This is a genomic window from Lysobacter sp. KIS68-7, from assembly GCF_021284745.1.
Lineage (GTDB): Bacteria > Pseudomonadota > Gammaproteobacteria > Xanthomonadales > Xanthomonadaceae > Noviluteimonas.
Window position 1 is genome coordinate 2324905 of record NZ_CP089925.1, and the last position, 224590, is coordinate 2549494.

Sequence of the window (224590 nt, forward strand, 5' to 3'; positions counted from 1 at the left end):
CGGTCGCGACGACCTGTTCTGGCGCAACACGCGCACGGGGCAGAACTGCCTCTGGTATTCGGGCGATGCCAAGACGCAGGTGATGGCGGCCGGCAATGCGGACCTCGCGTGGCGGGTTGCCGGCACGGGCGACGTGGACGGCGATCGCGCCGACGACGTGGTGTGGCACAACACGGCCACGGGCGAGAACATCATCTGGCGCTCGGGCACGACCGCCAAGGTCCAGGGCATGCTCGGCGTGACGAACCTGGCATGGGACATCACCGCCGTCGGCGATGTCGACAACGACGGCAAGGCCGACGTGGTCTGGCGCAACACCAGCACCGGCCAGGGCACGATCTGGCTGGCCGCGCATACCGACACGCAACGCGGCCTGCCGGCCGTGACCGACCGGAACTGGAAGGTCGTGCGCGTCGCCGATTTCGATGGCGACGGTCGCGCGGACCTGTTCTGGCGCAACGTGCGCACGGGCCAGGACGTGGTGTGGCGCTCGGCGAACGGCAGCACCACCACGCCCACGTCCGCAGTGACCAATCTCGCGTGGACGATCATGCCCGCGCGCCCCTGAGGCGTGCGGGCGCCTCAGCGCCGCGGCTTCCAGTCGGCGTGCTTGATGTACGCCGGCCGGTCCTCGTCCTTCCACTGCTCGCATTGCCGCGCGAGCCACTCGAACCACTCGGCCCACGACGGTTGCTTCTGCTCCTCGCGGATCTGGATCAACCACGGGCCGAGCTTGCGCCACATCACCACGATGATGCCGCCCGCGAGTTCGACCACGAGCGGGAAGGGCGCGATCCGGCGGAAGACCAACACGCCGAGCGTCTCGAACGTCGTGCACACCAGCACCGCGGCGTACTCCGCTTCGAAGCCCTCGTCACGCAGGCGCTCGGCCGACACCGCATCCGGCATGCCGCGCAGGATCGTCAGGGCGCGCGCGAGCTCGGCGCCGATGAAGGTGCGCATGACCTCCGCCGCCACCGCCTCCTGGCGTTGACGTTTGTATTCGAGGAACTGGATCAGCGCGAAGATCGCGCCGCCCACCACTGTGGCCGCGCCCACGGCCTGGGCGATATTGCCGAGATCCTGCAGGGTCATGGAAGGGGACAACGCAGGAGGCGGTGCTCCTCGGCCTTCCGGTAGCCCGAAGGTCACTTGACCAAGCCCGGCGCGGCTCCGCACAGTCGCCGGGGATTTCGGGATCCATTCTCTCGGGGAGTACACAAGTGGATAGACGCACGTTCCTCACGATGTCAGGCGTCGGCGTGGCCGGCCTGATGCTGCCCTTCGGGCGCGCCATCGCCGCCGAGGCGCTGGTGGTGCCGCTGGACGTGGCACGGAAGAAGACGCTGGCCGACGCCGCCCTGCAGGCGGCCACCTCGGCGGGCGCCTCGTATTGCGACGTGCGCATCGGGCGCTACCTGCGCCAGTTCGTGATCACGCGCGAAGACAAGGTCGAGAACGTGGTCAACACCGAGTCCACGGGCATCGGCGTGCGCGTGCTCGTCAACGGCGCGTGGGGCTTCGCGGCCACCAACGACCTGACGTCGCAGGGTGCGGTGAAGGCCGCGCAGCAGGCCGCCGCGATCGCCAAGGCCAATTCGAAGATGCAGACCACCCCCGTGCAGCTGGCCAAGACGCCGGGCGTGGGCGAGGTCGCGTGGAAGACGCCGATCGTCAAGAACTCGATGGAAGTGCCGCTCAAGGACAAGGTCGACCTGCTGCTCGGCGTGAACGCCGCGGCGATCAACGCCGGCGCCGACTTCGTCAACTCGATGCTTTTCCTGGTCAACGAGCAGAAGTACTTCGCGTCCACCGATGGCAGCTACATCGACCAGGACGTGCACCGCATCTGGGCGCCGATGACGGCCACCGCCATCGACAAGGCCACCGGCAAGTTCCGCACGCGCGACGGCTTGTCCTCGCCGATGGGCATGGGCTTCGAATACCTCGACGGCGCGCAGTCCGGCAAGTTCGTCTCGCCCAACGGCGTGGTGAACTACGGCCTGTCCTACGACATGAAGGAAGACGCGATCGCCTCGGCCAAGCAGGCGCGCGCCAAGCTCACCGCGCCGTCGGTGAAGCCGGGCAAGTACGACCTCGTGCTCGATCCTTCGCACACCTGGCTCACCATCCACGAGTCCATCGGCCATCCGACCGAACTCGACCGCGTGCTCGGCTACGAAGCCAATTACGCGGGCACCAGCTTCGCCACGCTCGACAAGCGCACCAACAAGTTCCAGTACGGCAGCCCCAACGTCACGGTGTTCGCCGACAAGCTGCAGAAGGGCAGCCTGGGTGCGGTGGGCTACGACGACGAAGGCGTGAAGACCAAGCGCTGGGACCTGATCAAGGACGGCGTGCTGGTCGATTACCAGACCATCCGCGACCAGGCCCACATCCTGGGCAAGACCGAATCCGACGGTTGCTGCTACGCCGACTCCTGGTCCAGCGTGCAGTTCCAGCGCATGGCCAACGTGTCGATGGCGCCGGGCAAGGGCAAGCTCTCCGTCGCGGACATGATCAAGGACGTCGAGAACGGCATCTACATCATCGGCGACGGTTCGTTCTCCATCGACCAGCAGCGCTACAACGCGCAGTTCGGCGGCCAGCTGTTCTACGAAATCAAGGACGGCAAGATCACGCACCAGATCGAAGACGTGGCCTACCAGATCCGCACGCCGGAGTTCTGGAACGCGTGCGTCGCGGTCTGCGACGAAAGCGACTACCGCCTCGGTGGTTCGTTCTTCGACGGCAAGGGCCAGCCGGGCCAGGTCTCGGCGGTCTCGCACGGGTCGAGCACGGCACGCTTCAACGGCATCAACGTCATCAACACCGCCCGCAACCTCGGCTGACCTGCGCCTGGAGACCCACTAGATGAGCATCCTTACCGAAGAGCAGGCGAAGGCGATCCTGGACAAGGTCGTCGCCTTGTCGAAGGCCGACCAGTGCACGGCGCAGTTGACCGGTTCGGTCGACGGCAACATCCGTTTTGCGCTGAACAACATTTCCACCAGCGGCATCGTGGAAGACACCGAGCTCGCGGTCGAAGTCGCCTTCGGCAGCAAGGTCGGCGTGGCCACGATCAACGAGTTCGACGACGCCGCGCTTGAACGCGTGGTGCGCCGCGCCGAGGACCTCGCTCGACTGGCGCCGGAAAACCCGGAGTTCATGCCGGCGATCGAAAAGCAGACCTACAAGCCCAGCCCGACCTTCAGCCCGTCGATCGCGGCGATCACGCCGGAATACCGCGCGCAGGTCGCGGCCGATTCGATCGGGCCGTGCAAGAACGAAAAGCTGATCGCCGCCGGCTTCCTGGAAGACGGCCAGAGCTTCGTGGCCTTCGCCAACAGCAAGGGCAACTACGGTTACCAGCGCGCGACGAACTTCAACTACACCTGCACCGTGCGCACCGAAGACGGGCACGGCTCGGGTTGGGTGGGGCGCGACGTGAAGGACGCCGGCGAGTTCAAGGCCGACGACGACATCCGCATCGCGATGCGCAAGGCCACCGAGTCGTCCGAAGCCAAGGCGCTGGAGCCGGGCAAGTACACGGTGATCCTGGAACCGGCCGCGGCCGCGGGCCTGATCTCCTTCATGATGAATTTCTTCGGCGCGCGCGAGGCCGATGAAGGCCGCAGCTTCCTGTCGAAGAAGGGCGGCGGCAACAAGCTCGGCGAACAGGTCTACGACCCGCGCGTGAACTTCAGCGCCGATCCGTGGGATCCGGAAGCGCCGGTGCTGCCGTGGGACGGCGAAGGCCTGCCGCGCGAGAAGATGCCGATCGTGCAGAACGGCAAGGTGAGCGCGCTGCAGTACTCGCGTTATTGGGCGAAGAAGCAGGGCAAGCGTGCGGTCGGCGAGCCCGGCAACCTGCTGATGTCCGGCGGCGACAAGACCACCGCGCAGCTGGTGGCCGGCACGCAGAAGGGCATCCTGGTCACGCGCACCTGGTACATCCGCATGGTGGATCCGCAGACGGTGCTGCTCACGGGCCTGACGCGCGACGGCACGTTCTACATCGAGAACGGCGTGATCAAGCATCCGGTGAAGAACTTCCGCTTCAACGAATCGCCGGTGATCATGCTCAACAACATCGAGGAACTCGGCAAGCCGGTCCGCGTGGCGGGCGACGAGTCGAACCTGCTGATGATGATCCCGCCGATGAAGCTGCGCGACTTCACCTTCACTTCGCTCTCGGACGCCGTGTGACGCGATCGCAATTCCTCCGGCTGCTCCTCCTCGGGGCAGCCGGAGCCGCACTTCCGCCACGCGTGCGCGCGGCGCGGGCGGAGTACGACTTCTGGTTCACGCGCCTGAAGTACGACTCCGGCGACTGGGACGTGGACCAGCGCATGCCGTCCAACCTGGTCACCTCGCTGATCGACTACACCAACCTGCGCGTGGACCCGAAGGAGCACGTGCTGGCATTGGCCGATCCGAAGATGCTCACGGCGCCGTTCTGCTACATGGCCGGGCACAAGCTGGTGGAGTTCAATCCGCAGGAGCGGCGCAACTTCGAGCGGTACGTGCGCAACGGGGGCTTCGTGCTGGTCGACGATTGCAACCACGACATCGATGGCTTGTTCGCGAAGTCCTTCGAAGCGCAGATGGCCTCGATCTTCGGGCCGAAGGCCTTGAAGAAGTTGCCGAACAACCATCCGCTCTACCGCAGCTTCTTCCAGTTCAAGGACGGGCCGCCCGCAACGGGCTTCGAGTTGAACGGGTGGGGCGATGACCTCGTGCACGATTACCTGCGCGGGATCGAGATTGACGGCCGGCTCGGCGTGCTCTACAGCAACAAGGATTATGGTTGCGAGTGGGACTACGACTGGCGCAACAAACGCTTCCTGGCCGAGGACAACACCAAGTTCGCGGTCAACATCGTCATGTATGCATTGAACAGCTGACAGGTCCTCCACCATGAACGACGCCGTCACCGAAGCCGACCTGAAAGCGCAGCTTGCGCACCTGTCCACGCTGCGCGCTGCGATCGCGCAGGCGATCGTCGGGCAGGAGGCCGTGGTCGAACAATTGCTGATCGGTTTGCTTGCCGGCGGGCATTGTTTGCTCGAAGGCGTCCCGGGCCTGGGCAAGACGCTGCTGGTGCGTTCGCTCGGGCAGGCACTGGCGTTGCAGTTCCGCCGCGTGCAATTCACGCCCGACCTGATGCCGAGCGACATCCTCGGCACCGAGTTGCTGGAAGAAGACCATGGCACCGGGCATCGGCATTTCCGTTTCCAGCCGGGGCCGATCTTCACCAACCTGTTGCTGGCCGATGAATTGAACCGCACGCCGCCGAAGACGCAGGCCGCGTTGCTGGAAGCGATGCAGGAACGCACGGTGAGCTACGCCGGCGTGACGCATGCGCTGCCGTCGCCGTTCTTCGTGCTCGCCACGCAGAATCCGCTGGAGCAGGCCGGCACGTATCCCTTGCCGGAAGCGCAGCTCGATCGCTTCCTGCTGCACATCCGCGTCGAATATCCGAGCGAGCGCGAGGAGTACGACATCCTGGCGCAGACCACCGGTACGTCGACCGCGCAGGTGCCGCAGGTGATGCACGGCGAAGAAGTGCTGGCCTTGCAGGCACGCGTGCGCGAAGTGCACCTGGGTCCCGACCTGATGGGGTGGATCACGCGCCTGGTGCGCGCAAGCCGTCCTGGCGAGCACGCGCCCGCGGAGATCCGCAATTGGGTGAAGTGGGGCGCGGGTCCGCGCGCAGGGCAGTCGCTGGTGCTCGCCGCGAAGGCGCGTGCCCTGCTGCACGGGCGCCTGGCGGCCACGCGCGAGGACATCCTTGCGCTCGCCGCACCCGTGATGCGCCATCGTCTCCTGCTGTCCTTCGCGGCGGAAGCCGAGCAGAAGAGCTCGGACGATGTGATTGCCGCGCTGCTGCGCAGCGTGCCGTTCAACGCCTGACGCGAGCCTTCGCGTGCACGCAGGGTCTTCGATCGCAGAACTGATTCCGCCGCAGGTACGCGCGCGGTTGAAGGATTTGCGCCTGACGTCGCGCCGCGCGGTGGGCGTGCAAGGCGTTGGCCTGCACCACAGCCGCAGCCGCGGCGCGGGCCTGGAGTTCGCGCAGTACCGCGCGTACGAGCCGGGCGACGAATTGCGGCAGGTGGATTGGAAGCTCTACGCGCGCTCGGATCGTTTCTTCGTGCGCGAGGCGGAACGCGAAAGCCCGTTGGCGGTGTGGTTGCTGGTGGATGCCACGGCCTCGATGGTGCAGGAAGATGCGGCGCGGCCCGGGTGGTCGCGCCTGTCGGCGGCGAAGGGCCTGGCGGCGTGCATCGCCGAGCTTGCCTTGCGGCAGGGCGATCGCTTCGGCATGGCGATCCTGCGCGGCGATGGTGTGCGCCTGGTGCCGCCCGGGTCGTCGGTGCGACAGCGCGATCGTTTGTTCCTCGAATTGCATGCGCTCGCGGCGGAAGGACGTTGGCCGAACGCGGAGCAGTTGCGCCCGTTGTGGGAACGCATCGGTGCGGGCGATCTCGTCGTGTTGCTCAGCGATCTGTTCGATGGCGGCGCGGTCGACGTGGCCGCGCGCTTGGCGGCCGCGCGCCGGGAAGTGCTGGCGATCCAGATCCTGACCGCGGAAGAGCGCGACTTTCCGTTCGACGGCGGGCATCGCTTCCGCGATCCGGAAACCGGGGAGGAGTTGCTCGGTGACGGGTCGGCGATGCGTGGGGACTTCCTTGCGCGGTTCGCGGAAGCGCGGCGCGCCGTGGATGCGCGACTGGATGCCGCGGGCATCCGACACGCCGACTACGTGCTCGACCAGCCGCTCGATCTTCCGCTGCGCCGCTTGTTCGGCGCGCGCGACGCCGCGGAGTACGCGTGAACCTGGCGTTCCTGTTGCCCGCCGGGCTCGCGGCGCTGGCGGCGGTGCTGCTGCCGTTGCTGATCCATCTCGCGCGACGCAGCGAGCAGCGGCCGACCGTGTTCGCCGCGCTGCAGTGGTTGCGGCAGAAGCCGAAGCCGCGGCATCGGATTCGGTTCGACGAGTGGTTGTTGCTGCTGGTGCGCGTGCTGTTGGTGGCGTTGCTTGCCGTCTTGCTGGCGCGGCCGGTGCTGTTCGGTGCGGCGAGCGATGCGCCGTGGGTGGCGGTGGCGCCGGGTGTTGAGCTAGCGGCAGCGAAACATGTCAACGCGCCCGCGAACGCGCGATGGCATTGGCTTGCGCCAGGCTTTCCTGCCTTGGCTGCAGCGCCAACGAAGGATGCGCCGATCACGAGCCTGTTGCGTGAACTGGATGCAAGCCTGCCGCCCAAGGTCGCGCTGATCGTGGTGGTGCCCGAGCGGCTAGACGGTGTGGATGCGCAACTGCCAACGTTGAGCCGACGCGTTGACTGGCGCGTGGTGGGCGCGACGTCGAGTGCGGAGGCTGCGCGAGCGACGGCCGCATCGCCGCCTGCGTTGGCCGTGCGCTACGCGCCTGCGCGTGTTGACTCGGTGCGGTACCTGCGCGCGGCGATGACGGCGTGGCAGTCGTCCGGCGCGCCGGATATCGCCGCGGCGGGGCAAGCGCTTTCGCCTGGCGCGAAACACCTCGCATGGCTCGTTCCGGGCCCGGTTCCCGCCGATGTGGTCGCATGGGTGGAGGGCGGCGGCACGGTCTTGCTCGACGCACAGGCTTCGCTCGCGGGGATGCCCGCCGTCGTGCCGGCATGGCGCGACGGTGACGGTGCGCTGCTCGCGGAAGGCGCGTCACTGGGGCGGGGCAGGGTATTGCGATTGACCAGGCCGCTCGCGCCTGCCGACATGCCGGTCCTGCTGGACGGCGACTTCCCGCAACAACTGCGTGCGTTGTTCGAACCAGCGCCGCCCGCACCCGCGCGCGCTCGGGCCGTTGACCACGCGCCAGTCACCGGTGCCGTTGCCTATGCGCAGCCCCCGCGCGAACTGACGCCATGGCTGTTGCTCCTGATCGTGCTGGTGTTCGCCATCGAGCGTTGGCTGGCGACGGCTGCGCGACGCGGAGTGGCGACGTGAGCGCGGTGACGTTGTTGCGCGATGCCTTGCGTCGTGCGCGTGCGCGGCGTGGCTTCGACGTGGCCTTGGCGTGCTTGCCGTGGATCGCCATTGCGACGGTCCTGGCGTGGCGCCTGGAGGGTTGGCGCGCGGCGTCGCTCGTTGCGCTCGTGTCGATCGCTGCGATGGTCACACTCGCGCGCCATCGCATTCGCCGACTCGACAACACCTGGCTAGTGCGCGAACTTGATGCGCAACGCCCGGAACTCGAGGACAGCACCGATCTGTTGTTCGCACCGCCGGACAAGCTCACGCCGCTGGAGCGCCTGCAGGTCACGCGCCTCCAGTCGCGCCTGGAGGCGGGCCGCGCGATCGATGTGCGGCCCGGCTGGTCGAAGCGCGCGATCGTGCTCGGCCTTGCTTTCGCCGCCTTGTCGATCACCGCGATCCTCGCGTGGCCCGCACGGCAACCGGTGACCTTCGACAACGTGCTGGCGAACATCGGTGTTGCGACCACGGCACCGACACACACGCGCGTAGTCGAACAGCAACTCCATGTCGCACCACCGTCCTACACGCGCCTGCCCGCGCGCGACACCGCGACGCTCGACGCCAAGGCGCCGCAGGGCACGCGCCTGCAATGGACCCTGCGCTTCGCACCGCAACCGAAGGCCGCCGAGCTCGTCTTCCACGACGGCCGCCGCGTCGCCCTCGCGCGCGACGGCGATGCGTGGCATGCCGCCGATGTCCTCGCGCGCTCCGCGCTGTATCGCATCGTGCTGCACGATGCACCGCCGTTGCAGGCGTCGACCCTGCATCGCCTGGACGCGATCGCCGATCGCCCGCCGGAATTGCGCGTCGTGGATCCCGACCGCGGCCTGACCCTCATGCAATCGGGCCAGCGCAGTTGGGCGCTCGCCTTCGAAGGCAGCGACGACTACGGTCTGTCGCCGAACGCACGCCTGCGCATCACGGTCGCGCACGGAAGCGGAGAAGCCATCGAGTTCCGCGAACAGGAAGTGGGCGTCACCGGCGCGGGGCCAGCGACCTCGAAGCGTTACGTGCGCCGCCTCGACCTCGGGGCACTGGGCCTGGCCGAAGGCGACGACCTCGTCGTGCAACTACGCGTCGACGACAACCGTTCACCCGGCCCGCAATCGGTGCGCAGCGCGAGCGTGATCCTGCGCTGGCCGCCCGACCTCGGCGCCGAGGCGACAGGGGTGGAGGGCATGGTGAAGAAGGTGCTGCCCGCGTATTTCCGCAGCCAGCGCCAGATCATCATCGACGCGGAGGCGTTGTTGAAGCAGAAGCGCACGCTGGCCAGTGAGCGCTATCTCAAGCGCAGCGACGAAATCGGCGTGGACCAGCGCATCCTGCGCATGCGCTACGGGCAGTTCCTGGGCGAGGAAGCGGAAGGCGAACCGCAGGCGCCGCCGACCAACGATCAGACGGCTGCACCGCCTGCGGACGATCACGACCATGCGGCGGCCAAGCCCGCCGACGCGCCCGCGTTCGGCCAGGACACCGCGGTGGAGCAGCAGTTCGGCCACACCCACGACCAACCCGAGGCCGCGACGCTGCTCGATCCGGAAACGCGCGCGACCCTGAAGCAGGCGCTCGACCAGATGTGGCAGTCGGAACAACACCTGCGCCAGGGCAAGCCGGAGGACGCACTGCCGTACGCCTATCGCGCCTTGGGCTTCATCAAGCAAGTGCAGCAGGCCACGCGGATCTACCTTGCGCGCGTGGGAACGGAACTGCCGCCCATCGATGAATCGCGGCGCATGAGCGGCGATCGCGCGGGGCTGGCGCGCAGCGGCGATGCGCTGGCGTCGGCCACTGTGCCGGATCCCGAGCTTGCGGGTTTGTGGCGCGCGCTCGACGAAGTGCCGGGTGCGTCGTCCGACGTGGACTACGCGTCGCTCGAGCGCTGGCTGCGGGACCACCAATCCGAATTGCGCGATCCGCTGTCCTTCGTCGCCGCGATCGAAGCCTTGCGTGCCGATCCCCATTGCGTGCAGTGCCGCCGCGACCTGCGCGCCCTGCTGTGGCCGCTGCTGCCGCGGCCCGCCGCCAACGTCCAGCGTCGCGAGGGCGACGATGCGACCTCGCGCCGTTACCTCGATGCCTTGCGCGAGGCACGTGCGCCATGAACACGTTGACGTTCGGCGCACACACCGTGGATGTCGCCGCGCTGGTGGCGACGGTGCTCGCGGTCGTGGTCATCGCCTCGATTGCGCGCCAGCTGCTGCGCCATACGCACAGCGCGAAGCACGCAACGACCTGGCGCCTGATCGTGCTCGCGGTCGCGCAGCCGATTTGCGCTGCGTTGCTGTACCTCGCACTTTTCCCGCCGACGCTCCCGGGCGAAGCGGGCACGCTGGTGGTCGCAACCGCAGGTGCGTCGGCATCGCGCGCCTCGGCGGGGAAGGGGGATGCGTTCGTCGCGCTGCCGGAAGCGCCGGCGCTCACCGACGTCGAACGCGTGCCCGACCTCGCCACGGCGCTGCGTCGCCATCCGGGCATGCAGCGCCTGCGTGTCCTCGGCGCGGGCCTGGTGGCGCGCGATCGCGATGCGGCGCGCGGTCATGCAGTGGTGTTCGAGCCCGATGCGTTGCCGCCTGGCCTCGTGATACTCGATGCGCCGACACAGGCTGTCGCGGGAGGTGATTTCCGCGTCCATGGTCGCGCGCAGGACCTGCGCGGCGGCGTCGCCGAATTGCTCGACCCCGGCCGCCAGCGCGTCGATCGTGTCGCGCTGCCCGATGACGGTCGCTTCGCGCTCGACGCCACGACGCGCGTACCCGGCGCGGCGGTCTTCACGCTGCGCCTGCGCGACGCACGTCAACGCATCGTCGATGACATCGCCTTGCCGATGCAGGTCGACGCGCCAACGCCGCCCCGCGTCCTGCTGCTCGCTGGCGCGCCCGGCCCCGAAATCAAATACCTCCGCCGATGGGCGCGCGATGCGGGCGTGGCCATGCAGGCGCAGATGGCGGTCGGCGGCGGCGTGGAACTCGGCGACACACCGATCGCAGTGAACGCCGCCAACCTCCAGCGCTTCGACCTGGTGATCCTCGACGAGCGCGCTTGGTCGGGCCTCGGTGAATCGCAACGCGCGGCGTTGACCGAAGCGATCCGTGGTGGGCTGGGCATGCTGCTGCGCGTGACGGCGGCCTTGTCGGAGCCGGAACGTCGTCGCTTGCGCGCACTGGGCTTCACCGTCGACGAAGGCCGCGACGCCACCGAAGTGCAACTGTCAAATGCAACGCGCGACGACGACGCCCTGCGCGCCCGCATCGGCCCCGGCACGCGCGATCAGGCGCGCACGCACGACGCGCCTGTTCCCGAAACGCCTGTGCTGACGCAGCGCACCTTGCGCATGACCGCCGACGACGGCGTTCCCTTGCTGCGCGACCAGCAAGACCAGACGCTCGCACTCTGGCGTGCCGAAGGCCGCGGCCGCGTCGCGGTGTGGCCGCTGACGGACACGTATCGCCTGGTGCTCGCGGGCCGCGATGACCTGCACGCCGAAACGTGGAGCGATGCATTGGCGACGCTCGCACGCGCGCAGAACGGGGCGCGCTTCACGATCGACGGGGAAACGCGCGTGGGCGAGCGCGTCGCGATCTGCGGCATCGCGCGGGAGGCAAGCGTCACGTCGCCCCGCGGCGCAACGGTTACGGCCTTGGTCGATCCGAACACAGGCGCGCGCAATTGCGCCGCGTTCTGGCCACGCGAAGCGGGCTGGCATCGCGTGACCTCCGCAGGTCGCGCACAACTGTTCCATGCGCGTGCGACCGACGACGCCCCTGGCCTGCACACAAGCCTCGTGCGCGAAGCGACCTTGCAGCTCGCCGCCGATGCGCCGACCTACGATGCAGCGACAAGCGCATCGCTTCCGGTCCCGCGCCATCCGGGCGCGCGTTGGCCCTGGTGGCTCGCATGGCTGCTGGCGAGCGGCGCGTTGTGGTGGTTCGAGCGTTCGCGACGCGGCGTCAGGTCCCCGGACGCGTCGGCGCCTTCTTCCCGTACCAGGTAAACGCGTCGCCTGGCAGCGACAGCTTGTTGGCATCGTCGCTGCCCAGTTGCTGTTCGATCCAGGCGGCCTGGTCTTCGACGCCCAGCGACTTTGCGATGCCCGTGAGGACGTTGCTGCTGGTCTTGCGCGGCGTCAGCGGCATCACCGTGAATACGCGCTTCTTCCAGTCGAAGGTCCAGCACGCTTTCTGCACCTTGCGCCCGTGTTGCATGCGCGCGGCGCCGTGGTAGCTGATGCGGTTGCACTCGGGGAGCATGTCGTCGGTGAGGACGATGGTGGTGCCATCGTTCCGCTTCACGCTGGCGATATCGGCGGCGCGTGCGGTGGGCGCGATGCAAGCGAGCGCGACGATGACCGGGACGAAACGCATCAGTGAATCCGCGGGGGAACCAGCGCAACAAGCGTACATGATTCGGTGGCGGCGTCAGGCTTGCAGCCCATAGTACGTGGCCACGCTGCCCGCGAAGACCAGCATGGAAGACCCGATCCAGGCCGCGATCAGCGCGCCGGTCGCGAGCAAGCCGCCCTTGGCACCACGCGAGCGGAAGAAGTAGTAGGGCAGTGCCACGATGGCCAGGAGAATCACACCGATATCGAGCAGGCGCGAGCGGCGGTAGCCGCGCTGTTCGGCGTCGATGCGGTACCAGGCGAAGAGGAGCAGGAGGCACGCGATCGTGGCCACGATGATCGTCGGTGGATACGGAATGCCGGGATAGAAATACTGGTCGGCCATGCCCGAAAGGAACGAAACCACCGCAAGCGCCAGCCACACGATGTTCTTGGGTGCCATTGTCTTTCCCCCGTCGGGCGCCTCCCCGGGCGCGCAACGAGCATACCCGAAGCTGCGGGAACCGAAGTCCCCGCAGCGCGGCATCACCTGCCGTAGGCCCCGTACAAATAACGCCCCGCACCGTCAGGCCGCGGCAATCCATCGAAATCGTCCGTCGGCGGCTGCAGCGGCGTCGGCAGCACGATCGCCGGCACGAACTGCTGGTCGAACTGATACGGATGCAGCGCGTTGGTGACGTCGGTCAGGTGGTAGTTCTGGCTCGCCAGCGAGCGCAACAGATCCGGCACGCCTTCGCCACTCACCGAATCCGTCATCAGCGGGAAGGCGGCAGGATTGATGTTGATGATGTTGTGCGCGCCGCGAATGCGATTGTCCGCCCCCGGTGAACCACCCACGTCGGCGATGTCGCCGTTGACATCGCTGTCGCGGTTCCGCCAGAAGATGTTGAAGTACACGTGCGCCGTGCTGTCCTGCACCGCGAGACCGGCCCCGTCGTTGTCCACGACGGTGTTGTTGAGGATCGTCACGAAGTTGCGCCCGTTGTTGCCGTTCGGCCCGGTGCACGTGTCGCCGCAGTTGCCGTCCACCAGGATCGCGCCCGTGCCGAAGTTGCGCACCACCACGTTGTTGTAGACATAGCCGACGCTGTACTGGTCGAGGAAGATCGCCGAGCCGTACTTGGTGGTGCGGTTGGCCTCGAACCAGTTGTCGCGGACGATGAGCAAGGCCACCGACGCGCTTCCACCGCGATCGTGCTGCCCGATCAGGCCGGCGCCCACCCCGTAGTGGTCGCCGTCGGAGACGGTGTCGTTGCCGAAGAACACGTTGTGGTGCACGTCGCCGTTCATGCCGATGGCAAGCCCCGCACCGTGCGGCAACGATTCCTCGTACAAGCGGTTGTTGCGGATGATGTTGTGGTGCACGTTCGCGACGAGCCCGGTCAACGTCAGCACGGTGCCGAAGCCATCGTTGGCGCCGGTGGTCGGGTCCAACGTGCCCGTGCTCTCCGTGTTGCCGCCGATGTTGATGCCGCCCCCGTGGTGGCCACCGCCGTTCTCTTCGATGAGGTTGTTGGCGATCTCCACCGCGACCGTGCGGCCGCCCTCCACGTCGACGCCACCGCAATCCGTGCGCGCGGTCGGCGTGGTGCAGCCGTTGTGGTGGACGTGGTTGTTGCGCAGCGTGATGTGCTCGCCGGCATCCCAGGCGGTCGCGTTGATGCCGCGGTTGTTGCTGCCCGTCACCACGAACCCGTCGATCGTCAGCGCGGCGGGTGCCTCGGCGTGGATGACGTGCTGGTTTGCGTCGGCGGCCGTGACGGTGGATCGCCACGTGAGGGCATTGCGCGCCGTGAACACGCTGTTCAAGCCGCCCACGAGGACGTGGTTGCGCTGCATTCCGAGGTCGACGTTCTCGTGGTAGTTGCCGCCCGCAACGCACACCACCATGCGCGTGCTGCCCGCCGCGGCGATCGCCTGGCTGATCGTGCCGTAGGGATTGGCCTTGGTGCCCGTGCCCGTTGCGCCCTCGCGGACGAACAGGATGCTGTAGCCGGCGGGCCTTGTTGCATCGTTGATGCACCCGTAGTCGAGATAGCCATTGCCCCCGATGCCGGCGTTGGCGACCTTCAATGCAGGTACGCGCTCGGGCGCCAATCCGCCGCCCGTCCTCAACGGCCTGGGAAGCGCACCGGCTGCGCTGCTCCGCGGCGGCGCAACCCTTTGCGACGAAAGGGTGTCACGCGCAGCGTTTTTCTTCTTCATGCCGAGCGCAGAGCCACCTCCGCCGCCACACGCGGCGAGGCTGCCCAACGCGATCGTGCACAGCGCAACACGCAATGCCGGGATCAGTTGCATTGGCTCGCTCCCAGCGTCGTGTATGCCGTGCGGGCGCTGATCACCAGCACGCCGGGCGACCATCCACCGGCGCCGTTGTCCTGCAAGCGGATCTGGTAGTTCGGACGCACCGCCGTCGGGATTTCCTCGGTCCAGGGCACCGCCTGGTTGCAGACCGGGCTGCTGGTCAGTGGCGCGGTCGTGGTGGGACTGAGCGCAAGGCTTCCGCTCGCCTGCAGGTTGGCGGCACCGGTGACGTGGTGGTGGTCGTGCGCCCCCGGATAGCTGAACTCTTCGAGCGCGACTTCGTTGTCACCGTAACCGGGCGTCGGGTAGCCGTTCCACAAGGGCTGGTTCCAGTTGTTGGTGACGAAGTTGCGCCGCAGCTCGATCTGCTCGCCCTTGTAGGTGTTCCAGTGGAAGGGCTGCGCATTGGTGAGCGTGTTGGTCGCGCTCATCACCTGGATGGCGTTGTTGATGACTACGTAGCGGCCCCAGAACTCCTCCGGCGTGCGGCGACGGATCACGCCGTAGTCCTTGCCGTTGGCGATCATGCGGAAGTCGACGTTGTTGGCGTCGAGCACCAGGTTGCCGTCGTAGTAGTCCCAGGAGTTCGCGTTGTCGAGGCAGCAGCTGAACAAGGTGGCGGCGCCGGCGCTGGTGTTCTTGTCCAGGCCGGTAATGACGGTGTTGAAGTAGAACCACAGCTTGCCGCGACGACCATCGATGGGGCTGTTGTCCGAGCCGAAGTGCACCATCGAGGCACCCATCGTCTGCACATGGACCTTCTGGTCGCGGCGGAAGATGTTGCCGTACATGTAGCTGCCGAAGGCGTACTTCTGCCAGTCGTTCTCCATCATCTGGCGCAGTGCCGGGGTGACGGCGCTCGGCGTCTGGTCCGCCAGCAGGTTGAAGAACCACGGGAACACCGACGGGCGGAAATCCTCGATGTCGATCAGGTCGATCGAGTGCGCGCCGTTCTCGAAGTAGTTGTAGCGGACCAGCTCGCCGACGGTGCGCATCTTCAGGTCGTTGCCGTTGGAGGCCTCGTCGTTGTCGATGGTGCCGTTGTTGTCGATGTCCCAACGGATCGGGTTGCCGAAGTAGTTGTACTGGACGACGAAGTTGACGCCCTGGATGTAGGCCTGGTGCACGTTGTAGTCGTCGACCAGCCCGTTGTCGTGGAAGTAGTTGGCTTCCAGCATGAAGTTGCGCGTGAGGTAGTGGTCGCCGCCGTAGTCCAGGCCGCGGCTGATGACGTACACGCCCACCGGGCAGAAGGAGAACTCGTTGTCGCGGATGGTGACGTTCTGCGCGCGCGACACATACAGGCAGCCGGTATGCGTGTTGTATTCGTGGAGCTGGTTGTCCATCCCGATGTAACTCGCGGCGTGGTTGTCGCCGGAGTAGGGCGGCGACATGGTGGCGGTCAGGTTCAGGCCTTCCACCACGATGTTCTTGATGCCGCTGTCGCGGGCGATGGCCACGATGCCGCGATTGACGGTGGAGTACTCCTCGGCCGGCGTGCCGATCTGGCTTTGCAGCGCACTGCTGTTACGCACGCGTGCGTTCAGGCCGACGATCTTCGGGCGCGCGCCGTTCGCGTCCTTCATGCCGCACACCTTGATGTCGCCGGTGACGATGAAGATGCGGTCGTTGTAAGGCGTCGCGCTTGGATGGATGCGCACCAGCGTGTGCGCGGCCAGCGATTCCCAGGCGACCTGCGACAGCGTCGTGATCGGCAGGCCCGGACCGACTTCGACGACGTGCGCGGCGAAGTTGGCGTTGTCGGGGCTGGTCGGGTCGCAGTTCGCCAAGGTGCGCGCTTCACGCAAGCCGGGGAAATCCTGGCCGGTGAAACCGGTGTTGGCCTTTTCGGGGCGAAGGCCACCGCCCGTTTTCAGCTTGCGGGGCGTGGCGGGCGCAGCCGCGGGTGTCGGATTGGCGCGCGCGGCGGTGGGCGACTTGGCCGCGGCATCGGGATTTCCGACAACGCCGCAAGCGGCGAGCAGGACCGAGCCGACCAGCACGAGTGCCAGTTGCTTTGTGTTGAGAGAGTTCACTGCACAGCCCCCTGTGGGTGCAACTTTTCAACCCCGAGAGCTGCGCCATCCTTGGCCATGGCGCCGTTGGTGGCGCCACGGGCGGGAGTATCTACAGAAGCGCGTCGCCAAATCAATCGGCGCGTTTTGTCATTTGTCGACGCGCAGGGGCGCGGGCGGGGGTGCCCTTGATCCAGGTCATGACCGTCGAACACCGCCCTTCCCGTAAAATGAAGCGATGCGCGCTTCCCGCTTCCATCGCCTGATGCACGGCGTCGCCCTTGCGGCGGCGCTGGCGTTGGTCACGGTGCCGACCCTGGGCCGGGTGGCCCAGGCGTGCCGGACCGCGGCGGCGGGGGAGGCGTGGGTTGCGATGTGCACGGCCGCGGGCTTGGCGTACATGCCGACCGCAGCGCCCGCCGGGCATGGGCATCACCACATGGCGTCCGCCGGATCGGTGGCACCCGTCTCGCCGTTGCCGCACCAGCATCCGCACGAAGGCGGAGGCGACTGCGATTACTGTCCGCTCCTGCTTTCACTGCTGGGTTCCGCCGCACCGGCCTTGCTGCCGACGGCGCACCTTCCGCCGATGGCCCCGCAGGTCGCGCTCCGATCGGCGGCACCGGCTTTCCGACACCCCAGCGGCCTGGGTTCGCGCGGCCCGCCTTCCATCTCCTGACAAGCCACCGATCGCGCGTCCGTTCATGAGGAACGCGACGCTTTTGTTCGTCAGGAGACTTCCATGTTCTTTCCGATTTCCGTGCTTCGCGCGGCGACGCCCTGTCGTCTCGCGATGCTTTCCCTGTGCGCGATCGTGCCCGCCCAGGCATTTGCGCAAGAGGCCAATCCGCAACCCACGACGCTCGACACCGTCGAGGTCGTCGGCATCAACGACATCCAGGCCGAACAGGCGCTGACGCCCGGCGCCGTCAGCGTCGTCGACGGCAACACCTTCTACCAGCGCTCGGTCACCAACATGGCTGATTCGCTGCGCTATGTGCCCGGTGTCTGGTCCGAAAGCGCCACCGGCGGCGATGACACCTTCATTTCCAGCCGCGGCTCCAACCTCGATGCCACCGACTACGACGGCAATGGCATCCGCCTGTTCCAGGACGGCATGCCGGTCACGACGGCCGACGGCAACAACCACAACCGTGAGATGGATCCGATGGCGGCGCGTTATGCCGTCGTCGCGCGTGGCAACAATGCACTGACCTATGGCGCGAGCACGCTGGGCGGCGCGATCGACTACCTCACGCCCACCGCGCGCAACACCGATGCAAGGCAAGTGTTCCTCAGTGGCGGCAGCGATGGCGCCATCAATGGTCGGATCACCGGAGGGGGCGTCATGGGCGACTTCGACGGCCTGCTCACGATGGAAGGCGCGAGCCGGGATGGCTACCGCGAACACAGCCAGACGGATCGGTTCGGCGTGTATGCGAATGCAGGTTGGCAGCCTTCGGGCAACCTCGACCTGCGCGTCTACGGCATGTACGTGAACAACCACCAGGAACTCGCGGGCACGCTCACGCGCGCGCAGTTCGAAGCCGATCCGTCGCAGGCCAATCCCTCCGCGATTACCGGCAACTTCCAGTTGAACGTGAAGACCGAGCGCGTGGCGGCGAAGGGCACGTGGACGGACGACGGGAACCAACGCCTCGAGTTCGGCCTGTCGTATGAAGACCAGGATCTCTACCACCCGATCGTCGACAAGGTCCTGGTCGACTTCGATGGCCCGGGTCCCGCGCCGCCGGTCGAAGTCTTCAGCCTGTTGGTGGACACGCACCAGCGCACGCTGGCCGGCATGCTCCGCTACAGCGCGAAACTGGGCGACCACGACGTGCTGGCGGGCCTCAACTACGCCGACACGCACGACAAGGGCGGCAACTTCCGCAACGACGGCGGCCGCAGGAACGGGCAGACGGGGATCGTCGACAACCGCTCCGATAGCGTCGAAGTGTTCCTGGTCGATCGTTGGAAGTTCGCGCAGGACTGGACGCTGGTGTACGGCGGGCAGGGGGTGTTCACGAGTCGCGATGTCAGCACCATCGACGTGGAAACCGGCGTGGACAGCCATCCCAAGGGGGATTTCTCCTCGTTCAATCCGCGCCTCGGCGCGATCTACGCGTTGAGCCCGACCAACGAGCTGTTCGCGAGCCTCGGCCGCTTGTACGAAGCGCCCACTAACTTCGAACTCACAGATGAAGTGCGTGGGAACAACACGCTGCTCGATGCGATGCATGGCAACGTGGTGGAAGTCGGCATGCGCGGCGGCACGGCGGCAGGCGCGGATGTGCCGCGCTGGCATTGGGACCTGTCGGTGTATTACGCGCAGATCCACGACGAGATCCTGTCGGTGGACGATCCCTTCGCGCCTGGCACCAGCCTCTCGAAGAATATCGACAGCACAACGCATGCCGGCATCGAGGCGCTGGTCGGCGCGAGCTTCCCCTTCGCGGGCGGCGCGCATCGCATCGAGCCGCTGGTGAGCGTCACCTACAACGACTTCTCGTTCGACCACGATCCGGTCTACGGCAACAACGACCTTCCCGCCGCGCCGGATTACGCCGTGCGGGGCGAGGTGATGTATCGCAACGACGACGGCTTCTTCGCAGGTCCGACGTTCGATGTGATCGGTTCGCGCTGGGGCGACTTCAGCAACACCTACCGCATCGGTTCGTACAGCCTGATGGGCCTGCGCGTGGGCGTGGAGTGTGAGCATTGGGACGTGTTCGCCGAACTGCGCAACGTGTTCGACAAGGATTACGTCAGCACGATCAGCGTGCGCGACGTGGCCGATGCGGATGCGGCGATCCTGCAGCCGGGCGCGCCGCGGTCGGTGTACGTGGGCGTGCGTTTGCGCTTCTGAGCAAAGCGGAGGAGCGGTCGCACCGGCGACCGCTCCCCGTCGCTCAATCGACGCGCTCCAGCTTCGGCGCAGTCCAGGTGCCGTCCAGCGCTTCCTGCTTCGGCCAGTACACGCGCATCGCCGCGAAGAAGGGCCCCTTCGGTGCCGGCAGCCAGTTGGATTCCTTGTCCTTGCCTGGTGAGTCGTGCTGCAGGTACAGCGTGATGCCGCCGTCCGCGTCCTTCGCAAGGCCAGGCAGCATCGGCGAGTTGATCAGGTAACGCTTCAGTGGATTCGCACTGAGCAGGCTTGCCGGCAACTCGTACATCGTGACCGACCAGAACGCATTGGCAGGCGGGAGTTGCCCCGGGGGGAAGCGCAGCGTGTAGCGGTGCGCGGCGGCGTCCAGCTTCTGGCCCTGGGCGTCGGTGAAGTAGGCCGGATACATGGCCTCTTCCTTCGAATTGCCGTAGATGCCGAGCACGGCGCCCGACATCCGCTTCAGGTAATCGTTCTTCAGGAACTCGCGTGTGCCGAAGGCATCGGCACTGGTTGACTTGCCCGTATCAACCATCGAGGCCTTGTACTCGGCGAAGGACTTCCACGCATCGGCCATGCCGCCTTCGATCGACGCGCGCTTGTCCGGTGCCAGCGCAGCCACGTCGAACGGTTTGCCGGCGCCGACACCGATCTTCGCGAAGCGCTCCATCAGCGCGGCCTCGCTGGGCGGGGCGGGCGCGAACTGCAGCAGGAAGTTGAGGATGCGGAAGAACTGGGGCGAGGTCTTCTGCTGCTCGGGCGTGAGCGGGGGGATGAAATCGATCTTCGGCGCAGCCGGCGGTGCAGGCGTTCCGAGGAACTTCGATAAAGGCTGCACCTTGTAGCCGCCCTGGATCTTCTTGACGTTTCCGAGGTCGCCGGCATTGAACAATTGCGTGCGGAACAACACGAACGCCAATTGCGTCTCCGAGCGGATCACCTGCTTGATGCCCTTGGGCGTGTCGCCTTTCCAATCGGGGCCTGCGAGCAGGAAGTTGCCGGCCTCGTTCCCCGTCGCGCGGCTGCCGACGTAGGCGAAGTTGTAGGTGAACATGTCGATGAACTGCAGCGAGTAATAACGATCCTTCTGCACCGCGGGCACCGAGATCACCAGCGGCTCGGTGCGCAGATCCGCACCAAGCTGCGAATAGGGTGTGTCGGAGTTGGGCGTCTGGATCGCCTTGTCGTCAGGCGTGTACACGCGCGCCGTGTTGTGGATCTCGTTCCACGCACCCTTGAACTCCGGGTTCGTCGCGTCGACGAAGTACGAGTACTGGATGCGGTAGTTGTCCACCATCGGGAAGCCGTAGATGTAGGCCTCCTTGGCGATCGCGCGGGTGTCGTCGGTGGCGGTGGCGGCGGGTGTGGGCGAGGCTGTGGATGCGGCGGGCGGTGTCGCCGTCTCTGGGGATTTCTGGCAAGCGGCCAGTGTCGCGAAACAGGCGAGGATGAAAAGTGCGCCAGAGCGAGAGACAAGAGCCACGGCAGTTCTCCTGTAGAGAGCGCATGGTCCCGGCTCTCCAGGAGGGAGGCGACCGAAAAATGACTGGGACCGGCTCGGTAAAACTACCGAGCTCAATTTTGCCTCGTGGCCGTTTGTGAATCCCCCTTGCGGGCGAGGGGCGCTGTGCGCTGCGCTGCGTATAGTCTTTTTTCGAGCGGAGCAGCCGAGCAATACGAGATGATCCCGACGGAAGTGACCTTGACGGACGAAGAGTTCTTTCCGCCCTGGTACGACGAGAAGATCGACTACACGGATCCTCGCTTCCACGAAGCGATTGCATTCGGACGCGCGGCCGCGAACGCCGCCACTTGTGAATGGGACGTGGCCGAACCGTCCTTGATGGAGGTCTGGTCCTTATCCCCGCGCCAGGGGAAATGGTCGGACATCCGCGGCGCGGTCTTTTATGCGTGGCATGAAACGCGCCTGGCCTTGCCCTTCGAACAGGAATGGGCGGACGACGAGGCGTTCTACCGTTCGCATTGAACCGACGTCAGGTCGGCATGTCCGGAATCGCCAAACACGCCATCACTTCGATCGACTCACCGGGGAAGATCGTGAAGTGCGGATGGCCTTCGAACATGCGTGCGGCCGCTTCCTGCGAGTCGGCATCGACGGCCACCCAGGCGGTCATTGCATTCTTCGTCGGCGACACACCCGACTTGTCCACCCGCAAGGTCTTGCCGAGCGGCGAACCGATCACGGCGAGTGCGTTCTTGTGCTTCTCCATCCAGGCGCCCCAGGCCTGGATGCCCTCGCGTTCCTTCGCTTTGCGCGTCGCTTCGTCGAGCTGGTTCCAGGTCGCCATTGCGTCAGGGGTGCCGAGGAAAACGGCGAGGTAGCGGGACATGGGAGTCTCCATGCGCGGGGAGCGTCATGGAGGACTGAGGGCAGTTAGCGCGCCGTGAAAGTCTGCCGGCTCCACCGAGCGCACCGCATCTTCGATGACATTCGCCACATCATCGGCACGCGACAACATCGGCACGTGGCCCGACAGCAGCGACACGGTGTGCGCGCGGATCTTCGATGCGAGTGCACGCTGCGCATCCGGATCGAGCATGCGATCGGTTTCCGAGACGATGTACCAGGCCGGCTTGGAGGCCCATGCCGCGGCGCTCACCTTTTCGTCGAAGTTGGCGGCGCGCACCGGCGTCTGGGACGCGGCGACGACCAATCCGTCTTTCGGCGGCAGGTCCTGCACGAAATCCGCCAGGATGGTTTGCGGCGCCAAGGTCAGGTAGCCATCCGGACTTTCAATCGGATTCTCCAGGCCAGGCGAGGTCGGGAAGCCCTTGATGTCATCGCGCGACGACGCGCCGTTCGATGGTGCGAAGGCTGCGATATACACCAGCGCCTTCACCTTCACGTCCGCGCCTGCCTGCGTGATCACGGTGCCGCCCCACGAATGACCGACCAGCACGACCGGCCCGGATTGTGCGTCGATGACGCGTTTCGCGGCGGCCACGTCGTCCTGCAAGGACGTCAGTGGATTCTGCACGGCGATCGCCTTGATGCCTTTGGCTTCGAGCAGCGGAATCACCTTCCGCCAGGAGGAGCCATCGGCGAAGGCGCCGTGGACGAGGACGACGGTGGGTGCAGGCGGCTCTGGTGGCTTGGCAGGCTTGGCTGCCAAAACTGTCGCGCTCGCGGAGAGCAGGGCGGCGGCGAGGAGGGAGGTGGCGAATTTCATGAGGCAGCCTTCGTATCGACATGCGTTGCACCTGATTTCGGGCATTGGGCCCCTGCGGCAAGCGATGGGAATGAAAAAGAGCGTTCCGCCCCCGCCAAATGGCCGCTTGTCTCCGGGCCCGGCGCCTCCATCTCGTGGTCAGACCCGAAGGAGACACCCATGACCAACCGAACCGAAACCGCGACCCTCGCCGGCGGCTGCTTCTGGGGCATGCAGGACCTGATCCGCCGCCAGCCGGGCGTGGTAGCCACGCGCGTGGGCTACACCGGCGGCGAGGTGCCCAACGCGACCTACCGCAACCACGGCAACCACGCCGAGGCGATCGAGATCGTGTTCGATCCGGAAGTGACGAGCTTCCGCCGCATGCTCGAGTTCTTCTTCCAGATCCACGACCCGACGACGAAGAACCGCCAGGGCAACGACCTGGGTGCGAGTTATCGCTCGGCGATCTTCTATGCCGGCGAGGAGCAGAAGCACATCGCCGAGGACACCATCGCCGATGTCGACGCGTCGGGGCTCTGGCCCGGCAAAGTGGTCACCGAACTCGCGCCGCTAGGTCCGTTCTGGGAAGCCGAACCGGAGCACCAGGATTACCTGGTGCATTACCCGACCGGGTATACGTGCCACTTCATCCGGGAGGATTGGGTGTTGCCGAAGCGGCAGGTGTCGAACGCATAGCGAAGAAAAATCTACGTTGCCGAGCGTCGTGCGTCTGGTCCTGGCCGAAAGCGGACCATCCACGCAGCCCCCGATTTGACTAGGGTTTCGGCTCGACGGGCTCGAGTCGAACCATTTCCCCGCGTTCGTAGCCCTGCCGTTCCAGGCACGATTCGATCTGCTGTCGCGCATCGGCCAGGGATGGGGTGACAGTTGCAGTTCGGCCCAGCGCCACGGCGCAATCCTCGATAACCGCCTTGGTCGCAATTCCCCAGATGCAGTTTGATTCGGTCGCAGCGATCACGTCGTCCCCGGCGGGTGCATCAGCCACGACGACTTCTGCGCCGCATTGCGCTTTTAACCACCCTAGGTTCTTCTCCGTGGCGCCTTGAACCTGGTTGGCGGCCATGTGGTATTTCATGGTCGCCGTGCAACCGGTCAGCAACGTCAGTACGAGAATGGTTGGGCCGTGACCTGAGCTCAATGTCCGCCATCCGACACGGGAGCAAGTCGCCACGTGGCATTGGGATACGGGTCTCCGATCCACGTCGGTCGTCCTTCGGCATCAACCTTGGTTCGAAGCATCCGGAAGACGCCGTCCGGGGAAACATCGACGACGTAAGGCTTCTTCAACAAGCCGCGACCGACGTAAGTGACGCGGCCGTCCGCGCCCACGACCCCCAGCCATTCCTTGCCGCCTAAGTAGGAGCCACGCTGCAGCAACTGGGAAGGCTTGCCCGTCGGTGTCACCGTGTTGGTATGCGCGACGCGGCCGGTGCCATCGAGCCACTGCTCGACCAACTCTTCGCCGGGCTTCGTCCACACCCACGCCAGCGTGTAGCTATCGGCGACAACCTCCGTTCGCCGGCCAGCCAGCCGCGCGTAGACACCCCAGATAGCGGGGTCGGCGGCATACGCAGATGCGTTCGATGCCAGGTCAACGGTTGCGGGACCGTAATCGGGCTCTTGCCCATCGAGGGTCAAGGAAAACTGCGTGCCCCTGGTCGCACTGGTGACGCCCAGCAGGTAGACGCCATCGGCGCTTAGCGTATGCAGGAGAGAAATACGGCCTACGCCCTCGGCACGGGCAACCTCATCGCCATTTCGATCGTAGAGCGTCACGGCACCGAGGGTTTCCGGCAAATCCAGCTGCACCTGAACCTTCGTGTCCTTCAAGCCTGCGAAGGCATAGAACTCGCCGCCTTCTGTCGAAACGAGCCCGGAGACATTCTGGCCAAAGTCAACGGTTGCGAGCGATTGCGCCGATGCGGAGGCGCCGACGATCGCGATCAGGCACACGATGAAGATCGATAGCAAGCGGCGCATCACTGCATCCTCCCGCGTCGACGTGCGCGTTCTTTGCTTTCGCGCACCTTCACCTCCAACTCCGCATCTTTTCGTGCGAGTTCCGCCTTGTTGCGGGCGGCCTCGGCGGCGCGCACGCGTTCCGCCGCGAGCGCATTCGCAGCGATCATCTCGGGCGTAAGTCCAACTTCCTTGGGTGTTTCGATGACCAGGGAGTCGGTCGCGGGCGGATCTTCGACAGGTTCCGAAGCGACTGGCGGCTCAGGCCAGTCGATCAGCTGTGCCCCGGGATGGCGGGTCGGATACGCGGTGTGGTCGCGTCGCACGACGTCCAGCCTTTGCGAGGTGTAGCAGCCGGTGCTGATACCTCCGCCAATGTCGTTGAGTGGGATGCCGTTCCTGCTGCGCCACTCATCGAACTTGAAACCAGTCGAGGTCTCGTCGAAATCCTCGGACGTCTCCATGATCGGCGTGTAGTAGTACCCCTCGTCGCCGTAGGCGTTCTGCAGATAGCAAAAGTAGTACGTGCTGGCCGAAGCGGGCAATGCGGCGAGTAGGCCGATTGCCACAGCGACCGCCATCAAAAAGCGTGAGAAGTGCTCCCCGGACTTCATCGCTTGCCCCCTGTGCAAACGCGTCTAGCTTGAACGATCTTAGCCCGGAGGCGCGATATCGTGTACGTGCCGATCCCGTTGCGTCGGCGTCCCAGTTGAGTGCGACTGGACTCCCGGCGTTGATGGGCCTACGAGCGGACACTCAAATCGGCGCCATCCCCCTTCGCCGGAGTGGAATCCAACAGCCGATCACGGTGAAAAGCGGAATGGCACTGGAGCCGAGAACCTCCAGCACCGGGAACGCTTCTAAATGACTGGGAGTCAATGCGAGGAACACCAAGGCCGACTCACACAGCGCCATAACCATGGCAGACGCCATGGCGACGCATGCGCCCAAAGGCCCGGCGAAACGGGCAGATATGAAGCCCACGAAGAAGCCCACGGCCGAAGCGCCGAGTCCGAATGAATCCGCGCCAGTAAGGGTGCCGAGCTTGTAAAGCGCCGAAGCGGCTGCGAACCCCGCAACCCAGAACCCAACGAACACCACTACTGACGTTCGGATCTTGCCCATGGACATCGTCCCTGACCTGTTCCCCAGCAGAACCGTATGCCATGGTGAAGGCTGTCCGCAATTGGCCGATCGCGGACGTCTCGCTGCAATCGGCAGGCGAGGCGGTGCATACCCGGTTGCGCGCCTCGCATCAGAAAAATTCTTGGTTGCTCAGTGGTGCGCGCGCACGTGAGCAGTGCAACGCAGCGATAAGATCCCCAAGCTAGTTGCCTGGGGGGAGGGCGATGTCGGGGAAGCTGCGGGCGCCTGGTCGAGCGCACACGTTTGTGAGGACGGGCTGGGCGGATGCATCGCCTCGGGGAGGAGTGCGTGACGTTCTAGATCCGGGTGAGTTGCAATTCTCAGTGCGCCCCGATGTGCGACGCATGCGTTCCGCGTCCTCCAAGGTGCCATGGGTTTGGCTTACGCTTGCCGCGATCGCGCTGGCGGGCTTCGCGTTGGTTATGAACGCGATGTTTGAACGATCGAACGATACCGCGGGGCGTTCCGAGGCATCGCACCGCGCGCCCGCAACAGAATCGCAACCGGCGTACAACGAACGGGCGCCTGACACGGACGTGTCCGTCTCCGATCAATTCACAACGGACTCGAGGGACGACATTGGGCCCCTGATCTACAAGTGCGCCAGCCCCAGCGGCGCCATTGCCTACCAGAGCGACCCGTGCGAAGACGCGCAAACCCTTCGTAAAACCATCATCGCTGTTCCGGACGATCCGGACGTGGTGGCGAGAGGGCAGGCTCAGCAAGCGCGTACGGCAGATGCGGCCCGAACCTTGTCGCGGATGGCGGGCACCGACCAAGCCGGGTACGCATCCCCCTACAACGGCATGGATGATGTCGACCGCCAGCGGGCCAAGTGCAATGCCGCCAAGTCCGCTAGAGAGTCGACGCTACGGGCGGTCGGCCTCTCACGAACCTACGATCTTCTCCAGAATCTGGACGAACAGGTCCGCGAGGCGTGCAAGGGGACATAGCGACGCGCTTTGCGCACCGGGTGGGCGAGGCTCGGCCTAATCGAGACAGTGCGAATGTCCGCTTCTGGCCGAAAGCGGACACTCGTATAACCGAAGGAGCATCGTGCGGACCGGATCCGCTTTCATGGGCCCTTCCGTCACATCGCATCGCAACTCAGCGCGTCGGACGAACCCAAAGCCGATCGCCTTCAAGATCGAAGCTGAGTTTCCAGCGCACGAGCACGGGCATGCCGATGACGCCGTCGAGGATCATGTCCTTGACGAAGGCGCGCGTGTCGAGCGTGGCGGCATCGCCGACCTTCAGGCGGAACGGCTGCAGTTCGTGATTCGCTGGATCGGCGCCGGCGGCTTGCGCCACGCGATCGCGAATGAGCACCGGCGGACCGCCGCCGCTGTCCAGCGCCATCCACACTTCGCCCTGCGGCGTCTTCATCGGCACCATGACGCCGAGCGCCGCGCCGCCTGCCTGGCGCGCACGACGCATGGGAATCGCGTTGGCGCCTTTCGTTTCCGCGGCGAGCGTCTCCGGCGATTCGATGACCAACGTGCCGTTGCCCAGGTCCAGGGTGAACTGCTTGCCGTCGAGCGCGTCGAGCGCCAGCGATCCATCGGCCTGCGGCGCGTCCTTGAACAACAGCGGCTGCAGGTCGACCACGCCGGCAGTCACGGGCTTCAACGCCGTGCCGTCGGGCAGGGTGAACTGCACGTCCTCGCACCGCGGCAGATCCAGGCGTTGACCATCCAGGCGGAAGCCGGTGAGCGCCGCCCACGGCGTGCAACCAATCTTCTTCGCGAACGCCGGCGAAAGCAGGCTGACGCCGCCGCCCGTGTCGAGGGTGAACACGCCTTCGTGTCCATTGACCTTCAGTCGGACCGACCTGAGGCGGCCGCCGAAATCGCCGAGTTCAATGGCCTTGTTGGCAGGAACCGCCGGAGCCGCAGGGGCGTCGGCGGGGGCGGCGAGGAGCAGGGCGGAAAGCAATGGAGTCAGCATGCACGGGGTTCCTTCTAGGGGGCAGGAGCCTGAGTCGCGGGCGTGCTGGTGTTTTATCGGGCTATAACACTTGGCTCATCTGCCGGAAGTCACCGGCTACCAATAGTGGCCTTTGGCTCCGCCCCTCAACCTGGAACGGGATGGCATCGCGGCGACGCCTGTCCATTCACTTCGATCCAGATCTCGGGTTCGAGCTCGGTCACGCGACGATCCCTGGAGCGGAGGATGTAAGGCCCTGCGCCGGTGAACGCGCACTTGAACTCAAGCATCGTCACGAACCCGCCGTTCTGTGCGCGTTGGAAGTCGAAGGCGTAGCGGAACTGCAGCGTGTGCAAGCCTGGCGTTACGTCGATGCGCCGGCCCTGCAGGGGCCACACGCGTTGGCCATCGATGCTATGCAGTCGGACGCCTCGTGAAAGATCCTTCAGAAGCGGAACGCCTGCGGGATCCGCAGCATGGGCCGCCGAAGCGGCCATGCAGATCACGACGACGCAAGCAAACTTGAGTTGACGGGTCATGGCGCATCCTCCTGCACCGGACAACGCGAAGTCCTGCTTGCAGCGGTCGCGCGATTTACTTCATCGATTGAACAAGCGCGACGAGCTGATCGGCGGCGATCTGCGTCCCCTCGGCCCAGCCGGACTCCGTGTTTTCCTTGAAGTCCGCTTCACTGCGGTGCAATGCCGTAAAGACGTAACGCGTGCCGGTGCCCTCGGATTCCATCGTGACGATAGCCGTCCAGGGAATATCGTCGAACACCGCCGGGCGATAGCCGGGGAACAGCATCGCGGTATAGACCAGCCGCTCCATCGGAACGACTTCCAGGAAGCAGCCCAGGTTCGGAAAGTCCTGGCCTTGCTCGGTGGCGATGTCGATGCTGAAGATGCCGCCGGGCCGCACGTCCATCTCGCAGCGCGACACACGCCCCCAGGCCTTGGGCATGTACCACTCCTTGAGGTGTTCCGGCTTGGTCAACGCTTCCCAGACGAGCTCCTTGGGCGCGTCGATGAATCGGTCGAGCACGAAATCGGTTTTCGGATTGATCGCGAAGTGCTGGCTCATGGTTTCGATTCCCGTTGTTTCTTCAGGTGTTTGACGTAGTCGTCGAAGCGATCGAAGCGGGATTCCCAGAGCTGGCGGCGTTCGCTCAGCCAGTCTTCGGCGACTTTGAAGCGCGCCGGTTCGATCTCGTAGGTGCGGACGCGGCCTTCCTTCTTCGACTTCACCAGCCGGCAGCGTTCGAGCAAGGCCAGGTGCTGCACGAAGGAGGGGAGGGCCATGTCGAATGGGGCCGCCAACTCGGTGACGGTGGCGGGGCCGGTGGACAGGTGCTGCAACACCTTGCGCCGGGTGGCGTTGGACAAGGCGTGGAAGACGTCGTCGGCGATTGCGGCGGATTGGACCATGCGCCCGACTCTATGCCCGAATAACACTAAGGTCAACACCTAAGTATGGATCAGCCGCGCGACGCCCCCGACTGGCTTAACCTATGGGGAGGGACGTTAAGGGGAGCGTTCACAATGAAGTGGCTATTCCAGCTCGTGGCATTGAAAAGAGATCGGTCGGCGAAGGCGCTGTTGTTCGCCTGCGTTCTGTCCATGTCGTTCGTAGCGATGTCCGCCCACGCCAATGAACCCGCGGCGCCGAAGTCTTTCCCCATCGGCCCCTGGACCCTCGGCATGTCGCGCGACCAGGTCCGTGCCATCGCGGATCAAGGCCCTTACGTCGACGTCCCGGTCACCGGCGCCCTCGAAACCTCCAGCGCCGATTTCCACGGAGCGAAGACGAAAGTTTCCTTCGTCTTCGACGATGCCGGCCTGCAGTACATGCAGGTGTTCGCGTATGAAGGCCATGACGTGGAAGAAGCGCAAAACGCCGCCTTCCGTGTCTACCGCCTCTTCGCCGATGAACTGGGCGGTGCGACGATGAACCCGGACGTCCCGCGCGACCAGGACCAGGTTTTCACCGACGACATGATGCGCGTCGTGTTCGCGTCCCTGCTCGGAAGGGCGCGCATTGCCGCGGGCGGCATCCTCGACGAGATGCCCGATGCGCGCCTGCTGATGCACTTCGACATGGCGCCGACCTCACAACCGGCGGACAGCCGCATGCATGCGCAGATCGGTTACGAGTCGGCCAAGGACACGTACTTCGTGCTGCTGTTCAAGGACCGCGTCGACGCTCCGCCGCGGCGGGTCAAGGCGAATGTCGAGGTGAGCAAGGCAGAGTGAGCCCCGTAACTCGGGCCAAGGAGATACCAGAAGCGCACGCGCGATCGAAAGTCTCCCCACCACTCGTCGGTTCCATGGCCGTTGGGTGAAGCCCCCGGGCGTTGCTCCGGTGGACTGAATGGGAGAACGCCATGCAACGCATCAGCTTGCTGCTGGCAGCGATCGTTGTCGCGAGTGTGTTCTACGTCGTGCAAGCCACGCCGCCAGCGCCGAAGTACAAAATCGTTTCGACCGTCGAGAAGAAATCGCCACCTGCGCATCCGGCAGGATCGGTCAGCGGCACGTTCAAGCTCATCGAGGCGCCGGACGGATTCGCGCCGATCAAGATCGAGAACGGCCAACCCTACGTCAGCGGTGGCGCATGCCTGGTGTACCAGGATATGCACCATGTCAAAACCTGCCACACGCAAGCCGATTGCACGTCGATGCCGCCCGCGGGGCCGGAGAACGGCTTCGGCTATTGCCACGAGGAATCGGGGACGTGTTGGTTCAAGAAAGCGTCGACACCGATGGCGGGCCCGGGTGGTTTCCTGCTCGACGACTACTGCCTCAAGTCGACGCCGGCGAAGACGCTGGTCGTCGACAACCTCAACCAGTTGCCGATACCGAAGGGGCCGCCGAACACGACGCGCTGGCGCATCACGGCGTGCCAGGGACTGACGATGAAGAGTTGCAGGGACGGCGTCGAGGGTGTCGACTTCCACACGTGGTGGGGAGATGTGATCGAGCCTTGAGCCCTCACCACACCAAATCGTCAGGCACCTGGAACTGCGCGTAGTACGCGTCGTCTTCTGATGTTCCCGCGGCGTGCTCGGCGCCCGTCTGCTTCCCGTGGTCGAGCACGATCATGCTGGCATCGCGTTCGCGCACCTTGTCGCCGGCCACGCGTGGCAGCAACTCGAAACGGTCATCCAGCTGCGCGATCACCAGCGCGCCGGAGGACAGCATCCTGCGCAGCGCTTCATCGACGAGCAGCGTGCGGATGGCGCCGCCCACGGTGAAGCGATACTCGATTTCCCCCGTGCGCGGGATTTTCTTGTCTTCGATGATCTGCCGCGCCTGGGCACGCAGCTCGGCCACGCGCGCAACGGCTTTACGCTCGGCGGCGAGCGCGCGGTCCCGCTCGGCCTTCTCGATTCGCGCACGCTCCGCTTCCCGCTGGATCTCACTGGGATCGGCGGCCGCTTTGGCATGCTTGGCCTTGTGCTGCTCGCGCGCCACTTCGGCCACCTTGGACTTCTTGACCAGGCCCGCCTTGAGCAGCTGTTCCTGGAGGGGATTGGGCTTTGCCATGTTGCGGTTTCGCATCGGGGGTTTCGCGCCCATCATACTTCCCGCACCTTCGCCCGCTTTCGCACCTGCTGCTGATGGACCCTTTGAAGTACCTCGTTGGCTATCCACCCCACGTCCTGGAGCGCGTGCGGGCGCTGATGGAGCAGGGGCGGCTGGGAAAGGTGCTGGAGGAACGGTACGGGGACATGCACACCGTGCGCACCGATGGCCAGCTGTACGACTACGTCCAGGCCCTCAAGGACCGGCACCTGCGCCAATCGGTGCCGCTGGGCAAGGTGATCTACGACAGCAAACTGCAAGTCATGAAGCACGCCTTGGGCACCCACACGGCGATTTCCCGCGTGCAGGGCAGCAGGCTCAAGGCCAGCCGCGAGATCCGCATCGCCACCGTCTTCCGCGATGCGCCGGCGGAGTTTTTGAAGATGATCGTGGTGCATGAGTTGGCGCACCTGAAGGAGGGCCAGCACGACAAGGCCTTCTATCGGCTGTGCACGCACATGGAGCCGGGGTATCACCAGTTGGAGTTCGATCTGCGGCTTTATTTGACGCAGATGGAGATGGGCGAGGGCGGTTGACGGATTTCCCCTGATACGATTCCCAGAAGGCTTGGAAGCTGTCCGGGGGGGGCAATGAACAAAGGAATGACGGTGCGGGCGCTTTGCGCGCTCGGCGTCGCATTTGCGACGAGCGCGGCGGCCGCGCATGACGAAACCCAGTCGGTGCGCCAGTGGCACGACGCGCACCACCCATCGTGCAAGTTCGAAAAGGTCCTCTCACGGGAGCGACTCCCCGGCGACGATGAAGCGACAGTCGAAAAATGGGTGATCGAAGCCTGCCGTGGTGCGCGTTACGCCTATCAGGTCACCACCTTCGAGTTCGGGGCGATGGTGTCGGATTTCGAAGAGCACGCGCGAGCCGATGTGCCCGGGACCGAGGGCGAACCGCAGGTCGCGGCTAACGCACCGGAAGACTTGATTACGCAGGTCACTGCGGATGCGCTCGACGCGCATGAAGCGACGCTTGCTCCGTACATCGCCCAGGCCAGGGCCACGTGGCCGAATGCGAAGAAACGGTACTTGGCCGGCCTGCCAGAAGGCCAGATTCTCTTTGTCACGACGCGTCTGTTCGACAACGACGTGCCGCGCACCGGGCCGAACTACGAGCAGATATTTGTACGCGTTGATGCCATGGAGGGTGCGACTGTGCGCGGGCGCATCGCGAGTGACATCGTGGCCCTGCGCACCTATCGCGCGGGGGATCCCATCGACGTCGCCGAAGCCGATGTCATCGATTGGACCATCGCGCGGCCGGACGGAAGCGAAGAAGGCTACCTTCTCGGCAAGTACATGGACACGCTCCAGGAACAGGCCGAGAAGGCACAGTCTGCGCCTCCTGGTTCCAGCCGATGATCCGACGTCTTCTGCTCGCAACTGGCTTGCTTGTCCTGTCGCTTTCCGCAACCGCCGGAACGTGGGGGACGGGATCGTTCGACAACGATGACGCGGCGGACTTCCTGCTTGACGCAACGAAGCAGGCCGACGTGCAGCAGTTGCGGTCTGCGCTGGAGCGCGCGACGTCGGAAGGTTTCCTCGAAGCCCCGGATGGCGCATATGCCATCGCCTCCGCCGAGATGGTCGCGGCGGCAATGGGCAAACCCACGGCCGAAGCCAGCAAGAATGCAGAGGTGGGCGATTGGGTCGTGCGCGTGCATCCGAAGGTCGACCCGTCGCTCGCCGCGGAAGCGGTGCGTGCGCTGGACCGCGTGCTGGGCGATGAGTCGGAGTTGCGCCAGGTTTGGGCGGAATCCGAGGAGTACGACGCGTGGCGCGGCGGCGTCATCGCGCTTCGCGACCGCATCGCGGCGCTCGGCAGTCGGTCACCCAAGTGACTTGCGGTCAGGCTTTCACTGGGGGCCAGCGAGCGCGACTGCGTCGGCACCGGCAGGAAAGTGGAGTTGGTCCGAAGCATCGTTGGCAGCGCGCCACACGGCGTCCGCCACGTCCTGCGGGTAGGTGATGGCCTGGGGCTGCGAGAAGGCCGCGAAGATCGGCCGCGCATAGTCGGCATAGGCGTCGGGAATCAGTCCCTGCATGCGTTCGGCGCCGTTCTCGGTGAAGCGCGTGGACGGGCCGTAACCCGGTTCGACCAACTTGACGCGCACGCCGAACGCGCCGAGTTCCAGCGCCAGCGATCCAGTGAATCCTTCCACCGCGGTCTTGCTGCCCGTGTAGGCGGCGGCGAACGGCATGCTCGCCAGCGTCACGCTTGAAGTGACGTTGACGATCGCGCCGGCCTGGCGATCGCGCATCTGCGGAATGACGGCCTGGCACATGGCCAGTGTTCCGAAAGTATTGGTGTCGAACACTTCGCGGATGGTTGTCATCGAGGTCGCCTCGAAGGCGCCGACCACGCCGATTCCCGCATTGTTGACGAGCACGTCGATCGGGCCGGCATCGCGCAGGACGCGAGTGATGCTGTCCGGCTGGGTGACGTCGAGCGGCAGCAGGCGCATGCGATCGGAGGCGGGCAGGAGGCCTGCACGCGGGGTGCGCATCGTGGCGATCACGTTCCAACCTTGCTGGTGGAAGTAGCGCGCGGTTTCCAGGCCGTAGCCCGAGGAACAGCCGGTGATCAGGACGGTTTTCATGAGTGACTCCAGGTTGGGGTGGAGTCACTGTAGGCAGCTGATAGGGGACGATCTATGCTGTATCGTCCAGAAAACATTGGCGAACGTCCTGCCGTGACCGATCCCCTGTCCGACGTCATTTCCCTCCTGCGGCCGGCCGACGTGCGGGCGAAAGCCATCAGTGGGGCCGGGACCTGGGGCGTGCGCTACAGCGCCTACGGGCATCCAAGCTTCTGCGTCGTCACCGATGGCGCCTGCCTGCTGCAGGTCGAGGGCGCGGAGCCGCTGCGCCTGGAAGCAGGAGACTTTGTGTTCCTGCCCTCAACTCCGGCTTTCGTGTTGTCTGGCTTCGAAGTCGTAGAGCCACACCCCATCGACCCGGTCAGCGCCGCTGGGCGGTTGGAAGCGCTCCACCACGGCACGACGGGAGTTGAGCCAGATGTGCGCTTACTCGGCGGCTACTTCCTGTTCGACTCGCCCGACACGGCGTTGCTGGGCGCATTCCTGCCGAAGGTCATCCACGTGCGCAGCGCTGAGCGACTGTCCGTGCTGGTGCGCCTGGTGCGCGAAGAAACCCTGCAATCCCTGGCAGGTCGCGATCTCATCCTGGCGCGCCTCGTTGAAGTGCTGCTGATCGAGGCACTGCGTGCCGCGCCTGGCGATGATGCGCCAGCCGGATTGTTGCGCGGACTTGCGGATTCGCGGCTGGCCGCTTCCATCCGCGAAATACATCGCGACCCCGCGCGGACGTGGACAGTGGAGCAATTGGCCAAGACCGCCGCACTGTCGCGGTCGGCCTACTTTCAACGCTTCACGCGCGCGGTCGGCCTTCCGCCGATGGAATATCTGCTCGCTTGGCGGATGGCCCTGGCCAAGGATCTGCTGTGTCGCGAGCGCATGGTGATGGAGCAGGTCGCCGAGCGCGTCGGCTATTCCTCCGCGAGCACCTTCAGCACGGCGTTCGCACGCCATGTCGGTCGGCCGCCCAAGGCTTATGCGCGAGCTGCGAGCCTGCTCAGCGAAATGAAAACAGCCTTGTAAAGAAACTGCTGGCCAATGCGGCGAGGATTGCGATGGCGACGGCAAACCAATAGTCAAAACGTCGTTGCCTGCGCGACTCTGCCCGCTGATCCAACTCCTCGACTTTCAACAAGCCATGGCTGGTGATGCAGATGCTCACCGGGAAGTCATGCCACGACTCGTAACCCACGTCGTGGAAAACGAAGGATTCGCCAGCCGGAAGAGACAACTGGCAGAGGGACACCGCCGTGTCTTGCGTGTCGGACCCGACGGGCCCTCGCTCCATCCGCCGACGCTCGTCCGCGCCCACGTCGGCGAACATGTACCCGGCATGCATCAACGCAGCGAGACCATAAAAATCGGTGTAGTCATTCCGAAGCCGCGGGACAAGCAGCACAAGTTCCTGCCCGGGCATCTCGCCGCGAGCGGCCAGTAGGCGGAGCAGGTTTTCATGGGCGGGAGTCATCGAACGAGGAGGAGCGCGATCGGCGCTCCTCCCTGCGGGCACGGGTCGTCAATGCGCCTTGCCGTGGGCTGCCTGCTCGATGAGTTTGGCGACGGCTTCCGGCTGCGACACGTAAATGGCATGGCTACCGGGGACCTCCACGACCGTGGCGCCGGCACGTTTCGCCATCATTTGCTGGGCCGGCGGCGGGATCATGTGGTCTTCCGTCGCCACCAGGTACCAGCTCGGCTTCGACTTCCACGCCGGCGTGGTGACGACGCCCGCCAACGCTTCCACGCCCCAAGGCACCTGCGAATCGGCCATGAAATTCGCTTCGTCGGCCGGGACATCGCCCGCGAACGAGGCCGCGAACTTCGCGCGATCGAGGAACAGGAAGCCATCCTGCGGCGGCAGGATCGGCGGCTGCGGTGCACCGGGCGGCGGATTGGCGATCAGCGACTGCACCGATTCGCCCGTGTCCGGCGCGAACGCAGCGATGTAGACCACGCTCTGCACCTTGGGGTCGGTGCCCGCTTCGGAGACGACGACGCCACCGTAGGAATGGCCGACCAGTACCACCGGGCCGTCCTGCTGCGCGATGGCACGCTTGGTGATGGCCACGTCGTCCGCGAGCGAAGTCGTCGGGTTCTGCACGATCGTCACGTTGTAGCCGTCCTTCTTCAGGAGGTTGTAGACCTTCTGCCAGCCCGAGCCGTCAACGAAGCCGCCGTGCACGAGCAGGACATTCTTCGCGACGCTGGGTGCGTGGGTGGGGGAAGCGGCATCGGCGGTGGAGGCGAGTGACACCGCGGTCACCGTGGCGAGCGTGAGGAACTTGAGGTTCATGGGACTCTCCGGGAGGCATCGAGGGGCAATGCGACGCTAAGCCCCGCGCACTCTCCGCAACACGTGATTCCCGACAGGCGCTGACCTGTACTCTTCTACAGGCCTAGCGAAAGATGCTGCGTCCGGGAACAAGCACGCGCACTTCGGTTCCACCCGTTGGACCACGGGCGACGAAGAGGCGCGCGCCGATCCGCTCTGCACGTTCTCGCATGCCTTGCATGCCGAAGTGTCCCGCCTTGCCTTGCGCAACCTCGGCCGACGGAATGCCGCTGCCGTCGTCCCGCACCACCAGGGTCAGATCGCGCGCATACGCCAGTTCGACCTCGATCGTTCGGCCGTGCGAGTGCGATGCGGCATTGCGAATGGCTTCGTAACCGATGCGGTAGATCTCGTCGCGCACGATGGGGTGCATTTCACGCGCCCGCCCGGTGACCGACACGCGCACCACCATGCCGCTTTCGCCGGCGCATGCCTCGGCTGCCTGCTGCAGTCCGTTTGCGAGGTCGTTGTCCAGCAACGTGGATTGACGCAATGCATTGAGCGTTTCGCGGCCTTCGCCGATCGCCTCGCCGAGCCAGGCCGAGATCCGTTCGAGTGCATGCTTGCGGCGCGCATCCTCCACATCGGGGCCGAGCGCGTCGTCGGCGACCAGTTTCCCCGCTTGCACCGTCTGCAGCAGCGTGTCGTGAAGCTCGCGTGCGATGCGCAAGCGTTCCGCCATGCGCTCGTCGAAGCGCGCGCTCATCGTCGCTGTCAACCGGCGCAGTCTCCAGCGATACGCCAGCCATGCACCGAGGAGGCAAAGCGCAATGGCACCGACGCGGAACCAAAGGGTCTGGTACCAGGCGGGCGGGATGCGGAATGAAAGCGAATCGCCGCGTGTGTTCCATACGCCGTCGTCGTTGGCGGCGATGACCGTGAACCGATAGTTGCCCGGCTGCAGGTCCGTGTAGAACGCCTGGCGACGGGTGCCCGGCTCCTGCCAATCCTTGTCGCGACCGGCGAGCTTGTAACGGAATCGCACGCGTTGCGGGACGACGAAGCTGGTGGCGGTGTAGTCGATCTGCACGTCCCCGGCCCGGGCAGGAAGTTGCACCGCGCCGTGGAGCGGATAGCGCGTGCGATCGACCACGAGCGACTCGATGTGCACGGAAGGCGCGATGCGGTTTCGTGTCGTGGCTGCGGGATCGATCATCTGGACGCCATGGCCATTGGCGAACCAGATCCGCCCGTCGGGCGACGTCGTCGCGCCGCGGAAGGGCGCCCAACCCGGGTCGACGCCGTCGAGGGCGTCGTATTGGCGAATCTGCAAGCGCGTTTGTGGTTGGGTCCACCAACGATCGATCTCGGCGCGCGCAATCTCCACGAGTCCGCATTGCATGAACACCCACAGGCGACCGTCCCTGGCGCTCTGGAGTGCATGTGCGTGATTGCAGGGCAAGCCGTTCGCAGTCGTGAGCGTGTTGGTATGTCCATCCTTCCATGCAACGACGCCGTTGGCCGTCGCGCCGAACACTTCGCCGAGGGACGTCGTGGCCATGTGTTCGACGAAGCCGTTGACGCTGGCCTCCGGTGGTCGCGCGAACGCAAACGTTTGCGCCTTGCCATCGCGGAACCGCGCAAGATCGCCGCTTCGCAAGCCGAGCCAGATGCCGGATGCCGGATCGGCGACGATCTGACGACCCTCGAGCTCCGGTCCGAGGGGATACGCATCGATCACGACATTGTCGCGAATCCGGAGGAGCGAATCCTTCGATCGTCCCCAGAGGTCGTGCTGCGCGTCCTCGGCGAGCGAAGCAATGGACGCGATGTTCGTGGTGCCGTCTCTTGCATGCACCTGCACGGCCTTGCCGCGATCGATGATCCACAAGCTGCGGTCCACGCCCACCCACATGCGGCCGGCATGGTCCTGGAGCAGATCGGTCACCTGGCCGTCGGGCAGCCCCAGGGATTTGGTCAGCGAGCTGATCCTTCCGTCACGGAGGACATCGAGCCCCGCGCTTCCGATCCAGATCGACCCATCGTTGGCCGCGGCGATCGAGGCGGCCGAGTCGGAGGACAACCCTTGTTGCTTAGAGAATGTCGTGACCCGCAGGTCGCGGAACTGATCGATGCCTTTCGCCGTGGCGACCCAGAGGTTGCCCTCGCGATCTTCGAAGAGGCCGTTGATCCGATCGTTCGAGAGTCCATCGGTCGATGTGAACGCATCGATTTCGCCGCGATGGATCCGATACAAGCCTTTCCCGTAGGTCCCGATCCACAAGGCACCGTGTCGGTCCAGGAGCAGGGCGGACACGGGCAGGGTGCTGGCATCGAAGTTGGCGCTTGTGAAAGGCGTCCATCTGCCATCGACGAACTGCTGCAGGCCGAGCCCCGGGCCGGGCTTGGCGATCCCCACCCACAGTCCGCCGTCATTTCTCGGCGCAATCGCAGCGACGCCCATGTCCTTGCGCGCAGAATCCAACGGCAGCTTGAAGACTTGCGACGCCTGGTTTCGCCACGCCGTGAGCGCGATGTCGCTTCCGATCCACGCCGTTCCCGTCGCATCCTGCAGGAAGGCCGCCGGACAGCAAGGCGAGCCAGGAATCTCGAGCCCCTGCGCCTTGTCCAGGCAAGCGAACTTGCCGTCTGGGGAGACGCGGCAGACCAGCGCGCTGGAATCAGGCCGGGGTGTTCGCGTCGTCCAGATCGTGCCGTCGCGATCCTCGGTAATCGACATGATCGCTCCGCCGGGCGTCGACGGAAAAATGCGCAACTTGCCGTCTCGCCACTGGCCCAACCCCTGTTGGGTGCCGATCCAGAGCGTGCCATCGCGCGTGGCCAGCAGGCGGGTCACGGCGTCGGAGGGAAGGTGTGTGCCTGCCGGCGCGGACCAGCGCGCAAAGCGCACGCCATCGAAACGCAGCAGGCCATCCAGCGTGCCGACCCACAGATAGCCATCGGGCCCCTGGGCGAACGCCATGGGCATGCCCGGGAGATCGCCATCCTGCGATCGCCAGGCCACGTGGCCGTACTGGGAGATCTGCCGTGCCGGATCGACAGCCCACGCGGGCGAACAGAACGTGAGCGCAGCCGCCACCAGCCACGTCAATGACCGTCCGATGGCGTGCGCGCTGTGCAATGTCATGTAGGCCTCGAAGTCTGCGAACGACGATACCGCTCACGCGCATGCCCGGGCACCGGGCAATCCCCAGCCGCCTTGCTACAGATTTCTACAGTCCTGCCCCGGATCAGATGGGCAGCAATCCCCGCCGCACAGCGACGATGACGGCATGCGTCCGGTCCTTGGCTTCCAACTTGTCGACGATGTTCCGGATGTGGAAGTTGACCGTCGTTTCCGAAATCGAGAGATGGTCGGCGATCTGCTTGTTGCGGTTTCCGTCGCGGATCAACGCGAGCACCTGGATTTCGCGTCGCGTGAGCTCGTCGTCGGCGAAATGACCGGCCAGCCGCATGGCGACTTCAGCGGGGAAGTGCTTCTTGCCGCTGTGCACCGCGCGAATGACATGGAGCAGGTCGTCCTTCGGCATGCTCTTGAGCAGGTAGGCGACCGCGCCGGCCTTGAGCGCGGTGTGGATGTCGCCTTCGCTGTCGGAGGTAGTCAGCATCACCACGCGCGCAGTCGGGGAGAGCTTGCGGAGCGCCGTCAGCGTTTCCGTGCCACCTGTACCGGGAAGGCGTACGTCCATCAGGGTGACGTCGGGCGCGGTGCGCTGGAATTCTGCGATGGCCTCGTCCGAGTTCGACGCCTGGGCCACCAGCTCCATGTCCGCCTGCGAGTCGATGATGAAACGCAGGCCCTCCCGGAAAACGGGGTGGTCCTCGACGCTGAGGATTCTGATGCGCGTGCCCTCGGACATGCGGGACGTCCCCCTTGGACAGAGACTGTGCTCTCCCGCAATGATGTGCCTGGGAGCGTTGCGATGGCAAAGGGCCTTAGGGACGTCGGCGCAGCGGAGTTCTACTGCCCCGGGTCGCCAGTCGTTTCAGCGGACTCGGCCGGAGTCGCCAGCGTCTCCGTGACCTGGAGTCGACGGACGACAAGTTCGTCGATCTCCAGTCGCCTGATCCGTGCGCGACCGATGACCAAGCGGCCGACCACCAAGGCCCCGATGGCCACCGCGCCCACTGCGATCGCGCCCAGTGTCATCCCGCCCAGCGCGAGCGCGCCCATGGATTGCGCGCCGACCGCCTTGGCGGGAACGGCTCTGGAATGTCTGAGTTCGTATCTCATGGGTGACCATCAGCGCGGGCGGCGGGCGTTCTATAGCAGCCGTTATGTGATGGACGCAGAAAGCGAAGGCCTCGATCGCTCATGCTTCAAGCGCGGCAACGCTGTCCGGGTTGAATCGGTCAAACCGTTGCGTTGGTTGTTCGTCCGCGCTCCGAAGGAGGTGCGAAATGTATGCAACGACACGGCGGTATGAAGGCGTGACCGATCCTGGCGAGGCGGGGCGGCGGGTCAACGAAGGCTTCGTGCCACTCATCAGCAAGATGCCGGGGTTTGTTGCCTATTACTGGGCGGACGCCGGGGGAGGCGTGATGGTTTCAACGAGCGTCTTCCAGGACCGGGCCGGTGTTGAAGCATCCAACAAACAGGCTGCGGATTGGGTGCGCGAGAACATGGCGCCATTGCTTCCCAACCCGCCGCAGATCACTGCTGGGGAAGTTGTCGCGCACACGGCGAAGTGAGGATGTGGAAATGGGAGAGGGCGGACGCGTCGGTACTTCGCGCGACTGACCTATTTCGCAGGCTCGGCGTTCCGGGACGTGAGCGCCCGCTCCAGCGTCACTCTGTCGCGCTCGGCAACCGGGTCCAGCGCAAATGTTGTCGGACCGATCGATCGCTCCTTGAAATAGGCGATGCGGAGCAGCGTCGGATCCTCCGGCCACTCATCGTCGTAGGTCGCGAATTCCAAGAATTGCAGTCGACCGTCGTACGCATACAGGAGTGTCGCCACGCCGTCGGTGACGCCGGCGACTTCCAGGTCGATGTCGCCGATGATGACGGAGCCGGGATCCAACCGTGGCGCAGCGTCATCGACAGCAAAGTCGATGTACGCGCCAACGCCCGTGTGCCTGCGATCGACGACTGTGATGCCCTTGGCCTGATGGCGAAGAATTGACAACGTCGGGTGATCGCCTGCCAGGCAAGCGTCAATGACGCGCTTTTCCAAGTCCGTCGGTGTCGAATTGATCATTCAACTTAAGCAGACCCTTCCGTCAGGGCGCTGATCACATGCACCGGATCGTTCTTTATCGCGCGGAGCAATGCCTTTGCAGGTCCGGTGGGCGCGCGTCGGCCTTGCTCCCAATTCTGCAATGTCGCGACATGCACACGGATGATACCTGCAAACTTTTGCTGGGAAAGGCCCGTGGCCTTGCGAATCTCGCGCACTTCGACCGCGTCAACATGGAACTCGCGGGAGGGTGCGCGTTCGCCGCGCACGATCTCGCCCATCTGTTCCATGCTGCCGACCAGGCGGTCAAAAAGCTTCTTGTCCATGATGTCCAGGTTGCTGGCACCGCCGGAATGTACGCCACTGGCGTACAAAGTTTGATCTTGGGGCCCCGGAGCACTGGCTTCGGGCGGCTCCAAAGCGGGCTTGGGTTGCTCGCGAGCAGCTTTCGATTGCTGCATTTCAATTTCGAACTGAAAATCTTCAGGTCTGAGCTGCTCGATTTCAGGTCCAGGCTGCTCCCGAGCAACCCGGACCTGCTCCATTTCAACTTCGACCTGAAAACTTTCAGGTTTCGATTGCTCGATTCGATCTTCGACCTGCTCGATTTCAGCTTTTCGCTGCTCGATTCAATCTGAAAGCTGAAACATTTCAGCTTTCGATTGCTAAATAGCAATCCGGCGCTTCATTCCCCCGGCGAATCGTCCTTCGACTTCCGGCGCGACCGCGAAAACGCCGAACTCAGACCCTTCCGCAGTTCATCCAGGCCCATGCTCTTTCCGAAGGCCTTCAGCAGCAGGTAGATGTCGCGGGAGGCGTCGTAGACGTCGCTGCCCAGGGCGAGGAGGGTGTCGTCCCAGCGCGTCATGATGCGCGTGAGGCGGGCATGGAGCGGGAAGAGTTTGTCGTACGCCGCCAGGTCCGCGATCGCGTCCTGCATGCCCACGGTTTCCGGGATCAGCTTGGGATTCTCCGCCCCCACCACGAGGGTCTGGCGGCAGAACTGCTCGAACTTGGTGCCCATGCGGCGGATGCTGCGACGGTCGGCGACGTCCAGGACGATGAAGTCCGGGAAGATGCGCTCGAGCACGTCGAGGGCGGCTTTGGCTTCGGCGATCTGTTCGTCGGTGATGATGGTCTGGACGAGGTTCTGGGCCATGGGGATTTCGCTTTGTGGTTGATGTCAGCGAAATTTCTCTCCATTGCGGACCGAACGAAATTGTCCTCGGGGGCATTTGCGCCAGACGGCACATGGCGTGGTGACGGTGGGCGAATCTGCGTAGGGGATTGCGAGCAGAAGCGCATTGAACGGGCGAGACGATTCGGACGGTTTTTGGGTTGATTGGGGAAGGCTCGCGGTGGACAGTTGGTCCACGGAGCTCAAAAACTCCCAAAGTGATCGCCACCGTCGAAATGGGTGGCGAATGGCGTCTCCTGGACGCGCCGACGCAAGGGCCCTGCGTCGGGAGGGCGGCTAATACAAGACCCGAAAGGGAAATCCGTCGCGCCGTCACTTTGCGGTTTTTGACCTCCCGACACCTCGTGCCGCACTCGCGCGGCGCGAGGTCCTCACTTAGAGAGATGGAGGGTCCAAAATGTCTGATGAAACTCGCGTCCAGGATGTGGCGCCGATTGCCTATATCAACCTGCTGGCCGCGCACACGTTGATCGTTCAAATGCGCGACTACGTGCGCATGGCGTCGACTGTTATTGAGTCACTCGGCGATATCGACTCCGAGATCACGATCCGGCCGGAGGCTTTGGTCTGGGGTCTCTCAAATCTGGCAGACGATTTGGAGGAGATTGCAGAGGCTGTTCGGTGGTCCAAGGAAGCGTACGAGAAGGGCGTTTCCGATCAATGAGATCCGAGCTGGGCTTCGATAGCTCAGACGTGCTTCTGCAGCTGTGCGTACACCCAAATGGATCCACTTGGGAAATGATTGTCCAAGAATGCTTTCGGAAGAGAATCCATCTCATCGCGATCAACTCGGGAGTAGTAGTTGCTAAGAGTCGCGCCGCCAGCTGGGCCTGCCTGCACCCATGCGTACGCGAAACACAGGACGGCCTGGAACGGGCTGCGGTTCACTCCCTCTTGTAAGCTGGCTTGGAGCTCTTCTGTCCACGACAAAGTATTCGTAGTGGAGCCGACGCCCTCATGGAATAGAAGGTTGCTCATGTCGATCGCCAGCACGTTGAGTCTTGTGCTGTAAGCGGTTTGCGACTTCTTTGCGATAGCTGAGGCCAGCTTGTATGCGAGTGATCGATTTGTCGGAGCGCCCTTGACCAAGTGCGCACTGGTGCACTCCAAGCCAAGTTCTCCTAACGTAAAGTCAGGAGCTTCCGACTTGTTAAAGTCGATGCCCTTGGTGATCAAGGATGCGGCCATGCGAATCTCTTGCCGAATTCCAAAATACGCGGTCGCCGAACGGTCTCGCCGCAGCGCCTTTTTGAAGTGCCGAAACAGGTTCTCGTCGTGAGCCAGGATTCGCTCTAGATCTTCTACGGCGAATTGGGCGAATGCGGCCCGGGCGCAACCCTGTACGCGCTCACCTGACAAGTAAGCGTCGCGCGCGCCGTGCAGCCATTTCATGACGGGGTGATGCGAGAGGCTGGACGTGCTGTCGCCAAATAAACGCTCAAGACGTTTAGCCAACTGTTCCCATTGCGTCATGAATTCGACGATTCCCATAGCGCGCTCGTAGTCAGGTTCTCAGCGTCAAAGGGTGGGGCTTAGCTTCGATGTCTTCTCAGGCGTCGGGTGAACGATACTGGCCCCGTATAGAGGTTTGAAGCTGCCCTAGGTATCGTAACCTCCCGTGAAGCATTGGTTGCGCGCCACTCGAAGCGGCGTGCTAAAGGAAAGGGTCGTTAAGCCCATGCCGGACAAATACGCGAGTTTTCTTGAGCTCATGGCATCTGAGCCCGAGGGCTCGTACCGTATCGAGTTGTTGCTCGCTTGCGTCCATGTGCGCAGCGTAGCGACGATGGCCGCAGACGCAATCCCGACAACTTGTCGGTGGTTCAAGCTTTCGGGCCGTCGTCGTTGTCGTCGTCGTCGGGCTTGAGGTCGTGCGCGAGTTCGAGCCGTTCTCTAGCCTCCTCGAAAGTCTCCTTCGCGAAATCGAGCTTTTCGATGATTTGAAGTGCGAGCTCCTTCAAATCGGCCGGCTTGCTCCCCTTGGCTTCGTAAAAGTCGATGGACGTCGCCACCGTGATGTTGACGGTATCCAGCACGTCGAGCGCAGTGTTGACGGTAATGCCGGTCCGCCGATCGAACATCGTGACCTGCGGCCGCATGACCGACAGCCCTAGCGCGCGATCGAGGAGGATGAAGCGCTTCAGGTTTTCAGCCGGAATGACGACTGGCTCGCCGGCGTCGATGCGCGCAACTAGGCCCGTCAGATGTTGCATGCCCTTGGTGATTTCGACGTTGGTGAGGTGGAACTTCAACTCCATCGTCGAGGCGATGATGTCGGCCTGCCGTCGGCGCTCGCTTTCGACGAGTGCGCGTGCCTCCCGGGAGTTGCGCTCGCCGATCCAGATCGCCGCGAAGATCGCCGCGACGGAAAGGACCGCCTGCAAGGACGCCGCGTAAACGGAGCCGATCGCCTGAACCCAGGCGGCCAGTGCCGACCAGTCAATCTCGCACGCCATGTTTCCCCCTTTCGACTAGCGACTCGAGCACGACCGAACGACGATGCGGCGGGTGCGCGCCAACAACACCGACCCCGCCATCGCCTCCGCCGCCATCAAGGTTGCGAGCTCGACGAGGATCAGCCAGATCACGCCGGTCTTGATCCAGCTGCCCGTGCCGTGACCTAGAAATTCCGCCGTTAGGAAGCCCAGGCCGCAGATCACCGCCGCCGGTACCATCGACAATTCGAACTTGAACCGAACGAGCAGAGCCCGAAGGTAGCGTTGACCCACCACCTCCGCATCGGTCTTCAGGCCGAGGTACCGATACCAGTACGCAAAAAGTAGCGGAGCTTTGTCGCGGAGCCAGCGGTCAAGGATCTTTGCCTCGATGCGCGATCCCAAGTCCTCAAGAACGAAGCCGGCAACCAGCACCATCCCGAAGATCGTCACGCTGATCGGTACCGTGGTCGCGCCCGCCCATGTCTGCGCGTTCATGAGCGAAGGCCAGAACACGCCTGCGAGCCACGGGCCGATCGCCGTGAAACCGGGGACAAGCACGATGGTCGTCACGCGATAAATGTCCGGCTTCAGCGCCGTAGTCGCGTCGATGCTCATGCGGCCAGCTCCTTCATTCCATCGGTCCCCGGGCGAGCCTTTCGAAATGGCCCGCCAACCGCGACGTGAGCTCCGCGTAGCGCGCGACCGATTCGAACGAAGGGTTGAACGTGCCGTCGTGCATGGCGCTGTTGCGCAGTTTGCGGAGCTCATTGAACTGCTCGGCGTCCTCTTTGCGAATGTGGCCGCCTTCTGCGAGCTCGCGCATCAACCGCATCGCTCCGCTGGGTTCGACGCCCTTCGCCGCAGCAAGCCGGCGCATCGCAGCGTCAACGCTCGTCCAGGCGGCGAGCACGGCCCCGCGCGGGTCGCCTTGCGCAAGTTCAAGAACCGGGCGCATCTCCGGATCGGCTTCGCGAATAAACCGGTTCGTGTTGCTCTCGGAGATTTCATCAAGGGCGACAAGCTCGACGCCGGCTTCTTCGGAAATACGTTCGACGTCTTCTGCGAACTCCACCTCCATCCCGCCCCAATTTCCACGCTTAATGCGCTTGAGCAGCGCACGGATTTGCGAGCGGAACAGCAACGCGATGCCGAACGTGGCAACGGGCCACGCGAGCGATCGAATGAGTTCGGAGATGAAGGTCAGACAGTCCAACGGCGCCACCCGCGTCACGGTGGAGGCGTTCGCGGGCCCCCAACCCGCGGCTGTCGCGATGTGCGGGCAGCCAAAGGCTTCTAACGGCTGATGTATGCGAGGCCGGTCACCTGAGCGCAACACGAAAATTTCTCGGGGTCCCCCCAGGGGTGAGGGACGGTGGCGGCGCTACCTGGGAGTATGCGACAGAAGTAGCCAGCAAGCAGGCGGCACGGGATCGTCCCGATGCTGCACGCCGAATTTGTGCTTTGGGTCGACAGCGGCCACTTGTTAGGTGTTGAGCAACACACTCAACAACTCAGTGGGTAGTACAACAGCCGGCAAAAAACCCAGATTTCCTGAATGGCCAACACACCTTTTTAGCTTCGAGTCGAGTGTCAAAAAGTAATCGGCCTCGTTGTGCTCCGCGCACCAAAGAAAGAATGCATCCGCCAGCTGGTTGTAGTGCTTGGATGTTGTTCCTTGGAGTCCCCCAGTGGCCTTGGCAAGTTGGATGAACCTTGGATGCTCTAGGCGCGAGAGAAAATTGTGGAAGTGGTTCTCTGTAGGGCCGGGGTTCAAGTGCCGCGGCAGGCCTATTATTCGGTCATATTTCAGGGGTGGATCCGAAACAATGATGTTGCTTCGGTAAAAGTATTCGCCCCGGAACCCGCCGGCCATTTTGACCTCGCCGAGTGTTTCTTGATCCATCAATAGCGTGGCGTTTTTCACCTTCAGCTGCGCTGACAACTCACGAAGCCTGCGAATCTCAGAACGCAGGCCCGGATGATCGTGCGGCTTCTTGCTATGAAGTTGAATCGGCCCACGCTTAACTAAAGGGTCACCAGGCTCGAGCTGGCCGAACTGTATCGTCTGGGTGCGATAACGAGTCGCCGCGTGCCTGATGATGTTGCTGTCGATGAAGACTTTCATCAAAACCTCGCTAGTTTGCGCAGCGCGCCTGCCGCAAATACGTGCCCGGTTCGTCCTTCGGCTCCTTGCCGGGCTTGTGGCGATGGGGTCGCAGGCTCTTGTCCGGCCAGAACCGGGGCGTCAGGTGCTCGTAGATTGCGGTAACAGACCAAGGCAGCAGGTCGGCGGTTTCGCCGTCGATTTGCCATCGAATTCGTGCGACTTCGAGGTAGCCGGCAGTGCGCACCACCGGACAGGAGAATGACTGTAGTAGCGTTCCGAGTCGGTCAGCCTCGCGACGCTTGTCGTTGATGCCAATGGGCGCGGTAGCCGCCGGATGCGCCGCGACCTTGTTTCGCCACTGCACGACGGCCGGCACGATCTCCTCGACATAATCACGGCATGTCTTGTTCACGACGCCTTCGTTCTCGACGAGATCCGGGATTGACCATGACGTGCGATTCACCAAGTCGACCAGTGCGACGAGGCGCAAGTAGTTGGTCAACGAAATGGCGAACCAGTTAAAGGTGCAGTAGGTCACCGGGTAGAAGTAGGCGAAGTCCTCCATCGGTTCACGTCCATCGGACTGCTCAGTCGCGTCGATGAAGTGCTGTTCCTCCTCGCGCACGTGCTCCGCCAGATGCTCGATGCCGTGCAGTTGCGCTTCGATGAAGTGCGAGTGCAACAGTTTCGGGTTGCGGAGGTCGAGGCGAATGTCGAGCTCGTAGTCGAGCGTCCATTCCATCGGAGGCAATTCCATGGACTATGCCCTCAAAGGTTGCTGGCCGGCGAAATTTTGGGAGCCCGCCCCCACATCGAACTAAAAACGCGAAGCCGTGGTCCCCCGGGGGGGCGTCTGTTCCATCTGTTGCAGCCCCGGTTGTTGCGCAGAGCATCACCCGGCAAGCTAGATCGGACAAGACCGATCGTAGGCGTGCAAGGAGCACACGATGGCGCTATCCCGCGAGCAGGTGAATGCCCTCGCGCGCCTCAGCTACAAGCGGTATTGGGCCGGGTTGATGGCGCGCGGTGAGCAGCCCTACCTGCGTCAGTTCCCGCCGATGCACTGCGGCAATGCGCGATGCTGCGGGGAGTTGCCGGTCGGCGTGACCGTCGACGAGTTAAACGAAGAACGGTACCGCTCCTGGGGCGCGATGCTCGCGGCGCGCGCTGCTTCAGTGGTCAACGAGTTGTTGAGGGTCGAGGCGGACCCGCGATTTCAACGGCCCTGATCGTCTGGATGGTTGGATTCTTCGAGAAGCGTCAACATCTCGTCGGCGGCTTTTGCCATCTGTGCCTGTGATGCTTTCGCGCTTAGGAGGAGCGCGGCGAGGTCCGCATCGAGTCCGATTTCGTTGCGGAACGCGGCGGTGAGCCTAACCTGCATTTCGCCGATTCGAGTGGTCTCCGCCATCGTCGCCCTCATGAAAACCTTTTGCAGGGCGTTGTAAGCCTCCCAGCTGGAATTCCGGTCCTCGCCGTACTTCTCGTAGGCTTCGCGATAGTGCTCGAAGTTGTGTCGAAGCACCTTCATGCGGGCTGGATTGGGATCGCCAGATTCGTTTTCGGCGGTGATTTCGGCGAGGGCACGTTGAGCTTGGGCGAGTTGCTGCTCGTACATGTTGTTCGCGACGTTGATGTCGATCTTGAGGTCGTGCATCGGTTGCGCAGCCGCGAGTAGGTTGAACAGGGCCTGCCCGTAAATCCCCGCCAACTGCGAGGCGAGGGCAGAGGATTCGCGTTCACCGATTAACTGGACTTTTGCCAGCGCCGCCATCGTGCCTTGAAGAGGGCCGGACAAATCCGCGGAGGTGGGATCCTTCGCGGCCAGCGACCCAAGGTGCGCGCCCGTGCTCATCATCTGCGTCGTCAGATCGAGGTACACCTCTTTTCTGAGCGCGAAGATGCGGTCGCGATGCTTTTCGCGCGCATCGTGGCGAAGCTGATCGTTCAGGCGCTTCTCGCTGCTCCGGTTAGACAGGATCACCCCAGAAAGAGAAATCGCGGCTGCGATTACGCCCGACCAGACGACCGTCGGAATGCTGACCGCCGCGGCGCTGTTTTGGGAGGCAGACGCGGCTTCGGCTACGCCCGACACCAGCAGCACGAGCAGGAAGAGCGCAGGCGGTGCAGATTGCTTCATCCGATTCCCCGAAGCCCGGCCCCTGGGCGAGCCGACATTAGAACGTGTGGCCACTCGATTGGGCACAAAAAAACCGCCTCGTTTTCAGGGCGGTTTTTCGTACGTTTTCCGTACTCACCCGATTCGGCGATTCGGAAACGATCTAACTCTTTGATTTCATGGTGGGCGGTGCAGGGTTCGAACCTGCGACCCTTGCCGTGTGAAGGCAATGCTCTACCGCTGAGCTAACCGCCCGGGTGCTTCTACCGCCGCGGGGCGGGGCAGGCGCGGCATTCTACGGAAGCGCGGCCGTTCGGGCAACGGGCGTGAAGACGAAATCGTGAATCGGGCCGCCGTTGCCGGCCGCCCTCATTCAATCTGATCCCGCGCCCAGGCCGCATCCAGCGCTTCCATCGCATCCTTCGGCTTCAGTTTCGCGGCCTTCTCGAACGCGCCGGCCGCCGCGTCTTCCTTCTTCTCGCCATACAGCAGCATCAGCACGTTGCCGTGCTCCACGTGGGCGATCGGGGAATCCGGCGTCAGCTTCAGCGCGGTCTTGATGTGCGATTCGGCCTCGCCGGCCTTGGCGCCATACGTGAGGCCGCCCAGCATCGCGCCCACCTTGCCGACGATCTCCGCGTGGTACAGCGCCATCGCGGTGTGGGCCTCGGCGTGCTTCGGCGCGATCTCCAGCGCCGTGTCCAGCGAGGCGCGCACCTTGCCGGCAATCCCCTCCTTCAGCGCCTTCATGATGCTCAGGCCCTGGCTGTAGCGGCCCAGCGCAAAGGCGTGGCGGTAATGGGCGTTCGCGTCCTCGGGCAGGGCCTTGATCGCGCCCTCTGCGAGCTGGGCGCACTGCTCGAAGCGCTTGAGCTTGTCGGCGTCGCTGTCCACCAGATAAGTCGCGTGGATCCCCATCGCTTTGACGGCCACCGAGGCGCCGATGGGGCCGAGCTTTTCGCCGGCCTCATAAGCCGCCTGGAAGTCGCCGTGGTGGAAGGCGCGCCATGCGTCCTGCAAAGCGGCGGCCAGTGCGTCGGCGTCGAGCTTCGGCGCGGCCTTGCCGGCGGCCTTGAGCAGGGCGGCGGCGCGCTTGGCGTCGGGGTAGGGTTCGCAGTCGCCCGCATGCAGCGCGGGCCAGGCTTTCTTCAGCGCGTCGCCCGTGTAGGCGAAGGCTTTCGCGTCCTGCGGGAAGGGGGCCCATTTGAACTTCGCCATGCGGGTGTCTCGGGGGGTGGCGGAAGCGGCAGCATCCCGCCGCGCGACGGTCTTCGCAAGTCGGTATCCATTGGTGTGCTGTGATGGCGGCATGTGCGCAGCCCCACGCTGCGCTCGCAATCGGAGAGGGGTCATGACGCATCAGGAAACCACGCTCCGTCATCTGTGGTTGGCCGGCCTGGGGTTGTATGCGCGGGTGCGGCGTCGGATGGATCGCATCGTCGGGATCGAGACGCCGGAGAAGGCGGAGCCGCCTGCTGTGGAGTTCGTGACGACGCAGAAGCCGGCGAAGAAGGTGGTGTCGAAGTATTCGTCCGGGTCGCGGCGGGCGGGGGAGCATGAGTCGCGGCGGCGTATCGCTGGGAAGGGGCGCTAACGCTTTAGGAGCAAAGCCTCGGCTCCGGAAGGGACGGACCGCCACGCCCTCGGTTATCGCGCCTGTCGGAGCGCCTTCAAGCCGCATCCATGCAACCGGAGCTCCGCCCGGGTGGCCATCCATGGCCGCCCTGCAGTCGCGACAACCGAGTGCGTGTCGGTCCTTCATCGCGATTTGCAGGATGCGGTGCGTTTGACGCTGCATTGGCATTCACCAGAGGAGTTCGCCATGGCCAGTGAACCGATTCGGGATCCGATCAAGGATCATCTGCTCACGCCGGAAAATTCGGCTTTCATCGTCATCGATTACCAGCCGATCCAGGTGTCCTCGATCCGTTCGATGGATCAGAAGGAATTGGTGTTCAACATCGTCAGCACGGCCAAGGCGGCGCTCAACTACAAGCTGCCCATCGTGCATTCGACGGTGAATGTCGGGACAGGGCGCAACAAGCCGCCGATCGCCGAACTCCAGGCGCTCCTGGGGCACTTGCCGACGTATGACCGCACGACGATCAACAGTTGGGAGGATGTCGAGTTCCGGCAAGCGGTCGCGGCCACCGGTCGCAAGAAGCTGATCATGACCGCGTTGTGGACCGAAGCCTGCCTTGCCTTCCCGGCACTCGACGCGCTGAAGGAAGGCTTTGATGTCTATGCGGTCGTGGACGCCGTGGGCGGGACGTCCATTGCTGCGCACGAGGCGGCCTTGCGCCGGATCGAGCAGGCGGGCGCCAGCTTGATCAGCAAGACGCAACTGTATTGCGAGCTGCAACGCGACTGGAAACGCGAGGCGACCATTCCCGGTTTCATGAACGTGTTCCAGAACTATGGCGGGTCGAACCCTGAGAAGGACTTCAAGGGTTGATCAGAAAGTTCGGGGGGCATGCGAGTGTCTGCTTTCGGCCAGAAGCGGACACTTGAGGAGCGGGCCCTACCTCGCAGCCGATCGCGACGCAGCGCATCCATTGGTGCGCTGCGTCGTCCCGCCGGCACGATGGCTCAGGGTGGCGTGAAATTGAGCAAGTACGGGTGGTTGGGGTCGGTCGGGTCGCAGGCAAAGTTGAAGTGCTGCGCGAACTGCGGGGCAAATTGCGCCACGCAGGCATTCTTCTCGGCTGCGCTCATCGGAATGATGTTGCGCTCGACGAGGGGCCCTTCTTCGCTGCAGCCAAAGCCTTCACCGCCAGCGAGGAAGCCGCCGAGGTAGCTCGTGGTGACGGCGTCAGGGGGCAGCGGAGAGTTGCTCTCGAAGTACCAATCAATCTCGGGGATGCCACTCTGGAGGCCGCAGCCGAACCGATGGACGAAGCTCGGCGTCGCCGCCAGCACGCGGTTGCCGATGGCCACGCACACATCGGGGCACAGACACACGCCGGGAATCGTGACCGGCACGGACAGCGCGCTGAAGGGCGCGCTCTGCGACGCGCCCTTGGTCGAGCTCATGGCCTTGACCCGGATCTGGACGGTCTTGGCGTGATACGTCGCGGGCACGGTGCACGGCGAATCCCCCGACGTACACACAGTGACATCCAGGGAGGCCGGCGCGATGTCGACCACGGGGCTGCGACTGAAAATGGAGAACTTGAAGGTCTGGCTCAGGTCCGGGCTGCCGTTGCAGTCGGGGTCGTACGTGGCGATGGCTTCGATGGAGTATTTGTCCGGCGGGGGGATCAGGGTGTCCATGGTCCATGCGCAGACCACGGGTTGCGATGGCTCGACGGTACAGACTGGCGTGCCGGGGGCCGTCGTGTACCCCGGCTGTTTTGCGGACAGGTCAGCCGCGGGCAGCAGCAACGACATCGCGGCACACAGGGGAACCAGCGCAGGGCGCGCGGGAGCGAGCGTCATGGGGGCCTCCGGCAGGAGTGCATGCTCGCTGGCTATGATCCGGTTGCCCGGGAGAGGACACCATCACCCGAGTGTGCACTCAACCATCCTCAAGCCCCCATGAGCAGTTTCCGTGGGGAAGCTCATCTTCGATCTGAACCAGTCACTCGACGGCGGCGATCATGGCCAGCGAGTTGATCTACGACAGGGTCCTTCGGTTAGGGGCGTCAGCGGTCACCTGGTGATCTATGGCAGCTTTCGGCCAATAGCGGACATTCAAGGGGCAGCGCACGGAACGCTACCGGTGGTGCGCTACGAGGCGTCGGAGGCCGCGTTGAACATCGTTGGGCCAATCTGCACAGCGAAGGGTTCGAATGTCGTCACCGAAATGGACTTCGCAAAAAACCCCTTCTTCCTGATGACATAGGGGACGTAGATGAACCTTGAGAAGCCTTCACTTTCCAGATGAACACGCAGCCCATCCGGGGCCTGCGGGTTGTACTCCTTTGGAATATCTACGTTTGCTGCCAAAGCAGCCGCCGCGATCGAGCCCTCTGCAGCACTTGAAGTAAATGATTCGCACAGGAGGCGATAAAGGTCCTGAGGCGCCGGCCTCTCCTGGCCGTTGTAGCCACCTGCCGCCGACACCTGACCATCGGCGCTGAGCGTGGCACCGAAGGGGTAGAAATCGCCTGAGTCGTTGAGCATCACCTTGGCGAAGTCGATGCAATAGTTCAGAAGCTCTTGCAGCTTTTCCGGGGATGCGCCCATGCGTAAGTCGCCAGAGTGAATGCCAACGCGCAGCGTACGCGATGTCCGCTTTGGGTCGAAAGCGGTCACTCGTGACCGGCCGTCACCCCGCCACCGGGAGTGGCCGCCAATGTCCGCTTTCGACCCAAAGCGGACATTTGAAGCTCCGCCTTTGCGCCGCTACCCTTCGCGCCAATGACCGGCAAACTCTTGGTACACGAAAAACATGAAGTTGCTTGAGTTCGTCCCAGGAAACGATCTGGAAGATCTCATCATTAGGGCAAGGCGCGGATCTATGTCCCTCGATGACTTGCTGTCGAAGGTTGCGGATGCGTCCGTTTACTTACCTAGTCGAAGGGAAGTTGAGCAAGATGGGCAGGGTTTCGAGCCGTTGCTCATAGGATCAGAAGCCAATCCGCTTGTCGCGGCCTTCTCGTCTCTCTCAAGATCGGAGACGACTCGCAGTCGGGCGTCGTATGTTCTCCGAATGCCAGGGCGCGAGTTCTTCCGACGACTTCCGGGCGGATTTGGCGTGGTACTCAACCCGGGATTCGAGACGCAGCTAGTAATCTCCGAGGATGTCGTACCTCGTTTGAGATAGGCGCGAGTGTCCGCTTCTGGCCGAAAGCGGACAGTTTCGCAGCCAATTCGCTAGGAGCGACGATGAACCCGGAACAGTGGAGTCAGGACATAGCCGAGTTGGCGGCTGATGCGTTGGTTGACGCAAAGTTGATCGATCGCAGCGTCATGGCGAAGGCAAAGGAAATCATCGCCGAGGAGATTTGGATACGCCTCAACCTCGGCGATTTTCCGACCAAGCCTGAGGTGTGACAGACCCGGCCGCGCATGTCCGCTTTTGGCCGAAAGCGGACACTTCACCCCCTTCAATGCTGTGCCCTCAGGTAATCATGAGAGTGGCTATTTACTTCCTGCCGGCAGCCAACTCGGCCTCACGCCGCGCCCCGCACGCGTAGTGCACGAACAGGACGATCGCCCAGCTCACCCACAGCGACCAAAGGGTGTGTGAGAGGAAGTGGGCGCCGCGCATCTGCTGGATCCATCCGAGTCCGAAGGACCACGCGAATGCGAGGAGGGCGATGCACACGCATCTCCGCGGGCGCTCGGGATACCAGAGCCATGTGAACGACAGCATCCAGGATCCGCTGCTCACGAACGCCGAAGGGAAGCACCGGCCGGGTGGCACGCCAGCGGGCGTTGCCTGCAGCAGATCGAAGTAGGGGCTGGCGCCTCCGAACTCCGCGACGTCCCACGGACAATGCGTGGCGCTCAAGTGATGCAACAGGCCGATCGTGGCGGGCACCACGATGAATGAGATCGCGACGCACGCAAGGCGTCGCCGATGCGTGGACAGGAAGCCCGGCTGCGTCGAACGGGCAGCGAGAATCGCAAGGACACACATCGCGATTCCGGCGACGATCTCCAGCGACTTCAGGATTCGATGCACGGCGTAGTGCGTGAGCCACGCGTCGCGCCAAGGGAAGGTGTGGCTGGTCCGGTCGTACCAATGCGCCGCCAGGTCCAGGTCGAGTCGGGTGGCATGGAAGACAATGGCCAAGGCCCCGCCGGTCAACGCCAGTCCAAGCAAGTGCCATCGATAGAGCGCTGGCCGGTGCATCGGCATCGGGCGTCGCCGCCATGTCGGAGGGCGGCGATCATGCCCGATGCCCCATGAGCGGCGGGTCAGGGTAGCGGACATGGCCCAGGCGTCTTCACCCAGCAGTGCGTTAGAGTCGCCGTCCCGCATCCCCCTACACCTTGTCAATGGCATACAAGCTCTCGCTGCCTCGCGAGCATGAAATCCTTGAGTTGGTCTACGACGGACCGGTTAGCTATCGCGAACGACTGGATGCACTCGAAGACATGTCGTCGATCCTTGAAGCAACCAGCGTGCGAAACATTCTGGTGAACTTCACGAATGCGAAGCTGCTGGTGAACGACGACAACGACCGCATTGATTTCATTGCGAAGAGCGCGGTATCTCCCACCCTCAATGGGTGTCGGGTCGCAATGCTGGGGCTATCGCGCGAAGACGGGCGGTCCACGCAGACGACGGCTCAGATCAGACAACTTGAGCTGGCCTTCTTCGATGACCGTGAAGAAGCGATCGCTTGGCTTGCATCACTCCGACGGGAGTGATCAAGGCGAGTACTTCGTGAACACGTAGTCGCGCTGCGTGACGGCCTGGTGGCAGACAAAGCAGGAGTACATCACTTTTTCATCGGTGGTCGGCTGGAGGTCTTTTCCGAAATTCGAGTAGCCCCAACCACCCGTGGCGGCATACTTTTTGGAATCCTTCTCCATGAACTGCAGATACCAATCGGGTGCGTCTCCCGGAACGAACGATTGTTCCTTGCCGAAGGTCTTGTTGTTCTCTTCGGAGGGGACCATTTTCCAGGCCACTCGGCCGACGACGGAACCCTCGGGAAAGGGCTTGCCTGCGCGATAGGCCCGGATCGCGATGTCATTGCCGATCACAACGCGTATGTCGTTGAGATCACCGGCTTCATGGGCGGCCGAAACGAATTTCCAGTCTCGGTATCCTTGCGGGATCGTCGTCACGATGACTTGCTTGGCCGCGTTGCTGTCTGGTGTCGCTTGCCCGGCCGTCATGCCGGTGTTCTGTCCAAACGAAGCAGGTGCCAGCCATGCTGCGGTGCCGGTGAGCACGCCCGCCGCAACGAACACCAGCGCGATGCGTTTCATGGTGTCCCTCTTCTTGTTTGAGCCATAGCGGCGAAAGGAGATCACCCGAGGAAAGGCGAATCCATTACGCCTTCTGGGTGATGGGAGCGCCACGGCGTGCCAACGCGTGGTCGACATGCGATCGGCCATCCGCCGCTCACCTGTACGAGTTACACCTGCACGAGGGATTCCTGCGAGCGACCGTCGGGAAGATGCTCCGCGGGCCGTTGCCGGTCTCCTGCGGGCTTCCGGTTGCGTCCTTCTTCCAGAGGAATCCGGACATGTCCAAGCCGACAACCCGTTTCCAAAAGAATGCCGGTCGCGTCCTCACCTTGCTCCTCGTGGCCGCGGGCGTGGCAATCCCGCTGATCGCGCTCTCGGTCAACGACGAAACCATCTTCGAACTCGAAGGCAACGCCGTCGATGGCCCACCGGCCGGCGATGACTGGGAAAACATCGCGGACGATCGTCCGGGTGGCCCTGGGCTGATCGCCCAGAACCATTCCAACGTCCAGACGTTCATCACCGACGGCCTCGACGCCACGGACACCGCGTTCACGGGCGGCGGCTCGAAGGACGTCAACAACGTCAATCAATGGCAACAGGTCACGTCCGCGGTTTCGCCCATCAAGAACGAAATCGGCCATGCCTTTGCAGCGGCGTACACCGATCCCTCGAACGGTCACCTGCTGGTCTATTTCGGCCTGGATCGTTCCGGCTCCGGTGGCACCGCCGCGACCGGCTTCTGGTTCTTCAAGGACAAGATCAGCCTTGGCGCCAACGGACAGTTCGTCGGCACGCACACCGTCGGCGACATCCTGGTCACTTCCGACTACGTCACCGGTGGCAAGATCGGCGAGATCAACGTGTTCCGGTGGATCGGTGGACAGAAGCCCCTGCAAGTCGTTGGGTCCACCTCGACGGGCGGTGGCTTCACCGTCGGCGATCGGTACTGCCTGAATAACGTCGCGGGCCAGACCACGCCGATGGCGTGCGCGGCGTCCAACAGCAATCCCGAAACCGTGCCGTCGTCCTGGTCCACTTACTTCTTCAAGTCCGGCAGCACGTTCGATCCGACGAACACGTTCCCGGCGCGCACGTTCTTCGAAGGCGGCGTCGACCTCACCCAGATCTTCGGCACCGGATCGACGTGTTTCGCTTCGTTCATGGCGATGACCCGTACGTCGGCCTCCACCTCCGCGCAACTGAAGGATTTCGCGCTCGGCGACTTCGCCTTGTGCGACATGTCCGTGGCGAAGGCCTGCAAGGTCGAAGCCGGCGTGAGCCCGGTGGTGAATCCGGATGGCGTCAGCGTCCATACGAATTTCACCGTGACGTTCTCCAACCCGAGTGGCGGCACCTTGCGTGACGTGCAACTGGTCGAGAAGCTCGGCCTGGGCGGCACGACCGGAAACGCCTGCAAGATCACCGCCGTCGACCTGGGCTCGGGCGGCACCGCCGCGAATCCGGCGACGCCGTTGAACACCAACCTGGTCAAGGACACCGCGTATGAAATCGCCAACACCATCGCGGGCCACTCCTCGGTTGACGTGACGTTGTCCTGCGACAGCCTGGATAACCCGCTCCTCAACATCGTGGAGGCGCGAGCGAAGACCTTCGTCGGCGCGGGCGATCCCGACCTGGTCCGCACGTACCAGATGAAGTCCGACGACGATGTCCTGGATGAGTGCGTCGCCCCCACCAACACGGCGATCGACGTGACCAAGGACTGCGTCGGCGACAAGGTGACGCTGGTCAACACCTCGGGCGGCATGAAGGCGCACGCCTGCTTCAGCATCGAGGTCACCAACAAGGGCAACGTTGCGTTGAAGAACCTCGTGGTGGCCGACCCGAAGATCAGCGCCAATTCGTTGGTGCCGACGGGAACGACGTTGGGGCCCGCGGGGTCGGCGACGGACTCGATCCTGCTCGGTGACACCGATCACAGCGGCACGATCGACGCCGGCGAAGGCCTGTGCTTCGACGCGATCGCGCCCGACAACGGCGAAACCGATACCGACGTTGCAGTGTTTGGAAACCGGGTGGACGTGAGCGCCGATACGGCCATTCCGGTCCCGAGCTTCCCCAACCCGCAGACCGACTACGCCACCGACAGCTGCCCGCTGTGCAAATGACGGCAAGCCGCTGATCGGCGGAAGCTGATCGGTTGAACGAGGGGCGACGGGATTTCCCGTCGCCCCGTTTCTTTGACCGATGCGTAGCGATTGCCGCGTTGGCGCCAGCAAAGGGAGGCCTGCGATGCGCACACGTCCTGTCGTTGCCTGGTTGCTGCTGGCGCTGGTGGCATGTGCCTCCTGCGGACGGCAGGGTCACGGCACGACGGCGTCCGGGGCGGCAGAGGACGGCGATCCATTGCCCGAGCGTTACCGGGCCAGCTTGTTGTCCTCCGTCGGCGTGGTCCCCAGGCCCGGCAGCATCACCGTCACCTATCTCGGCACCTCGATGCTGCTGTTCGACGACGGGGAAACGCAGCTCCTGGTCAATCCGCGCGTCAGTCGATCTGCCGGATCGACCACGGATGGGAAGCGCATCGACGAAACTTTGAAGCTGCTGCAAGCCAATCGCGTCGGCGCGATTTTCGTCGCAGGCGAGGGCGATCGCGTTGGAGACGCGATCTACATCGCACGCAGGACGGGCGCGACTCTCGTGGGGCCGAGCGCCGCGCTCGACGTCGCGCGTGCCAATGGCGTGCCGCAACAGCAACTCGCCCCGTACATGCCGGGTAGCACCATCAAGGCCGGGAAGTTCCGGGTCGAGCAGATCGCTTCAAAGGCGGCGCCATTGCCGAAGGACGCATCAGGTCGAACGCATCCGGGCGGCAGTTCCGTCGATCTGCTCATCCGCAAGGGCAGTCGTTCGATCCTGGTCAAGTCGTCGGCGAACTTCCTGCCCGGCGCCCTCGACCATGTCAACGCGGATGTCCTGTTCCTTCCGACCGGCGGCCTGGCCGAGCAGAGCGACTACTTCCAGGACCTGTATTACCGGCAGACCGTCGACCAGGTGCATCCGAAGCTCGTGGTCCCGCTGCAATGGGATGACGCCACGCGTCCGCTCAGTCGCAAACTGGTTTTGGCGGATGGAACGCCGGCCGCGTTCGATTTCCTGATGGGCCGCCTGCAACAGGACAAGATCAGGTTCGGGCTGCTGCAGGGTTATCACACGACGGAGTTATTCGACGCCAAGTCCTGCGCGATCCCGCTCTCGGCCGAACCGGTCACGAGTCCCGTCGCGGGCAAGGGCAGATGACAAATCGGGTTCCCCCGTCGCCGCTGGGCGGACCTCACCGTGGGACACATTCGGATTCGCCGGGAGAGGCGTATACGAAGGCCGTGCAGCTCCCACCGGCCAGCATGAACTTCAAGGATCTCTCCGACTCGAGGAATCTCGAGTTCGATTTCTTCGTCCGCGCACTGACGCAGGTCTTCCACGGCGAGTCGTGGGACGAGGTGCAGCCTTACGCAGAGCGCGCCTGGTTGGCCAGCGGGTTGGGCGCGGATCTCCCGTGGACGGACGTGCAGTCCGAGGTGCGTGCGGCCTGGCCCAAGGCGTGATTCGGTGGGCTAGGGCAGGGTGCGTTTCGACAGTGCCGACACATCGGGCGCAAGCACTTGTTCCATCGTTTCGCGCTCGCGCTTGATGCGGAGCGTGTCCAGCTTCAGGCGAGCAAACAAGGTCATCCGATATCCGTCCGGCGCTTCTTCGAGGAATCCCATCTCCAACAAGGCTTCGATTGCCGCATCGGAAGGGACGACGCCCTTGTCCAGCGCTTCCAGGATGACTTCGTACTCGCGCTCGATTTCTTGGCTTCCATGCATGAGAACAACCCGCTCGACTTGCTGTGGATCTCAGCAAGCACAGCCTGAACAACACTTCATGTCTTCGAATGCGACGAAGTCCGCAAATCGCAGGTTCGCACGATCAGGCAAGCCAGCAACGGTATCGCGATCGCATAGGCGTATTGCGCGAGCGTGACCCCGATGCCGAAGGGGAACCAGATGACGGGGACGCCGATCGCGCTCAGCTCACCGGCAAATTGCGCGACCAGGATCGATGTCATCGTCGCTACCGCCAGGATGCGCATCGGGCCACTGCGAAGGATTCGCACGACACAGATCAACAGCAACGCGAGTAATCCGAGCCGACACAAGCGGCTCACCGCCGTGGCGTGGAACGCAGCACCCGCGATTCCGAGAACGGCCATCACCACGGTTGCACCGTCGATCGCCCGCGAGGCGCGCAGGCACCAGCGGTTCCAGGCAAGCGTCCACGCAACAAGGCTGAGCGGCGTCCAAAGTGCGTTCAACCAGACATACGTCGGCAGGCTGAGCAGATCGGTCCAGGAGACGATCGCGTTGTCGAGGCGCTTCAACGCCCAAAGCACCAGCGCGATGCATGCAAACGCGATGAAGCCCGGGTGGGTGCTGCGTGGCCGAATCACAAGCGCCAGGCCAACGAGTGCGAAGATCGCCGCCGGCTCCACCACCTCGACGATATAACCGGCGATCGTCCGCCACCACTGCACGCGGTAAAGCGCCTGGCTTTCCGGGCGCGGCGCTAGCGTCGGCGCGACGTGCACGCCGCCGGAGTTGTCGGCGGCATCGCTGCCGGGTTGCATGTAAGCGCGGATGGCGATGACCCCGGTTTTGCCCGCCGCATCGGCGGGAAGCGCGAACAACATCGGCCGCGTGCCCACGACGCGAGGGGATGCACCAAGCCGACCCGATCCGCCCAGCCGCACGCCGTTCCAATATAGCTCGTAGCCGTCCTCGACGGCGGTCGGTCCGAGAACATCCCACGCGCGGTGTCCGGCCGGCACCGTCACGGTGCGTCGATACCAGGCATACCCGCGATAACCGGGGTGGCCGTGCGCCATCCATCCCCCGACGTAGTTCGGCAACCCGACATCGCCATCGGTGCTGCTTGCCGGTGCGCTCAGGTCCGTCGTTTCCCAGGCGCTGTCGTCTGCGTCCGCATCGGCCCAGTGCGGGTTGTCGCCAACGTGGAATCGCCATGCCCCGTCGAGCAATGGGGCCGCGGCGCGCAATGCGGGCGGGTCGGGTTGTCCGCCGATCGCCAGGACCACGATCACGCCGCCCAGCGCCATCAACGTGACAGCGACGATCCAGAGGATGGTGCTTCTCATGTTGTCAGGCTCGCGCGGATTCATAAGTCCTAATTTCGATGTTGTGCGCATCCGGGTCATGGAAATACAGCGCATCCGCCATGCCTCTTGCGCCGAGCGATTTCGCAGGGAGCCCGCCCGACCGGTCGAACGGCCCGTTACCGTACGGAATGCTCAGCTGGATGAGACGCCGATGGGCCGCATCGAATGCGGCGCGCTCCAGGCAAAACGCCAGGTGCACTTGGTCTTGCGGTACTTGCTCCATCAAGTCGAGCGTCAACCCCTCGTGCACTCTCAAGATGTCGAACGGGCCGGCCTTGCCTTCGTGTGCAAACGCGAGGATCTGCCGATAGAAAGCGACGGACTTGGCTGCATTGCGAACCCGCAAGATCATGTGGTCCAAAGCGATCATCGGATGTCCTTCATGACATGACACGGCCGCCGGCCACATCCAGAGTCACGCCGGTGATCCAGGAAGAAGCCGAGGACAGGAGAAAGAGGGTCGCGGCAGCGACGTCTCGTGGATGACCGAGTCGACCTAGTGGAAACGCGGCACGCATCTGCTGCTCTTGTTCGTCCGAGATGGCCTGTCGCGTTCGCTCCGTCAAAACCGCGGATGGAGAAACACAGTTGACCCGGATGCCATGCTTCCCTGTCTCCTGGGCCAAGTGACGCGTGAGCATGATCACCCCGGCTTTGGCTGCGCCGTACGCAGCGGGCGCCCCTGCGGCCACCCTGCCACCGGCCGACGCCATGTTCACGATGCCTCCAGAGCCGCGGGCGATCATTGCCGGCAAGAAGCATTTGAGGGTGAAGAACGTCGAGGTCAGGTTGTTGTCGATGCTCGAACGCCAGTCCTCCTCGGTGATCTGCTCGAACGGCATCGGCCGCGCGGTGCCTCCCCCGGCAAATGCCACGACAAAGTCAGGCGCACCGAACTCCGCATGGATGCGGTCCCGCATCGCTTCCACCGACGACAGCCGGGCGCAATCCGCTGGCGCGGCGAGGGCGTGGCCACCGATCGCGCGGATGGCCTGCGCTGTCGCGTGGATCGCGGTTTCGTCCCGGCCGTTGATGGCGACCTTGACGCCATTCCTCGCCAGCGCGAGGCAGGTCTCCGCCCCGATGCCACGTGAGCCTCCGGTCACGACGGCAACCTTGCCATGGAGGTCGGGAAACACCGGAATCGTGGACGGCGGCAGAGGCATGGTGGCACCCGATCGTTTGCATTTGCCCAGACTTTGAGGCCGCTATAGACTCAATACAAATCATGGATTGATCGTGATCCCATAGATATTTGTATGTCTCATCTCCTCTACCTTCGAAGCTTTCTCAGTGTCTACCGGCACAACTCCATCTCGCGGGCTGCCGACGCGCTCCATCTGACGCAACCCGCCGTGTCGCGGCACATCAAGGTGCTCGAGAGTCGCCTGGGCTGCCGGCTGTTCGAGCGCTTGCCGCGAGGAATCGCGTCGACGCCTGCCGCCAACGAATTGGAGCGCCAGGTGGGAGCGCATCTGGATGCGCTGGAAGCCCTCGTGGGCATCGCCGGCGGGAAGAACGAGGCTCTGGCAGGCGTCATCCATGTGGGGGCGACCAGTGGCTTCACGAAGCTGGTCCTCTCGGGATTTGCGCCCTTGCCGCAGTACGGCATCCGTCTCGACTTGCGATCGGCGCCACCGCCCGCGCTGCTGACGGCCCTGGCTGACAAGGAGTTGGATCTGGCCGTGACGCCGGCACGGATTCCGCACAAGGCGATCGATTACGACCTGCTGTACGAGGGGCCTCTGGTGCTGGTGTGTGCGCCGCGTTGGCGGGAGCGACTTCCCAAGTCAGCAGCGCCCAGGGGATTGCCACTGATCGACATCCAGGGCCCGGTGCCCGCGCTTGCGAGCTTCTGGCGTGCCGCATTCGGATCGAATCCGGACCTCCCGTCGGCCATCGTCCCGGACTACCAGGCGGCGCTCGATGCCGCCGCCGCAGGCACCGGATTGGCTGTCGTCCCTGCGTGCCTGTGCACTGGCCTGCTGCAATCGGGTCAGTTGATCAGCCAGAACACCAAGGCGAATTCCCGGGTGTCCCTCTTCGTGGCGCGTAGGAAAGGGAGCGTTGTCCTCGACCGCGTTCGTATCAGTAACGCGCTTCTCGCGGAAGCGGCGAGGGCTTGGTAGCGGCAGGCGCAAGGACGCGGTAGCCCTCGCGTGTCACCGTGAGGATGCGCGAGTGGGGCCGCATCCTCACCCATCCGTTCTCGATGCACGCGCGCAGAACATTGGCGCCGAGTTGCCCGGCGATGTGCGGACGACGCTCGCTCCAATCCATGCAAGGCCGCACCGCGGGCCTGCGCTTGGACGCATCGGGGAGCGGTACGCCCAGTGTTTCGAACGCGACTGCGCCGTCGGGCGTGAGCGTCCAGTCTTCGCGCGCGTCATCGATCCAACCGCGCTCGATCGCCATCGTTGCGAATCGCACCGCGACTTCGCCGGCCATGTGGTCGTAGCACGATCGCGCGTGCCGCAGTTCCGCATCCGCGGGACCGAGCTGCTGTTTCGCAACAGGCGTTGAAGCAATCGTCATGAGCGCTTCCAGCGCCAAAGCGACTTCGACGTTCGCCAGGCGGTGATAGCGATGACGGCCCTGGCTCTGGACCGCGACCAGGCCTGCCTGCGTCAACTTTGCCAAGTGCGCACTCGCCGTCTGCGGCGTCACGCCGGAGACACGCGCCAATTCCCCGGCGGTGCGGCTTCGGTCGTCCATCAACGCGGCCAGCATCAGCGCACGCGCGGGTTCACCGATGAGGGAGGCGAACTTTGCAATGGGCGGCCCGGAAGTCATGGTTCGATACCGAACGAAACATCGGATGACGGTCGAGGGCTAGCTTAGCGTTTTGACACGTGAGCTGCCGATGTCCCAATACGTTCCATGGCGCACGGGCGATGAGCGCCTGAAGCTTGCGATCGTCCGGCAACGCGGCGACGGTGCCGCCGTCCTTTACGTGCATGGCGCCACGTTCCCGGCGTCGATGTCCGTTGGCTGGTGCATGCAGGGCGTGTCCTGGCTGGATCATCTCCAGGAGTCTGGGTTCGATGCATGGGGCTTCGATTTCGCCGGATACGGCGGCTCGTCGCGCCCTGCCGCGCTCGCAGGACCGGCCGATGCAGCCCCGCCATTCGGAGACAGCGTGGCCGCTGCTGCGCAGATCATCGAAGTGTTGGAACACATCCACCACGTGCGACCGAATACGCCAATCCACGTCGTCGCGCATTCGTGGGGAACATTGCCGGCACGGCGCGTCGCCGCCGAACGGCCGGATCTCATCCAACGCCTCGTCCTGTTCGGGCCGGTGGCCACGCGAGCGGGGGATCGCAACACGAGGCCGGAACCTGCATGGCAACTGATCACGTCGGCAATGCAGCGCCCTCGACAACGCGAGGGCATGCCCGATGCGCTCCCGACACCGGTCACCGCGCAGGAACTGGAGCGTTGGTGCGACGCGTATCTCGCGACCGACGGGACGTCCGCGTCGCGCGCACCCGCATCCGTGAAGGTGCCGAACGGCCCGATGGCCGACATCGCGCGCATGTGGGCGGGTGAACGCCTGGTCGACAGCGGCCGCGTCAAACAGCCCACCCTCATCATCCGCGGCGAATGGGATGACGTCACCACGGATTCCGACGCGCAGCGACTCTTCGCCGAATTGGGAGCCGCGGAAAAACGCGACATCAAGATTGCCGGAGGAAACCACTGGTTGCACTTGCAGCCGCAGCGCACGGCGCTGTGGGCCGAAGTGACCGCATTCCTCAAGGAGCCCGCATGATCGCCGTCATTTTCGAAGTCGAGTTCGACGATACCGAGAAAGCGCAACGGTATTTCGACATCGCACAATCGCTGCGGCCCAACCTGGACGCCATCCAAGGCTTTCTTTCGATCGAGCGTTTCCAGAGCGTGTCCACGCCGGGCAAGATCCTGTCGTACTCCCTTTGGGAAAACGAAAGTGCCATCCGCCAATGGCGCGAGCATCCGGAACACGCGCTGGCGCAGGAGACCGGCAAGCGATCGCTGTTCAAGTCCTACCGGATCGCGGTTGCCGTCGTGGACCGGGTTCGAAGCGGGTGATTGCGGTCGCTAGAAAATGGTGACCAAGTATTGCCACGAACACCCCCGCGGTTGGCCACCCTGTTGACAGGTGTCCACCCCCATTATTTTTCGGAAACGGCGCTGGAGGGTGTGAGTTCCCGTTCGTGCGCTCCGTCCGACCAAGAAAAATTCTCAGATGAGGACCGCTGCGAACCCCACTTTTGTGACCGGGTCGCGCATTAACATTCCCCCCGATGCCGCGCGGCCCGGGGAGGGCCGTGTGTCGCATCCACGATCCGAATCCAGGGGAAATCCATGAAGCGTCTTTACCAGTTGGCAGCCCTCGTGCTGCTGGCGTCGCCCGCCGCCGCCTTCGCACAGAGCTGCACGACCATCACCGCCGTCCCGGCGGTCATCAGCGCGCCCGGCAAGTACTGCCTGGCGTCCGATTTCACGATCAACTCGACGACCGCCAAGGCGATCAACATCAACGCCAGCGATGTCACGCTCGACTGCGATGGCCACACGCTGAAGAACGCCGCCACTGCCAACAACGGCACGTCGGCCGGCATCTACATCGGCAACCGCAACAACATCGTGGTCAAGAACTGCCGCGTCATCGGCGGCTTCCAGAACGGCATCGACCTGTTCCAGACCAACACGCAGCCGAACAAGAACTACTACGTCCAGATCCGCGACAACTACGTCGCCGGCCCGTTCTGGCACGGCATCCGGGCCTACGGCAGCGCGCTCGAAGTGACCGGCAACAAGGTGTACGACGTGGGCGGCCAGGTGAACACCTACGCGATCGGCATCCGCCTCGGCGGTTCGACCAGCGGCTTCCGCCAGCACATCGTGCGCGACAACCTGGTGGTCGGCACGAACTCGCCGGCCTCGGCGGCGTACGGCATCTTCAGCGACGGCTCGCTGAGCAGCGTGTATGCGCAGAACGTCGTCGCCGGCACGTCGGCGAGCGCAGGCAAGGTCACCTACGGCATGTACATCACCGGCACCTTCAACCGCGTCAGCGACAACCATGTCACGGGCGTTGGCTCGCCGGACGACACCGCGATCTTCACCACCGACGGTTCGACGAGCTGCTTCGACAACTACCTCCGGTCCGCCACGCGCACGCTGAACTGCGACGCGACGATGGGCAATTTCTGATGTGATCCCGGGGCGGTCGCGCAGGTCGCGGCCGTCCTTTCGATGGCATGAACATTCGCAGCACATCGCTATTTTTGGTCGCGGCCGTCATCGCGATCGCAGCATTGGCGTGGTGGCGGGAAGCACGCGCGCCGGCACCCGTCACGCCGATGGCGCCGGTCGTTTCGCACGTCGAAACCGAAGCACTTCCTCCGGGGCTCCGCCGATTGTTGTACACGCGCCTGGGCCAGCCCGCGCAACTGCGCATCAAGCGCGTGCACGTGGTGGATACGCCGCCTTACGACGGCGTGGCCTGCGGCTTTGTGGCGTGGGGCGACGCGGCCGGCCCGGACGGCGGATTCAAGCGTTTCGTCGCCACCCGGCGCAACGTGCTGGTGGAAGGACGCGTGGACATCGAGCCGGTCTGGCGCAAGGTCTGTAAGCTCGGTGCCACTACAGGACCAACGGGTCCGTCTATCAGGTCGTCAGGGCCCATATGAGACTTCCCGCAGCCGTTCTACTTGTTCTTCTCGCATTCCCGGCGGCCGCGGCGATTGAAAAGGTTGCGGCTCGGACGGAATCCGGCATCCATTTCATGTGGTGGCCAAAGGTCGACCCGCCGAAAGGTTGGCACTTCGATGAGGGGTCCTCGCACCACTTTGCGTTCAATGCGCTTGCTCCGGACGGCTCGACCTTTTCAGAGGCCGAAACCGTCATGTACGCGCGAGCCGACTACAAGCCTCGTATTCCCGAGACAAAGAGTCTGCAGTCCTACATTTCCAACGACATGGGCGAGTTCAAGCGCTCCGATGCCGGTATGACCGTTTCACGAGAGCGCCCAATCCTCACCAAGGACGCGATCGAATTTCAGGTCGTCGCGTATTCGCCCGGCAAAGGCAGCTCCGGAAACTGGGAGCGCGTCGCCTACGCAGAGGATGGCGACTACTACCTCACGTTTGTCATCAGCTCTCGCACAGAAGTTGGGCTTGCTGGCGCAATGCCTGCGTTCAATTCGTTCGTCGCGGGATATCGGACTGGGCTCTGACCTTCGCAAACGAGTGCCGTCAGGAAGGCGACGCGTCGCTTTCTGGCGGCGCCTCGCTGCGATCGATGGCGTCGTATTCGCGCAGTTCGCGTTTTGCGTCGCGGATCGTGTTGGCGTCGAGTGGGCGGATCGTTTCGATCCGACACGCGTTGATGGCAGCCGGTGAACCACCGGCGCCGCGGGTCACGACGCTATCCATCCCGCTGTTGACGACGCCCATCGAGTTCGTGAACGAGAGACCGGCTGAGGTGAGCATGCGAGGGCAGGGGTTGCGCAGTTCGATCAGGTGTCCACTCGTCGGCGTCGCCCACACCGTCAGCGTCCGATCGTCCAGGGGCGTCCATTGCCGCATGCCAGCGCGCGGCAACTGGAAGGAAGCGACCGGTTCGCCGGCGTGTTCGCGGTAGAGCGCAACCCGCTCCTCCCTGGTCAGCGTCGAGCCGGTCGAACAGGCGGCCAGCGCGGCGGCCAGCATCAACAAAGGTAGTGCGTTCCGCATGTGTCGTCTCCCGTGGCGAGGTAGAGCCGAGCCCTCTTGTTGATCAGCTTCGGAAGACCAGGCTCGCAACGCATAGGCGACAAGCGATTACGCTCGGTCAGGTAAAGCAGCGGTGAGGATCGCATGACCGCAATGACCCACCCGCGCATTTGCTTTCGACCCAAGTGACTTGGCTCCGCTTCTGCCCGAAAGCGGACCCTCCGACTCCTCAGGCCGGTCCACGCCTCTGAGTGACCGCTTTCGACCCCAAGCGGACATTCCGATCGCTGCGCTCGGTCCGGCTATCATCGCGCCAAGTAAGCCGACGTCTTTGAGTTGCGCATCGATGAATTTTTCAGATCAAACAGATGAGGTATCTGCTCAGCTAGAACCAGACGAAATCCTGTCATTGGTGCGAGCCCTTCCCAGAGTTCTTGTTGACTTGGTCGGAGACGCAAACCTTGTTGCGCGTTATGGCGCAGGCTGCCAAATTCACGGCGACCTATGGCTTGTTCCCATGCGGGTCAACACGTCCTGGTTGGCGGATTTCTTGGAACGGGCAATTGACCAGAACATTTTTCTTCCATGCGACGCCGAGATGCGTATCGATCTCGAGAGTGGCCACCTCAAGGTTGCGTTCTGCAATGAGGGGCATCTGCATGTCGGCGGGTCCAGCGAGTCGCTCCGAAGCGCATTCCTGTCCAGTGAACCATTTAGTACCGTCAGGATGGTGGGCTGGTCGGACGGACTGGGATGACGTCCGCTTCTGGCGGAAAACTGCCATGGCCGGCTTGTGAGTCGAACCCCGTCCTGCATAAGCTCACGCCGTGAGCCAACTCGACAACATTCCGCCACACCTTCAGAAGCGATCAATTTCCCCGAGGGAGATCGTGCTTCCGCTTGCCGACGCATTGGAAGCAATCGACTGCCTGGAGTCCCAATCGGCTCTGATCCTGGGCTGGGAGGGCTGGGTAAAGGCGGCTGATGGTCGCGTTGGGCATGGTAGCGCTGGCTACCTGAGTACATCCACCGAACACCTCTCGGTTGCTGAGGCTGCCGCCGACGCGCGCAAGACGATCAAAGCTGGCGCATTGGACTGGCAAGAAAAACATGGTGGCGGCACCGATGTTTTGCACTTCTGCATAACAGTGAGGCCGACTAGCTAGCAGGACTGTCGAATGTCCGCTTCTGGCCGATAGCGGACATGGGGCACGTGACTGCTTCCGACCCGAATCGGACATTCGCCCACTGAACGCTCCGCCTGCGGGCCTGGTCATGGACATCGGAGAGAAAGGAAATGAATGACGCAAGTCAGGGTGAAAGCGAGAAGTCCAAGTCGCGCGCCATGGCCATCTCCATCGGTTTTGTCGCTGCCTTCGTCACAGCGGTTACGGTCTCGCTCTCCACGCCGGACGGCAACCTCGTCGTGACTTTGGTGCCAGCACTGGCAGTTGGGCTGGTCGTGTTCGGCCTGACGTCGTGGCGCACACGAAAGCGGACATCGAACAGATGACCGCTTTCGACCCAAAGCGGACATTCCGTCTGTAGCCAAGGGGTCCGGTACCATTTCCCAAATGACCGACACCATTCGATGCCGTGTTCACGGCGACCAGGAGCAAACGTTCGTTTGCCAACACTTGGCGACGGCCTTGGAAACCGGCGAGAGAGTCGGCTTCTTTTGGGCAAGTGGGGAGGACGGGGCGCGAGGCGACGCATGGTGCTCTACATGCGAGGAGGCGCGGATTCGGGAGGGTGGCGAATCTGGTGACTGGAACGACCGGTCCCAGAAGATCGCCAACATCAAGATTCTCTGCGGTTCTTGCTTCGACCGTGTTCGCGCAATGCACGGGTTGTGATGTCCGCTTCTGGCCGAAAGCGGAGATCGCCTGCCGTCGGCATCGTCCACGAAACGGAGGTGCATCTCTCGAAGGTGCAGCGTCGCGGCAAATCGCGGTGAAGGACCGGCACGCCCTCGGTTGTCGCGACTGCAGGGCGGCCATGGATGGCCACCCGGGCGGAGCTCCGGGTGCATGGATGCGGCTTGAAGGCGCTCCGACAGGCGCGATAACCGAGGGCGTGGCGGTCCGACCCAACCGGAGCCGAGGCTTTTAATCGATGTAAGCGCGCGTCAGCGTATTGAGATGCACACGCTCTGCATCACGCAGGAACGGCGCCAGCAACATCATCACCTGCACGATGCCCGCACGAATCGACACCTGCTCGTTCTTGTCCCCACGCGCCGACGCATAATTCATCCAGAACGTCGCGATCACCAGCACGTTGGTCGCCGCCGCATCGAGTTCCGCAGCAGACGCACGCATCACCCCCGCCTGCGACAACCCACGCATCACCTCATGCGCCTGCTCATCCGCCCGCCGCAGGATCCGCGCAAACCGGATCCGCAAGCGCCGATTGCGACTGAGGATGTCCGCCAGGTCGCGATACAGGAATCGATAATCCCAGATGCACTCGAACACCAGGTGCAGCAGCAACCAGATGTCCTCGAGCCCGGGCAACCGATCGGTCGGCGCACCCAGCGCAGCATCGATCCGCTCTTCGTACCGCCCGAAGAGGTGCTCGATGATGTCGTCCTTGTTGCGGAAGTGGTAATACAGGTTGCCCGGGCTGATCTCCAGCTCGTCGGCGATATGGTTGGTGGTGACGTTCGGCTCGCCCTGCGCGTTGAACATCGCGAGCGACGCATCGAGGATGCGCTGTCGGGTCTGCCGGGCCACGTCAGGCCGTCAGCTTTTTGACCAGGTCCACGTACTTCTGCATGGCCTCGTCCTGCGAGGTGCCCTTGAGCTTGGCCCAGGCTTCGTACTTGGCGGTGCCGACGAAATCGAAGAAACCGGGCTTGGGCCCGCTGACGTCGCCTTCCGAGCCCTGCTTGTAGAACGCGTACAGGCGCAGCAGCGTGTCGTTGTCGGGGCGCTCGGACAGGCCCTGGACATCCTTGGTGGCCTGTTCGAAACGGGCTTTGAGGTCGGACATGCGGGCTTCCTCGCTGTGCTGCCTGTCATCGGGCAGGCGGCAATCTGAGCATGCGTTGTCGACGTTTTCAATACGCAGGGGAATTGTGGCCCCGGCACGCCTCTGGCAACGTAACGGAAAGGACCTCGGGAGCAAGACGCACATGACCTACTTCGTCACGGGAGCCACCGGCTTCCTCGGCCGCCACCTGGTCGCCACGCTCCTCAAGCGCAAGGGCCCCATCCACGTGCTCGTGCGCAAGGATTCGCGCAAGAAGCTCGATGCCATCGCGGCAAAGATGGGTTGGGACATGAAGCGGGTGGTGGTGGTCGAGGGCGACATGGCCTCGCCCAAGTGCGGCCTGTCCGCCGCGCAGGTCCGCGCGCTCAACGGCAAGGTGAAACATTTCTTCCACCTGGCCGCCATCTACGACCTGACTGCGAAGGCCGAGCCGCAGCGCATCGCCAACGTGGAAGGTACGCAGCACGCGCTGGACCTGGCCGCGGCCATCGGGGCGGGCATCTTCCACCACACCTCGTCCATCGCGGCCGCGGGCCTGTACCCGGGCGTGTTCCGCGAAGACATGTTCGACGAGGCGGAAGGGCTGGACGATCCCTACCTGCAGACCAAGCACGAGTCCGAGGCCCTGGTGCGCAAGGAAAAGCGCCTGAAGTGGCGCGTCTACCGCCCGGGCATGGTCGTCGGCCATTCGAAGACCGGCGAGATGGACAAGATCGACGGGCCTTACTACTTCTTCTCCTTCATCAAGAAGCTGCGCGAAATGCTGCCGCAGTGGATGCCCACGCTCGGCATCGAGGGCGGGCGCATCAACATCGTGCCGGTGGATTTCGTGGTCGAGGCCATGGACCACATCGCGCACAAGCCGAAGCTGGACCACCACACGTTCCACCTGACGGATCCTGAGCCCATGCGCGTGGGAGAGGTGCTCAACACCTTCGCGCGCGCCGGCCACGCGCCGGAGATGACCATGCGCATCGACGCGCGCATGTTCGCCTTCGTGCCCGGTGGCGTGCGCATGGCGGTGGGCAACCTGCCGCCGGTGCGACGCTTCATCGGCATGCTGCTGCGCGATTTCCGCATCCCCAAGGAAACGCTGAAGTTCATTACGTATCCGACGCGCTTCGACAACCGCGAGGCCGAGCGCGCGCTCAAAGGCAGCGGCATTTCGGTGCCCAAGCTCGATACCTACGCCTGGCGCCTGTGGGACTACTGGGAACGCCACCTCGACCCGGATCTGTTCATCGACCGCTCGCTGAAGGGCCGTGTGCGCAACAAGGTGGTGCTGATCACCGGCGGTTCCTCGGGCATCGGCCTGTCCACCGCGCAGCGCGTGGCGGAGGCGGGGGCGATCACGATCATCGTGGCGCGCGGCGAAGCGGAGCTGTTCAAGGCGCGCGACGACATGAAGGCGCGCGGCGGCAAGGTGTTCGCCTACACGGCCGACCTGTCGGACATGGCCGACTGCGACAAGCTGGTCAAGACGGTGCTGGCCGAACACGGCCACGTCGACGTGCTCGTCAACAACGCGGGCCGTTCGATCCGTCGTTCGATCGAGCTCAGCTACGACCGCTTCCACGATTTCGAGCGCACGATGCAGCTGAACTATTTCGGCAGCCTGCGTTTGATCATGGGCGTGCTGCCGACCATGACGCATCGCCGGCGCGGGCACATCATCAACATCTCGTCGATCGGCGTGCTGGCCAATTCGCCGCGTTTCTCCGCCTACGTGGCCTCGAAGGCGGCGATGGATGCCTGGTCGCGCTGCGCGCAGGGCGAGTTGTCGGGCAAGGGCATCAGCTTCACCACGATCAACATGCCGCTGGTGAAGACGCCGATGATCGCGCCGACCAAGATGTACGACAGCGTGCCTACGCTCACGCCGGACGAAGCGGCGGACCTGGTGGTGAAGGGCATCATCGAGCGCCCGAGCCGCATCGCGACCCGCCTGGGCATCTTCGCGTCCGTGCTCAATGCGCTGGCGCCGAAGGCCTACGAGGTGGTGATGAGCACCGCGTTCGAACTGTTCCCGGATTCTGCCGCCGCCAAGGGCGACAGGAAGGCACTCAAGGGCGAGCTGGAACCGAGCAACGAGCAGATTGCGTTCGCCGCGCTGATGCGCGGGGTGCACTGGTAGTTACATCGTCGCGCACTGTTTGAAGCGCACCAGCTGCTGGGAGTTTTCCGGCGGCTGGAGGTGCACGCGGGCGGTGCGCAGGTTCGCGTAGTGCATCAGCACCGTGCAGATCTCGTCGAAGCGCTGGGTGCTGGTTTCGTCGACGAAGACCTGCAAGGTCGACTTGGTGGTCCACACCGCGCGATCGACGCCCGGAAGCGTGCCGACCATGCGCACGACGTCCGCGCGCTGCTTGTCTTCCTCTTCTTCCGTGGCCGCGACGACCACGGTCGACGGGGCGCTGATCCCCACCGGGGTTCCGGCCGCCGGCGCCGCGACGGTGGCGGGCTGGGCGGGGCGCGGCACGTCGCGGAGCACGGTGACGTCGGGCTTCGCTTTCGGCGGCGGGAGGCTGGCGCCCACCACGAAGGCGATCGCGACGCCCGCGACCGCGGCCCCCAACCACGAAATCAGCACCTGACGGCGCGCGCGTTGGCCCGCGACGTTGTGCACTTCGTCCTTGAGGCTTTGGGGCAGGAGCGGGGCGATCTCGGGCCACAGCGCCTTGCCATCGATGAGTTCGATGTTGGCGGAGTCGGCAGGCCTGCGCGCATCGGATTCGATGGTGCCGGGCGTCACCAGCAATCCACTGATGGCGCCCTGGAACTTCATCGACGCGCCGAATTCGGAGACCGACTGTTTCGTGAGGCGATAAGCCGAACCGTGCTTGCAGCTCAGCAGCGCGCGCTCACCGTTGCGCTGCAGGAGGAACTCGGTCTGCTGGCCACGTTCGGCTTCGTCGTTGGCGGTGAGCACGTCGTAGCCGCGATGGCGCATCGCATCCAGCACGAAGTGCGAGAACTCGCGCCAGCGCATCGCCGACAGCGCGTGGATGCCCGCTTCGGCCTCGTCCCGTCGACGACGGATGTTGCCGAAGTAGAGCGACCCGATGGTGCCCAGGATGACCGCGATCACGATGGCGGGAATGAGCGCGGTCAGCATGCGGAATGGCTCGTGCCCTGGGTCGAAGGACGCGAATGATACGCCACCGCCCGGCGTTCTCTGCCGCAAAAGAAGGCCCGCCAGTCCGAACCGTCGGGGGAGGGGAGCTGACGGTGGTGCTCGGGACTGGCGGGCCTTGGAGCGGGCTTGCCTGAAGCTGACTGGTTCAGACGACCGGTTGCTTCCTGGTCGCTTTCTTGGTGGCGCGCTTGCGCGGTGCCTTCGCGGCCTTGGTGGCGGCGGTGGCCGTCCGGCGCGTGGGCGAGCCGCCGACGCGGCGCAGTTCGGCGTTCAGCGCATCCACGCGCTGCACGAGGTCGGCGAGGTCTTCGCGGCTCGGCACGCCCAGCTTCACCAGCGCGCGTTGCACGCGATCTTCGAACACTTTTTCGAGGCGATCCCAGGTGTCCACGGCGCGTTCGCGCGCCTGGCCGACGCGGCTTTCGACGGCGTCGCGCACGACGTCGGCGCGGTTGCCGGCGATCTTGCGTGCGGTCTGTTCGAGGTTGAGGCCTTCCTTGACCAGGCCTTCGAAGAGCTTGCCGCCTTCGGCCTGTGCGCGTGCAAAGGCGCCCACGCCGGCCAGCCAGATCTGCTGTGCGGATTCGCTCAGCGATTTCGAGAGGTGGTCGGCATGCGCTTTGGATCCGGCGCCGGACGCTGCGGTCTTCTTGCGGGCGGTCTTCTTGAGCTTGGCCATGTGCCCTCCGCGGGCGCGGTGGTTTGAGGAGTGAAAGGCAGGATCGGCTTGCTGGCTAGAGCATTCACACGAGTGGCTGTAAAGGGACGTCAAGAGCTTTTTCATCGGCTCCGGAAGGACGGACCGCCACGCCCTCGGTTATCGCGCCTGTCGGAGCGCCTACAAGCCGCATCCATGCAACCGGAGCTCCGCCCGCCTCGCCATCCATGGCGGGGCTGCAGTCGCGACAACCGAGTGCGTGTCGGTCCTTCACCGCGATTTTTGTGTGCGCTGCGCTCGAAGCTCTTCACCGAAGCCGCAGAAGGTGAACTGCGGTGGAGGCCTGGCACACGCTCGATGAGCGTGGCTGCAGGGCGGCCATGGATGGCCACCCGGGCGGAGCTCCGGTTGCATGGATGCGGCTTGGAGGCGCTCCGACAGACGCGCTCATCGAGCGGGTGACAGGCCGTCCTTCCGAAGCCGAGGCGTTTGCTCCAGGGGCGTGCCGGACTTTCTGGTGTCGAAGTCAGCGAGCTGCTTTTTGCTTGGCGACCAGGTGGTCAACTTCATCCAACGCGCGACGCAAGCGAGCCGTCGTTTCCGTGGCGCGAGGGCGTTTGGGCAAGCCGTCGAGGATGGAACGCGTGTCGTCGGCCAGCACATCGTCGCGCAGCACCAGGCCGTGTGCCTTCAGCACCGGGCGCAAATCCGGTGCGCGCTTGCGCAGGTCTTCGAGCGTGTTGCGGTAGGCGATCTCGCAGACGCGGCGGCGGGCGGCGAAGCTGAAGACGTTGGTGAAGAATAATTCGCCGTCGTCGCTGTTGGGTTCGAAGACAAGCTGGTCGACATCCGGGTAAGTCTGCGCGTAACGCTGCAGGCCGACTTGCATGCGGGATTGCAGCAGCGTGCGGAAGGTCTGCGAGAGGACGACGGGCAGGCCGCCTTCGCTGAGTCGGGACTCGATGCCTTCGGGGTTGCGGCGGGCGGTGTTCGCGTCGAAGGGGACGAGCGGATTGAGGCCGATCATCAGATCGATGTCGCGCTCGAGGACGGTGGAGGCATGCATCGTGCGGCGGAGCGCGCCGTCGACAAAGTGGCGGCCGCGCACTTCCACCGGTGCATACAGGCCGGGCAGGGCGGCGCTTGCTTGCACGGCTTTCGAGATCGGGACGTCGTCCCAGTCTTCGCCGCCGAAGCGCACGACCTTGCCGCTGTCGAGTTCGACGGCGACGACGAACAGGTCGGCCTCCAGGGTACGGAAGTCGTTGCTGCGGCCGCGGCGAGTGAACACTTCGCGCAGGAAGTGTTCGATTTCGGTGCTGTCGAACAAGCCGGTCGGCACCAGTCCGCCGAAGCGGGTGATCGCGTCGGACCAGCGCGAGTCGCCGCGGGCGAACAGCATGTCGCGCCACCATTCCATCGCCAGGCGCGGGGCGCTGGCGGCGCGGCGCATGTATTCGAAGAAGGCAGGGCGCAGGAAGGTTTCCGGGCGGAACTGCACGTCGTCGCTGTCGCCGGTGATGAAGATCCGGCACATCTCCGCGGTGTCCATGCGGTTGGCCAGCGCCGCGGCGAGGAAGGCGCCGGAGCTCACGCCCACGTAGCAATCCAGGCGGGTGAGGTCCAGGCCATCGATGGCTTCGTCGAGCGCACGCAGGGCGCCGAGCTCGTACATGCCGCCGATGGGTCCGCCGCCGGCGACCGCCAGGCCGATCTTTGGCGCAGCTTTGGTCTTCGGGCGTTTCTGGGCGGCGTGCAGGGACAGCATCGGGAAGCCGGGGGCAGGGGTCGGGCGAGTGTACGGTCTGGGCCGTCTTTGTGTTTTGATCCCCGGCATGTCCCGGGGCCACGACCTCCAACGCCGCCTCGCTTGCCACCAGGCCCTGCACGATCCGGTGCGCGAACCCCGCAACCGACTGCGCTGGCTGCCCGAACTGCGCCGCTGGCAGGCCGCGCGCCTGGAGCGCAGCTTCGATCACTTGATGAAGGACCCACGCCACGCACCGGCCGCGCGGTTCTTCCTCACCGATGTGTACGGCGACCACGACTTCAGCCGCCGCGACGCCGACATCGCCCGCGTGATGCCCACGATGCAGCGGCTGCTGCCGGTTTCGCTGCTGGACACCGTGAGCGACGGCATCGCGCTCGGCGCGCTCACGCACGCCTTCGACCTGCGCATGGCGCAGGTGTTGGAGGCGCTCGCACCGAACGGGCGGCGGTTGGACGATGCGCGCTACGCGCAGGCGTATCGGCAGGTCGGCAAACCCCTGCTGCGCGAAAAGCAGATCGCGCTGATCCTCCAGGTGGGGCACGGTCTGGGCGCCGCCTTGCGCTTGCCGGGTGTCGGCTTGCTGATGCGCATGTCGCGCGGGCCTGCGCATGCCGCGGGCCTGTCGGAGCTGCAGGGATTCCTGGAGCGGGGCGTCGCGGCCTTCAGCCAGGTCAAGGACGTCGATGCGTTCATGGCCGACATCCAGCGCAGCGAACGCGCGATCGCCGCGCGCCTGTGGGCCGGCGATCCCGATCCTTTCAGGGCCTGACGGTCAACCGAAGCGTTCGTCGAGCACGCGGCGGATTTCGTGCTCGATCGGCCCCTTCATCGCCGAAAGCAGGAAGCCCAATTGCGCGGTGACGTGCAGTTCGTTCGGGGCCAGCGCGATGTGGCCGTCCACGCCGGAGCGGGTGAAGTGCAGGGTGTCGCCTTCCCATCGGCTTTGCATCGCGAAGCGGTCGCCAAGCTTGTCCGCCACCTCCTGCACGGCCTTGCGGGCCTTGGCGGGCGTGAGCGAATGCGGGTGGCGAATATCGATGCGGGACATGGGCGAGGGCTCCGGAAGGGCTGGCGGCATTGTGCACGCATGCTAGATTTCCGCGCAGTGGATACCTATCGATTGCGCTTCCCCAACCAGAACCCGCCCGACGCGGCCATCGGCCCGGGCCTGCACGGCATCGGCCGCAATGCCGACGGCGTGCTTGCGCCCGTGGAAGACACCGCGCGCATGCTCGCGCAGTTGTGCGTGGACCGCCGCGGCACCTGGCTCAAGCTCGGGAACGCGGTGCGCACCGTGCACGTCAACGGGCGCCCGGTGAAGCGCATGGCGATGCTGCGCGTGGGCGATGCGATCTATCTCGACGGCACCGAGCTGCTCCTGCTCGGCGCGCCGCGCGAACGCGATGTGCTGCCCCCGCCCGGCAACCAGGACGGCGGCGATCCGCGCATGTTGTTGCGCGGCGTGGGCGGCCAGTACCACGGCCGCAGCTTCACGCTCGAACGCCCGCGCGTCGTCGGCCGCGGCCCGGACGCCGACATCCGCATCGACGATCCGGCCTTCCCCGAACGCCACGCGCGCATCGAAGTGCAGGGCGGCCAGGTGGTGATGCGCGGGCTGCCCGGCGCGGAAGCCACGGTCGTCAACGGTGAAATGCGGCGCGATGCGGTGCTGCGCACGGGCGACCAGCTCGTGTTCGACGCACACCATCGTTTCGTCGTCGAAGCCCCCGGACGGCCCGCCTTGCCGCACGATGCGCTGGCGCCCGCGCTGCCGGACGACATCGACCTGGAACACGCGCACATCGGCAAGACGCCCGGCAAGGGCACGGTGCGCCGCCTGCCGTGGCTGCTGCTCGCGGCCCTGCTGATCGCCGGTGCGCTCAGCGCATTGCTGCTGTTCGGCTCGCCTGGCTGATCGTTACGCCTGAAAGCGTTGGAGGGATGACAAGGTCGAGTGCCGGCTCCAATTTCGCCGGTGCATACTGGCCTGCCACCCCATCGTGAGCCACGCCCGCATGTCACGCGCCTGGAACTTCAGCGCCGGTCCCGCAACCCTGCCCGAACCGGTCCTGCGCCGCGCGCAGTCCGACATGCTCGAATGGCGCGACGCCGGGGCGTCGATCGTCGAGATCAGCCATCGCGGCCCCGAATTCCTGGAAGTGGCCGCCGATGCCGAGCGTGCGTTGCGCACGCTGCTGTCGATCCCGGAGGACTACGCGGTGCTGTTCACGCAGGGCGGCGCGACCACGCAACAGGCGCTGATCCCGCTGAATTTTGCCGCGCCCGGGCAACCGGCGGATTACGTCGTCACCGGCCATTGGGGCAAGACGGCGCTGAAGCAGGCCGGCCCGTATGTGGCGACCAACATCGCGGCCAGCAGCGAGGCCGATCGCTTCCGCACGATTCCCGCGCGCAACAGCTGGAAGCTCGCCGCCGATTCGGCCTACGTGCACATCACGGCGAACGAAACGATCCACGGTGTCGAGTTCCGCGACATCCCGGACACGGGCAACGTGCCGCTGGTCGCCGACTTCAGCTCCTCGATCGCGAGCGAGCCGCTGGATATTTCGAAGTTCGGGATCCTGTACGCCGGTGCGCAGAAGAACCTCGGGCCGGTTGGCATCAGCGTGGTGATCGTGCGCCGCGACCTGCTCGAACGCGCCGGCCAGCCGCGCGCGGACATCTTCGATTACCGCTCGCAGCTCAAGGCGGAGTCGATGCTCAACACGCCGCCGACCTGGAACTGGTACATGCTCGGGCTGACCGTGCAGTGGATGCTGGACGAAGGCGGCGTTGCCGAATTCGCCAAGCGCAACGCGCGCAAGGCCGCGTTGCTGTACGCGGCCATCGACGATAGCAACGGCTTCTACAAGAACGACATCGACCCGGCCGTGCGCTCGCGCATGAACGTGCCGTTCTTCCTGCGTGACGAGGCGCTCGACAAACCTTTCCTGGCCGAAGCGAAGGATGCGGGCCTGATCGCGCTCAAGGGCCATCGCGTGCTCGGCGGCATGCGCGCGTCGATCTACAACGCGATGCCGGAGCAGGGGGTGCAGGCCTTGGCCGACTTCATGCGTGCGTTCGCAAAGCGCCATGGCTGAGCGCAAGAAGCCCGCGGAGAAGACCACGAAGGCGCCTGCGAAGGCGAAGAAGGCGCCTGCCAAATCCGTGCTCGCAAAGTCGACCGTGCCCGTCGACGACGCGCCGCTCGACCTGGCCGCCGTACGCGCCCAGATCGACGGCATCGATCGCGAGATCCAGTCGCTCATCGCCGATCGCGCGCTATGGGCGCGCCAGGTCGGCAAGGCGAAGGGCAAGCTGGCCGCCGCCGTCGATTACTACCGGCCCGAGCGCGAAGCGCAGGTGCTGCGCCGCGTGGTCGACCGCAACCAGGGCCCGCTCGCCGACGACGTGCTGGTGCGCCTGTTCCGCGAAATCATGTCGGCCTGCCTGGCGCAGCAGGAGCCGCTGAAGGTCGGCTACCTCGGCCCGGAAGGCACGTTTTCGCAGCAGGCGGTGCAGAAGCACTTCGGTCATTCGGCGAAGGGGCTGCCGCTGGCGAGCGTGGAGGAGGTGTTCGACGAAGTCGCCGCGGGCCACGCGGACTTCGGCGTGGTGCCGGTGGAGAACTCGGGGCAGGGTACGATCCAATCGACGCTCGACATGTTCCTGTCCTCGCCGCTGAAGATCTGCGGCGAAGTGGAACTGCGCGTGCATCAGTACCTGCTGTCGCGCTCGGGCCACATCGAGGACATCGAGCGCGTGTATTCGCATGCGTTGTCGCTCGCACAATGTCGCGGCTGGCTGCGCGCACACCTGCCGAAGGCGGAGAAGCTGCCGCTGGCCAGCAATGCCGAGGCGGCGCGACGTGCGCGCAATGCGGACGACTCGGCCGCCATCGCCGGCGAGAACGCCGCGCATGTGTACGGCCTGAAGATCGTCGCTGGCCCGCTCGAAGACCGGCCGGACAACACCACCCGCTTCCTCGTCATCGGCCGCAACCTGTTCCCGCCTTCGGGCCACGACCGCACCTCGCTGATGGTGTTCGTGCGCGACCAGCCCGGCGCGCTGTTCCGCGTGCTGGAACCGCTCGCGCGCCGCGGCGTGAGCATGAACCGCATCGAGTCGCGCCCTGCGCACACGGGCTTGTGGCAGTACGCGTTCTTCATCGATGTCGGCGGGCATGTCGAGGAGTCGCCCTTGCGCGATGCGCTGGCGGACCTGGAGGACTTCGCGGAGAACGTCACCGTGCTCGGGTCGTATCCGGTGGCGGTGCCGTGAGCGGAGGCGTCGGCGACGCCCCCGATTTCGAATCGCTCGCCACCAAGGCGATCCGTGGATTGCGTGCCTACGATCCGGGCCACGACCTGGTGGCGTGGCGGCGGCGCGTCGGGCCCGGGCTCATCGAACTGGGCTCGAACGAAAACCCTTGGGGCGCATCGCCCGCCGCGCGCGCAGCGGTGCTCGACAGCCTGCATGCCCTGCATCGCTATCCCGACCCGCTGGGCGGCGATCTCAAGCGTGCGCTGGCGGCCCTGCATGGCGTGGCGGTCGAACAGCTGCTGCTGGGCAACGGGTCGCATGAGTTGCTGATGCAGTTCGCGCAGGTGTTCGCGGGCGAGGGCGACGAAGTGATCGCCTCGCAATACGGGTTCGCGGTGTATGCGATCGCCGCGCAGGCCGCGGGCGCGAAGCTCGTGCAGGCGCCGGCATTGCCGCGCACCGATGCCATGGCGCGTGGGCACGACCTGGACGCGCTCGCGGCGGCGATCACCCCGCGCACCAAGCTCGTCTATCTCGCCAATCCGAACAATCCGACCGGCACCTGGTTCGGCATGGACGCGCTCGGCGCGTTCCTCGCGCGCGTGCCCCGCAACGTCATCGTCGTGGTCGACGAGGCCTATGCGGAGTTCAACGAGGACGCAGGCTCGGCGTTGCGCTACCTGGCAACGCATCCGAACCTCGTCGTCACCCGCACATTCAGCAAGGCCTACGCCCTGGCGGGCTTGCGCATCGGCTTCGCCGTCGGCGATCCGCGGCTCATCGCCGTGATGGAGCGCGTGCGCGAGAGCTTCAACGTCAACCTTGCCGGGTTGGCGGCGGCGGAGGCGGCGCTGGGCGATGGCGCGCACCTGCAATGGGGCTTGGCGCGCAATGCCGAGGAACGCGCACGCCTGGCGGAGGCCTTCGCCGCGCGCGGTTGGTTCGTCCATCCTTCACGCACCAACTTCCTGCTCGTCGAGTTCGGCGCGCGCACGAGTGCGATCGAGCACGCACTCCTCGAAAGGGGCATCGTGCTGCGCCCGATGATCGGCTATGGTCTGCCCGACTGCCTGCGCATCACCGTGGGCGACCGTGACGAAAACCGGCGCCTGGTCGCCGCACTGGACGAGATGGGATGAACCGCGACGCGCACCGCGAAGACTGGATCGCTTCGAAGCGCGGTGCCCTGCAAGGGTCGCTGGATGTCCCCGGGGACAAGTCCGTCTCCCATCGCGCGGTGATGTTCGCCGCGCTCGCAGACGGCACCTCGCACGTCGATGGCTTCCTGGAAGGCGAAGACACACTGGCCACTGCCGCCATCTTCGAACGCCTGGGCGTGCGCATCGAAGCGCCGGAACCGCGCAAGCGCGTGGTACACGGCGTCGGCATCGATGGGCTGCGGCCGGCCTGCGGCATGCTCGACTGTGGCAACGCCGGCACGGGCATGCGCCTGCTCACCGGCTTGTTGTCGGGCCAGACGTTCGACTCGGTGCTCACCGGCGATTCGTCGCTGTCGCGACGCCCGATGCAGCGCGTGATCGAGCCGCTGCTGCGCATGGGCGCGTCGATCGATTCCAAGTCAGGCTTTCCGCCGCTGCGCATCCGCGGCGGGCAGGCCTTGCAGGGCATCGAGTATTCCTCGGAGATCGCGAGCGCGCAGGTGAAGTCGGCCGTGCTGCTGGCGGGCCTGATGGCGCAAGGGCAGACGATCGTCCACGAGCCGCATCCCACGCGCGATTACACCGAACGCATGCTCAGCGCCTTCGGCTGGCCCATCCATTTCGCGCCGGGCATGGCGCGGCTGGAAGGCGGGCATCGGCTGCGTGCGACGGATGTGTCGATTCCCGCGGACTTCTCGTCGGCGGCGTTCTTCGTCGTCGCCGCCTGCGTGGTGCCCGGCTCGCAGCTCGTGCTGCGGCGCGTGGGCATGAACCCGCGTCGCACCGGCCTGCTGCGCGTGCTGCGCGCGATGGGCGCCGACATCGACGTTCGCGACGCGGGCGAGCAGGGCGGCGAAGCGGTGGCGGACCTGCACGTGGCGCATGCGCCGCTGCGCGGCATCGATGTGCCGCTGGAGGACGTGCCCGACATGATCGACGAGTTCCCCGCGCTGTTCGTCGCAGCAGCCTGCGCGCGCGGGACCACGACGGTACGCGGCGCGTCGGAATTGCGAGTCAAGGAATCCGACCGTATCGCGACCATGGCCGCGGGCCTGCGCGCCCTTGGCGTCGACGTGGAGGAGACCTCGGACGGCGCGGCGATCCGCGGCGGCCCGATTCGCGGCGGTAGCGTCGCCTCGCAGGGCGATCATCGCGTGGCGATGGCCTTCGCGATCGCCGGCCAGGTGGCCGACGACGAAGTGCGCATCGGCGATATCGCGAACGTCGCGACCTCGTTCCCCGGCTTCGACACGCTCGCGCGCGAGGCCGGCTTCGGCCTCACCGCGGCCTGAGCCTTACAGCTTGAATTCGATCGGCACGATGATCGTGCCGACGACCGGCTGCCCTTCGCGCAATGCCGGGCGGAAGCGCCACTTGCGGACCGCATCCATCGCCGCGCGGTCGAGATCGCGCGAATTGCTGCTGGAGGCGATGGTCACCGACGTCGGTTCGCCATCCACGCCCACTTCCACCTGCAGGCGCACCGTGCCGGTTTCGCGGCGGCGCATGGAGCGGTCGGGGTAGCGGGGCGCGGGCGAAGACAGGGGCGTCGGCGCGCTGGAAACCAGCGTCGGCGCGGGCACTGCGGGGGCGGCGTCTGCGGGCGGCGCGGGCTCCGGCGGCGGACGAGGGGCCTCGATCAGGTGCGGGCGATCGGCCAGCGCGTCTTCGTCGGGTTCTTCCAGCCCGCTCGCGCCGTCGCTGTTGCCCGCCATCGGCGCGGGCAGGGGCGCGAACTGCGGAGCGCCGTTGGCCACGGGCGCCGCCAGTTGCTGTGGCGTGGTGGACGGGCGTTGCGCCATCCACAGGAGGAAAGCCAGCAGGCCGAAGCCGAAGGCCGCGAGGATGAGCAGCAGTCCCCGCAGGGAGGGCACCCACCGGGTGATCGAGGCCCGGGCGGAACGCGCAGAGGATTTCGTCATGCCCCGATTCTGTCATTCGATCCACCCGGCGCAATTCGGCACGCGGCGCCCCCGCACGCCATAATTCAGCCCCCGTATCGGATCGCCTTCGCCGCCACATGCTCGACCCCCAACTGTTGCGCACCCAACCCGCCGAAATCGCCGAGCGCCTGAAGGCCACGCGCGGCCACGACCTGCCCGTCGCCTACCTGGAGCAGCTCGAAGCCGAGCGCAAGCGCATCCAGGTGCGCACGCAGGAATTGCAGAACCTGCGCAACACGCGCAGCAAGGCGATCGGCCAGGCGAAGGCCAAGGGCGAAGACGTCGCGGCGCTGCTCGCGGAAGTCGCGGGCTTCGGCGACGAGCTGAAGGCCTCGGAGATCGAGCTCGAGCGCATCCGCGGCGAACTCGAGGACATCGCGCTGGGCCTGCCGAACCTGCCGCACGACAGCGTGCCGCTCGGCGACGACGAAGCGCACAACGCCGAACAGCATCGCTGGGGCACGCCGCGCACGTTCGATTTCGCAGTGAAGGACCATGTCGAACTCGGCCAGCGCAACGGTTGGCTGGACGGCGACACCGCGGCCAAGCTCAGCGGCGCGCGATTCACCGTGCTGCGTGGTTCGCTCGCGCGCCTGCACCGCGCGCTCGCGCAGTTCATGCTGGACCTGCACACCAACGAACACGGCTACGAAGAAACCAACGTGCCGCTGATGGTCAACGCCGAAAGCATGCGCGGCACGGGCCAGCTGCCGAAGTTCGAAGAAGACCTGTTCGCCACGATGATCCATGGCGACGACACCACCGGCCGCCGTTACCTGATTCCCACCTCGGAAGTGCCGCTGACGAACATCGTGCGCGACGAGATCGTCGACGACGCGCGACTGCCGTTGCGCATGACCGCGCATTCGATGTGCTTCCGCGCCGAAGCCGGCAGCCACGGCCGCGACACGCGCGGCATGATCCGCCAGCATCAGTTCGAGAAGGTCGAGCTCGTGTCGATCGCGCGCCCGGAGGAGTCCTACGCCGAGCACGAGCGCATGACGCGCTGTGCGGAAACGGTGCTGGAGAAGCTCGAACTGCCGTACCGCCGCGTGCTGCTGTGCACGGGCGACATGGGCTTCGGCGCGACCAAGACCTTCGACCTCGAAGTCTGGCTGCCCTCGCAGGACACCTATCGCGAGATCTCCTCCTGCTCGAACTGCGAAGCCTTCCAGGCCCGTCGCATGCAGGCGCGCTGGAAGAATCCGGCGACGGGCAAGACCGAACCGGTGCATACGCTCAACGGTTCGGGCGTGGCCGTCGGCCGCGCGCTGATCGCGGTGATGGAGAACTACCAGAACGCGGACGGTTCGATCACGGTGCCCGCCGTGCTGCGCCCGTACATGGGCGGCGCGGACGTCATCCGCTGAGCTAGTGCTTGCGTGGTGGCAGGCATTCGCGCGAGCGCGCGAGTTGCCTGCCGTCGAAGCCCCAGCATTCGTAGAGCTCGCGGTCGTCCCGCCATCCGGCGTACACGAGGAAGCTCATCGTCCCGTCGTGCAATCGCGCGACCTGGGTCGGGCTGCCGCTCAACTGCGCAACCCGCACCGCCCGCGGTGGTGCATCGGCTTTCGGGTCGATGCGATACACGTTGCCTTCGTTGCTGCCCAGGTGCGCCAGGCCGGTGAACACGAAGATCCCGGCGGGCGTTTCGACGATGCCGTGCACGTTCTCGCGCAGCAGCGGATGCAGGGTGTCGGTGTTGTCTTCGAACGAGAGGCCGCCGATCCATTCGCCCATGTCGGTGCCGACGAGCGTTCCGCCGAAGGCGGGCAGCGAATAGTCGGTGACGATGGTGCGCTCCCTTTTCGGCGGCGGCGCGGCTTCTGCGGCGGTCTCGCGCTGCGAACACGCGGCGCAGGCAAGGAGGGCGACGGCGAGGGCGGCGGTACGCATGCGCCGCACGATGCCAGAAAAGAAGCGGGCCGCACATGGCGGCCCGTGTCCTGTCCTTCGAGGTGCGTGGCTTACGCCGCTTTGCGCAGCGCCACCGGGATCGACGCATGGGCCGCCGCAAGGGCGTCCGTGCGGTGCTGCGGCGAATACGCGACGCCTTCGGCGCGCACGAACTCGACGTCGCTGATCCCGAGGAAGCCGAACACCTGGCGCAGGTAGGCTTCCTGGAAATCCGCCGGGCTGCTGTCGCCATAGATGCCGCCGCGACCGCTGGCGATCACCACGCGCTTGCCGCCCGCGAGGCCTTCCGGGCCGTTCTCGGTGTAGCGGAAGGTCTTGCCGGCGACGGCAACGCGATCGATCCAGGCCTTCAGCGTCGAGGGGACGCCGAAGTTGTACATCGGCGCGCCGATCACGATGACGTCGCTGGCGAGGAACTGGGCCATGGCCGCGTCGTTCTCGGCCGAGGCGGCGGCGTCGGTGCCACCCAGCACACCGCCGGTCAGGTGGGGCAGGGGATTGGTGTCAAGATCGCGATAATCGACCGTCAAACCCGGCACAGCGTCCTGCCAACGCGCGACAATCGCCGCGCTGAGCTCGCGGGTGACGGAAGAAGCGCCCAGGGCGCTGGAGTCGAGGTGAAGGAGTTTCATGGCCGGTGGTTCCGTTCGAAGGCAGCGGTGGCTGCGTTGGGGCGTACCTTAGGCCGTTGCAGTAATGGGATAAATAAGGTTTAATGCCACTGATCGTTGCACATGTGCAACAGTAGTCCGGAGCCCCCCATGCAGGACCTCAACGATCTCTATTACTTCTCCGCCGTGGTCGACAACGGCGGCTTCGCGGCGGCCGAGCGCGCGCTCGGCATTCCGAAGTCGCGGCTGAGCCGCCGCATCAGCGCGCTGGAGAACGAACTCGGCGTGCGGCTGCTTCAGCGTTCCACGCGCCGTTTCGCCGTCACCGACGTCGGCAATGCCGTGCATCGCCATGCGCAGACGATGTTGGAAGAAGCCAAGGCGGCGCGCGAAGTCGTCGATCGCCTCAGCGCCGAACCCCGCGGCACGATCCGCATCAGCGTCCCGGTGAACATCGCGCAGGAAACGATCCCGAAGCTGATGCCCGAGTTCCTCGCGAAGTACCCGGAAGTGCGCGTGCAACTGCACGTGAGCAACCGCCGCGTGGATGTGATCAACGAAGGTTTCGACCTCGCCATCCGCGTGCGCAACAAGCTGGACGACGACGGCAGCCTGGTGATGCGCACCTTCGGCCAGATCCAGGAGTTGCTGGTCGCGAGCCCGAAGTACCTCGATCGCGCGGGCCGGCCGAAGCAACCCGAAGACCTCGCCCACCACGTCACGCTCACGATGAGCGAGGACGAAGCGCGCCAGCGTTGGGACCTGCAGGACGCGAGCGGCGAGATGCGCCGCGTCGAACTCAAGCCGCGTTTGTCCGGCTTCGATTTCCCCATGCTGATGGCGCTCGCGCGCCAGGGCATGGGCATCACGATGCTGCCGGAAAACGTGTGCGCCGATGCGATCCGCAACGGCGAGCTCGAAGTCGTGCTGCCGAACTGGCGCCTGCCGCTGGGCATCGCGCACCTGGTGTTCGCCTCGCGCCGCGGCCTGTTGCCCGCGGTCCGCGCGATGATCGACTTCCTCGCGGAGAAGATGCCGGCGCTGATCGAGGAATCGAGCCTGCATTGCCGCAATTGCCCGCCCGTGCCCGGACTTTCGCCCGGTAACGGCGAGGCGGCCAAGGCCGACGTGCCCCGCCGAAAGGCGCCCGAGGCGGTCCCGGCGCGTTGATGCGGCCCTGACGCGCGCGCATGCATGGTGCGCGCGCAGAGTCCGTCCCCCAGGAGCCGTCCCGATGACCAGGATCCGAGTCGCCGCCGCAGCGTTGTCGACCGTATTGATGCTCGGTGTGTTGGCCGTTGCGCAGGCGCAGAGCACGGCCGCACCGGCGGCGCCCGGCGCCACGATGGCCAAGCGCCCCGGAGATGCGGGACAGTCGTGGCGCATCAACTTCGACCGCACGGCGAAGGCCGACGGCGTGCTGCATTTCCGCATCTGGCCGTACGGCGCCGACCCCATCGACATCAAGATCCCGGTGGCGAAGGGACAGACCGAGAACGCGATGGCGCGGATCACCAGCGACACGTTCAGCGACACGCTGGACAACAACGACTACCGCACCGACGTGAAGAAGAACGTCGCGTTCCTGATGGCGGTGCACGGCAATCGGCGCTTCGCGCTGGAGCTGGTCGAGAAGCCGGAAGGGACGGACATCGATCTGTATCGCGGCGGGCGTTGACGCTTCGGAACGCGCCGGCTGGGCGCCGGCGCGTTAAAGTGCGCCCCCAGGGGAAGGATGGCCGAGCGGTTTAAGGCACCGGTCTTGAAAACCGGCGTTGTCGCGAGACAACCGTGGGTTCGAATCCCACTCCTTCCGCCATCAACTCGCCCGCACGCGCCCCGCGCCCAGCGACGCCGCCTTGGCCTTCTCCGCCACCAGCAGCTTTTCGGCATCCGGCGAGGCTTTCCATTCCTCGTACTGCTCGTCCAACTGCGCAAGCTCGTCGGCCGAGAACATCTCGCGCGCCATCCGGAACATCGTCTTCTCTTCTTCCTTGGCGTGGTGGTCGACGAACTCGCCGAGGACCTTCGATCGGCCTGCGAACTCGGGCGTATCCGGATTCGCCGCATGGACTTCCGGGATCACCGAGTGCTCGACGGCATGGTGCTCCGACACCGCCTCGGCCAGCGTCTGCAAGCCATCGCGATCCGCGCGTTCCTTGAATGCGGGATAGAAGACCTTCTCCTCCCACTTCGCGTGCGGGATCAGGTGCGCTTCGATCTTGTCCAGCAATTCCGCGCGCCCTTTGACGGCGCGATCGGTCGTGCCTTTCAGGTCATCGAAGAGGCTGCGCAGGAGGTCGTGCTCCTGCTTGAGGGTCTTGAGGATGTCGCGTGCCATGTGCGCTGCTCGATGCGGAAACGAACCGCACCATTACGTTGCGACGCGTCGAAGTCGCGTGCACGCACCCGCAGCCGCTACTGAATCAGTCAGCTTGCACGGTTGACGTTACAGGCGGCTGACCCGAAACTTGCGCGCCTTGATCTTCCCCTGCTGCAGCTTCGCCAGCGCCTGCCCGACGTGCGCGGCCTGGATGGCGACGTAACTGCGCGTGGGGAACACATCGATCTTGCCGATCGCGTCGTTCCTGATCCCCGCATCGCCCGTGAGCGCGCCCACGATGTCGCCCGGGCGCAGCTTGTCCGTCTTGCCGCCGTCGATCCGTAGCGTCGCCATGGTCGCGCGCGGGCCGATGTTGGCGCGCAGGGCGGCGAGCGTCGGGCGACGCAACTCGGCCTTCAGGCCCAGCGCTTCCTCGATTGCACGCAGGCGCGGCAATTCGCGCGGCGAGCACAAGGTGAGTGCAATCCCTTCGCGCCCCGCGCGACCCGTGCGACCGATGCGATGCACGTACGTGTCCGGATCATTGGGCACATCGAAATTGACGACGGCCCCCAGTTCCTCGATGTCGAGCCCGCGCGCCGCAACATCGCTGGCCACCAGCACGTTGCAACTGCGGTTGGCGAAGCGCACCAGCACTTCGTCGCGATCGCGCTGTTCCATGTCGCCATGCAGCGCGAGCGCGGAGAAGCCCAGGTGCGCCAACGACGACACGACTTCCTCGGTATCGCGCCGCATGTTGCAGAACACGACCGCACTGTTGGCGCCATGGTCGATCAGCAGGCCGGCGAGGGCGGCAGGCTTCAGGGCGGGCTCCACTTCGTAGAAGCGCTGTTCGATCGTCGCCTCGTGCGCGGCGCCTTCCACGGTGACTTCGGCGGCATCGTGCGTGGTGCTGCGGGCCACGTCGCGAACCGCCTCCGGAAAGGTCGCGGAGAACAGCAGCGTCTGCCGCTGCTTCGGCGTCGCCTTCACGATTTCGCGGATGGGCTCTTCGAAGCCCATGTCGAGCAGGCGGTCGCCTTCGTCCAGGACGAGCACGCGCACGCCGCGCAGGTCTAGCGCCTTCTTGCGCAGCAGTTCCTGCACGCGGCCGGGCGTGCCGACCACGACATGTGGCGCGTGTTGCGCCAGCGAGGCCAGCTGCGGGCCGAGCGCGACGCCGCCGGTCAGCGTCATCAGTTTCAGGTTCGGCAGGCCAATGCCGAGCTTGCGGATCTGCTTGGCGACCTGGTCGGACAACTCGCGGGTGGGGCAGAGCACGAGCGCCTGCAGACGAATCTCCGCAATGGCGAGCCGATGCAGCAACGCGAGCCCGAAGGCGGCGGTTTTGCCGCTGCCGGTCGGGGCCTGGGCGATCAGGTCCCGGCCTTCCAGCAGGGTCGGGAGGCTGCGCGCCTGCACGGGCGTCATGCGCACGTGGCCCAAGGCATCCAGGCCCCGCAGCAGCGCGGGATCCATGGAAAGATCGGAAAATTCGACGGCTTCGTTCATGCGCCATGATACCGGGACGGGTCCATCCGCCGCCGCATGGCACCAATTTGACACGTTTTGGTTCAAGCTACGCCGTTTCCCCGACGCTACAGCCCCATGTCCCGCCCTTCTTCGCTCGACAAAGACCAGCTGCTGCAATGCGCGCACGGCGCGATGTTCGGCCCTGGCAACGCACGTTTGCCCGCGCCGCCGATGCTCATGTTCGATCGCATCACGCGCATCAACGACAACGGCGGTGGCTACGGCAAGGGCGAGCTGGTGGCCGAGCTCGACATCCGTCCGGACCTCTGGTTCTTCCAATGCCATTTCGAAGGCGACCCGGTGATGCCCGGCTGCCTGGGCCTGGATGCGATGTGGCAGCTCGCGGGCTTCTACCTGCCGTGGCTCGGCGAGCCCGGCCGCGGCCGCGCCCTGGGCGTGGGCGAAGTGAAGTTCACGGGGCAGGTGCTGCCCAACGCGAAGGTCGTGCGTTATGAGATCGACGTGAAGCGGGTCGTGCGCGGCAAGCTGCGCCTTGTGGTGGCCGATGGCCGGACCTATGTCGATGATCGTCTGATCTACGAAGCGAAGGATCTGCGCGTGGGCCTGTTCCAGTCGACGGAGGGTTTCTGATGCGTCGTGTCGTCGTCACGGGCATGGGCATCGTCTCGCCGCTGGGCAACGATGCGGCGAGTGTGCAGAGCGCGCTGCGGGAAGGTCGCAGCGGTTTGCGGGCCTACCCCGAGGAAGCCGAGCACCTGCGCAGCCACGTCGCGGGCATCTGCGATATCGACCTGGAAGCGGTGATCGATCGCAAGCTCAAGCGGTTCATGGGCGATGCGGCGGCGTATTCCTACGTGGCGATGCGCGATGCCATCGCGGACGCGGGCCTGTCGGACGAGGCCGTCCACGATCCGCGCACGGGCCTGATCGCCGGCTCCGGCGGCGGTTCGCCGGAATGGCAGACCGAAACCAGCGACCTGCTGCGCAACAAGGGCGTGCGTCGCGTCGGTCCGTACATGGTGCCGCGCACGATGAGCTCCACCGTGTCGGCCAACCTCGCCACCGCGTTCGGCATTCGTGGCGTGAGTTATTCGCTGTCGGCGGCCTGCGCGACCTCCGCGCATTGCATCGGCGCGGCGGCCGACCTGATCCGCCACGGCGCGCAGGACATCGTCTTCGCCGGCGGCGGCGAAGAACTGCACTGGGGCATGACCTGCCAGTTCGATGCGATGGGCGCGCTGTCCACGCACTTCAACGACACGCCCGAACGCGCATCGCGTCCCTACGACGTGGACCGCGACGGTTTCGTCATCGGATCCGGCGCAGGCATGCTCGTGCTGGAGGACTACGAACACGCGAAGGCGCGTGGCGCGCGCATCCATGCCGAGCTGACCGGCTACGGCGTGACCTCAGACGGCGCCGACATGGTCGCGCCCAACGGCGAAGGTGCGGTGCGCTGCATGCGCATGGCCCTCGCGGGGCTGGACGGCAAGGGCGTCGGCACCATCGATTACCTCAACACCCACGGCACCTCCACGCCGCTGGGCGACATCGTCGAGCTCGAAGCCGTGCGCCAGGCCTTCGACGGCAAGGTGCCCCCGCTGTCCTCGACCAAGGGGCTCACGGGCCATCCGCTCGGCGCGGCCAGCGTGCACGAAGCGATCTACAGCCTGCTGATGTTGCAGGGCGGGTTCATGGCGGCGTCGGCGAACATCGACACGCTGGATCCGCGCGCGGAGGGCTTCCCGATCCTGCGCGAGATGCGCGAAGCGCCGCTGAACACGGTCATGTCCAACAGCTTCGGCTTCGGCGGGACCAACGCGACGCTGGTGTTCAGCCGCGTCTGACGTGGGGTAGAGTGCGGCCGTGCGAACCTGCCTGCCGCTCCTGCGATTGCTGTTGTGCGCCAGCCTTGTGTTGAACGGGGTGGCGAGTGCGTTCGCGGGTGCGTCGACGCACGTCGCGACGCAGGCGACGGCCGCAACGCAAGCCGCCGGTTGCCATGAGGACGCGATGGCCGCGCCCACGCATGAACGCGCACCCGCGCCGGCCCACGATGGCGATTCGTGCTGCACCGACGTGACCTGCCTGTCGCACTGCCTGGGCACCGGCTACGTGGCTGCGCCCGCGATGACGCTGTCCGCACAACTCGCGTCCGTTGCGCCCGCACTTCCAGCGCCCGCGCAACACCGCGCACCGGCACCAACCAACCTGCTTCGACCTCCCATCGGCTAAGCGATCCCTGGCGCGATTTGCGCCGCTTGGTCGTGCGCGCCGGCTTTGGCGCGTGCGGTTCCTGATCGCCATTCGATGGAGTTCCGATGTCGTTCGATTTTCCGCATCGCGGCGCGCTCGCGCAGCCGTCGCGTCGTCGTTTCGTCCAGGGCCTCGCTGCAGGCGGGGCCATCGCGGGCCTCGGTCTGTGGCCGCGTGCTTCCTGGGCGTTGCAGTCCGCAGGCCTGCCCACGGTGCTCGCGGGCACCGAGTTCGATCTGCGCATCGGCGAGACGCCGATGAACTTCACCGGCCGCGCGCGCACGGCCGTCACCGTCAATGGTTCGCTGCCCGCGCCGCTGCTGCGCTGGCGCGAAGGCACCACGGTGAACCTGCGCGTGTCCAACGCATTGCCGCATGGCGCGATGCACGGCGAGCAGACGTCGATCCATTGGCACGGCATCCTGCTGCCCGCGAACATGGACGGCGTGCCGGGCATCAGCTTCGACGGCATTGGCCGGGGCGAGACTTACCAATACCGATTCGACGTCCGGCAGGCGGGCACCTACTGGTACCACAGCCACTCGGCGTACCAGGAACAGGTGGGACTGTACGGGCCGCTGATCATCGATCCGATCGCGCCCGAGCCGTTCGCGTTCGATCGCGACTACGTGGTGATGCTCACCGACTGGACGGACCTGGATCCTGCGGCGCTGTTCGCGCGGCTGAAGAAGATGCCGGGGCACGACAACTACGGGAAGCGCACGATCGGCGACTTCTTCCGCGATGCGAAGCGCGATGGCCTGCGCGCCACCGCCGAAGATCGCGCCGCGTGGGGACGCATGCGCATGACGCCGACCGACTTGTCGGACGTCAACGCAAACACCTATACCTACCTGCTCAATGGCACCACCAGCCTCGGCAACTGGACGGGTTTGTTCCGCTCGGGCGAAAAGGTCCGCCTGCGCTTCATCAACGGCGCATCGATGACGCATTTCGACGTCCGCATCCCGGGCCTGAAGATGACGGTCGTCGCGGCCGACGGACAATACGTGCATCCGGTGACGGTCGATGAGTTCCGCATCGCGACGGCGGAAACTTTCGATGTGATCGTCGAACCGTCGGGGCAGGACGCATTCACCATCTTCGCGCAGGACATGGGCCGCACGGGTTACGTGAGCGGCACGCTAGCCGTGCGCGAGGGCCTGCGTGCGCCGGTACCTGACGTGGATGCCCGCGCGATCCTGATGATGGCGGACATGGGGCACGGCGGCGCGGAGCACGAGATGCCCGCGATGGCCGACATGCCCGACATGCCCGACATGCCGGGCATGGACCACGGCAGCGCGCTGTCGCATCCCGCCAGCGAATCGCACAACCCCTTCGTCGACATGCAGGCGACCGCGCTGTCCGCGCGACTCGACGACCCCGGCATCGGCCTGCGCGACAACGGCCGCACCGTGCTCAGCTACGGCATGTTGCACAGCGCGTTCGACGACCCGGATGGACGCGAACCGGGCCGCGAGATCGAACTGCATCTCACCGGGCACATGGAGCGCTTCGCGTGGGGCTTCAACGGCGAGAAGTTCTCGCAGTCCGAACCGTTGCGAATGACCTACGGCGAACGCCTGCGCATCGTCCTGGTCAACGACACGATGATGACGCACCCCATCCACCTGCATGGGATGTGGAGCGACCTGGAGGACGCGCAAGGCGCGTTCCAGGTGCGCAAGCACACCATCGACATCCCGCCGGGCACGCGCCGCACTTATCGGGTGCGCGCCGATGCGCTCGGGCAATGGGCCTACCACTGCCACCTGCTGTTCCACATGGAGTCCGGGATGATGCGTGAAGTGAGGGTCGAAGAATGAAGACGTCGATCCTTGCCATCGCAATGTGGGCCACGGCCTTCCATGCCGGCGCGCAGGAGCACATGCACCATGGCATGAAGCCGGCAACAAAGCCTGCCAGCGCCGCCACGCCGGTCCCCGAACTCACCGACACCGATCGCGCAGGCGCACGACCGCCGTCGCACGATCACCCTGTCCACGACAACAGCGTGCACAGCTTCGTGCTCTTCAATCGTCTCGAAGCCTTCGATGCCGACAACGGTGCGGGCCAGGCATGGCAGGCCCGCGCGTGGATCGGCACCGACACCGACAAGCTCTGGCTGCGCAGTGAGGGCGAGCGCGTGGATGCCCGCACGCAGTCTTCCGACCTCGAAGTGCTCTACGGTCGTCCCGTCGCACGCTGGTGGGATGTCGTCGCCGGCGTGCGCCACGACTTCAAGCCCGGGGCGTCGCAGGACTTCGCGGCGCTCGGGATCGTGGGCATGGCGCCGTACAAGATCGAGATGGAAGCGACGGCCTACCTCGGCGCATCGGGCCGCACGGCCGCGCGCGTGGAAGCCGAATACGACGCACTGTTCACCAATCGCCTGATCCTGCAGCCCCTGGTCGAACTCAACTTCAACGGCAAGGACGATCCGCAGCGGCATGTCGGCAGCGGCCTGTCGACGTTGGAAGCAGGCCTGCGCCTGCGTTACGAGATCGATCGGAAGTTCGCGCCGTACATCGGCGTGGTGTACGAGCGGGCCTACGGCGACACGGCGGACTTCCGGCGATCGGCAGGCGAGGGCGCCGGCGACACGCGCATCGTGGCGGGCGTCCGCATCTGGTTCTGAGACACTGACGAAGGCTCAACGACGGGAGTTCCGCCATGGACCACGCATCATGGGTTCGCTTCCTGCTGTGGTGCGCCGCCGTGAACTACGGCGTGCTCGTGCTGGTGTTCCTCGCCTGGCTCGCCGCGCGCGGGCCGATGCGGCGGCTGCACCAGCGTTGGTTCGCACTGGGCGACACGCAGATCGACGGCTACATGTACGCCTTCCTGGGCTTCTACAAGCTGGCGACATGGTTCTTCCTGCTGGTGCCCGCGCTGGTGTTGCACCTGCTTGGCTGACGCGATCGCGCGCGCTCAGCCGGTTGCGCGAAAACGTCGCAGCCACTGCCGCGTGCGCACGCGCAGGGGCATCAGCGTGTAGCGATAGAGCTTCGACAAGGCGCGCCGCCTGCGCGGAATGCGCCAATCGAAGCCTTGCTCCATCGCGTACTGGCAAGGGTTGCACAGCCCGCACGGTTGGCCGCCGCGCGGGCTGTGGCAGAACCAGGTCATCTCGAGCAGGTCCGTCCATCCGTTGCGCGCTGCGGCCTCGGACGTCTCCTGCTTCTTCGTCATCAAACCCGGCAGCGCGAAGGGGCCGATCACGGTGCGCAGGTCCGCGTCGGGGCAATCCGGGCGCAGGCGCCAGGTGGTGTAGCCCTGCGGGGTGATGGTCTCGACCACCTCGTCCTTGAGGAAGGTGTATGCGCCGTGCGCGGTCATTTCGATGAGCAACTCGACGCCGTCCAGCCCCTTCTGCTGGCAGTAGCGCGACAGGAACCCATACTGGTTGCCGAAGCGATGCGTGCTCGCGATGCGATCGAAGGCGCGCTGGATCTCATCGTCGCGCTTGAGGTTCTCCAGGCGCACCAGGTGCGAGGGCAGCAAAAGCGTGCGCGTGTGCGGAAACCGTTCGGCAAGCGCAGCGCGGATGCGGTCCATCGCGTCGATCTCGCAGGGTGCCGAAGCGCGGGCCGAATCCACCAGGTAGGTCGGCTCCACGGGCAACCGCTTGTCGAGCAGCAGCTCGAGCAGGCGGTAGGTCGAATCCCATCCGCCGGTCCACAGCAGTTGCACGGGGACTTCATTCGCCATGGCTCACCTCATCTTCACGGGTTCGGCCAGCTTGGCGAGGGCAACTTCACGTCTGCGTGACGGCCCCGGCCAGGGCGGGAACTCAGTAGTTTTACCGGGCCGGCGGCCGCAGGTTTTGCTGACGCCGGGTCTGCGTCGAAGCCGCACAATCGCGGCATGGACCCCAAGCAGATCGTCCTCCTCGCGTTCCAGGTCAGCATCGCGGCGACGGTGTTCGGCTTCGGGCTGGCGGCCACGCGCGACGAGTTGATGTTCCTGTGGCGCCGGCCGCAGTTGTTCATCCGTTCGCTGATCGCGGTGCTGATCGTCATGCCGGCGTTCGCGATCCTGCTCGTGCGCGTTTTCCACTTCCGTCCCGTCGTCGAAGTCGCGTTGCTTGCGCTGGCGATCTCGCCGATGCCGCCGTTGCTGCCGCGTCGCATGCACAAGGGCGGCGGCGAAGACGCCTACGGTATTTCCTTGCTGCTGTGGCTGTCGCTGGTCGCGCTGGTGGCGGTGCCGCTGGCGCGGCTGATCCTGAGCGCGTGGCTGGGGCCGGAAGTCCTGTCGTCCGGGAAGATCGCCAAGGTCCTGTTGCTGATGGTGGTGCTGCCGCTGGTGGCGGGCGCATTCCTGCGATCCCGGTGGCCCGCGATCGCCGATCGCATCGATCGGCCCATCAAGTTGGGCGCGATGGTCCTGCTGGCGATGGCCGTCGTGGTGTTGCTGGCGGTGGCATGGCGCCCAATGTGGAATGCGGTGGGGGACGGCACGATTTTCGCGGTCGTGTTGTTCGTCGTCGTCGGGCTCGCGGTCGGGCATTTCCTGGGCGGACCGTCGCGCGACACGTCCGTGGTGCTTGCGCTGGCGACCGCATGCCGGCACCCGGTCGTCGCGCTCACGATCGCCTCGAGCAGCGCACCCGGCAGCCAGTTCGGCGGCACGATCCTGCTCTACGTCCTGATCGCTTCGCTGGTCGCCACGCCCTACCTGATGTACCAGCACCGTTGCGAAACGCCGCCGCCGAAACCGAAGGTCGCCTGATCGGTCGGCAACCGGTGTTCACCCAATCCCGGATGCGGCGATCTGCTCGTCCTCGTAATCGACGAAGCGGTCCAGGTCGAAGGTATCCAGGCGATAGCGCTGCACCGCGGCCGAGAAGGCCATGATCGACAGCACGCGATCGGGCGAGCGCGCCCACGGCGGCACGTAGTGCGCCGGCGCGATCAGTCCGCTGTCGCGATACGGCGCCAGGCTCACCACGTCGGCCGTCGTCACGCGTCCGCAGAACAGCAGGCGCAGCACCTCGCTGCGTCCTTCCTGCAACGCACGACGGATGAAGCAATACACCATGATGACGCCTTCCAGGTACGCGCCGTCCTTGGTGAAGCAGATGCGCCCGTTGACGTCGCCCCCGCGGAACACGCGCGCGGCGCTGCGATAGCTCTCCACGTCGTTCTGGCCTGCTTCGAGGAACGCGCGGAACACGTCCATGAAGTCCGCGCCGTCCAGCGCTTCCTTCACGCGGATCACGCGCAAGGCCACGCGACGCAGGCGATTGATGTCGATCGCACCGGTGATGATCTCGGAGAAGGTCGCCAGGCCCTCCTGGGTGCGGGTGGTGCGCGGCGTGCCGACGCCGAGCGTCTTCAGGTAGGGCTGGTGCTTGCCGTTGAGCAGGGTTGCGGTGTGGATGAAGGCTTCGTGCTGCACGAGCTGTTCGATGTCCAGCTCGGAGAACATCGCGGTGGAACGGAGGGTGATCTTCTTGCTGCCGGCGGCGGCCTTCGAGGCCAGCGCGGGATCGAGCACGAGTTCGACCTTGTCGTCGGTGAAGAACGGCTCGATGCGTTCGCGGATGCGTTCGGCGAACTGCGCAGCGGTGAGGTCGCACGGCACTTCGGGTAACAAGCGCGTGTCGATGAGTTTGTCCGTCGTGTCCAGCATGTCGGCCGCTGCATCGGCCGCGGTGAGGTCGCCCTGCGACTTGTAGAGCGTGTCGGGGCGGCCGTAGAGCAGGGTGGAGCACTCGGTGAAGCCCGGTTTGCCGATCTGCGTGAGCATCTGCGCGGCGACGCGATAGCTCCACGCGGATTTCCACAACCAATGGCCGATCGGATGGCCGCGATCGATCGTCTTCATCAGCGCTTCGAGTGCGGCGATTTCCTCGTCGAGCTTCTGCGGCTGCGTGGGAGGCTTCGGCATCGCGGGCTTGCCCGCACGCCAGCCTGCGAGGAACTGCGACTCCATGTCCGCCGGCCAGCCGATCGCATCGAGGACCCGGATCTTGCGGCCGAGTTTGCAGAGTGCTGCGTCCGCTTCCAGCAGTTTGCCGAGTGCAGGATCGTCCGTGGGGGATTTTGCGACTGCGTTCATGGCTAATCCTGGTGCATCAACCAGCGATACAGCGCGCCGCCGATGATGCCGCCGATGATGGGGAACACCCAGAAGAACCAGAGTTGCGCGAGCGGCAAGCCGCCGGTGAACAGCGCCACGCCGGTGGAGCGCGCCGGGTTCACGGAAGTGTTCGTGATGGGGATGCTGATTAGGTGGATCAGCGTCAGGGCCAGGCCGATGGCCAGCGGTGCCGCGCTTGCGCTGGCTTTGGGATGCGTGGCGCCCATGATCACGACCAGGAACATCGCGGTCATCGCCACTTCGCTCAGCAACGCGGCCGTCATCGAATAGCCGCCAGGCGACATGGGTCCATAGCCGTTGGTGGCGAAGGCACCGGGCACGGTCGTATCCACCACCGTGCCGTTGCCATGCGCCAGTTGCCAGAGCACGAAGCCTGCGAGCACCGCGCCAAGCGTCTGCGCGACGATGTAGGGCAACAGCCCCGAGGCCGGGAACCGCCCGCCGGCCCACAAGCCGAAACTCACCGCCGGATTGAAGTGCCCGCCGGAGATGTGCCCGAGCGCATACGCGCCGGTGAGCACCGTGAGGCCGAAGGCGAGGGCGACACCGAGCAGGCCGATGCCGAGCGGATTGCCGTCGCCGCCGAAGTTGGCGGAGATCACGGCGCTGCCGCAGCCTCCGAGCACGAGCCAGAACGTGCCGATGGTTTCGGCCAGCAATTTCCTGAGCATGGGTGGTCCCTCCGTAGCAATTGCGACGTCAGAAGCTGACCGTGCCGGTCACCATGACCGGATTGCCTTCGATGCGATTCTTGACGTCGAACTCGTGCAGCCAGCGCGCGGAAAACTCGACCTTGCCGGTCTTGTAGGTCGCGATCGGGCCGATCGAGAGCGAGTGTCCCTTGAAGCCATTGAGGCGATCCGCCGTCGGGCCGGTGTCGTCTTCGAGCTGCTGGATCCAGCCGCCCGCTGCGCCGAAGCCCCAGCCGCTGGCCGTGCGTTTGATCAGCAATGCATCGATGCGGAACACCGCGCCATTCTGATAGTCGGTGGCGTGGTTCTCCGTGTAGAAGTCCACCGCCGCGAGCGTGCTGAACTCGAGCGTGCCGCCCTGGCCGAGCTGCGTGTAGCCCACGGTCGGTGAATACGTCCAGTTGTTGAGGCTCACGTTGGCGAGCTTGTCGGGGTCGTAGCTGCCGCTCGGCGTGTAGATGTAGAGCGCGAGCGACATGTGTTTCGTCTGGCTGAAGTGCCGGCTGGCGATGATCGGCACCACGGCGATGTCGAACGGGCCGGTGTCGCTGTCGCTGGTGGATGCGCCGAAGCGGCCGAGGCGGATGTCGGCGTCGACGTCGACCTTCGCGAAGGGCACTGCGATCGCGGACGCGTAGTTCCAACGCCCTTCGCCCGTGGGCCACACATACATGCCGGTGAAGGAGAGCAACTGGAACTGCGCATCCAGGCCCACCGCCGTGCTTCCGCCGATGGGCACCTCGCGTTGCGCGCCGATGTGGCCGGAGTAGTAGATGTACTGGGTGAGCAGGTTGAATCCCGGCGTCGGCGGAACCACGCCCGCGAACGAAGTCCCTTGGAGTCCGGTGATCGGGCGACCGAGCGCGCCTTCCGTGGCGTGCGCGGACAGGCTTGCCGCGCCGAGCGCGAGTGCGGTGCAGAGAGGGAGGCAACGCGCCAGCAGCGGCATCGGTCGGTTCCGGCGACGACGGGGGTCCTATCCTCCGCATCCCTGCGCCGCATCCCACCCCGACTTCTACGCAGCGGGCCTCAGTACTTCTACCGAGGCGAGGGCTGCACCTTCGCCCCGACGGGGAAGCGCACCTCCACCCGCGTACCGCCCTGTGCCACGCGGGCGAACTCGAGCTGGCCCCGCAGCGTCTTCACGCGTTCGGCCATGCTGATCATGCCCAGGCCGCCATGGCGGGCCGAGGCGTAGTCCGCCGGCAGGCCGCGGCCATCGTCTTCGATGCGCAGCAATGCGACTTCGCCGTCGCGCCGCAGGGCGATGTTCACGCACGAGGCCTCCGCGTGTTTCTCCGCGTTGTGCAGCGCCTCCTGCGCGATGCGGAACAGGTCGAGCTTCTGCTGCTCCGACAGCGCGAAAGTCTCCTCGGTCTCGCAGCGCACCTGCAGTTCCTCGCGCGAATGGCTCGCGCACAAGGCTTCCAGCGAAGCGGCCAGGCTGGTGTAGCGCAGCATGCTCGGGTGCAATTCGTGCGAGAGCCGGCGGATGTCGTCGGACACGCCGAGCAGGTGTTCCTGCAAGGCCTCGATGCGCGCGCGGCCGTTGGCATCGACGCTGCGCTTCAGGCCGCTCAGCTCGATCGAGAGCGAGGCCAGGGATTGGTTCACGTCGTCGTGCAGGTCGCGCGCGATGCGGCTGCGCTCGTTCTCCTGCATGGTCATCACGCGTCGTGCGAGTTGGCCCAGGCGTTCGTAGGAATCGCGCAGCGCATCGTGTGCGAGGCCGCGCTGTTCGCGCAGCGTGGTGAGCAGGAGCAGCACGACGCTGGTGCCGATGGCCCACCACTGCAGGTGCACGATCGTGGCGCGCACGCTGTCGTGCACGAGCGGCCCGGTGCCGAGCGTGCTCAGCCACAGGCAGGCGATGCAGGCGATGGACCAGACCACCCAGCTCCATGCGCTGCCCAAGGCATGGTTGGTCCAGATCAGCAACACGATGGGAGCGACCGCCAGCAAAGGCGCAATGTCGGTGCGCCCGAGCGGCGACATCCACACGACGACGAGCGCGAAGACTCCGAAGGCCGCCATCGCCGACGGCATGCGGGCGGTCGCATGCGTGCGTCCATGGAGCAGGCGCATCACGCCGACGAACGTGGGCACGAGCAGCATGTAGGCGAGGCTGCGCGCGAGTGCCATCTGCACCCAGTCCGAACGTGGCGAGGGAATGCCGAACTGGTTCGACGCCGCGACACTCCACGCCGCGCCCAGCAAAGGCAACGCCATCCCCGCGACCAGCACGAAGCGCGCGGGATTGCATTCGCGCGATTCGTGGATGGGGATGTTCTGCTTCGGATGCACGGCAAGCGCTGCGACCGCAACGAGCGCGAACTCGCCGGCGAGCCGGACGCAGTAGGGCAGCAAGTCGCGGCCCATCGACGCGCACACGAGCGCGCTACCGAGCAACGCACCGGCGCAGCACGCAGCCCAACGCGACCGCGGGCTGGCGAGCAAGCCGCACATCAGGATCGCGCCCGGCCACCACGCGATCTGTGCGAAGAACGTGGCCGTCCAGGGATCGACGGTCAGTCCCTGGCCCAACGCCGTCGCGACGAGGAGCGTCGCGGGTACGACCCAGGCGGCCTGCACGGGTTCATGGTCCATGGCAGAGTCCTTTGCGCGTTGACGTCGGGTTTACAGCGCGTGCACAACACGTGCAAGGGCCGTTGGATGACAGCCGACAATCGGCGCATTCACCCCGTGACCAGTATTCGCGCTCGTGAAACCTCACTTTTTCGTCACCATGGATGAACACGCTCCACGCCAGCCTCACGTTTCGGAGGGGACTGCATGGCGATGATCGCAAGCAACAGCGGCACATCACCCGAACGGGCGCGCCTGTTGCTCGCCGACGATCACGTGCTGGTGGCACAGGGCCTGGAGCGCCTGTTGCTCGAGTGCTTCTGCCGGATCGACACGGTGCGTTCGGGCGAAGCGATCATCGAAGCGGTGGAACGCGATCCGCCGGACATCGTCGTCGCCGACATCAGCATGGAAGGGATGAGCGGCGTGGACGCCATGCGCGTGCTGCGCGAGCGCGGGATCGACACTCCGTTCCTGTTCCTCACCATGCACGCCGATCCCGAACTCGCCGCCGAAGCGATCCAGGCCGGGGCGAGCGGTTACGTGATCAAGGCATCGGCGGGCGACGAACTGGTGCGCGCGATCCTGGAAGTGCTGGCGGGCCGCACCTACGTGACGCCGACACTGGCCGCACGCACGATCCGTGCCGGTGCCGAGCGCTCTGGCAACGGACTGACGCAGAAGCAGCGCGAGATCCTCGTCCGCGTGGCGCAGGGGCTGCGCTCGAAGCAGATCGCCTACGAGCTCGGCCTGTCTGTGCGTACCGTCGAGTCGCACAAGTACACGATCATGCAGGAGCTCGGCGTGCACAGTACGGTGGAGCTCGTGCGCAAGGCCGCGCAGGCGGGCCTGATCGCGATCGACGTCCCCCACTGAGGCGTCTACTGGCATCGGCCACGTAGTTTTACTTCCCTGCCTCCAGTTGTTTTGCGATAGCAGCGCGGTGAAGGCGCGCTCACGCTAGTGGCGTGAACGAGGTTCCGCCATGAACCGCGCAAGGGTGCTGCTGGCCGAGGACAGCCCGGTGGTGGCGCGTCAGTTGCGCTCACTGCTGGGCCAGGACTTCGAAGTGCTGGCGATGGTGACCGACGGGGCGTCGATCCCGACGGCCGTGGATGCGTTGCAGCCGGACGTGCTGGTCACCGACATCTCGATGCCGGGCATGGATGGGCTGCGCGCGGCTGAGCTCGTCCTGCGCCAATACCCGGACCTGCGGGTCGTCTTCATCACGGTCCATTCCGACGCCGACCTCGTCGCGCGGGCCCGCGCGCTCACGCGCACGGCTTACGTGCTCAAGTCCGATGCGGGTGATGACCTGGTAGCGGCGGTGGAGGCGGTGATGGGCGGTCGCTGGTTCGTGTCCGCCTCGCTGGCCAGGGCGACGGTGCGGGGACAGTAGAAATACTGAGCGGCGGCGCGTGGAATCGCGGATGCGCGGCCGGTGGGGCACGGCGATGCTCGGCGCATGAGCGCGCAACTTCCCCCGAGCGGCCAATTCCCCACCGCCGACGACAAATCCGTCGAGCTGTCTTCGCGCCGGACCGGCATGAGTTTCCAGCGCACGCGCATGAGCGCCGAGCGCACGCTGATGTCGGTGATCCGCACGTCGCTGTCGCTGATCAGCTTCGGCTTCACGATCTACCAGGTGTTCAACAACGCGCTGAAGGTCCAGGGCGTCACCTTGTCGGCCCATGCGCCGCGCAACTTCGGCATGGCGCTGGTCGCGCTCGGCATCCTGATGCTGTTCTTCGGCATGGTCTACCACATGCGCTTCATGATGCAGCTGCGCAGCGAGCGGGCGACGATGAAGGGCGAAGGCCTGATCCATGCACAAAGTGCATACCCGCTGTCGCTCACGCTGGTCACCGCCGTGGTCCTGTTCTTCATCGGACTGGCGGCCTTCGCCAGCATGGTCTTCGACATCACCCCGAAGCTCTGAACCCACGAGACGAGGCTTTCCATGAAAACGCTCGCATTGCTGCTCGCAACCGGCTTCGTGCTCGCCGGCTGTGCCTCGACGCCCGATGTCACCGTCGACCACGATCCGTCGGCCAACTTCGCGGTCTTCAAGACGTACTACTGGGCACAGGAACCGCAATCGAAGAACCCGCTCGCCAACCAACGCCTCGTCGCCGGCATCGACCAACGGTTGGCCGCGCGCGGCTGGACGCGCAGCACGGAAGGCAACAGCGACGTTGCGATCGTGGCGAACGTCGCGTCCAGTGAGCGGCAGACGCTGGACACGATGTACACCGGCACCGGCATGGGCGGATGGGGCTGGGGCCCCGGATGGGGCTACGGCGGCATGGCCACTTCGACCACGCGCGTGAACACCTACACGGTCGGCACGCTCGTGCTCGACATGTTCGACGCGAAGACGAAGAAGGCCATCTGGCGCGGCACCGCCAGCGGCACCGTGCCCGATTCGCCTGAAAAGACCGCGACTGCGGTGCAGGCTGCACTCGACAAGATGTTCGCGGACTTCCCGCCCGGATCGGCGCCCGCGAAATGAGTGCGCTGCTGGAAACCACGGATACGCCCGTCGCGCGCGAAGGCATGGTGTGGATCCCCGGCCGCACCTTCCGCATGGGATCGGACGATCACTATCCGGAAGAGGCGCCGACGCATCGCGTGGCGGTCGATGGGTTCTTCATGGACACCACGCCGGTGACCAATGCGCAGTTCCGCGCGTTCGTCGAAGCGACCGGGCACGTGACGATGGCGGAGATCCCGCCGAAGGCCGAGGACTATCCGGGTGCGCTGCCCGGGATGCTCGTCGCCGCGTCCGTCGTGTTCGTGCCGCCGCCGCATCGCGTGGCCTTGAACGACCACTATCGGTGGTGGCAGTTCCTTGCCGGCGCGGATTGGCGTCATCCGCAAGGGCCTGGCAGTTCGATCGAGGGCAAGGACGACCATCCCGTCGTGCATGTCGCCGCGCGCGATGTCGAAGCCTATGCCGCATGGGTGGGCAAGGCCTTGCCCACCGAAGCCGAATGGGAACTCGCTGCGCGCGGCGGACTGGAAGGCACCGAGTTCGCGTGGGGCGAGGAGTTCGCGCCGCAAGGCCTGCATCGCGCGAACACGTGGCAAGGCGAATTCCCCTGGCAGAACCTCGCCCAGGACGGCTACATCGGCACCTCGCCTGTCGCGACGTATCCGCCGAACGCCTACGGCCTGCTCGACATGATCGGCAACACGTGGGAGTGGACGGCGGACTGGTATCGCCCGCGCCATCCGGCCGAAGCCGTGAAGGCATGCTGCATTCCAGAAAATCCGCGCGGCGGGCCGGAGAACGAAAGCTTCGATCCCGCGCAGCAGCAGATCCGCATTCCGCGACGGGTGATGAAGGGCGGCTCGCATTTGTGCGCACCGAACTATTGCCGACGCTATCGCCCGGCGGCGCGCATGGCGCAGCCGATCGATACTTCCACTTCGCACCTCGGATTCCGGTGCGTCGTGCGCACCTGACGCACCGCCATGGAAGAACTCTTCCGCACCGTCAGCCAGGCGATCGCCCTTGGCCTGGAAGCCGTCTCGGTCCTGATGATCGCGATCGGCGCCGTGCTGGCACTCGGCCAGATCGTGATGCCCTTGCTGCGCAACGCCGCGACGCAGGGCATCCGGCGTGCGGCATGGCTGAGCCTGGCGCGATGGTTGCTGCTCGGCCTCGAGTTCATGCTCGCCGCGGACATCGTGCGCACCGCCATCGCGCCCAACTGGGACGACATCGGGATGCTCGCCGCGATCGCGGTGATCCGCACCTTCCTCAACTTCTTCCTCGAACGCGACCTCGACGCGGCCGAGGCAATGAACGAGCCGGTGAAATGAACACGACACCGCCGCCGAACTCCACCGACCTGGCCGTCAAGCGCACCGGCCTGGCCGACCTGCGCTCGCACCTGGCGAACGAGCGCACCCACCTGGCGTATTTGCGCACCTGCGTGTCGTTGGTAGGTTTCGGCATCACGCTCAATCGCTTCGCGGTTTACTTGCGCGAACACGACCAACTGGGCGCCACGACATCGCGGCGCCTGTTGCACAACACGGAAAACGTCGGCGCCGGCATGATCGTGCTCGGCCTGGCCCTCGCGGTGTGGTCGCTGTACCGCTACTGGCACGTCAACGCCGACATCAAGAACGCCAGCTTCCGTCCGATGGATCGCGCGGTGGAGGGCATCACGTTGTTGTTCATCCTGATCGGCGGCGTCACGGCGGCGTGGTTGATCTTCCTCTGACTCTCTTGAAACAACGCACGGCAGCAGCAACTGAAAGCACGGAGGTTCTATGCAACGCATCCACGTGGTCATCGCGACGGGCCTGTTGTGCCTCGTCGCCCCGGCCTTCGCCCAGGATGCCGGCCCCACACCGCCTGCGGTCGATCCGCAGGCGATGCAGGCGCTGGATCGGATGGGCAAGGCACTGCGCGGGTTGTCGCAGTTCGAAGTGACGGCCGATTCCACCAGCGAAGTCGTGCTGGAGGATGGCCGCAAGATCGAACTCGGCGGCACCGTCGATTACAAGGTGCGGCGCCCGAACGGCTTGTTCGCCAAGCTCAAGAGCGACCGGCGCGATCGCGAGTTCTACTACGACGGCAAGACGCTGACGATTTATTCGCCGTCCACGCAGTTCTACGCCACGCTGCCCGCGCCCGACACCATCGGCGGACTGGTGCAGAAAGCGCAGGACGACTACGGGCTGGAGATGCCGCTCGCCGATCTGTTCTGGTGGGGCACGGAGAAGGCGCCGAAGACGGAGATCAAGAGCGCGACCTATGTCGGGCCTGCGTTCCTGCATGGCGAGCCCGTGGCGCAATACGTGTTCCGGCAGGGCGACGTCGACTGGCAGGTGTGGCTCGACAAGCAGGACATGCCGCGCAAGCTGGTGATCGTCGACAACACCGCGAGCGAACGGCCGGAATTCACCGCGACGCTCGATTGGAAGCCGACGGCGACCTTCGCCGACGATACGTTCGCGTTCAAGCCGTCGAACGACGCCTACGAAATCCTGTTCTTCCCGGGCACGCTGGTCGCGCAGGAGGGCACGAAATGAACACCATCCGACTCATCACGCCATTGGCTTGTGCGGCGCTGGTCGCATGCTTCGGCCTGGCCTCATCGTTCGACGTCGACGCGCAGCGCGCACGCGGCGGTGGTGGTGCGCGTGCACCTTCCAGCGTGGGACATGGCGGAGGCGGCGCACACGCTGGCGGCGCACGTGCGGGTGGCGGCCAGGCGGTCAACCATCCGCAGAACCACGGGGGCGGCAACCGCAACACCGCCAACGTCAACCGCAACACGACGAACGTCCACAACACCAACGTCAACCGGAACACCAACGTCAACGTCAACCGCGACATCAACGTCGACGTCGACAACGGCTGGGACAACCACTTCGACCATCCGGTGGCGGCCGCGGCCGCGATCGGCACGGCCGCCGCCGTGACCGCGGCGGCGATCGGCTCGATCGTGTATTCGGTGCCACCGAGCTGCGTGACCACGGTGGTCAACGGCATCGCGTACCAGCAATGCGGTTCGACGTGGTACCAGCCGCAGTACGCGGGTTCGTCGGTGCAGTACGTGGTCGTTGCGCAACCGTGACGATGGCGCTGGGTGACACCTGGCGCGAGGGCCCGGCGAAACAGGCGATCGTGGCGTTCGTCGAACGCACCACGACGCCGGGTTCGCCGGACTTCATCGCGCCGGCGGACCGCATCGCCGTGTTCGACAACGACGGCACGCTTTGGTCCGAGCAGCCGTTGTATTTCCAGTTCCTGTTCGCGCTGGATCGCGTGCGCGCACTTGCGCCGCAGCATCCGGAGTGGACGCACACCGAGCCCTTCCGCTTCGTGCTCGAAGGACATCCGGAGAAGGCGCTCGCCGGTGGGGCGGATTCGCTGCTGCCGATCGTGGAGGCGACCCACGCCGGCATGACCACCGAACAGTTCGCGCAGATCGTGCGCGACTGGATGGCCACCGCGCGCCATCCGACCAAGCATCGCCGCTACGATTCGATGGTGTTCGCGCCGATGCTGGCGCTGATGCAGTACCTGCGCGCGAACGGTTACGGCACCTGGATCGTGTCGGGCGGCGGCCAGGAGTTCCTGCGTGCATGGGTGGAAGGCATCTACGGCATTCCGCCGCAGCAGGTGATCGGCAGCTACGCGGGACTCAAGTACGCGCCGGGCGATACGCCGACGATCCTGAAGACCTCGCAACCCGAGCTTGTCGACGACCACGCGGGCAAGCCCGTCGGTATCCAGAGGTTCCTCGGGCGGCGGCCGGTGATGGCCTTCGGCAACTCCGACGGCGATTTCGAGATGCTCGAGTGGACGACGTCGGGGCGGGGGCCGCGCTTCGCGGCCATCCTGCACCACACCGACGCCGAGCGTGAGTTCGCCTACGACAAGGGGGCGCCAGCGGGTGCACTGGAGCGCGCGCTCGCGGAAGCACCGGCACGCAAGTGGGTGGTGATCGACATGGCGCGCGATTGGGGGACGGTCTACCCGTCGCACTGAACGCAGACGTTTCGACCCCGAATCGGCGACGCGCCTTTCCGGCGAATGCTGACGCGGTTCGCAGGCCCGTTTCCGCGCGTGCCCTTAGGCTTGCGGGACACGCAAGGAAACGGAGGATCAGGGATGACGATCCGCGTGTTCGTTCTCGACGACCACGTGATGGTGCGCACCGGCATCTGCATGTTGCTCGGCACGCAACCGGAACTCGATGTCGTGGGGCAGGCCGAGAGCGGCGAGGACGCGTTGCCGATGTTGCGCCGGCTGCGTCCGGACGTGCTGCTGTGCGACGTGCACCTGCCGGGCATCAGCGGCCTGGAAGTCACCGAGCGCGTGGTGCGCGGCGGCTACGGCACGCGCGTGATCGTGGTGTCGGCGCAGCAGGAAGGGCCGATGCCCCGGCGCGCGATCGAAGCCGGCGCATCGGCCTACGTCGGCAAGGCCCACGATGCGACGGAGTTGCTCCGCGCCGTGCGGGATGCGGCGCGGGGCAAGCGTTACCTCGCCAGTGGCATCGCGCAGCAGATGGCGCTGGAAGGCATCGCCGGAAACGCGCGCTCGCCGTTCGATGCGCTTTCGCCGCGGGAAATGGAAGTCGCGTTGCTGCTGATCCAGGGCTTGCGCCAGGAGGACATCGCAAAACGCTTGAGCCTGAGCGCGAAGACGATCAACACGCACAAGGCGCGTTTGTTCGAGAAGCTCGGGGTACGCGATCCCATCGCGCTCGCGCGGATGGCGAGCCGTTACGGCGTGGAGGATCCGGCCTTCGCGTGGTGACGCAAGGCCCTCCCCGCGAACGGGGAGGGCCAGGGTGGCTTACGCGTTGTGCGAAGCGTCGTGCTGCGACGCGTCGTGACGTTGCGCGGCGGTGGCGGCTGCGTCTGCTTCTGCCTCGTCGGCAGCAGCCTCGTTGTCATTCGCATCGGCGACGGCTTCGGCGGCGGCCTGCGCAGGATCGGCAGGCAGCGCATCGAACAGGCCCGGCGACATCGGCGCTTCGACGTCGGACTCGACGTTGCGCGACATCGCGTCGATCACCGGCGCGGTTTCGGTCTCGCTCGATGCAAACGAGGCGGCGTGCGCGGCCGGCGATTCGACGACGGGTTCGCTCGTGGCGGCGACGGGCTCGTTCGCGACCGGCGCGGCGTCCCACGTGCCGGGTGCGATCGCGGCGGCTTCGTCTTCGCGCTGCGCGGCGGATTCGACGTTGCCTTCCATGCCCGACGGCGTGCGTTCGACGTCGTGGTCGCTCGGCACCGGCGCGAAGTCGGCATCGTGCGCGGCGGCCTGGGCGGGCGCGGCGGCGGCTTCGGCCGGCTGCGTGGGCGAGGGCTCGATGCTGTCGAACGCAGGCATCGCGGCCACCACCGGCGCCACGATCGCGGTCGCGGCGATGGCCGGGGCGATGCGCTCTTGCGAGGCACGCTCCTGCTTCACCGGCGGCGCGGGCGGCAGCGTTTCGTCGTCGAAATCGAACTCGGGCTGCGAGCGATGCTGCGCGGCGACCGTACCGGTTTCGAACTCTTCGGCTTCGGCATCCAGATCGTGCGCGAGCGCGTCGGTGGCGACTTCGCCCTCGGCGCCGCCATGACCGCGACGACGACGACGACCCCCGCGACGTCCACGGCGGCGACGGCCCGTGCCATCACCCTCGGCGCCTTCGGTCGCGGCGTCGGTGCGCGGCGTTGCGGTGGCATCCGCATCGACGGCCTGGGCGGCGTCGATGGCCGGGGTGGCGTCGATGTTCACGGCAGCCTGCGTTGCGGCCGCAGCCACCACCGGCGTGGCAGCGGCCGGTGCCGCTGCGGCCTTGGCTTCCGCCGCCTGCTTCTCGGCCAGCTTCTCGGCCTGGCGTTGCTGCTCGGCCTGGCGCTGCTGTTCCTTGCGGGCCTGCGCTTCGGCGCGCTGCTTTTCCGCCCGCTGCTGCTGTTCGAGGCGCTGCTCTTCCGTCAACTGCGGCTTCGGCTGCTTCTGTTGCTGTTGTTGCTGCTGCTTCTGCTGTTGCTGCGGCTGCTTCTGCTGCTGGCCGTCGTTGCGCGGCTGCTTCTGCTGTTGCGGCTGCTGCTGGCCACGCTCGCGACGTTCATCGCGACGGCCCTGCTGTTGGCCACGACCGCCACGCTGGTCGCGCTGCTGGTCGCGACGCCCTTCGCGTCCACCGCGGCGCTCGTCCTGCGGACGCGCGGCCGGGGCCGGCGCTTCCTGCGCGGGCGCGCCGAACAGGCGCTTGAGCCAACCGGTGAAGCCGCCGCTGGCGGCAACCGGCGCCACGACCGGCGTGACGACCGGTGCCGGCGCGAGCTTGGCTTCCTCGCGCGGTTCCTCGCGCACCGGCGCGGGCTGCGCGGGACGCACGTTGGTGACGGCCGGGAGGTTCGGGATGTTGAGGTGCGCCTTGGTCAACGCATGCGTGGCGAGCTTGCGCGGCGTGCCGCGCTGGTAGCTCGGCTTGCTGCTTTCTTCGCCGAGTTCGTTCTCGCGGATGCGGGTGACTTCGTAATGCGGCGTTTCGAGCTGGTCGTCGGCGACGATGACGATCGGCGCGTCATGGCGCTGTTCGATCTCGCCCAGGGCGCGACGCTTCTCGTTGAGCAGGTAGTTGGCGATCTCGGTCGGCGCCTGCACCAGCACCTGGCCAGTGTTTTCCTTCATCGCGTGCTCTTCGGCCACGCGCAGGATGGACAGCGACAGCGATTCGACGCTGCGCATGCGGCCGTGGCCGTCGCAGCGCGGGCACACCAGCTGGCTGGATTCGCCCAGGCTCGGGCGCAGCCGCTGGCGCGACATCTCCAGCAGGCCGAAGCGCGAGATGCGGCCCAGCTGCACGCGCGCACGGTCGTACTTCAGCGCGTTCTGCAGCTTGTTCTCGACTTCGCGCTGGTGCTTGTTCGACGCCATGTCGATGAAGTCGATGACCACCAGGCCACCCAGGTCGCGCAGGCGCAGCTGGCGCGCAACTTCCTCGGCGGCTTCCAGGTTCGTCTGGAACGCGGTTTCTTCGATGTCGCCGCCCTTGGTGGCGCGCGCGGAGTTCACGTCGACCGCGGTCAGCGCTTCGGTCTGGTCGATCACCAGGGCGCCGCCGGAGGGCAGGCGGACGGTGCGCTCGTACGCGTTCTCGATCTGCGATTCGATCTGGAAGCGGTTGAAGAGCGGGGTGTCGTCCGTGTAGTGCTTGAGCTTGCGCAGGTTGTGCGGCATCACCTGCTGCACGAACTCGCGGGCTTCGGCGTACATCTCGTCGGTGTCGACGAGGATCTCGCCGATGTCGGCGCGCATGTAGTCGCGCAGGGCGCGGATGATCAGGCGCGATTCCTGGTAGATCAGGAACGGCGAGGGCTTGGTCAGCGCGGCTTCGGCGATGGCCTTCCACACATGCAGCAGGTAGTCCAGGTCCCACTGCAGCTCTTCGGCATCGCGGCCCACGCCGGCGGTGCGGATGATGACCCCCATGTCGTCGGGGATCTGCAGCTTGTCCATCGCTTCCTTGAGCGCGGCGCGGTCGTCGCCTTCGATGCGGCGCGAGACGCCGCCGGCGGTCGGCGAGTTCGGCATCAGGACCATGTAGCGGCCCGCGAGCGAGATGAACGTGGTCAGGGCCGCGCCCTTGTTGCCGCGTTCTTCCTTGTCGACCTGGACGACGATCTCCTGGCCTTCCTTCAACAGCTCGCGCAGCGACGCCTTGTTCGGGTCGACGCCGGACTGGAAGTAGTCGCGGGAGATTTCCTTCAGCGGAAGGAAGCCATGGCGCTCGCCGCCGTATTCGACGAAGGCGGCCTCAAGCGAGGGCTCGAGGCGGGTGATGCGGCCCTTGTAGATGTTGGACTTCTTCTGTTCCTTCGACGGTTGTTCGATGTCGATGTCGTATAGGGTCTGGCCGTCGACGGTCGCAACGCGCAGTTCTTCCGCCTGCGTTGCGTTGATGAGCATTCTCTTCATTTTGCGTTCCTCGCGCGCTGTCGCACGCGGAACGCCGTGGGCGTTCGCCTCTGGATACCGCTACGCGTCGCGCGTCCGCAAGGCGGCACGCGTCGCGCTTCGATGTATGCCAGCGCTACGACACCACGGCAGGCCGCGGGAGCGCTTGTGTTGCTTTTCCAAATTTGCGGGCCGGCGGCCGCGGGGCGGGGGTGCCTTTCGCGTCGCACGGGTCGTTGTTCAGCGCCGATGTCTGACGCATCGGGCGATGGAAGGGCCTGCCGACGTGCCGCTAACATGGCCGCCCCGGGGGCGGTGGTCGCGCACGACGCCGGGAATCGTGGGAGGCGGGCTTTCGGCCCGAAGCGCCTATTGGCGCAATCTCCCTGCGAAATCAAACCCTTACTTCGCGCGGCGAGTGTAGCAGGTCAAAGGCGACGATGGACCCCACCGATACCCCCCCAGGTCGCCCCGCGGCGCCCGCGCGCACCGTCCGCGTCTCCGACGACCGCGAGGGCCAACGGCTGGACAACTTCCTGCTTGGCCAGCTCAAGGGCGCGCCGCGGTCGCTGGTCTACAAGCTGGTGCGCTCCGGCCAGGTCCGCGTGAACGGCGGCCGGGCCAAGGCCGAGCGCAAGCTCGAGGCCGGCGACGAGGTCCGCATCCCGCCCGTGCGCTTGGACGCGCCGGCCGACAAGGGCACGCCGGCCAAGGGCCTGCTGGCGGCCATGGAGGCGAGCATCGTCTTCGAGGACGCCCGGCTGCTGGCGATCAACAAGCCCTCGGGCGTGGCGAGCCACGGCGGCAGCGGCATCGGCTTCGGCGCGATCGAAACCATGCGCGCCCTGCGTCCGAAGGAGACGCTCGAACTGGTGCACCGCCTCGACCGCGACACCTCGGGCCTGCTGGTGATGGCAAAGAAGCGCTCGGCCCTCACCGAGTTGCAGGCCCTGATGCGCGAGGAGGGCGGCATCGCCAAGCGTTACCTCGCGCTGCTGGTCGGCCGCTTGCCCGACGGCACCATGAGCGTGGATGCACCGCTGCACATCGGCCTGCGCCAGGGCGGCGAACGCCATGTGCAGGTGAACGCAGGGGGCAAGCCCTCGCTGAGCCACTTCAAGGCACTCGAACGGCGCGGCGGCATGTCCTATTGCGAAGTGCGCATCGAGACCGGCCGCACGCACCAGATCCGCGTGCATGCGCAGCACATCGGCCATCCGATCGCGGGGGACGACAAATACGGCGACGAAGCGGCGAACAAGCGCCTGCGCGACCAGGTCGGGCTCAAGCGCATGTTCCTGCACGCATCGACGCTGGAATTCGCGCTCGACGGCGGGCGCGCACCGTACCTGCTCAATGCGCCGCTGGCGTCGGAACTCGTCGACGTGCTGGATCGCTTGCGCTGAGCGTCAGCCCGAGAGCGCTTCGGTCTTTGCCGCGAGGATGAAGTCGTTCTCGCTCAGACCGCCGACATCGTGCGTGGAGAAACGCACGACGCAGCGGTTGTAGTGCACGCCCAGGTCGGGATGGTGGTCTTCGCGGTTGGCGATGAAGGCCAGCGCGTTCACGAAGGCCATGGTCCGGTAGTAATCGGGGAACTTGAAGGTCTTCACCAGCGCATGGCCGTCTTCGGCGAGCTCCCAGCCGGGCACCTGCGGCAGGAGTTCGCGCACGCGGGCTTCGGAGAGCTTGTGCTCGCTGCCCTTGCGGGGGGTGCAGTGGGCGTCGGCGAGTGCGATCAGATCGGACATGGGGTGCTAGCTCCGCAGCGCCATCCGGCGCGAATGAACGAGAACACATCGGGCGTGGTGGTCGGGTGGACCCGCCTCGGCGGTTTCACCCAAGGCGTCTAGAATAGCCCGCATGATCCAGCTCTCCGAATCCGCCCAGGCGCATTTCCGCCGCCTCATCGAACGCGAAGCCCTGCCGGGGCTCGGCGTTCGCCTCTCTGCCATGCATCCCGGCACGCCGCGCGCCGACGTGCGCCTGGAGTTCGCCGAGCCGGCCGACCTGACCGGCGACGAATGGGCGATCGACTGCGACGGCTTCACGCTGTGGATCGAAGGGGCGAGCGCGTCGTACCTGGACGCGGCCGAGATCGACTACGTGCAACAGGCCACCGGTGGCCAGTTGCAGATCCGCGCCCCGAAGATCAAGGGCGAGGCGCCTGCGGAGACCGCATCGCTGGTCGAGCGCGTCCGATGGGTCGTCGAACACGAGGTCAATCCGCAACTCGCGCAGCACCGCGGGCACGTGGGCGTGGAAGAGGTGACGGCCGATGGTGTCGTCTACCTGCGTTTCGGTGGTGGATGCCACGGATGCGGGATGGCGGACGTGACGCTCAAGCAGGGAATCGAGAAAACCTTGCTGACGCGCGTGCCCGGCGTCACCGCGGTGCGCGACGCGACCGACCATGCGACCGGCGCGGCGCCCTACATTCCCCGCGACGCAGCCTGACGGCCGCCGGCGCGCGTGTTCTCCGCCGCCGACATCATCGAAGCGCTGACGCAACGGCGTCGGCTCAAGTCCATCCGTCCCGAAACGCCTGGGCAACTGCCGCCCGGGTGGAAGTCGTGGCTGGAGGGCATGTCCACCTCGCACCACGCGGTGCGCGGTGCGCTGCCGCAGGAGGTGATCGCCGAACTCGCGCAACGCGAGCTGGCGCATCCTCCCGCGCGCAGCGGCAGCCTCAATCGCTGGCAGGCCTTCGCCACCTTGTGGCGCCAGGAATGGCACGGGCCGATCCGCGAAGAACGCGGGATCCGCCTGTTCGCCGCGGCCTTCAGCGCGGTGTTGCATGTGTTCCTCGGAATCCTGCTGATGTGGCTCGCGTACGTGCACGTGCCGCCGCCGGCGGCGGAGCAGGGCGAGAACGTGGTGCAGGCGGAATTCATCGGCGTAGGCACGCCGGAAGAAACCGGAGGCGGTGCGCCGCAAGGCCCGAAGCCCGAGCCGCAGGCCGCGCCGGCACCCGCCGCTGCACCGCAGGCGGCGCAGCAAACGCCGCGCGAAGCACCGGCGCAACCCGCGCCACCGCAACCTGCGCCGCAGGAACCGCAACCGCCGCAACCTCCGGTCGAACCACCGCCGGTCGCCGCGCAACCCGAGCCTGAGCCCACGCCCCCTGCGGAAGTGCCGCCTGCGCCGCAACCCTTGCAGGTCACGCAGGTGCCGCAACCGGATACGACCTTCGTGCTGCCGCCACCGCGTCCGCGCGAAGCGAACGTGCCGGAACGCGAAATCACCGTGCCCGAAGTGCGCGCGCCCACCGAACGCATCTCGCGCGTGCAGCGTCCGACGCAGGAGCGCATCGAAGTCGAGCGCATCACCACGCAACCCACGCAAGTGTCGACCTTGCGCGCAGAGGAATCGGCGCGGCTGTCGCAAGCGCAGGCCGTGCAGGCGGTGCAAACGCCATCGCGCGAAATCAACGTGCCTTCCGTGAACGCGCAATTGCGCGAGATCCCGATGCCATCGCGCGGCACGACGCCCAACGCGCAACCCGGAACATCGACGGCGCCCGGGCAGGCCACCGCGCCCGGAACGAGCACTGCGCCGCCTTCGGCCGTCGCAGGCGGTCCGCCGGCAGCGGCACCGGGAACGGGCGTCACACCGGGTGCGCAGCCGGGCGCAGGCACCACGCCCAACGCACCGCCGGGCGCAAACCCGACGCTGCAACGCGGCGACGACTGGGGCGTGGGCACGCGCAATCGTCCGGGCGGCCAACCGGGCGCGCCGGGCACCGCGCCGGGCATCTTCAACAACAACGGCACGCCGAACATCGGCGAGCCGCCGAACCCGGGCCAGAACGCACCGGGCACGGTGGAAGCGCACATCGCCGACCTGGATCGCGCAGGCCAGTGGCTCAAGCGTCCGCCTTACGAATACGAGCCGACGACGTTCGACAAATATTGGCGTCCGCGCGAAACGCTGCTGCAGGAGTGGGTGCGCAAGGGCATCAAGGCCATCCGCATCCCGATCCCGGGCACGAGCAAGAGCATCTCCTGCACCATCTCCATCCTGCAGTTCGGCGGTGCGTGCGGTTTGACCGATCCGAACAAGAGCGACCAGCCCGCGAGTGCACGCCCGCCGCCGGATATTCCGTTCAAGCCCGGGCTGCAGGAAGACAACGGCAGCGTGCGTCCGCCGCCGCCCGCGCCTGCATCGACGAGCGCGCAACCGCCGGGCGCGTGATGTTCATCCGCGCATGAAAAAGGCCCGCATCACTGCGGGCCTTTTCGTTCCAACCGGTGGCGACGATTACTTGGCGTCGTCGACGTGCTGCAGGTCGGCGATGTGCGGTTCGATCGTCTGGAAGTACGCGCCGAGGTCGGCGATCTGCTGGTCGGTGAGGCTCTTCGCCTGGGCGCTCATCAGCGCGTGCTGGCGATCGCCCTTGCGGTAGGCGACCAGCGCATGGCCGATGTAGTCGGCGTACTGGCCGCCGAGCTTCGGATACGTCGGGTCGATCGGCGCATTGCCTTCGGCGCCGTGGCAATCCACGCAGGCCTGGCCGGTTTCGGCGTTCTTGGTCGAGGCCAGCAGCTTGCCGGCTTCGGGATGGCCTTCCGGCAGGCCGGCGGACGAGGAGTGCGCCGCATCGGCGGCTTCGGCACCTTCGTGCGCGGGGGCTTCTTCCTTCGAGCACGCGCCCAGGGCGAGGGCGAGCAGGGCGATGGCGAGCGTGGTCTTCTTGTTCGTCATGGCGTGGCTCACTTCGCGGTCTTGACGGTGGACAGGTACGCAGCGATGTCGGCGATGTCCTGGGCCGAGAAGCTCTGCGCCTGGGCCTGCATCGTCGGGTGCTTGCGCTTGCCTTCGCGGTATTCGGTCAGCGCGCTGGCCAGGTACTGCGCGGACTGGCCGCCGATGCGCGGCACGTGGTAACTCGGGTACGCATTCTTGTAGCCGGTGATGCCGTGGCAGCCCTGGCACGTGTAGGTCATCGTGCGGCCCTTCGCCGGGTCGCCCTTGAGCGAGACCGGGCTCGGTTCGGCGGGCTTGGCGGGAGCGGCCGTGGCGGCGGGCGCCGGGGCAGCCGTCGATGCAGCGGCCGGCGCAGTCGCCGTCGAAGCAGCGGCAGGCTTGGCGGCGGTCGACGCAGCGGCAGGCGCAGTGGCAGTGGTCGGCGCGGCAGGTTGCTGCGCGGAAGCGAGGAGCATGGGCGCCAGCCACAGGCCGGCAGCGATCGTGAGCGGTCGCATCATGAAGTCAGTCCGCAATGGAAGGTCGGTTGCGCGACGCATCGTCACATCCGCGTCTTGCAAGCGGCGAAGTATAGCCCGCACGTGAATGGAACCGGCAAACATGTGGCCGCCAGTGCAGGGCACGCGCGTGCAACCGAACGCGCAGACGACGCATCTTCAAGAGACAATGTCCGGCTGAGTGCGCGAAACGTCGCGCACGGATCAGATTCCCACCGTGAAGTCACCATGACCTATGGCGCATGGCGTCCGGAACCGGCGGTGATTTACTTGACTACAACACCCAAGGGGTCCGCCCACATGCCTGCCACTTCCTCCTCCCACGGCCGCACGTTGCGCGCCGGTGCCCTCCTGATCGCCTGCACGCTCGCCCTGGCCGCCTGCCACAAGGGAGGGGACGGCGACGCCATGGCCAAGGGCAAGGATGACAAGGGGCCGGAAGCCATCCCGGTCGAAGTGATGGCCGCCGCCAAGCGCCCGATCGCCGCCAGCTACACCGGCACCGCGCCGCTGGAAGCCAAGGGCGAATCGCAGGTGGTCGCCAAGACCTCCGGCGTCGCGCTGCAGGTGCTGGCCGAGGAAGGCCAGGTGGTGCACGCAGGCCAGGTGCTGGTGCGCCTGGACGCCGCGCGCGCCGAACTGCAGGCCGCACAGAGCGCCGCGCAGATGCGCAAGCTCGAAGCGAACTACCAGCGCTCGGTCACGCTCGCCGAGCAGAAGCTGATGAGCGCGAACGACATCGACCAGATCAAGTACGACCTGGAGAACGCGCGCGCCGTGAATCGCCTGGCGAACCTCGAGGTTTCCTACGCGAACGTCGTCGCGCCGATCTCCGGCGTGATCGCCGAGCGCAAGATCAAGACCGGCAACTTCGTGCAGATCAACACGCCGATCTTCCGCATCGTCGACAACTCGCGCCTGGAAGCCACGCTCAACGTGCCCGAGCGCGAAGTCGCCACGCTCGCCCCGGGCCTGAAGGTCGACCTCGCCGTCGACGCGCTGCCGGGCAAGAAGTTCGAAGGCACCATCGATCGCGTCGCGCCCGTCGTGGACGCCGGCAGCGGCACGTTCCGCGTCGTGTGCACGTTCGCCGGTGGCGGTGCGCTGCAGCCGGGCATGTTCGGCCGCATCCGCATCGACTACGACCAGCGCATGGATGCCCTCGTCGTGCCGCGCGTGGCGCTGCTGGAAGACGAAGGCGATCCGGCGGTCTACGCCGTGAAGGCCGGCAAGGCGGTGCGCGTGCCGGTGAAGCTGGGTTACCTGGATGGGCAGTGGGCCGAAGTGCGTTCGGGCCTGAAGGTCGGCGACCAGGTCGTCACCGCGGGCAAGGTCGCGCTGCGCGAAGGCAGCCCGGTGCAGATCGTGGGCGGCAACGCGCCGAAGTCGCAGGTCGGCGCGGGCGATGCGACGGCTGCGACCGCCGCTCGCTGACGCAGGCGCGCATCGCGCGCCACCACGCAAGCCCCCCATTTGCCGCGTCACCACGGAGCACCGCGCGTGAGCCACGCAACCGAAAACACCTCCTTCAACGTCGTCGAGTTCTCCACGCGTCGCCGCGTCACGGTGATGATGGCGACGCTGACCCTCGTCCTGTTCGGCTTCATCGCGCTGATGGGCCTGAAGGTCAACCTGCTGCCCGACCTGAGCTATCCCACGCTCACCGTGCGCACCGAATACACCGGCGCCGCGCCGTCCGAAATCGAAACGCTGGTCACCGAGCCCGTCGAGGAAGCGGTCGGCGTGGTGAAGGGCCTGCGCAAGCTGAAGTCTGTCTCGCGCACCGGGCAGAGCGATGTCGTGCTCGAGTTCGCCTGGGGCACCAACATGGACAAGGCGAGCCTGGAAGTGCGCGACAAGATGGAGTCGCTCGCGCTTCCGCTGGAAGCCAAGCCGCCCGTGCTGTTGCGCTTCAATCCTTCGACCGCGCCGATCATGCGCCTGGTGCTCTCCACCAAGGGCAAGGATTCGGAGGCCGAACTCACGCGCCTGCGCCGCTACGCCGACGATGACCTGAAGAAGAAGCTCGAACCGGTCGAAGGCGTCGCCGCGGTGAAGGTCGGCGGTGGTCTCGAAGACGAAGTGCAGGTCGACATCGACCAGCAGAAGCTCGCGCAGCTCAACCTGCCGATCGACACCGTCATTCAGCGTTTGCAGCAGGAAAACATCAACATCTCCGGTGGGCGCCTGGAAGAGGGTTCGCAGCGCTTCCTCGTGCGCACGGTGAACCAGTTCGCCAACGTCGACGAGATCCGCGAGATGCTCGTGACGACGCAGGCCGCCGGTGGCGGCGGTGCGCAGAATGCGGCGGAAGAAATGGCACGCGTCGCGGCCGCGACGGGCAACGCGAGCGCGATGGCCGCGGCCGCGTCGGTGCAGAGTGCGTCGTCGGGCGGTTCGTCCGTCGCGGGCGGTCGTCCGATCCGCCTGAAAGACATCGCCGATGTGCGCCAGGGCTACAAGGAACGCGAAGCGATCATCCGCCTGGGCGGCCACGAAGCCGTTGAGCTGGCGATCTACAAGGAAGGCGACGCGAACACCGTGTCGACCGCCGATGCGATCCAGAAGCAGATCGATTCGATCAAGAAGGAAATGCCGCAGGACGTCGAGCTGACCACGATCGACGACCAGTCGCAGTTCATCCGCCATGCGATCACCGACGTGAAGATCGATGCGGTGATCGGCGGTGCGCTCGCCATCCTGATCATCTTCCTGTTCCTGCGCGATGGCTGGAGCACGTTCGTCGTCGGCCTGTCCTTGCCGGTGTCGATCATCACCACGTTCTTCTTCATGGACCGCTTCCACCTGAGCCTCAACGTGATGTCGCTCGGCGGCTTGGCGCTGGCGACGGGCCTGGTGGTGGACGACTCCATCGTCGTGCTCGAATCCATCGCCAAGGCGCGCGAACGCGGCCTGGGCATCCTCGATGCGGCCATCCAGGGCACGCGCGAAGTCAGCATGGCGGTGGTCGCCTCCACGCTGACGACGATCGCGGTGTTCCTGCCGCTGGTGTTCGTGGAAGGCATCGCGGGCCAGTTGTTCCGCGACCAGGCGCTGACGGTCGCGCTCGCGATCGCGATCTCGCTGGTCGTGTCGATGACGCTGATCCCGATGCTGTCCTCGCTGAAGGGCCGCGCACCGCTGGCGTTCCCCGAAGAGCCGCCGCATCCGAAGTGGCAGCCGGAGTCGAAGTGGCAGAAGCCGCTTGCCTACACCGGTCGCGGCATCGGTGGCGCACTGCGCTTCTTCTTCTTCGGCATCGCATGGCTGATCGTGCGCGCGTGGCGCGGCATCGTCGCCGTCGTCGGCCCGGTGATGCGCACCGCGAGCCGCTTCGCGATGGGCCTGTACGGCCGCGCCGAAGCGATGTACCTGCGCCTGCTTCCGAATGCCCTGATGCATCCGCGCAAGGTGGTTGGCGTCGCCGCGCTGGCCTTCGCCGCCACGTGCCTGGTGGTGCCGCTGCTCGGCGCGGACCTGATCCCGCAGCTTGCGCAGGATCGCTTCGAAATGACGGTCAAGCTGCCGCCCGGCACGCCGCTGCGCGATACCGACCAGGTCGTGCAGGAACTGCAGCGCGAACACGGCAAGGACACGGGCATGGCCGCGCTGTATGGCGTGAGCGGCAGCGGCACGCGCCTGGACGCGAGCCCGACCGAGAGCGGCGAGAACATCGCCAAGCTCACGGCCGTGATGGAAAACGGTGGCAACGAAAAGCTCGAAGCCGAGCTGACCGAGAAGCTGCGCGGTGCGATGGCGGGCCATGCCAACGCACAGCTCGATTTCAGCCGCCCTGAGCTTTTCAGCCTGTCCACGCCGTTGGAAATCGAGCTGTCGGGTTCCGACCTGCCGCAGATCGAAGCCGCCGGCCGCAAGCTCGCCACGATGCTGCGCGCGAACCGGCATTACGCCGACGTGACCTCGACGGTGGAGCAGGGCTTCCCGGAGATCCAGATCCACTTCGACCAGGACCGCGCCGCCGCGCTCGGCCTGACCACGCGCCAGATCGCCGACATCGTGGTGAAGAAGGTGCGCGGTGAAGTCGCCACGCGCTATTCCTTCCGCGATCGCAAGATCGACGTGCTGGTGCGTGCGCGCGCGTCCGATCGCGCGTCCGTCGACGACATCCGCAATCTCATCGTGAACCCGAACAGCAGCACGCCGGTGCGCCTGTCGTCGGTGGCCGATGTCATCGCCGGCACGGGCCCGAGCGAAATCCACCGCGCCGACCAGGTGCGCGTGGCGATCGTGTCGGCCAACCTGCGCGACATCGACCTCGGCACCGCGGTGTCCGAAGTGCAGAAGATGGTGAGGGACACGCCGCTCGGCGCGGACGTGGGCATGCACATCGGCGGGCAGGGCGAAGAACTCGACAGCTCCGTGCGCTCGCTGCTGTTCGCCTTCGGCCTGGCCGTGTTCCTGGTCTACCTGGTGATGGCCTCGCAGTTCGAATCGCTGCTGCACCCCTTCGTCATCCTGTTCACCATTCCGCTCGCGCTGGTCGGTGCCGTGCTCGCACTGCTCGTCACGAACTCGCCGGTGTCGGTGGTGGTGTTCATCGGCTTGATCCTCCTGGTCGGCCTGGTCGTGAAGAACGCGATCATCCTGATCGACAAGGTGAACCAGCTGCGCGAGGAAGGCGTCGAGAAGCGCAAGGCGCTGGTGGAAGGCGCGCGTTCGCGACTGCGCCCGATCATCATGACCACGCTGTGCACGCTGTTCGGCTTCCTGCCGCTGGCGCTGGCCTTCGGTGAAGGCGCCGAAGTGCGCTCGCCGATGGCGATCACCGTGATCGGCGGCCTGCTGGTGTCCACGCTGCTGACGCTGGTCGTGATCCCGGTCGTGTACGACCTGCTCGATCGCCGCTCCGACGAGTACTACGCCGAACGCGCGCGCCGCCAGCGCGCGCAGGCCAAGGCCACCGCGACGCTGATCGAGCACGACCAGGATCCGCTCGCAGCGAACTCGGAGGCCCAGCCGTGAGCATCGCCGAGCTCAGCATCAAGCGGCCCGTCACGACCATCATGTTGTTCGTGTCGATGATGGTCGTCGGCCTGATCGCCGCGGTCCGCTTGCCGCTGGAAGCGATGCCCGACGTGTCGGCGCCGTTCCTGTTCGTGCAGTTGCCCTATGCCGGTTCGACGCCGGAGGAAGTGGAGCGCAACATCCTGCGCCCCGTCGAGGAAACGCTCTCGACGATGACCGACGTGAAGTCGATGCAGGGCAACGCGACGTCGGAGCAGGGCAGCGTCTTCATCATGTTCTCGGACTGGGACCGCGACATCGAGATCGCCGCGGCCGAGGCGCGCGAGCGGATCGATGCGATCCGCAGCGACCTGCCCGACGACATGCAGCGCTACTTCGTGTGGAAGTGGTCGACGAGCGACGAGCCTGCGATCGAGCTGCGCCTGACGAGCAAGTCGCTCGACCTGACGAAGGAATACGACCGCATCGACCGCGTCTACAAGCGCCGCCTGGAACGCCTCCCGGGCGTGGCGAAGGTGGAAGTGGAGGGCGCGCCGCAGAACGAAGTCGAGATCGCGATCGACCAGGACCGCCTCAACGCGCATGGCCTGGCCTTGAACGACCTGGACAAGACGCTGCGCGCGGTGAACTTCTCCGTCTCCGCGGGCCAGATCGACGATGGCGTGCAGCGCCTGCGCGTGCAGCCGGTGGGCGAACTCAACGACCTGCAGCAGTTGCGCGACCTCGTGCTCGCGCGTGGTGTGCGTCTGTCCGACGTCGCCGACGTTCGCCTGAAGCCGGAAAAGATGCCCTACGGTCGCCGCCTCGATGGTCGCCCCGCGGTCGGCATCGATGTGTACAAGGAACGCGACGCCAACCTCGTCGATGTCTCGCGCCGCGTGCGCGCCGAACTGGACGCGATCAACGCCGAAGGCGGCGTGCCCGACGTGGACATGCTCGTGCAGAACGACGCCGGCGAAAGCGTCAAGAGTTCCTTGCTCGGCCTGGCCGAAGCCGGCGGCATCGGCCTGCTGTTGTCGGTCGCCGTGCTGTACTTCTTCCTGCGCCATTGGCCTTCGACGCTGATGGTGACCACCGCCATTCCGATCTGCTTCGTGATGACGCTGGGCTTCATGTACTTCTTCGGCATCACGCTCAACGTGCTGACGATGATGGGCCTGCTGCTGGCGATCGGCATGCTGGTGGACAACGCCGTCGTGGTGGTGGAGAGCATCTACCAGGAGCGCGAGCGCATCGGCGATCCCGTGCTGTCCTCGATCATCGGCACGCGCCACGTGGCCATCGCCCTGTCGGCCGGCACGCTGTGCCACTGCATCGTGTTCGTGCCGAACCTGTTCGGCGAAAAGAACATGATCAGCATCTACATGGGCCAGATCGCCATCACGATCTGCGTCTCGCTGCTGGCCTCCTGGCTGGTGGCGGTGAGCCTGATCCCGATGCTGTCGGCCCGCATGAAGACGCCGCCTGCGGTGACGAACGAGCGTGGCCTCATCCCGCGCCTGCAGCGCCGCTACGCGAGCGTGCTGCGCTGGACGCTCGACCACCGCGGCTGGAGCGTGCTCGGCATCCTGCTGATCGTCGCCATCAGCGTCGTTCCGCTGAAGATGACCAAGGTCAACATGTTCGGCGGCGACGACGTGGGCGAGATCGACATCTTCTACCAGTGGAAGGGCGCGTACACGAAAGAGCAGATGTCCGACGAGATCCTCAAGGTCGAACACTATCTCGACGCCAACCGCAAGAAGTTCCACATCGACCAGGTCTTCTCGCGCTACCGCGAGCAGGGTTGGGCGGGGACCAACGTCAAGCTCGACACCAAGGACGGCGAACAGGTCCGCAAGATCACCGAAGAGATGCGCGAGGGTCTGCCGAAGTCGGCGCGCGCGACCATCGGCATCGGCGACCAGGGCGGTCCGGGCGGCGACCAGAAGGGCAAGGAAATCCAGGTGATGCTGGTGGGCGACTCCACGCAGACGCTCAACGACCTGGCCTCCGACATCGTGCCCGTGCTGGCGCAGCGCAAGGAACTGCGCGACGTGCGCGTGGACAGTGGCGACCAGAACAGCGAGCTCTCGGTGCACGTGGATCGCGAACGCGCTGCCTCGTTCGGCTTCAGCGCGAACGACGTGGCCACCTTCGTCGGCCTGGCGCTGCGTGGTGCGCCGCTGCGCGAGTTCCGTCGCGGCGACACCGAAGTGCCAGTGTGGGTGCGCTTCGCGGGCGCCGATAACTACAGCACCGAGGACCTGGCCAGCTTCACCGTGCGTGCGCCCGATGGCCGCAGCGTCCCGCTGCTGGCGATGGTCGACGTGCAGGTGCATCCGGCCGCGTCGGAGATCGAGCGCACGAACCGCCAGACCACGCTGACCATCACCGCCAACATCGCCGACAAGGTCGTGCAGCCCGATGCGCGCAAGGCGATCGAGGACACGCTCAAGGGCATTCCGTTCCCCGCCGGTTATTCCTTCTCGTTCGACCGTCCGCAGTTCATGAGCGACGACGACGCGATGAAGCAGATGATGTTCAACCTCGGCATCGCGCTGCTGATGATCTACGTGGTGATGGCCGCGGTGTTCGAATCGCTGCTGTTCCCGTCGGCCATCATGAGCGGCGTGCTGTTCTCCATCTTCGGCGTGTTCTGGCTGTTCTGGATCACCGGCACCGAGTTCAACATCATGGCCTTCATCGGCATCCTGGTGCTGATGGGCGTGGTGGTGAACAACGGCATCGTGATGGTCGAGCACATCAACAACCTGCGTCGACGCGGACTGTCGCGCACGGAGGCGTTGGTGGAAGGCAGCAAGGAACGCCTGCGCCCGATCATGATGACGATGGGCACGGCGATCCTGGCGATGGTGCCGATCGCGGTGGGCAACACGCAGATGGCGGGCGATGGCCCGGCCTACTTCCCGATGGCGCGTGCCATCGCCGGTGGCCTGGCGTTCTCGACGGTGGTGAGCCTGCTGTTCCTGCCGACCATCTACGCGATGCTCGACGACCTGCGCCACGGCACGGTGCGAATGATCCAGCGGGCGCGCGGCAGCCGCGTGCCGGCTGCGACGGTCACGGCCATCTCGGCGGAGTAACCCTCCGCCGGGACGGCATCAGCCGAGCAAGCGTCCCAGCATCTTCGCTCCGCCGACCCACACGCCGATCGCGGTGCCCAGGCTGGTGAGGAAGAAGTTGAGCAACACGCGGGCGACGCGGTTGCGGTACCAACCGCGGATTGTTTGCACGTCGTCGCGCAGCGCCATGAAGTCCGCATAGGTCGGCTTGCGCACCCAAGCCTCGACCACGGCACTGACGGTGCCCGAGGCCAGCGCGGGATGCAGCGGTGTGACGGGCGAGGCGATGAAGGCCGCGAGGATGCTCAGCGGATGTCCGCCTGCGAGCAGACAACCGATCGCACCAAGCGTGCCGGTGATCAGCACCCAATACAGCATCAGGTCCGCGCCGACGTCCACGCCGCCGCGCCAGAAGCCCCATGCGAACCCGCCGATGACGAAGAAGGCGAGGATCAGCGTGAACCACGGGAAGGACGACTTCTCCTTCACCGATTCGAGTTCGGCGCGCACGGCGGCGGGCGAGTCGGTGTCTTCGCGCAGATGCTTCGCCATGCCTTGCAGGTGGCCGGCGCCGACGACGGCGAGCACTTCGCATGCACCTTCGGCAGCGGTCGCGCTTTGGCGCAGGCGCGCGGCCATGTAGCGGTCGCGTTCGCCGATCACCGTTTCGTACAGCACCGGGCTGTCTTCGGCGAACTCGCTGAAACTGGATTCGAGCAGGTCACCTTGCTTGAGCCTTTCGATTTCGTCATGGCCGACTTCTTCGTCGGCGAACAGCGACGCGACGAGCCCGCCGCCGAGTTTCGCGCGACCCCACCAGCCCAGGCGCTGCGATGCACGCTTGAAGGTCAGGCCGACGTCGCGATCGATGAGATGCACCGGCAAGCCACGTTCCTTGCCGTCGGCCACCGCGGCCTTCAGTTCCGCGCCGGGCTCGATGCCGAGTTGTTCGGCGAGGCGACGCTGGTAGGCCGCGAGGCCGAGGTTGGCGGCGAACAGGGCCGTCTTGCCTTCGCGCAGCACCTTGACCAGGTCCAGGCGCGCGAGCGCTTCGGGATCTGTCAGCGCCGCGAGGCGTTGTGGATCGAGCTCCACCGCGATGGTGTCGTAAGCGCCGCTGGCGATTTCGCTGCGCACGGCGTCGACGCTGGCGCGCGAGACGTGTGCGGTGCCGAGCAGGGTGTAACGGACGCCGTCGCGTTCGACGATGGCGTGCGGTTGGTCGGCGAGGGTGGGGGCGGGAACGGCGAGGGAGTCGGTCATCGGAAAAGCGTCAAGGAAGGCGGCCATCGAAATGCATTCGACGGCCGCGCAGCATAGACGTTCGCCCGTCCCCGGCCTACCTCACGCAAATCCGTAAGGCAGGTTCGGCGAGGACACCACGCGTTCACCCACGGTTTCGCCGTGCAGGAAGCGCAGCGCCGCGGCGATGACGGTGTCGTCGCCGGCGATTCGGTTGTGGCCCAGGCCCTGCGTGCTCAGCAGATGCGAGTCGGGCCAGTAGCGGGCGTAGCGCTCGCCTTCGGACCACGGGACCTCGCGGTCTTCGACGTCGTGGACTATCAGGGCGGGACGTGCGATCACGGGGGCCGTGTGGTGCGCCTGCAGATCGTCGAAGGCGACGCCGACCTGGCGTTCGAAGGACCGCACCAGCGCACGCAGCAGCCGTTGCGGCAGCCGGATCAGTTGGGCGAAGCGTTCGGTGGCGGCGAGCGGATCGGCCGCCGGCGCGATCAGGACGACGCGCTCGGCTTGCAGTCCCTGCGCGAGCGCGACGCTGGCGGCCGCGCCACCGAGCGAATGCGCGACCAACGCAGCGGCCGGACCGAAGCGCTTGCCGACTTCCAGCAGCGTCGCCGCGAAGTCCGGCAGGTTGGTGGTGTCGCCGCTGCTGCGGCCATGCGCCGGCTGGTCGAAGGCGACCACGGCATAGCCCTGTTCGCGCAGGCGCGGCACCCACGGCAGGAAGCGCGTGCCGTGGCTCGACCACCCATGCGCGAACAACACGTAGGGCTGGCGCGACAGATCACCCCAGACGTAGGTCGCGATCGTGTGGCCATCGAGTTCGAATCGGCCGACCACGGCATCGCCGACGGGGGCGGCCTGCGCGCGGGCGCGGCTGCTCGGGAAGGGCGTGGAGAACAACTTGGCCGCAGCGCGCAGCGTCTTGCGCGGATTGAGCACGCCCAGGACCTGGAACGCAGTGCGCGTCGACAGGAGCTTCAATGAGGTGCGAACGGTCGTGCTAATTGTGGAGACGTGCTTGGCCATGGGGTGCCTCCGGAGCGATCAGCGTTGGGGGGAGTAAGCGGCGATCCAGCGTTCGACGGCGGCGTCGCCGTGGCGACGTGCCTTGTCGTAGCCGAACAGGCCTGCTTCGTGGTGGACGGCGAGGGCGATGGCGTAGAGCTCGAACACATATTGTTCGGCGTCGCCGACAACGAGATGACCGCAGTCGATCGCAAGCTGCACGGCGCGTTGCATCTCGTTGCGCCAGCGCTGTTCGTTGTGCATGACCTGGTCGTGCAACGCGCCAGGGCGATCGTCGTACTCGGCGACCGAAGCGAGCAGCACGCAGCCGCCGCCGGTGGTGCCGCGGATCCATTCGAACCAGTGCCGCATGATCGCGCGCAGGCGCGGCAATCCGCGCGCTTGCGAGAGGGCAGGCATCAGCACCGTGTTGCCGAAACGCAACGCCGCTTCCTCGAGCACCGCGAGTTGCAGGTCTTCGCGCGAACCGAAATGCGCGAACACACCACTCTTCGACATGCCCACGGCCGCTGCGAGCGGACCGATCGACAAGCCTTCGACGCCGGAAGCGCGCGCAATCTCGTAGGCGCGATCCACGATCGACTCGCGGGTGGCGGCGCCCTTGGAGGTGGCGGTCTGGGTGGTCATGGCGGCGGACAATAGCACGATCGTTCGTTTGTGAGCGACCGCCTGTCGGACCGCCTAATCGCGGTAGCGCTTCAGCAAATCCGCGTAAGCGTCGATCCGGCGGTCGCGAAGGAAGGGCCAGATCCGCCGCACATGCTCGCTGCGGGCCATGTCGACCTCGGCCATCAGGATCTCCGGCTCATCTTGGTTCGCCTCGGCGAGGAATTCGCCTTGCGGGCCAAGCACATGGCTCGAACCCCAGAACCGAATGCCCGAGGTCCCGAGCGGCGAAGGCTCATGCCCGACGCGATTGCAGCTCAGCACCGGCAGTCCGTTGGCGACGGCGTGGCCGCGATGGCTGAGGATCCACGCATTGCGCTGGCGATCCTTTTCCGGCTGCGCGTCGTCGGGATCCCAGCCGATGGCGGTCGGATACAGCAGCAGTTCCGCACCGGCGAGGGCCATCAGCCGCGCACCTTCCGGATACCACTGGTCCCAGCACACCATCAGGCCGAGGCGGCCGACGGAAGTGTCGATGGGTTCGAAGCCCAGGTCGCCCGGCGTGAAGTAGAACTTCTCGTAGAAGCCCGGATCGTCGGGAATGTGCATCTTGCGGTACTTGCCCGCCACGCGACCGTCGGTTTCGAACACCACCGCGGTGTTGTGGTACAGGCCCGTCGCGCGCTTTTCGAAAAGCGAGCTGACGAGCACCACGCCATGTTGCTTCGCCAGGCGCGAGAGCCGTTCCGTGCTCGGCCCGGGGATGGTTTCCGCGCGATCGAATTCGTCGACCGCTTCGTGCTGGCAGAAGTACGGGCCGTTGTGCAGTTCCTGCAGCAGCACGAGCTTCGCGCCGCGCTTCGCGGCTTCGGCCACGCGCGTTTCGATGGTCGCCAGGTTGGCGTCGGCATCGCCCTGGTTGCGTTCCTGGATGAGCGCGACGGGGAGCGTCGTCTTGCGGGTCATCGGACGAGTCCTTGCGGCAGTTGCATCGTGATGCAGTGGAGGCTGCCGTTCTGCCAGATCAGCGGGCGGCACGGCACCTGCACCACGTCGCGGCCGGGGAAGGCTTTTTCAAGCACGTTCGCAGCGGCGCCGTCGGCGGCGTCGCCGTAGGCGGGCATGAGCACCGCGCCATCGACGATCAGGAAGTTGGCGTAGGACGCTGCGAGCCGGCGGCCGTCGTCGACGATGGGCTCGGCCCACGGCAACGGATGCAAGGTGTAGGGCTTGCCGTCTTTCGTGCGCAACGCGGCGATCTCGTCGCCCATCGCGCGCAGTTCTGCGTAATGCGTATCCGACGGATCGTCGCAGGCCTGGAAGACGATGGCGTCGTTCGGCGCAAAGCGGGCGAGGGTGTCGACGTGCGCGTCGGTGTCGTCGCCTTCGAGATACCCGTGGTCGAGCCACAACACGCGATCCTGCACGAGCCAGTCGGCCAGGCGCGAAGAGAGCGTGTCGCGATCGAGCGCGGGATGGCGTTCGCTCAGGCACTGCCACGTGGTGAGCAGGGTGCCCGCGCCGTCGGTGTCGATCGCGCCGCCCTCGAGGGCGAAGTTCATCGGCGCGCGTTCGGCGCGTTCGAACAGGCCATGTTCGAACAGGCGCGAAATCAGTTCGTCGTCGCGGCTGGCTTCGAACTTGCCGCCCCAGCCGGTGAAGCGGAAATCCATCAGGCGGAAACCATCGCCGTCGCGCAGCGTGATCGGACCGGAATCGCGCAGCCAGGTGTCGTCGTATTCGACTTCGATGAAGCGAACGCGCGACAGGTCCACGCGCGCCGAGCGCAAGCGCGCTTCGGCATACGTCTGCAGGTCTTCGTCGGCCACGCACACCACCACGCGCGTGTAGCGCACGAGCGCGGCGATCAGCGCGATGTAGGTTTCCTCGACCTCACCCAGGCGCTCGGCCCAGTCGGTGTGCTCGTGCGGCCAAGCGATCAGGACCGCGGACTGGGGTTCCCATTCCGCGGGAAAGCGAATTGCATTTTCGGGCATCAGCGGATGGCGGGCTTGGGCCCGACTTCGTTGGCGTCGGCCTTGTTGGCGACGGCGTCGATGACGCGGCTCTTCTCGAAGTAGACGGTGAAGGCCGGGTAGGTCCAGCGGTTGATCGTCGGCCACGCGCGCTTCTGGCCGCCGCGCGGGTCCTGCTTGGCGGCCGGAGCGCCGAACTTGGCTTCGACTTCCTGCATCGACATCCCGCGGGCCGGCATGGCGGCCGTGTTTTCCTGCTGCACGCGCTGGATCAGGAGGGTGTCACCCTCGGTGACGCGCTGGCTCTGGTCGGCGGCAGGCGCGGCGTCCTGCGCGAAGGCCGCGCCGGAAGCCAGGAGGACGAACGTAGCGACCGCGGCAATGCGAAGGTTCATGACCATGCTCCCCGTGAAAGTCGGCGGGATTGTAAGCACAAGCACGTAGGGGCGGGGATGACGCGTGCGTCACTGTTCCGCAACCCCGGAAACGCGAAAGCCGCCTTTCGGCGGCTTCCGTGGCAACAAGTCGCCGCGCTGGCGCGGCACCCGGCTTAGCGCTGGCGCGCCTTGAAACGCGGGTTGGACTTGCAGATCACGAAGACCTTGCCACGACGGCGGACCACCTTGCAGTCGCGGTGACGGGCCTTCGCCGACTTCAGGGAGGACAGGACCTTCATGACAGAACCTCGGCAACGAATCGTATGGACGGGATGCGGAATCGACATGGACCCCGCGCGAAGCCCGACATTCTGCCGCCTTTCCCTCGGCGGCTCAAGTGCTTGCACGTACAATCGACCGCCATGACCCAAGACAACGTTCCCGTCCTCACCATCGATGGCCCCTCGGGCTCCGGCAAGGGGACCATCACCCGCCTGGTCGCCCAGCGACTGGGCTGGCATTACCTCGATTCCGGCGCACTGTACCGGGCCGTCGGCATCGCCGCCGGCTGGGCCGACCTCGACCTGTCCGACGCCTCGGCGTTGGTGCGCTGCACCTTCGATACCGACATCGACTTCCAGGAAGACCACGGCGGCGAGCCCCGCATCATCGTGAACGGGCTCGATGCCACCGACGAGCTGCGGACCGAAACGGCCGGTGCGGCCGCCTCGGCCATCGCCGCGATCCCCGAAGTTCGCGCCGCCCTGCGGGACCGCCAGCGCGCCTACCGTCGTCCGCCGGGCCTGGTGGCCGACGGCCGGGACATGGGGACCGTCATTTTCCCCGACGCCGCTTACAAGGTCTTCCTGACCGCCAGTGCCGAAGAAAGGGCCGAAAGGCGCTATAAGCAGTTGAGCGAAAAAGGAGTTTCCGTTACATTGCCCGGTCTGTTGCGCGAGATCCTCGCCCGCGACGCCCGCGATGCGAACCGGGCGGTGGCGCCTTTGCGGCCGGCCGATGACGCCGTCCGCATCGATACCACCGGTCTTCCGATCGATGCGGTCGTGGCTCGGGTGCTGGCGTTGATGCCGGCCCGCTGAGCGCGGAACGCGCGCACCAGGACAACTGCCTGACCGTCAATCGACGGGAAAGGTTCCATCCCTCCAACCCCCTGGCGCTTCATCCCGGAGCAGCCACCTGAGAATCTCCCAATGTCCGCTGCAATGACCGAATCTTTTGCCGAACTGTTTGAACAGAGCCAGGCGAACCTCGCCAAGCTCAAGCCCGGCGCCATCGTCACGGGCGTCGTCGTCGAGGTCCGCTCCGACGTCGTCGTGATCAACGCTGGCCTCAAGTCCGAAGGCATCGTGCCGATCGAACAGTTCCGCAACGACGCCGGCGAGATCGACGTGGGCGTGGGCGACGAAGTGAAGGTCGCCCTCGACTCGCTCGAGAACGGCTTCGGCGAAACCGTGCTGTCCCGCGAAAAGGCCAAGCGCGCGATGGTGTGGGACGAACTCGAGCAGGCGCTCGAGAAGAACGAAACGATCACCGGCCGCATCAGCGGCAAGGTCAAGGGCGGTTTCACCGTCGACATCAAGGACGTCCGCGCGTTCCTGCCGGGTTCCCTGGTCGACGTGCGCCCGGTCCGCGACCCGGTGTACCTCGAGGGCAAGGAGCTCGAGTTCAAGCTCATCAAGCTCGATCGCAAGCGCAACAATGTCGTCGTCTCCCGCCGTGCGGTGGTCGAGAGCGAGCATTCGGAAGAGCGCGAGCAGCTGCTCGAGAAGCTGGTCGAGGGCGCGGTGCTCAAGGGCGTCGTCAAGAACCTCACCGACTACGGCGCGTTCGTGGACCTCGGCGGCATCGACGGCCTGCTGCACATCACCGACATGGCGTGGAAGCGCGTGCGTCATCCGAGCGAAGTGGTCGAAGTCGGCCAGGAGCTCGACGTCCGCGTGCTCAAGTACGACCGCGAGCGCAACCGCGTCAGCCTCGGCCTGAAGCAGCTGGGCGAGGATCCGTGGGACAACATCGCCCGCCGTTACCCGGCCAACACCCGCGTGTTCGGCAAGGTCTCCAACGTCACCGATTACGGCGCGTTCGTCGAAATCGAGCCGGGCGTCGAAGGCCTGGTCCACGTGTCCGAAATGGACTGGACCAACAAGAACGTCAACCCGTCGAAGGTGGTGCAGGTCGGCGACGAAGTGCAGGTCATGGTGCTCGATGTTGATGAAGAGCGCCGCCGCATCTCGCTCGGCATGAAGCAGGTCACCAGCAATCCGTGGGAGACCTTCGCCGCGATCCACAAGAAGGGCGACAAGGTGTCGGGCCAGATCAAGTCGATCACCGACTTCGGCATCTTCATCGGCCTGGACGGCGGCATCGATGGCCTGATCCACCTGTCGGACATCAGCTGGAACTCCACCGGCGAAGACGTGGCGCGCAACTACAAGAAGGGCGACACGCTGGAAGCCGTGGTCCTGGCCGTCGATCCGGAGCGCGAGCGCATCTCGCTCGGCGTCAAGCAGCTCGAGCAGGATCCCTTCGGCCAGTACATGGCCTCGAACCCGAAGGGCTCGAAGGTCAAGGGCACCGTCAAGGAAGTCGACGCCAAGGGTGCGACGATCGACCTCGGCGACGGCGTCGAAGGCTACGTCTCCGCGCGCGACATCTCGCATGACCGCATCGACGACGCGTCGCAGCACCTCAAGGTGGGCGACCAGGTCGAAGCCAAGTTCATCGGCATGGACCGCAAGGGCCGCACGCTGCAGCTGTCGATCAAGGCGAAGGACGAGGCGGACACCGCCGAAGCCCTGGCCGAGTACAACAAGTCGTCGGATGCCGCCAGCGGCACGACGAAGCTTGGTGCGCTGCTGCGCGAGCAGCTGAACAACAAGTCCGAGTAAGCAACACCCGCGTCGGCGGCCCGGCAACCCCGGGCCGCCGAACGCAAGCCACGAATACCTGTGCACGTCCCGCAAGCGACCGACGAGCCGCCCCGCATGACCAAGTCCGAACTGATCGAGATCCTTTCCGCGCGCCAGGGCCACCTGAAGGCGGACGACGTCGATCTCGCAGTGAAGTCCTTGCTCGAGATGATGGGCGCTTCCCTGTCGGGGGGCGAACGCATCGAAATCCGCGGCTTCGGCAGCTTCTCGCTGCACTACCGGCCGCCGCGCCTGGGCCGCAATCCCAAGACGGGCGATTCCGTCGCGCTGCCCGGCAAGCACGTTCCGCACTTCAAGCCAGGCAAGGAACTCCGCGAACGCGTGAGCAGCGTCGTTCCGGTCGAACCGGATGCCTGACCCTCGGCTAAGCTGACGGCTCTCGTCCCGGACGCCTCGTCCCCGGACGACGATCCCTCCACCCGCGAAGGAGCCGCAGCGCCGAATGATCCGCCCCCTTCGACTCCTCGTCGCCTTCGCTTGCCTTGCGGCCGGCATCGTCGTCGGTGCGCTCAATCCGCAGCGCGCGGTCCTCGACCTCGGGTTCACGCAGGTCCCGGTGGCGCTCGGCGTCCTCGTGCTCGTCGCGTTGTTGCTTGGCGTGCTGCTGGGCGGTCTCGCGCTTTCCGCGAGCGTCGTGCTGCCGTTGCGGCAGCGGCTGCGCCGCGCGGAACTCGACGTGCGCAATGCACGCCAACCCAAGGAAGGGCCCTGACGCATGCTGGCTGTCGTCGACCAATGGTTCTGGTTTTTCCTCCTGCTGCCGCTCGCCGCGGCCAGCGGTTGGCTCATCGGCCGCCGCGGTGGCGAACGCCATAGCGACACGCAGGTCAGCCGCCTGTCCACCACCTACTTCCGCGGCCTGAACTACCTGCTCAACGAGCAGCCCGACAAGGCGATCGAAGTCTTCCTGCGCATCGCCGAGCTCGACAAGGACACTTTCGAAACGCAGGTCGCGCTGGGCCATCTGTTCCGTCGGCGCGGCGAAGTGGACCGCGCCATCCGCCTGCACCAGGCGCTGGTGCAGCGCGCCGACCTCAGCGACCAGCAGAAGGTGCAGGCGTTGCTCGCGCTCGGCGAGGACTACATGCGCTCGGGCCTGCTCGATCGCGCCGAAACGGTCTTCAGCGACCTCGTGCGCCTGGACATGCGCGCGCCGCAGGCGCTCAAGCATCTCATCGGCATCTACCAGGCCGAACGCGACTGGGCGAAGGCGATCGAGAACGCCACGCGTTACGAAGAGATCACTTCCGAACCGATGGGCAAGCTGGTGGCGCAGTTCGAGTGCGAACTGGCCGACCGGCATCGCGCCGCGAACGAAACGGAAGCGGCCCGCGCCTGCGTCGCGCGCGCCTACGAGGCCGATGCGAACTCCGTGCGTGCCGGCATCCTGGAAGGGCGCATCGAACTCGACGCAGGCAACGACGCCGCCGCGATCCGCGCTTTCGAACGCGTCGCGCGCATCGACCCCGATTACCTCCCCGAAATCCTGCCGCAGTTGCTGCCGTGCTACGACCGCGTCGGCGACAGCCCGGGCGCGCGCAGCTTCCTGGCCGAGATGATCGAGCACTACCGCGGCGTCGCACCGGTGCTCGCGCTGACGCAGATGGTCGAGTCGGATGAAGGCGTTCCCGCCGCGCGCATGTACCTGGCGCAGCAACTGAAGGATCGTCCGTCGGTGCGCGGCGAGGCGGCGCTCATCGACCTCACGCTGGCCGAAGGCGGCGATCCGCTCGCGACCCTGCAGGACCTCAAGCACATCACCGACCAGTTGCTCGTGCGCAACCCGAGCTACCGCTGCAACCGCTGCGGGTTCGGCGCACGTGCGCACCACTGGCAATGCCCCAGCTGCAAGGAGTGGGGGTCGATCAAGCCGTTGCTCAACTACGCGGTGGTCTGATGTTCGCCGCCTGGCTGGGCGTTTCGCTGGCGATCGGCGCGGGCGGAACCTGGCTCGCGCGTCGCTATGCGTTGCGGCATCAATTGCTGGACGCGCCGGGCGAACGTCGCGCGCACACGCAGCCCACGCCGCGGGGCGGGGGCGTGGGCATCGTCGTTGCGCTCCTGCTTGCAGGACTCTGGTTGTTGCGCGTCGTGCCCGATCCCGTCGCGATGGGCGCGATGCTTGCCGGTTTTGCGTTGGTCGCCCTCGTGGGCCTGGTCGACGACCATCGCCCCTTGTCGCCCTGGCTCCGGCTGGGGGTGCAGGCCATCGCGGCCGCGTTGCTCGCCTGTGCGATGTTCCGGCAGAGCCATGAACCTGGCCTCGCCCTTGCGGCATTCCTTCTGGCGATGACCCTGGCGAATGTCTGGAATTTCATGGACGGCATCAACGGCATCGCCGCGACGCAGGCGATCCTGGTCGCGTTGGCGATCGCAGTGCTGCAGGCCGGCGCCTGGTCGTGGTGGGCCTGGGCGCTGGTCGCCGCGACGCTCGGGTTCCTGCCCTTCAATTTCCCGAAGGCCCGCGTCTTCCTCGGCGACGTGGGGAGCGGGGCGCTGGGCTTCGCGCTGGCCGCGCTGCTGATGCAGGGGCTCATCGGCGCGCAGCCCATCCATTGGGTGCTGTGGGCCTTGCCGCCCTCGGCCTTCCTGATCGATGCGGCGCTGACACTGCTGGGTCGCATGCGCCGGGGCGAGCGATGGTGGGAACCCCATGCGCTGCACGCGTACCAGAAGTGGGCGCAGCGCTGCGGGTCGCATGTGAAAGTCACCTGTACGTACGCTGCATGGACCCTGGTCGCGATCATCTTGATGAACGTGCTTGCGGCCGTGCCTATGAGAATATTTGCGGTGTTGGGTGTCGTCGCCTCGTGGTATATGACGGGGACAGGGATCTGGTTTCTGCTGCAGAAGCCTTCGGATAAAGGAGTACCGCGGTGAAGGAATGCACCGTATGACGGCTTGGCGCCAGCGATGGGCGTCCGCGCTTCCGCGCACCGCTGTCATCCTCCATGACCTCGCCATGGTCTGGCTGGCATGGAATGGCCTGCGCCTGATGCGCTATGGCCTGGCCGGCACGCCTGCCAACCTTCCGCCGTTGTGGTCCACGGAAACCTTCGTCGTGCTCGCCGCGCAAGCGCTCGTGTTGTGGCGCGTGGGCCTGTATCGCGGCTTGTGGCGCTTCGCGAGCGTGCCGGACCTGGTGAACCTGGCGAAGGCCGGGTTGTTCGGCGTCATCGCGATCGGACTCGGGCTGTTCGTCTACAACCGCCTCGACGAAGTCCCGCGCACTGTCCTGTTGCTCTATCCCTTCGCGCTGGTCGGCCTGCTCGGTGCGCCGCGCTTGCTGTATCGCGCCTGGAAGGAACACACGCTCGCGCGCAGCCACAGCGCCGCCGTGCGCGTGCTGATCCTCGGCGCCGGTCGCGCCGGCGAAGCGCTGGTGCGCGACCTGCGTCGCACCGGTGCCTACGAACCCGTGGGCTTTCTCGACGACGCAGCGCAGCTGCGCGGCAGCAAGGTGCAGGGCGTGCCCGTGATCGGCCAGATCGCGGAAGTCGAAACCATCGCGCGCGAAACCGCAGCGCGGTTGCTCGTCATCGCGATGCCGTCGGTGCATGCGTCCTTGTTGCAGGCGGTGGTGGTCGCGTGCGAACGCACGGGCCTGCCGTTCCGGATGGTGCCGCGCCTGGACGACATGCTCGAAGGGCGCTCGCTGCCCGGCGAACTGAAGGAAGTCGCGATCGAAGACCTGCTGGGCCGCAGCCCGGTGATGCCCGACTGGAAGGCCATCCGCGGTTGGCTCGGCGGTCGTTCGGTGCTCGTCACCGGCGGCGGCGGTTCCATCGGTGCGGAGTTGTGCCGGCAGTGCGCGAAGCATGGCGCGCGCCGCGTGGCCGTGCTGGAGATCGACGAACTCGCGCTCACCACCACGATCGCGGAAATGCAGCGCGATTTCCCGGACCTGGAGATGGTCCCGGTGCTGGGCGATTGCGGAGATCCCGCGGTGATCGATTACGCGCTGCGCAAGGCCGAACCCGACGCGGTGTTCCATGCCGCGGCCTACAAGCAGGTGCCGCTGCTCGAAGACCAATTGCGCGAAGCCGTGCGCAACAATGTGCTCGCCACCGCGACCGTCGCGCATGCGTGCCGCGATCGCGGCGTGGGCACCTTCGTGCTCATCTCCACGGACAAGGCGGTGGATCCGGTCAACGTGCTCGGCGCCACCAAGCGCCTGGCCGAAATGGCGTGCCAGGCGCTGGCCGATCGTCGTTCGACGCGCTTCGTCACCGTGCGCTTCGGCAACGTGCTCGATTCGGCCGGCAGCGTCGTGCCGCTGTTCCGCGAACAGATCCGCAAGGGCGGCCCGGTCACGGTCACCGACCCGGAAGTCACGCGCTTCTTCATGACCATCCCCGAAGCCTGCCAGCTGATCCTGCAGGCCTCCGCGATCGGTTCGCACGAAGCGGTGTACACGCTCGACATGGGCGAGCCCGTCGCCATCCGCCTGCTGGCCGAACAGATGATCCGCCTGGCCGGCAAGCAGCCGGGGCGCGACATCGCCATCGTCTACTCCGGCCTGCGCCCCGGCGAAAAACTGCACGAGACACTCTTCCACGCCGACGAGCGCTACCGCCCGACGGTGCACCCGAAGATCCTGCAGGCCGAAGCCCGCGCCGTCTCGGCCGAAACCACGCATTCGGCCGTGGACAGCCTGCGGGAAGCGACCGCACGCTACGACCTGGTCGCCCTGGGCGAACTGCTGCGCGAAGCAGTGCCGGAATTCGCGCCTGCACCCTACGTGCACGCCTCGCACGCCACCGTGGTCGCTTTCCCCGCCCGCAACGCGCGCAAGACCTGATGACCGCCAAGACCCGCATCCGCAAGGCCGTATTCCCGGTCGCCGGACTCGGCACGCGCTTCCTTCCCGCCACCAAGACGGTGCCGAAGGAAATGCTGCCGATCATCGACAAGCCGCTGATCCAGTACGCCGTCGACGAAGCGATCGAAGCCGGCTGCGACACGCTGGTGTTCGTCACCAACCGCTACAAGCATGCGGTGGCCGACTACTTCGACAAGGCCTACGAGCTCGAACAGAAGCTCGAACGCGCCGGCAAGCACGAGCAGCTCGAACTGGTGCGCAACGTGCTCCCCGAGCATGTGCGCGCGGTGTTCGTCACCCAGGCCGAAGCCCTCGGCCTCGGCCATGCGGTGCTGTGCGCGAAGTCGGTGATCGGCGACGAGCCCTTCGCCGTGCTGCTTCCCGATGATTTGATCTGGAACCGCGGTCCCGGCGCGTTGAAGCAGATGGCCGACCACGCCGAAGCGACAGGCGCGAGCGTGCTGGCCGTGCAGGACGTGCCCGCCGAGAAGACCGCGAGCTACGGCATCGTGGCCACCGAGGATTTCGCCGGTCGCAAGGGGCGCATCAGCGCGATCGTCGAGAAGCCGAAGCCCGCGGACGCACCGAGCACGCTCGCCGTCGTCGGACGCTACGTGCTCGATGGCCGGATCTTCGACTTGCTCGAGCAGGTCCAGCCCGGCGCCGGCGGCGAGATCCAGCTCACCGACGCGATCGCCGCGCTGCTGAAGGAGCAGACGGTCGATGCCTACCGCTTCCAGGGCACGCGCTTCGACTGCGGCACGCACATCGGTCTCATCGAAGCCACGATCCGCTACGCACTCGACCACGAGAAGCTGAGCGAAGCCGCGGCACGCACGATGCAGACCGCGTTGGACGAACTCGGCGTCGTCGAACTGAAATAGGGGACACCATGGACGACGCCCATCGGGATCCGCTCGATCGCCGTCAAATTGCGGTGGGCGACCGGTTCGCGGCGGCCCTGGCCTCGCTCTTCGTGTCGATCCCGCTCGTTTGTGTTTACTGGCTCGTCGTGGGAAGCAGGCTCAATGTCGTCGCGACCACCTGGGTCGTAGGCGCGGTCGTGCTGGCCGTCGGCGTTGTCGCCTTCCTGCGGCCGGGATTCGCCGCCGACGCCCTCGCGGCGTGCGTGCGCGCGCTCAGATGGTTCTACTGAGCGCGGCACGCAAAGCGCGAATCACACCGCTTCGAACACACCCGCCGCGCCCATGCCGGTGCCGATGCACATCGTCACCAGCCCGTACTTCTGCTGGCGACGACGCAGGCCGTGCACGATGGTGGCCGTGCGCACCGCGCCGGTTGCACCAAGCGGATGGCCCAACGCGATCGCACCGCCGAGCGGATTGACCTTCGACGGATCGAGCTTGCTGTCGCGGATGACGGCGAGCGCCTGCGCGGCGAAGGCTTCGTTGAGTTCGATCCAGTCGATCGCATCGAGCGTGAGGCCCGCGCGCTGCAGCGCCTTCGGGATCGCGGCGATGGGGCCGATGCCCATCACTTCGGGTTCGACGCCGGCGACGGCGAAGCTCGTGAACTTCGCCAGCGGCACCAGCCCGTAATCCTTGATCGCCTGTTCGGACGCCAGCAGCACCGCGGCCGCGCCATCGCTCATCTGCGAGCTGTTGCCCGCGGTGACCGTGCCGCCGAACTGTGCGTTGCGGAACACGGGCCTGAGCCTGGCGAGGCCTTCGGCCGTGGTATCCAGGCGCGGGCCTTCGTCGACGGACACGATGCGCCGCGTTTCCTTGATCACGTTCCCATCGGGCAGATGCGAGATCACGTCATACGGCGAGATCTCCGACTGGAACTCGCCGGCCTGGATCGCGGCCAGCGCCTTCTGGTGCGAGGCGAGGGCGAACGCATCCTGGTCCTCGCGCGAGACCTTCCAGCGCTCGGCCACCTTCTCGGCCGTGATGCCCATGCCGTAGGCGATCGCGACGTTCTCGTCCTTCGCGAACACCTGCGGGCTCAGCGCCACCTTGTTGCCCATCATCGGCACCATCGACATCGATTCGGTGCCGCCGGCGAGCATCAGGTCGGCGTGGCCCATGCGGATCTGGTCGGCAGCGAGCGCAACCGCCTGCAGGCCCGACGAACAGAAACGATTGATGGTCTGCGCCGCCAGCGTATGCGGCAGGCCGGCGAGCAGCACGCCGATGCGCGCCACGTTCATGCCTTGCTCGCCCTCGGGCATCGCGCAGCCGATGATCGCATCGTCGATGCGGTTCACGTCGATGCCCGGGGCTTGCGCCACGACGCTGCGCAACACGTGCGCGAGCATGTCGTCGGGGCGGGTGTTGCGGAACACGCCGCGCGGGGCCTTGCCGACCGGCGTGCGGGTGGCGGCGACGATGTAGGCGTCTTGCAGTTGCTTGGTCATGGGGTCAGTTCCTGAGCGGCTTGCCGGTCTTCAGCATGTGCGCGATGCGTTCCTGGGTCTTCGGCATCTGTGCGAGCGCGACGAAGTGTTCGCGTTCCAAACGCAGCAGCCAGTCCTCGTCGACGAGCGCACCGCGGTCGACTTCCCCACCGCACAACACGGTGGCGATACGCGAGGCGATCTCGTAGTCGTAGGGCGAGATGAAACGGCCCTCGAGCATGTTGACGAGCAGCATCTTGAAGGTCGCGATGCCGACATCGCCCGCGACCTGGATGCGGCGCGCGGGCAGGGGCGGGCGGTAGCCGGATTCGGCCAGCGCACGCGCCTGGGCACGCGCGACGTGCAGCAGCTCGAACGAATTGAACACGACGAGGTCGTCCTCGCGTGCGAGTTTGAGCTGCTTGCCTTCCATCGCGGACGTGGACACCTTGCCCATCGCCACGCTTTCGAAGGCGGTCTTGAGCTGCGCGAACACATCGCCGCCCGGGCCCGCGGCCTCGGACGCACGCACCGCGAGTTCCTTCAGGCCACCGCCCGCGGGCAGCAGGCCGACGCCGGCTTCGACCAGGCCGATGTAGCTTTCGAGCGAAAACACGCTGCGCGCCGAATGCATCTGGAATTCGCAGCCGCCACCAAGCGCGAGGCCCCGCACGGCGGCGACCACCGGCACGAGCGAATACTTGATGCGTTGGCTGGTGGCCTGGAAGTTCGCGACCATCGCTTCGAAGCCCGCGACGTCGCCCGCCTGCAGCAGGCCGAGCGCACCGGCGAGGTCCGCGCCGGCGGAGAAGGGCTCCTTCGGTTGCCAGATCACCAGGCCGCGGAAATCCCGTTCGGCGATCGCCACCGCTTCCTGCAAGCCCGCCAGCACCTGGTCGTTGACCGTCTGCATCTTGGTCTTGAAGCCGACCACCGCGATGTCGTCGCCTTCGTCCACCCACATGCGCACGCCATCGTTCTCGAACACGGTGCGGCCCTGCGAGAACTTCTCGCCGAGCAGCGCATCGGGGAAGCGCTGGCGCGCGTACACCGGATTGTCGGAGCGCGGCACGATCGCGTTGCGCGCGGGGCTGTAGCTGCCGTTCGGCGCATGCACGCCGTCGCGACCGTCGAACACCCAATCGGGCAGGGGTGCATTGCTCATCGCCTTGCCGGCGACGATGTCCTCGGCGATCCAATCGGCCACCTGCTTCCAGCCTGCGGCCTGCCAGCTTTCGAACGGACCCATCGACCAGCCGTAGCCCCAGCGGATCGCGAAGTCGACGTCGCGCGCGGTGTCGGCGATGTCGGCCAGGTGGAAGGCGCTGTAGTGGAAGGTGTCGCGGAAGCAGGCCCACAGGAACTTCGCCTGCGGGTGTTCGCTGGCGCGCAGGGCTGCGAACTTCTTCGCGGGGTCGCGTTCCTTCAGCAGCGCGGCGACTTCGGCATCGAGTTCACCGGCGCTCGGCCGGTAATCCTGTGCCGCGAGATCCAGCACGAGGATGTCCTTGCCGCGCTTGGTGTAGAAACCCGCGCCGGTCTTCTGCCCGAGCGCGCCCTTGGCCACCAGCGCCTCCAACCACGCGGGCGCGGCGAAGTACTGGTGCCACGGATCGTTCGGCAGCGTATCGGCCATCGTCTTGATGACGTGCGCCATGGTGTCCAGGCCGACGACGTCGGCCGTGCGATACGTGGCCGACTTCGGACGCCCGATCGCCGGGCCCGTCAGCGCATCGACCGTATCGAAGCCCAGGCCGCATTCGACCGTGTGGTGCATCGCCGCCAGCATCGAGAACACGCCGATGCGATTGCCGATGAAGTTCGGCGTGTCCTTCGCATAGACCACGCCCTTGCCGAGCGTGGTAACGAGGAAGGTTTCCAGGCCCGCGAGGATGGCGGGCTCCGTCGTGGTCGCGGGGATCAACTCCGCCAGGTGCATGTAGCGCGGCGGGTTGAAGAAATGCACGCCGCAGAAGCGATGGCGCAGGGCTTCGGGCAACACACCGGCGAGGGCATTGATGCCCAGGCCCGAGGTGTTGCTCGCGAGCACGGCGTGCTCCGGCACGAAGGGCGCGATCTTCTTGTACAGGTCCTGCTTCCAGTCCATGCGTTCGGCGATCGCTTCGATCACCAGGTCGCAGCCGCGCAGCAGTTCCAAGCCGGTGTCGTAGTTCGCCGGGACGATGCGATCGGCCAAGGCCTTGTCGGCGAGCGGGGCGGGGCTGAGTTTCGCGAGGTTGGCGATGGCCTTGGCGGCGATGCCGTTGGGATCGCCTTCCTTCGCGGCCAGGTCGAACAGCACCGTATCCACGCCTGCATTGGTCAGTTGGGCCGCGATCTGGGCCCCCATGACACCGGCGCCGAGCACCGCAGCGCGGCGCACAAGCAAGTTCTTAGACATGTGTTCCAAATCCTTGAAAGGTAAGCGTATTCCAGCGTGACTTGATAAACCGCTTGAACTTCAGCGGCGGAAGCCGGCGGCAGCGAATCGAATGAGCTCGTGCGCGGCGTGTTCGCGGTGCGCGGCCTCGGACACGCCGGCCGGCCGCTTGATCAGGCCGAAGTCGGCCATCGCATAGGTGAGTGCGCCGGAGAGGAAGTCCAGGCGCCAGTACAACGCTTCCTTCGTCAGGCCCGGGATGGCGGCCGCGATCGCCTTGCCGAATTCGCGCAGCACGTGGCCGTACTGGTCGGACAGGAATTTGCGCAGACTGTCGTTCTTCTCGGCGTAAGCGCGTGCGACGACGCGGATGAACGCACCCCCGCCATGGCGGTCCTGCGCCATCGCCAGCGCCGGTTCGACGAAGGCGGCGAGGATCGGTTCGAGTTCGCCGGGATGTTCCTTGACGGCCGCTTTCAACGCGGTCAGCCGCCGCTCGCTCATTTCGTCCATGCGCCGGCGGAAGACCTCGTTCACGAGGTTTTCCTTGCTGCCGAAGTGGTAGTTGACCGCGGCGATGTTGACGTCCGCGCGGCTGGTGACCTGACGCAGCGACGTGCCGGCGAAGCCGTGCTGCGCGAACAATTCCTCGGCGGCGCCGAGGATGCGGTCCTTGGTGGAGAAGTGGACGGTCGTAGGCATTTCAAACACCCGGTTCAAACGGCCGTTCGATCCTAGTCCGTACGCTTGAGTATCGTCAAATGCGGAATGCGTTCCACGCGTGCATCGTGGGCGTGCGCACGTTAGAATCGCCGCCAGCCATATCGGCTAAACCCGCGTTCCAACGCGGGTTTTCTGTTATCCTCGGGCCCGCGCGCACGTCGCGCTGCCCGCCTTGCCCGGAGAATTTCCCCATGGCGCTGGAGCGCACCCTGTCCATCATCAAGCCCGATGCCGTTGCCAAGAACGTCGTCGGCGAAATCTATTCCCGCTTCGAGAAGAACGGCCTGAAGGTCGTCGCCGCGAAGATGAAGCAGTTGTCGAAGCAGGAAGCCGAAGGTTTCTACGCCGTGCACCGCGAGCGTCCGTTCTTCGGCGCGCTGGTGAACTTCATGATCTCCGGCCCGGTGATGATCCAGGTGCTGGAAGGCGACAGCGCCGTCCTGAAGAACCGCGACCTGATGGGCGCCACCAATCCGAAGGACGCCGCGCCGGGCACCATCCGCGCCGACTTCGCCGACTCCATCGACGCCAACGCCGTGCACGGTTCGGACTCGATCGAGAACGCCGCGATCGAAGTCGCGTACTTCTTCCCGGCCACGGACGTCTACGCCCGTTGAGCGCCGTGAACGCGATCGCCGCCAAGCAGAACCTGCTCGACCTCGATCGCGAGGGACTGGAGCGCTTCTTCGCCGACACGCTCGGCGAGAAGCGCTTCCGCGCCCACCAGGTGATGAAGTGGATCCACCACCGCTACGTCACCGACTTCAACGACATGACCGACCTCGGCAAGGCGCTGCGCGCCAAGCTCGAGGAACACGCTGAAATCCTCGTGCCGAAGGTGCAGTTCGAAAAGCCTTCGGCCGACGGCACGCACAAGTGGCTGCTCGGCATGGATGGCGGCAACGCCATCGAAACGGTGTTCATCCCCGACAAGGGCCGCGGCACGCTGTGCGTCTCCTCGCAGGTGGGCTGCGCGCTCAACTGCCAGTTCTGTTCCACCGCCACGCAAGGCTTCAACCGCAACCTGTCCACCGCCGAGATCGTCGGCCAGGTGTGGGTGGCCGCGAAGCACCTGGGCAACGTGCCGCACCACCAGCGCAAGCTCACCAACGTCGTGATGATGGGCATGGGCGAGCCGCTGGCGAACTTCGACAACGTCGTGCGCGCGATGAGCGTGATGCGCGACGACCTCGGCTTCGGCCTGGCCAACAAGCGCGTCACGCTGTCCACCGCGGGGATGGTGCCGATGATCGACAAGCTGGGCGAGGTGAGCGACGTCTCGCTCGCCGTCTCGCTGCATGCGCCGAACGACGAGCTGCGCAGCGAGCTGGTGCCGCTCAACAAGAAGTACCCGATCGAAGAGCTGATGGCCTCGTGCGTGCGTTACGCCACGCGCAAGAAGGGCATCTCGATCACCTTCGAATACACGCTGATGAAGGGTGTCAACGACCAGCTGCAGCATGCCAAGCAGCTGGCGCGCCTGATGCACAAGTTCGACAATGCCGTGCAGATGAAGGACGCGGCCAAGGTCAACCTGATTCCGTTCAATCCCTTCCCGGGCACGAAGTTCGAGCGCTCGCCGGAAGAAGACATCCGCGCCTTCCAGAAAACCTTGCAGGAGGCGCGCGTGCTCGCGACCGTGCGTCGCACCCGGGGCGACGACATCGACGCCGCCTGCGGACAATTGAAGGGGCAGGTGCTCGACCGCACCCGCAGGCAGGCGGCCTTCCGCCGCCACCTGGCCGAACAGGGGATCGGCGATGCGGCGGCTTGACGTCGTCGCACTCGCTCTGCTCGTGGCCCTGGGCGGGGCCGGTTGTTCGCGCGTTGCTTTCATCAAGACCGACCCATCGCGCGGGGACTTCGAGCGCACCACCGATCCGGTCGTCGTGCACGACACGGACAAGACCCGCAATGCCGATATCGCGCGCACCTCGCTCGACCTCTCGCAGCAGCGCCTGTCCGAAGGCAACCTGGCCGCCGCCGAGGACTACGCAAACAAGGCGCTGAAAGCCGATCCGAATTCCGGCGACGCTTACACCATGCTCGCCGTCATCGCGGACGAGCAGGGCAAGGACGACGCCGCGGGTGCTTATTACAAGCGCGCGACCGAACTCGAACCCAGCGGCAACACCTACAACAATTACGGCACCTGGCTGTGCGCGAAGAACCGCTCGGCCGAGTCGCTGGGCTGGTTCGACCAGGCGCTCACCGACCCGTCCTACACCACGCCGGCCGCCGCGCTCGCCAATGCGGGCCGCTGCGCGCTCGACGCGGGCCAGGCCGACCGGGCGCAGCGCGACCTGCACAAGGCGATTGCGCTGGAGCCCGCCAATCCGGTGGCGCTCGATGCACTTGCGCGCACTGCGTACAGCGCCGGCCAGTACATGGATGCCCGCGCGTTCTCCGAGCGCCGGCTCGCCGCGGCCCCGGCCACGGCCGAAGCGCTACAACTTGCGTCACAGATCGAAGACAAACTCGGCGACAGTGCCGCGGCGGCACGCTACGTTCGCCGCCTGAGGGAGGAGTTCCCCGGCGCTTCGCAGGGGAATGCACGGGGATCGAAGTCGCCATGACCGGTTCGAACGAGTTCGTGTCCGAGAGCGGGGTCGGCCAGCGCTTGCGCACTGCGCGCGAGAAGCAGGGGCTTTCGCTCGAGGAAGTCGCATCGCGCCTGAAGATGCCCAGGAGCGTGGTGCAGTCGTTGGAAGACGAAGACTGGAGTCGCCTCGGCGCGCCGGTGTTCGTGCGCGGCCAGTTGCGCAGTTACTCGCGCCTGCTCGGCCTGGTGACCTCCACCACGATCGCCGCCTCGGGCCTGGCGCCCGTCGAACCCACCAAGCTCGAACCGCGCAGCTATACGCCGCGCATGACGCGCCTGTTCGAACAGGGCACGCGCCGCCTCGTCTATATCGTGCTCACCGCCGCGATCGTCGTGCCGGTGTGGCTGGCGACCAAACCGCACCTGACCGGGCACAACGAGCCGGCCACCGTGCAGTCGCTCGACGCCCCCGCCGATGCCGTGCGCAAGCTCGGCGATGCGCAGCCGGCCACGCCGGTGCGCCCGGCCTCCGAGCAGGCCCCCGTGGTCGCCTCGATGACACCCAACCTCGCACCGCGCCCCTCCGCGAGCGCCGCGCTGGTGCTGCGTTTTTCGGGCGACAGCTGGGTGCAGGTGCAGGCGCCCGACGGGCGCACGCTCGAGAAGGGCCTGCTTCCGGCGGGCACCTCGCGCAGCTATGCCGCGGGCGAAGTCGGCCGCGTCACGCTGGGCAATGCATCGGCCGTTGTGGTGCAGCAGGGCGATCGCCCGCAGGACCTGACGCCCTTCCGCCGCGCGAACGTCGCGCGCTTTACGGTATCCTCTGACGGCTCCCTGGCGCCGGTTCGCGACTGACGAACGGAACCTGGGCCGCGCAAGCCGGTCTGCACGGTGGTGCGACACGCGGCTGCGTGCGCAATCCGCATTCCCCCACTTTGAGGCAGCATGGCGATCGACGACCTGCTCGATGAGCACGAACAAAGCGAACGCGTCCGCGGTTGGTTGCGACAGAACGGAGCCGGGCTGTTCGCCGGCGTGGTGCTCGGCCTGGGCGTCATCGCCGGCTGGCAGTGGTGGCAGGCGCGCCAGCTGGGCCAGCAGGCCCAAGCCGGGCTCCAGTACGCCGCCGTCGTTTCCAGCCTGAAGGCGAACAACCTCGGCCAGGCGAAGGCGGTGTCTTCCGCGCTCGCCTCCACCGGCACCGATTACGCCGCGCTCGCGGCCATGCAGGTCGCCCGCGCGCAGATCGACGGTGAAGACCGCGACGGCGCCATCGCCACGCTGCGTGGCGTGCAGACGAAGAATCCCGCCATCACCGCCGTCGTCAACGCGCGCCTGGCGCGCCTGCTGCTCGACGCGGGCAAGCCGAAGGACGCGCTCGCGCTGCTCGGCGACAAGCCCGACGGTGCCGCCGCCATCGAAGCCCGCGGCGATGCGCTGTTCGCGCTCGGCCGCACCGATGAAGCGCGCACTGCGTACACGCAGGCGATGTCCAAGCTGGATGTCGCGACGCCGCAGCGTCGCCTCGTCGAACTCAAGCTCATCCAGGTCGGCGGAAGCCCGGCCCGTCCGGAGACCCGCGGCTGATGAAGTTCCAGACCACTTTGAAGCGCACCGCCATCGTGTTTGCGTGCGTCGTCGCGCTCGCCGGCTGCAAGACCGTCGGCGGCTGGTTCGGCGCCGATCCCGCGAAGCATGCGCAAGACCCCGCCGAACTCACCGACATCACGCCCACCGTCAAGGTGCAGAAGATGTGGTCGGTCGGCGTGGGCAAGGGCGAAGACAAGATCGGCGTGCGCCAGGGCCCGGTGGTGGCCGACGGCCATGTCTACGCAGCGGCGATCCGCGGCGGCGTGCACGCCTTCGACCTGCAGACCGGTGCGAAGGTGTGGACGTGGGAACCGGAGAAGGTCAAGCACAAGGATCCGATCCGCCTGTCCGGCGGTCCGGGTGCCGGCGGCGGCCTGGTCGTCATCGGCGGCCTCGACGGTGAGGTCATCGCGCTGGATGCCGCCAACGGCACGCTGAAGTGGCAGGCGAAGGTCGGCTCCGAAGTGATCGCCGCGCCGGTCGTCGGCGATGGCCTGGTCCTCGTGCACAGCATCGACGGCCGCATCACCGCGTTCGGCGTGGAAGACGGCAAGCGTCGCTGGTTCTACCAGCGCGATTTGCCGCCGCTCACCGTGCGCGGCAACGACAGCGTGCTGCTCGGCCCGGGCTTCGTGTTCGTCGGCAACGACGACGGCAGCGTGGTCGCGCTCGCCGAACAGGACGGCCGCCTGCTGTGGGAACAGGCCGTCGCGCAGCCGGAAGGCCGCAGCGAACTCGATCGCATGGCCGACGTCGACGGCACGCCCGTGCTCGACGGCACTACGGTTTACGCCACCAGCTTCAAGCGCCAGACCATGGCCATCGACGGCCCGACCGGCCGCCCGCTGTGGCAGAAGGACAACGGCGGCGCCGGCCGCGTCGGCAATGCGAGCGATCGCATCGTCGTGTCCGATCCGGCGGGCACCGTGTGGGCGATCGACAAGTCCAGCGGCGGCGCCTTGTGGTCGCAGCCCGCGCTCGCGCGCCGCAGCCTGACGGGCGTGGCGGTGCAGGGCGACTACGCGGTCGTCGGTGACTACGACGGCTACGTGCACTGGCTGCGCCTGGACACCGGTGCGATCGCCGCGCGTGCGCGCGTCGGCGGCGATGCAGTGAAGGCGGCTCCCGTCGTCGCGGACGGCGTGCTGCTCGTGCAGAACATCGACGGCAAAGTCACCGCGTTCCGGCTGCAGTAACGCAGTCGTGCTTCCTCTCGTCGCACTCGTCGGTCGCCCCAATGTCGGCAAGTCGACGCTGTTCAATGCACTGACGCGCTCGCGCGACGCCCTGGTCCATGACGAACCGGGCGTCACGCGCGATCGCAATTACGGCGTGTGCCGCCTGGAACCCGAACGCCCGTTCGTGCTCGTCGATACCGGCGGCATCGCGGGCGTCGACGAAGGCCTCGCCGGCGCCACCGCGCGCCAGTCGCGCGCCGCGGCCGAAGAAGCCGACCTGATCCTGTTCATCGTCGACGGCCGCGAAGGCCCGTCGGCGTTGGACGACGACATCCTCGCGTGGCTGCGCAAGGTCGACACGCCGACCTTCCTGGTCGTCAACAAGACCGACGGCCTCGACACGCAGACCGCGCTCGCCGAATTCGCGCGCTACGGCATCAAGCACGTGTTGGGCGTGTCGTCCGCGCACAGGACCGGCCTGGACACGCTGCTGGCGAACACGCTCGCGGCGCTGCCGAAGGACGGCGACACGCAGATCCTCGACGACGATCCGGAGCGCATGCGCATCGCCTTCGTCGGTCGCCCGAACGTGGGCAAGTCGACGCTGGTCAACCGCATCCTCGGCGAGGAACGCATGATCGCCTCCGACGTGCCGGGCACCACGCGCGATTCCATCGCCGTGGACCTGGAACGCGACGGGAAGAAGTACCGCCTGATCGACACCGCCGGCCTGCGTCGTCGCGGCCGCGTGGAGGAAGCGGTGGAGAAGTTCTCCATCGTCAAGACGCTGCAGGCGATCGAGCAGTGCCAGGTCGCCGTGATCATGCTCGACGCCTCCGAAGGCGTGACCGAGCAGGACGCGTCCGTGCTGGGCGCCGTGCTCGACGCCGGCCGGGCGCTCGTCGTCGCGGTGAACAAGTGGGACCACCAGACCGACTACCAGCGCCAGCAGACCGAGACGCTGCTCGCGCGCAAGCTGTCCTTCGTCGAGTGGGCCGAAGCGGTGCGCATCTCCGCGCTGCATGGCTCGGGCCTGCGCGAACTGTTCAAGGCGATCCACCGCGCGCATGCGTCGGCGACGCACAAGTTCGCGACCGCCGAGATCACGAAAGCGCTCGAGATCGCCTACGAAACCAATCCACCGCCGGTCGTGCGCGGGCATGTGGCCAAGCTCCGCTTCGCGCATCCGGGCGGCGAGAACCCGCCGACCTTCATCGTCCACGGCACGCGCCTGCGCACGCTGTCGGACAGCTACCGCCGTTATCTCGAAAACTTCTTCCGCAAGCGCTTCAAGCTCGTCGGCACGCCGGTGCGTTTCGTCTTCAAGGAAGGCGACAACCCGTACAAGGACAAGCCGAAGAACGCGCTGACCGAGCGCCAGGTCGCCAAGAAGCGCCGCCTGATGCGGCACGTCAAACGCGGCAAGTGAACACCGCCATCGCGCGCGAGGCCCTGACGCTCGGCGTGCTCGCGGGCGGGCAGGGAACGCGCCTGGGCGGCTGCGACAAGGCCTGGATCGTGCGCGATGGCATTCCGCAGGTGCAGCGGCTCGCGCAACGCTTCGAACCTGATGTCGCCTGCGTGCTGGTGAGTGCGAACCGTGATCCCGCACGCCATGCGGCGCTCGGCCTGCAAGCCGTCGCCGACCGCCTGCCGGGCCACGGGCCACTCGGCGGCCTCGACGCACTGGCCGCCGCATGCACCACGCCGTGGCTGCTCACCGTTCCCGTCGACCTCGTGTTCGTCAACGACTGCCTCGTGCCGACGCTCGTCGCCGCAGGCGGGCAGGGCGCGAGCGTGGAAGACGAAGACGGGCCGCAACCGCTCGTCGCGCTCTGGAACGTTGCGGCGCTGCGCGATGCGTTGCGCTTCGACGACGACCTCTCGGTGCAAGGCCTGCAAGCGCGCCTGCACATGCCGCGCATCAAGCTGGCCGGCGTGCGGTTCGGCAACCTCAACACCTTCGACGACCTCACCCACGCCGGCGCGAACCTGCCCTGATGCGCGACGACATTCCCACGCAACTCCTGTTCGACGACGCAGCCGCGATCATCGACCGCGTCGCGCACGCGCGCCGCCTGCCGGCCGAGCGCCTGGCGCTCGCGCGCATCCACGGACGCATCGCCGCGCAGGACGCGCATGCGCCGATCGCTTTGCCATCGTTCGACAACAGCGCGATGGATGGCTACGCGGTGCGCCACGCCGACCTCGCGCGGGAAGGCGACACGTCCCTGCAACTGGTGGGCGAACAGTTCGCCGGCCGCGCGCTCGGGTTGCGCGCTGCGCAGGGGCAATGCATCCGCATCACCACCGGCGCACCGATGCCCGAAGGCGCGGACACCGTCGTCGTCCGCGAAGTCGTGCGCGTGGAAGGCGATCGCGTCGTCGTGCCCGCCGGCATCGCCTCTGGCGCCAACGTGCGCCTGGCGGGCGAAGACGTGCGCGTGGGCGACGGCGTTCTCCAGGCAGGACACGTGCTCACGCCCGCGCGCGTGGCCACGCTCGCTTCGCTCGGCATCGACGCCTTGTCGGTCGCCTCGCGTCCCACCGTTGCGGTCTTCACCACGGGCGACGAGTTGGTCCCGCCCGGAATGCCGCTCGCGCCCGGACAGATCCACGACAGCAACCGTGAGTTGCTGATGGGCCTGTTGCGCGCCGATGGCCTGGAGCCCACCGCCTGGCCCGTGTTGCCGGATGATCCCGCGCGCCTGCAATCCATGTTGCTGGATGCGGCATCGAGCTTCGATGTCGTGATCACCTGCGGCGCGGTCTCGGCGGGCGAAAAGGACCACATCCCCGCGCTGCTCGATGCGCACGGCCAGGTGCATTTCTGGAAGGTGCGCATGAAGCCCGGCATGCCGCTGCTGTTCGGTGCGCTGGATCGCGCGTTGTTCCTGGGGTTGCCCGGCAATCCGGTGTCCGTGTTCGCCACGTACGCGACGTTGGGCCGCCGCCTGCTCGACGGTTTGCAGGGGCGCGGTGAGCCGCGGCGTCGCTGGCGCGCGCGACTGTCGACGCCGATCGCGAAGCCGCATGCACGCCGCGAATTCATGCGCGGCAGGCTCGAAGCGGGCGAGGACGGCGTGCTGCATGTCGCACCCGACGCCGCCACCGGCTCGCACCGCCTCCATGCCGCCGCGCAGGCGGATGCCCTGATCGTCGTGCCGGAGGGGCCGCAATCGCTGCCCGTCGGCGCCGTCGTCGACGTCCTGCCTTACTGAATCGCTTCACGCGGCCCAAGCGATAATCCCCGCATGTCCACGCACGAACGCACCCCCACCGAAGCGCTCGCACGGCAACGCGCCGGCGCGCAGTTGATCGACGTCCGCGACGCGCACGAACGCGCACTCGGCATGGCGCAGGGCGCACGCGGCATCGCGCGCGCGGACCTGGAAGCCGATGCGGACACGCACATCCCCGATCGCGAAGCCGAAGTCCTGCTGATCTGCCAGAGCGGGCGCCGCTCGCAGTTCGCGGCCGAAGCGCTGCGCGCGCGCGGCTATCGCAACGTCGCATCCGTGGTCGGCGGCACGATGGCCTGGTCGGACGCGGGCCTGCCGATGGATGCGCCGCAGCTCGACGAAGATTTCAGCGAACGCTATTCGCGCCACCTGCGCCTCCCCGAAGTCGGACTGGCCGGGCAGAAGCAACTCGAAGCGGCAACGGTGCTGGTGATCGGCGCCGGTGGGCTCGGTTCGCCGGTGGCGTATTACCTCGCGGCGGCGGGCATCGGCACGCTGCGCATCGCCGACGACGATGTCGTGGAGCGCAGCAACCTGCAACGCCAGATCCTGCACACCGATGCGCGCATCGGCATGCCGAAGGTCGCCTCCGCGCACGCCGCGCTGTCCGCGCTCAATCCGCGCACGCGCATCGAGACCGTCGAAGAACGCGTGACCTCGGAGAACGTCGAGCGCCTGCTCGAAGGCGTCGATGTGGTCGTCGACGGCGCCGACAACTTCCCCGTGCGCTACCTGCTCAACGATGCCTGCGTGAAGCTCGGCAAGCCGCTGGTCTATGGCGCGGTGCATCGGTTCGAAGGACAGGCGAGCGTGTTCGATGCGGGCCGCCACCGCGGCTCGGCGCCTTGCTATCGCTGCCTGTTCCCGGAACCGCCGCCGCCGGAAGCCGCCCCTAATTGTGCGGAAGCCGGCGTGCTCGGCGTGGTGCCCGGCATCGTGGGGCTGCTGCAGGCCACCGAGGTCCTCAAGCTCGTGCTCGGCGTCGGAGAAAGCCTGCGCGGCCGCTTGCTGCACATCGACGCGATGGGCCTGCGTTTCCGCGAAACGCGGCTGTCGCCCGATCCCGAATGCCCGGTGTGTCCGCCCGGGCGTGATTTTCCCGGTTACATCGATTATGCGAGGTTCTGCGCCGGGGGCTGATCGGCCCCGAGAGGGAAGGGGGTCGACATGGATCGTGTCGTTGTAACGCATTGGCAAGCAGTACTGTTGTTGCTCGCATTCGCCGGATGGGGCACGGCGCATGCGGCCGGACCCTGCGATGCAGCCGCGCCACCCGCCACCACCTGGGGCCAACGCGTCGCCGCTGCGGCCTGCGCCGAATCGCGGCTGTGGTTCTCGCCCTTCCTCGACGACAAGGGTCGCCTGGCCAGCATCTCCATCGGCGAGGCGGAGAGCGCGCGCCTGGCCGACCAGCAGACGCCTGCGTGGCGGCGCGTCGTCCAGTACTGGCAGGGGAGCGGCCTGTTGCCCTCGATGTCCGCGCGGCCGGGCGCGACCGATTGCAACGCACCGGATGCATGGCCCACGTCGGCCGAATGTCGCGCGTTCGTCGTGGATACGCCCTGGTCGGCGGTGTTCGTGTCGTATGCCTACCTGCGCGCCGGCATCCCGGGGTTTGCTCCGGCGGCGAGCCACATCGATTTCGTTCGGCAGGCGCTTCGCAATGACGGCTTTTCGCCGCTGCGCTTCGCCGATCCCGACACCGAAGCACCGGCCGTGGGCGACCTGCTGTGCTTCACGCGCGGCTTGTCGGCGCCGATGGGCGCGTCGGGTATCCGCAATTACATCGCGAAGGGCGGTGGTGGCCTGGCGATGCATTGCGACATCGTCGTCGACGTGAACGCCGCGGGCGATGGCCGCATGTACACCATCGGCGGCAACGTGCTGCAGGGCGTCACGCTGCGCACGCTGCACGTCAACAAGAGCGGCACGATCTGGCAGCTTCCCCGCAAGGGCGAATCCTTCCTGTGCCAACCCGGCGACGACGCTGGGTGCACGTTCAATCGCCAGGATTGGGTGGCGCTGCTCAAGCTCGAGCCGAAGGCCGCGGCGCCCGCGCCGCAGGGCGTGCCGTGCTGCACGGCCTGCTCGCTGCCGATGCCGCCCGGCATGAAGCGTTGCCCGGTCACGCCGTCGGCCGAACCGCTCGTGCAGCCCGCCGTGCCGACGACGCCCTGACTCAGGCGTCCGGCGCGCGGTGCTTCGGCCGGGGCTTCTGGCGCGGATCCACCTGCACGCCGAGCACGACGTTGCAGTGGATGCACGAGAAGGTCAGGCAACGCCCCTTGGTCTGATCGTCGACCGTGGCCACGGCGCTTTCGATGCGCACGTGCAACACGCGCTTGCCGCACTTCGGGCATTCGCCGTGGTTGATCACGGCAGCGCGACCGCCGAACCGACGAACGTCGACAACGTCTTCGCATAGGTGCGATCGGTGGCCACCGTCGAATGGTCCGCGCGCGGCAGGTTCAACACCTGCGGCGCGTGCGGGAGCGATGCGATGAGCTGGTCGGTGCTCGATGCGGGCACGACATCGTCGCGACCGGCGCGCACGATCAGCAGCGGGCCCTGGTACTTCGCGAGATAGTCGGCCTGGTCGTAGCGATCCTGCAGGATCCACTTCACGGGCAGCCACGGGTAATGCGCCTGCGCGACATTGGCCATGCTGTCGAACGGCGTGACCAGCACGAGCTTGGCGACGGGCCGCTTCGATGCGACATAGCTCGCCACCGCGCTGCCCAGGCTGCGTCCGATCACCACGATGCGCGCGTGCGGTTGCCGCGCCTGCACCTGGTCGAACACGGCGAGCGCGTCTTCGAGGATGTCCGCCTGCGTCGGCGTACCTTCGCTTGCGCCGTAGCCACGGTAGGGAACGAGGTAGGTGCTGCTGTTCGGGAACCACTTCGCGAAGTCTTCGCGACGATCCTCGATGCGCTCGGAATTGCCGCCGAAATACAGCACGGCGCCCGGCTGTCCGATGTTCACCAGCCAGCCGTTGAGCATCACGCCGTTGCGCGCGATGCCGAAGTCCGTCTGCTTCGCGTCGGCCTTGGTTTCCTGCGGCAGGTAGAGCATGTCGCGCTGCTTGGCGTACATCCAGCCGCACACGCCGGCGTAGGTGAGCACGGGCGTGGCCACGAGCGCGGCGACGAGCAACTTCTTCTTCATGGCTGCACTCCCTTGCGTTGCGCGGCTTCGAAGGCCGCGAGTTGTTCGGCGGTCGCGTCGCGTTGGTGTTTTTCCTTCCAGCGGGCGAAGGGCTCGCCGTAGATGGCTTCGCGCGCTTCGTCCTTCGTCATGCCGATGCCGCGCTGTTCGGCGGCTTCACGGTACCAGTCGGCCAGGCAGTTGCGGCAGAAACCGGCCGTGATCATCAGGTCGATGTTCTGCACCTCGGGCCGCTCGTGCACGAGGTGGGCGATGAGGCGGCGGAAGGCCGCGGCCTCGATCTGGGTGGTTTCGAAATCCTCTGTCGACATGGGGCGATTCCAAATTCGATGTCGCGAGGCTACAACGGGTCGGCAATAATGCGCAGCCGCACTCCAGCACAGATCCGGTGGCCCTCGCATGACGACCGCATCAGCAGCCCGCATCCTCGATGGCAAGCGCATCTCGGAGGACCTCCTCGAGACGCTCGCCGGGCGGGTCGCGGCCCGGGTGGCCGCCGGCAAGCCGCGTCCGGGGCTGGCGGTGGTGCTGGTCGGCAACGATCCGGCCTCCGCGGTGTATGTCCGGAACAAACGGCGCGCGGCGGAAAAGGTGGGCATCCGGGCCATCGACTACGACCTGCCGGCCGATACCTCCGACGCCGAGCTGCTCGCCCTCGTGGACCGCCTCAACGCCGATCCCGAGGTGCACGGCATCCTGCTCCAGCTGCCCTTGCCGGACCGGCGCGACGCCACCGAGCTGATCCATCGCATCGACCCCCGCAAGGACGTCGACGGCTTCCACCCCGAGAACGTCGGCCACCTGGCGCTGCGTCAGTTCGGCCTGCGGCCCTGCACGCCGCGCGGCATCACGACCCTGCTGGCCTATACCGACCGCCCCGTGCGCGGCGCGAGCGCGACGATCGTGGGGGTCTCCAACCACGTCGGCCGCCCGATGGCGCTGGAGCTGCTCATCGCCGGCTGCACCACCACCTGCTGCCACAAGTTCACCCCGCCGGAGGTCCTGAAGGCCGCGGTGCAGGGCGCCGACATCCTCGTCGTCGCCGTCGGCCGCCCGGGCCTGATCCCCGGCGACTGGGTGAAGCCGGGCGCCGTGGTCATCGACGTGGGCATCAATCGCCTCGAAGACGGGCGCTTGGTCGGCGACGTGGGCTTCGAAGCGGCTGCGCAGCGAGCCAGCTGGATCACGCCGGTCCCCGGCGGGGTCGGGCCGATGACCGTTGCGACACTCATGCAGAACACTCTGGAGGCGGCAGAGGCATCGGACGGCGGCTGATCCGGGTTATCATTACGCGCTTCCCGCAAACGGGTAGCCCAATGCTCCGCATCCAGGCCGAAGCGCTCACCTACGACGACGTCTCGCTCGTCCCCGCGCACTCCGTCGTCCTTCCCAAAGACGTCTCGCTCGCCACGCGCCTCACGCGCAACCTGCGCCTGAACCTCCCGATCGTGTCCGCCGCCATGGACACCGTCACCGAAGCACGCCTCGCAGTCACCATGGCGCAACTCGGCGGCATCGGCATCCTGCACAAGAACATGTCGGTCGGTCGCCAGGCGGCGGAAGTCGCGCGGGTGAAGACCTTCGAAGCCGGCGTCATCAAGGAGCCCTTCACCGTCGGGCCCGACGCGACGATCGGCGAAGTGCTGCGCCTCACGCGCGCACGCAACATCTCCGGTGTTCCGGTCGTCGACGGCGGCCAGCTGGTCGGCATCGTCACCGGGCGCGACATGCGCTTCGAGAAGAAGCTCGACGATCCGGTCCGCCACATCATGACCAAGAAGGATCGCCTCATCACCGTGCGCGAAGGCGCCAGCGATGACGAAGTGCTGCAACTGCTGCACAAGCACCGCATCGAAAAGGTGCTGGTGGTCAACGACGAATTCGCCTTGCGCGGCCTGATCACCGTCAAGGACATCCAGAAGAAGCAGGACAATCCGAACGCCGCCTACGACCCGAGCGAACGCCTGCTCGTCGGCGCGGCGGTCGGCGTCGGCGGCGATACCGAACAACGCATCGAAGCGCTCGTCGCCGCGGGCGTGGACGTGATCATCGTCGACACCGCGCACGGCCATTCGCAGGGCGTGCTCGATCGCGTGGCATGGGCGAAGAAGCGCTTCCCGAAGCTCGACGTCATCGGCGGCAACATCGTCACCGGCGATGCAGCGCTCGCGCTGATGGACGCCGGTGCCGACGCGGTGAAGGTCGGCGTCGGGCCCGGTTCGATCTGCACCACGCGCATTGTCGCCGGTGTCGGCGTGCCGCAGGTCACCGCGATCGACATGGTCGCCGAAGCATTGCAGGATCGAATTCCGCTGATCGCCGACGGCGGCATCCGCTACTCGGGCGACATCGGCAAGGCGATCGTCGCCGGCGCGTCGAGCGTGATGATCGGCGGTCTGTTCGCCGGCACCGAGGAATCGCCGGGCGAAACCGAACTGTTCCAGGGCCGCAGCTACAAGAGCTACCGCGGCATGGGCTCCCTCGGCGCGATGGAGAAGGGGTCGAAGGACCGCTACTTCCAGGACGCGAGCGACGCCGACAAGCTCGTCCCCGAAGGCATCGAAGGCCGCGTGCCGTACCGCGGCCCGCTCAGCGGCGTGGTGCACCAACTCGCGGGCGGCCTGCGCGCGACGATGGGCTACGTCGGCTGCGCGACGATCGAAGAGATGCGCGTGAAGCCGTCCTTCGTGAAGGTGACCGCCGCCGGCACGCGCGAGTCGCACGTGCACGACGTGCAGATCACCAAGGAACCGCCGAACTACCGCGCCTCGTGACCCAATGACCCACGACATCCATCGCGACAAGATCCTCATCCTCGACTTCGGCGCGCAGTACACGCAGCTCATCGCGCGTCGCATCCGCGAACTCGGCGTCTACTGCGAAATCTGGGCGTGGGACCACGACCCGGCGGAAATCGCGAAGTTCGGCGCGAAGGGCATCATCCTCTCCGGTGGCCCGGAATCCACGACGCTGCCGGGCGCGCCGCGCGCACCGCAGGAAGTCTGGGACAGCGGCCTGCCGCTGCTCGGCATCTGCTACGGCATGCAGACGATGGCTGCGCAGCTCGGTGGCTCCACCGAAGCCGCGGACCAGCGCGAGTTCGGCCACGCGACGGTGGAAGTCATTGCGCACGATTCGCTGTTCGAAGGCCTGAAGGACCATCCGGGCGCACCGCCGCGCCTGGACGTGTGGATGAGCCACGGCGACCATGTCGCCACCGCGCCGCCGAACTTCATCGTCACCGCGCGCACCGATCGCATCCCCGTCGCCGCGATGGCCGACGAAGCGCGCCGCTGGTACGGCGTGCAGTTCCATCCCGAAGTCACGCACACCAAGCAGGGGCAGGCGCTGCTGCGCCGCTTCGTCGTCGACATCTGCGGCTGCGCGACGCTGTGGAACGCGGCCAACATCATCGACGACCTGGTCGCGCGCGTGCGCGCGCAGGTCGGTTCGGACGAAGTGATCCTGGGCCTGTCCGGCGGCGTGGATTCCTCCGTGGTCGCCGCGCTGCTGCACAGGGCCATCGGCGAACAGCTGACCTGCGTGTTCGTCGACACCGGCCTGCTGCGCTTCGAGGAAGGCGACCAGGTGATGGCGATGTTCGCCCAGCACATGGGCGTCAAAGTCGTGCGCGTGGATGCGGCCGATCGCTACTTCGCCAAGCTCGCCGGCGTCCAGGACCCGGAAGCCAAGCGCAAGATCATCGGCAACCTGTTCGTCGACATCTTCGACGAAGAGTCGGCCAAGCTGCGCAACGCCAAGTGGCTCGCGCAGGGCACCATCTATCCCGACGTGATCGAGTCGGCCGGCAGCAAGACCGGCAAGGCGCACGTCATCAAGTCGCACCACAACGTGGGCGGCCTGCCGGAGCACATGAAGCTCGGCCTGGTCGAACCGTTGCGCGAACTGTTCAAGGACGAAGTGCGTCGCCTGGGTGTCGAACTCGGCCTGCCGCACGCGATGGTCTATCGCCATCCGTTCCCGGGCCCCGGCCTGGGCGTGCGCATCCTGGGTGAAGTGAAGCCGGAGTACGCGGAGCTGCTCGCGAAGGCCGACCACATCTTCATCGACGAACTGCGCAAGGCGAACCTGTACGACAAGGTGAGCCAGGCCTTCGCCGTGTTCCTGCCGGTGAAGTCGGTGGGCGTGGTGGGCGATGCGCGTGCGTACGAATGGGTCATCGCGCTGCGCGCGGTGGAAACCATCGACTTCATGACGGCGCACTGGGCGCACCTGCCGCACGAGTTCCTCGGCATGGTGTCCAACCGCATCATCAACGAACTGCGCGGCGTTTCGCGCGTGGTCTACGACATCAGCGGCAAGCCGCCGGCGACGATCGAGTGGGAGTAGGGCGGCCGCCGTCCGACGAACGGTAGCCGCACGATGTCGATTTGACCTGCGCTCATTCGTCGTCCAATGAGAAGGCCAATGGGGCCTGCTCGAAGAGGAGACAGACGATGAGAGTCATGGTGTTCGCGAAAATCACCGAAGACATCGACATGACCGCGCCGCCCACGCCCGAAGCGCTGGAAGCCTTCGAGGCGATGGACCGCTTCAACGAGGAGCTTGTCCAGGCCGGCGTCTTCGTGGCCGGTGCGGGCCTGAAGTGGGGCGCCGACGCCAGGTGCATCGCGTACGACGGCGCCGAGCAGATCGTCACCGACGGCCCGTTTGCCGAATCGCGCGAGTTGATCGCCGGCTTCTCGATCTGGGAGGTCAAGGACATGGACGAGGCCCTGGCATGGGCGAAGCGTTCCCCCACGAGCGGCAAGGGCGAGATCGAAATCCGCCCCTTCTTCGAAGCCGCCGACCTCGGCGAGTTCGTCAGCCCCGAAGAGCTCGCGGCGCCTCGCAGCGGCGAGCGCGGGAAGCTCGGCGTCGCCTGATGACCGGAGCGGCCGCCACCGACGCCGACGTCGCCTGGATGCAACGCGCGCTCGCACTCGCCGAGCGCGCGGAGCACGAGGACGATGAAATCCCGGTTGGCGCGCTGCTGGTGTCCGCCGATGGCGAAGTGATCGGCGAAGGCTGGAACCGCAACATCACCGAGCGCGATCCTTCCGCACACGCGGAGATCGTGGCGCTGCGACAAGCCGGCGCACGCGTCGGCAACCACCGCCTGCTGGGCAGCACGCTCTACGTGACGCTGGAACCCTGCGCGATGTGCGCGATGGCGATGGTGCATGCGCGCGTGGCGCGCGTGGTGTTCGGCGCGAGCGATCCGAAGACGGGCGCGGCGGGCAGTGTGTTCGACCTGCTCGCCGATCCGCGGCACAACCATCGCGTCGAAGTGATCGGCGGCGTGCTCGCCGTCGAAGCGGGCACGCGCCTCACCAATTACTTTCGCAAGAAACGCGGCAAGCCCGCGCTCTGATCAGTTGCGCTTGCGGCGCATCTCCTGGTCCATCTCCAGATCGAAGCTGCGCACCGACAGGCTCACTTCGCTGCCCATCACGACGCTCGCGGCCAGCAACATCAATACGCCCACGATCGCCAGCGCCGTCGGCACGAAGCCGAGGCGAAAGCCGATGAAGGCATCCACCGCCAGCCCCAGACTCGTGCCCACGAAGGCACCCAGCGCGCCATAGAGCAGTTGGCAGGCGCGCAGCACCAGGTGCGCGCGGCGGCGGTGCCGTTCGATCTGGTCGTCGCGCTCGGCACGGTCGGGCGCATCGAATTCCCAGCTCACGATCAGCGCCCGCAGCCGGTCCACCACGCGCGCCAGCCGTGCATTGGCCGAAGTCAGCAGGGAGGCCGTGGCCGCCATGAGCAGGGCGGGGGCGAGCATGGCGGTCAGGATCGCGTAATGGGCGAGCGCGGACTGGAACAAACCGGACCTCGGCAAGGCGGGGAAAAGGCTGGGCTATGATGCGCCGTCCCTACAGGCACCGCGAGACCGATGGCGAAACACATGGAAAGTGAAGGCCGCTTGATCTGGATCGACCTGGAAATGACGGGCCTGGACACGGCCCGCGACTCGATCCTCGAAATCGCGACCATCGTGACGGACTCCAACCTGGAGGTCCTGGCCGAAGGCCCCGAACTTGCGATCGCGCATCCGCTCTCGGCCCTGGAGTCGATGGACGAGTGGAACCGCACGCAGCACCGCAAGTCCGGGCTGTGGCAGCGGGTGCTCGAAAGCCGCGTTTCCATGGAGTCGGCCGAGGCGCGCACGCTGGCGTTCCTCTCCGAATGGGTGCCGGCCAATGCCTCGCCCATGTGCGGCAATTCCATCTGCCAGGACCGGCGCTTCCTGCACCGGCTGATGCCGGCGCTCGAGAAGCACTTCCACTACCGCAACCTCGACGTCAGCACGATCAAGGAGCTGTCCCGCCGCTGGTCGCCCACGATCCTCAACGGCCTGCGCAAGCAGGCGGCCCATACGGCCCTGAGCGACGTGCGCGATTCCATCGCCGAGTTGGCCTACTATCGAAAGCACATGGGCCCCCTGGCGGGCCTGCCGACGGGGTAGGGGCTGGCAGCGCAGGGCGCACGGGGAACCACTCGATCCGCCCGTCCGTGGATTTTCGCCGCGGCGTCGATGCTGTTGTTCCTGCAGAACCTCGCGACGCCCGCGTTTGCGCAAGGCAAGCCGGTCAACGCGTACTTCCGCGAAACCTGGACCACGCGCGAGGGCCTGCCGCACAACCAGGTCAATGCGATCGCACAGACGCCCGATGGGTACCTGTGGTTCGGCACGTGGGAAGGGCTGGTCCGCTACAACGGCCTGGAATTCCACGTCTTCGACCGCAGCAACACACCGGCGCTGCGCGACAACGGCGTGCGCTCGATCCGCGTCGCGCCGGATGGTGCGCTGGTGGTCGGGACCTCGCGCGGCGGCGTGAGCGTATTGCGCAACGGTCGCTGGCGCACCTATGGCCGGAGCGAGGGCCTGGCGCAGGACGAGATCATGGACGCGGTGCTCGACGCGCGCGGCCGCCTGTGGGTCGCCACCGAAAGCGCCGGCGTCACGCGCCTGGATCCGGATGGCCGGCGCGCGCAGTTCACGCAACCGCGTATTCCTTCGAACATCACCTTCAGCCTGGTGCGGTCGCGCGATGACCAGGTGTGGCTCGCGACCGCATCAGGCGTCGTGCGCTTCGACGGCGATCGCATCACGACCTACGACCAGGGCAGCGGACTGCCGGACGCGCCGATCTTCCATCTCGAACAGACGGCGAATGGCGAGTTGTTCGCCGGCACCGAACGCGGCCTGTTCCATCGCGTGGGCGAGCGCTTCGGGATCGTCTCCACCTTGTTGCCTTCCGACGGCGTGCCGAGCCTGGCGCGCGACGCGGCGGGCGAGTTGTGGGTCGGCACCGTCAACCATGGCCTGTTGCGCCTGGACGACAACGGCGTGGATGCGCTGAGCAGCGAGAAAGGCCTGCCGAACAATCGCGTCGCGGCCTTGTTCGTCGATCGCGAAGGCAGCCTGTGGGCCGGCACCAATGCGGGCTTGCTGCGCCTGCGCGACGCGCCGTTCACCACGTTCAACACCGAGCAAGGGCTGAGCGACGACTACGTGCGCGCCCTCGCGGAAGGACGCGACGGCAGTGTGTGGATCGGCACGAGCCGCGGGCTCAATCGCTGGCGCGACGGCAAGGTCATCGACGTGTACGACAGTGCCCACGGCCTGCCGGGCGATTCGATCCTCAGCCTGTTGGTGAACGACGACGACAGCCTGTGGGTCGGCACGTATGTCGGCGGTTTGTTGCGCTTGCGCGATGGCAAGGTGGTGGAGCACCACGACACGACCGACGGCCTGCCGGGCAACCAGGTGCGCGCGCTCGCGCACGGCGCCGACGGCGCGTTGTGGATCGGCACGTCGCGCGGACTTGTCCAGATGCGCGACGGCGCCTTCCGCAGGTTCGGCGCCGCCGAAGGACTGCCGCGCGATTTCATCCTCGCCTTGCATGTCGCGCGCGACGGCGCGGTGTGGGTGGGCACGGCGAACGGCGCGGCGCGCATCGTCGACGGGCGCGTGGCGCCCATCGACCTGCATCGGATGAACGATGCGCAGGACGTGTTCGATTTCCACGAAGACAGCGACGGCACGGTGTGGATCGCGACCGACCGCGGCTTGGTGCGCTATCGCAACGGCCGCATGGTGGCGCTCGGGCTTGCGCAGGGCCTGCCGGTCGACACCTTGTTCCAGGTCGTCGACGACCACGCGGGCAGCCTTTGGCTCACCTCCAACCGCGGCGTGCTGCGCGTGGCGCGCCAGGACGTGGAAGCGGTGCTCGACGGTCGCCAGCGCACGCTCAATCCCGATCAGTTCGGCGAAGCCGATGGCCTGGCGAGCAGCCAGTGCAACGGCGGCTCCGGGCCCGCGGCGATCCGCGATGCGCGCGGTCGCGTCTGGGTGGCGACGGCACGCGGCGCGGGCATGGTGGATCCCACCGTGCTGCACAGCTATCGCCGGGCCTTGTCGCCGGTCGTGATCGAACAGGTGCTCGCGGACGAACGCGCCATCGAGGATCGCGGCGCGTCGCAGGGTCGGCTCGTGTTGCCCCCGGGCACGCGCAAGCTGGAGTTCCGTTTCGCCGGCCTGAACTTCCAGACGCCGCGCCTGCTGCGCTACCGCTATCGGCTGCTCGGCGTCGACGACACGTGGGTGGAACGAGGCAACCAACGCATCGCGCAGTACACGAACCTGGGGCCCGGCAAGTATCGATTCCTCGTCTCGTCGTCTGCGCCCGGGCTGGGGCAGGGGTGGAACCCGGACACCACCACGCTCGACATCGAGATCCAGCCGCGCTTCTGGCAACACGCATGGTTTGCGGGGTTGTGCGCGGTGGCGACGGCGCTGCTGGTCTACGCGTTCGTCCGTTGGCGCACGCGCAGCCTGCGCCTGCGCGCGATGGAATTGGAAACCGTGGTGGACCAGCGCACGCGCGACCTGCGCGAACAGACCACACGCCTGCTCGTCGCCGACGAGGAGAAGACGCGCCTGCTGCGCCAGTTGCAGGACAAGTCGGAAGCCTTCGAACGCCAGGCGCGAGAAGACGCGCTCACGGGCGTGCAGAACCGCCGCAGCCTCGACGAACGCCTCGCGCAATCCTTCGACATCGCCACGCGCATGCAGCAGCCGCTGAGCTTCGCGCTGCTGGACATCGACCACTTCAAGCGCATCAACGACGAGTACTCGCACGCGGCGGGCGATGAAGCCTTGCGCGAAGTCGCGCGCGTGCTGGCCAGCGTGCTCGAGGACGATGCGATGCTGGCGCGCTGGGGGGGCGAGGAGTTCGCGGTGCTGTTCCCGCTGGCGACGGTCGACCAGGCGCGCGTGCGCTGCGAAGCGGCGCGCCAGGCGATCGAACACATGAACTGCGATGCGTTCGCGCCGGGCTGGCGCATGACGGTGAGCGGCGGCGTGTGCGAACGAACGGGCCTGTCGCACCACGAAAAGCTGGTCAGCCGCGCCGACCAGCTGTTGTACGAAGCGAAGCGGGCGGGGCGCAACCGGATCGTCGGTTGAGCGCCCCGCGTTTGTCGGATCAGCCCTTCGCCTTCGCCAATTGCAGCCAGGTATCGACCACGGTGTCCGGATTCAGCGACACCGACTCGATGCCCTGTTCCATCAACCACAGCGCGAGGTCCGGGTGGTCGCTCGGGCCCTGGCCGCAGATGCCGACGTACTTGCCCTTGGCGCGCGCGGCCTGGATGGCCATCGACAGCATCTTCTTCACCGCCGGGTCGCGTTCGTCGAACAGGCCGGCGACGATCGCCGAATCGCGGTCCAGGCCGAGCGTGAGCTGCGTGAGGTCGTTGGAACCGATGGAGAAGCCGTCGAACAGGTCGAGGAATTCGTCCGCCATCAGGGCGTTCGAGGGGACCTCGCACATCATGATGACCTTCAAGCCATCCTTGCCCTGTTGCAGGCCGTTTTCCTTCAGCACCTCGAGCACCTTGCGGCCTTCATCGAGCGTGCGCACGAACGGGATCATCACCCAGCAGTTCGTCAGGCCCATCGTCTCGCGCACCTTCAGCACGGCACGGCATTCGAGCGCGAAGGCTTCCTTGAAGGACGGATCGACGTAACGGCTCGCACCGCGGAAGCCGATCATCGGATTCTCTTCGTGCGGCTCGTAACGGCTGCCGCCGACGAGGTTGGCGTATTCGTTGGACTTGAAGTCCGACAGGCGCACGATCACCGGATGCGGCGCCACCGACGCGGTGATCGTCGCGATGCCTTCGGCGAGGCGGTCGACGTAGAAGTCGACGGGGCTCGCGTAGCCGGCCATCTTCTCGTCGATCTTCTTCTTCGTCGCGGCGTCCTGCTTGTCGTACTCCAGCAGCGCCTTGGGATGCACGCCGATGTGCGAGGCGATGATCATTTCCAGGCGTGCCAAGCCGATGCCGGCGTTCGGCAGCATGCCGAAGTCGAAGGCCCGGTCCGGGTTGGCCACGTTCATCATGATCTTCAGCGGCGCGGGCGGCATGTTCGCCAGGTCCGTCGTCGTGCGCTCGAAGGGCAGCGTGCCGGCGTAAATGAAGCCGGTGTCGCCTTCGGCGCAGCTGACGGTGACCGGGCTGCCGTCCTTGATTTCGTCCAGCGCATTGCCCGTGCCCACCACGGCCGGCACGCCGAGTTCGCGCGCGATGATCGCGGCATGGCAGGTGCGGCCGCCACGATTGGTGACGATGGCCGCGGCGCGCTTCATCACCGGCTCCCAGTCGGGGTCGGTCATGTCGGCGACGAGCACGTCGCCCGGCTGCACGCGATGCATGTCTTCGAGCGAGCGCACGACGCGCGCCACGCCCGCGCCGATCTTCTGGCCGATGGCGCGGCCTTCGCACACGACGTCGCCGCGATGGCCCAGCGTGAAGCGCTCGATCTGCGTGGCATGGCCGCGCGACTTCACCGTTTCCGGACGCGCCTGCACGATGAAGAGCTTGCCGCTCACGCCGTCCTTCGCCCACTCGATGTCCATCGGGCGGCCGTAGTGTTGTTCGATCGTCAGCGCCTGGCGTGCGAGTTCATGCACGTCCTCGTCGCTGATCGAGAAGGTGTTGCGCAGGTTCGCCGGCGTGTCCTCGTTGCGGACGCGTTCGCCCGGCACGTTCGAATACACCATGCGGATCTGCTTGGCGCCGAGCGAGCGGCGCAGGATCGCGGGTTTGCCCTGCTTGAGCGTGGGCTTGAAGACGTAGAACTCGTCCGGATTCACCGCGCCCTGCACGACGTTCTCGCCGAGGCCGTAGCTGGCGGTGATGAACACGACGTCGCGGAAACCGGATTCGGTGTCGAGCGTGAACAGCACGCCCGAGGCACCGACGTCCGAACGCACCATCAGCTGCACGCCGGCGGAGAGGAACACGTCCTCGTGCTTGAAGCCGTGGTGCACGCGGTAGGCGATCGCGCGGTCGTTGTAGAGGGAGGCGAAGACTTCCTTGACCTTGTGCACGACGTCGTCGGCACCGGTGACATTGAGGAAGGTCTCCTGCTGACCGGCGAAGCTGGCGTCGGGCAAGTCTTCGGCGGTCGCGGAGGAGCGCACGGCGACCGCGACGTCACCGCCGCCGTTTTCCGCGCAGAGCTTCGCGTAGGCCGTGCGGATGTCCTGGTCCAGGTCGGGCTGCAGCGGCGCGTCGATCACCCAGCCGCGGATCTCGCCGCCGGCCTTGGTGAGGGCAGGGACGTCCTCGACATCGAGGGTGGCGAGCTTGTCGAAGATGCGCTGGTGCAGGTTGTTGTGCGCGATGAAGGCCTTGAAGGCGTCGGCCGTGGTCGCGTAGCCGCCCGGGACGGAGACGCCGAGCCGGGCCAGGTTGCCGATCATCTCGCCGAGCGAGGAGTTCTTGCCGCCCACCTGCGCAAGGTCGGTCAGTCGCAGGTCGTGCAGCCACAGGATGTTGGCGCTCAAGGCGGGGGCTCCATGCTCGAAAGGCCTCGAAAGGCTCTGGGGGAAGCGGCAACGGCGGGCGCCGGCCGCGAAGCGCGGTATTTTACAGGCCCCGCACAGCCGTTGCCTCCACATGACCCCGACGCGCCCGGTCTTCTACGTTTCCGACGGCACCGGCATCACCGCCGAGACCATCGGCCACAGCCTCCTGACGCAGTTCGGCGACACGCGCTTCACCACCGACCGCATCCCCTTCGTGGATACGGCGGAGAAGGCGCGCGAGGCCGCCCAGCGCATCCGGGAGGCAGGGGAGGCCGCCGGGGTGCGCCCGATCGTCGTCAACTCGTGCGTGGACAACGAGCTCTACCGCATCCTGGCCGAGGGCGGGGGCCTGATGCTCGACATCTTCGCGCCCTTCATCGAGCCGCTCGAACGCGAACTCGGCGAGACGCGCAAGCTGCGCGTGGGCCAGGCGCACGGCATGGTCGACTTCGAGGCCTACCACCGCCGCATCAACGCGATGAACTACGCGCTGACGCACGACGACGGCATCAGCATGGATTTCGACGACGCGGAGATCATCCTCGTCGGCGTGTCGCGCGCGGGCAAGACGCCCACGTGCGTGTACCTCGCGCTGCACTACGGCATCTGCGCGGCGAACTACCCGTTGACCGAAGAAGATCTGGAAGCCGATCGCCTGCCTGCGAAGCTGCGGCCGCATCGCCACAAGTTGTTCGGGCTGACGATCGATCCGATCCGCCTGCACCAGATCCGCCAGGAGCGCCGGCCGAATTCGCGCTACGCGCAACTGGACACGTGCAAGCGCGAGGTTGCGCAAGCCGAACACATTTTCCGCAACGAACGCCTGACGACGCTGAGCACCACGCACACGTCGATCGAGGAGATCGCCAGCAAGGTGCTGACGACGCTGGGGATCCACCGGGAAATGTTCTGACGGCGTGAAGCGCGGGTGTGGAATTTCGCGCCTGTGGGAGCAATCACGTTATGCCCCTTGTCGGGGCGCGTCAATGCTGCCGCCCATGCATCTTGCCGTGTAGGATCGGGCCATGAGCAAGGCAGTGACACGCGCTGCGCGCATCCCGAAATTGAGCCGCTTCGGCTGGCTCATGGGGCTGTACGCGGAAAACCATGTGCGCCTCGTGCGCCTGTTCGAACCGCAGGATCTCGCCGTCGGCCGTTACGTTTCCTGCGTCGGCGACGGATTGGACGTCATCCTGGATGTCGTCGAACGCCACGCCTACACAGTGGAATTGCGATTGAGCTACGCGATGGCCGATCCGGTGACCGGCGAGCTCGATCCCTCCGCACACGTGCGCCTGTATCGCGACGCGCGGCAGGTAGAAGCCACGCACTGTTACGTCGGGCGTCGCTGGCAGGATGTCATCGGCATGTATCCGCCGCCGGCGGAAGTCGTGGGCCATCGCCTGCGCATGAACACGTTCCTGGGCAAGTGGCTGCAGTACCTGGCGGAGCAGGGGCATGGCGTCGCAACGCTGGTGCCGGTGCCGGTGGGCAGCGAAACGGAAGCGCCGATCGCGGCCTGATTCGCAGGGCGGAACGACAAAAACAAAACGGGCCACCTTTCGGCAGCCCGTTCTGTTTTGTTTGGCGTCCCCACGGGGATTCGAACCCCGGTCGCTACCGTGAAAGGGTAATGTCCTAGGCCTCTAGACGATGGGGACAGTAGCGGTTTCCAGCTTGCGTTTTATTGGTGGAGCCAGCCGGGATCGAACCGGCGACCTCCTGCATGCCATGCAGGCGCTCTCCCAGCTGAGCTATGGCCCCACTGCTGGAAAGCCCGCAAGTCTAGGGGCGGTTCCGGGAAGCGTCAACCACTTTTTCACGTTCGAAACGAAATCGGGATGTGGGTCCGCGCGCGTCGATTCATTTTTCGACGACGAGCGTGCCTTTCATGATCGCCGAGTGTCCCGGGAACGTGCAGAAAAAGGTGTAGTCGCCACCGACCTTGAGCTTGCTGCCGGCGAATGAGGTTTTTGTCGACTCGCCACCGCCGACGACTTTCGTCGCCGCGATGACCTTCGCATCGCCCTTGTCCTGGTAACCGCCGGCGGCACCGGCTTTTGCGGCAGCGGCGACGATCGCGTTCATGTCGGATGTGAGGCTGATGACGACGTCATGGCCCATCGCCGTGGCGGGCATCTTGCCGATGTGCGTGAGTTCCACGCTGATCTTCGGGCACGACGCGGACACGGTGGCGGTCTTGAGGTCGAACTGCATCTTGTCGTCGCCGGTCAGCTTCAGCGTGCACTTCGGCGAGGCATGCGCGAACGGCGCGGCGCCGAGCAGCGCAAGCGCGAAGAGAAGGGAAGTCGCTTTGTTCATGGCGTTCACTCCGTGGGGGCGGGGGAGGGGGCCGCGCTCTGGCGCACCCGCGCGGCGAGGTAGTCGAAGTAGCGGTCGATGTAGCTGATGTCGTTTTCGCGATCGATCAGGTAGGGATTCATCAATGTGTGGCGCAGGATCACCAGGCGGTCGGCGTCGCCGTCGAACGTGGCCGGGTCGAGTTGCAGGCGTGCCGCCATGCGGTGCAATTCCACCAGGCCCAGTGCTTCCGGACGCAGCGTCGTCATCGAGCCGAAAAACTCCTTCACCTGCAAGGGGCGATGCGGATCGCAACGCAGGTCTTCGTGCAGTCGACGCACGAACGCGTTGGCGCGTGCGACATCGCGATTGCCGGCCGGATTCAGGGCCAGGCAGACCAGGTTGCTGTCAGGCTGGAACGGCACGCTGGCATGCACGACATCGGCGAGTTCGCGCGCAAAGCGCTCCGCGCGCGCATGGAAAGCTTCGGCCGCGAGCACGGTCTGTTTCGGAAGCTGTCCGAAATGCGCGTGGTCGAGCGGCAGCACGCGATGCGTGACATACACGGCCGCCGCCGATGCGCCGGATTTCGAACCTTCGAGCACGTATTGGCCGAGGCGGCGGAAGCGGGCCATGTAATCGGAGGCGCCTTCGCCGTCAAAGACGTAATCCGCTTCCTCGGCGAGCAGTGCCATCGCACGATGATCGCGGCAGACGAACGCGCCGGCGCCGTAGGGCAGGTACCCGAGCTTGTGCGGATCGACGGTGACCGAATCGGTGTCGCCGAGCGCAGCAAAGGCGGCATGGACTTCGGGCTGCGGAAAGCGTGCGAAACCGGTGGCCACTTCATCCCGAGAACGCAGCGAGCCATCGGCATTGCGGAAGAGCGTGGCGAGATATCCGCCCCACGCAGCATCGACGTGCACGTCGAATCCGAGTCCACGCGCATGCATGCCATCGCGCGCAGCCACGATGCGATCGATGGGATCGACCGTGCCGTATTCCGTGGTGCCCAAGACACCCACGACCATCAGGACGGACTGGCGTTCGCGCAGGCAGTCCTCGAGCACGTGCTGCAATGCGTCGGCATCCAGTCGCATGCCGTGTTCGGGCAGCAGCGTGAGTTGGTCGCGTCCCAGGCCCAGCAGTTTCAGGCCCTTGCTCCATGAATAGTGCGCAGTGACCGGTGCGAGCACGCGCGGGGGCGACAAAGCGGGATGTCGGGCAAAGAATCCGACCAGGCCGCGGGTTTCGATGCGCTCGTTGCGCACGCGTGTTTGCCAGGCGCGGCGCTGGTCGGCGTGTTGCGTCGCCAGCCACGCATGCCAGCGGTCCAGCAAGGCCAGCGTGTCGCTGCGCCCGAGGTTGAACGCGGCCGAATCGCTGTCGGGCACGTCGATGTCGCGCACGCCCGCGGCACGCAGCGCCACCGGGAATGCCTTCAACGCGAGCGCTAGCCGCAACGCCTGGTAGTTGGCCACCGTGCCGCCCGACGTCAGGTGCCCGAAAGCACAGTCCTTGCGGGCGGGATCGTCCGGATAGCCGAGCATGCGGGCCAGCTGCAGCCCGGCGCGGATCTCCAGTTCCACGGTGACGGGCGCAGCGTCCTCGCTGACGTTGTTGGGGTTGTACGGCAGCGTGAGCCACTGCGCGGCCAGGCCAGGCAGCAGGAGATCGGACGCCATGTGCCCGATGTAGCGCGGGCTGTGGAACGGCACCGACTTCTTCAGGGATGCCGACAAGGCATGGAGTTCGCGCCGCATTCGGGCTTCGAAGGCCTGGTAGCCCGGCTGCTGGGCGGCACGCGTCGGGATGGCCGGCGGATCTTCGGGGTGGAAATTGCGGCGCCAGTACACGTGGTCGCGCAGGAACTCGACGACGAGGCGTTCGAGCAGCGCGTCGTTTTCGCCGTACGGCCCGAGGAAGCAGGCATCCAGTGCTTCGCGGCCCAGCGCATCGGACGGCGCGCCGGATGCGGTGGGTTCCGAAGGTGTGTCACGAACAACGGCGAGGGGTTTCTGCATGGCCGGCATCCTGCGAAACCGCGCGGGGATCGGCTCTGATCCAGATCAAGCTGGGCCCGGGGCTGTCGCCCTAGGATATCTCCTAGGCCGTAAGATGCATTCCCGGGGGTCGGCACGCGCCGGCTACCTGGCGAAACAACCCCGCAGGCCAGTTCGCATTACGTCGGAGCAATTCGAGCGCGAACGCCTCGCCACCGGCATGTCACGCGAGAGTGCAGCGGCACTTCTCGGGGTGAGCCTTCGAACGATCGGCAACTGGGAAACGGGGAGGGCGCGTGTCGCCTTCTCCGCCTTCAAGCTGCTGCGCATGATTCGACAGGGCGAGCTACCCGACGCCGCGTGGAAGGGCTTTCGTGTCATCCGCGGCAAGCTGGTTACGCCCGAGGAGCACGAGTTCCACCCCGGCGACCTGGCATGGCTGTCCCTGCTGGTCCGCCGCGCCAAGGCGTTCTCCGACCTCCTGCGGGAGCGCGACGGCCTGAGGTCGAACGCGGCGGCAGCCGCGTCGGCCGTGGCCGGGACGCCCCTCGTGGTGACGTGGCCGACCTCCCGCGCCGGCTCTGCCGGGCCGGCGAAGCCGGCCCTTGGGCTTGTCTATTACTTCAACAAGTCGGACGCGGATTATGGAAATGGCTCAACAGAGCGGTTTGCAGGGGTTGTGCGTGGCCCCAACATGGGGCCACAATGGGGCCATGAACACACCCAAGACTCCCGTCCAGAAATTCAACCTTCGGCTGCCCATGGATCTGATGGAAGAAGCACAGGCACAAGCGCAGGCCATGGGGATCAGTTTCAACTCCTACATGATCCTGGCGCTGCGCAACTTCGTGCCGTACATGGCACGGCAACTGAAATCGCACACGCCGACAACGGTAGCTGCAGTGATGCCGCAGAGGAGCATTCCGGCATCAACAACGCGTACTGCGGCGAAGGTTGGGCGCAACGACGCGTGTCCGTGCGGCAGCGGACGCAAAGCGAAGCACTGCCATCCAGAGCACTGCTGACGGTCGGGGGTGACGCATGAAGCGCCAGCCTGCGTTCCGTCTTCCCGTTGGGCCGGATGACCTGGTGCGGCATGCGCTCGCTGCGTACTACCGCGCCGTGGGCGATGCGACTGCGCCGATTGGCGAGCCGCATCCGCAGGATTGGTCCGACCCCGAAATCTTCATGGACACGCTGATCGACTTCTTTGGCCTGCGGGTGCGTTACGAGGCGTCGATGGCAGGCTTTAGCGTGGAGGCGGACCACGCGCGCTACCTGGCATGGGCGAACAGCAAGCCCTACGGGCAGATGCACGTGTCGGAGCTGGGGTTGGATGAAACTCCGGGTGCAGGGGCGGAGCCCCTGCGATATGCCGCCAAGGATGGCGGCGCTGTTCCAGCGGTTGGACCCGCGCTGACGGGCCTTCAAACGGGGCGCGGAACCCCGTCTGAAGAACCCGCTTTTTCAGGTGCATCGAGGCAGACTTTGCCGGTCGCCCCGATGCTTGCAAACGTCGACCACGACTAGGAGACCGACGCGCATGAGCATTGTACGTAAGATGCATTATGCGCACTTACGTATCCTCCCAGTGGCCCTGTTGGGCCGTTTGACCATGCCCCACCTCGCCCCGAATGGCAAATCCTGCCTTTCGGGGCCCAAAAAAAGGCCAGCTAAGCGCCTGCCCTGAGTGTCCGCTTTCGGCCAGAAGCGGACATTTTCGATTTGCTAGACCCGGCGGAAAAGCAGCGTGCGGCATGGCGCGAACGCAGGCTGCAGCACAGTTTGGCGCCAGCCGGCCGTCGACGGAAAGGCAGCAACCATGGCCGACTCCAACAGAGTGAAACCGGGCTGATCTTCTCCAACCACAATTGCTTGGCCGCCAAATGAGAACTCCAAAAAAGCCTCGTCCGTAGTGATCAGGTCGGTTTTGAAGCCCCATATCTCTGTAACGGCCTGCCAGGCGACAACGTTTCCGCCGACAGTGAACCCAAAGGCAGTGGCTGCCACGGAGACAACCTCGGGCTTTGATCTAATTCTGGAGAACCGCTCCATCAGATTCGAAATTGTTCCCATGTACGCCTGACTTCATAGCTGCGCCGACTTGAGCTTATGCAACCTGCGGTTCGGACAACAAGTCGAGTGTCCGCTATGGGTCGAAAGCGGACACTGAGCTTGACCGATTCTACTAGGCCCTTCGGGCGGCCCTTTGGCCACGGGCGCGAGCCTCGGCAAAGCGGTCAGCAGGAACAAGAGCGGTCACCGCAGGGCTCCGCCCTGCACCCGCCAGCTCCTCCAGAAAGTCCTCGTGCTCGCGTTCCTCGTCCTCGCTCCATGGGCGCTCGCTGAGATGGCCCGTCTGCAACGCATGCAGGCGCAGGCGCTCGGCGATCTGGAACGTGAGTGCCTCGAAGAAGTCGCGGGCGTTGCCCCAAGGGTCGTCCTCCACGAGCCAGCGTCCGCCGTTCGGAGGCACCATTTTGTGGCCGGCAGCGAGATAGGCCTTCATGGCCAGCGCGAGGAAAGAGTCGCCGTCGATGAAGATGGTCGAGGCGAGAGTCGGATAACGATCGGCCGTCGCGGCGGCCCAAGTTTCAACCTGGCGTGTCATTTCGAATCACCTCGTCCTGGTATCGGTTCGGTCAGAGCGCGCGGCACTTTTGGGCCTCGCTTACCGTCCTGCCTTGCGACTTCTCGCACCCATGCGTCGAGCACACGCACGTCCGCGTCCTTGTGTTGGGCGTTGAGGTCTTCGAGGCCGTCCCACTGGCGAATTCGAAAACGGATCAGCGCGTTGATCGTTCGCGCGAATGGCTTGAGGTCTTCGAGTGCCCGGCTCGCGACTTCGATCGGGTCGCCGCTTTCGATAGGCTCGTTCATGCCGCCTCCCCCTTTTGGCCCGTGTTACTACGTGGGCCAATCGCCCGCCCCGCCTGACCCTTTTCACCGGTCGTAACCGGGGAAAAGTCCCGGACGCGCGGAAAGATTGTCCCGACGGTGGTCCATTGGCGCAGTTGCATGTACGGAAATGCCGATGCGCTGGGAGCGACGGCAGGGGCGCGGGCAACGCTGCGCTCGCGCGCAGCGCAGGCCGCGCCCTCGCCTTCCTCCAGCTTGCGACGCAACTCCGTAAACGCCTCTGCGCGGCGCACCAGCAGCGACAGCCACGTCAGGTCGTGCGGTTCGAAGGCGTGGTTCTCAGGCGTCACCAGACGCCCGCGAACGAGCGAATAGCCCTCCCAGCGGGGATCGTTGAGATCCCCGTTCCGGGTCACGCGCAGGAGCTTGAACGCAGCCCACGCTGGCCGCGCCTTGCCCGTCTCCCAATGCCCGATGGTGCGCAAGCTGACGCCGAGAAATTCGGCGGCCTGCTCCCGGGTAAAGCCCGATTTTTTGCGTTCTGTGGCGAACTGCTCGGGCGTGACAATTGGCGCTTTTCTAGGGAATTTCCCGTGTTTTCCGGCTCGCGCCGGATGTCGCCTTGGATGCATTATGCGCACTTTCCTATAGGTCAAGGAGACCCTTCTCCTTGACCCTTCCCTAGGCCAAGGCTGAGGCGCTACAGGCCTTTGCAGGCTTCGCTGACCTGATCGTCCAGCGACCGCAGCTGCGCGAACGTGCGCTTCAACCCCAATCGATCCAGCGCCGTCTGTCGCTCCTTGCGCGCGGCTTCGCATTCGAGCCGGCGCTGGCCACGCGAATCAATGCCATGGCGCCGGCCCGTTGTTGTCGACTTGGTTCGCGACGACGCCACGGGCTTCCGGATGGATCCACGCTTGGCTGGCTTCACCGGGTCCGGTGCGGCGTCCACCCGAATGGGCACCGCCCGCGACAGCCGGCTCCCGTCGGCGCACGGCGCGTCCTGCCAGGACACACCGCCATCGGCCGCCACGCATCGGAACAGCTCACCGGCCGCCGCAGGCCCGGCGGCGAGTACGCCCGCCAATCCCACCGCGCAGCAAATCGACATCCGTGTCATTGCAGTCCCTGAAGTGGCGGCAGCGCCGCGGCCGCAACCGTGGGGCCGTCGAGGATGGCCGCGACCGCGGCGCTGCCTACGAATCCAGAGTGCCCGCGCCGATCCGGCACGACGATCGGGGAACGCCGCATCCCGGTGTCAGGGAATTCCTCAATCCACGATCAATCGCCACGTGTTCCGCCCGCCTGCCTTTGCGTCGTACAAGGCCTTGTCCGCCAGCGCCGTCAAGGCCCGCGCCGACGCGACATTCGTCGTGTACGCAATGCCGATGCTCGTTCCCACGTGCAGCGCGTGGCCTTCGGCATCCACGGGTTCTTGCATCGCGACGATCAGTTTCTTCGCGATCGCCTCGGCCGCCTCCGGCGACTGGGCATCTTCGACCAGCACGGCGAATTCGTCGCCACCCAACCGCGCCACCGAGTCGACATCCCGCACGCACGAGGCCAGCCGCGTCGCGAACGAGCGCAGCACCGCATCGCCTGCGGGATGCCCGAAGGTGTCGTTGATCGCCTTGAACTTGTCCAGGTCGAGCAGCATCAGCAGCAACGGCGTGCCGTGGCGTTTCGCACGCGAAATGGCGCGCTCGAGCCGCTCGTCGAATTCGCGGCGATTGCCGAGGCTCGTCAGCGCGTCCACGCGCGCCAGGCGATCCAGGGCGCGCTCGGCCTCCTTCAGCGGCGTGATGTCGAATGTCAGCGCATAGAAGCCGCGACGCGCACCATCGGGGGCGATGTCCGGTACGTAGTGCGACTGCAGATAGCGGAATCCGGTCGATGCGTCGGGTTCGCGATCGAAGATCTGTTCCCGCCCCGAGATCGCGGCCTGGATGTGCGTGGACCAGGTGCGATACGCCTCCTCTCCCCTCGCCTCCCGCACCGTCTTCCCGAGCAGGTCCTCCGTCCGCACGCCGTAGATGCGTTCGTATTGCGCGTTGACGAAGCTGTAGCGCTCGTCCGCGTCGACGTGCGCGATGAGCGCAGGAATGTTGTCGGTGATCGCGCGCAGGCGCGCGCGGCTGTCATCGAGCGCGGCGATCGCCTCCATTCGCTTGCTGATGTCGCGCGCCGAAGCGATGAGTTCCCAGCGTGCATCCGAATCGACGGCCAGCACGCGCGTGCAGGCGACTTCCACCCAGATCTCGTGACCTTCCTTGTGGCGGATGCGGAAGGTCACCGGCTCCGAGATTCCGGTGGCGGCGATGCGCTGGAAGGCTTCGGACGCCTGCGCGATGTCGTCCGGATTCACCAGGTCCCAGCGCGCCCGCAGGAATTCCTCCGGCTCGTAGCCCAGCACATGGCGGATCGCCGGCGAGACGTAGGACGGCGCACCTTCCGCCGACATGCGCACGACGAGGTCGCGGCTGTAATCGGCCAGCGTGCGGTAACGCGCCGCGAAACGCTTGCGTTCCGAGAGCACCGTCGCCACTGGGAACGCGACGAGGCAACACGTGCCGACGAAGGCCTGCAACAGGAACGTATGCGCGAGCAGCGACGAAGACTTCAGCAGCGCGAACGGCCCTGCATCGAGCGCCGTCGAGATGCCTGCCGTCACCGCGATGACCACAACGCCCGACACCACGCCGGCGAAGCCATGCCGGAACGTGAGCAGCAACAGCGGTGCCAGCACGAGGAACAGCAACGGCGCGCGATCCTGCAGGAAGACCGCCGCGCAGATTCCGAGCAGCGCGAATGCGCAGAGTGCGAAGTCGAGATGCTTGCCGGGACGGCCCAGCAGCCCGCTCCGCTCGCGCCTGGCCACGACCACCAGCGTCGCCACGATCACCATGCCGATGACGTGCGCCGTGTACCAGGTCAGCAGGATCTCGACGAACGGCCGATCACGGAAGATCGCGGCGTACGTGGCCACCAGCAACGCGGATATCCCGCACGCCACCAGCGTGCTGCCCGTCGCCGTGGTGGCGAGCGTGAACAAACGCGCAGGATCGGTGATGTCCGGGACACGTCGTCGGATCGCCCCGGCGATCAGCACGATTTCCAGCAGGTTCGCGATCGCGGGGACGAACGACCTCGCCATCGGGTCGCCGTGCAGGATGCGTGCGACGAGTTCGGCCGCGAACGCCGCGGCCAGGGTCGCGGGCCAGCGCGCGAACGGCTGGAACAACAACACCCCGACCACGATGCCGCTGACGATCCACACCGTCGAAACGCTGCCCGCGGCGCGTGTCAGGTCGATCGAGATCCACGTGGACGCGCCGACGATCGCAGCCAAGGCCAGGAGCGCGACGGGATTCGCGCGCCCTGGCGTGGCCGCTTTGCTTGCGTCAACCAGAAGCCTGGCTCCCTTGCAGGATCAGCGACTGCGGCCCAGCCACCACGCCATCGGGATGCTCGCGATGAGCAGGCCGAGACCGTAGTCGAGCAACGCACCGACGGTGAAGTCCATCGGGAAGCGATACCAGTTCCAGTAAGGGATGTTCGTGGCGAACCAGGCGAGCAGTCCCATCGCGCCACCCATCGCCACGCGCGTGGCGAAGCCCGCGGCGGACGAAGCCATGATCCACGCGGCCAGCAGACAGACGAAGTAGCCGGAAATGAATTGCTTGAGGAGGTTCGGCGCCATGCTGGACACGACCGGGTTCGGCGACGGGTCGTAGACGATGAAGGCGCCGGGGCTGTCCTTGTACTTCGCGATGAAGGCCTCGCGCTGCGCGTCGTCGCGATAAGCCTCCGCCGACATGCCCGGCACCATGTACACGCCGGCGCCCGAGTTGCCTGCCGACTGCAGGGCGCCCAGAGTCGCCTCCTGGTTCGTGGCCACCTTCATGCCCATCTCGCCGAAGGGCAGCACCATGTGCGCCACCGCGCCCCAGATGAAAAACACGATCGCGCCGATGAAGCCGGCGATGAAGATCCGCATGACGTTCCTCCCCGGTTGTGCGGCCCAGGCCGCCGGGGCCGAGGATGCACCCGTTAGTAAGGAGGCCGCAACAGCGTCGCCACGCGCGCGCCCAACCAGACCAGGGTGAGCCCGGCGACTAGCGAGACGCCCAGGTACAGCAGGATCTGGTCGTTGCGATGCGAGCGCGAGAACAACAGGCACTCGAGCATCAGCGCCGAAAAGGTCGTCAGGCCGCCCAGCACGCCCACGATCAGGAACGCGCGCCAGTACAGCGCGGAAGGCCCGCGCGCCTCCAGCCAGATCGCGATGAAGCCGGCGAGGAAAGCGCCGATCAGGTTCGCCGCAAGCGTGCCCCACGGAAAGCCGTCGCCCATGCGACGCAGCAACAGGCCGCCCAACCAGAAGCGTCCCGCCGCGCCGAGCGCGCCGCCGCACATCACCAACACGAATTGCTGCCACCACGCACTCATGCGTCCTTCCTTCCCGTGACCAGCACCAAGCCCGCCGCCACCGCGAACGCGGCGCTCAATCCGAAGGCCCACATCGGCGAGTCGTTCTCCCACAAGGTGCCGAAGATCGCCGAGGCCGGCAACAGCAGCAAGCCGGTCACGAGGTAATACCAACCGAACGCGGTGCCTGCGGCTTCCGCCGGCACCATGTCGGCGACGAGTGCGCGCTCGCTGCCTTCGATCATCGCGGTCACCAGGCCATAAGCCGGGAACAGCACCCACAGCCACGCCGGCGAAATCGGCACGACGCCGAGCAGCACGTACAACAGCGCATACCCCGCCCAGCCTGCAAGGATCAGGCGCTTGCGGCCGATGCGATCGGAGAGCGCGGAGAACGGCGTCGACGCAAATGCCGCCACCGCGGAGAACGAGGCCCACAACAAGGTGACCTGGCTTGCGCCGAGCCCGAGGTCGTTGGCGCGCAGCAACAGGAACATGTTCGACGCATTGCCCAGCGTGAACAGTCCCAGCGCGACCAGGTAACGGCGATAGCGCGACGGCAACGCGGTCCAGCGCCAGTCGATGCGCTTGTGCGGCGCCGCGGGCGGATGCGCGGGCTCCTTCAGGCGCAGCGTCATCAGGAGCACGAACACGGCCGGCACGAACGCGCACAGGAACACGTGCTGCAGCGACATCCCCGATGCGAGCAAAGCCGCGGCCACGAGCGGACCGACCACCGCGCCTGCGTTGTCCATCCCGCGGTGCACGCCGTAGGCCAGCCCGCGATGTTCCGGTGCGACGCTGGAGGCCAACATCGCATCGCGCGGTGCCGAACGCAGTCCCTTGCCGATGCGGTCGACGAAGCGGAAGAACAGGACGCCCAACCAACTCGTCGCGATGCCGATCAGCGGACGCGCGATGCCCGCGAGCCCGTAACCGATCACCACGAAGGGTTTGATCCGCCGAATGCGATCGGCGAGCACACCCGCGAAGAGTTTCAGCAGCGCACTCGTGGCTTCCGCGACCCCTTCGATGATGCCGATCGCCTTCGGCCCCGCCATCAGCACGCTCGCCACGTACAGCGGCACGAGCGGATAGATCATGTCGCTCGCGGCGTCGTTGAGCAGGCTGATCGCGCCCAGCAGCCACACCGTCCTTGGGAGGCTGGCGAGCGCGCGGCGCATCAGGCCTCGTCGTCCTCGCCGCGCGCCTGGGCGCGGGCTGCGCGCAAGGCATCGAGCTTGTCCTTGAAGCGCGCCTCGAGGCCGCGTTCGCTCGGCGTGTAATACACGCGCTCGCCCATCGCATCCGGGAAGCCGGTCTGGTCGAGCGCGATGCCGCCGGCGGCGTCGTGGTCGTACTGGTAGCCCTTGCCGTAACCGAGCTGCTTCATCAGCTTCGTCGGGGCGTTGCGGAAGTGCATCGGGACTTCGAGCGTGCCGAGTTCGCGCACGTCGTCGCGGGCGGTGTTGAACGCGGTGTAGGCCGCATTCGACTTCGCCGTCGTCGCGAGGTAGATCACCGCCTGCGCAAGCGCGAGTTCGCCTTCGGGGCTGCCCAAACGATCGTAGGCGTCCCAGGCCTCGATCGACATCTGCAAGGCACGCGGATCGGCCAGGCCGATGTCCTCCACCGCCATGCGCGTGATGCGGCGTGCGAGGTAGCTCGGGTCCGCACCGCCGTCGAGCATGCGCGCCAGCCAGTACAGCGCGGCATCGGGATTCGAACTGCGCACGCATTTGTGCAGCGCGCTGATCTGGTCGTAGAACTGCTCGCCGCCCTTGTCGAAGCGGCGCGTGCGGTCGGCGAGGACCTGTTCGATCGTCGCATCGGTGACGACGCCGCCCTCCCCCGCCAGGTCGGCTGCGATCTCGAGGAAGGTGAGCCCGCGCCGCACGTCGCCATCGGCGGCGCGTGCGATGAGTTGCAGTTGTTCCGGCGCCACCTGCAGGCCGCGTCCGCCGAGGCCGCGCTCCTCGTCGTCCATCGCACGTTGCAGTGCGATCGCAATGTCGTCCGGCGACACCGCTTCCATTACATGCACGCGGCAGCGCGAGAGCAACGCGGAGTTGAGTTCGAACGAAGGATTCTCGGTGGTCGCGCCGACGAAGATGATCGTCCCGCGCTCGATGTGCGGCAGGAACGCATCCTGCTGCGCCTTGTTGAAGCGATGCACCTCGTCGACGAACAGGACGGTGCGCCGGCCTTCGGAGAAACGCAGCCCCGCTTCGGCGAGCACCTGCCGCACTTCCGGCAAACCGACTAGCACCGCGGACACCGCGCGGAACTCCGCATCGGCGTAATGCGCGAGCAATTGCGCGAGTGTCGTCTTGCCGCAGCCCGGCGGGCCCCACAGGATCATCGAATGCACGCGACCGGATTCGATCGCGCGCCGCACTGCGGTGTTCGGCGCGAGCAGGCGGCGCTGCCCGACCATGTCGTCGAGCGTGCGCGGACGCATGCGCTCGGCGAGCGGACGCAAGGCGTCGCGGTCGACCGTCAGCAGGTCGTGTTCGGGGAGTGCCGGCGCTTTGGTTCGGGCCACGCCGAGGATTCTAGCGAGCGATCAACCGCCCGCGACGATATCCACGCCCTTCGGCGGGTCGAAAGTGAACGTGCCCGACTTGAAGGACGGGTTGCGCTTCCACGTCGTGAAGCCCAGCTCCGTGCGCTGGCCCAGCGGATCCACCACGCGCATGCGCACCAGCCCGGCGTCGCCGAAGCCCAGGCGCGCGGATTCGAAGCTGGCGTTTTCGGCCTGGCGCGGGCGCAGTTCGATCCATGCCAGCCCGTCGATCGTGCCGAGTTCCTTGACCTGGAACTCGCGGTCCAGGCGCGTCGGATCGATCAGCGCGGTGAGCGGCGAGCTCTGTTCCTCCACGCCCTGCGCACGCTTGGTGACCTGCTTGAGGTCCGGGTCGTAGACCCAGATCGACTTGCCGTCGGCCACGATCAGCTGCTCGTAGGGCTTCGCGTATTCCCAGCGGAAGTAGCGCGGCGCGGACATCGCCACGCGCCCCGTCGAGGTTTCCTTCTTCCTGCCGTTCGCGTCGAACACCTGCTGCGTGAACTGGCCATCGAGCCCCTTCAGGCCCTTGGTGAATTTCGTCAGGTCTTCGCGCCCGCCCGCGTGCGCGTGGGCGGCGAAGAGAACGGCGAGGCCGAAGCCGGCAGCGAAGCGCAGGGCGCGGGTCATGTGGGGTCCGATGGGTTGGGCGACACGGCGAGTCTGCCTCGCCGTGCCTGAATACGCTTTTACGAGGCCGTCACTTCGGCGGCGGCGGCGCGAGCACGCTGCGGTCGCCGTTGTGTTCCGGCGGCGTGACCACGCCCGCGGCTTCCATCGCTTCGATCAGGCGCGCGGCGCGGTTGTAGCCGATCTTCAGGCGACGTTGCACGCCGGAGATCGAAGCACGGCGCGTCTCGGTGACGATGCGGACCGCTTCGTCGTACAGCGGGTCGGACTCGTCCCCTCCCCCGCCACCGGATTCGGGCAGGCCGGTCGCACCGACCACCACGCCGTCGCCCAGCGTCTGCACCTCGTCGAGCACGCCTTCGATGTAATCGGGCGCGCCGCTGACCTGCTTGAGGTGTTCGACGACGCGATGCACTTCTTCGTCGGAGACGAACGCACCGTGCACGCGCTCGGGCATCGCCGTGCCCGGCGGCAGGTAGAGCATGTCGCCGTGGCCGAGCAGCGTTTCCGCGCCCGACTGGTCGAGGATGGTGCGCGAGTCGATCTTGCTCGACACCTGGAACGCGATGCGCGTCGGGATGTTCGCTTTGATCAGGCCGGTGATGACGTCCACCGACGGGCGCTGCGTAGCCAGGATCAAATGGATGCCGGCGGCACGCGCCTTCTGCGCGAGGCGCGCGATGAGTTCTTCGACCTTCTTGCCGACGATCATCATCATGTCGGCGAATTCGTCGATGAAGATGACGATGAACGGCAGCGTCTCGAGCGGACGCGGCGCTTCGCCGAGTTCCGGGTTCGGCTTGAACAGCGGATCCATCATCGGTTGGCCGGACGCGATGGCGTCGGTCACCTTCTTGTTGAAACCCGCCAGGTTGCGCACGCCGACCGCGGACATCAGCTTGTAGCGACGTTCCATCTCGGCCACGCACCAACGCAGGCCGTTCGCCGCTTCCTTCATGTCGGTGACGACCGGTGCCAGGAGATGCGGAATGCCCTGGTAGACCGAGAGCTCCAGCATCTTCGGGTCGATCATCAGCATCCGCAGGTCCTTCGCGGAGGCCTTGTAAAGCAGCGACAACACCATCGCGTTGACCGCGACGGATTTGCCCGAGCCCGTGGTACCGGCGACGAGCAGGTGCGGCATGCGCGCGAGGTCGGCGACGGTCGGGCGGCCGGCGATGTCCTTGCCCAGCGCGAGCGTGAGCGGACTGCCGCTCTTGTCGTATTCCTTCGAGCGCAGCAGCTCGGAGAGGAAGATCATTTCGCGCGAGGTGTTCGGCGTTTCCAGGCCGACCACCGACTTGCCCGGGATGACGTCGACCACGCGCACCGACTTCACCGACAGGCCGCGCGCGATGTCCTTGTCGAGCGAGGAGATCTGGCTGACCTTCACGCCCGGCGCGGGTTCGAGTTCGAAGCGCGTGATCACCGGGCCGGGATACGCGCCGACGACCTGCGCATCGATGCGGAAATCCTTGAGCTTGAATTCGATCTGGCGCGAGAGCGTTTCGAGCGTCTCTTCGCTGTAACCCTTCGGCTGCGGCTTCGGATCGTCGAGCAGCGCGAGCGGCGGGATGCCGGTGCCATCGCCGGTATGGAACAGCGGGATCTGCGTTTCGCGCTTGGCGCGATCGCTCTTTTCGACGACGGGCGCCGGCGGCGGTTCGATCTTCACCGGCGCACGCTTGGCGCGCAGTTCGGTTTCGATCTTGCGCGTCTCTTCGCGCTCCTCGCGGAACGCGCGCGCCTGCTGCCATTCGGCCGCCTGCTGCTGGCCGCGACGGAACAGCGGCGGGATCGCGAGCACCCACGCGCCGAGCTTGTCCATGACGGTGAGCCACGACAGGCCCGTGGCCAGCGTCGTGGAGATCAGCAGCAGCGCAACGAGGAAGAGATTGGCGCCGACCGGGCCGAAGCCGTGGTACAGCGAGTTGCCGACGAGCTGCCCGAGGATGCCGCCGCTGCCTGCGGAGAAATCCGCTGCGCCGCCGACGCGGATCTGCAGGAAGCCACACGCGGAGACGATGAACGCAACGATGCCGACGAGCCGCAGCGCGGGCCCGAGGTCGGCCTCGCCATCGCCGTCGATATCCATGCCGAACAACGCGATCCACGCGATCAACCCGAGCATCACGGGCAGCAGGAACGCGACGTAACCGCAGAGATACAGCAGCACGTCGGCGATCCACGCGCCGACGATGCCGCCGATGTTGTGCAAGGGCGCCGTGACGCTGCCCGAATGCGACCAGCCGGGGTCGTCCGGCGAGAAGGTCACCAGGCTCGCGAGCAGGTACAGCAGCAGCGGCGCGATGGCGATGAGGGCCAGGTCGCGCCAGATCTTCTGACGACGCGATCCGCCGGCGGTGGCCTGAGCCGCCGCCGGGGTTCGACGCGTTCGTTTGCGCTCCGGGAGGGGCGTTGCCGACACCGTACGATCCTGCCTTAAGGAGTTCCCCTAGGGCCTTGATCCTACGTCAAACTTTCATGTCCTGCAGCGCCGGATGCACGATCTTGCCGCCTTCGACGTTGATGCCGCGGACGAGGGCTTCATTGGAACGCCAGTTACCCGAGGCCAGCTTGTTGACCCACGGCAGGATGGCCGCGCAGATGGCCTGCGAGCTGGTCTGCGGCACGGCGCCCGGCATGTTGGTCACGCAGAAGTGGGTCACGCCCTCTTCCACGTAGGTCGGTTCCTTCCAGGTGGTCGGACGCGAGGTTTCGAAGCAGCCGCCCTGGTCGATCGAGATGTCCACCACGACGCTGCCGTCCTGCATGCCCTTGAGCATGTCGCGGGTCAGCACGTGCGGGGCGCGGGCGCCGGTGACGAGCACGGCACCGACCACGAGGTCGGCCGAGGCCACTTCGCGCGCGACGACGTCGGCGTACGGGTACAGCGTGGTCACGTTGTTGCCCAGCTGCATCATTTCTTCCATGCGGTCCTGGCGCATTTCGAACACGACCACGTTCGAACCGCCTGCCGCGGCGAGCTCGGCCGAGGCGCGGCCGGCCTTGCCGCCGCCGAACACCACGACCTTGCCGCGTTCCGTCGACGGCAGGCCGCCGAGCAGCTTGCCCTTGCCGCCTTCGGGCTGGTGCAGCAGGTGCGTGCCGACCTGCACCGCGATCTTGCCGGCGATCACCGACATCGGCGCCAGCAGCGGCAGGTCGCCGTTGGGCAGCTCGACGGTTTCGAAGGCGACGCCGGTCAGGCCGATGTCGAGCAGCTGGCGGGTGAGCTTCGGTTCCGCGGCCAGGTGCAGGTAGCAGAACAGCAGGTGGTCCTTGCGCAGGTGCTTCAGGTCGCCCTCAATGGGCTCCTTGACCTTCACGATGAGCTCGCCCTTCTCATAGAGCGACGCGGCGTCCGGCGCGATCTTCACGCCGAGCTGCGTGTACTGCTCGTCCTTGAAGCCGCTCTTCAGGCCCGCGCCCTGTTCCAGCCACACTTCGTGGCCGCGCTTGACGAGGTCGCCCGCGGCGGCCGGCACCAGTGCAACGCGGCCTTCGAGGGTCTTGGTTTCCTTGGGTACGCCGATCCGCATGTCTGTTCTCGATTCTCTGCGTGTGGGGGACGGCGCGTTGCGCGCCTTGTGTTGTCGCGGGGGCGTCGCCATGCTGTTGCGCTCACGCAACCGGTGGCGGCCCGCGCCGGACGCGAATCTTACGCGAAACCGGCTCTCCACCGAACTCTGGACACCCCTGCATGACCTCTGCAAAGCATTGCCGCTTGCTCATCCTCGGCTCGGGCCCCGCTGGCTGGACCGCCGCGGTCTACGCCGCGCGCGCCAACCTCAAGCCCGTCCTCATCACCGGCCTTGCGCAGGGCGGCCAGCTGATGACCACGACCGAAGTGGACAACTGGCCCGGCGACGCGCACGGCCTGATGGGCCCGGCCCTGATGGAGCGCATGCAGGCGCATGCGGAGCGCTTCGACACCGAAGTGATCTTCGACCACATCCACACCGCCGACCTGTCGCAGCGTCCGTTCCGCCTGAAGGGCGACACGGGCGAATACACGGCCGACGCGATCATCATCGCGACGGGCGCGACGGCGAAGTACCTGGGCCTGGAATCGGAACAGAAGTTCATGGGCCGCGGCGTCTCCGCCTGCGCCACGTGCGACGGCTTCTTCTTCAAGGACATGGACGTGGCAGTGATCGGCGGCGGCAACACCGCGGTCGAGGAAGCGCTGTACCTGGCCAACATCGCGCGCAAGGTCTACATCGTGCATCGCCGCGACACGCTGCGCGCCGAGAAGATCATGCAGGATAAGCTGTTCGCCAAGATCCAGTCCGGCAAGATCGTGCCGGTCTGGCACCACACGGTGGACGAGGTGATCGGCAACGACGCCGGCGTGACCGCCCTGAAGCTCAAGTCCACGCAGGACGATTCCACCAAACAGATCGACATCCACGGCCTGTTCGTGGCGATCGGCCACACGCCGAACACCTCGCTGTTCGAAGGCCAGCTGACCATGCACAACGGTTACCTGGAAATCCGTTCGGGCCTGTCGGGCATGGCCACGCAGACCTCGGTGCCGGGCGTGTTCGCCGCCGGCGACGTGGCCGACCAGGTCTACCGCCAGGCCGTCACTTCCGCCGGTTTCGGCTGCATGGCCGCGCTGGACGCCGAGAAGTACCTCGACAAGGAAGGCTGAGGGTGCGCGGGGGTCGTCGATGAAAGCGCGCATCGTTGGCGCGCTGTCCGACATCCCCGCTTCCCAATGGGATGCGCTGCACGACGGGGCGCATCCCTTCATCGCGCATGCCTTCCTCGAAGGGCTGGAATCGCAGGGCTGCCTGCGCGCGAGTTACGGGTGGACGCCGCGCCACGTCGTGCTGTTCGACGACGATGTGCTCGTCGCGGCCGCGCCCGGTTACGCCAAGCGCAATTCGCACGGCGAATTCGTCTTCGACCACGCATGGGCGCATGCCTACGCGCAGCACGGGCGGGACTACTTTCCGAAGTGGTTGGGCGCTGTGCCCTACTCGCCCGTCACCGGGCCGCGCCTGCTGGCGCGTGACGCGGCGAGCCGACAGGCCTTGCTCGAAGCCATCCTTGCGCATGTGCGCGCCAACGGATGGTCCTCGGCGCACATCAACTTCCATCGCGAGGACGAGTCCGCCGCCTTCGACGCCGCATGGATCCCGCGCATCGACATCCAGTACCACTGGGAGAACCGCGGCGCGTGGCCAGATTTCGAGGCCTTCCTCGCGGCGATGGACCACAAGCACCGCAAGAACATCCGGCAGGAACGGGCGAAGGTCGCGCGATTCGGAATCAGGATGCGCGTGGTCCACGGGGATGAGGCGAGCGAAGCGGACCTGGCCGCGATGCACGCCTTCTACCTGCAGACCTTCCGCGAGTACGGCAACACGCCGGCGCTGACGCTCGACTTCTTCCGCCACCTTGCGCGCACGATGCCGCGTGCGCTGGTCCTGTTCTTCGCCGACCTCGGCGGCGAAACCGTCGCCGGCGCGATGTGCCTGCGCGGCCACGACACGCTGTACGGGCGCTACTGGGGCGCGAGCGTCCTCGCGCCCGGCCTGCATTTCGAGACCTGTTACTACCAGGGCATCGACTATTGCCTGCGCGAAGGCCTGCGCCGCTTCGAACCGGGCGCGCAGGGCGAACACAAACTCGCGCGAGGATTCCTTCCCACGCGCACGCATAGTCGCCATTGGATCGCCGATCCGGAGTTCGCCTCCGCGATCGCACAGTGGTGCGCGCAGGAGACTGCTTCGGTGCGCCGTTACGAGGCGGCCCTCGCGGCGCATTCCCCGTTTCGCGTGGGCGCATGACGATGCGCATGCCCGTCGTCCTCGATGACACCTACGTGTTCCCGCCCGCCGAGCGTGCGCTCGAGGAACCCAACGGCTTGCTCGCCGTGGGCGGGGATCTGTCGGCACCGCGCCTGTTGGCCGCCTATCGCGCCGGCGTGTTCCCCTGGTACTCGCACGGGCAGCCGATCCTGTGGTGGACGCCGGATCCGCGCATGGTGTTCGCCACCGACGGCGTGAACCTGTCCTCGCGCTTCCGTCGCGGGCTGCGCAACACCCAGTGGGAGGTGCGCGCAGACACCGCGTTCGACGCCGTGGTCGACGCCTGCGCGCACATCCCGCGCGCCGGGCAGCGCGGCACCTGGATCACGCCCGCGATGCGGCGCGCCTACAACGCCCTGCATCGGCTCGGGCACGCGCACAGCATCGAGGTGTTCGACGATGGGCGCCTCGTGGGCGGGTTGTACGGCGTATCGGTGGGAACGATGTTCTTCGCCGAAAGCATGTTCAGCGCCGAATCGGGCGGATCGAAAGTCGCCCTCGCCGCCCTCGCCCATCGCCTGCACGCGTGGGGCTGGCCCCTGATCGATGCGCAGGTGGAGAACCCGCACCTGGTCTCGTTGGGGGCGCTGGCGCTGCCGCGGGCCGGATTCCTGGAAAGGATCGCCCCACTGGTGGAGACCCCCGAACCGCCCGGCGCATGGACCACGCGTTTCGGAAGCCTGGAAGCCTCCGCCCTCGCTCGCTGAACCGGCCGCTTTGCCGGAGGCATGGCCGCCATGCCAGAATGCGCGACTTTGCGGGCGGCCCGACGCCGCCCCGCCACCGATTACAGGACAGCATGGCCAAAGACGACGTCATCGAGTTCGAGGGTACGGTCACCGAAACCCTCCCGAACACCATGTTCCGGGTGAAGCTCGAGAACGGCCACGAGATCATTGCCCACATCTCCGGGCGCATGCGGAAGAACTACATCCGCATCCTCACCGGCGATAAGGTCAAGGTCGAAATGACCCCCTACGACCTGACCAAGGGTCGCATCACTTATCGCATGAAGTGATCGACGCAAGTCATTGAAAGAAAAAGGCGACCCGCAGGTCGCCTTTTTCGTTTCCGGCGTTTGCCAGATTACACGGTGACCGGTAGCAGCTTCTCCGGCTCCGGCGAGGCCTCCACTCGGAGCTCGCCTTCCACCACGTCGATGCTGACCCGGCCGCCGCCCACCAGCTTGCCGAACAGCAGTTCGTCCGCCAGCGGCCGCTTGATCTTCTCCTGGATCACGCGCGCCATCGGGCGTGCGCCCATCAGCGGGTCGAAGCCGTGCTGCGCCAGCCAGTCGCGCGCCGCCGGGGTGGCCGACAGCGTGACGTTCTTGTCGTGCAGCTGCACCTCGAGCTCGATCAGGAACTTGTCCACCACGCGCAGGATGTGGTCGAAGCCCAGCGCCTGGAACTGCACCACCGCGTCGAGGCGGTTGCGGAACTCCGGACTGAAGCTGCGGCGGATGATTTCCATCGCATCGGTGCTGTGGTCCTGCTTGGTGAAACCGATCGTGCGCCGCGAGGCCTGCGCCGCGCCGGCATTCGTGGTCATCACCAGGATCACGTTCTTGAAGTTCGCTTCGCGCCCGTTGGTGTCGGTGAGCACGCCCCGGTCCATGACCTGCAACAGGATGTTGAAGATGTCCGGGTGTGCCTTCTCCACCTCGTCGAGCAGCAGCACGCAGTGCGGCGTCTTGACGATCTTCTCGGTGAGCAGGCCGCCCTGGTCGAAGCCGACGTAACCCGGGGGGGCGCCGATCAGGCGGCTCACCGAGTGCGGTTCCATGTATTCGGACATGTCGAAGCGCACGAGTTCGATGCCCAGCTGCAGCGCGAGCTGGCGCGTCACTTCGGTCTTGCCCACGCCGGTCGGGCCGGAGAACAGGAAGTTGCCGATTGGCTTGTCCGGATTGCCCAAGCCGGAGCGCGCGAGCTTGATCGCCGAGACGAGCGTATCGATTGCCGGATCCTGCCCGAAGATCACCATCTTCAGGTTGCGGTCCAGGTTCTTCAGCACGTCCTTGTCCGATGCGCTGACCTGCTTGGTCGGGATGCGCGCCATCTTGGCGACGATGTGCTCGATCTCTTCCACGTCGATCAGCGACTTGCGCACGGCGGCGGGCAACAGGCGCTGGCGCGCACCGGCTTCGTCGATGACGTCGATGGCCTTGTCGGGCAGCAGGCGATCGCCGATGTGCTTCACCGACAGGTCGACCGCGGCCTGCAGCGCTTCGTCGGCGTAGACCACGCCGTGGTGCGATTCGTAACGCGGCTTCAGACCGTGAAGGATTTCCACGGTTTCGCCCACCGTCGGCTCGACGATGTCGATCTTCTGGAAGCGCCGCGCGAGCGCGCGGTCCTTCTCGAAGATGCCGCGGTATTCCTGGAACGTGGTGGACCCGATGCAGCGCAGTTCGCCGGAGGCGAGCACGGGCTTGATCAGGTTCGAGGCGTCCATCGTGCCGCCCGAGGCGGAACCGGCGCCGATGATCGTATGGATTTCGTCGATGAAGAGGATCGCGCCCGGATGCTTCTTCAGTTGCGCGAGCACGGCCTTCAGGCGCTTTTCGAAATCGCCGCGGTACTTGGTGCCGGCCACGAGCGCGCCGAGGTCGAGTGCGTAGATGACGGCATCGGCCAGCACTTCCGGCACGTTACCTTCGACGATGCGCTTGGCCAAGCCTTCGGCGAGCGCGGTCTTGCCCACGCCGGCCTCGCCCACGTAGAGCGGGTTGTTCTTGCGGCGACGGCACAGCACCTGGATGGTGCGCTCGACTTCATCGGCGCGGCCGACCAGCGGATCGATCTTGCCGGCGAGCGCGAGGTCGTTGAGGTTGGACGCGAACTCGGCGAGCGCATCGCCCTTGTGTTCGCCGTCCTCGCCCTGCTTCGACTCGTCCTGGCCCTGCGAATCCTCGCCCTCGCCCTGGCGCGTGATGCCGTGCGAGAGGTAGTTCACGACGTCCAGGCGCGTGACGTCCTGCTGGTTGAGGAAATAGACGGCGTGCGAATCCTTCTCGCCGTAGATCGCCACCAGCACGTTGGCACCGGTGACTTCCTTCTTGCCCGAAGACTGCACGTGGTACACGGCGCGCTGGAGCACGCGCTGGAATCCGAGCGTGGGTTGCGTGTCGCGCCCGTCGTCGTCCGCGAGCTTGGCCACCGAGGTTTCGATGGCTTTGTCCAACTCGTGGCGCAGGCGGGGGAAATCCGCGCCGATCGCCTTCAACACGGCCTCGGCGGACGGGTTGTCGAGCAGCGCGAGAAGCAGGTGCTCCACGGTCATGAACTCATGACGGGCTTCGCGAGCCCGCTTGTAGCACTGGCCGATGGTCTGCTCGAGATCTTTACTGAACATGTTGCGATGGCCTCCGACGTCTGGCCCTGGTTGATGCCCCCGACATGGGGACGTGATTCAACCCTTTCCAGAGGCCAACGCGAGGGCGACTCGACAGCGGCCTGTGTTTTGTTTACGCCTTTTCCATCGTGCAGAGCAAGGGGTGTTGGTTGACCCGTGCGTACTCATTCACCTGGGCCACCTTCGACTCTGCGACGTCGCGCGTGAACACGCCGCACACACCCCGGCCGCGCGTGTGCACGTGCAACATCACCTGGGTCGCCTTTTCGAGGTTCATCGCGAAAAACCTCATCAAAACGTCCACGACGAAGTCCATCGGCGTGTAATCGTCGTTGAGGAGCAGGACCGAATACAGCGGCGGGCGCGCCGTTTCGGGCTTGCTGGTTTCGACCATCGCGCTGTGGTCGTTGTGAACATCGTGTTCGTTCTTGCGTGCCATGGCGCGGGATTATACGGAGGCGCCCGCGGAAGGCGGCCCCGCCGCCGTCGTGGACGCCCCGCCCGCCGGCCCGCACAATGCGGCCATGAGCTACCGCGAAGGCCGTTTCTGGCAACCCGATGTCACCGTCGCCACGGTCGTGGTGCGCGACGGGCGCCTGCTGGTCGTGGAAGAACGCGTGAACGGCGCGTTGGTGATCAACCAGCCCGCCGGCCACCTGGAACCCGACGAAAGCCTGGTGGATGCCGCGTTGCGCGAAACGCGCGAGGAAACGGGCTGGGACGTCCGCCTCACCGGCTTCATCGGCGCGTACCAATGGAAGGCGGAGAACGGCCGCCACTACCTGCGTTTCGCGTTCGCCGCCGAGCCCGAACGCCACGATCCCACGCGTCCCCTGGACACCGGCATCGAACGCGCCGTGTGGATGACACCCGCCGAACTCGACGCCATCCGCGACCGCCATCGCAGCCCGCTGGTGTGGCGCGTCGTGGCCGACCACCTCGCGGGCCGTCGCCATCCGTTGTCGATGGTGCAGCAACTCGCCTGAGCGTTCCGAAGATGGAGGCACACCGTTCCATTCGCACCGTCGTCGGCATGTCCGGCGGCGTCGACTCGTCGGTCGCCGCGCTGATGTTGCGCGAGGCGGGCGAGCCGATCGCGGGACTGTTCATGCAGAACTGGGCCGACGACGGCAGCGGCGACTGCCGCGCCGACGAGGATCGCCGCGATGCGGTGGCGGTGTGCGGGCGACTGGGCATCCCGATCCACTTCCGCGATTTCTCGCGCGAATACTGGGACGGCGTGTTCGCCCACTTCCTCGCCGAATACGCCGCGGGCCGCACGCCCAACCCGGACGTGTTGTGCAACCGCGAGATCAAGTTCAAGCACTTCCTCGACGCGGCACATGCGCTGGGCGCCGAACGCATCGCGACGGGCCACTACGCGCGCGTCGAACATTCGAACGGACGCGCGCGCCTGCTGCGCGCCGCCGACCGCAACAAGGACCAGAGCTACTTCCTGCACCAGCTCGGCCAGGCGCAACTGTCGTCCACGCTGTTCCCGCTCGGCCACCTGCGCAAGGAAGAAGTGCGCCGCATCGCGCAGGACGCCGCGCTGCCGACGCATGCGAAGAAGGATTCGACCGGCATCTGTTTCATCGGCGAACGCGACTTCCGCGAATTCCTCGCGCGCTACCTGCCCGCGAAGCCCGGCGAGATCCGCGACCCGCAGGGCCGCGTCGTGGGCGAACACCCGGGCGTGTTCTTCTTCACGCTGGGGCAGCGCGAAGGCCTGCACATCGGCGGCGTGCGCGGCCGCGAGGCGGCACCGTGGTACGTGGTGGCCAAGGACGTGGCGCGCAACGTGCTCGTGGTGGACCAGGGCAGCGACTCGCCCTACCTGCAATCGAACACGCTGCTGACCGAAAGCGCACACTGGATCGCGGGCGCGCCACCCGCGGCGCACTTCGCCTGCACGGCGCAGACCCGTTACCGCCAGCACGATGAAGCGTGCACCGTGCGGGTGCGCGATGATGGGTCCCTGGATGTCGCGTTTTCGCGCCCGCAGCGCGCTGTCACGCCGGGACAATCGCTGGTGTTGTACGACGGCGAGGAATGCCTGGGCGGCGCGGTGATCGCCCGCACCGACGCCCCGCTGGAGGCCGCGACGCCGGAAGGCGCATTGCAGACCCCGCTTCAGGAGAGCCACCCCGCATGAGCTTCATGGACGATCGCGTGCTTGCCCTTGCCGGCATGGTGCAGGCCCTGCGCCAGGTCCGGCGCATCGCCGAGACCGGCGAGGCGGACAACGCCGTGCTCGGAACCGCCACCGACAGCGTGTTCCGCATCGATGCCGCCTCACCCGAAGAGGTCTACGGCCACGCCGATGCGCTCAAGCCCGGCATGCAACTGCTGCTCGACTATTTCTCCAACAGCGGCGGCGATGCGCGCGACGACCTCCTGCCCCGCCTCGCGCTTGCCGTGATGCAGCTCGAACGGCGCTTCGCGCGCGAAGACGCCACCGCAAAGAAAGTCCACGAAGGCATCCTCGCGCTCGCGCCCACCGCCGAGCGGCTCGGCAGCACGCACCCGGACGTGTTGAACGCACTGGGCAGCCTGTACTCCGACACCGTCAGCCACCTGCGTCCGCGCGTCATGGTCCAGGGCAATCCGCATTACCTCGGCCAGGCCGCGATCGTGTCGGAGATCCGCGCCGTGCTGCTCGCCGCGCTGCGCTCGGCCGTGCTCTGGCGCCAGCTCGGCGGGAGCCTGTGGGATTTCGTGCTCCGCCGCCGCGCGCTGGTGGGCAGCGTGCAGTCGCAACTGCGGCTTTGACGCACGCATAGCCCGTTCGTTGGGGCGCCGAGGTGGGCGGGAAGGCCCCCGATCCGGCATAATTGACAGGCTTTACAGCGCCCCTTCCGCGGCCCTGGCCCGGAAGCCTCGCGCGCACCCCACCCCGCACGCACCACGGAGCCAAGCATGGCCGACTCCTTCGCCACCCGCGCCCAACTTGATGTCAACGGCAAGTCCCTGACCTATTACAGCCTGCCGCGCCTCGCGCAGCGCTTCGACCTGGCCAAACTGCCCTTCTCGATGAAGATCCTGCTGGAGAACCTGCTCCGCCACGAAGATGGCGTGACGGTCACGGCCGAACACATCGAAGCGGTCGCCACCTGGGACGCAAAGAGCGAAGCCGAAACCGAAATCGCGTTCATGCCGGCACGCGTGGTGCTGCAGGACTTCACCGGCGTGCCCTGCGTGGTCGACCTCGCCGCGATGCGCGATGCGGTGACCAAGCTCGGCGGCGACGCCTCGCGCATCAATCCGCTGATTCCGTCCGAACTGGTCATCGACCACTCGGTGCAGGTCGACGTGTTCGGCCGCGCCGACGCACTGGACCTCAACGGCAAGATCGAATTCGAGCGCAACATGGAGCGTTACAGCTTCCTGCGCTGGGGCCAGAAGGCCTTCCACAACTTCAAGGTCGTGCCGCCGAACACCGGCATCGTGCACCAGGTGAACCTCGAAAACCTCGCGCGCGTGGTCGTCGAGCGCGACGTGCAGCTGCCCGACGGCAGCACCGAAGCGCAGGCGTTCCCGGACACCGTGTTCGGCACCGACTCGCACACCACGATGATCAACGGCATCGGCGTGCTCGGCTGGGGCGTCGGCGGCATCGAAGCCGAAGCGGCGATGCTCGGCCAGCCTTCCTCGATGCTCATCCCGCAGGTCGTCGGCTTCAAGCTCACCGGCAAGCTGCCCGAAGGCACCACCGCCACCGACCTCGTGCTCACCGTCACGCAGATGCTGCGTGCGCTCGGCGTGGTCGGTAAGTTCGTCGAGTTCTACGGCGACGGCCTGCAGCACCTGCCGCTCGCCGACCGCGCGACGATCGCCAACATGGCGCCGGAATACGGCGCGACCTGCGGCATCTTCCCGATCGACGCCGAAGCGGTGAACTACCTGCGCCTGTCGGGCCGCAGCGAAGCGCAGATCGCCTTGGTGGAGGCCTACGCGAAGGCGCAGGGCATGTGGCATGACGCCAACACGCCGCACGCCACGTACTCGGCCACGCTCGAACTCGACCTGTCGGACGTCAAGCCCTCGCTCGCCGGCCCGAAGCGTCCGCAGGACCGCGTGCTGCTCGAGAAGGTGAAGGACAACTTCCACGCCAACCTCGAAGGCCTCACCGCCAGCCGCACCGCGAAGAAGACCGAAGTCGTGCGCATGGATGCCGAAGGCGGCGACCAGCCGCAGGCCGAGCATCTCGCCGCCAAGCCGAAGTCGAAGATCCGCATCGCCGACCAGGATTGCGAACTCTCCGACGGCTCGGTCGTGATCGCCGCGATCACCTCGTGCACCAACACCTCCAACCCCGCCGTGATGCTCGGCGCCGGCCTGCTCGCGCGCAACGCGGTCAGGCTGGGCCTGAAGGTCAAGCCGTGGGTGAAGACCTCGCTCGGCCCGGGTTCGCTGGTCGTCACCGATTACCTCAAGAAGGCGAACGTGCTCGGCGACCTGGAGAAGCTCGGCTTCTTCGTCGTCGGCTACGGCTGCACCACGTGCATCGGCAACTCCGGCCCGCTGCCGGATGAAGTGTCCAAGGGCATCGCGGAGAACGAACTCGTCGTGGCGTCGGTGCTCTCGGGCAACCGCAACTTCGAAGGTCGCGTGCATCCGGAAGTGAAGATGAACTACCTGGCCTCGCCGCCGCTGGTGGTCGCCTACGCGCTCGCCGGCACGGTCGACATCAACCTCGACGTGGAGCCGCTCGGCAAGGATGCGAACGGCAAGGACGTGTTCCTGCGCGACATCTGGCCGAGCAACAAGGACGTCGGCGACACCATCGCCGCTACCGTGGGTCCGGAGCTGTTCGCTAAGAACTACGCCGACGTGTTCAAGGGCGACTCCCGCTGGAACCAGATCGCGTCGCCGGAAGGCGAGTCGTACAAGTGGGACGGCGGTTCGACGTACATCAAGAACCCGCCCTACTTCGACGGCATGACGATGCATGTCGGCAACATCTCCGACATCCACGGCGCGCGCGTGCTCGGCCTGTTCGGCGACTCGATCACCACCGACCACATCTCGCCGGCCGGCAACATCAAGAAGGATTCGCCGGCGGGCCGCTTCCTGCAGGAACGCGGCGTGCAGCCGGTCGACTTCAACAGCTACGGCTCGCGTCGCGGCAACGACGACGTGATGGTGCGTGGCACCTTCGCCAACATCCGCATCAAGAACCTGATGTTCGGTGGCGAAGAAGGCGGCAACACGCTGTTCTTCGACAAGGCCGGCCGTCCGGGCGAGAAGATGGCGATCTACGACGCCGCCATGAAGTACAAGGCCGACAAGACCCCGCTCGTCGTATTCGCCGGCAAGGAATACGGCACCGGTTCGTCGCGCGACTGGGCGGCGAAGGGCACCAACCTGCTGGGCGTGAAGGCGGTCGTGGCCGAGAGCTTCGAGCGCATCCACCGCTCGAACCTGGTCGGCATGGGCGTGCTGCCGCTGCAGTTCATGGACGGCGAGAACGCGAAGTCGCTGGGCCTGACGGGTTCGGAGACCTTCGACATCGTCGGCCTCGACGATGGCAAGTCGCGCACGGCGACGGTCGTCGCGCGCGGCGGCGACGGCGAGAAGAAGTTCCAGGTGCGCGTGCTGCTGCTGACGCCGAAGGAAGTCGAGTACTTCCGCAACGGCGGCATCCTGCACTACGTGCTGCGCCAGCTGGCTTCGAAGAAGACGGCGGCGTAAGCGATCGCTTCAGGTGAAACGAAAAGGCGGCCTTCGGGCCGCCTTTTTTGTCATAGCTTCGGCGTCCACTCCGCAGAAAGCAAAACCCACTCATCCCCATCCTGCCGCCACGTCGTGGTCACGTAGTACACCTGCCCGTTGTCCGGCAACAGCCCACCGCCACCGCCCGTCAACGCGGCAGTGAACTTCACCGTCGCCCCGCCCTGCTGCATCGCGACGTCCAGCGGCCCCAGCGTCATACCGACATGCTTGTTGCGCAGGAACACCATCCGCGCCATGCGCCCGGCGTCCTCCCGACCCATCCCGTTCGGCCCGATGAAATCGGGCGCGATGCCGTCGGACAACGCACCTGCGTCGCGTTCGCTCACCGCCTCCTGCATCTGCGCGATGTTGCGCCGCAACGCCTCTTCCGGCGCCGCATGCTTGCAACCAGCGAGCAGCAACAACGCCAAGGCCACCACCGACAGGAATCTCGCCACCGAATTGGCTCCGAAGGATGCATGCACACCCTAGCGCGCCGCCTTGCCAGCCCCTAGTGCCTATGCTCCAATCGACCGATCCGTACGGCGCCGCATCGGCGCCACAAGCGATATATGGGGAGATCGCATGGCATCCGAGCGTCCTTGGCTGGCCAGTTATCCGGCAGGGGTTCCAGCCGAAATCGACGTCGATGAATTCGGCTCGATCGTCGATGTCCTGCAGACCTCGCTGCAGAAGTTCCGCGACCGCCCCGCGTTCGCGAACCTGGGCAAGACGCTCACCTACGCCGAAGTCGATCGCCTGAGCCAGCAGTTCGCGGCCTACCTGCTCGGCGAGCTCAAGCTGAAGAAGGGCGATCGCGTCGCGATCATGATGCCCAACTGCCTGCAGTACCCCATCGCCACCTTCGGCGTGCTGCGCGCGGGCCTCACCGTCGTCAACACCAATCCGATGTACACGGCGCGCGAGCTCAAGCACCAGCTCGTCGACTCCGGCGCGAGCGTGCTGCTCGTGCTCGACAACTTCGGCGACGTGGTCCAGGAAGTGCTCGCCGAGACGCAGGTCAAGCAGGTGATCACCACGGGCCTGGGCGACATGCTCGGTTTCCCGAAGGGTGCGGTCGTCAACTTCGTTCTGCGCCACATCAAGAAGATGGTGCCGCCCCATGACATCCCGGGCGCGATCCGCTTCCGCGCCGCGCTCACGCTCGGGCAGCTGCATCCGCTGCAGCAGGTCGAGATCGATCCGCAGGATCTCGCCTTCCTGCAGTACACCGGCGGCACGACGGGCGTTGCGAAGGGCGCGATGCTCACGCACCGCAACCTCGTGGCGAACATGCAGCAGGCCGCCGCGTGGGTCGGCGTCAACGTGCGCATGGGTGAGGAAGTCATCATCACCGCGCTGCCGCTGTACCACATCTTCGCGTTGACGGCGAACGGCCTGGTCTTCATGAAATTCGGCGGCCTGAACGTCATGATCACCAATCCGCGCGACATGCCGGGCTTCGTCAAGGAACTGAAGAAGACCCCGTTCACCGCGATCACCGGCGTCAACACGCTCTTCAACGGGCTGCTCAACACGCCGGGCTTCGACACCATCGACTTCTCGCGCCTGCACCTCACCCTCGGCGGCGGCATGGCCGTGCAGCGTGCGGTGGCCGAGCGCTGGAAGAAGGTCACCGGTTGCACGCTGGTGGAAGCCTACGGCCTGACGGAAACCTCGCCGGCGGCGTGCATCAATCCAATGGACCTGGCCGAGTACAACGGCGCCATCGGCCTGCCCGTCCCCTCCACCGATGCCTGCCTGAAGGGCGACGATGGCCAGGTGGTCGCGCACGGCGAAGTCGGCGAACTGTGCATCAAGGGCCCGCAGGTGATGCGCGGCTACTGGCAGCGCCCGGACGAGACGGCGAACGTCATCGACGCCGACGGCTGGCTGCACACTGGCGACATGGCGAAGATGGACGACAAGGGCTTCTTCTTCATCGTCGATCGCAAGAAGGACATGATCCTGGTGTCCGGCTTCAACGTGTATCCGAACGAAGTCGAGGATGTGATCGCGATGCTGCCGGGCGTGCTCGAAGTGGGTGCGGTCGGCGTACCGGACGAGAAGTCCGGCGAGGCGGTCAAGGTCGTCATCGTGCGCAAGGACCCGAACCTCACCGCCGAGGAGGTGAAGGCCCACGCCAAGGAAAACCTCACCGGCTACAAGCAGCCCAAGTACGTCGAGTTCCGCAACGAGCTGCCCAAGACCAACGTGGGCAAGATCCTGCGTCGAGAGCTGCGCGGCCCCACCCCGCCGCCGGCCTGACGGCCGCGGCTTCGGGGCCTGCAGCCCCGCCTGCAAGAAACGCGCCGCATAGCGCGCACAGTGCGGATCGATCTCGATCCGCTACCGCTCGTCGCCCTGTGACTTGCACCCCTTGATTTTTCACCCCGACTCCACCTTCACGCGGGTGTAGCATCCCCCGCGTGGGCGATTGCCCGTCTGCCGCCCACCCCTGTTCTGCGGACGGGTTCAAAGGGGAACAACATGAGCAACATCGAGAAGCTGCAGCGCAGCCTTCGTTACCCCACGCTGCGCGTGGAAGCAGAACCCTCCGGTGCCTGCCACTGGCTCTACATGCACGCCGATGCGTCCTCCGGCATCCGCCCGTGCTTCCGTACCGAGCTGATGGACGAAATGTGGCGCTACCTCAACAGCATCACCCTGCCCAAGGGCCAGCGCCGTCCCGGCAACCTGCGCCACGTGGTCATCGCCTCGGACGCCCCCGCGTTCAACCTCGGCGGAGACCTGGAACTGTTCGCGCGCCTGATTCGTGAAAACAACCGCGAACAACTCCTCGCCTACGCGCGTCGCTGCGTCGATGGCGTGCACCACATCCACAGCGGCCTCGGCGGCGACGTCCGCACGATCGCGCTGGTCCAGGGCGATGCGCTCGGCGGCGGCATGGAACTGGCGCTGTCGTGCCACACCATCGTGGCCGAAGAGGGTTCGAACATGGGCCTGCCGGAAGTGCTGTTCGGCCTGTTCCCGGGCATGGGCGCCTACTCCTTCCTGTGCAAGCGCGTCTCCCCGCAGCAGGCGGAGAAGATGATCCTCAGCGGCGACATCTATTCGGCCGAAGACCTGTATCGCATGGGCGTCGTCGACATCCTGGCGAAGAAGGGCGAAGGCCCGGCCGCCGTGCAGGACCTGATCCGCACGCAGCAGCGTTCGCCGCACTCGCACCTCGCGCTGAACCAGGTGCGCCAGATCGCGCAGCCGGTGGGCTACGACGAGCTGATGGGCATCACCGAAGTGTGGGTGGACTCCGCGCTGGCGCTGGGCGATCGCTCGCTCAAGACCATGGACCGCATCGTCCGCGCGCAGGAACGCCGCTCCGGCGCCGAAGTCGCTGCCTGATCGAAGCTGCTGATGGGGAAGTTCGGCGGAACGCCGGATTTCAGATGTTTTCGTTGTCGCGCGCGGCCTTGTGCCCGCGCGCGTCCAGCGCAGCGCGCCCCTGCGCCATGCGCTCACGCAGTGCGGCCAGTCGCGGCCGCCATTCGCGCGTGAGCTGCCACTCGGGCAGGCGCATCCATTCGCTGCTGGCCGCGGCCACGCGGATCAGGCCGAGGTTGCTGGAGACCCCCTTGAGCGCGTGCGCATGGTCGCGCACCGCCGCCCACTCGCCCGCCTCGCCGGATTTCTCCAGCGACACCAGGCAGCCCTCGGCGTCGCGCAGGCACTGCGCGATGAACTCGCGCACGAAGGTCTCGCCCATGCCGAGCGCACCCAGTTCCTCGAGCACGCCGGGGTCGAAGTCCTCGTCGCCGACCGGCAACTCCACGCGCGCGCTGATCGGCTGCACGTTGCTCGCCTGGCCGCTGATCGCCACTTCGGCGAGTGTGTCGAGCAGGCGCGCGACCACCACCGGTTTGGGCAGGAACGCCCGCGCGCCGGCCTGCGCGCATTGCTGGATGGCTTCGGGCGTGACGTCCGCCGTGAGCACGATCACCGGCGTGCGCTTGCCGCCACCGGATTCCATCACCCGCAATTCGCGCAACAGGTCCAGGCCGCTGACGCCCGGCATGTGCAGGTCGACGATCGCTGCGTCGTAGTTGTTCGCGGCGAGCGCATCGAGCACCTGCTCGCCATCCTCCACGCTCACCACGCGATGCCCCGCCTTCTGCAGCAGGCGTTGCAGCACCATGCGGTTGGCCGCGTGGTCGTCGGCGATCAGCAGTTCGAGCGAGCGCACGCGCGCGCGATGGCGCAGGAACGGATCGCCGAAGGCGATGACGTTGGCCGCCGGCTCCTGGTTGAAGGCGACTTTCGCTGCCGCTTCGCGCGGTGCTTCGGCAGGTGCGGTCGCTTCGGCGACGCGATCGAACGGCAACTCCACCCAGAACCGACTGCCGCGACGCTCGGAGCTTTCGAACCCGATGCTGCCGCCCATCGCTTCGGTCAGGCCCTTGGCGATCGTGGTGCCCAGGCCCGTGCCGCCGTAGCGGCGCGACAGCGAGACGTCCGCCTGTTCGAAGGCTTCGAACAAGCGCGCACGCGCCGCCGCGGGAATGCCGATGCCCGTATCGATGACCGTGAAACGCAAACGCACGCGCGCGTCTTCGGCATTGGCGATCGCCACTTCCAGGCGCACCGAGCCTTCGTCGGTGAACTTGATCGCGTTGCCCGCCAGGTTGATCAGCACCTGGCGCACGTGGCCCGCGTCGCCGACCACGCGCTCGGGCACGTCGGGCGCAATGGTGGACAGATACTCGATGCGTTTGTTGCGCGCCGTCGGCTGCAGGATCGCGCCCACGCCTTCCAGCAGCTCCGGCAGCGAGAACTCGACGGTGTGCAGCTTGAGCTTGCCCGCTTCGATCGCGGAGATGTCGAGCACGTCCTCGACCAGCGACAGCAGCGAGCGCGCAGAGGCCTGGATCGTGTTGAGGCACTCGCGCTGTTCGGCGTCCAAGCGCGTGGTGGCGAGCAGCTCCGACATGCCCGCCAGGCCGTTGAGCGGCGTGCGGAACTCGTGGCTCATGTTCGCGAGGAACCGGCTCTTCGCCTCGTTCGCCTTGCGTGCCGCTTCGGTCGCGCGCGTCAGTGCGCGCAGCAGGCCCGACAGATACAGCGGCACCGCGATCAGGCCCACCAGCAGGCCGATGCCGAGGCTGCGGTTGGTGTGCCAGTAATCGCTGAAGAGCAGCGTGGCGCCGAAGCTCGTGACCGCGCCCATCACCGCGAAATAGAGATAGCGATTGCCGAAGCGCAGGCCGTTGCCGACCGTCACCCACATCAGGATCACGTAGACCCAGGCGAGCGGCTCGCCCATGCGGACCATGGCCAGGCCCATCAGGCCGTAGTCGGAGACCATGCCGATCGCACGGCGCACGTGCGACACGCCCGGCTTCGCCACGATGCCGAGCACCAGGCCCAGGCCGATGGCGAAGCCCGTGGCGACCATGAACAACACGTCGCGATATTGCGAGAACGGTTCGTCCGGATCCGGGCCGCGCACCAGCAGGTACACCAGCACCACCGACAACACCGCCAGGCGCACCAATGCCTGGCCGTGCTCGCTGTCGGGCCGGTTGGAGAGTCGTTGCCGGAGCGTGGCGAACGCCACGATCACGCCTCCAGGGCCGGCCGTGCGCTGACGGTGGAGAAGCGCAGGCAGATGTCGTCCACGCGATCGCGCGCACGCACCAGCACTTCGACGCAGCGCGGATCGAACAGGCGGCCGCGCTGCGCGTACAGGTACGCAAGCGCCGCATCGATCGACCAGGCTTCCTTGTACGGACGCGGCGAGATCAACGCGTCGAAGACATCCGCCACCGCGACGATGCGCGCTTCCAGCGGAATCGCCTCGCCCATCAGGCCGTCCGGATAACCGCTGCCGTCGTAGCGTTCGTGGTGGCGCAGCGCGACGGTGGCGCCGGTCTGGATGAAACGGCTCTGGCTGCCGCTCAGCAGCTCGTGCCCGATGCGCGGATGGCGGCGCATGATCGCGATTTCCTGCTCGGTGAGCGGGCCGGGCTTGAGCAGGATCGCATCGGGGATCGCGATCTTGCCCATGTCGTGCAAAGGCGCGGCGAGTTCGATCAGGCGCGCTTCTTCTTCGCTCAGGCCGAGGCCTTCGGCGATGAGGCCGGCGATATGCGCCATGCGTTCGAGATACGCACTGGTGCCGATGTCGCGGTATTCGATGGCGCGCGCCAGGCGCGAGAGCGTTTCGCGTTCGCGCTCTTCCACCTCGTTCATGCTTGAAAGCAGGCGTTGCTCGAGCGAGAGCGCACGCTGCTTCACGGTCTCCGCCTGCTGGCGCAGGTGCAGCAGGTTGCGGCAACGCGCACGCAGTTCGCGCGGGCGCACGGGCTTGACCAGGAAATCGATGACGCCGGCTTCCAGCGCGGCCTGGCGCACGGGTTCGTCGCCGACCACGGTGACCAGCACGATCGGCACGTCGCGATGCACCGGCGGGCGGCGGAAGCGGCGCGCGAATTCGAGCCCGTCCATGCCAGGCATGCGGTAGTCGAGGAGCAGCAGGTCGGGCCGGTTGCTCTCGCACCAGGCCAATGCCGCGCTCGGGTCGCCGAAGTCGTGCACGGCCAGCTCGGGACCGATGTCCTCGAGGATGTGGCGCAACATTGTGCGCGCCGAGGTCTGGTCGTCGACGATGACCACGTTCACTTCATTAACCCGCATCGAGTGGCGCCCCCTGGAGTCCTTCCTCGGCGTTGGGCGGCAGCATACCCCGCACTTGCGGGAGGAAGCACGAAATCACGGTGGAAAACGCGATCGCGTCCGCAACGAAACGACTCAATTTCCGACCACCGGTTCGCGGGCGCCGCCCCGCAGGGTCCCATGGCGCGCCAGGACCTGTTCGAAGGCCCTGGCCAGGCGGTCGGGCATCGGGGCGAAACGCACGCCCACGGTCGTGGCGTCGATGCGGGCCACGCGGGCCAGCAGGAACAGGTCGATGCCTTCCTGGCCCGGGCCGCAATGCAGTTCGACCTCGAGCGCCTGCCCCACCCGGAGGTTGAACCCGGGCGGGCGCGGCAGGTTGAGACCGGTGATCGAGACATCGCCCAAGGGCGCCCGCCAGTCCCCGTTGGGGTCGCGGATGACGGCCTCGCCTTCCAGCGAGACACGGGAGCGTCGAAAGTCGGCTTGGGCCATGAGCTGCGTCATGACCGTGTGAACGCGGCGGCGGGCGCGGTCCGGCCGCCCCGCCAGTCTCGACTCAGCGCCGATTTAGCCTGGGTGGGCTTCCGGGCGCATGTAGGGGAACAGCAGCACGTCGCGGATCGAGTCCGAGTCCGTCAGCAGCATCACCAGGCGGTCGATGCCCACGCCCAGGCCGCCGGTCGGCGGCAGGCCGACTTCGAGGGCGCGGATGTAGTCGGCGTCGTAGTGCATCGCCTCGTCGTCGCCGCCTTCCTTCGCCTCGACCTGCGCACGGAAGCGCGCGGCCTGGTCTTCGGGGTCGTTGAGCTCGGAGAAGCCGTTTGCCAGCTCCTTGCCGCCCACGAACAACTCGAAGCGATCGGTGATGCCCGGCTCGGTGTCCGACTCGCGCGCCAGCGGCGAGACTTCCACCGGATAGTGGGTGATGAAGGTCGGCTGCGTCAGGCCGGCCTCCACGGTGTGCTCGAAGATCGAGAGCAGCAGCTTGCCCCAGCCTTCGGTCTTCTTGACGTGGATGCCCAGGCGCGCGCAATGCGCGGCGAGCGCGTCGCGGTCGCGGCAGTCGGCCACGCTGATTTCAGGATTGAGCTCGCGCACCGCTTCTTCCAGGCGCCAGCGGCGGAAGCGCGGGCCGAGGTCGATCGCGTTGCCTTCCCAGGTCACGGCCGTCGTGCCGATCGCATCCTGCGCGGCGTGGCGGATCATGTCTTCGGTCAGGTCCATGACCTCGTCGTACGTGGCGTAGGCCTCGTACAGCTCGAGCATGGTGAATTCCGGGTTGTGCCGCGTGCTCACGCCTTCGTTGCGGAAGTTGCGGTTGATCTCGTACACGCGTTCGAAACCGCCGACCACCAGGCGCTTGAGGTACAGCTCCGGCGCCACGCGCAGGAACAGGTCCAGGCCCAGCGCGTTGTGGTGGGTGACGAAGGGCTTGGCGGTCGCGCCGCCGACGATGTAATGCATCATCGGCGTTTCCACTTCGAGGAAGCGGCGCGCGTCGAGCCAGCGGCGGATCGAGGCGATCACCTTCGAACGTTGGACGAAGACTTCGCGCGCTTCCGGCGTCACGATCAGATCGACGTAACGCTGGCGATAACGCTGCTCGACGTCGCTCAGGCCGTGCCACTTGTCCGGCAGCGGCCGCAGCGACTTGGTGAGCAGGCGCAGCGTGTCGGCCTTGATCGACAGCTCGCCGGTCTTGGTGCGCATCAGCGTGCCGGTGGCGGCAATGATGTCGCCGACGTCCCAGCCCTTGAACGCGTCGTAGGTTTCGCCCAGCGCCGTGGATTGCAGGAACAGCTGGATGCGTCCGGTGACGTCCTGGATCTGCGCAAACGCGGCCTTGCCCATCACGCGCTTGGCGAGCAGGCGGCCGGCGATGACGATGCGGCGGCCCGTGCCTTCCAGCGCTTCACCCGTCCACTTTTCTGCGTCGGCGTATTCGGCCTGCAGGTCGCCGGCGTGGTCTTCGCGGCGGAAGTCGTTGGGGAAGGCGATGCCCTGCGCGCGCAGCGCGGTCAGTTTCGCGCGTCGCTCGGCGATCAGGTGGTTTTCGTCGTGCTGCTGGGCAGTGCTGTCGTGTTCGGTCATGTTCGTCGTGTGCGTCATGCGGCGTCGCTGCGCTTGGAACCCGCTTCCAGGCCGGATTTCAGGCTCGCTTCGATGAATTCGTCGAGGTCGCCGTCCAGCACCTTCTGCGTGTCGCTGCGTTCGATGCCCGTGCGCAGGTCCTTGATGCGGCTCTGGTCCAGCACGTAGTTGCGGATCTGGCTGCCCCAGCCGATGTCGGACTTGGTGGCTTCCACCGCATCGCGTTCGGCGTTGCGCTTCTGGACTTCGAGTTCGTAAAGCTTCGCGGCCAGCATCTTCATCGCGCGGTCGCGGTTGGCGTGCTGGCTGCGTTCGGTTTGGCACGCAACGACGATGCCCGAAGGCACGTGCGTGATGCGCACCGCCGATTCGGTCTTGTTGACGTGCTGGCCGCCGGCGCCCGAGGAGCGATACACGTCTGTCTTCAGGTCGGCCGGATTGATGTCGATGTCGATCTCGTCGTCGACTTCCGGCGAAACGAACAGCGATGTGAACGAGGTATGGCGGCGGTTGTCCGAATCGAACGGCGACTTGCGCACGAGGCGGTGCACGCCCGTTTCGGTCTTCAGCCAGCCGTAGGCGTAATCGCCTTCCACGCGGAAGGTGGCGGACTTGATGCCCGCGACTTCACCGCCGGAGACTTCCAGCAATTCGGTCTTCCAGCCGCGCGATTCGGCCCAGCGCAGGTACATGCGCAGCAGGATTTCCGCCCAGTCCTGCGCCTCGGTGCCGCCGGCGCCGGCCTGGATGTCGACGAAGGCCGAATGCGAATCCATCTTGCCGGAGAACATGCGCTGGAATTCCAGCTGTTCGACGCGCTTGGCGTAGCGCTCGACGTCCGCGACGATCGCGTTCGCGGTGTCCTCGTCGTTTTCCATTTCGACGAGTTCGAGCAGCTCGTCCGCGCCGGCGAGGCCCTCGGTGAGCTCGCGGATGCCGTTGACGGTCTTGTCGAGCAACGAGCGTTCGCGGCCCAGGGCCTGCGCACGCGCGGAGTCGTTCCAGACGTCCGGGCTTTCTAGTTCGCGGTTGACTTCTTCCAGACGCTCTTTGCGGGCGTCGTAGTCAAAGATACCCCCTCAGCGCATCCAGCCGGCCCGTGAGGTCGGCGATGCGCTGGCGGACGGGATTGAGTTCGATCATGTGGCGCGGAATCGTGCAAATGCGTGGCCGCGCATGATAGCCGAGCGCGGCCCGATGCGCCGGAGCGGCCGGCGGAACGCAGGTTCAGCGGGTCACTCGCAGACCAGGCGGGTGATCGTGTTCTGCTTGTCCACGTAGATCGTGAGGCGATCGGTCTTCTTGTCCCGCTGGACCGCCTGCCCCGGGCTGATGATCCGCCACAGCCCGGCGCCGCTGTCGCGATAGAGCTTCTGGAAGTTGAGCTCGTTGGCCGGCTTGCCCACGGCCCACTGGAGCCCTTCGACGTTGCAGGTGGCCTTGGGCGCCTTCGGCGCGGCGGCCGCGCATCCGGCGCTGGCCAGGGCCAGGAACACAAACAGGGTGGTGCGCTTGTCCATCGCGTCCTCCGCGTCGCTCGGCCGACGACGCGGAGGATAGGACAGGCCCGTGAAGGCTCAGCGCACTTCGAACTCGCCGACCAGCACGGCCTCGTCACCACCGGCCAGGCGCAAGGTCACCGACTGGTCCTTCTGCCCCGCCCTGCCCCACCCCGTGCTGAGCATCAGCGTGAGCGTGGTCGCGCCGGTGACGATCTGCTGGCGGTCGCCGAAGTAATGCGCCTGCACCTTGTACTTGCCGGGCTTGGCATCGCGCAGCAGGAATTCCTCTGGGCCGTAGCCACCGGTGAAGTCGTCGGAGAGTAAGCCGCCCTGGTAGGTATTGCGATTGCCGTAGTAGCAGCGCTCGCCGTTCGGATCGGTCACCCACAGGTCCATGTCGCTGTTGTCGCTGTCCCAGGCGAGCACGGCGCGCAGGCCGACCGGCAGGTTGCGCAGCAGGCGCTTGTCGATGAAGGACGTGTCCAGCGGCGTGGGGCTGCGCGCGATGATCGCGTTGAGTTCGTTGAGCGCAACCAGTTCCACTTCGGCGAAGCGGCCCTCCCATTCGCGTGCGACCACTTCGTACAGGTGCTCGATCGCTTCCTGGCGCTGGCCGGCGGCGGCGAGTGCGAGGCCGAGGTCGCGGTGGCTTTGGGGTTCTTCGCCCGCGAGGGAGAGCACCGTGCGGAAGACCTGCACGGCGCGCGCGTTTTCCTTCGCCTGCATCAGGCGATAGCCGAGCACTCGCATGACGTGGCGATCCTCCAGTTGCATCTCGGCCAGGTTGGAGAGCACGCGCAGGCCCTCGGCGCGGCGGCCCTTGCGCAGCAACAGGTCGGCGACGTCGAGGTAGAAGGCGGTGCTATCGGCGTTGTCGTCGCGTATCTGGAGGTAGCGCGCATAGAGCTCCCCGGGTGCGGCGTCGCGGAGGCGGCGGGCATAGGGCGTGTCCGGGTTCCAGGGTTGCAGCGCGATGGTGGCCTGCGCGCTGGCGACATCCGGGGCTGCGACTTTCAAAAGCGCGACTTGCCCTCGCGCACGCTCCATCACCGGAGCTGCCGCAGGTGCGGGCGGAGGCGGCGGCATCATCATTTGCCTCATGGCGGGCGTGCCGGCGACTTCCCGCTCTTCCGCAGCATCGGCATCCAGGGTCGCGGCATCTGCGGCCGCCGCCGCTGCATCGGCAGCAGCGATCGCTTCTTCGCGCGTGCCCTGCTTCGCCACCGAGACCGGCGTGTTCTTCGGGTACTTCGTCTCCCACCACGCCACGCGTTGGGCGAACTCCGACGCCACGGCGTCGAGATGTGCGGCGCGGCGATGCCCCTGGTCGCTGACCTGTGCGGTGCGGATCCGATCCGCTTCGCCGCGCAGTTCCGCCGGCGGCGCAATGCCGTAACGCACGTAGTCGGCAGCGGCATCGAGCACGATCAGCGAGGTCCCCGCCGTCACGATGCCGAAGCGTTGCCCGAGTTCGGCGATGCGATCACGGTTGCGTTCCGGATCGCCGGACAGGACGGCGACGCGCCAACCTGCCCAAAGCTGCGCGACCTGCGGATGCAAGGTGTCATCGACGGGCAAGGCCACGTCCATCTCGCGCATCACGCCGTTGTCCGACAGGCGCACGCGCACGGACGCGTTCGGCCCGGACGCGCGCGCCGCGATGCGCAGCACGCCGTCGTCGATGAAACGCGACGGCACTTCGATGTCGGTCGCCTCACGCCCCTGCAGCGACACGATGCGGATGCCGTCCTGCAGCAAGGCCTTCGTTGCGGCATCCAGCCCCGCGCGGCCCTGCCAGGCGATCAGGCGCCCGTTGCGTTGCTGCGCGAGCGTCGCCAGCCGTGTCGCATCGGCGTCCGAACCCGCAGTGGAGATCGCATAGAGGCGCTGGTCCGCCGACAACGCGGGGAAGCGTGCATCGCCGTAGTCCTGCATGCCATCGCTCACCAGCAGGTATTCACCGATCTCCGCGCGCGGCTGCCAGTCGGCCAGGTTCGTCGCGCCGTCGTGCACTGCACGCGCCAGCACGTTGCGCAGCGCCGACCAATCGCCGCCGTGGATCGCGAAGACGCCGCCGTCGGTGCCGACGTCGCGCAGCAGGCGCAGCGTCACCCGCCCCTCGCCCATGGCCTTGAAGTAGCGATCCAGCAGCGCGAACTCCGCATCGCGGTCGCGCGTGCGCGCCGAGGCGGAGGCATCCCACAGCAGGCCGACCGAATGGGGCAAGGCGCGTGCATGGGGCGCGCTCGCATGCAGCGGCGTTTCGGCCAGGACATAGCGCGCGCCGTTGAACGCGGCGGTGTAATGCGCGGGGCCCTTCGCCAGCGGAAAGCGCAGTTCCAGCGGGCCGTCGGTTCGCGGTGCGCGGCGCGACAGCGGGCCATGTGCGTTCAACGCGACTTCGTCTGCACCCGCCAGCAGCTGCATCGGCAGTTCCATGACGCCGTCGCCCCCTTCGCTGCGCAGCGATTCGTCCACGATCATCCGCACGCGACGCTCGCCACGCGCGGGAATCGGATAGATGCGCAGTCGGAAGTGGTTGCCGGCCGTCCTTTCGAGCAGGGCCGGGTCCACGCGGCGCCGCTCGATGCTTTCGAACACGGCGCGCCCCTTGTCCTTCGGCACGGGCACGGCCTCGCGCAGGGCGCCGTTGAAATCGAGCGCGAAGCCAGTGACCTGCTGGCCCGCCGCCAAGGGGAATTCCAGGGTGCCTTCGAGTTGCCGTGCGTTCGGGTTGTGCAGCACCAGCGTGTAGGTCGTGCGCGCCAGGTGGCCGGCGACATCCACGTCGACCTGTGCCTGACGCAATCGGATCGGCTGCAGCGAGCGCGTGTCCTCGCCTCCGATCCGGATCAAGGGCGGCGCAGTGACGTGCTGCTTCGGGTTGGGCTGTCGCTGGGCGAATCCGCTTGGGGCGAGCGCGAGCGTCAGCGCGCAGACCGCGGCGGCAACGAGGATGCGTGGCATGCGATGTCCCCTTCAGTGGGCCGGTGTGCCCCTTGCAACGCGCGTCGCGCGGCAATGGGGTTGCGCCCCGGGGTCAATCGACCGCCATGTGCTCCACGATCAGCTGGATCGCATCGCCGCCGCGGTAGTCGTCCACCGACAGGCGATAGGCCAGATGCACGCGCGCCGGCGGCGGCGTGCCCGTCCATGCGCCGAAGTGGATGGCATCCAGGGGCGTCGCGCGGCCGGGTGTCCGCAGCGAGAGCTTGAGGTGACGCTGGCCGACGACGCGGTGCCCGACCACGTCGAACACGCCATCGAACAAGGGCTCGGGAAAGCCCTGCCCCCACGGCCCGCCGTCGCGCAGGCAATCGGCGTTGCGGCGATGGAACTCCTCGCCCTGCAGTTCGCCGTCGCTGAGCAGTTCCGATTGCAGGAACGCGGGATCGAGCATGCGTTCGACCTGCGCGTGCAGCGCTTCGGAGAAGGCGTCGAGCGAGGCGTGCGGCAGGCTCAGGCCCGCCGCCATGGCGTGGCCGCCGAAGCGCGGAATGAGCCCGGGGTGCATGGCATCCACGGCCGCCAGTGCGTCGCGGATGTGCAGCCCGGGGATCGAACGCGCGGACCCGCGCAAGGCATCGCTGCCCGGTTCCGCGGGTGCGAACGCAACGACAGGCCGATGCGCGCGATCCTTCATCCGCGAGGCCACCAGCCCCACGACGCCCGGATGCCATTGCGGATCGAACAGGCACAGCACCGTCGGCAGCGTGCCGTCGAGCGCTACGCGCGCAATCGCCACCTCCGCCTCGTCCGTCATCTGCTGCTGCACGCCTTTGCGCTCGGCGTTGATCGCATCCAGCGTGGACGCGAGCGCACGTGCTTCGGTCGCCTCCTCGCTGAGCAGGAGCGCGATGCCCACGCCCATGTCTTCGAGGCGACCGGCTGCGTTGATGCGCGGCGCGAGTGCATAACCGATGTCGGTGGCGGTGAGCGTACGCATGTCGCGACCGGAGGCTTCGACCAGGGCGCGCAGGCCCAGGCAGCCCTGCCCTGCGCGCAAGCGCCGCAGGCCGGCGCCGACCAGGGCGCGGTTGTTCGCGTCGAGCCAGACCAGGTCCGCCACCGTGCCGACGGCAACGAGGTCGAGCAGCGTCGACAGGTCCGGCTCGCCCGAGGCAAAGGCGCCCGCATCGCGCAAGCGTCGGCGCAAGGCGAGCAGCACGTAGAACATGACCCCCACGCCCGCGAGCGCCTTGCTCGGGAAATCGTCGCCGCGCAGGTTGGGATCGACGATCGCGTTCGCGTCGGGCAGCGTTTCGCCCGGCAGGTGGTGGTCCGTGACTAGCACCTGCCAACCGCGCGCACGCGCCGCGGCCACGCCTGCATGGCATGCGATGCCGTGGTCGACGGTCACCAGCAGGTCGGGTTGCAGCGCGGCGAGGTCGTCGACGAGACCCGGCGACAGGCCGTATCCGTGCACGGCGCGATTGGGCACCGCATGCGAGACGTGCTTGGCCCCCAGCATGCGCAGCCCGCGCACGCCGACCGCACACGCCGTCGCGCCATCGCAATCGAAATCCCCGACGACGACGATGTGCGCATCGCGTGCGATCGCATCGCTGAGCAAGGCCGTCGCCGCGTCCATCCCGCCCATCGCATCGGGCGAATGCAGGCGCGCCAGGCGCGGTTGTGCGTCGTCATAACTGGAAGCACCGCGCATCGCATACAGGCGACGCAGCAACATCGGCACGTGTTCCGGCCAATCGCCGCCGGGCACCACCGGCGTGCGACGCACGATGCGACGTTGCAGCGTCATGCGTCGAAGGCGCCGTGCGGCTTGCGCCAGAAGCGCCAGCGTTGCGGACGCAACAGCGTCCAGTCGGTGCCGTCTTCACAATCCACGTGCACCGAGGCCAGTACGCCGTCGCGCACGGCATCGAATGCTGGATCGAGCCAGAGATCGCACAACTGTCGCAGGTCGCGCATCTCGCGCAGGTCGAACAGGCCTGTACCCGCAAACCGCGTCGGCAGATCCTCGCCGTGCGAGCCCGCGACCTGCGCCAGCGCACGCACGGTGATCTCGTTCGAATGCACGATCGCGTGGTTCGTCGTTACGTGGTCCGGCAGCACGCCGCCACCCCAGAACCACAACGAGTTCACGGGCGGCTTGCCGGCGGCCATGCGCTCGGCATTCATCGGATGCTGGTGCAGCAGCACCTGGGCTTCGCTCAGCAAGGCGCGCCAGCGACGGCCTTCGGGGCCGTCCGGCAGATGCTCGAACAGGTCCCCGCCCAGCGCTTCGGACGGTGCCGTCATCGGCGCGATCTTCGCCTCGCGCGGCAGCCGCAGGTACCAACGCGCGGGGCGCGGCGCATCGATCGGCATCCCCGCATCCCCGAAGGTCGGACGCAAGGCCGCGATGAAGGCTTCGGCTTCCACGACGTCCAATTGCAGTGCATCGCCGCTGGCGAGCAGCCGCGCACCATTGATGTCGGGCCGCACGTACGCAGGATCCGCGCGCAACCACGTGGACAGCGGCGCATCGTCCGCATCGAACGCACGCGTGAGTGCCGCGACGGGCCAACCGCGCGGCAGCATGTCGAAATGGCGTTCCAACTGCGCGCGCTCGCCGGCTTCACGCGCCTGGCGATCCGCGCGCCCGAGCGGCCTGGCGACTTCCGGCGTCAGCGCCTGTGCACCGAAACGCGCGCGTGCCGGCAGCAGCAGGGTCGCAGACGCCGTCGTCGGCGCGGCCACGGCCTCAGCCCTCGTAGGAGACCGCGACGATTTCGTACTCGCGCTGGCCCGCGGGCGCGTCGATGGTGATCGTGTCGCCCTCGTGCTTGCCGATCAGCGCACGCGCCACCGGCGAGGAAATCGCGATCATCCCCTGTTTGATGTCCGCTTCCAGGTCGCCGACGATCTGGTAGCGCTTCTCTTCGCCGCTGTCGGCATCGGCCAGCTCGACCGTCGCGCCGAACACCACGCGCGAACCGGCGTTGAGACCGGACACGTCGATCACCTGCGCGTGCGAGAGCTCCGCTTCCAGCTGCTTGATGCGGCCTTCGATGAAGCCCTGCTGTTCGCGCGCGGCGTGGTACTCCGCGTTTTCCTTCAGGTCGCCGTGCGCGCGGGCCTCGGCGATCGCATGGATCACCGCCGGCCGCTTCACCGACTTCAGTTCTTCCAGCTCGGCGCGCAGGCGCTGCGCGCCTTTCGCCGTCATAGGTGCCCGCGTGGTGCTCATGCCAGCGTCGAATCCTTCTGCGTCAATTCCTGGTGCAGCGCCTGCAGTGCATTCACGTCGCCGCGGCCGCGATGGTCCAGCGAAGTGAGCAGCGCACGCGCGCCCGCGATGGTGGTGGAGTACGTGACGCGTTGCTGCAAGGCTTCGCGCCGGATCGAGAACGAGTCGGCGATCGCCTGCTTGCCCTCGGTCGTGTTGACGATATACACGATCTCGCCGTTCTTGATCAGGTCGACGATGTGCGGACGGCCTTCGATCACTTTGTTGATGCGGTCGCAATCAAGCCCGTTGGCGCGCAGGTAATCGGCCGTACCGCCGGTGGCCACGAGGCCATAGCCGCGCTTGGCCAGGTCCTGCGCAACACCGAGCACGCGGCGCTTGTCCGGATCGCGGACGGAAATGAAGGCCTTGCCGATCGGCGGCGCCTTGATGCCGCCGGCTTCCTGCGCGCGCGCGAACGCGGCGCCGAAACTGCGGCCCACGCCCATCACCTCGCCCGTCGAACGCATTTCCGGGCCGAGGATCGGATCGACGTTCTGGAACTTGGCGAAGGGGAAGATGGCTTCCTTCACCGAGAAGTAGCCCGGCACGATTTCCTTCGTCGCGCCCTGCTCGGCCAGCGTCTTGCCCGCCATGCAGCGCGCCGCGATCTTCGCCAGCGGCATGCCGGTGGCCTTCGACACGAAGGGCACGGTGCGCGAGGCGCGCGGGTTCACTTCGAGCAGGTAGATCGTGTCTTCGCCTTCCTCGTCCTGCTGGATGGCGAACTGCGTGTTCATCAGGCCGACGACGTTGAGCGCGCGCGCCAGTGCGACGACCTGTTCGCGCAGGCGGTCCTGCGTCTTCTTCGACAGCGAGTACGGCGGCAGCGAGCACGAAGAGTCGCCCGAATGCACGCCCGCTTCCTCGATGTGCTCCATCACGCCACCGATCAGCACCGCGCCGGTGTGGTCGGCGATGATGTCGACGTCGACTTCCACCGCGTTGTCCAGGAAGCGATCCAGCAGCACCGGCGAATCGTTGGACACCTTCACCGCGTCGCGGATGTAGCGCGACAGGTCGGCGTCGGCGTACACGATCTCCATCGCGCGGCCGCCCAGCACGTAGCTCGGGCGCACGACCAGCGGATAACCGATCCGGTGCGCGATCGCGAGGGCTTCCTCGGCCGTGCGCGCGGTGCCGTTCGGCGGCTGCAGCAGGCCGAGCTTCTCGACGAGCTTCTGGAAGCGCTCGCGGTCTTCGGCCAGGTCGATCGAATCCGGCGAGGTGCCGATCACCGGCACGCCGTTGGCTTCCAGCGCCTGCGCGAGCTTGAGCGGCGTCTGGCCGCCGTACTGCACGATCACGCCCTTGGGCTGTTCGAGTTCGACGATCTCCAGCACGTCTTCGAGCGTGAGCGGCTCGAAGTACAGGCGATCGGAGGTGTCGTAGTCGGTGGAGACCGTCTCGGGGTTGCAGTTGACCATGATGGTTTCGAAACCATCCTCGCGCAGCGCGAGTGCCGCGTGCACGCAGCAGTAGTCGAACTCGATGCCCTGGCCGATGCGGTTGGGGCCGCCGCCGAGCACGATGATCTTGTTGCGGTTGGTCGGCGCGGCTTCGCATTCGTCCTCGTAGGTCGAATACAGGTAGGCCGTGCTGGTCGCGAACTCCGCGGCGCAGGAGTCCACGCGCTTGTACACCGGGCGCACGCCGAAGGCCTTGCGCAGCGCACGCACGGCCGATTCATTGGTCTTCACCAGCTGCGCGATGCGGGCATCGGAGAAGCCCTTGCGCTTGAGTTGGCGGAGGCTGCGCGCATCGAGCGCGTCGAGACCCGCCGCGGCGACGTCCTTTTCGATCGCGATGAGTTCTTCGATCTGGTCGAGGAACCACGGATCGACGAAGGACAGCGCGTGCACGTCTTCGACCGACATGCCGGCGCGGAACGCATCGCCCAGGTGGAACATGCGCTCCGGTCCCGGCTCTTTGAGTTCGCGACGCAGCTGCGCCATGCCGTCGTCACTGGCGAGATCCAGGCCGGTGGGATCGAGCCCGACCTTGCCGGTTTCCAATCCACGCAACGCCTTCTGCAGCGATTCCTGGAAGCTGCGGCCGATGGCCATCACCTCGCCCACCGACTTCATCTGCGTCGTCAGGCGCGCGTCGGCAGCCGGGAACTTCTCGAACGCGAAGCGCGGGATCTTGGTGACGACGTAGTCGATGGTCGGTTCAAACGAGGCCGGCGTCTTGCCGCCCGTGATCTCGTTGCGCAACTCATCCAGCGTGTAACCGACGGCGAGCTTGGCCGCGACCTTGGCGATCGGGAAGCCGGTGGCCTTCGAGGCGAGCGCGGAGGAACGCGACACGCGCGGATTCATTTCGATCACCACCACGCGGCCGGTCTGCGCGTTGATGCCGAACTGCACGTTCGAACCGCCGGTGTCCACGCCGATCTTGCGCAGCACGGCCACGGAGGCGTCGCGCAGGCGCTGGTATTCCTTGTCGGTGAGCGTCTGCGCCGGCGCGACGGTGATCGAGTCGCCCGTGTGCACGCCCATCGCATCGAGGTTTTCGATCGAGCAGACGATGATGCAATTGTCCGCCTTGTCGCGGACCACTTCCATTTCGAATTCCTTCCAGCCCAGCACCGATTCCTCGACGAGGATTTCGTGCACCGGCGAGAGTTCCAGACCGCGCTTGGCGATCTCTTCGAACTCTTCCTTGTTGTAGGCGATGCCGCCGCCGGTGCCGCCGAGCGTGAAGGACGGACGGATGATGGTCGGGTAGCCCACGGTCGTCTGGATGGCGACGGCCTGGTCGAAGGTCCGGGCGACTGCGGCCTTCGGGCATTCCAGCCCGATTTCCGACATCGCCACGCGGAACAGTTCGCGGTCCTCGGCCATGCGGATGGCGTCGCGCGAGGCGCCGATGAGCTCGACGTTGTATTTCTCGAGCACGCCGTTGTCGGCCAGGTCCAGCGCGCAATTCAGCGCAGTCTGGCCGCCCATCGTCGGCAGCAGCGCGTCGGGCTTTTCCTTGGCGATGATCTTCTCGACCGTCTGCCAGTTGATCGGCTCGATGTAGACCGCGTCCGCCATTTCCGGGTCGGTCATGATCGTCGCCGGATTGGAATTCACCAGCACGACGCGATAGCCCTCGTCGCGCAGCGCCTTGCACGCCTGCGCGCCGGAGTAGTCGAACTCGCAGGCCTGGCCGATGACGATCGGGCCGGCGCCGATGATGAGGATGGTCTTGAGGTCGGTTCTCTTGGGCATGCTCGATAAGCCTTTCAGTACATGCGATCCCGCCACCACGATTGCGGCAGCCAGGTGATCTGGTCGGTGCTGGTCGCGTCGACGGTGCCGGACTGGACCGCGTGCAGGACCTTGCCCTGCATGTCGTTCCAGCTCGTGGCCGTCGCGCCGATCTGCGCACCGATGCGGTTGTTGTGTGCGTCCATCGCGCGCATGGGGTTGCCCTGTCCGTCGTCTTCCATCACGGACGTGACGAGGGCCACCAGGCGCGGCGACGTCGTGTAAGCGACGGTCGCACTTGCGAGCGAATGGCGATATGCGTCCGACGGGCCGTTGCGCCCGCCGGGGAAATCCATGCGGAACCAGTGGGCGTAGACCGTGCCGAGCACGAACGCCGGATACGCCGCGAGCACGAGGAAGGCAGCGGCGATCAGGCGCAGGCGACGACCCGGACGCTTCACTTCGCGCGCGCCTCCATGGCCTGGATGAACCGGTCGAACAGCGGCGCGACGTCGTGCGGGCCGGGGCTCGCTTCCGGATGGCCCTGGAAGGAGAACGCCGGTGCGTCGGTGAGCGCGATGCCCTGGTTCGAACCGTCGAACAGCGAGCGATGGGTCACGCGCGCATTCTTCGGCAGCGTCGCTTCGTCGACGGCGAAGCCATGGTTCTGTGAAGTGATCATCACGCGGCCGGTGTCGAGGTCGATGACCGGGTGGTTCGCGCCGTGGTGGCCGAACTTCATCTTCTGCGTCTGCGCGCCGACGGCCAGGCCGAGCAACTGGTGGCCCAGGCAGATGCCGTAGGTCGGCAATTTCTTGTCGACGAAGGTCTTGATCGCTTCGATGGCGTAGTCGCACGGCGCCGGGTCGCCCGGGCCGTTGGAGAGGAACACGCCGTCGGGGTTCATCGCGAGCACCTGCTCGGCGGGCGTCTGCGCCGGCACGACGGTCACGTCGCAGCCGCGCTCGGCGAGCATGCGCAGGATGTTCTGCTTCACGCCGAAGTCGTAGGCGACGACCTTGAACTTCGCAGGCGTCTCGACGAACACGTTGCTGTCCAGGTCGAGTTGCCCTTCCCGCCAGCCGTAGGCCGTGCGCGTGGTGACTTCCTTGGCCAGGTCCATGCCCTTCAGGCCGGGGAACTTGCGCGCGGCTTCGATCGCCTTGTCGGCGTCGAGGACTTCACCGGGCGTGGCGGCGGCGACCAGCGCACCGTTCATGGCCCCGCGGTCGCGGAGCAAACGGGTGAGCTTGCGGGTGTCGATGTCGGCGATGGCCACCACGCCGCGCTGGCGCATCCATTCCGGCAGCGCCTGCTGGTTGCGCCAGTTGCTCGGGCGACGCGGGACGTCGCGCACGATCAGGCCGGCGGCCCAGACCTGGCGGGCCTCGTCGTCCTGCTCGGTGCAGCCGGTGTTGCCGATGTGGGGATAGGTCAGCGTGACGAGCTGTCGCGCGTAGGAAGGATCCGTGAGGATTTCCTGGTAACCGGTCATGGCGGTGTTGAACACCACTTCGCCGACCGAAAGGCCGGGCGCGCCGACGGAAACGCCCTCGAAGATCGTGCCGTCTTCGAGTGCGAGGAGTGCAGGTAAGGTCACGGAACGTCGCCTTTGCTTGGGGGGATGCCCCTGGCTGGCAGGCCGGCGTCCGTCCGGACGCAGGTTGCAGCGAAGCGCGGACGCGGCGTTGGTTCCGGTCCGTGCTGGCAGTGGGCAGGCGAGCCGGGATTGTACCGATCCGAGGCCGGATTACCAAACGATTCCGGATGTTAGGCCGCGGTCGGGCTAGCCGAGGACGTCGGCGATCCGGTAGCGCCCCGGCGCCTGCCGGGCCAGCCAGGCGGCGGCGTGCAGCGCGCCCCGGGCGAAGATGTCGCGGTTGGTCGCGCGATGCACCAGCTCGATGCGCTCGCCGAGCGTGGCGAACTGCACGGTGTGCTCGCCCACGATGTCGCCGGCGCGGATGGCGGCGAAGCGCGCCTGCGCCCCGCCCCGCGCGGCCGCCTCGCCCAGGGTGAGCGCGGTGCCGGAAGGCGCGTCGAGCTTGCGCGTGTGGTGCTGTTCGACGATGTCGCAATCCCAGCCCGGCAATGCACGCGCCGCACGCTCGACCAGGTCGACGAGCACCGCGACGCCGAGGCTGAAGTTCGATGCCCACAACACGGGAATCCGCGCGGACGCCGCATCGAGCGCGGTGATCTGTTCCGCCGACAGGCCGGTCGTTCCGCTCACCAGCGGACGGCCGTGCGCGATGCAGTACGCAAGCAGCGGATCGAAGGCTTCCGGCAGGCTGAAATCGATGATGGCATCGCACTCGGGCAAGCCGCCGAGCTCGCTCGACGCGAACTGCGGCACGCCATCGATCACGCGTTGGCCGACTTTGCGCGAAATCGCACCGACCACCTGCGTCAGTTCCTGACGTTCTGCGGCAATGCGCAGCAGCGCTTGCCCCATGCGACCGGAAGCACCGTGGATGAGCAAACGCGTCGTCGTGGTCGTCATGTGCGTGTGCGTTGCGCGTGCAGCGAAGAGCCAAAGGCTAGCCGAACGCGCGTGTTCGCGCCAATTCACGAAAATCAGCGTGCGCTTCACGGGTTACACCGTTGGAGCTAACACGCACGCCACTCGTCTAACCGCATCAACGAGTTGACCGGGTTGTCACGGAATTCGCGCTTTCGTGGAAGTAGTCGCAGGAGAACCTCCCCATGTCGTCGCTTTCCCGCCGCACTTTCCTCCAGGGCACCGCCGCACTTCCGCTTTCCGTCTGGCTGTCGCGTTACGCCTTCGCCCAGTCCGCTCCGCTCGTGCGTTACGACATCGCCTCGCCGCAAGGCGCCGACATGCTCGCCACGTACGCCAACGCGATGCGCGCGATGTTGCTGCGTCCCGAAACCGATCCGCTGTCGTGGCTGTGGCAGTGGTACACGCACTTCGTCAACGGCTCTACCACGAAGGCCGCGGAGATCACGCGCATCTGGGCCGGCGCCACCACGCCGCAAAGCTCGCTCGCCAACGAGATGTGGAATACCTGCCAGTCGCACTCCGGGCAGAACACCAACCACTTCCTCCCCTGGCACCGCATGTTCGTGTTCTTCTTCGAACAGATCATCCGCGAAGTCAGTGGACGCGCGGACTTCACCCTGCCGTACTGGGATTACACGTCCACCGATCCGCTCAAGCGCGGCATCCTGCCGATCCAGTTCCGTTCGCCGAACGATCCGGTGTTCGGCGTGCTGTATCGCAGCGATCGCACCTCGCTCGCCAACACCGGCCAGCGCATCGACAAGGCGCAGCCGACCGACCAGATGGACATCAGCGCCACGATGGCGACCGCGTCCTACACCACGGTCGGCACGGTCCTGGGGTTCTGCCGCTCGATCGATGCCAACATCCACGGCCGCATCCACGTGCTGGTCGGCACGGCGAAGAACATGGGCGCGGTGCCCTACGCCGCACGCGATCCGTTGTTCTGGGTACACCACTCCACCATCGACCGCCTTTGGGCCAGCTGGAACGCCAACGGTGGTGCGAATCCCACGACCGGCACGTGGTTGAACACGCCGTTCGTGTTCGCCGATCGCACCGGCACGCGCGTGTCCGGCAAGCTCAAGGACTTCTTCGATACGCTCGCGCTGGGCTACCAGTACGACAGCCTGTGGCTGCCGCCGCCCCCGCCGCCGCCGCCGCAACAGCAGCAACCGACGCCGAAGAAGAAGAGCATCGCCGCGCAGGTCGCTGCGCTGATGGTCTCCAAACCGGAACGCGTGGCCGCCTCGTCGGCGATGGCCTCGCTGGGTGCGAGCGCCACCACCTTGCCGGTGCGTCGCATCGCCACCGCCAAGCAGACCAGCGCCGTGCTGGGCCTGGCGCCTGCGACCTCGACGCAGCGCACCTACCTGGTCGTGAAGAACCTGCACACATGGAAGCAGCCGGAAGTGCTGTACCACGTGTACCTCACGCCGAACAAAGGCGCGATCAACCGCAACACCTACGTTGGTGCGATCCAGTTCTTCGATGCCGAATTCCACGACCACGGCACCGGCCATGGCATGGATGAAGCGCTGGGCGAGAACTTCTTCAGCTTCGACGTCACCGACCTGCTGCGCCGCTACGAACGCAGTGGTGCGGTGCAGCGCGATTCGCTCAACGTCACGTTCGTCCCGGGCGGCAAGCCGCGCGCAGATGCCGGCAGCATGGTCGCCACGGTCGAACTGGTGCGCCAGTAAGGAAGCAGTCAGACAACGGAACGGTCAGGGAAAAAGTGCGGATGGAACCGCACGCGCCGCGCGCCGACCAGGCGCGCGGCGTCCCGGGGGGAGTGGATGAACAGGGGCGTGGCAAATTTTTCCGCGTGTGCGTTGACCCTCTCGTCACCGCTGTCCTTGCGATGCTTTCGTCGCACGCTGCTGAGTGATCGCAGCATTCCCACGCAACACGAGTACAGCCACATCGCATGCGGTGTCGGTCGTTTGCACAGCATGCCCGGAGGTTCGACGTGAACGAGATCACCCGCCGCCATGTCCTGAAAGGACTCCTCGCGACTCCCGTGGTCTATTCGTTCTCACGGCCCGCCTTCGCCGCCACTGCGCTGCGCTGCGACCTCGCCAGCCCGGGCGGACAGGAGATGCTCGCCATCTACGCCGATGCGATCCGCGCCATGCAGCAATTGGGCGCCGAGGATCCGCGAAGCTGGATGTGGTGGTGGTACACGCACTTCGTCGACGGTGCGACCACCAAGGACGCGGAGCTCACGCGCGTGTTCGGTGCCGACACGACCTCGCCGACGCGCCTGCTCGCCAACGACTGCTGGAACACCTGCCAATCCCATGCCGGGCAGAACAGCAACCACTTCCTGCCCTGGCATCGGATGTACACGTACTACATCGAGCGCGTGGTCCGCGCGGTCACGGGCCGCACCGACTTCGCGATGCCCTACTGGAACTACACGAGCAGCGATCCCGCCTACCGCGGCGTGGTGCCCCTGCAATTCCGCACGCCCGACGATCCGGTGTTCGGCGTGCTGTATCGCGCCAATCGCGGCACGCTGGCCAACACGGGCCAGCCGATCCACAAGAACCAGGTCGGCGATGCGATGAGCATCGACGATGCGATGGCGAAGACGGCCTACAACACCGTCGGTTCCGAGATGGGCTTCTGCCGCACGATCGACTCGGGCATCCACGGCCGCATCCACACGCTGACGGGCAACACGCGCGGCATGGGCGCGGTGCCTTACGCCGGCAACGATCCGCTGTTCTTCGTGCACCACGCCAACATCGACCGCATGTGGGCGAGCTGGAACAAGAACGGCAACAAGAATCCGACCGATGCGGTCGCGTATCCGTGGATCAACACGGCGTTCGTGATGGCCGATTCCAACGGCACGCGCGTGTCGCGCCAGATCAAGACGCTCTACAGCGCGTTGTCATTGGGCTACGACTACGACGCGTTCTTCCCGAAGCCGCCGGTGACGCCGCCGGCCGGCACCACCCCAGCGGCGAAGAGCCTCGCATCGCTTGCGGCCACGTCGACCAAGGTCGCGTCCACCAATGCCATGGCCGACCTCGCCGCGGGCGCCACGACGGTGAAGTTGGTGCGCGAATCCACGGCGAAAGCGACGAACGTGCTCGGCCTGGATACGGACGGCCGCCGCTCGCTGCTCGTGCTGCGCAAGCTGCACACCTGGAAGCAGCCGGGCGTGCTGTACCACGTCTACCTGTGCGCGACACCGAACGCGCCGCTGGATGCCGCGAGCTACGTCGGCAACATCAACTTCTTCGACGCCGAGTTCCACGACCACGGCGGCGGCAGCAAGCTCGACACCGCGCTGGGCGAGAACTTCTACAGTTTCGACGTCACCGCGCACCTGCAGAACATCGCCAGGAAGCCGGTGGGCGTGGGCGCGCAGGATGCGTTGTTCGTGCGGATCGTTCCGGGCGGCACCCCGATGAAGGATGCCGGCCCGATGGTGGCGCAGATCGATCTGGTGAGGCAGTAAACCCTCAGCTCGTCATCCGATCCCAGAAGCCCTTCACGCCATCCAGGAAGGTACTCGCCTTGGGCGAATGACGGCGTGCGCCCTCGCCCACGAACGTCCCTTCGAACTTCTCGAGCAACTCGCGCTGTTCGGCCGTCAGGTTGACCGGCGTTTCCACGAACACCTTGCAGTACAGGTCGCCCGGCGCGCGGCTGCGCACGGAACGCACGCCGCGGTCACGCACGCGGAACACCTTGCCGCTCTGCGTTTCGGCGGGGACGCGCAGTTCGATCTCGCCACCCAGGGTGGGCACGCGAATCGTGTCGCCCAGCGCCGCCTGCGAAATGCGCACGGGCACTTCGCAATGCAGGTCGTCGCCGTCGCGTTCGAAGATCTCGTGCTGGCGCACGCGCACTTCGACGAACAGGTCGCCCGGTGGCGTGCCCGGCGGACCGGCTTCGCCTTCGCCCTGCAGGCGCACGCGGTCGCCGTTGTCGACGCCCGCGGGAATCTTGACCGACAGGACCTTCTCTTCTTCCAGCCTGCCCTGCCCCATGCACGGCTTGCACGGGTTCTTGATGATCTTGCCGCGACCGGCGCAATGCGGGCAGGTCTGCTGCATCTGGAAGATGCCGCGCTGCATGCGCACCTGCCCGTGGCCATGGCAGGTCTCGCACTTGTCCATCTGCCCGTCTTCGGAACCGCTGCCGTTGCAGTGCTGGCAGGAGACGAGCGTGGGGATCTCGATGCGCTTGTCGATGCCGGCGACGGCTTCCTCGAGGTCCAGCTCCATCACGTAGCCGATGTCGGCGCCGCGACGCGGGCCGCCACGTGCACCACCACCGAAGATGTTGCCGAAGATGTCGCCGAAGATGTCGCCCATGTCGGCGTAGCCGGGGCCACCGCCGCCACCGCCCATGCCGCCGTGCTCGAACGCGGCGTGGCCGTGCTGGTCGTACACGCGGCGCTTGGCCGGATCGGAGAGGACTTCGTAGGCCTCCTTGCACTCCTTGAACGCGGCTTCCGCGGCGTGGTCGCCGGGATTGCGATCGGGGTGGTGCTTCATCGCGCAACGGCGATAGGCCTTCTTCAGGTCATCGTCGCTGGCGTTGCGTTCCACGCCGAGGGCTTCGTAGTAATCGCGTTTGCTCATGGAGCCGGAGGTTTCGTCAAAGGGGCGGGAGTTTAAAAGAAGGGGCCCGGACCGGTGCGGCGTGGTGTCGCCATTCCGGGATCCGAGCCCCGATCCTCATATCGAAGGCGGGCCGTGCCTTACTTCTTGTCGTCCTTGACTTCGGTGAACTCCGCGTCGACGACATCCTCGCCGCGCGGCGCACCACCTTGCGGGCCGGCGTCGCCGCCGCCCTGGCCACCCGAAGCGGCCGCCGCGAGCGTCTGCGCCACTTCTTCCAGCGCCCGCGTCTTGGCTTCGATCTGGCCCTTGTCGTCGCCCTTCATCGCGGTCTCGAGATCCGCCAGCGCACCTTCGACACGACCGATCACATCGCCCGGCACCTTGCTGCCGTGCT

The 224590-nt window shown here is 66.3% G+C and carries 226 protein-coding genes, 4 tRNA genes and 3 pseudogenes (2 of these 233 running past the window's edge); 116 read left to right on the forward strand and 117 right to left on the reverse strand.

Features of this window, described 5'->3' with window-relative positions:
• Positions 1-568: the 3' portion of an FG-GAP-like repeat-containing protein gene (locus LVB87_RS11285; RefSeq protein ID WP_232898053.1), read on the forward strand. It extends 2357 nt beyond the left edge of the window; only the last 568 of its 2925 coding nucleotides appear in the window; the start codon falls outside the window, past its left edge; it ends in the stop codon at positions 566-568.
• A 14-nt stretch (positions 569-582) separates the two neighbouring features.
• Here the strand turns inward: LVB87_RS11285 and LVB87_RS11290 are convergent, their stop codons facing one another.
• Positions 583-1095: a hypothetical protein gene (locus LVB87_RS11290; protein ID WP_232898054.1), complete on the reverse strand. Its 513-nt coding sequence runs from the start codon at positions 1093-1095 to the stop codon at positions 583-585.
• A 128-nt stretch (positions 1096-1223) separates the two neighbouring features.
• Between LVB87_RS11290 and LVB87_RS11295 the strand changes: the two genes are divergently transcribed.
• Genes LVB87_RS11295 through LVB87_RS11330 form a run of 8 tightly spaced genes read left to right on the forward strand, consistent with a single transcriptional unit; the run spans position 1224 to position 12013 of the window.
• Entirely contained in the window at positions 1224-2852 is a 1629-nt protein-coding gene (locus LVB87_RS11295; RefSeq protein ID WP_232898055.1) for a TldD/PmbA family protein, read from the forward strand.
• A gap of 22 nt (positions 2853-2874) precedes the next feature.
• Positions 2875-4209 (forward strand): TldD/PmbA family protein, encoded by a 1335-nt coding sequence (locus LVB87_RS11300; protein WP_232898056.1) that lies wholly within the window; start codon positions 2875-2877, stop codon positions 4207-4209.
• A complete protein-coding gene (locus LVB87_RS11305) occupies positions 4206-4907 on the forward strand; it encodes a DUF4159 domain-containing protein (protein ID WP_232898057.1) in 702 nt (233 codons plus the stop codon). Before LVB87_RS11300 ends, LVB87_RS11305 begins: the two co-directional genes overlap by 4 nt.
• Positions 4908-4920: 13 nt before the next feature.
• Positions 4921-5916, forward strand: coding sequence for a MoxR family ATPase (locus LVB87_RS11310; RefSeq protein ID WP_232898058.1), 996 nt, complete (start codon positions 4921-4923; stop codon positions 5914-5916).
• Between the two features lie 13 nt (positions 5917-5929).
• Positions 5930-6841, forward strand: a complete 912-nt coding sequence (locus tag LVB87_RS11315; RefSeq protein WP_232898059.1) for a DUF58 domain-containing protein — start codon at positions 5930-5932, stop codon at positions 6839-6841.
• Entirely contained in the window at positions 6838-7992 is a 1155-nt protein-coding gene (locus tag LVB87_RS11320) for a BatA domain-containing protein (protein ID WP_232898060.1), read from the forward strand. The genes LVB87_RS11315 and LVB87_RS11320 overlap by 4 nt, the downstream gene beginning before the upstream one ends.
• Positions 7989-10124 (forward strand): hypothetical protein, encoded by a 2136-nt coding sequence (locus tag LVB87_RS11325; RefSeq protein ID WP_343223377.1) that lies wholly within the window; start codon positions 7989-7991, stop codon positions 10122-10124. Before LVB87_RS11320 ends, LVB87_RS11325 begins: the two co-directional genes overlap by 4 nt.
• Positions 10121-12013 (forward strand): hypothetical protein, encoded by a 1893-nt coding sequence (locus LVB87_RS11330; protein WP_232898062.1) that lies wholly within the window; start codon positions 10121-10123, stop codon positions 12011-12013. Before LVB87_RS11325 ends, LVB87_RS11330 begins: the two co-directional genes overlap by 4 nt.
• Here LVB87_RS11330 and LVB87_RS11335 read toward each other — a convergent pair.
• The 4 genes from LVB87_RS11335 to LVB87_RS11350 all read right to left on the reverse strand — a co-directional run bounded on the left by LVB87_RS11335 (position 11970) and on the right by LVB87_RS11350 (position 16701).
• Positions 11970-12383, reverse strand: coding sequence for a hypothetical protein (locus tag LVB87_RS11335; RefSeq protein ID WP_232898063.1), 414 nt, complete (start codon positions 12381-12383; stop codon positions 11970-11972). The two genes, LVB87_RS11330 and LVB87_RS11335, sit on opposite strands and share 44 nt — an antisense overlap.
• A 54-nt stretch (positions 12384-12437) precedes the next feature.
• A complete protein-coding gene (locus LVB87_RS11340; RefSeq protein ID WP_232898064.1) occupies positions 12438-12803 on the reverse strand; it encodes a hypothetical protein in 366 nt (121 codons plus the stop codon).
• An 83-nt stretch (positions 12804-12886) separates the two neighbouring features.
• Complete coding sequence (locus tag LVB87_RS11345; protein ID WP_232898065.1) at positions 12887-14434, reverse strand: hypothetical protein; 1548 nt, start codon at positions 14432-14434, stop codon at positions 12887-12889.
• 215 nt (positions 14435-14649) lie between these two features.
• A complete protein-coding gene (locus LVB87_RS11350; protein ID WP_232898066.1) occupies positions 14650-16701 on the reverse strand; it encodes a hypothetical protein in 2052 nt (683 codons plus the stop codon).
• A gap of 217 nt (positions 16702-16918) precedes the next feature.
• On the opposite strand from LVB87_RS11350, the gene LVB87_RS11355 reads away from it, so the two are divergent.
• Both LVB87_RS11355 and LVB87_RS11360 read left to right on the forward strand, forming a co-directional pair.
• Positions 16919-17359, forward strand: a complete 441-nt coding sequence (locus LVB87_RS11355) for a hypothetical protein (protein ID WP_232898067.1) — start codon at positions 16919-16921, stop codon at positions 17357-17359.
• Between the two features lie 63 nt (positions 17360-17422).
• Positions 17423-19549 carry a TonB-dependent receptor gene (locus tag LVB87_RS11360; protein ID WP_232898068.1) on the forward strand — a complete coding sequence of 709 codons (2127 nt, stop codon included), beginning with the start codon at positions 17423-17425 and terminating at the stop codon, positions 19547-19549.
• Between the two features lie 43 nt (positions 19550-19592).
• Here the strand turns inward: LVB87_RS11360 and LVB87_RS11365 are convergent, their stop codons facing one another.
• The gene (locus LVB87_RS11365; protein WP_232898069.1) at positions 19593-21050 is read right to left on the reverse strand and encodes a DUF1254 domain-containing protein; all 1458 of its coding nucleotides are present in this window, start codon (positions 21048-21050) and stop codon (positions 19593-19595) included.
• 198 nt (positions 21051-21248) lie between these two features.
• Between LVB87_RS11365 and LVB87_RS11370 the strand changes: the two genes are divergently transcribed.
• A complete protein-coding gene (locus tag LVB87_RS11370; protein WP_232898070.1) occupies positions 21249-21554 on the forward strand; it encodes a hypothetical protein in 306 nt (101 codons plus the stop codon).
• Between the two features lie 7 nt (positions 21555-21561).
• On the opposite strand, the gene LVB87_RS11375 is transcribed toward LVB87_RS11370, so the two are convergent.
• Both LVB87_RS11375 and LVB87_RS11380 read right to left on the reverse strand, forming a co-directional pair.
• The gene (locus tag LVB87_RS11375; RefSeq protein ID WP_232898071.1) at positions 21562-21918 is read right to left on the reverse strand and encodes a hypothetical protein; all 357 of its coding nucleotides are present in this window, start codon (positions 21916-21918) and stop codon (positions 21562-21564) included.
• Between the two features lie 24 nt (positions 21919-21942).
• The gene (locus LVB87_RS11380) at positions 21943-22758 is read right to left on the reverse strand and encodes an alpha/beta hydrolase (protein WP_232898072.1); all 816 of its coding nucleotides are present in this window, start codon (positions 22756-22758) and stop codon (positions 21943-21945) included.
• Positions 22759-22917: 159 nt separating this feature from the next.
• Between LVB87_RS11380 and msrA the strand changes: the two genes are divergently transcribed.
• Complete coding sequence (gene msrA / locus LVB87_RS11385; protein WP_232898073.1) at positions 22918-23436, forward strand: peptide-methionine (S)-S-oxide reductase MsrA; 519 nt, start codon at positions 22918-22920, stop codon at positions 23434-23436.
• A gap of 79 nt (positions 23437-23515) precedes the next feature.
• Here the strand turns inward: msrA and LVB87_RS11390 are convergent, their stop codons facing one another.
• The 4 genes from LVB87_RS11390 to LVB87_RS11405 form a co-directional block, all read right to left on the reverse strand.
• Positions 23516-23836: a hypothetical protein gene (locus LVB87_RS11390; protein ID WP_232898074.1), complete on the reverse strand. Its 321-nt coding sequence runs from the start codon at positions 23834-23836 to the stop codon at positions 23516-23518.
• A 59-nt stretch (positions 23837-23895) separates the two neighbouring features.
• A complete protein-coding gene (locus tag LVB87_RS11395; RefSeq protein ID WP_232898075.1) occupies positions 23896-24741 on the reverse strand; it encodes a hypothetical protein in 846 nt (281 codons plus the stop codon).
• On the reverse strand, positions 24741-25334 hold the full coding sequence (locus tag LVB87_RS11400; RefSeq protein WP_232898076.1) for a hypothetical protein: 594 nt from the start codon (positions 25332-25334) through the stop codon (positions 24741-24743). The genes LVB87_RS11395 and LVB87_RS11400 overlap by 1 nt, the downstream gene beginning before the upstream one ends.
• Before the next feature lie 142 nt (positions 25335-25476).
• On the reverse strand, positions 25477-25845 hold the full coding sequence (locus LVB87_RS11405) for a hypothetical protein (protein ID WP_232898077.1): 369 nt from the start codon (positions 25843-25845) through the stop codon (positions 25477-25479).
• 365 nt (positions 25846-26210) lie between these two features.
• Here LVB87_RS11405 and LVB87_RS11410 point away from each other — a divergent pair, with 365 nt between their 5' ends.
• A complete protein-coding gene (locus tag LVB87_RS11410) occupies positions 26211-26819 on the forward strand; it encodes a hypothetical protein (protein ID WP_232898078.1) in 609 nt (202 codons plus the stop codon).
• Positions 26820-26973: 154 nt separating this feature from the next.
• On the opposite strand, the gene LVB87_RS11415 is transcribed toward LVB87_RS11410, so the two are convergent.
• The 4 genes from LVB87_RS11415 to LVB87_RS11430 form a co-directional block, all read right to left on the reverse strand.
• Positions 26974-27813, reverse strand: a complete 840-nt coding sequence (locus tag LVB87_RS11415; RefSeq protein WP_232898079.1) for an aspartyl protease family protein — start codon at positions 27811-27813, stop codon at positions 26974-26976.
• A gap of 125 nt (positions 27814-27938) precedes the next feature.
• Positions 27939-28331 (reverse strand): hypothetical protein, encoded by a 393-nt coding sequence (locus LVB87_RS11420; RefSeq protein WP_232898080.1) that lies wholly within the window; start codon positions 28329-28331, stop codon positions 27939-27941.
• A gap of 55 nt (positions 28332-28386) precedes the next feature.
• Entirely contained in the window at positions 28387-28875 is a 489-nt protein-coding gene (locus tag LVB87_RS11425) for an SRPBCC family protein (RefSeq protein WP_232898081.1), read from the reverse strand.
• Positions 28872-29219 (reverse strand): metalloregulator ArsR/SmtB family transcription factor, encoded by a 348-nt coding sequence (locus LVB87_RS11430; protein ID WP_232898082.1) that lies wholly within the window; start codon positions 29217-29219, stop codon positions 28872-28874. Before LVB87_RS11430 ends, LVB87_RS11425 begins: the two co-directional genes overlap by 4 nt.
• 45 nt (positions 29220-29264) lie before the next feature.
• On the opposite strand from LVB87_RS11430, the gene LVB87_RS11435 reads away from it, so the two are divergent.
• Positions 29265-30044, forward strand: a complete 780-nt coding sequence (locus LVB87_RS11435) for a hypothetical protein (RefSeq protein WP_232898083.1) — start codon at positions 29265-29267, stop codon at positions 30042-30044.
• Between the two features lie 131 nt (positions 30045-30175).
• A complete protein-coding gene (locus LVB87_RS11440) occupies positions 30176-30778 on the forward strand; it encodes a hypothetical protein (protein WP_232898084.1) in 603 nt (200 codons plus the stop codon).
• 4 nt (positions 30779-30782) lie between these two features.
• On the opposite strand, the gene LVB87_RS11445 is transcribed toward LVB87_RS11440, so the two are convergent.
• Positions 30783-31337 carry a DUF2058 domain-containing protein gene (locus LVB87_RS11445; RefSeq protein WP_232900550.1) on the reverse strand — a complete coding sequence of 185 codons (555 nt, stop codon included), beginning with the start codon at positions 31335-31337 and terminating at the stop codon, positions 30783-30785.
• A 74-nt stretch (positions 31338-31411) separates the two neighbouring features.
• Between LVB87_RS11445 and LVB87_RS11450 the strand changes: the two genes are divergently transcribed.
• Genes LVB87_RS11450 through LVB87_RS11460 form a run of 3 tightly spaced genes read left to right on the forward strand, consistent with a single transcriptional unit; the run spans position 31412 to position 33225 of the window.
• Positions 31412-31912, forward strand: coding sequence for a M48 family metallopeptidase (locus LVB87_RS11450; RefSeq protein ID WP_232898085.1), 501 nt, complete (start codon positions 31412-31414; stop codon positions 31910-31912).
• 54 nt (positions 31913-31966) lie between these two features.
• Positions 31967-32746, forward strand: a complete 780-nt coding sequence (locus LVB87_RS11455) for a DUF2314 domain-containing protein (protein ID WP_232898086.1) — start codon at positions 31967-31969, stop codon at positions 32744-32746.
• Positions 32743-33225 carry a DUF4259 domain-containing protein gene (locus LVB87_RS11460; RefSeq protein ID WP_232898087.1) on the forward strand — a complete coding sequence of 161 codons (483 nt, stop codon included), beginning with the start codon at positions 32743-32745 and terminating at the stop codon, positions 33223-33225. Before LVB87_RS11455 ends, LVB87_RS11460 begins: the two co-directional genes overlap by 4 nt.
• 15 nt (positions 33226-33240) lie before the next feature.
• Here the strand turns inward: LVB87_RS11460 and LVB87_RS11465 are convergent, their stop codons facing one another.
• Entirely contained in the window at positions 33241-33984 is a 744-nt protein-coding gene (locus LVB87_RS11465) for an SDR family oxidoreductase (protein ID WP_232898088.1), read from the reverse strand.
• Positions 33985-34077: 93 nt separating this feature from the next.
• On the opposite strand from LVB87_RS11465, the gene LVB87_RS11470 reads away from it, so the two are divergent.
• Positions 34078-35004, forward strand: coding sequence for an AraC family transcriptional regulator (locus LVB87_RS11470; protein ID WP_232898089.1), 927 nt, complete (start codon positions 34078-34080; stop codon positions 35002-35004).
• On the opposite strand, the gene LVB87_RS11475 is transcribed toward LVB87_RS11470, so the two are convergent.
• The 5 genes from LVB87_RS11475 to LVB87_RS11495 form a co-directional block, all read right to left on the reverse strand.
• Positions 34979-35449: a hypothetical protein gene (locus LVB87_RS11475; RefSeq protein WP_232898090.1), complete on the reverse strand. Its 471-nt coding sequence runs from the start codon at positions 35447-35449 to the stop codon at positions 34979-34981. The two genes, LVB87_RS11470 and LVB87_RS11475, sit on opposite strands and share 26 nt — an antisense overlap.
• A gap of 48 nt (positions 35450-35497) precedes the next feature.
• A complete protein-coding gene (locus tag LVB87_RS11480) occupies positions 35498-36274 on the reverse strand; it encodes an alpha/beta hydrolase (RefSeq protein WP_232898091.1) in 777 nt (258 codons plus the stop codon).
• A gap of 103 nt (positions 36275-36377) precedes the next feature.
• The gene (locus LVB87_RS11485) at positions 36378-39401 is read right to left on the reverse strand and encodes a sensor histidine kinase (protein WP_232898092.1); all 3024 of its coding nucleotides are present in this window, start codon (positions 39399-39401) and stop codon (positions 36378-36380) included.
• A gap of 103 nt (positions 39402-39504) precedes the next feature.
• Positions 39505-40134 carry a response regulator transcription factor gene (locus LVB87_RS11490; RefSeq protein WP_232898093.1) on the reverse strand — a complete coding sequence of 210 codons (630 nt, stop codon included), beginning with the start codon at positions 40132-40134 and terminating at the stop codon, positions 39505-39507.
• A 101-nt stretch (positions 40135-40235) separates the two neighbouring features.
• Positions 40236-40508, reverse strand: coding sequence for a hypothetical protein (locus LVB87_RS11495; protein ID WP_232898094.1), 273 nt, complete (start codon positions 40506-40508; stop codon positions 40236-40238).
• Positions 40509-40675: 167 nt separating this feature from the next.
• Between LVB87_RS11495 and LVB87_RS11500 the strand changes: the two genes are divergently transcribed.
• The gene (locus tag LVB87_RS11500) at positions 40676-40966 is read left to right on the forward strand and encodes a hypothetical protein (RefSeq protein WP_232898095.1); all 291 of its coding nucleotides are present in this window, start codon (positions 40676-40678) and stop codon (positions 40964-40966) included.
• Positions 40967-41016: 50 nt separating this feature from the next.
• Here the strand turns inward: LVB87_RS11500 and LVB87_RS11505 are convergent, their stop codons facing one another.
• The 3 genes from LVB87_RS11505 to LVB87_RS11515 form a co-directional block, all read right to left on the reverse strand.
• On the reverse strand, positions 41017-41475 hold the full coding sequence (locus tag LVB87_RS11505) for a hypothetical protein (RefSeq protein ID WP_232898096.1): 459 nt from the start codon (positions 41473-41475) through the stop codon (positions 41017-41019).
• 5 nt (positions 41476-41480) lie between these two features.
• Positions 41481-41999 carry a helix-turn-helix domain-containing protein gene (locus LVB87_RS11510; RefSeq protein WP_232898097.1) on the reverse strand — a complete coding sequence of 173 codons (519 nt, stop codon included), beginning with the start codon at positions 41997-41999 and terminating at the stop codon, positions 41481-41483.
• Between the two features lie 140 nt (positions 42000-42139).
• Entirely contained in the window at positions 42140-42613 is a 474-nt protein-coding gene (locus LVB87_RS11515) for a hypothetical protein (protein ID WP_232898098.1), read from the reverse strand.
• 436 nt (positions 42614-43049) lie between these two features.
• Between LVB87_RS11515 and LVB87_RS11520 the strand changes: the two genes are divergently transcribed.
• Complete coding sequence (locus tag LVB87_RS11520) at positions 43050-43316, forward strand: hypothetical protein (RefSeq protein ID WP_232898099.1); 267 nt, start codon at positions 43050-43052, stop codon at positions 43314-43316.
• 23 nt (positions 43317-43339) lie between these two features.
• Here LVB87_RS11520 and LVB87_RS11525 read toward each other — a convergent pair whose 3' ends face one another.
• The 6 genes from LVB87_RS11525 to LVB87_RS11550 form a co-directional block, all read right to left on the reverse strand.
• Positions 43340-44143 (reverse strand): hypothetical protein, encoded by an 804-nt coding sequence (locus LVB87_RS11525; RefSeq protein WP_232898100.1) that lies wholly within the window; start codon positions 44141-44143, stop codon positions 43340-43342.
• Positions 44144-44475: 332 nt separating this feature from the next.
• Positions 44476-45108 carry a hypothetical protein gene (locus LVB87_RS11530; protein WP_232898101.1) on the reverse strand — a complete coding sequence of 211 codons (633 nt, stop codon included), beginning with the start codon at positions 45106-45108 and terminating at the stop codon, positions 44476-44478.
• Positions 45109-45123: 15 nt separating this feature from the next.
• Positions 45124-45705 carry a hypothetical protein gene (locus tag LVB87_RS11535; RefSeq protein ID WP_232898102.1) on the reverse strand — a complete coding sequence of 194 codons (582 nt, stop codon included), beginning with the start codon at positions 45703-45705 and terminating at the stop codon, positions 45124-45126.
• A gap of 13 nt (positions 45706-45718) precedes the next feature.
• Entirely contained in the window at positions 45719-46303 is a 585-nt protein-coding gene (locus LVB87_RS11540) for a hypothetical protein (protein ID WP_232898103.1), read from the reverse strand.
• A gap of 270 nt (positions 46304-46573) precedes the next feature.
• Positions 46574-47215 (reverse strand): hypothetical protein, encoded by a 642-nt coding sequence (locus LVB87_RS11545; protein ID WP_232898104.1) that lies wholly within the window; start codon positions 47213-47215, stop codon positions 46574-46576.
• A gap of 10 nt (positions 47216-47225) precedes the next feature.
• Positions 47226-47939 carry a hypothetical protein gene (locus LVB87_RS11550; protein WP_232898105.1) on the reverse strand — a complete coding sequence of 238 codons (714 nt, stop codon included), beginning with the start codon at positions 47937-47939 and terminating at the stop codon, positions 47226-47228.
• Positions 47940-48144: 205 nt separating this feature from the next.
• Here LVB87_RS11550 and LVB87_RS11555 point away from each other — a divergent pair, with 205 nt between their 5' ends.
• A complete protein-coding gene (locus LVB87_RS11555; protein WP_232898106.1) occupies positions 48145-48426 on the forward strand; it encodes a hypothetical protein in 282 nt (93 codons plus the stop codon).
• Here the strand turns inward: LVB87_RS11555 and LVB87_RS11560 are convergent.
• From LVB87_RS11560 to LVB87_RS11570, 3 genes are all read right to left on the reverse strand, one after another.
• Entirely contained in the window at positions 48414-49337 is a 924-nt protein-coding gene (locus tag LVB87_RS11560) for a hypothetical protein (RefSeq protein ID WP_232898107.1), read from the reverse strand. The genes LVB87_RS11555 and LVB87_RS11560 overlap by 13 nt on opposite strands.
• Before the next feature lie 159 nt (positions 49338-49496).
• Positions 49497-49571: transfer RNA gene (locus LVB87_RS11565), tRNA-Val, on the reverse strand.
• A gap of 114 nt (positions 49572-49685) precedes the next feature.
• The gene (locus tag LVB87_RS11570) at positions 49686-50534 is read right to left on the reverse strand and encodes a hypothetical protein (protein WP_232898108.1); all 849 of its coding nucleotides are present in this window, start codon (positions 50532-50534) and stop codon (positions 49686-49688) included.
• Positions 50535-50667: 133 nt separating this feature from the next.
• On the opposite strand from LVB87_RS11570, the gene LVB87_RS11575 reads away from it, so the two are divergent.
• The gene (locus tag LVB87_RS11575; protein WP_232898109.1) at positions 50668-50910 is read left to right on the forward strand and encodes a hypothetical protein; all 243 of its coding nucleotides are present in this window, start codon (positions 50668-50670) and stop codon (positions 50908-50910) included.
• A gap of 111 nt (positions 50911-51021) precedes the next feature.
• Complete coding sequence (locus LVB87_RS11580) at positions 51022-51771, forward strand: hydrolase (RefSeq protein WP_232898110.1); 750 nt, start codon at positions 51022-51024, stop codon at positions 51769-51771.
• A gap of 134 nt (positions 51772-51905) precedes the next feature.
• Here LVB87_RS11580 and LVB87_RS11585 read toward each other — a convergent pair whose 3' ends face one another.
• Both LVB87_RS11585 and LVB87_RS11590 read right to left on the reverse strand, forming a co-directional pair.
• On the reverse strand, positions 51906-52754 hold the full coding sequence (locus LVB87_RS11585; RefSeq protein ID WP_232898111.1) for a hypothetical protein: 849 nt from the start codon (positions 52752-52754) through the stop codon (positions 51906-51908).
• A gap of 291 nt (positions 52755-53045) precedes the next feature.
• Positions 53046-53504 carry a hypothetical protein gene (locus LVB87_RS11590; RefSeq protein WP_232898112.1) on the reverse strand — a complete coding sequence of 153 codons (459 nt, stop codon included), beginning with the start codon at positions 53502-53504 and terminating at the stop codon, positions 53046-53048.
• Positions 53505-54146: 642 nt separating this feature from the next.
• Between LVB87_RS11590 and LVB87_RS11595 the strand changes: the two genes are divergently transcribed.
• Positions 54147-54314 carry a hypothetical protein gene (locus LVB87_RS11595; RefSeq protein WP_232898113.1) on the forward strand — a complete coding sequence of 56 codons (168 nt, stop codon included), beginning with the start codon at positions 54147-54149 and terminating at the stop codon, positions 54312-54314.
• Between the two features lie 91 nt (positions 54315-54405).
• On the opposite strand, the gene LVB87_RS11600 is transcribed toward LVB87_RS11595, so the two are convergent.
• Positions 54406-55248: a phosphatase PAP2 family protein gene (locus LVB87_RS11600; RefSeq protein WP_232898114.1), complete on the reverse strand. Its 843-nt coding sequence runs from the start codon at positions 55246-55248 to the stop codon at positions 54406-54408.
• Positions 55249-55265: 17 nt separating this feature from the next.
• Here LVB87_RS11600 and LVB87_RS11605 point away from each other — a divergent pair, with 17 nt between their 5' ends.
• The gene (locus tag LVB87_RS11605; RefSeq protein WP_232898115.1) at positions 55266-55640 is read left to right on the forward strand and encodes a hypothetical protein; all 375 of its coding nucleotides are present in this window, start codon (positions 55266-55268) and stop codon (positions 55638-55640) included.
• Here the strand turns inward: LVB87_RS11605 and LVB87_RS11610 are convergent, their stop codons facing one another.
• A complete protein-coding gene (locus LVB87_RS11610) occupies positions 55641-56207 on the reverse strand; it encodes a cytochrome P460 family protein (RefSeq protein ID WP_232898116.1) in 567 nt (188 codons plus the stop codon).
• 260 nt (positions 56208-56467) lie between these two features.
• Between LVB87_RS11610 and LVB87_RS11615 the strand changes: the two genes are divergently transcribed.
• From LVB87_RS11615 to LVB87_RS11625, 3 genes are all read left to right on the forward strand, one after another.
• A complete protein-coding gene (locus LVB87_RS11615; protein WP_232898117.1) occupies positions 56468-58321 on the forward strand; it encodes a hypothetical protein in 1854 nt (617 codons plus the stop codon).
• A 124-nt stretch (positions 58322-58445) separates the two neighbouring features.
• On the forward strand, positions 58446-59453 hold the full coding sequence (locus LVB87_RS11620; RefSeq protein ID WP_232898118.1) for a hypothetical protein: 1008 nt from the start codon (positions 58446-58448) through the stop codon (positions 59451-59453).
• 104 nt (positions 59454-59557) lie between these two features.
• The gene (locus tag LVB87_RS11625) at positions 59558-59758 is read left to right on the forward strand and encodes a hypothetical protein (RefSeq protein WP_232898119.1); all 201 of its coding nucleotides are present in this window, start codon (positions 59558-59560) and stop codon (positions 59756-59758) included.
• A 9-nt stretch (positions 59759-59767) separates the two neighbouring features.
• On the opposite strand, the gene LVB87_RS11630 is transcribed toward LVB87_RS11625, so the two are convergent.
• From LVB87_RS11630 to LVB87_RS11645, 4 genes are read right to left on the reverse strand one after another with little or no spacing between them, the layout of a single operon-like run.
• Entirely contained in the window at positions 59768-60022 is a 255-nt protein-coding gene (locus LVB87_RS11630) for a hypothetical protein (protein ID WP_232898120.1), read from the reverse strand.
• A 56-nt stretch (positions 60023-60078) separates the two neighbouring features.
• A complete protein-coding gene (locus tag LVB87_RS11635) occupies positions 60079-61350 on the reverse strand; it encodes a glycoside hydrolase family 2 (protein WP_232898121.1) in 1272 nt (423 codons plus the stop codon).
• Between the two features lie 4 nt (positions 61351-61354).
• Positions 61355-61741, reverse strand: a complete 387-nt coding sequence (locus LVB87_RS11640) for a VOC family protein (RefSeq protein WP_232898122.1) — start codon at positions 61739-61741, stop codon at positions 61355-61357.
• 10 nt (positions 61742-61751) lie between these two features.
• Positions 61752-62510, reverse strand: coding sequence for an SDR family NAD(P)-dependent oxidoreductase (locus tag LVB87_RS11645; RefSeq protein WP_232898123.1), 759 nt, complete (start codon positions 62508-62510; stop codon positions 61752-61754).
• Between the two features lie 120 nt (positions 62511-62630).
• Between LVB87_RS11645 and LVB87_RS11650 the strand changes: the two genes are divergently transcribed.
• Positions 62631-63500: a LysR family transcriptional regulator gene (locus LVB87_RS11650; protein WP_232898124.1), complete on the forward strand. Its 870-nt coding sequence runs from the start codon at positions 62631-62633 to the stop codon at positions 63498-63500.
• Here the strand turns inward: LVB87_RS11650 and LVB87_RS11655 are convergent.
• Positions 63460-64164 carry a helix-turn-helix transcriptional regulator gene (locus LVB87_RS11655; RefSeq protein WP_232898125.1) on the reverse strand — a complete coding sequence of 235 codons (705 nt, stop codon included), beginning with the start codon at positions 64162-64164 and terminating at the stop codon, positions 63460-63462. The genes LVB87_RS11650 and LVB87_RS11655 overlap by 41 nt on opposite strands.
• 70 nt (positions 64165-64234) lie before the next feature.
• Here LVB87_RS11655 and LVB87_RS11660 point away from each other — a divergent pair, with 70 nt between their 5' ends.
• From LVB87_RS11660 to LVB87_RS11680, 5 genes are all read left to right on the forward strand, one after another.
• Positions 64235-65146, forward strand: coding sequence for an alpha/beta fold hydrolase (locus LVB87_RS11660; RefSeq protein ID WP_232898126.1), 912 nt, complete (start codon positions 64235-64237; stop codon positions 65144-65146).
• Positions 65143-65445 carry an antibiotic biosynthesis monooxygenase gene (locus tag LVB87_RS11665; protein ID WP_232898127.1) on the forward strand — a complete coding sequence of 101 codons (303 nt, stop codon included), beginning with the start codon at positions 65143-65145 and terminating at the stop codon, positions 65443-65445. The genes LVB87_RS11660 and LVB87_RS11665 overlap by 4 nt, the downstream gene beginning before the upstream one ends.
• Positions 65446-65721: 276 nt before the next feature.
• Positions 65722-66573, forward strand: coding sequence for a right-handed parallel beta-helix repeat-containing protein (locus LVB87_RS11670; RefSeq protein ID WP_232898128.1), 852 nt, complete (start codon positions 65722-65724; stop codon positions 66571-66573).
• Positions 66574-66620: 47 nt separating this feature from the next.
• Positions 66621-67052 (forward strand): hypothetical protein, encoded by a 432-nt coding sequence (locus LVB87_RS11675; RefSeq protein WP_232898129.1) that lies wholly within the window; start codon positions 66621-66623, stop codon positions 67050-67052.
• Positions 67049-67597, forward strand: a complete 549-nt coding sequence (locus tag LVB87_RS11680; protein ID WP_232898130.1) for a hypothetical protein — start codon at positions 67049-67051, stop codon at positions 67595-67597. The genes LVB87_RS11675 and LVB87_RS11680 overlap by 4 nt, the downstream gene beginning before the upstream one ends.
• A gap of 19 nt (positions 67598-67616) precedes the next feature.
• Here LVB87_RS11680 and LVB87_RS11685 read toward each other — a convergent pair whose 3' ends face one another.
• On the reverse strand, positions 67617-68072 hold the full coding sequence (locus LVB87_RS11685) for a DUF6491 family protein (protein ID WP_232898131.1): 456 nt from the start codon (positions 68070-68072) through the stop codon (positions 67617-67619).
• A gap of 505 nt (positions 68073-68577) precedes the next feature.
• The gene (locus LVB87_RS11690) at positions 68578-68736 is read right to left on the reverse strand and encodes a hypothetical protein (protein WP_232898132.1); all 159 of its coding nucleotides are present in this window, start codon (positions 68734-68736) and stop codon (positions 68578-68580) included.
• 166 nt (positions 68737-68902) lie between these two features.
• Between LVB87_RS11690 and LVB87_RS11695 the strand changes: the two genes are divergently transcribed.
• Both LVB87_RS11695 and LVB87_RS11700 read left to right on the forward strand, forming a co-directional pair.
• Positions 68903-69241 carry a hypothetical protein gene (locus tag LVB87_RS11695; RefSeq protein WP_232898133.1) on the forward strand — a complete coding sequence of 113 codons (339 nt, stop codon included), beginning with the start codon at positions 68903-68905 and terminating at the stop codon, positions 69239-69241.
• Positions 69242-69372: 131 nt separating this feature from the next.
• The gene (locus tag LVB87_RS11700) at positions 69373-69588 is read left to right on the forward strand and encodes a hypothetical protein (RefSeq protein ID WP_232898134.1); all 216 of its coding nucleotides are present in this window, start codon (positions 69373-69375) and stop codon (positions 69586-69588) included.
• 595 nt (positions 69589-70183) lie between these two features.
• Here LVB87_RS11700 and LVB87_RS11705 read toward each other — a convergent pair.
• Positions 70184-70810, reverse strand: a complete 627-nt coding sequence (locus tag LVB87_RS11705) for a TetR/AcrR family transcriptional regulator (protein WP_232898135.1) — start codon at positions 70808-70810, stop codon at positions 70184-70186.
• A 1-nt stretch (position 70811) separates the two neighbouring features.
• Positions 70812-71069, reverse strand: coding sequence for an acyl-CoA-binding protein (locus tag LVB87_RS11710; RefSeq protein WP_232898136.1), 258 nt, complete (start codon positions 71067-71069; stop codon positions 70812-70814).
• Positions 71070-71211: 142 nt separating this feature from the next.
• Here LVB87_RS11710 and LVB87_RS11715 point away from each other — a divergent pair, with 142 nt between their 5' ends.
• On the forward strand, positions 71212-73203 hold the full coding sequence (locus tag LVB87_RS11715) for an SDR family oxidoreductase (protein ID WP_232898137.1): 1992 nt from the start codon (positions 71212-71214) through the stop codon (positions 73201-73203).
• Here the strand turns inward: LVB87_RS11715 and LVB87_RS11720 are convergent, their stop codons facing one another.
• From LVB87_RS11720 to LVB87_RS11730, 3 genes are all read right to left on the reverse strand, one after another.
• Positions 73204-74184, reverse strand: coding sequence for a restriction endonuclease (locus LVB87_RS11720; RefSeq protein ID WP_232898138.1), 981 nt, complete (start codon positions 74182-74184; stop codon positions 73204-73206).
• Between the two features lie 166 nt (positions 74185-74350).
• Entirely contained in the window at positions 74351-74884 is a 534-nt protein-coding gene (locus tag LVB87_RS11725; protein WP_232898139.1) for a phasin family protein, read from the reverse strand.
• A gap of 505 nt (positions 74885-75389) precedes the next feature.
• Positions 75390-76631, reverse strand: coding sequence for a patatin-like phospholipase family protein (locus tag LVB87_RS11730; RefSeq protein WP_232898140.1), 1242 nt, complete (start codon positions 76629-76631; stop codon positions 75390-75392).
• A 67-nt stretch (positions 76632-76698) separates the two neighbouring features.
• Here LVB87_RS11730 and LVB87_RS11735 point away from each other — a divergent pair, with 67 nt between their 5' ends.
• Positions 76699-77403 carry a complement resistance protein TraT gene (locus tag LVB87_RS11735; RefSeq protein ID WP_232898141.1) on the forward strand — a complete coding sequence of 235 codons (705 nt, stop codon included), beginning with the start codon at positions 76699-76701 and terminating at the stop codon, positions 77401-77403.
• A gap of 3 nt (positions 77404-77406) precedes the next feature.
• Here LVB87_RS11735 and LVB87_RS11740 read toward each other — a convergent pair whose 3' ends face one another.
• Positions 77407-77682, reverse strand: a complete 276-nt coding sequence (locus LVB87_RS11740; protein ID WP_232898142.1) for a polyhydroxyalkanoic acid system family protein — start codon at positions 77680-77682, stop codon at positions 77407-77409.
• A gap of 39 nt (positions 77683-77721) precedes the next feature.
• On the opposite strand from LVB87_RS11740, the gene LVB87_RS11745 reads away from it, so the two are divergent.
• From LVB87_RS11745 to aroA, 5 genes are all read left to right on the forward strand, one after another.
• Positions 77722-78549 (forward strand): FHA domain-containing protein, encoded by an 828-nt coding sequence (locus LVB87_RS11745; RefSeq protein ID WP_232898143.1) that lies wholly within the window; start codon positions 77722-77724, stop codon positions 78547-78549.
• Positions 78550-78649: 100 nt separating this feature from the next.
• Positions 78650-79735: a 3-phosphoserine/phosphohydroxythreonine transaminase gene (serC, locus tag LVB87_RS11750; protein ID WP_232898144.1), complete on the forward strand. Its 1086-nt coding sequence runs from the start codon at positions 78650-78652 to the stop codon at positions 79733-79735.
• Complete coding sequence (gene pheA, locus LVB87_RS11755; RefSeq protein WP_232898145.1) at positions 79728-80915, forward strand: prephenate dehydratase; 1188 nt, start codon at positions 79728-79730, stop codon at positions 80913-80915. Before serC ends, pheA begins: the two co-directional genes overlap by 8 nt.
• Entirely contained in the window at positions 80912-82036 is a 1125-nt protein-coding gene (gene hisC, locus LVB87_RS11760; protein ID WP_232898146.1) for a histidinol-phosphate transaminase, read from the forward strand. The genes pheA and hisC overlap by 4 nt, the downstream gene beginning before the upstream one ends.
• Positions 82033-83349 carry a 3-phosphoshikimate 1-carboxyvinyltransferase gene (gene aroA / locus LVB87_RS11765; protein WP_232898147.1) on the forward strand — a complete coding sequence of 439 codons (1317 nt, stop codon included), beginning with the start codon at positions 82033-82035 and terminating at the stop codon, positions 83347-83349. Before hisC ends, aroA begins: the two co-directional genes overlap by 4 nt.
• 3 nt (positions 83350-83352) lie before the next feature.
• Here the strand turns inward: aroA and LVB87_RS11770 are convergent, their stop codons facing one another.
• A complete protein-coding gene (locus tag LVB87_RS11770) occupies positions 83353-83979 on the reverse strand; it encodes an energy transducer TonB (RefSeq protein ID WP_232898148.1) in 627 nt (208 codons plus the stop codon).
• Positions 83980-84077: 98 nt separating this feature from the next.
• On the opposite strand from LVB87_RS11770, the gene serS reads away from it, so the two are divergent.
• Positions 84078-85370, forward strand: coding sequence for a serine--tRNA ligase (gene serS, locus LVB87_RS11775; protein ID WP_232898149.1), 1293 nt, complete (start codon positions 84078-84080; stop codon positions 85368-85370).
• Between the two features lies 1 nt (position 85371).
• On the opposite strand, the gene LVB87_RS11780 is transcribed toward serS, so the two are convergent.
• Positions 85372-85896 carry a hypothetical protein gene (locus LVB87_RS11780; RefSeq protein ID WP_232898150.1) on the reverse strand — a complete coding sequence of 175 codons (525 nt, stop codon included), beginning with the start codon at positions 85894-85896 and terminating at the stop codon, positions 85372-85374.
• A gap of 71 nt (positions 85897-85967) precedes the next feature.
• Positions 85968-86549: an NAD(P)H-dependent oxidoreductase gene (locus tag LVB87_RS11785; RefSeq protein ID WP_232898151.1), complete on the reverse strand. Its 582-nt coding sequence runs from the start codon at positions 86547-86549 to the stop codon at positions 85968-85970.
• Between the two features lie 129 nt (positions 86550-86678).
• On the opposite strand from LVB87_RS11785, the pseudogene LVB87_RS11790 reads away from it, so the two are divergent.
• The 3 genes and pseudogenes from LVB87_RS11790 to LVB87_RS11800 form a co-directional block, all read left to right on the forward strand.
• Positions 86679-87605 (forward strand): annotated as a pseudogene (locus tag LVB87_RS11790) (LysR family transcriptional regulator); the annotation flags it as partial.
• A gap of 157 nt (positions 87606-87762) precedes the next feature.
• Positions 87763-88206 (forward strand): hypothetical protein, encoded by a 444-nt coding sequence (locus LVB87_RS11795; RefSeq protein WP_232898153.1) that lies wholly within the window; start codon positions 87763-87765, stop codon positions 88204-88206.
• 51 nt (positions 88207-88257) lie between these two features.
• Positions 88258-88347, forward strand: a tRNA-Ser gene (locus LVB87_RS11800).
• Here the strand turns inward: LVB87_RS11800 and LVB87_RS11805 are convergent.
• Together LVB87_RS11805 and dbpA are read right to left on the reverse strand one after the other, a co-directional pair.
• The gene (locus LVB87_RS11805) at positions 88348-88869 is read right to left on the reverse strand and encodes a hemerythrin domain-containing protein (protein ID WP_232898154.1); all 522 of its coding nucleotides are present in this window, start codon (positions 88867-88869) and stop codon (positions 88348-88350) included.
• Between the two features lie 108 nt (positions 88870-88977).
• A complete protein-coding gene (gene dbpA / locus LVB87_RS11810; RefSeq protein WP_232898155.1) occupies positions 88978-90363 on the reverse strand; it encodes an ATP-dependent RNA helicase DbpA in 1386 nt (461 codons plus the stop codon).
• A gap of 96 nt (positions 90364-90459) precedes the next feature.
• Here dbpA and fabA point away from each other — a divergent pair, with 96 nt between their 5' ends.
• The 6 genes from fabA (at position 90460) to LVB87_RS11840 (ending at position 95520) form a co-directional block, all read left to right on the forward strand.
• On the forward strand, positions 90460-90975 hold the full coding sequence (gene fabA / locus LVB87_RS11815; protein WP_232898156.1) for a 3-hydroxyacyl-[acyl-carrier-protein] dehydratase FabA: 516 nt from the start codon (positions 90460-90462) through the stop codon (positions 90973-90975).
• Complete coding sequence (fabB, locus tag LVB87_RS11820) at positions 90975-92192, forward strand: beta-ketoacyl-ACP synthase I (RefSeq protein WP_232898157.1); 1218 nt, start codon at positions 90975-90977, stop codon at positions 92190-92192. The genes fabA and fabB overlap by 1 nt, the downstream gene beginning before the upstream one ends.
• 19 nt (positions 92193-92211) lie before the next feature.
• On the forward strand, positions 92212-92580 hold the full coding sequence (locus LVB87_RS11825) for a CopL family metal-binding regulatory protein (RefSeq protein ID WP_232898158.1): 369 nt from the start codon (positions 92212-92214) through the stop codon (positions 92578-92580).
• 86 nt (positions 92581-92666) lie between these two features.
• A complete protein-coding gene (locus LVB87_RS11830; protein ID WP_232898159.1) occupies positions 92667-94430 on the forward strand; it encodes a copper resistance system multicopper oxidase in 1764 nt (587 codons plus the stop codon).
• Positions 94427-95242: a copper resistance protein B gene (locus tag LVB87_RS11835; RefSeq protein ID WP_232898160.1), complete on the forward strand. Its 816-nt coding sequence runs from the start codon at positions 94427-94429 to the stop codon at positions 95240-95242. Before LVB87_RS11830 ends, LVB87_RS11835 begins: the two co-directional genes overlap by 4 nt.
• 35 nt (positions 95243-95277) lie before the next feature.
• Complete coding sequence (locus LVB87_RS11840; RefSeq protein ID WP_232898161.1) at positions 95278-95520, forward strand: DUF6868 family protein; 243 nt, start codon at positions 95278-95280, stop codon at positions 95518-95520.
• Between the two features lie 15 nt (positions 95521-95535).
• Here LVB87_RS11840 and LVB87_RS11845 read toward each other — a convergent pair whose 3' ends face one another.
• The gene (locus tag LVB87_RS11845) at positions 95536-96315 is read right to left on the reverse strand and encodes a hypothetical protein (RefSeq protein WP_232898162.1); all 780 of its coding nucleotides are present in this window, start codon (positions 96313-96315) and stop codon (positions 95536-95538) included.
• 156 nt (positions 96316-96471) lie between these two features.
• On the opposite strand from LVB87_RS11845, the gene LVB87_RS11850 reads away from it, so the two are divergent.
• A complete protein-coding gene (locus LVB87_RS11850; protein WP_232898163.1) occupies positions 96472-97338 on the forward strand; it encodes a hypothetical protein in 867 nt (288 codons plus the stop codon).
• 18 nt (positions 97339-97356) lie between these two features.
• Here the strand turns inward: LVB87_RS11850 and LVB87_RS11855 are convergent, their stop codons facing one another.
• The 4 genes from LVB87_RS11855 to LVB87_RS11870 form a co-directional block, all read right to left on the reverse strand.
• Entirely contained in the window at positions 97357-98670 is a 1314-nt protein-coding gene (locus tag LVB87_RS11855; protein ID WP_232898164.1) for a tyrosine/phenylalanine carboxypeptidase domain-containing protein, read from the reverse strand.
• Between the two features lie 2 nt (positions 98671-98672).
• On the reverse strand, positions 98673-99383 hold the full coding sequence (aqpZ, locus tag LVB87_RS11860) for an aquaporin Z (protein WP_232898165.1): 711 nt from the start codon (positions 99381-99383) through the stop codon (positions 98673-98675).
• Between the two features lie 28 nt (positions 99384-99411).
• The gene (locus tag LVB87_RS11865; protein WP_232898166.1) at positions 99412-100353 is read right to left on the reverse strand and encodes a transporter; all 942 of its coding nucleotides are present in this window, start codon (positions 100351-100353) and stop codon (positions 99412-99414) included.
• Positions 100354-100442: 89 nt separating this feature from the next.
• The gene (locus LVB87_RS11870; RefSeq protein ID WP_232898167.1) at positions 100443-102011 is read right to left on the reverse strand and encodes a sensor histidine kinase; all 1569 of its coding nucleotides are present in this window, start codon (positions 102009-102011) and stop codon (positions 100443-100445) included.
• Between the two features lie 186 nt (positions 102012-102197).
• On the opposite strand from LVB87_RS11870, the gene LVB87_RS11875 reads away from it, so the two are divergent.
• The 11 genes from LVB87_RS11875 (at position 102198) to LVB87_RS11925 (ending at position 109278) form a co-directional block, all read left to right on the forward strand.
• Entirely contained in the window at positions 102198-102866 is a 669-nt protein-coding gene (locus LVB87_RS11875; RefSeq protein WP_232898168.1) for a response regulator transcription factor, read from the forward strand.
• A 109-nt stretch (positions 102867-102975) separates the two neighbouring features.
• On the forward strand, positions 102976-103389 hold the full coding sequence (locus LVB87_RS11880) for a response regulator transcription factor (protein WP_232898169.1): 414 nt from the start codon (positions 102976-102978) through the stop codon (positions 103387-103389).
• Between the two features lie 66 nt (positions 103390-103455).
• On the forward strand, positions 103456-103929 hold the full coding sequence (locus tag LVB87_RS11885) for a DUF202 domain-containing protein (protein ID WP_232898170.1): 474 nt from the start codon (positions 103456-103458) through the stop codon (positions 103927-103929).
• A 21-nt stretch (positions 103930-103950) separates the two neighbouring features.
• Positions 103951-104502: a DUF4136 domain-containing protein gene (locus LVB87_RS11890; RefSeq protein WP_232898171.1), complete on the forward strand. Its 552-nt coding sequence runs from the start codon at positions 103951-103953 to the stop codon at positions 104500-104502.
• Positions 104499-105458 carry a formylglycine-generating enzyme family protein gene (locus LVB87_RS11895; RefSeq protein WP_232898172.1) on the forward strand — a complete coding sequence of 320 codons (960 nt, stop codon included), beginning with the start codon at positions 104499-104501 and terminating at the stop codon, positions 105456-105458. Before LVB87_RS11890 ends, LVB87_RS11895 begins: the two co-directional genes overlap by 4 nt.
• Before the next feature lie 9 nt (positions 105459-105467).
• Positions 105468-105818: a DUF1622 domain-containing protein gene (locus LVB87_RS11900; protein WP_232898173.1), complete on the forward strand. Its 351-nt coding sequence runs from the start codon at positions 105468-105470 to the stop codon at positions 105816-105818.
• Positions 105815-106225, forward strand: coding sequence for a DUF202 domain-containing protein (locus tag LVB87_RS11905; protein ID WP_232898174.1), 411 nt, complete (start codon positions 105815-105817; stop codon positions 106223-106225). Before LVB87_RS11900 ends, LVB87_RS11905 begins: the two co-directional genes overlap by 4 nt.
• A gap of 49 nt (positions 106226-106274) precedes the next feature.
• A complete protein-coding gene (locus tag LVB87_RS11910; RefSeq protein WP_232898175.1) occupies positions 106275-107039 on the forward strand; it encodes a DUF2092 domain-containing protein in 765 nt (254 codons plus the stop codon).
• Complete coding sequence (locus LVB87_RS11915) at positions 107036-107587, forward strand: hypothetical protein (protein ID WP_232898176.1); 552 nt, start codon at positions 107036-107038, stop codon at positions 107585-107587. Before LVB87_RS11910 ends, LVB87_RS11915 begins: the two co-directional genes overlap by 4 nt.
• A gap of 2 nt (positions 107588-107589) precedes the next feature.
• Entirely contained in the window at positions 107590-108504 is a 915-nt protein-coding gene (locus LVB87_RS11920; protein ID WP_232898177.1) for an HAD family hydrolase, read from the forward strand.
• A 123-nt stretch (positions 108505-108627) separates the two neighbouring features.
• Positions 108628-109278 carry a response regulator gene (locus tag LVB87_RS11925; protein WP_232898178.1) on the forward strand — a complete coding sequence of 217 codons (651 nt, stop codon included), beginning with the start codon at positions 108628-108630 and terminating at the stop codon, positions 109276-109278.
• Positions 109279-109317: 39 nt separating this feature from the next.
• Here the strand turns inward: LVB87_RS11925 and rne are convergent, their stop codons facing one another.
• Positions 109318-112440 carry a ribonuclease E gene (rne, locus tag LVB87_RS11930; RefSeq protein WP_232898179.1) on the reverse strand — a complete coding sequence of 1041 codons (3123 nt, stop codon included), beginning with the start codon at positions 112438-112440 and terminating at the stop codon, positions 109318-109320.
• Between the two features lie 419 nt (positions 112441-112859).
• Here rne and LVB87_RS11935 point away from each other — a divergent pair, with 419 nt between their 5' ends.
• Entirely contained in the window at positions 112860-113825 is a 966-nt protein-coding gene (locus LVB87_RS11935; protein WP_232898180.1) for an RluA family pseudouridine synthase, read from the forward strand.
• Positions 113826-113828: 3 nt separating this feature from the next.
• Here the strand turns inward: LVB87_RS11935 and LVB87_RS11940 are convergent, their stop codons facing one another.
• Positions 113829-114170 carry a 4a-hydroxytetrahydrobiopterin dehydratase gene (locus tag LVB87_RS11940; RefSeq protein ID WP_232898181.1) on the reverse strand — a complete coding sequence of 114 codons (342 nt, stop codon included), beginning with the start codon at positions 114168-114170 and terminating at the stop codon, positions 113829-113831.
• A 112-nt stretch (positions 114171-114282) separates the two neighbouring features.
• Between LVB87_RS11940 and LVB87_RS11945 the strand changes: the two genes are divergently transcribed.
• Both LVB87_RS11945 and LVB87_RS11950 read left to right on the forward strand, forming a co-directional pair.
• Complete coding sequence (locus tag LVB87_RS11945; RefSeq protein WP_232898182.1) at positions 114283-114876, forward strand: NfuA family Fe-S biogenesis protein; 594 nt, start codon at positions 114283-114285, stop codon at positions 114874-114876.
• A 15-nt stretch (positions 114877-114891) separates the two neighbouring features.
• A complete protein-coding gene (locus tag LVB87_RS11950) occupies positions 114892-116613 on the forward strand; it encodes a cell envelope integrity protein TolA (RefSeq protein WP_232898183.1) in 1722 nt (573 codons plus the stop codon).
• 66 nt (positions 116614-116679) lie between these two features.
• On the opposite strand, the gene LVB87_RS11955 is transcribed toward LVB87_RS11950, so the two are convergent.
• Both LVB87_RS11955 and LVB87_RS11960 read right to left on the reverse strand, forming a co-directional pair.
• Positions 116680-117123 carry a cytochrome c gene (locus LVB87_RS11955; protein ID WP_232898184.1) on the reverse strand — a complete coding sequence of 148 codons (444 nt, stop codon included), beginning with the start codon at positions 117121-117123 and terminating at the stop codon, positions 116680-116682.
• Positions 117124-117131: 8 nt separating this feature from the next.
• Entirely contained in the window at positions 117132-117623 is a 492-nt protein-coding gene (locus LVB87_RS11960) for a cytochrome c (protein ID WP_232900551.1), read from the reverse strand.
• Between the two features lie 300 nt (positions 117624-117923).
• Here LVB87_RS11960 and LVB87_RS11965 point away from each other — a divergent pair, with 300 nt between their 5' ends.
• The 3 genes and pseudogenes from LVB87_RS11965 to LVB87_RS11975 all read left to right on the forward strand — a co-directional run bounded on the left by LVB87_RS11965 (position 117924) and on the right by LVB87_RS11975 (position 125695).
• Positions 117924-119057: an efflux RND transporter periplasmic adaptor subunit gene (locus LVB87_RS11965; protein WP_232898185.1), complete on the forward strand. Its 1134-nt coding sequence runs from the start codon at positions 117924-117926 to the stop codon at positions 119055-119057.
• Positions 119058-119156: 99 nt separating this feature from the next.
• Positions 119157-122606, forward strand: a pseudogene (locus LVB87_RS11970) (efflux RND transporter permease subunit); the annotation flags it as partial.
• Positions 122603-125695, forward strand: coding sequence for an efflux RND transporter permease subunit (locus LVB87_RS11975; RefSeq protein WP_232898187.1), 3093 nt, complete (start codon positions 122603-122605; stop codon positions 125693-125695). The pseudogene LVB87_RS11970 and the gene LVB87_RS11975, both read left to right, overlap by 4 nt.
• A gap of 18 nt (positions 125696-125713) precedes the next feature.
• On the opposite strand, the gene LVB87_RS11980 is transcribed toward LVB87_RS11975, so the two are convergent.
• The 7 genes and pseudogenes from LVB87_RS11980 to ykgO form a co-directional block, all read right to left on the reverse strand.
• On the reverse strand, positions 125714-126937 hold the full coding sequence (locus LVB87_RS11980; RefSeq protein WP_232898188.1) for a TraB/GumN family protein: 1224 nt from the start codon (positions 126935-126937) through the stop codon (positions 125714-125716).
• 81 nt (positions 126938-127018) lie between these two features.
• Positions 127019-127945, reverse strand: coding sequence for an alpha/beta fold hydrolase (locus tag LVB87_RS11985; RefSeq protein WP_232898189.1), 927 nt, complete (start codon positions 127943-127945; stop codon positions 127019-127021).
• 18 nt (positions 127946-127963) lie between these two features.
• Positions 127964-128572, reverse strand: coding sequence for a TetR/AcrR family transcriptional regulator (locus tag LVB87_RS11990; protein ID WP_232898190.1), 609 nt, complete (start codon positions 128570-128572; stop codon positions 127964-127966).
• Between the two features lie 54 nt (positions 128573-128626).
• The gene (locus LVB87_RS11995) at positions 128627-129517 is read right to left on the reverse strand and encodes a carbon-nitrogen hydrolase (protein WP_232898191.1); all 891 of its coding nucleotides are present in this window, start codon (positions 129515-129517) and stop codon (positions 128627-128629) included.
• Positions 129514-130548 (reverse strand): agmatine deiminase family protein, encoded by a 1035-nt coding sequence (locus tag LVB87_RS12000; protein ID WP_232898192.1) that lies wholly within the window; start codon positions 130546-130548, stop codon positions 129514-129516. The genes LVB87_RS11995 and LVB87_RS12000 overlap by 4 nt, the downstream gene beginning before the upstream one ends.
• Positions 130548-130811: pseudogene (locus LVB87_RS12005) on the reverse strand (hypothetical protein); the annotation flags it as partial. The pseudogene LVB87_RS12005 and the gene LVB87_RS12000, both read right to left, overlap by 1 nt.
• A 266-nt stretch (positions 130812-131077) precedes the next feature.
• On the reverse strand, positions 131078-131203 hold the full coding sequence (ykgO, locus tag LVB87_RS12010) for a type B 50S ribosomal protein L36 (RefSeq protein ID WP_010342887.1): 126 nt from the start codon (positions 131201-131203) through the stop codon (positions 131078-131080).
• A 123-nt stretch (positions 131204-131326) separates the two neighbouring features.
• On the opposite strand from ykgO, the gene cmk reads away from it, so the two are divergent.
• The 9 genes from cmk (at position 131327) to LVB87_RS12055 (ending at position 139833) form a co-directional block, all read left to right on the forward strand.
• Positions 131327-132004, forward strand: coding sequence for a (d)CMP kinase (gene cmk, locus LVB87_RS12015; RefSeq protein ID WP_232898194.1), 678 nt, complete (start codon positions 131327-131329; stop codon positions 132002-132004).
• A 123-nt stretch (positions 132005-132127) separates the two neighbouring features.
• Positions 132128-133813, forward strand: coding sequence for a 30S ribosomal protein S1 (rpsA, locus tag LVB87_RS12020; protein ID WP_232898195.1), 1686 nt, complete (start codon positions 132128-132130; stop codon positions 133811-133813).
• 96 nt (positions 133814-133909) lie between these two features.
• Positions 133910-134212 carry an integration host factor subunit beta gene (locus tag LVB87_RS12025; RefSeq protein WP_232898196.1) on the forward strand — a complete coding sequence of 101 codons (303 nt, stop codon included), beginning with the start codon at positions 133910-133912 and terminating at the stop codon, positions 134210-134212.
• A gap of 85 nt (positions 134213-134297) precedes the next feature.
• Positions 134298-134567 carry a lipopolysaccharide assembly protein LapA domain-containing protein gene (locus tag LVB87_RS12030; RefSeq protein WP_232898197.1) on the forward strand — a complete coding sequence of 90 codons (270 nt, stop codon included), beginning with the start codon at positions 134298-134300 and terminating at the stop codon, positions 134565-134567.
• Positions 134568-134573: 6 nt separating this feature from the next.
• A complete protein-coding gene (lapB, locus tag LVB87_RS12035; RefSeq protein ID WP_232900552.1) occupies positions 134574-135752 on the forward strand; it encodes a lipopolysaccharide assembly protein LapB in 1179 nt (392 codons plus the stop codon).
• On the forward strand, positions 135752-136735 hold the full coding sequence (locus LVB87_RS12040; RefSeq protein WP_232898198.1) for a lipopolysaccharide biosynthesis protein: 984 nt from the start codon (positions 135752-135754) through the stop codon (positions 136733-136735). The genes lapB and LVB87_RS12040 overlap by 1 nt, the downstream gene beginning before the upstream one ends.
• Before the next feature lie 13 nt (positions 136736-136748).
• A complete protein-coding gene (locus LVB87_RS12045) occupies positions 136749-138656 on the forward strand; it encodes a nucleoside-diphosphate sugar epimerase/dehydratase (protein WP_232898199.1) in 1908 nt (635 codons plus the stop codon).
• Positions 138656-139561: a UTP--glucose-1-phosphate uridylyltransferase GalU gene (gene galU, locus LVB87_RS12050; protein WP_232898200.1), complete on the forward strand. Its 906-nt coding sequence runs from the start codon at positions 138656-138658 to the stop codon at positions 139559-139561. Before LVB87_RS12045 ends, galU begins: the two co-directional genes overlap by 1 nt.
• A gap of 8 nt (positions 139562-139569) precedes the next feature.
• A complete protein-coding gene (locus tag LVB87_RS12055) occupies positions 139570-139833 on the forward strand; it encodes a hypothetical protein (RefSeq protein WP_232898201.1) in 264 nt (87 codons plus the stop codon).
• 21 nt (positions 139834-139854) lie between these two features.
• On the opposite strand, the gene LVB87_RS12060 is transcribed toward LVB87_RS12055, so the two are convergent.
• Genes LVB87_RS12060 through LVB87_RS12070 form a run of 3 tightly spaced genes read right to left on the reverse strand, consistent with a single transcriptional unit; the run spans position 139855 to position 144118 of the window.
• Positions 139855-141057, reverse strand: a complete 1203-nt coding sequence (locus LVB87_RS12060; RefSeq protein ID WP_232898202.1) for an acetyl-CoA C-acyltransferase — start codon at positions 141055-141057, stop codon at positions 139855-139857.
• A 4-nt stretch (positions 141058-141061) separates the two neighbouring features.
• Positions 141062-143437 carry a 3-hydroxyacyl-CoA dehydrogenase/enoyl-CoA hydratase family protein gene (locus LVB87_RS12065; RefSeq protein ID WP_232898203.1) on the reverse strand — a complete coding sequence of 792 codons (2376 nt, stop codon included), beginning with the start codon at positions 143435-143437 and terminating at the stop codon, positions 141062-141064.
• Between the two features lie 60 nt (positions 143438-143497).
• Positions 143498-144118: a TetR family transcriptional regulator gene (locus LVB87_RS12070; RefSeq protein ID WP_232898204.1), complete on the reverse strand. Its 621-nt coding sequence runs from the start codon at positions 144116-144118 to the stop codon at positions 143498-143500.
• Between the two features lie 212 nt (positions 144119-144330).
• Here LVB87_RS12070 and ndk point away from each other — a divergent pair, with 212 nt between their 5' ends.
• From ndk to LVB87_RS12125, 11 genes are all read left to right on the forward strand, one after another.
• Positions 144331-144756, forward strand: coding sequence for a nucleoside-diphosphate kinase (gene ndk / locus LVB87_RS12075; RefSeq protein ID WP_232898205.1), 426 nt, complete (start codon positions 144331-144333; stop codon positions 144754-144756).
• Entirely contained in the window at positions 144753-145913 is a 1161-nt protein-coding gene (gene rlmN, locus LVB87_RS12080; RefSeq protein ID WP_232898206.1) for a 23S rRNA (adenine(2503)-C(2))-methyltransferase RlmN, read from the forward strand. The genes ndk and rlmN overlap by 4 nt, the downstream gene beginning before the upstream one ends.
• Entirely contained in the window at positions 145900-146715 is an 816-nt protein-coding gene (gene pilW, locus LVB87_RS12085; RefSeq protein ID WP_232898207.1) for a type IV pilus biogenesis/stability protein PilW, read from the forward strand. The genes rlmN and pilW overlap by 14 nt, the downstream gene beginning before the upstream one ends.
• Positions 146712-147536 carry a RodZ domain-containing protein gene (locus tag LVB87_RS12090; RefSeq protein WP_232898208.1) on the forward strand — a complete coding sequence of 275 codons (825 nt, stop codon included), beginning with the start codon at positions 146712-146714 and terminating at the stop codon, positions 147534-147536. The genes pilW and LVB87_RS12090 overlap by 4 nt, the downstream gene beginning before the upstream one ends.
• A 90-nt stretch (positions 147537-147626) precedes the next feature.
• Positions 147627-148268 carry a tetratricopeptide repeat protein gene (locus LVB87_RS12095; protein WP_232898209.1) on the forward strand — a complete coding sequence of 214 codons (642 nt, stop codon included), beginning with the start codon at positions 147627-147629 and terminating at the stop codon, positions 148266-148268.
• On the forward strand, positions 148268-149467 hold the full coding sequence (gene bamB / locus LVB87_RS12100) for an outer membrane protein assembly factor BamB (RefSeq protein ID WP_232898210.1): 1200 nt from the start codon (positions 148268-148270) through the stop codon (positions 149465-149467). Before LVB87_RS12095 ends, bamB begins: the two co-directional genes overlap by 1 nt.
• Positions 149468-149474: 7 nt before the next feature.
• On the forward strand, positions 149475-150878 hold the full coding sequence (der, locus tag LVB87_RS12105) for a ribosome biogenesis GTPase Der (RefSeq protein WP_232898211.1): 1404 nt from the start codon (positions 149475-149477) through the stop codon (positions 150876-150878).
• Positions 150875-151450, forward strand: coding sequence for a molybdenum cofactor guanylyltransferase (locus tag LVB87_RS12110; RefSeq protein ID WP_232898212.1), 576 nt, complete (start codon positions 150875-150877; stop codon positions 151448-151450). Before der ends, LVB87_RS12110 begins: the two co-directional genes overlap by 4 nt.
• Entirely contained in the window at positions 151450-152670 is a 1221-nt protein-coding gene (gene glp / locus LVB87_RS12115) for a gephyrin-like molybdotransferase Glp (RefSeq protein ID WP_232898213.1), read from the forward strand. The genes LVB87_RS12110 and glp overlap by 1 nt, the downstream gene beginning before the upstream one ends.
• A gap of 33 nt (positions 152671-152703) precedes the next feature.
• Positions 152704-153831: a molybdopterin-synthase adenylyltransferase MoeB gene (gene moeB, locus LVB87_RS12120; protein WP_232898214.1), complete on the forward strand. Its 1128-nt coding sequence runs from the start codon at positions 152704-152706 to the stop codon at positions 153829-153831.
• Positions 153832-153858: 27 nt separating this feature from the next.
• Positions 153859-154869 carry a DUF2272 domain-containing protein gene (locus LVB87_RS12125; protein WP_232898215.1) on the forward strand — a complete coding sequence of 337 codons (1011 nt, stop codon included), beginning with the start codon at positions 153859-153861 and terminating at the stop codon, positions 154867-154869.
• A 1-nt stretch (position 154870) separates the two neighbouring features.
• Here the strand turns inward: LVB87_RS12125 and LVB87_RS12130 are convergent, their stop codons facing one another.
• From LVB87_RS12130 to LVB87_RS12140, 3 genes are read right to left on the reverse strand one after another with little or no spacing between them, the layout of a single operon-like run.
• Positions 154871-155068, reverse strand: a complete 198-nt coding sequence (locus LVB87_RS12130) for a hypothetical protein (RefSeq protein WP_232898216.1) — start codon at positions 155066-155068, stop codon at positions 154871-154873.
• Positions 155065-155859: an alpha/beta fold hydrolase gene (locus LVB87_RS12135; RefSeq protein ID WP_232898217.1), complete on the reverse strand. Its 795-nt coding sequence runs from the start codon at positions 155857-155859 to the stop codon at positions 155065-155067. The genes LVB87_RS12130 and LVB87_RS12135 overlap by 4 nt, the downstream gene beginning before the upstream one ends.
• Positions 155856-156170 (reverse strand): DUF1244 domain-containing protein, encoded by a 315-nt coding sequence (locus tag LVB87_RS12140; RefSeq protein WP_232898218.1) that lies wholly within the window; start codon positions 156168-156170, stop codon positions 155856-155858. Before LVB87_RS12140 ends, LVB87_RS12135 begins: the two co-directional genes overlap by 4 nt.
• An 88-nt stretch (positions 156171-156258) precedes the next feature.
• On the opposite strand from LVB87_RS12140, the gene folD reads away from it, so the two are divergent.
• The 5 genes from folD to tadA all read left to right on the forward strand — a co-directional run bounded on the left by folD (position 156259) and on the right by tadA (position 161233).
• The gene (folD, locus tag LVB87_RS12145; protein WP_232898219.1) at positions 156259-157134 is read left to right on the forward strand and encodes a bifunctional methylenetetrahydrofolate dehydrogenase/methenyltetrahydrofolate cyclohydrolase FolD; all 876 of its coding nucleotides are present in this window, start codon (positions 156259-156261) and stop codon (positions 157132-157134) included.
• Between the two features lie 41 nt (positions 157135-157175).
• A complete protein-coding gene (gene guaB / locus LVB87_RS12150; protein WP_232898220.1) occupies positions 157176-158633 on the forward strand; it encodes an IMP dehydrogenase in 1458 nt (485 codons plus the stop codon).
• A gap of 4 nt (positions 158634-158637) precedes the next feature.
• Entirely contained in the window at positions 158638-160209 is a 1572-nt protein-coding gene (guaA, locus tag LVB87_RS12155) for a glutamine-hydrolyzing GMP synthase (RefSeq protein ID WP_232898221.1), read from the forward strand.
• A 116-nt stretch (positions 160210-160325) separates the two neighbouring features.
• Positions 160326-160745 carry a YciI family protein gene (locus tag LVB87_RS12160; RefSeq protein ID WP_232898222.1) on the forward strand — a complete coding sequence of 140 codons (420 nt, stop codon included), beginning with the start codon at positions 160326-160328 and terminating at the stop codon, positions 160743-160745.
• Positions 160745-161233: a tRNA adenosine(34) deaminase TadA gene (tadA, locus tag LVB87_RS12165; RefSeq protein ID WP_232898223.1), complete on the forward strand. Its 489-nt coding sequence runs from the start codon at positions 160745-160747 to the stop codon at positions 161231-161233. Before LVB87_RS12160 ends, tadA begins: the two co-directional genes overlap by 1 nt.
• On the opposite strand, the gene LVB87_RS12170 is transcribed toward tadA, so the two are convergent.
• Entirely contained in the window at positions 161234-161689 is a 456-nt protein-coding gene (locus LVB87_RS12170; protein WP_232898224.1) for a DUF2721 domain-containing protein, read from the reverse strand.
• Between the two features lie 69 nt (positions 161690-161758).
• On the opposite strand from LVB87_RS12170, the gene orn reads away from it, so the two are divergent.
• Both orn and LVB87_RS12180 read left to right on the forward strand, forming a co-directional pair.
• Positions 161759-162331, forward strand: coding sequence for an oligoribonuclease (gene orn, locus LVB87_RS12175; protein WP_232898225.1), 573 nt, complete (start codon positions 161759-161761; stop codon positions 162329-162331).
• A 69-nt stretch (positions 162332-162400) separates the two neighbouring features.
• The gene (locus LVB87_RS12180; RefSeq protein ID WP_232898226.1) at positions 162401-165337 is read left to right on the forward strand and encodes a ligand-binding sensor domain-containing diguanylate cyclase; all 2937 of its coding nucleotides are present in this window, start codon (positions 162401-162403) and stop codon (positions 165335-165337) included.
• Positions 165338-165356: 19 nt separating this feature from the next.
• On the opposite strand, the gene ppsA is transcribed toward LVB87_RS12180, so the two are convergent.
• A complete protein-coding gene (ppsA, locus tag LVB87_RS12185; RefSeq protein WP_232898227.1) occupies positions 165357-167726 on the reverse strand; it encodes a phosphoenolpyruvate synthase in 2370 nt (789 codons plus the stop codon).
• Between the two features lie 112 nt (positions 167727-167838).
• On the opposite strand from ppsA, the gene LVB87_RS12190 reads away from it, so the two are divergent.
• Both LVB87_RS12190 and LVB87_RS12195 read left to right on the forward strand, forming a co-directional pair.
• Positions 167839-168660, forward strand: coding sequence for a pyruvate, water dikinase regulatory protein (locus LVB87_RS12190; RefSeq protein ID WP_232898228.1), 822 nt, complete (start codon positions 167839-167841; stop codon positions 168658-168660).
• A 112-nt stretch (positions 168661-168772) separates the two neighbouring features.
• Positions 168773-169270, forward strand: coding sequence for a DUF1249 domain-containing protein (locus LVB87_RS12195; protein WP_232898229.1), 498 nt, complete (start codon positions 168773-168775; stop codon positions 169268-169270).
• Between the two features lie 62 nt (positions 169271-169332).
• On the opposite strand, the gene LVB87_RS12200 is transcribed toward LVB87_RS12195, so the two are convergent.
• The 4 genes from LVB87_RS12200 to LVB87_RS12215 all read right to left on the reverse strand — a co-directional run bounded on the left by LVB87_RS12200 (position 169333) and on the right by LVB87_RS12215 (position 172072).
• Positions 169333-169408, reverse strand: a tRNA-Glu gene (locus tag LVB87_RS12200).
• Between the two features lie 27 nt (positions 169409-169435).
• Positions 169436-169511 (reverse strand) — tRNA-Ala (locus LVB87_RS12205).
• A 99-nt stretch (positions 169512-169610) separates the two neighbouring features.
• Complete coding sequence (azu, locus tag LVB87_RS12210; protein ID WP_232898230.1) at positions 169611-170069, reverse strand: azurin; 459 nt, start codon at positions 170067-170069, stop codon at positions 169611-169613.
• A gap of 5 nt (positions 170070-170074) precedes the next feature.
• On the reverse strand, positions 170075-172072 hold the full coding sequence (locus tag LVB87_RS12215; RefSeq protein ID WP_232898231.1) for a pyridoxal-dependent decarboxylase: 1998 nt from the start codon (positions 172070-172072) through the stop codon (positions 170075-170077).
• 692 nt (positions 172073-172764) lie between these two features.
• Here LVB87_RS12215 and LVB87_RS12220 point away from each other — a divergent pair.
• The gene (locus LVB87_RS12220; RefSeq protein WP_232898232.1) at positions 172765-173076 is read left to right on the forward strand and encodes an SEC-C metal-binding domain-containing protein; all 312 of its coding nucleotides are present in this window, start codon (positions 172765-172767) and stop codon (positions 173074-173076) included.
• Between the two features lie 16 nt (positions 173077-173092).
• Entirely contained in the window at positions 173093-173581 is a 489-nt protein-coding gene (locus tag LVB87_RS12225; RefSeq protein WP_232898233.1) for a hypothetical protein, read from the forward strand.
• A 198-nt stretch (positions 173582-173779) separates the two neighbouring features.
• Here LVB87_RS12225 and LVB87_RS12230 read toward each other — a convergent pair whose 3' ends face one another.
• From LVB87_RS12230 to ald, 13 genes are all read right to left on the reverse strand, one after another.
• Positions 173780-174061 carry a hypothetical protein gene (locus LVB87_RS12230; RefSeq protein ID WP_232898234.1) on the reverse strand — a complete coding sequence of 94 codons (282 nt, stop codon included), beginning with the start codon at positions 174059-174061 and terminating at the stop codon, positions 173780-173782.
• A gap of 178 nt (positions 174062-174239) precedes the next feature.
• Positions 174240-174662, reverse strand: a complete 423-nt coding sequence (locus tag LVB87_RS12235; protein ID WP_232898235.1) for a hypothetical protein — start codon at positions 174660-174662, stop codon at positions 174240-174242.
• Positions 174659-174931 carry a hypothetical protein gene (locus LVB87_RS12240; protein ID WP_232898236.1) on the reverse strand — a complete coding sequence of 91 codons (273 nt, stop codon included), beginning with the start codon at positions 174929-174931 and terminating at the stop codon, positions 174659-174661. Before LVB87_RS12240 ends, LVB87_RS12235 begins: the two co-directional genes overlap by 4 nt.
• The gene (locus LVB87_RS12245) at positions 174928-175542 is read right to left on the reverse strand and encodes a VC1465 family Xer recombination activation factor (protein ID WP_232898237.1); all 615 of its coding nucleotides are present in this window, start codon (positions 175540-175542) and stop codon (positions 174928-174930) included. The genes LVB87_RS12240 and LVB87_RS12245 overlap by 4 nt, the downstream gene beginning before the upstream one ends.
• A gap of 68 nt (positions 175543-175610) precedes the next feature.
• The gene (locus LVB87_RS12250) at positions 175611-176030 is read right to left on the reverse strand and encodes a DUF4124 domain-containing protein (protein WP_232898238.1); all 420 of its coding nucleotides are present in this window, start codon (positions 176028-176030) and stop codon (positions 175611-175613) included.
• A gap of 150 nt (positions 176031-176180) precedes the next feature.
• Complete coding sequence (locus LVB87_RS12255; RefSeq protein WP_232898239.1) at positions 176181-178259, reverse strand: sensor domain-containing diguanylate cyclase; 2079 nt, start codon at positions 178257-178259, stop codon at positions 176181-176183.
• A gap of 81 nt (positions 178260-178340) precedes the next feature.
• Positions 178341-178907, reverse strand: a complete 567-nt coding sequence (locus tag LVB87_RS12260; protein WP_232898240.1) for a hypothetical protein — start codon at positions 178905-178907, stop codon at positions 178341-178343.
• Positions 178908-178960: 53 nt separating this feature from the next.
• Positions 178961-179359: a fluoride efflux transporter CrcB gene (gene crcB / locus LVB87_RS12265; RefSeq protein WP_232898241.1), complete on the reverse strand. Its 399-nt coding sequence runs from the start codon at positions 179357-179359 to the stop codon at positions 178961-178963.
• On the reverse strand, positions 179356-180522 hold the full coding sequence (locus tag LVB87_RS12270) for an MFS transporter (protein ID WP_232898242.1): 1167 nt from the start codon (positions 180520-180522) through the stop codon (positions 179356-179358). The genes crcB and LVB87_RS12270 overlap by 4 nt, the downstream gene beginning before the upstream one ends.
• Entirely contained in the window at positions 180522-181883 is a 1362-nt protein-coding gene (locus LVB87_RS12275; RefSeq protein WP_232898243.1) for a replication-associated recombination protein A, read from the reverse strand. Before LVB87_RS12275 ends, LVB87_RS12270 begins: the two co-directional genes overlap by 1 nt.
• Positions 181884-181904: 21 nt before the next feature.
• Entirely contained in the window at positions 181905-182534 is a 630-nt protein-coding gene (lolA, locus tag LVB87_RS12280) for an outer membrane lipoprotein chaperone LolA (RefSeq protein ID WP_232898244.1), read from the reverse strand.
• A 70-nt stretch (positions 182535-182604) separates the two neighbouring features.
• On the reverse strand, positions 182605-184962 hold the full coding sequence (locus tag LVB87_RS12285) for a DNA translocase FtsK (protein ID WP_232898245.1): 2358 nt from the start codon (positions 184960-184962) through the stop codon (positions 182605-182607).
• A gap of 46 nt (positions 184963-185008) precedes the next feature.
• Positions 185009-186076 carry an alanine dehydrogenase gene (gene ald, locus LVB87_RS12290; protein ID WP_232898246.1) on the reverse strand — a complete coding sequence of 356 codons (1068 nt, stop codon included), beginning with the start codon at positions 186074-186076 and terminating at the stop codon, positions 185009-185011.
• Between the two features lie 161 nt (positions 186077-186237).
• On the opposite strand from ald, the gene trxB reads away from it, so the two are divergent.
• The 4 genes from trxB to infA all read left to right on the forward strand — a co-directional run bounded on the left by trxB (position 186238) and on the right by infA (position 189374).
• Positions 186238-187191: a thioredoxin-disulfide reductase gene (gene trxB, locus LVB87_RS12295; RefSeq protein WP_232898247.1), complete on the forward strand. Its 954-nt coding sequence runs from the start codon at positions 186238-186240 to the stop codon at positions 187189-187191.
• Between the two features lie 19 nt (positions 187192-187210).
• Complete coding sequence (locus tag LVB87_RS12300; protein ID WP_232898248.1) at positions 187211-188335, forward strand: GNAT family N-acetyltransferase; 1125 nt, start codon at positions 187211-187213, stop codon at positions 188333-188335.
• Positions 188332-189063 carry a leucyl/phenylalanyl-tRNA--protein transferase gene (gene aat, locus LVB87_RS12305; protein WP_232898249.1) on the forward strand — a complete coding sequence of 244 codons (732 nt, stop codon included), beginning with the start codon at positions 188332-188334 and terminating at the stop codon, positions 189061-189063. The genes LVB87_RS12300 and aat overlap by 4 nt, the downstream gene beginning before the upstream one ends.
• Before the next feature lie 92 nt (positions 189064-189155).
• Positions 189156-189374: a translation initiation factor IF-1 gene (gene infA / locus LVB87_RS12310; RefSeq protein ID WP_036168934.1), complete on the forward strand. Its 219-nt coding sequence runs from the start codon at positions 189156-189158 to the stop codon at positions 189372-189374.
• Between the two features lie 68 nt (positions 189375-189442).
• Here the strand turns inward: infA and clpA are convergent, their stop codons facing one another.
• Positions 189443-191713 carry an ATP-dependent Clp protease ATP-binding subunit ClpA gene (gene clpA / locus LVB87_RS12315; protein WP_232898250.1) on the reverse strand — a complete coding sequence of 757 codons (2271 nt, stop codon included), beginning with the start codon at positions 191711-191713 and terminating at the stop codon, positions 189443-189445.
• 112 nt (positions 191714-191825) lie between these two features.
• On the reverse strand, positions 191826-192152 hold the full coding sequence (gene clpS / locus LVB87_RS12320; protein WP_232898251.1) for an ATP-dependent Clp protease adapter ClpS: 327 nt from the start codon (positions 192150-192152) through the stop codon (positions 191826-191828).
• 85 nt (positions 192153-192237) lie between these two features.
• Here clpS and LVB87_RS12325 point away from each other — a divergent pair, with 85 nt between their 5' ends.
• From LVB87_RS12325 to acnA, 4 genes are all read left to right on the forward strand, one after another.
• Positions 192238-192699 carry an NUDIX hydrolase gene (locus LVB87_RS12325; protein ID WP_232898252.1) on the forward strand — a complete coding sequence of 154 codons (462 nt, stop codon included), beginning with the start codon at positions 192238-192240 and terminating at the stop codon, positions 192697-192699.
• A gap of 11 nt (positions 192700-192710) precedes the next feature.
• Entirely contained in the window at positions 192711-193868 is a 1158-nt protein-coding gene (gene mnmA / locus LVB87_RS12330) for a tRNA 2-thiouridine(34) synthase MnmA (protein ID WP_232898253.1), read from the forward strand.
• Entirely contained in the window at positions 193865-194485 is a 621-nt protein-coding gene (hflD, locus tag LVB87_RS12335; protein ID WP_232898254.1) for a high frequency lysogenization protein HflD, read from the forward strand. Before mnmA ends, hflD begins: the two co-directional genes overlap by 4 nt.
• 147 nt (positions 194486-194632) lie before the next feature.
• Positions 194633-197407, forward strand: coding sequence for an aconitate hydratase AcnA (gene acnA / locus LVB87_RS12340; protein WP_232898255.1), 2775 nt, complete (start codon positions 194633-194635; stop codon positions 197405-197407).
• Between the two features lie 50 nt (positions 197408-197457).
• On the opposite strand, the gene LVB87_RS12345 is transcribed toward acnA, so the two are convergent.
• Entirely contained in the window at positions 197458-197886 is a 429-nt protein-coding gene (locus LVB87_RS12345; protein WP_232898256.1) for a nuclear transport factor 2 family protein, read from the reverse strand.
• Between the two features lie 127 nt (positions 197887-198013).
• On the opposite strand from LVB87_RS12345, the gene LVB87_RS12350 reads away from it, so the two are divergent.
• Together LVB87_RS12350 and LVB87_RS12355 are read left to right on the forward strand one after the other, a co-directional pair.
• Positions 198014-199696, forward strand: coding sequence for a long-chain fatty acid--CoA ligase (locus LVB87_RS12350; protein ID WP_232898257.1), 1683 nt, complete (start codon positions 198014-198016; stop codon positions 199694-199696).
• A gap of 222 nt (positions 199697-199918) precedes the next feature.
• Positions 199919-200791: a crotonase/enoyl-CoA hydratase family protein gene (locus LVB87_RS12355; RefSeq protein WP_232898258.1), complete on the forward strand. Its 873-nt coding sequence runs from the start codon at positions 199919-199921 to the stop codon at positions 200789-200791.
• Positions 200792-200831: 40 nt separating this feature from the next.
• On the opposite strand, the gene LVB87_RS12360 is transcribed toward LVB87_RS12355, so the two are convergent.
• From LVB87_RS12360 to dapB, 14 genes are all read right to left on the reverse strand, one after another.
• Entirely contained in the window at positions 200832-203003 is a 2172-nt protein-coding gene (locus tag LVB87_RS12360) for a response regulator (RefSeq protein ID WP_232900553.1), read from the reverse strand.
• Positions 203003-204079, reverse strand: coding sequence for a two-component system response regulator (locus LVB87_RS12365; RefSeq protein WP_343223389.1), 1077 nt, complete (start codon positions 204077-204079; stop codon positions 203003-203005). The genes LVB87_RS12360 and LVB87_RS12365 overlap by 1 nt, the downstream gene beginning before the upstream one ends.
• A gap of 114 nt (positions 204080-204193) precedes the next feature.
• Positions 204194-204565 carry a PilZ domain-containing protein gene (locus LVB87_RS12370; protein ID WP_232898259.1) on the reverse strand — a complete coding sequence of 124 codons (372 nt, stop codon included), beginning with the start codon at positions 204563-204565 and terminating at the stop codon, positions 204194-204196.
• A 63-nt stretch (positions 204566-204628) separates the two neighbouring features.
• Complete coding sequence (lysS, locus tag LVB87_RS12375) at positions 204629-206152, reverse strand: lysine--tRNA ligase (RefSeq protein ID WP_232900555.1); 1524 nt, start codon at positions 206150-206152, stop codon at positions 204629-204631.
• Positions 206153-206166: 14 nt separating this feature from the next.
• Positions 206167-207295 (reverse strand): peptide chain release factor 2 gene (gene prfB, locus LVB87_RS12380; protein WP_232898260.1). Its coding sequence is split into 2 segments (ribosomal slippage): positions 206167-207219 and positions 207221-207295, totalling 1128 coding nucleotides; the frame shifts between segments, so codons are not numbered across the junction.
• A gap of 92 nt (positions 207296-207387) precedes the next feature.
• Positions 207388-207672 (reverse strand): I78 family peptidase inhibitor, encoded by a 285-nt coding sequence (locus tag LVB87_RS12385; protein WP_232898261.1) that lies wholly within the window; start codon positions 207670-207672, stop codon positions 207388-207390.
• A gap of 57 nt (positions 207673-207729) precedes the next feature.
• A complete protein-coding gene (locus LVB87_RS12390) occupies positions 207730-210621 on the reverse strand; it encodes a VIT domain-containing protein (protein WP_232898262.1) in 2892 nt (963 codons plus the stop codon).
• A gap of 73 nt (positions 210622-210694) precedes the next feature.
• The gene (gene recJ / locus LVB87_RS12395; RefSeq protein ID WP_232898263.1) at positions 210695-212416 is read right to left on the reverse strand and encodes a single-stranded-DNA-specific exonuclease RecJ; all 1722 of its coding nucleotides are present in this window, start codon (positions 212414-212416) and stop codon (positions 210695-210697) included.
• The gene (locus LVB87_RS12400; protein WP_232898264.1) at positions 212413-213357 is read right to left on the reverse strand and encodes a phosphoglycerate mutase; all 945 of its coding nucleotides are present in this window, start codon (positions 213355-213357) and stop codon (positions 212413-212415) included. Before LVB87_RS12400 ends, recJ begins: the two co-directional genes overlap by 4 nt.
• 4 nt (positions 213358-213361) lie before the next feature.
• Positions 213362-213847, reverse strand: a complete 486-nt coding sequence (gene greA / locus LVB87_RS12405) for a transcription elongation factor GreA (protein ID WP_232898265.1) — start codon at positions 213845-213847, stop codon at positions 213362-213364.
• Positions 213844-217104, reverse strand: coding sequence for a carbamoyl-phosphate synthase large subunit (gene carB, locus LVB87_RS12410; protein WP_232898266.1), 3261 nt, complete (start codon positions 217102-217104; stop codon positions 213844-213846). Before carB ends, greA begins: the two co-directional genes overlap by 4 nt.
• A 14-nt stretch (positions 217105-217118) precedes the next feature.
• A complete protein-coding gene (locus tag LVB87_RS12415) occupies positions 217119-217544 on the reverse strand; it encodes a hypothetical protein (protein ID WP_232898267.1) in 426 nt (141 codons plus the stop codon).
• Positions 217541-218683, reverse strand: a complete 1143-nt coding sequence (gene carA / locus LVB87_RS12420; protein ID WP_232898268.1) for a glutamine-hydrolyzing carbamoyl-phosphate synthase small subunit — start codon at positions 218681-218683, stop codon at positions 217541-217543. The genes LVB87_RS12415 and carA overlap by 4 nt, the downstream gene beginning before the upstream one ends.
• Positions 218684-218869: 186 nt before the next feature.
• Positions 218870-219586, reverse strand: a complete 717-nt coding sequence (gene dapB, locus LVB87_RS12425; RefSeq protein ID WP_232898269.1) for a 4-hydroxy-tetrahydrodipicolinate reductase — start codon at positions 219584-219586, stop codon at positions 218870-218872.
• Positions 219587-219789: 203 nt separating this feature from the next.
• On the opposite strand from dapB, the gene LVB87_RS12430 reads away from it, so the two are divergent.
• Both LVB87_RS12430 and LVB87_RS12435 read left to right on the forward strand, forming a co-directional pair.
• On the forward strand, positions 219790-221310 hold the full coding sequence (locus LVB87_RS12430; RefSeq protein ID WP_232898270.1) for a tyrosinase family protein: 1521 nt from the start codon (positions 219790-219792) through the stop codon (positions 221308-221310).
• 269 nt (positions 221311-221579) lie between these two features.
• Positions 221580-223082, forward strand: a complete 1503-nt coding sequence (locus LVB87_RS12435; RefSeq protein ID WP_232898271.1) for a tyrosinase family protein — start codon at positions 221580-221582, stop codon at positions 223080-223082.
• A 4-nt stretch (positions 223083-223086) separates the two neighbouring features.
• Here the strand turns inward: LVB87_RS12435 and dnaJ are convergent, their stop codons facing one another.
• Both dnaJ and dnaK read right to left on the reverse strand, forming a co-directional pair.
• Complete coding sequence (gene dnaJ / locus LVB87_RS12440) at positions 223087-224214, reverse strand: molecular chaperone DnaJ (RefSeq protein WP_232898272.1); 1128 nt, start codon at positions 224212-224214, stop codon at positions 223087-223089.
• A gap of 119 nt (positions 224215-224333) precedes the next feature.
• Positions 224334-224590: the end of a molecular chaperone DnaK gene (gene dnaK, locus LVB87_RS12445; RefSeq protein ID WP_232898273.1), read on the reverse strand. 1657 nt of this gene lie beyond the right edge of the window; 257 of the gene's 1914 nt are visible here — the last part of the coding sequence; its start codon lies beyond the right edge, outside the window — the gene reads right to left on this strand; it ends in the stop codon at positions 224334-224336.

Bases quoted from the DNA above. Each gene is read 5' to 3' on its own strand.
- LVB87_RS11290 (WP_232898054.1), bottom strand. From the start codon at position 1,095: ATGACCCTGCAGGATCTCGGCAATATCGCCCAGGCCGTGGGCGCGGCC.
- LVB87_RS11300 (WP_232898056.1), top strand. From the start codon at position 2,875: ATGAGCATCCTTACCGAAGAGCAGGCGAAGGCGATCCTGGACAAGGTC.
- LVB87_RS11310 (WP_232898058.1), top strand. From the start codon at position 4,921: ATGAACGACGCCGTCACCGAAGCCGACCTGAAAGCGCAGCTTGCGCAC.
- LVB87_RS11330 (WP_232898062.1), top strand. From the start codon at position 10,121: ATGAACACGTTGACGTTCGGCGCACACACCGTGGATGTCGCCGCGCTG.
- LVB87_RS11335 (WP_232898063.1), bottom strand. From the start codon at position 12,383: ATGCGTTTCGTCCCGGTCATCGTCGCGCTCGCTTGCATCGCGCCCACC.
- LVB87_RS11340 (WP_232898064.1), bottom strand. From the start codon at position 12,803: ATGGCACCCAAGAACATCGTGTGGCTGGCGCTTGCGGTGGTTTCGTTC.
- LVB87_RS11355 (WP_232898067.1), top strand. From the start codon at position 16,919: ATGCGCGCTTCCCGCTTCCATCGCCTGATGCACGGCGTCGCCCTTGCG.
- LVB87_RS11360 (WP_232898068.1), top strand. From the start codon at position 17,423: ATGTTCTTTCCGATTTCCGTGCTTCGCGCGGCGACGCCCTGTCGTCTC.
- LVB87_RS11370 (WP_232898070.1), top strand. From the start codon at position 21,249: ATGATCCCGACGGAAGTGACCTTGACGGACGAAGAGTTCTTTCCGCCC.
- LVB87_RS11375 (WP_232898071.1), bottom strand. From the start codon at position 21,918: ATGTCCCGCTACCTCGCCGTTTTCCTCGGCACCCCTGACGCAATGGCG.
- LVB87_RS11380 (WP_232898072.1), bottom strand. From the start codon at position 22,758: ATGAAATTCGCCACCTCCCTCCTCGCCGCCGCCCTGCTCTCCGCGAGC.
- msrA (WP_232898073.1), top strand. From the start codon at position 22,918: ATGACCAACCGAACCGAAACCGCGACCCTCGCCGGCGGCTGCTTCTGG.
- LVB87_RS11390 (WP_232898074.1), bottom strand. From the start codon at position 23,836: ATGAAATACCACATGGCCGCCAACCAGGTTCAAGGCGCCACGGAGAAG.
- LVB87_RS11395 (WP_232898075.1), bottom strand. From the start codon at position 24,741: ATGCGCCGCTTGCTATCGATCTTCATCGTGTGCCTGATCGCGATCGTC.
- LVB87_RS11400 (WP_232898076.1), bottom strand. From the start codon at position 25,334: ATGAAGTCCGGGGAGCACTTCTCACGCTTTTTGATGGCGGTCGCTGTG.
- LVB87_RS11405 (WP_232898077.1), bottom strand. From the start codon at position 25,845: ATGGGCAAGATCCGAACGTCAGTAGTGGTGTTCGTTGGGTTCTGGGTT.
- LVB87_RS11410 (WP_232898078.1), top strand. From the start codon at position 26,211: ATGCGTTCCGCGTCCTCCAAGGTGCCATGGGTTTGGCTTACGCTTGCC.
- LVB87_RS11415 (WP_232898079.1), bottom strand. From the start codon at position 27,813: ATGCTGACTCCATTGCTTTCCGCCCTGCTCCTCGCCGCCCCCGCCGAC.
- LVB87_RS11420 (WP_232898080.1), bottom strand. From the start codon at position 28,331: ATGACCCGTCAACTCAAGTTTGCTTGCGTCGTCGTGATCTGCATGGCC.
- LVB87_RS11425 (WP_232898081.1), bottom strand. From the start codon at position 28,875: ATGAGCCAGCACTTCGCGATCAATCCGAAAACCGATTTCGTGCTCGAC.
- LVB87_RS11430 (WP_232898082.1), bottom strand. From the start codon at position 29,219: ATGGTCCAATCCGCCGCAATCGCCGACGACGTCTTCCACGCCTTGTCC.
- LVB87_RS11435 (WP_232898083.1), top strand. From the start codon at position 29,265: ATGGATCAGCCGCGCGACGCCCCCGACTGGCTTAACCTATGGGGAGGG.
- LVB87_RS11440 (WP_232898084.1), top strand. From the start codon at position 30,176: ATGCAACGCATCAGCTTGCTGCTGGCAGCGATCGTTGTCGCGAGTGTG.
- LVB87_RS11445 (WP_232900550.1), bottom strand. From the start codon at position 31,337: ATGGCAAAGCCCAATCCCCTCCAGGAACAGCTGCTCAAGGCGGGCCTG.
- LVB87_RS11450 (WP_232898085.1), top strand. From the start codon at position 31,412: ATGGACCCTTTGAAGTACCTCGTTGGCTATCCACCCCACGTCCTGGAG.
- LVB87_RS11455 (WP_232898086.1), top strand. From the start codon at position 31,967: ATGAACAAAGGAATGACGGTGCGGGCGCTTTGCGCGCTCGGCGTCGCA.
- LVB87_RS11460 (WP_232898087.1), top strand. From the start codon at position 32,743: ATGATCCGACGTCTTCTGCTCGCAACTGGCTTGCTTGTCCTGTCGCTT.
- LVB87_RS11465 (WP_232898088.1), bottom strand. From the start codon at position 33,984: ATGAAAACCGTCCTGATCACCGGCTGTTCCTCGGGCTACGGCCTGGAA.
- LVB87_RS11475 (WP_232898090.1), bottom strand. From the start codon at position 35,449: ATGACTCCCGCCCATGAAAACCTGCTCCGCCTACTGGCCGCTCGCGGC.
- LVB87_RS11480 (WP_232898091.1), bottom strand. From the start codon at position 36,274: ATGAACCTCAAGTTCCTCACGCTCGCCACGGTGACCGCGGTGTCACTC.
- LVB87_RS11485 (WP_232898092.1), bottom strand. From the start codon at position 39,401: ATGACATTGCACAGCGCGCACGCCATCGGACGGTCATTGACGTGGCTG.
- LVB87_RS11490 (WP_232898093.1), bottom strand. From the start codon at position 40,134: ATGTCCGAGGGCACGCGCATCAGAATCCTCAGCGTCGAGGACCACCCC.
- LVB87_RS11495 (WP_232898094.1), bottom strand. From the start codon at position 40,508: ATGAGATACGAACTCAGACATTCCAGAGCCGTTCCCGCCAAGGCGGTC.
- LVB87_RS11500 (WP_232898095.1), top strand. From the start codon at position 40,676: ATGTATGCAACGACACGGCGGTATGAAGGCGTGACCGATCCTGGCGAG.
- LVB87_RS11505 (WP_232898096.1), bottom strand. From the start codon at position 41,475: ATGATCAATTCGACACCGACGGACTTGGAAAAGCGCGTCATTGACGCT.
- LVB87_RS11510 (WP_232898097.1), bottom strand. From the start codon at position 41,999: ATGGAGCAGGTCCGGGTTGCTCGGGAGCAGCCTGGACCTGAAATCGAG.
- LVB87_RS11515 (WP_232898098.1), bottom strand. From the start codon at position 42,613: ATGGCCCAGAACCTCGTCCAGACCATCATCACCGACGAACAGATCGCC.
- LVB87_RS11520 (WP_232898099.1), top strand. From the start codon at position 43,050: ATGTCTGATGAAACTCGCGTCCAGGATGTGGCGCCGATTGCCTATATC.
- LVB87_RS11525 (WP_232898100.1), bottom strand. From the start codon at position 44,143: ATGGGAATCGTCGAATTCATGACGCAATGGGAACAGTTGGCTAAACGT.
- LVB87_RS11530 (WP_232898101.1), bottom strand. From the start codon at position 45,108: ATGGCGTGCGAGATTGACTGGTCGGCACTGGCCGCCTGGGTTCAGGCG.
- LVB87_RS11535 (WP_232898102.1), bottom strand. From the start codon at position 45,705: ATGAGCATCGACGCGACTACGGCGCTGAAGCCGGACATTTATCGCGTG.
- LVB87_RS11545 (WP_232898104.1), bottom strand. From the start codon at position 47,215: ATGAAAGTCTTCATCGACAGCAACATCATCAGGCACGCGGCGACTCGT.
- LVB87_RS11550 (WP_232898105.1), bottom strand. From the start codon at position 47,939: ATGGAATGGACGCTCGACTACGAGCTCGACATTCGCCTCGACCTCCGC.
- LVB87_RS11555 (WP_232898106.1), top strand. From the start codon at position 48,145: ATGGCGCTATCCCGCGAGCAGGTGAATGCCCTCGCGCGCCTCAGCTAC.
- LVB87_RS11560 (WP_232898107.1), bottom strand. From the start codon at position 49,337: ATGAAGCAATCTGCACCGCCTGCGCTCTTCCTGCTCGTGCTGCTGGTG.
- LVB87_RS11570 (WP_232898108.1), bottom strand. From the start codon at position 50,534: ATGGCGAAGTTCAAATGGGCCCCCTTCCCGCAGGACGCGAAAGCCTTC.
- LVB87_RS11575 (WP_232898109.1), top strand. From the start codon at position 50,668: ATGACGCATCAGGAAACCACGCTCCGTCATCTGTGGTTGGCCGGCCTG.
- LVB87_RS11585 (WP_232898111.1), bottom strand. From the start codon at position 52,754: ATGACGCTCGCTCCCGCGCGCCCTGCGCTGGTTCCCCTGTGTGCCGCG.
- LVB87_RS11590 (WP_232898112.1), bottom strand. From the start codon at position 53,504: ATGGGCGCATCCCCGGAAAAGCTGCAAGAGCTTCTGAACTATTGCATC.
- LVB87_RS11595 (WP_232898113.1), top strand. From the start codon at position 54,147: ATGAACCCGGAACAGTGGAGTCAGGACATAGCCGAGTTGGCGGCTGAT.
- LVB87_RS11600 (WP_232898114.1), bottom strand. From the start codon at position 55,248: ATGCGGGACGGCGACTCTAACGCACTGCTGGGTGAAGACGCCTGGGCC.
- LVB87_RS11605 (WP_232898115.1), top strand. From the start codon at position 55,266: ATGGCATACAAGCTCTCGCTGCCTCGCGAGCATGAAATCCTTGAGTTG.
- LVB87_RS11610 (WP_232898116.1), bottom strand. From the start codon at position 56,207: ATGAAACGCATCGCGCTGGTGTTCGTTGCGGCGGGCGTGCTCACCGGC.
- LVB87_RS11615 (WP_232898117.1), top strand. From the start codon at position 56,468: ATGTCCAAGCCGACAACCCGTTTCCAAAAGAATGCCGGTCGCGTCCTC.
- LVB87_RS11620 (WP_232898118.1), top strand. From the start codon at position 58,446: ATGCGCACACGTCCTGTCGTTGCCTGGTTGCTGCTGGCGCTGGTGGCA.
- LVB87_RS11625 (WP_232898119.1), top strand. From the start codon at position 59,558: ATGAACTTCAAGGATCTCTCCGACTCGAGGAATCTCGAGTTCGATTTC.
- LVB87_RS11630 (WP_232898120.1), bottom strand. From the start codon at position 60,022: ATGCATGGAAGCCAAGAAATCGAGCGCGAGTACGAAGTCATCCTGGAA.
- LVB87_RS11635 (WP_232898121.1), bottom strand. From the start codon at position 61,350: ATGAGAAGCACCATCCTCTGGATCGTCGCTGTCACGTTGATGGCGCTG.
- LVB87_RS11640 (WP_232898122.1), bottom strand. From the start codon at position 61,741: ATGATCGCTTTGGACCACATGATCTTGCGGGTTCGCAATGCAGCCAAG.
- LVB87_RS11650 (WP_232898124.1), top strand. From the start codon at position 62,631: ATGTCTCATCTCCTCTACCTTCGAAGCTTTCTCAGTGTCTACCGGCAC.
- LVB87_RS11655 (WP_232898125.1), bottom strand. From the start codon at position 64,164: ATGACTTCCGGGCCGCCCATTGCAAAGTTCGCCTCCCTCATCGGTGAA.
- LVB87_RS11660 (WP_232898126.1), top strand. From the start codon at position 64,235: ATGTCCCAATACGTTCCATGGCGCACGGGCGATGAGCGCCTGAAGCTT.
- LVB87_RS11665 (WP_232898127.1), top strand. From the start codon at position 65,143: ATGATCGCCGTCATTTTCGAAGTCGAGTTCGACGATACCGAGAAAGCG.
- LVB87_RS11670 (WP_232898128.1), top strand. From the start codon at position 65,722: ATGAAGCGTCTTTACCAGTTGGCAGCCCTCGTGCTGCTGGCGTCGCCC.
- LVB87_RS11675 (WP_232898129.1), top strand. From the start codon at position 66,621: ATGAACATTCGCAGCACATCGCTATTTTTGGTCGCGGCCGTCATCGCG.
- LVB87_RS11680 (WP_232898130.1), top strand. From the start codon at position 67,049: ATGAGACTTCCCGCAGCCGTTCTACTTGTTCTTCTCGCATTCCCGGCG.
- LVB87_RS11685 (WP_232898131.1), bottom strand. From the start codon at position 68,072: ATGCTGGCCGCCGCGCTGGCCGCCTGTTCGACCGGCTCGACGCTGACC.
- LVB87_RS11690 (WP_232898132.1), bottom strand. From the start codon at position 68,736: ATGCAGATGCCCCTCATTGCAGAACGCAACCTTGAGGTGGCCACTCTC.
- LVB87_RS11700 (WP_232898134.1), top strand. From the start codon at position 69,373: ATGAATGACGCAAGTCAGGGTGAAAGCGAGAAGTCCAAGTCGCGCGCC.
- LVB87_RS11710 (WP_232898136.1), bottom strand. From the start codon at position 71,069: ATGTCCGACCTCAAAGCCCGTTTCGAACAGGCCACCAAGGATGTCCAG.
- LVB87_RS11715 (WP_232898137.1), top strand. From the start codon at position 71,212: ATGACCTACTTCGTCACGGGAGCCACCGGCTTCCTCGGCCGCCACCTG.
- LVB87_RS11720 (WP_232898138.1), bottom strand. From the start codon at position 74,184: ATGCTGACCGCGCTCATTCCCGCCATCGTGATCGCGGTCATCCTGGGC.
- LVB87_RS11725 (WP_232898139.1), bottom strand. From the start codon at position 74,884: ATGGCCAAGCTCAAGAAGACCGCCCGCAAGAAGACCGCAGCGTCCGGC.
- LVB87_RS11730 (WP_232898140.1), bottom strand. From the start codon at position 76,631: ATGCTGTCCCTGCACGCCGCCCAGAAACGCCCGAAGACCAAAGCTGCG.
- LVB87_RS11735 (WP_232898141.1), top strand. From the start codon at position 76,699: ATGTCCCGGGGCCACGACCTCCAACGCCGCCTCGCTTGCCACCAGGCC.
- LVB87_RS11740 (WP_232898142.1), bottom strand. From the start codon at position 77,682: ATGTCCCGCATCGATATTCGCCACCCGCATTCGCTCACGCCCGCCAAG.
- LVB87_RS11745 (WP_232898143.1), top strand. From the start codon at position 77,722: ATGCTAGATTTCCGCGCAGTGGATACCTATCGATTGCGCTTCCCCAAC.
- serC (WP_232898144.1), top strand. From the start codon at position 78,650: ATGTCACGCGCCTGGAACTTCAGCGCCGGTCCCGCAACCCTGCCCGAA.
- pheA (WP_232898145.1), top strand. From the start codon at position 79,728: ATGGCTGAGCGCAAGAAGCCCGCGGAGAAGACCACGAAGGCGCCTGCG.
- aroA (WP_232898147.1), top strand. From the start codon at position 82,033: ATGAACCGCGACGCGCACCGCGAAGACTGGATCGCTTCGAAGCGCGGT.
- LVB87_RS11770 (WP_232898148.1), bottom strand. From the start codon at position 83,979: ATGACGAAATCCTCTGCGCGTTCCGCCCGGGCCTCGATCACCCGGTGG.
- serS (WP_232898149.1), top strand. From the start codon at position 84,078: ATGCTCGACCCCCAACTGTTGCGCACCCAACCCGCCGAAATCGCCGAG.
- LVB87_RS11780 (WP_232898150.1), bottom strand. From the start codon at position 85,896: ATGCGTACCGCCGCCCTCGCCGTCGCCCTCCTTGCCTGCGCCGCGTGT.
- LVB87_RS11785 (WP_232898151.1), bottom strand. From the start codon at position 86,549: ATGAAACTCCTTCACCTCGACTCCAGCGCCCTGGGCGCTTCTTCCGTC.
- LVB87_RS11795 (WP_232898153.1), top strand. From the start codon at position 87,763: ATGACCAGGATCCGAGTCGCCGCCGCAGCGTTGTCGACCGTATTGATG.
- LVB87_RS11805 (WP_232898154.1), bottom strand. From the start codon at position 88,869: ATGGCACGCGACATCCTCAAGACCCTCAAGCAGGAGCACGACCTCCTG.
- dbpA (WP_232898155.1), bottom strand. From the start codon at position 90,363: ATGAACGAAGCCGTCGAATTTTCCGATCTTTCCATGGATCCCGCGCTG.
- fabA (WP_232898156.1), top strand. From the start codon at position 90,460: ATGTCCCGCCCTTCTTCGCTCGACAAAGACCAGCTGCTGCAATGCGCG.
- fabB (WP_232898157.1), top strand. From the start codon at position 90,975: ATGCGTCGTGTCGTCGTCACGGGCATGGGCATCGTCTCGCCGCTGGGC.
- LVB87_RS11830 (WP_232898159.1), top strand. From the start codon at position 92,667: ATGTCGTTCGATTTTCCGCATCGCGGCGCGCTCGCGCAGCCGTCGCGT.
- LVB87_RS11835 (WP_232898160.1), top strand. From the start codon at position 94,427: ATGAAGACGTCGATCCTTGCCATCGCAATGTGGGCCACGGCCTTCCAT.
- LVB87_RS11840 (WP_232898161.1), top strand. From the start codon at position 95,278: ATGGACCACGCATCATGGGTTCGCTTCCTGCTGTGGTGCGCCGCCGTG.
- LVB87_RS11845 (WP_232898162.1), bottom strand. From the start codon at position 96,315: ATGGCGAATGAAGTCCCCGTGCAACTGCTGTGGACCGGCGGATGGGAT.
- LVB87_RS11850 (WP_232898163.1), top strand. From the start codon at position 96,472: ATGGACCCCAAGCAGATCGTCCTCCTCGCGTTCCAGGTCAGCATCGCG.
- LVB87_RS11855 (WP_232898164.1), bottom strand. From the start codon at position 98,670: ATGAACGCAGTCGCAAAATCCCCCACGGACGATCCTGCACTCGGCAAA.
- aqpZ (WP_232898165.1), bottom strand. From the start codon at position 99,383: ATGCTCAGGAAATTGCTGGCCGAAACCATCGGCACGTTCTGGCTCGTG.
- LVB87_RS11865 (WP_232898166.1), bottom strand. From the start codon at position 100,353: ATGCCGCTGCTGGCGCGTTGCCTCCCTCTCTGCACCGCACTCGCGCTC.
- LVB87_RS11870 (WP_232898167.1), bottom strand. From the start codon at position 102,011: ATGGACCATGAACCCGTGCAGGCCGCCTGGGTCGTACCCGCGACGCTC.
- LVB87_RS11875 (WP_232898168.1), top strand. From the start codon at position 102,198: ATGGCGATGATCGCAAGCAACAGCGGCACATCACCCGAACGGGCGCGC.
- LVB87_RS11880 (WP_232898169.1), top strand. From the start codon at position 102,976: ATGAACCGCGCAAGGGTGCTGCTGGCCGAGGACAGCCCGGTGGTGGCG.
- LVB87_RS11885 (WP_232898170.1), top strand. From the start codon at position 103,456: ATGAGCGCGCAACTTCCCCCGAGCGGCCAATTCCCCACCGCCGACGAC.
- LVB87_RS11890 (WP_232898171.1), top strand. From the start codon at position 103,951: ATGAAAACGCTCGCATTGCTGCTCGCAACCGGCTTCGTGCTCGCCGGC.
- LVB87_RS11895 (WP_232898172.1), top strand. From the start codon at position 104,499: ATGAGTGCGCTGCTGGAAACCACGGATACGCCCGTCGCGCGCGAAGGC.
- LVB87_RS11900 (WP_232898173.1), top strand. From the start codon at position 105,468: ATGGAAGAACTCTTCCGCACCGTCAGCCAGGCGATCGCCCTTGGCCTG.
- LVB87_RS11905 (WP_232898174.1), top strand. From the start codon at position 105,815: ATGAACACGACACCGCCGCCGAACTCCACCGACCTGGCCGTCAAGCGC.
- LVB87_RS11910 (WP_232898175.1), top strand. From the start codon at position 106,275: ATGCAACGCATCCACGTGGTCATCGCGACGGGCCTGTTGTGCCTCGTC.
- LVB87_RS11915 (WP_232898176.1), top strand. From the start codon at position 107,036: ATGAACACCATCCGACTCATCACGCCATTGGCTTGTGCGGCGCTGGTC.
- LVB87_RS11920 (WP_232898177.1), top strand. From the start codon at position 107,590: ATGGCGCTGGGTGACACCTGGCGCGAGGGCCCGGCGAAACAGGCGATC.
- LVB87_RS11925 (WP_232898178.1), top strand. From the start codon at position 108,628: ATGACGATCCGCGTGTTCGTTCTCGACGACCACGTGATGGTGCGCACC.
- rne (WP_232898179.1), bottom strand. From the start codon at position 112,440: ATGAAGAGAATGCTCATCAACGCAACGCAGGCGGAAGAACTGCGCGTT.
- LVB87_RS11935 (WP_232898180.1), top strand. From the start codon at position 112,860: ATGGACCCCACCGATACCCCCCCAGGTCGCCCCGCGGCGCCCGCGCGC.
- LVB87_RS11940 (WP_232898181.1), bottom strand. From the start codon at position 114,170: ATGTCCGATCTGATCGCACTCGCCGACGCCCACTGCACCCCCCGCAAG.
- LVB87_RS11945 (WP_232898182.1), top strand. From the start codon at position 114,283: ATGATCCAGCTCTCCGAATCCGCCCAGGCGCATTTCCGCCGCCTCATC.
- LVB87_RS11955 (WP_232898184.1), bottom strand. From the start codon at position 117,123: ATGACGAACAAGAAGACCACGCTCGCCATCGCCCTGCTCGCCCTCGCC.
- LVB87_RS11960 (WP_232900551.1), bottom strand. From the start codon at position 117,623: ATGCGACCGCTCACGATCGCTGCCGGCCTGTGGCTGGCGCCCATGCTC.
- LVB87_RS11965 (WP_232898185.1), top strand. From the start codon at position 117,924: ATGCCTGCCACTTCCTCCTCCCACGGCCGCACGTTGCGCGCCGGTGCC.
- LVB87_RS11980 (WP_232898188.1), bottom strand. From the start codon at position 126,937: ATGACCGACTCCCTCGCCGTTCCCGCCCCCACCCTCGCCGACCAACCG.
- LVB87_RS11985 (WP_232898189.1), bottom strand. From the start codon at position 127,945: ATGGCCAAGCACGTCTCCACAATTAGCACGACCGTTCGCACCTCATTG.
- LVB87_RS11990 (WP_232898190.1), bottom strand. From the start codon at position 128,572: ATGACCACCCAGACCGCCACCTCCAAGGGCGCCGCCACCCGCGAGTCG.
- LVB87_RS11995 (WP_232898191.1), bottom strand. From the start codon at position 129,517: ATGACCCGCAAGACGACGCTCCCCGTCGCGCTCATCCAGGAACGCAAC.
- LVB87_RS12000 (WP_232898192.1), bottom strand. From the start codon at position 130,548: ATGCCCGAAAATGCAATTCGCTTTCCCGCGGAATGGGAACCCCAGTCC.
- ykgO (WP_010342887.1), bottom strand. From the start codon at position 131,203: ATGAAGGTCCTGTCCTCCCTGAAGTCGGCGAAGGCCCGTCACCGCGAC.
- cmk (WP_232898194.1), top strand. From the start codon at position 131,327: ATGACCCAAGACAACGTTCCCGTCCTCACCATCGATGGCCCCTCGGGC.
- rpsA (WP_232898195.1), top strand. From the start codon at position 132,128: ATGACCGAATCTTTTGCCGAACTGTTTGAACAGAGCCAGGCGAACCTC.
- LVB87_RS12025 (WP_232898196.1), top strand. From the start codon at position 133,910: ATGACCAAGTCCGAACTGATCGAGATCCTTTCCGCGCGCCAGGGCCAC.
- LVB87_RS12030 (WP_232898197.1), top strand. From the start codon at position 134,298: ATGATCCGCCCCCTTCGACTCCTCGTCGCCTTCGCTTGCCTTGCGGCC.
- LVB87_RS12040 (WP_232898198.1), top strand. From the start codon at position 135,752: ATGTTCGCCGCCTGGCTGGGCGTTTCGCTGGCGATCGGCGCGGGCGGA.
- LVB87_RS12045 (WP_232898199.1), top strand. From the start codon at position 136,749: ATGACGGCTTGGCGCCAGCGATGGGCGTCCGCGCTTCCGCGCACCGCT.
- galU (WP_232898200.1), top strand. From the start codon at position 138,656: ATGACCGCCAAGACCCGCATCCGCAAGGCCGTATTCCCGGTCGCCGGA.
- LVB87_RS12055 (WP_232898201.1), top strand. From the start codon at position 139,570: ATGGACGACGCCCATCGGGATCCGCTCGATCGCCGTCAAATTGCGGTG.
- LVB87_RS12060 (WP_232898202.1), bottom strand. From the start codon at position 141,057: ATGACCAAGCAACTGCAAGACGCCTACATCGTCGCCGCCACCCGCACG.
- LVB87_RS12065 (WP_232898203.1), bottom strand. From the start codon at position 143,437: ATGTCTAAGAACTTGCTTGTGCGCCGCGCTGCGGTGCTCGGCGCCGGT.
- LVB87_RS12070 (WP_232898204.1), bottom strand. From the start codon at position 144,118: ATGCCTACGACCGTCCACTTCTCCACCAAGGACCGCATCCTCGGCGCC.
- ndk (WP_232898205.1), top strand. From the start codon at position 144,331: ATGGCGCTGGAGCGCACCCTGTCCATCATCAAGCCCGATGCCGTTGCC.
- pilW (WP_232898207.1), top strand. From the start codon at position 145,900: ATGCGGCGGCTTGACGTCGTCGCACTCGCTCTGCTCGTGGCCCTGGGC.
- LVB87_RS12090 (WP_232898208.1), top strand. From the start codon at position 146,712: ATGACCGGTTCGAACGAGTTCGTGTCCGAGAGCGGGGTCGGCCAGCGC.
- LVB87_RS12095 (WP_232898209.1), top strand. From the start codon at position 147,627: ATGGCGATCGACGACCTGCTCGATGAGCACGAACAAAGCGAACGCGTC.
- bamB (WP_232898210.1), top strand. From the start codon at position 148,268: ATGAAGTTCCAGACCACTTTGAAGCGCACCGCCATCGTGTTTGCGTGC.
- glp (WP_232898213.1), top strand. From the start codon at position 151,450: ATGCGCGACGACATTCCCACGCAACTCCTGTTCGACGACGCAGCCGCG.
- moeB (WP_232898214.1), top strand. From the start codon at position 152,704: ATGTCCACGCACGAACGCACCCCCACCGAAGCGCTCGCACGGCAACGC.
- LVB87_RS12125 (WP_232898215.1), top strand. From the start codon at position 153,859: ATGGATCGTGTCGTTGTAACGCATTGGCAAGCAGTACTGTTGTTGCTC.
- LVB87_RS12135 (WP_232898217.1), bottom strand. From the start codon at position 155,859: ATGAAGAAGAAGTTGCTCGTCGCCGCGCTCGTGGCCACGCCCGTGCTC.
- LVB87_RS12140 (WP_232898218.1), bottom strand. From the start codon at position 156,170: ATGTCGACAGAGGATTTCGAAACCACCCAGATCGAGGCCGCGGCCTTC.
- folD (WP_232898219.1), top strand. From the start codon at position 156,259: ATGACGACCGCATCAGCAGCCCGCATCCTCGATGGCAAGCGCATCTCG.
- guaB (WP_232898220.1), top strand. From the start codon at position 157,176: ATGCTCCGCATCCAGGCCGAAGCGCTCACCTACGACGACGTCTCGCTC.
- guaA (WP_232898221.1), top strand. From the start codon at position 158,638: ATGACCCACGACATCCATCGCGACAAGATCCTCATCCTCGACTTCGGC.
- LVB87_RS12160 (WP_232898222.1), top strand. From the start codon at position 160,326: ATGGTGTTCGCGAAAATCACCGAAGACATCGACATGACCGCGCCGCCC.
- tadA (WP_232898223.1), top strand. From the start codon at position 160,745: ATGACCGGAGCGGCCGCCACCGACGCCGACGTCGCCTGGATGCAACGC.
- orn (WP_232898225.1), top strand. From the start codon at position 161,759: ATGGCGAAACACATGGAAAGTGAAGGCCGCTTGATCTGGATCGACCTG.
- LVB87_RS12180 (WP_232898226.1), top strand. From the start codon at position 162,401: ATGCTGTTGTTCCTGCAGAACCTCGCGACGCCCGCGTTTGCGCAAGGC.
- LVB87_RS12190 (WP_232898228.1), top strand. From the start codon at position 167,839: ATGACCCCGACGCGCCCGGTCTTCTACGTTTCCGACGGCACCGGCATC.
- LVB87_RS12195 (WP_232898229.1), top strand. From the start codon at position 168,773: ATGAGCAAGGCAGTGACACGCGCTGCGCGCATCCCGAAATTGAGCCGC.
- azu (WP_232898230.1), bottom strand. From the start codon at position 170,069: ATGAACAAAGCGACTTCCCTTCTCTTCGCGCTTGCGCTGCTCGGCGCC.
- LVB87_RS12215 (WP_232898231.1), bottom strand. From the start codon at position 172,072: ATGCAGAAACCCCTCGCCGTTGTTCGTGACACACCTTCGGAACCCACC.
- LVB87_RS12220 (WP_232898232.1), top strand. From the start codon at position 172,765: ATGAACACACCCAAGACTCCCGTCCAGAAATTCAACCTTCGGCTGCCC.
- LVB87_RS12225 (WP_232898233.1), top strand. From the start codon at position 173,093: ATGAAGCGCCAGCCTGCGTTCCGTCTTCCCGTTGGGCCGGATGACCTG.
- LVB87_RS12235 (WP_232898235.1), bottom strand. From the start codon at position 174,662: ATGACACGCCAGGTTGAAACTTGGGCCGCCGCGACGGCCGATCGTTAT.
- LVB87_RS12240 (WP_232898236.1), bottom strand. From the start codon at position 174,931: ATGAACGAGCCTATCGAAAGCGGCGACCCGATCGAAGTCGCGAGCCGG.
- LVB87_RS12245 (WP_232898237.1), bottom strand. From the start codon at position 175,542: ATGCATCCAAGGCGACATCCGGCGCGAGCCGGAAAACACGGGAAATTC.
- LVB87_RS12250 (WP_232898238.1), bottom strand. From the start codon at position 176,030: ATGACACGGATGTCGATTTGCTGCGCGGTGGGATTGGCGGGCGTACTC.
- LVB87_RS12260 (WP_232898240.1), bottom strand. From the start codon at position 178,907: ATGCGGATCTTCATCGCCGGCTTCATCGGCGCGATCGTGTTTTTCATC.
- crcB (WP_232898241.1), bottom strand. From the start codon at position 179,359: ATGAGTGCGTGGTGGCAGCAATTCGTGTTGGTGATGTGCGGCGGCGCG.
- LVB87_RS12270 (WP_232898242.1), bottom strand. From the start codon at position 180,522: ATGCGCCGCGCGCTCGCCAGCCTCCCAAGGACGGTGTGGCTGCTGGGC.
- lolA (WP_232898244.1), bottom strand. From the start codon at position 182,534: ATGACCCGCGCCCTGCGCTTCGCTGCCGGCTTCGGCCTCGCCGTTCTC.
- ald (WP_232898246.1), bottom strand. From the start codon at position 186,076: ATGCGGATCGGCGTACCCAAGGAAACCAAGACCCTCGAAGGCCGCGTT.
- trxB (WP_232898247.1), top strand. From the start codon at position 186,238: ATGACCTCTGCAAAGCATTGCCGCTTGCTCATCCTCGGCTCGGGCCCC.
- LVB87_RS12300 (WP_232898248.1), top strand. From the start codon at position 187,211: ATGAAAGCGCGCATCGTTGGCGCGCTGTCCGACATCCCCGCTTCCCAA.
- aat (WP_232898249.1), top strand. From the start codon at position 188,332: ATGACGATGCGCATGCCCGTCGTCCTCGATGACACCTACGTGTTCCCG.
- infA (WP_036168934.1), top strand. From the start codon at position 189,156: ATGGCCAAAGACGACGTCATCGAGTTCGAGGGTACGGTCACCGAAACC.
- clpA (WP_232898250.1), bottom strand. From the start codon at position 191,713: ATGTTCAGTAAAGATCTCGAGCAGACCATCGGCCAGTGCTACAAGCGG.
- clpS (WP_232898251.1), bottom strand. From the start codon at position 192,152: ATGGCACGCAAGAACGAACACGATGTTCACAACGACCACAGCGCGATG.
- LVB87_RS12325 (WP_232898252.1), top strand. From the start codon at position 192,238: ATGAGCTACCGCGAAGGCCGTTTCTGGCAACCCGATGTCACCGTCGCC.
- mnmA (WP_232898253.1), top strand. From the start codon at position 192,711: ATGGAGGCACACCGTTCCATTCGCACCGTCGTCGGCATGTCCGGCGGC.
- hflD (WP_232898254.1), top strand. From the start codon at position 193,865: ATGAGCTTCATGGACGATCGCGTGCTTGCCCTTGCCGGCATGGTGCAG.
- acnA (WP_232898255.1), top strand. From the start codon at position 194,633: ATGGCCGACTCCTTCGCCACCCGCGCCCAACTTGATGTCAACGGCAAG.
- LVB87_RS12350 (WP_232898257.1), top strand. From the start codon at position 198,014: ATGGCATCCGAGCGTCCTTGGCTGGCCAGTTATCCGGCAGGGGTTCCA.
- LVB87_RS12355 (WP_232898258.1), top strand. From the start codon at position 199,919: ATGAGCAACATCGAGAAGCTGCAGCGCAGCCTTCGTTACCCCACGCTG.
- LVB87_RS12365 (WP_343223389.1), bottom strand. From the start codon at position 204,079: ATGCGGGTTAATGAAGTGAACGTGGTCATCGTCGACGACCAGACCTCG.
- LVB87_RS12370 (WP_232898259.1), bottom strand. From the start codon at position 204,565: ATGACGCAGCTCATGGCCCAAGCCGACTTTCGACGCTCCCGTGTCTCG.
- lysS (WP_232900555.1), bottom strand. From the start codon at position 206,152: ATGACCGAACACGACAGCACTGCCCAGCAGCACGACGAAAACCACCTG.
- LVB87_RS12385 (WP_232898261.1), bottom strand. From the start codon at position 207,672: ATGGACAAGCGCACCACCCTGTTTGTGTTCCTGGCCCTGGCCAGCGCC.
- LVB87_RS12390 (WP_232898262.1), bottom strand. From the start codon at position 210,621: ATGCCACGCATCCTCGTTGCCGCCGCGGTCTGCGCGCTGACGCTCGCG.
- recJ (WP_232898263.1), bottom strand. From the start codon at position 212,416: ATGACGCTGCAACGTCGCATCGTGCGTCGCACGCCGGTGGTGCCCGGC.
- greA (WP_232898265.1), bottom strand. From the start codon at position 213,847: ATGAGCACCACGCGGGCACCTATGACGGCGAAAGGCGCGCAGCGCCTG.
- carB (WP_232898266.1), bottom strand. From the start codon at position 217,104: ATGCCCAAGAGAACCGACCTCAAGACCATCCTCATCATCGGCGCCGGC.
- dapB (WP_232898269.1), bottom strand. From the start codon at position 219,586: ATGACGACCACGACGACGCGTTTGCTCATCCACGGTGCTTCCGGTCGC.
- LVB87_RS12430 (WP_232898270.1), top strand. From the start codon at position 219,790: ATGTCGTCGCTTTCCCGCCGCACTTTCCTCCAGGGCACCGCCGCACTT.
- dnaJ (WP_232898272.1), bottom strand. From the start codon at position 224,214: ATGAGCAAACGCGATTACTACGAAGCCCTCGGCGTGGAACGCAACGCC.